Below are 229,879 nucleotides of genomic sequence, written 5' to 3'. Positions count from 1 at the left end.
TCGCCCACACCCTGGCCTTCGACCACTCGGCGAACCGCCGATGGGCCGTCGCTCCCGACGGCCCGAACGACGCAGGCGGCAGCTGCTGCCACGTGCAGCCCGACGTGGCCACGAACACGATCGCGGCCAGCACTTCCCGGTCACCGTGCCGGCGCCGGCCACCACCCTGCGGACGAGTCGGCGCCCCCGGCACCACCCGCTGGAACAACTCCCACAACTCATCCGGCACCAACCGCTCAACGATCCCCACACCGAGAGCCTGCCGAACATCCCAAATGAGATGACCTCTAAGAAGGCTGATTGCTTCCTCCGGAGAAAGGGTGGGGCGTTCTGACGCTTCACGACACACACCCCGTGTCGGGCAAGCAGTGGACAGACAGCGGAGAGCACCATGACAAGCGCGGCCTGAAGTCGAGAGAGGCCAAGGAAAACCGACCGGTTCCGATCCCCCCGCTGCTCGTGGCCATGCTTCGCGCCCACCTGAAAGAGTTCGGAACGGCCAAGGACGGGCGGCTTTTCACGAACGAGCGGGGCGGCGGCCTCGTGGGCAGTAGCGCCTATTGGCGCGTGTGGCGGGACGCTCGGGAGTACGCGCTCCCACCAAACCTTCAGGCGTCCATCCTCGGGGGGCGGCCATACGACCTGCGGCACACCTGCATTACGACGTGGCTGAACGCAGGCGTTCCAGTGGCTGAGGTCGCCCGGAGAGTTGGCAACTCATCCGAAGTGATTCACCGGGTCTACGAAGGGTGCATCTACGGCCAAGAAGCAGCAATGAATAGGAAAATCGAGGCCGAGCTGGCGTGCCCTGACTGATTAGCCGACCAGTAGGGCGCCCGTGGTTTGGGGACAACCACGGGCGCTACCCAAGGAGATGCCGGACGTGCTAGGGCTCTGGTGTTGGCGGGGCACAGAGACGTGGATCGCATGCCGCCCACACACGGCAGTCGGCCAGGCGGGCGGCAACCCAGGGATCGCCAACTAGATAGTCAGGGAGGCGGGTTTTTTCATCAATGCGTGCTGCAGCAAGCTGCTTAGACGTAAGCCCGTGGGTTTCTCGGAGATCTGCACCATCCAGACTCGCCCCTGTAAGGATTGTTCCCTTCAGGACGGCGTGACGTAGGTCAGCCCTGGAAAACTGTGTTTGCTCACATAGCGCATCTTCGATGCCACGCATAGCACATGTCTGCATTGTTGAGAATAGTGCGTTTCATGTGCACGCCTCGTAGATCAGCTCTGCGAAGGTCTGCCGAGGTAAGGAAAATCCACTCCAGGCGAGGCGGAGATTCGAACTCGAAATGGCGCAGGCTAAGTCCGGCAAGGTTTGCATGACGAAGCTCGACGCGACGGGGTTCTTGCCGCTTGGGGCGACGTGCTAGAGCTTCCATCGCCGCCTGTATGTCGGCGGAGAGTTCAACTCCCCAATCGGGTGCGGTTTGGAGCCCATTGCGTTCCTCAGGTAAAGCTGCCGGGTCGCGAATCGCACCCCTGTGCGTGCTATTTCGAACGAACCCCGCTAGCACCTTCACGACCGCTACATGGTCTACTGCTGACTCCGCTAGCAAGTGCTCAAGGCTATAAATAGATCCCAAGCGTACTTCTAGTTTATCCGAGGCAAGGTTCTCGACTGCGGTCCGAAATCTCTCGGTCACCTGACCGCGACGCGAAAGCAAGTAGGTGCGCGCCGTGTACGCGAGGCTGGCGAAAACTGTGGCTCCTGCTATGGCGGCGAGCAGTGTTTGGCGGACTGTGTTGATCGCATCCGCGCGATCTTTGCCTGAAAGGCGCTCCACAGTTCTGCCGGCTACGAACCATGAAACCGGCCCCAAGATTATTAATATGACACCCAAGATCAAGAGGGAGGCGCCAAAGAATGCCACCGCCCAGCGTTGCTTTCGACTCCATCTGACCCCGGTGGCCCACATATCAGCTGCTCTTCTCCGCAACTCCACAGCACCCCCTGTCGCAGTGAACCGGTTGCTGATCATTTCGTGCTACGTCGGTGGTCGACAAGAGGGGCATCGCAGAGAGGTATGGGCAGCGAGCGACGCCACTGCGGACCTCTAGCGCAGGTCTATCGCGATCAGTGCGCAACAACGACAAAGAGCGGGACCCAGTGAGACTGGTTCCCGCTCTTCACGCTTGGCATCTGCGCTGGTCAACCGCATCATCGTGCTGGTTGAGGCGAAGTACCCCCGGCAGGATTCGAACCTGCGCACACGGCTCCGGAGGCCATCGAAGACCGTTGCTCTTTTGGGGGCCTGACCTGCGGAGTAGGCGACGGTGCGGCCTCCGCTGACCAAGATCATTACGCCCGTATTGCGTGGGCGGCCTGTCGGGCGGTCGGTCCGGCCCGTATGGTCGAAGCATGATCTCGGGCAGCAGCGGGGCATCTGACGGCGGCGGCGCGGAGTTCACGGCGGAGGGCCTGGAGCCCGTCCTCCGGGAGGCATGCGCGACGGTCGGACTCGACTCCCGCGGCGCCGAGTTGCTGCGGCTCGGGTCGAACGCGGTCTACCGCCTGACCTCGTTACCCGTCATCGTCCGCATCGCGCGTGATCCGTCGGTGCTCGCTGAGATGGAACGGGCCGTGGGCGTGGCCCGGTGGCTTGGTACGCAGGATTTCCCGGCCATGCGCGTGCCGGCGTCAAGCACCCAACCGCTCGTCGTCGGCGGCCTGGTGGTCACCTTCTGGGAGAGCGTCCAGGAGAACGAGGAGTACGCGACGGTCGGCGAGCTGGCCGATCTCCTACGGCGCTTGCACTGGCTTGAGGAACCTGAATCCCTGGGCCTGCCGTATTTCGACCCGCTTGCCAAGCTGGCGGCGTCTCTCGAAGGGCTGGACGGCATCTCGGGTGAGGACCGGACGTTCCTGGAAGAGCGAGCGGCGAACGTCGCCAAGGACTATGACCGGCTGGACTTCGTCCTTCCCTTCGGCATGATCCACGGTGACGCCAGCATCGGGAACGTCCTCCGCCATCGGGACGGGCACGCTGTGCTCATCGACCTGGACGGCTTCGCCCTCGCCTCACGCGAGTGGGACCTGATCCAGACGGCGATCTTCTACGACAGGTATGGCTGGCACACAAAGGCGGAGTACGCGGAGTTCGTTCACCGGTACGGCTTCGACCTGATGAACTGGCCCGGGTATGAAACGCTTGCGGACCTGCGTGAGTTGATGATGGTTGCGTGGCTCGGTCACCAGGTCACGACCAGCGAGCGGTCTGCCGCCGAATTCGCTCGGCGGGTGCGGTCCCTCCGTACCGGGGAGGGCCGAGAGGAGTGGGGTCCGTTCTGAACGCACGGTGACTGCGTTCAGGCACTGATGTGATCGCCGGAAACGATCCACAGCCTGTGCTCTCTGGCCTGCTCGGTAAAGGACTGTACGTCCGTGGTGTTGCCGATCGCTGCGAGGTTCTGTCGGAACCCGGCAAGGTAGCTGACACATCGTGCCGACTTCAGTTGCTCTCCCAGATCGAGCGCATCGAGTGCCACACGGCAGGCCTCCTCGACGTCGCCGGTGCGCAAGTGGGCGTCGGCCAGAACCATGGTCGCGAAGAAGTCGCTCCGAACGTGGCTGCCACTCATGGCGTTCTCGGCGTGGGTGACGGCCTGGCGGGCACTGTTGACGTCGCGGAAGCAGTGGGCGGCCTCGGCGGCAAGTTCAGCTTCGTCGAAGTAGGTGATCCACTCCGGCTCGTCGTCGTGGTTCCGGCCTTCCAGCGCCTTCGTGGCCGAGCTCAAGGCGGCTTCGCAGGCCCGTACGTCGCCGGTTCGGGCAAGCGCGCGGGCCTCCATGGCGTGGAACTGGGCACGCAGCGTCGGCGTGGCCACAGGAGAGATGCGCATGAGAGCCGCGCGGGCAAGCGTCGCGGCCTGCGTGTAGTGACCGAGGAACGTCGCCTGATGGCTCATGGCGGACAGGATGCTTCCGGCGAGCCGACGGTCATTGGCATCCTGGGCCAACCGGAGAGCCTGGAGGAAGTACCGCTGTGCAAGGCCGTGGCGGCAGGCGTCGTAGGACATCCAACCGGCCAGAAGCGTTGCTTCCGCCACGGTGGAGAACAGGGTCCGGCCGACCTGCTCGGTGTACTGGCCGCGCAGGAGCGGTGTCACCTCGGTACTGAGGTATTGGATGGCCGCGTGCCGAGCATGGTCGCCACCGAAACGGTCGTCCAACTCGGCGAACATGTCCGCGGTGGTCTTGATGGCGGCCACGTCTCCGAGACCGACGCGCATCCCGTCCCGACGCTGCCGGGGAACGGCCGGCTCGGGCGCCACCAGCCACCGGAGCGAGGCTTCGTTCCACGCGGGTTCGGACGGCTCGGCCTGGAGCAGGGGCTCGTACCGGTTGAGATCTGCGCGCCACAACTGGCCAACTGCTTCGATGGCGCCCTCGGGGCTCGCTGGATAGCCGGCGTCCAAGAGCCCCGTGTCCCGTTCGCCTTCGTGGTTCAGCCCGAGCTCGGCGGCGCTGAGGTCGTACACCTCGCACAGCAATGGACCGTAGAAGTCGTCCGGTGTGCTGTGCCCGTTCTCCCAGCTGGCGATTCGGCGTTTCACGCTCGCGTCCGACGGGAGTTGGTGGCCACGGTGCATCGCAGCCTGACGCAGCTCGCGCACCAACCGCGGCTGACTCCAGCCTCGGCCCACACGGGCTTGCCGTAAGCGAACGCTGGTCGGCTCCATCGAAGACGTGACCGTTCCCTCCCCACCGGTGCACAGATGCGACTTCTGGGACGCGCGACTCTTTGACCTTACGACCGAATGTACGCGCTGTTCATCGCTGAGCGCTGCAAGTAACCGGAGATCGGGGGCGGTTGGCACATGACGGGGGATGACGCGCGCACACGTGACGCGTCATCCCCCGTCACCTCTCGTCATCTGCCCTGGCCAGGGTGGTGAGCCCGAGTCTGGACACAGGGCGGCATCGCAGCCGCAACTGAGTCTGACTGAGGTGAGATGACGTGCAGAGGATGACCAGGAGGGGCGTCGAATGGCTCTCTGCGGCGGCCGACGATCCGGCGGCGTGCCGGGCCACCTGGGCGGACGACCCCCGCGCACCGTACATGCTGCCGACTGGCCGCCTCTTCGACGTGGTGACGGTCGACCAGCGCATCGGGATCGAGACCTTCGATCAACTGCTGCGCCGTGGGCTGCCCTTCGGGCCAACGGTGCTCGACCACAAGGCCCGACGCGTGGGCTTCTTCCTGGGCTCGAAGAGCCAGGAGACCTTCGTCCACTACCTTGCGCAGGAGGAGGGAGCACCACCCCCGTGCCGCTACCTGAGCCGCGATTCGGTGGTCGTCGTCCCGGGGCCCATGCCCATGTCCGGCGACCGTTACGAGTGGCTCCGCGCGCCGACTCGGCGCCCGATGGCGAACCCGCTCCGGCCGGTGGCCTTGGCGACCATGCTCGTAGCCTCTGCAGAGTTGCTCGCCCGTGTGGACCGGTACGGCAAGCGCTACCCGTCTGCGGCTGCCCTCGCTCTGTCCGCAATCGAGGGGACGGCGACCGATGCGGGATGACACCACCGACCGGCACGACGCTGCTGCCTGGTCGCCCTTGGACAGCGACGGCTGGTACGCCGCGCGCAACGCCACGACTGCCCTGCGGGATGCCCTGATCCGCGCAGAGATGGAGAAGGATTTCCCCTACCTGCGAGCCGACTTGAACGCCTTCGGACACGGCTTGGTCGAACTCGGGCGCGTGTCGCCGACCACCGCCGAGCGACTGGCGGAGCTGCTGCGGCTGGCGCTGGCTTCGGGGTTGCAGCGTCTTGAGGAGAGCAGCAAGGCCAGTACCGAGCATCGTGCAGGAGAGGATTGAGGTCATGACCGACCGGCGAGGAGTCGTCGCCAAGCGCGCCGAGAACCTGATGCCTGGCGTTCCGTACGTCCGCGGTTGGGCGCAGGCTCGACGCAGCGCCGGAGCGCTGGCCGCACAACTGACCGCCCTGGGCTTGGAGTCGGACTTCCCTGGCCTCACGGCCGACGTGAACGTCTTGGGCGACGGCTTGGTACGCCTCGGGACCATCCGGCCGGAGGCAGCACTGATACTGGCCGAACTGATCGTGTCGGGTCTCGCGGCGGAGACGGCGATGTCCACGGATGCGTTGACGGAAGAGCCGGCGACTGCCTGATCACTTCACCTGACAGACCCCGGCCGGTTGCGGTTCGAGCATGCTCCCGCGAACGGTCGGTGGGCCCCGTACATCGTCATACCCCCGGCGATCGATGTGCGGGGCCACTTGCTGCGTGCCATGCCTCCTCCGCTGTCGGTCTGCCGCTCGGCCGGGACCGGCGCCCCAGCGCCGCAGCCCGGACGAAGCGGCAGACCGAAACGCGCGGTGGCGGGGACGCTCGTCTCTGACCCGCACGAGAGGACGTCAGTTGGGGAAGCTGCGATCATTTGGGGCCGATTCGGGCACTGACCTGGGCAAACGGTCGGGCTGTGGCCTCGTCGGTGGCGCCTGCTTTCACCCCTGCCGTTGACTTGATGTCTGCAGCGCGAGCCAGGCTGTCAGTGGCGTGATGTTCACTGAGTCCCATGGGGGATTCGGAAGTGGTTGCCGCCATCTGGAAGATCATCGACTCATCGGTTGCGGGCGGACCACCGGTCATTCTTGAGGCCCCGGAGGGCACGAGTCTGAAGGAACTGCTTGCCGAAGTGAGCCGGTGGGCAGGCAGGCCACGCAATCTCGCCGCGGACGGCTTCACCGACCCGTCACTCACCGAGCGCACTGGGCTGCCGCTCGTTGAGACGTTCGGGGACGAGTTGCTCGAGATGCGGGGCTGGGCCTACAGGTCTCACTGGATCGGTTGCGGCAGCGTCGTCACCTCACACCGAGAGCGCGTGGTCGTGGTGATTGCCCATCGTGAGGACCCTGCGGTCACCGGGTTCCCCGAGGGTGCCTCCTGGGCCGAGAAGCTGTGCATCCTCACCGGATGGGAACCGGTGCCGCAGCCGGCCGTCGACTGGCCTGCCGTCGAGGCCGATCTGGGCACCTCGCTGCCGAGTGATTACAAGGAGATCGTCGACCTGTTCGGTCCGGGCGGCTTCGATGAGTACGTCGACCTCCTTGTCCCCGGAGCCCGGGGCATGGACCTCGTGGACTGGGCCAAGAGCGAGGGCTATCCGGCGCCGGACGGGCTTCTGAGATGGGGATCCTCGGAGCAAGAGTTCGACTTCGTCTGGCAGACCGGGACGGCCGATCCGGACGACTGGCCCGTCCTCGTCGGCCAGTACGGTGACTGGGAGCGATACGACTGCGGTCTGGGTGAGTTCCTCGTCCGCATGCTCACGGACCGCATGTACGCGTTCCCCACAAGCCGCCTGGACGCTCATTTCTTTCGTAGTGACGACTTCCGATCCATTGAGGGGTGACTCAGCCGCAGCACTCCTCGCACCGCGCTGTCCATCGGCATGTGCTCAACGGCGGTGATCGCGAGAGAGGGTTCAGCCTGCGGGGATCAAGTACCTGAGCCCTCCCTGTAAGCCCCCGTCTGGCGTCGTTGATGTCAGCCGTGGATGTCAGACGCCTTCTGATCCGTAGCTCTATGTGGATCGGTCGGCGGCAGTCATATCGGTCGCATCGCAGCCCCTGAGGGACGCTACCGGGTGGGGGCGGTTGCTGTGGTTGCTGTACCCCGTTGCTGTACGCGCCCCTTGGGGCTAACGCCGAGCGTATTGAGATCGCCTCGGTGCACCGATCAGGGGATGATCTGTCACATGACGAAGGTGGCAGGCTCGTGAAGTTTCCCCAAGGCCGGGTAGTTAGCGTTTTCGCAGGTCACGCAAGGGGGCCGTTTCCCGCGTGACTGCCGCGTAGCGCCCGGTGCGGACCCTCTTGATCATTCCCTTCTCGGTCCAGCGGGCGAGTTGTCGATAGGTGGCGACGAGGGTGACGTCGCCGAGGAGTTCGGCGATCTCCCTTGAGCGCCATAGCCGTTCGGGTTCTGCCTGCAGGATGGCCAGGACACGTGTCATGCGGTTGCTGCTCTGGCCGGGGCCGACGTACTGGGGGACCGTGGTCGTGGGCAGTGCGGGCTCCGGCGCCGGCGGCGGCAGGAGAGTGATCACCGTCGAGGTCACGGTCTTGCTGGCGTCGGGGCGGCCGTCCAGTTTCCTTTCCGCGTAGCGGGAGATGGGGGACTTCACCTTGCGGGTGCTGACGCGGCCCCGGCGTGCGGGCGATAGCGCCGACAGGACGCGTCGGCCGATCTCCCCGGTGCCCTGCTCGAAGACTCCTTCCGCGCATACCAGCAGGTCACGGGCGGTCTGGAGGGCGACGGTGAACCCGCAGCGGTCGGGATCGGTGCCTGGCTGGGACTCCGCCGCCTGGACCATGGTGCGTCGCAGAACCTGGTAGAGGGCGAGCACGGCCCACACCTCCTGCTCGACGCCGGCCGGGTCGTGCGAGCGCAGGACACGCCCGTGCAGGATGGTGTGGCGCAAGGCGTAGTAGGCGCTCTCGTGCTCCCAACGCTCGTGATACAGGCACACGAGGCGGTCGGCGGGGTAGCGGCGGGCGTCCAGGAGCGTGGTCACCAGACGGTAGGAGCCCTCGAAGGTGCTGCCATCGGTGCAGGTGATACTCACCTGGGCTTCGATGATGCGCACCGGGACGCCGCCGATGACCGAGAGGTAGGAGGAGTCGGCGAGAGTTTGAAGGACTGGTGGGCGGCGGCGCTGGCGGATGCGGCCCAGGACCTGTGCGCCGGTGGCGTGCGCGGCGGTGAGGAAGTCGTTGCTGTCGAAGCCCCGGTCCCACAGCACCAGCATCTCGGGGCTCAGATGGTGCAACAGCCTGGTGGCGTAGGAGGTTTCACCCTCCCGGGTGGGACCGAAAACCGCTGCGATGACGGCCCGGGTGCCGGTCTCGACCAGCGTCATCAGCTCGACCTGGGGATACCCGCCGTGGGGGCACCGCCCCAGCCAGCCCCGGTTGCGTTCGCTGTCAGGCACCTTGATCGAGCTGCAGCCGTCGAACGACACTGTCCGATACGGGCCGAACCGCACTCCCGGCATGGTTGGCCGGGCCAACGGCCCGGCCAACACCTCGAACAACGCACGCACCGGCGCGCTGCCTGAGTCGGCGGCGCAGATCACGGAGTGCCTTCGTGCTCGGGCGGACAACCGGCATCCCCGACAGGCCGGCCGTCAGCTTGGCCCAGACGAGCCGGTAGCCGACCTCGGGGAACATGCACATCGCCAGCAGGAAGTAGACCCCGACCCGCGAGGGCAGATCCCGCAGCCGCCGCTGCACGACCCTCGTCTCCGACAAGACCGCGTCGACCAGCTCGAACGGCACGATCGCCGTCAGCTCCCCCAGATGACCCGGCGCGAACCGGCCCGCGGCCACAGTGACCGTACGGGTGATGGTCGCCAGCGGCGACGGCAGGACACAATGACCGGGCAACGGAGCTCCTTCGGCAACAAGCTGTCTTGGACGACTGCCTGTACCAACGAGCTCCGTTGCTCCGTGGCAGGACCTTCTCAACTCCCTTGTGTGACCTGCGAAAACGCTAACTACCCGGCCTTGGAAGTTTCCCCGTGATGTTGGACACTCGATGCTTACGCCACGAGGGCGTGTCCTTGTTCGTGTCGTTGCCGGATCTCCAGCGGGGTGAGGTAGCCCCAGACCGGATGCTTCCGCAGTCGCCGGCGGTTGTAGAAGGTCTCGATGAAGGCGAAGACCTCCGCTCGGGCGCTCGCCCGGTCCGGCCAGCAGCGGGTGCCGATCTCTTCCTTCAGCAGTGCGAAGAATGACTCGGCGGCGGCGTTGTCGAAGCACGAGCCGGTGCGGCCCATGCTCTGCCGCAGCCCCAACCGGCATATCTCGCGGCGGAGTTCGTCGGAGGTGTATTCGCTGCCGCGGTCCGAATGCGCGATGCAGCCGGGCTGGAGCCGGCTGCGTGCGGCAGCCATGACCAGCGCGTCGACGACCAGCGAGGCGCGGTGGTGGTCGGCCATGGAGTAGCCGACGATCTCGCGGGTCGCCAGATCGAGCCAGGTCGCCAGGTAGAGCCAGCCCTCCTCGGTGGCGATGAAGGTGATGTCGCCGACGAGCTTCATCCCGGGTGCCGGGGCGGTGAAGTCCCGCCCGAGCAGGTCCGCCGCGGGCACGGCCCTCTTGGCCGGGCGGGTCAGCGACCGGCGCCTGCGGCGGGTCACGCCGGCGATGCCGCGCTCGCGCATGACGCGCTCGATGCGCTTGCGGTTGATCCGGTGCCCGAGCCGGCGCAGCTCAGCATGGATCCGCGGCACCCCGTAGGCGCGGCGGGAGGCGAGGTGCAGCACGGTGATCTCGTGCGCCAGGGCGTCGTCGGCAGCCTGCTTCGCCCGCCGGGTCTTCTCGCCGGCCAGCCACGCGTAGAAGGAGGAGCGGGCCACCTTCAGCAGCCGGCACAGAAGAGCGACGCCATGGATGGTCTTCTCCGCCTCGATGAACGCGTACACATCGCTCATCGATCGCTCTCCTTCGCGAAGAAGACCGCCGCTTTTCGCAGCACCTCGATCGTCTCCGCCTGCTCGGCGGCCAACCTCCGCAGCCGGCGCAGCTCTTCGCGCTCGGCCGTCGTCAGCTCTCCCGGCGCCCCCTGCCCGCGGTCGATCGTGTCCTGCTTGACCCAGTTCCGCAGTCCCTCAGCGCTGACCCCGAGCTCCCGGGCCACCTCGGTGACGGTCTTCCCGGAGGAGCGCACGAGCGCGACCGCGTCCCGTTTGAACTCCTCCGTGTACCGCCTGCTGCGGTTGCTCTTGCTTCCCACCTGGTGCTACTTCCTCTGGAACCTCACGTCCCAGTCTCCAGGTGTCCGTGATCAAGGGGAAGCTTCACTCGGGCGCCGACGACGGCCACGGGTGGGCTGAGCGTTTGGAGTGGGCTTACGGCTTGATAGCACCGGAACCCGTCGAACGTGCCGCTGCACTTGTCCGCCTGGCCAGCGCTCGCGCCAAGGTCCGGAGAACTCGTGCTCGGTTCAACGAGGCCTGGCACCTGACCTCAGGATTGGGGCACGAGGAACAGTACCGGGAGCCGGTGCTCGTAGCTGCCCGAGAGGCTTACGACGAGGCCGCGAGTCGTTGCCTGCCGGAAGCACTGTGGAACACGCCCATCTCTGGGGGCATCAGCACGTGGCCGGGGCTGCCCTTCGCGCTGCTCTTCCTGGAGTGGGAGGCCCGGTATCCACAGGAGTGGACACAACACGCCAAGGCGTGGGGTACGAAGCAAACACTCATACGGAAGCTGGCGGCCAACGGCCATGGCGAAGCGGTCAGAGCCAAACTCGTCGATCTTGTTGATCTCGTTGTCCAGCGTGCTTACCGGTGCAAGGACCGTGAGTACGTGCGTGTGGCACGGGCCATAGACGGAGACGACTTGCGCGGCAGACCCGACAGGGCTCACCGCTCGGACAACCCGTGGGCACAGCTTCACGCAAGTTACCTGCTTTGGCTGCTCGACCGTCCCGAGATACCCAACACCCGATGCGTCTGGCGCGCATGGCTTGCCGACTCCCGCAGCCGATGATTCACCTACCCCACACCCTCCTCAGCTCTCATCCCGTCCGCTGTCGACCCACACGCTTTCCAACTGTCCGCATGACCGTACGGGGGCGTCCGTGGGGGTTCGCGCGGCAGGTCAGACGGGGTGCGCGTACGGCAAGTGAACGGGGGCGTCCGTCAGCGCGCTGGACAAAGACCAGGACAACGAGCGACATGAGGGCCAGGTTCTCACCTCAGACACGAGGCACGATGCCGACGAACTCCGCCCCTTTGTGGTTGCCCATGATGAAGGCGAAGCCGTGTCCATCGCTGCATGTCAGGTCGACTCGTACGTATCCGCCGCGGGTCCCCAGCGGGCTGTCGTAGTCGTCCCGGTCGGGGTGCACGGTCACTGCCTCGTGGTCGCCGACCTCGTCGGTTCCGCAGGCGGGACACTTGAGCCGCCATTGCATGTTCCATGAACCACTAGCGCACTCCGTCAGTACCAAGATCTCCGCGTGAGACATGGGCATTGCGCGTCCTCCATCGACATTAGCTGCACTGCATCACTGGCGGCCGGCCGAACACAGCGGGCTTGAGGGCGCGGCCCAGGCGTATGCGCGGCGTCGTCATCGCGGCACGGATGACACCTGCCGCATACGATTCAGATGTCCAGTCCGTTATGCGGCTATTTGGAGAGTCCTGCCATGGATGGCATTGCGGATATGGGAGGAACCCCGGGATGGGGTCCCGTTCACTCGCCGCGGCGTGATGAACCAGTCTTCGCGGAGCCCTGGCAGCGCCGGGCCTTCGCGCTGGCGATCCTCTCCAGCCGTGTGGCGTCCGGCGGCATCAACGTGGACGCCTTCCGCCACGCGCTGGAGCGCCTGGACCGGGTCGCCTACCTGGACGACGGCTACTACGGGCGCTGGCTCAACGCTGGGGAGCTGATGCTCACCGACAGCGCCATCCTGGCGCCCGGTGCGATCGACGCCCGCGCCCGCAACCTGCGCGGCGAACACGTCGAGGAGCCCCCGATCCCCGCGCCCGCAGTACCCGACTACGCGCCCACTGCCGTGGGCTCGCTGCGCTCCATGGACACGGCGCCGGCCTTCGCCGTCGGCGAGTGTGTGCGGGCCCGGGACGTGTCGGTGCCCGGGCACACCCGGCTGCCGCGCTATGTGCGCGGACACACCGGAGTCGTCCAGGACATCCGGCCCGCTTCCGTGCTGCCGGACACCAACGCCCACTTTCTGGGTGAGAACCCTCAGCACGTCTACTCGGTGCGGTTCGACTCACGCGAGCTGTGGGGCGCCGACGCCGATCCCTTCGCGCTCACCGTGGAGATGTACGAGAGCTACCTGGAGACCACATCATGACCACCACCGGATCGGGCGAGCGCCTTCCTCCGGCCCTGCGCACCGAGGCGCTCGAGCAGCTGCTCACCGAGCGGGGACTGATCGACCCGAAGGTGATGAACGGAATCATCACCGAGTACGAGACCAACGTGGGCCCGCTCAACGGCGCCAAGGTCGTCGCCAAGGCGTGGACCGACCCGGAGTACCGGCGGCGGCTGCTCCAGGACGGCACTGCCGCCATCAAGGAACTCGGCTTCTCGGGGCCGCAGGGCGAGCACATCGTGGTGGTGGAGAACACCCCGACCACCCACCACGTGGTGGTGTGCACGCTGTGCTCGTGCTACCCGTGGCCGGTGCTCGGCCTGCCACCGAGCTGGTACAAGGACCCCGCCTACCGTGCGCGCGTGGTGAAGGAACCCCGCACGGTGCTGTCCGAGATGGGACTCGACCTCGACGACGACGTGCAGATCACCGTTCACGACTCCACCAGTGAGGTGCGCTGGCTGGTGCTGCCCGAGCGCCCGGCAGGCACCGAGCACCTCACCGAGGAAGAGCTCGTGTCCCTGGTGACGAGGGATGCGATGGTCGGCGTGGCCAAGGTGGCGGCCCCATGACCGCGCCGCTGGACATCGAGGGCCCGGCCGCACCGCCCCGCTCCAACGGCGAGCTGGTGTTCTCCGAGCCGTGGGAGAGCCGCGCCTTCGGCATGGCCGTCAGCCTGTACGAGGCGGGCGCGTTCACCTGGCCGCAATTCCAGGCCGCCCTGATCGCCCGCATCGCGGCCTGGGAGGCCACGCCGGCGCGGGACGAGCCGTATCCCTACTACCGGCTCTGGCTGGCCGCCCTGGAGGACGTGCTCGTCGGCCTGTGCGCCGTGTCCACGGACGAGGTAACCGCACGCGCCCAAGCCCTGGCGCAACGTCCCCCGGGCCACGACCACCGGGACGACCCCGGCCACGAGCACCACCACGCGCGGGACCGCTCTCAGAGCTGACGTTCGTGCTGTGCACGAGGGGTGCCCCACCGTCGGAGCACCCTCCGGTATCCGGCGCGTTCGCGGCTCCTCCCCGCATGTGAGTCGGAGGCCAGCTGCGCGCCGGTGTTGGGCAAGGGAGACGGGAACTGAGACACAGGCTCGGATCGCACCAAGTTTCCTCGACGTCCGCCGGACGGCCACGCACCGATTTTCACGCCCACGGGGTGGAGCCGTCAGGCCCCCGGATTACTGAGACGGAAGTCCGGAAAGGTGGCGCCCTCCGCGGGTGCCACCCCTTTGTTTTGCATGGTCAGACACCAGAGGCCGTGGCGGGAATCGAACCGCGTTACTCGCTTTCCAACTGTGTTGGTGGGGTGGTGGGCTGTGTGCGGGGGCGTTCACGTGCGTTGATGGGAGGTTGACGGTCGGCTCACGAGCGGCTCTGGGTCCTGCCTGAAAGCCGGTGAACGGTGCTGAATGAGACGGAAGCGCGCCCCTCAGCTTCAGGGCCTGAACCGGTTCTCTTGAGGGTCGAAGCAGACCAGCCCCATGGACTGTGCGAGGGCCGCCGCATAGGTGGAGGCCTCCTCCGCCATGCTCCACCGCATCGGGAAGTAGATGAGCGGGCCGCACGCCTCCCCGATCAACGGCCCCGTCGACCAGGGGGAGGTGTCCTCCACGTCCTCGGTCAGGTCACATCACCGTTGCAGGAGCGCGGCGACGTAAGCCGCTATGCGCTCGATCGGCGGATGCTGCTCATCCGTGTCCACGTAGCGGTCATAGAGGGCCGTGAACGCTCGCCCGGCCGCCCTGTCGTCGGCCGGACGCTCCCCCTCCCACACAGCCAAGTCGTAGCTCATGCCCGGAGGCTCTCACACTGCACCGACAAGCCGGCCCTGCTGGTGGAACGGGCAGGGTAGGCGCCGATGGACGGTCTCCCAGCCGAGGGCGCCATCAGCTTGGGAAGCTTGGGTTTTCTCGGGGCGAAGACTGCATTGACCTGTGGCGGAACGGTACACGCGCCTCTGCGGACCTGCGGCCGAGTCCCCGCTGTTCCCCGTGAGTCTCCACAGCATCTGGCACACGAGTGGCACGACTCCTACCCCTACACCCCGACGCACTCTGGGCGACCGTGGGCTTTGGACGTCTGCGCCCGCATCCGACAGTGCGGTTCGCCCTTCAGGGCTTGAACAACCATCGTTCGATTTCGTCGACGCCGATACGGCGCCCGAGCCGGCCGCTCTCCTCCTGAGCCCAGCGGTCCAGGAGCGCGGAGTACCGAGCGTAGGTGCTGGTGGGCCATTCGTCCTCACCGAGCGAGTCCCACCCGCAGTTGTTCTTGAGCGTGGTGGCCACCTGAGAGTCCAGGATCGCGCACGGGTGGTCGAGAGCGCCGCCGCCGGCGAAGTACAGGACCTTGGTCGAGAACGACGGGCCCAGGTACGCGATTGCGTTGCGCCCTCCTGGACGCAGAGCTTCGTATGCCTGCGCGGGATCCTCGCGGGCTGCCTGCAGAGCCTGGCGCAGAGCCGCCACGGCTGAGGACTGGCTATCCGCCACGGCTCGGATGCGCTTGCGGTTGAGGCGGAGTTTCATGCCACTGCCCCAGGCGAGGACTCGCCATAGAAACCGGAGCAGTTCCTTTTCGGAACTCGCATCAAGATTGGCCGCGTCTGTGAACAAGTCCCCGCGACTGAGCTGCGTGACATCCGGTCCGGTCACGGGAGCACCAGGCAGGTGGGCGGCGGCTATCTCGGTGTTCCACCAGTCGGAGGCGATGGTAATGGTGTGACGGTCGATCCGCTCCGGCCGCTGCTGGGCAAGAGCATCACGGCACGCTCGCGGCAACTGCAGGCGAGACAGGTCGGTGGGTGTCATGGCCCCATCCTGCCCCGGGAGAGGGTGACTTTGATGGTCACGCTTGCCAACACTGACCAACCACGGAGCCCAACTCACGCTGTGGCAGTGTAATTACCGGTTTCGGTAAGTAGCACGGCTCCGGAGGGCCCTTCGGTCCCAGGGAAAGCGGCCGGTCAGACCCTCACTGCCGCTCGCTTGGGTCGGGCCTGTCCACAGATAGTCCACGGTGTGGTGATCACCGCTTCAGCTGATGATGCCAGTGGCCGTCGTCAGGGTGGCTTGCCGCTGCGTTGATCGCGATGCCCAGTTCCCCCATGAGAGCGACCTCTTCCCCAGTTCTCCGAAGTCAGATCGTCGTCAAGGTCAGCCACCTACGCCGAAAGGATCTGACGGAGAAAGAGCATCGATGCTGAAGAATAAGGTCAGAACCTGTTTCTGAACGGTCAATAAATACGACCAAGGCAGGCGCCACCGTCTCACCCGAACCGCTTTCGATGTGCAATCTCAATGTTCCCTATGGGAAATCGTGTATCTCCAGCCTCAAAGGTCGGAAGTCGGTGTCAGTTACGTGGATGCACTCAACGCGCTAACTCTTGACATGCGTATCCCACCGCAGCCACACTTCACCGCGGGGATTACGGGGAAACCAGAGGGTGACGGGGGCGGGTGTCCATATATGTCTGTTAGCGACTCTCAACGAGGGTTCGACACGTCACCAGATCGGGACTGGGTACCAACAGATGTGTATGATTGGATGAGCAAAGAAAAAAGCATCCTCGTCTTGAACTACACAATGGCGTGCCCGTTGAAGTGTGACTTCTGCTGTTACAGTTGTCATAGCGGACGGGCGTCACAGAAAATGCCCGTCGATTTGGCATTTTCCCTTGTGGATCAGGCTGCGACACTCGGCGTGTTCTCCTCCATTGCATTTACCGGCGGCGAGCCGCTGCTATTTCCAGATGAGGTTTGCGCTATTGCGGAGAGGGCTCAGAGCCATTCCCTTCCGTTCACCATTGCCACCGCATGCCACTGGGCAGATTCTCCGGAATCCGCCGAAGCTCTCATTGATCGCCTCGCGGATCTTGGTCTCTCGCGCCTGAATGTGAGTCACGATCCGGCACATGCCGAGTTCGTCCGGACCGCAAACGTCATCAATGCCTGCAATGCATCACTCAGGCGTCAGGTGGACACCTATGTGGTTGGGACGTTCGCGGACGCGGGGGAGAGTCTTGCTGGGTATGCGCCAGAGCTGGCCGGCATCCCTGGCCTGAGGTTGTTTAACAAATATATTGCAAAAGTAGGTCGCGCGGCCTCTCGGCCTATTACCCAATCCACATACGGCCTTCATTTGGGCCTGGATGATTTGGCTTGCTACAGGCGCATCTACCATGATCTCGTTGTCTTTTGGGATGGCCGCACCTACCCGTGTTGTTCTACGTTCAATCGCTCTACTCCTGGGATCCAAGCAGGAAACGCCCACTTTGAATCGCTCAAGGATATTTGGGATCGCGTAGATGGGTCACTTCTCCTCCGGACAATGAAGAGGAAGGGGCTTGGTGAACTTTATAGGATCATTGAAGAGCGAGACCCTGAGCTTGCGGCTGAGCTTCCTCGCGTCGAGTCGAGTGCCGGGCCATGCAGTCTCTGTCACGCAATCTTCGGCACCCGCAGCATGTCTGATCGTGTCAAGCGGGCGTTCTCTGGTTACGAAGCAGATAAGACCCTGAAAGCCATAGACGCGATTGAGGGAATGCTGGGAAGGTCAAAGACCACAGAGATCCTGGCGGAAATTGTAGACATGGCTCCGCAAGATGGGGTCTCGGAGGTTTCTTCATCCAACCTCCAGTTCCTGCCAATGCCTCGAATTCGGGCGAAAACTGAAGGAAGTGAAGCAAACGATGGCGAATGATCTTGAGGCTCTGCGGGCAAATCTGATTGCCAGTCCAGTAAGTCGAGCAAAATTCATCGCTAACGTCTTCGACATGCTCGAGAAGAGCGGTGTCGACGTCCAGGATCAGGCAGTTATCGATGCCCTCGGGCTTAACCTCGACCTCCGAGACGGACAGGCTTGGGTGGATGAGACGCTGGCATCCAGCGCAGTTGTCACCATCATTCACTAGCTAGCCCGGTGTGCGGGTTTAGGTGAGCGCGAGCGAGATCCTCGTACGGCGCCAGTGATTAGCCGTCACTGGCCGTACGAGGATCTCGTTATGGATGCGACGGTCTTTGACGAGGGTTCTAACGCCGGGCTTTAGGCATGGCTGTACCAGCGTCGCAGATCCAATCGGGTGACCTGCGGCTGTCGGTCCGGACGCCTGTCGTTGGTGGTCATCATCTGTCGTCGCCGATCCCCCTTGGACGGCCCAGAGACGGCCCGGCAGAGAACTCACTCAGCCGCGCGATACCAACTCGATCTTGATGGGAGCCGCAGATTCGAGGTCGATGGTGTCGCCTTCTTCCTCTGTGTGAGGGTCGTGAGGGTGATCGACCGGCAACACGATCAACATGGTGTGGGGTCTCGGAAGCCATCCCACGTCTGCTGGCGGGTCGAAGCGGCCGATGTCGATGATCCGCACGAGGGTCTCGGGGATGCCCACCAGGCAGGAGTCGCCGACCTCCAGGCGACCTGCATGCGGGTCGACCTGCTGACTGCGGTCTCGTACGTCGGCGGATATGGCCGTGCGCGCGGTCGTCGACTGGTCGGCTTGTTCGCCTGCATGTACTACGGCGCCTTTCGCCCGGCTGAAGCTGTGGGCCTCAAAGAGGCAGACCTGAAGCTGCCGGAAACGGGTTGGGGAACGGCTCTGCTGAATCGCACACGCCCCAGCGTCGGCAAGCGGTGGACCGATTCCGGCGAAACCCACGACGACCGCGGCCTCAAGAACCGGCCCCTCGAAGAGGTCCGGCCCGTGCCGATCCCGCCCCAGCTCGTCGCGATCCTCCGGGATCACCTCGACACCTTCGGCACTGCGAAGGACGGGCGGCTGTTCACCAACGAGCGCGGGGGAGTAGTCGGTTCGTCGACGTACTTCCGGGTCTGGCAGGAGGCTCGCGCGCTGGCGCTCCCGCCGGCCGTTTTGGCCTCACCGCTCGCCGCCCGCCCGTACGACCTCCGGCACTCGGCGCTGTCGACCTGGCTCAACTCCGGCGTCGACGCGACCGAGGTCGCCGAGCGTGCGGGCAACAGCGTCGAGGTCCTGCTGAGCCGCTACGCGAAGTGCATCGACGGTCGGCAGGAGATCGCCAACCGCAAGATCGAAGAGCTGCTGCGCGAGTACGAGTGATCGCGCGTGAGTAGCGCGTGAGCCGCGCTAGGCTTCAGGCCCCCTGGATCCGTCCGGGGGCCTTCGCCGTTCCTGTGGCCTGACCAGGGACAATGCCTCAAGATCGTGTCCACGAATAGTCCACGGACGCCGACATAGGGCCGCTCAGAGTGGCATACGGCTGCACACACGCGAAGACCCCGCACTCAGCATCTGTGCTGGTCACGGGGTCTTTAGGCACCTCATAAGGGGTGCCCCCGGCAGGATTCGAACCTGCGCACACGGCTCCGGAGGCCGTTGCTCTATCCCCTGAGCTACGGGGGCGTGTCGGTCGCGGGTTCTTGCTCGCGGCGACGGGTAGAACACTACCAGCTCCTTCGGGGTGGTCATGAACTGGTTTCGGGGGGATGGCCAGGACGTCAACCAGGGGTGTGGCTCGCCCGCAGGGGGTGGAAGTGGGGAAAACCCGGACGCGGTGGCCGGTCCGCACCTACTCTCGAGTTGTGTCAGGCGCGTCGGGCCGGGTGCTTGTTGTGGACGACAACAAGGTCATCCGGCAGCTGATCAGGGTCAATCTCGAGCTGGAGGGCCTCGAGGTGGTGACCGCGGCCGATGGTGCCGAGTGTCTGGATGTCGTCCATCAGGTGCAGCCAGATGTGGTCACCCTCGATGTCGTCATGCCGCGGTTGGACGGGTTGCGGACTGCCGCCCGCCTGCGTGCGGATCCGCGGACGCGTGATCTTCCCCTTGCCATCATCAGCGCCTGTACGCAGTACGAGGTCGAGACCGGCCTCGATGTGGGCGTCGACGCCTTCCTCCCCAAGCCCTTCGAGCCCGCCGAACTCGTACAGCTCGTACGGCGGTTGATCACGCGGAGTGGGAGTGGGAGTGGGAGTGGCAGGGGGAGCGGCGGCAGCGCTGGTGTGATCGGCTCCGGAGTCGGCGGGCTGCTCGGGGCCGCGGAGGCCGAGAGCGCCGGTCGAGCGGGCGGGTGAGCGGCGGCCCGGAGCGCCGACCTGGCGCTGATCCGGCACGCGGATGAGCCGAGGCCTGACAGGCGAATGGGCACGGGGACTCGCAGGCGGATGAGCCAAGGCCGGCAGGTGAATGGGCCCCGGGCGGGCAGGCGAATGAGCCCCGGCCGGCAGACCGGCCAGTCGCGGTCGACCGCAGCAGCCGCCCGCAGCCGTACGTCCACATCCCGGACCCTCTCCCAAACCAGCTCGCCTACCCACCCCCCTCCTCCCATACGCTTGTCCCGTGACCCCCGTCGAGCTCTCCCGCACCGTGCTGCATGCGGTGCGTCGCGCTGTCGACGAGGGGGAGCTGAGCGTGACCGTGCCCGTACGGGCCGTGGTCGAGCCGCCGGGGCCCGGGGGGTGGGGGGACTACGCCACCAACATCGCCCTGCAGCTCGCCCGCCCTGCCGGGCAGCCGCCGCGTGTGGTCGCCGAGGTGCTCCGCCCGTATCTCGCCGGGGCGGACGGCGTCACCGGGGTCGAGATCACCGGGCCGGGGTTCCTCAACATCGCCCTCGACGGCGCCGCCTCCGTCGGTCTGGTGCAGCGCATCCTGCGGGAAGGCCTGCGCTACGGACACTCCGACGCCCTCGCCGGGCAGGTGGTGCGGCTGCACTGCCCTCATGAGGTGCGTGCCGTCGTCGTGGCGGAGGCCGCCGCCCGCATCCTGCGTTCCCAGGGCGCCCTCGTCCGTACCAGCTGTACTGCCCGGCCCGACCCGGAGTGGGAGTCGGTGCTCGGCGTGCGCGTCGACGCCTACGGCGGCCCGGACGCACCGGCACCGCGCGACGTCGTCACCGTACGGCCCGTCCCCGCCCCCACCGATCCCTCCCCCTCGGCCGTGACGCCGCCCGCTGGGCCCTGCTCCAGCCCGCGGCGCACGACCGGCCCCGGATCACCGTCGATCATCTGGTCCAGCGGGAGGGCAACCCCCTCTTCCGGGTGCGGTACGCCCACGCCCGCAGCCGGGCCGTCGCCCGTAACGCCGTCGATCTGGGCTTCGCCGCCGACCCCGGCCACGTACCGGACGCAGCGCACCTCGAGGCCCTGCTCGCCGACCACCCCCGCATCCTCACCGCGGCCGCCCGCGACCGCGCCCCCGACCGTCTCGCCCGGCACCTCGTCACCGTCGCCGATGCCGCCCTCGCCCTGCTGCCCGCCGTGCTGCCGTGCGGCGAGGAGAAACCCTCGGCCGCCCACCGCGCCCGGCTCGCCCTCGCCGAAGCCGCCGGGACGGTGCTGGCCGGCGGCCTTGCCCTGCTCGGCATCGACGCACCCGACCACCTCTGAAAGAGCACGCCAGATGAGCCGTTCCGCACACCCCGCCGGGCCCCGTCACGCCGACGTCCTCCCCGAGGGTCACTACTCCGCCCCGCCGGCCGACCTCAACGCCCTCGATGCGAAGGTGTGGGCGCAGACCGTCGGCCGGGACGACCACGGAGTCGTGACCGTCGGCGGTATCGACGTCAAGAAGCTCGCCGAGGAGTTCGGCACGCCCGCCTACATCGTCGACGAGGCCGACTTCCGTGCCCGCGCCCGTGCCTGGCGCACGGCCTTCGGTCATGAAGCGGACGTCTTCTACGCGGGCAAGGCGTTCCTGTCCCGGGCGATCGTGCGCTGGCTGTACGAGGAGGGGCTGAACCTCGACGTGTGCTCCGGCGGCGAACTCGCCACCGCCCTCTCCGCCGGCATGCCCGCCGACCGGATCGCCTTCCACGGCAACAACAAGTCCACCGACGAGATCGAGCGGGCCATCGACGCCGGTGTCGGGCGGATCGTTCTCGACTCCTTCCAGGAGATCGTCCGCGTCGCCCACATCGCCCAGTCCCTCGGCAAGCGGCAGCGTGTGCAGATCCGGGTCACGGTCGGCGTCGAGGCGCACACTCATGAGTTCATCGCCACCGCCCACGAGGACCAGAAGTTCGGCATTCCGCTGGCCGGCGGACAGGCCGCCGAGGCCGTACGACGGGCCCTTCGGCTCGATGGGATCGAGCTGATCGGGATTCACTCGCACATCGGGTCGCAGATCTTCGACATGTCGGGCTTCGAGGTCGCCGCGCACCGCGTCGTCGGGCTGCTCAAGGACATCCGTGACGAGCACGGCGTCGAGCTGCCCGAGATCGATCTGGGCGGTGGCCTCGGGATCGCGTACACCAGTGACGACGACCCCCGCGAGCCGCACGAGATCGCCAAGGCGCTCACCGAGATCGTCAGCCGTGAGTGCGAGGCCGCCAGGCTGCGCACCCCGCGCATCTCCGTCGAGCCCGGACGGGCCATCGTCGGGCCCACCGCCTTCACGCTCTACGAGGTCGGCACCATCAAGCCCCTCGACGGGCTGCGGACGTACGTCTCCGTCGACGGCGGCATGTCGGACAACATCCGCACCGCGCTCTACGACGCCGAGTACAGCGTCGCCCTGGTCTCCCGCACCTCCGACGCCGGGCCGATGCTCGCCCGTGTCGTCGGCAAGCACTGTGAGAGCGGTGACATCGTGGTGAAGGACGCGTTCCTGCCGGCCGACCTGGCACCCGGTGACCTGATCGCGGTGCCGGCCACCGGCGCGTACTGCCGGTCCATGGCCAGCAACTACAACCACGTGCTCCGCCCGCCGGTCGTGGCCGTGCACGACGGCGAGGCGCGGGTGATCGTCCGCCGGGAGACGGAGGAGGACCTCCTGCGTCTCGACGTCGGATGATCCCAGTCCACGAGGGGTGGAAGATCTCCTGTCTCCACCCCTCGTCGAAATGAAAAAGATGTCTCACGATCCGGACAAAGGGCAGAAACTTCCGTCCGGTGAGTGAGACTGGTGCAACCGCATACGGTGAGAGGAAACGAGGTCGGATGATGCGTACGCGTCCGCTGAAGGTGGCGCTGCTGGGCTGTGGAGTGGTCGGCTCAGAGGTGGCGCGCATCATGACGACGCACGCCGACGACCTCGCCGCCAGGATCGGCGCCCCCGTCGAGCTCGCGGGCGTCGCGGTCCGCCGCCCCGACAAGGTGCGCGAGGGCATCGACCCGGCCCTGGTCACCACCGACGCCACCGCCCTCGTCAAACGCGGCGACATCGACGTGGTCGTCGAGGTCATCGGCGGTATCGAGCCCGCCCGTACGCTGATCACCACCGCCTTCGAGCACGGTGCGTCCGTCGTCTCCGCGAACAAGGCCCTCCTCGCCCAGGACGGCGCCGACCTCCACGCGGCGGCCGGGGCGAACGACAAGGACCTCTACTACGAGGCCGCCGTCGCCGGCGCCATCCCGCTGATCCGCCCGCTGCGCGAGTCCCTCGCCGGCGACAAGGTCAACCGGGTGCTCGGGATCGTCAACGGCACCACCAACTTCATCCTCGACAAGATGGACTCGACGGGGGCCGGCTACCAGGAGGCCCTCGACGAGGCCACCGCGCTCGGGTACGCCGAGGCCGACCCCACCGCCGACGTCGAGGGCTTCGACGCCGCCGCCAAGGCCGCGATCCTCGCCGGAATCGCCTTCCACACGCGCGTGCGCCTCGACGACGTCTACCGCGAGGGCATGACCGAGGTCACCGCCGCCGACTTCGCCTCGGCGAAGGAGATGGGCTGCACCATCAAGCTGCTCGCCATCTGCGAGCGCGCCGCGGACGGGGGCTCGGTCACCGCGCGCGTGCACCCGGCCATGATTCCGCTGACCCACCCGCTCGCCTCCGTGCGCGGCGCGTACAACGCCGTGTTCGTCGAGTCGGACGCCGCCGGGCAGCTGATGTTCTACGGACCCGGCGCCGGTGGCTCCCCGACGGCCTCCGCCGTCCTCGGTGACCTGGTCGCCGTCTGCCGCAACCGGCTCAGCAACGCCACCGGCCCCGGCGAGTCCGCGTACGCCGCGCTGCCCGTCTCGCCCATGGGCGAGGTCGTGACGCGCTACCACATCAGCCTTGATGTCGCCGACAAACCGGGTGTTCTCGCCCAGGTGGCCACCGTGTTCGCCGAGCACGGTGTGTCCATCGATACGGTGCGGCAGCAGGGCAAGGACGGCGAGGCCTCCCTCGTCGTCGTCACGCACCGCGCGTCCGACGCCTCCCTCAGCGGGACCGTCGAGGCGCTGCGCAAGCTCGACACCGTGCGGGGTGTCGCCAGCATCATGCGGGTTGAAGGAGAGTAACCAGCAATGACCCACCAGTGGCGCGGAATCATCGAGGAGTACCGGGACCGGCTGCCCGTCTCCGACACCACGCCGGTCGTGACGCTCCGCGAGGGCGGCACGCCCCTCGTGCCCGCGCAGGTGCTCTCCGAGCGCACGGGCTGCGAGGTCCACCTCAAGGTGGAGGGGGCCAACCCGACCGGGTCCTTCAAGGACCGCGGGATGACGATGGCCATCTCCAAGGCCAAGGAGGAGGGCGCCAAGGCGGTCATCTGCGCCTCCACCGGCAACACGTCCGCCTCCGCCGCCGCTTATGCCGTACGGGCGGGCATGGTGTCCGCCGTGCTCGTCCCGCAGGGCAAGATCGCGCTCGGCAAGATGGGCCAGGCGCTCGTGCACGGCGCGAAGATCCTGCAGGTCGACGGCAACTTCGACGACTGCCTGACGCTGGCTCGCGCGCTCAGCGACAACTACCCGGTCGCTCTGGTCAATTCGGTTAATCCGGTGCGTATCGAGGGTCAGAAGACGGCTGCTTTCGAGATTGTGGACATGCTCGGCGAGGCGCCCGACATCCACATCCTGCCGGTGGGCAACGCGGGCAACATCACGGCCTACTGGAAGGGTTACAAGGAGTACGCCGCCGACGGCGTGGCCGGGCGTACCCCGCGCATGTGGGGCTTCCAGGCCTCCGGCAGTGCGCCCATCGTGCGCGGTGAGGTCGTCAAGGACCCGTCGACCATCGCCACCGCGATCCGTATCGGCAACCCGGCCTCCTGGCAGCACGCCCTCAACGCGCGGGACGAGTCCGGCGGTTTCATCGACGAGGTGACGGACCGTGAGATCCTGCGCGCCTACCGCCTGTTGGCCGCCCAGGAGGGCGTCTTCGTGGAACCTGCCTCCGCCGCGTCCGTGGCCGGTCTGCTGAAGGCCGCCGAGCTGGGCTTGGTCGACCCGGGTCAGCGCATCGTCTGCACCGTCACCGGCAACGGCCTGAAGGACCCCGACTGGGCCGTCGCCGGCGCCCCGCAGCCGGTCACCGTCCCGGTCGACGCGGCGACGGCGGCCGAGCGCCTCGGCCTGGCATAACGCCTGCTCCGAGGGTCATCCCCGTAGGGGGTGCACAGGGGGCTTACGACACGCATCGTGCGCCTCCTGTGCGCCCTATGTCGCCACAGAACCTTCCTTCGATAGGCTGTACCTAACCCACCCGCCGCATATGCCGCGGTGCCGCGTCGTCTCCGCAGCCGGACAACGTCCGGTCTCCCGGCGAAAGGCGGCCGCAGGGTTCGTCGTACGTCATCGAATGTCTTCGACAATCACGCAGCTCAAGGAGAGTCATCGAGCGATGGCCGGTCCAGCCTTCCGCGCCGCCGCCGTACGGGTGCGCGTCCCCGCCACCAGCGCCAACCTCGGCCCGGGCTTCGACGCCTTCGGCCTCGCGCTGGGGCTCTACGACGACGTGGTCGTCCGGGTGGCCGACTCCGGGCTGCACATCGACATCGCGGGTGAGGGCAGCGAGACGCTGCCACGTGACGAAAACCACCTCCTCGTACGCTCCCTCCGCACCGCCTTCGATTCCCTGGGTGGACAGCCGCGCGGCCTGGAAATCGTCTGCGCGAACCGCATTCCGCATGGCCGTGGCCTGGGCTCCTCTTCAGCTGCCATCTGCGCCGGCATCGTCGCCGCGCGCGCCGTGACCATAGGCGGCGAGGCAAAGCTCGACGACACGGCCCTGCTCGAACTCGCCACCGAGATCGAGGGCCACCCGGACAACGTGGCGGCCTGTCTGCTGGGCGGTTTCACGCTCTCCTGGATGGAGGCCGGGGGCGCGCGGGCGATCAGGATGGAGCCCGCCGATTCCATCGTTCCGGTGGTTTTCGTGCCCGGGAAGCCGGTACTGACCCAGACCGCGCGCGGACTGCTCCCGCGCACCGTGCCGCACGTCGACGCCGCCGCCAACGCGGGCCGGGCCGCCCTGCTCGTCGAGGCTCTGACCAGGCGCCCCGAGTTGCTGCCGGCCGCCACCGAGGACCGCCTGCACCAGGAGTACCGGGCGCCCGCCATGCCCGAGAGTGCGGCGCTGGTCGAGCGGCTGCGGGCCGACGGCATTCCCGCCGTGATCTCCGGCGCCGGACCCACGGTGATGGCGCTGGCCGACGCGGGAACGGCCGACAAGGTGGAACAGCTCGCAGGTCAGGGCTGGGCCGCGAACCGGCTCGCGCTCGACCTGCAGGGAGCGAGCGTGCTGCCGCTCGCGCCCTCCGGTTCCGATTAAGTGCATGCGATTGCCGGATTTGGAGAGGGGGAATGTTTGTTGGATCCGGTAGTGTTAACCTCAAGTCTGCACCCGACCCCACCATGGCGAGGTGCCTCGTGTCCCAGTCCGGGACAGACATTCTTCCGGGAGCCCCCCAAGCCGCACTGTGTTTTGTACCTCGTACGAGGGCAGTACGTCGTACGCCGACACTGAGCGGTCCGACGGTGGGGGTACCCCCTCTGGGGGAGCTCCGGAACCGGTGCGACCACGCCACGTGACACTGGGTGCCACGGCTCGAGGAAGCGCCATCACCAGATATTTCTTCCGCCGCTTAGGCGGACCACCGCCCCGGCACGGTTCGCACAGCAAGGACCGAAGCCGGACAGCACAACCGGTCGCCGAGCCAGACAGGCCGACGTCCGCTCCAGGGAAGGACCCTTCGTGAGCGACACCACCGATCTGATGGGCGCACGTGTCGAGGAGACCGCTGCCGCGCCCGCCACGGACGCCTCCGCGCCTGCCACCGGTGCCGGCTCCCGGCGGCGCCGCGGTACCGGCCTCGAGGGCATGGTGCTGGCCGAGCTGCAGCAGGTCGCATCCGGCCTCGGTATCAGGGGCACCGCGCGTATGCGCAAGAGCCAGCTGATCGAGGTCATCAAGGAGGCGCAGGCCGGCGGCGGAGCCCCGGCGAAGAGCGCCGAGGCCGCCGAGACCAAGCCCAAGCGCCGCGCCACCTCCAAGGCGCGCACGGGTGAGGACGCGCCCGCCGAGAAGACCGCGAAGGCCGAGAAGAGGGCCGAGGCGCCCGCCGAGAAGGCCGTGGCCCAGCAGCAGATCGAGATCCCCGGCCAGCCGGCTGGGGGCCCCTCCCGCGCGAGCGCAGCCGAGCGTGGGGGAGAAGCCGAGCGTGGGGGAGACGACGCCCCCGCGGAGCGCCGTCGTCGCCGGGCCACCGCCGAGGCCGGCAGCCCCGAGACCGTCACCGCCGAGGCGAAGAGCGAGCCGAAGGCCGAGACGCCCGCGCAGCAGCAGCCGCAGGGCGACGCCGGTGAGGGCGCCGAGGGCCGCCGCCGGGACCGCCGCGAGCGCGGCCGGGACCGCGACCGTGACCGTGACCGGGACCGCCGTAAGGGCGACGACCAGCAGGGCGGTCAGCAGCGCGGCCAGCAGCAGGGCCAGCAGGGCGGCGGACGCCAGGACCGTCAGCAGGACGACGACGACTTCGAGGGCGGCCGCCGGGGCCGTCGTGGCCGCTACCGCGACCGCCGGGGCCGTCGTGGCCGCGACGAGATGGGCAGCGAGCCGCAGATCGCCGAGGACGACGTCCTGATCCCGGTCGCGGGCATCCTGGACATCCTCGACAACTACGCCTTCATCCGTACGTCGGGCTACCTGCCCGGGCCGAACGACGTATACGTCTCCCTCGCCCAGGTCCGCAAGAACGGCCTGCGCAAGGGTGACCACATCACCGGCGCGGTCCGTCAGCCCAAGGAAGGCGAGCGGCGCGAGAAGTTCAACGCGCTGGTCCGCCTGGACTCCGTCAACGGCATGGCGCCCGAACACGGCCGCGGCCGCCCGGAGTTCAACAAGCTGACGCCGCTGTACCCGCAGGACCGGCTCCGTCTGGAGACGGACCCCGGCGTCCTCACCACCCGCATCATCGACCTCGTCTCGCCCATCGGTAAGGGCCAGCGCGGTCTGATCGTGGCCCCGCCGAAGACCGGTAAGACCATGATCATGCAGGCGATCGCCAACGCGATCACGCACAACAACCCCGAGTGCCACTTGATGGTCGTCCTCGTCGACGAGCGTCCGGAAGAGGTCACCGACATGCAGCGGTCGGTCAAGGGCGAGGTCATCTCCTCGACCTTCGACCGCCCGGCCGAGGACCACACCACGGTCGCCGAGCTCGCCATCGAGCGCGCCAAGCGCCTTGTGGAGCTGGGCCACGACGTCGTCGTCCTGCTCGACTCGATCACGCGTCTGGGCCGTGCGTACAACCTCGCGGCGCCCGCCTCCGGCCGCATCCTGTCCGGTGGTGTCGACTCGACCGCCCTGTACCCGCCGAAGCGCTTCTTCGGTGCGGCCCGCAACATCGAGGACGGCGGCTCGCTGACCATCCTCGCCACCGCCCTGGTGGACACCGGGTCCCGCATGGACGAGGTGATCTTCGAGGAGTTCAAGGGCACCGGCAACATGGAGCTCAAGCTCGACCGGAAGCTCGCCGACAAGCGCATCTTCCCGGCGGTGGACGTCGACGCGTCCGGCACCCGTAAGGAAGAGATCCTGCTCGGCGCCGAGGAGCTGGGCATCGTCTGGAAGCTGCGCCGGGTGCTGCACGCGCTCGACCAGCAGCAGGCGATCGAGCTGCTGCTCGACAAGATGAAGCAGACCAAGTCGAACGTCGAGTTCCTGATGCAGATCCAGAAGACGACGCCGACGCCGGGCAACGGCGACTGAGCCGTCCAGGACACGGCAACCTGAGGGCCGTCTCCGTCACCGAGGTGACGGGGACGGCCCTTCACAGTTTTCTGTGCAACCCTGCGCCAAGTTTCCCCGTCTGACCGTACGGAGCGACGACGGTGCGGTACACGCCTGTTCCTCACCGCAGGGGGTAACCGACCCGACGAGAACCGAGGAGCACATGTCTGCCGAGAGCACGCCGGAACCCGGCATACCGGGCGAGCCCGGCACCACCGGCCCGCGCCATCGTGCCCCGGGCCGCCGCAAGCCCCGCGGCAAGGGCCTGCTGATCACGGCCTGGACCGCGGCGGGCATCGTCGTCCTCGGCGGCACCGGCCTCGGGTACGTGTACTTCAAGCTCAACGGCAACATCAACAGCGTCGACATCGACCACGCTCTCGGCACCGACCGGCCCGAGAAGGCCGACAACGGCTCCGAGAACATCCTGGTCCTCGGCTCGGACACCCGCTCCGGCAGCAACCAGGACCTCGGCGGCGGCGCCGACGACGGCAGCGCCCGCTCGGACACGGCGATGATCGTGCACCTCTACGAGGGCCGCAAGAAGGCCAGTGTCGTCTCCATACCGCGCGACACCCTCATCGACCGCCCGGAGTGCACCGACACCGACGGCACCACGCATGACACCGCGACGAGCGTGATGTTCAACTCCGCGTACACCACCGGCGGCGCCGCCTGTGCCGTGAAGACCGTCGAGTCCCTCACCGGCATCCGTATGGACCACTATCTGGAGGTCGACTTCAGCGGCTTCCAGAAGCTGGTCGACGAGCTGGGCGGCGTCACGGTCACCACGACCGAGGACATCGACGACCCCGACAGCCATCTGAACCTCGAGGCCGGCACGCACAAGCTCACCGGCACGCAGGCCCTCGGCCTGGTCCGCACCCGGCACGGCGTCGGCGACGGCTCCGACCTCGGCCGCATCCAGCTCCAGCAGGCCTTCATCAAGGCGCTGGTCGAGCAGGTCAAGGACGTCGGCCTGTTCACCAGCCCGAAGAAGCTGTACGACCTCGCCGACACCGCGACCGAGGCCGTGACGACCGACTCCGGCCTGGGCTCGGTGAACTCCCTCGTGTCCTGGGCGAACGGCCTCAAGGGCATCAGCGCGTCGAAGATGCACATGGTGACCATGCCGGTCCAGTACGACCCGGCCGACCCGAACCGCGTCCTCCTGGACGAGCCCAAGGCCCAGCAGGTCTGGACCGCCCTGAAGAACGACAGACCGATCCCGAAGTCGGCCACAGAAGGCACGGCCACAGGTGAGGCCAAGGGCGTGGTGACGCCCTAAGGGGCGCGGGGAACTGCGCGATCGACCAAAGACGACCCGCAGTCGCCGACGACGATCAAGTGGCACCCCGGTCCGCGAACCCACCCCTCACCCGCAGGGAACAAACAACAGCAACCCCCGGTTTTGGGGGATGGCCCCAGTCCTGGCAGACTGGTACGTCGGCTCCGGTTCACGCTCCCGCATCCCGCGGCAGCGACCCGGCGCCCTCCCGAAACTAGGAGACACCTTGAAGCGCGACATCCACCCCGAGTACGTCGAGACGCAGGTCAGCTGCACCTGCGGCGCGTCGTTCACCACCCGCAGCACGATCCAGTCCGGCACCATCCGGGCCGAGGTCTGCTCCGAGTGCCACCCGTTCTACACGGGCAAGCAGAAGATCCTCGACACCGGTGGCCGTGTGGCCCGCTTCGAGGCCCGCTTCGGCAAGGCTGCCGGCTCCAAGAAGTAGCGAGCCCCATTTCGCCGGTCCACGGCCGCGCCCTTCCTTCGGCGCGCCGGGACCGGCGTTTTTGGTCGCCCGCCCCTTCACCCACGTACGCACCACAGGAGCCAGAGATGTTCGAGGCCGTCGAGGAGCTCGTCGTCGAGCACGCCGACCTGGAGAAGAAGCTCGCCGACCCGTCGGTCCACGCCGACCAGGCCAATGCGCGCAGGCTGAACAAGCGCTACGCCGAGCTGACCCCGATCGTCGCCACGTACCGCTCCTGGAAGCAGTCCGGCGACGACATCGAGACGGCCCGCGAACTGGGCGCCGACGACCCGGAGTTCGCCGCCGAGGTCAAGGAGTTGGAGCAGCAGCGCGAGGAGCTGACGGAGAAGCTGCGGCTGCTGCTGGTCCCGCGCGACCCCAGCGACGACAAGGACGTCATCCTCGAGATCAAGGCCGGCGCGGGCGGCGACGAGTCCGCCCTGTTCGCCGGCGACCTGCTGCGCATGTACCTGCGGTACGCCGAGCGGGTCGGCTGGAAGACCGAGATCATCGACGCCACCGAGTCCGAGCTGGGCGGCTACAAGGACGTCCAGGTCGCGGTGAAGGCCCGCGGTCAGATCGAGCCCGGGCAGGGGGTGTGGGCCCGGCTGAAGTACGAGGGCGGCGTGCACCGCGTGCAGCGGGTGCCGGCCACCGAGTCGCAGGGCCGCATCCACACCTCCGCGGCCGGTGTGCTCGTCACGCCCGAGGCGGAGGAGGTCGACGTCGAGATCAACCCGAACGACCTGCGGATCGACGTCTACCGGTCGTCCGGCCCGGGCGGCCAGTCCGTCAACACGACCGACTCCGCGGTGCGCATCACGCACCTGCCCACCGGAGTGGTCGCCTCCTGCCAGAACGAGAAGAGCCAGCTGCAGAACAAGGAGCAGGCACTGCGTATCCTGCGCTCCAGGCTGCTCGCCGCGGCACAGGAGGAGGCGGAGAAGGAAGCCGCCGACGCCCGCCGCAGCCAGGTCCGTACCGTCGACCGCTCCGAGAAGATCCGTACGTACAACTTCCCGGAGAATCGCATCTCGGACCACCGCGTCGGCTTCAAGGCGTACAACCTGGACCAGGTCCTGGACGGCGACCTCGACGCGGTGATCCAGGCCTGCGTCGACGCGGACTCGGCCGCCAAGCTCGCAGCCGCGTAAGGCATTCACGAGTACACGGAGGACGAGCGTGCAGCAATCATTTGGGGGGCGGCCCCCGAGCGCCCGCAGCGTGCTGCTCGCTGAGGTAGCTCAAGCCACCCAGCGGCTGGCCGACGCCGGCGTGCCCTCGCCGCGCACCGACGCGGAGGAGCTCGCCGCGTTCGTGCACGGTGTGAAGCGGGGCGAGTTGCACTCCGTGAAGGACTCCGACTTCGACGCCCGCTACTGGGAGGTCGTCGCACGCCGTGAGCAGCGCGAGCCGCTGCAGCACATCACCGGGCGCGCCTTCTTCCGATACCTGGAGCTGCAGGTCGGGCCGGGCGTCTTCGTGCCGCGTCCCGAGACCGAGTCGGTGGTCGGGTGGGCCATAGACGCCGTGCGTGCCATGGATGTCGTCGAGCCGCTCATCGTCGACCTGTGCACCGGCTCGGGCGCCATCGCGCTCGCCCTCGCCCAGGAGGTGCCGCGCTCCCGGGTGCACGCCGTGGAGCTGTCGGAGGAAGCGCTGCGGTGGGCCCGCAAGAACGTGGAGGGGTCCCGGGTCGATCTGCGGCAGGGTGACGCCCTGACCGCCTTCCCCGACCTCGACGGCCAGGTCGACCTGGTGATCTCCAACCCGCCGTACATCCCGCTCACGGAGTGGGAGTACGTCGCTCCGGAGGCGCGCGACTACGACCCCGAGATGGCCCTGTTCTCCGGCGAGGACGGCCTCGAGCTCATCCGCGGCCTGGAACGCACCGCGCACCGGCTGCTGCGCCCCGGTGGCGTCGTCGTCATCGAGCACGCCGACACCCAGGGCGGCCAGGTGCCGTGGGTCTTCACGGAGGAACGGGGCTGGGCCGACGCCGCCGACCACCCGGACCTCAACAACCGGCCGCGCTTCGCGACCGCCCGCAAGGCGCTGCCGTGAGCAGCCCGAACTCTTCCCAGCAGCAGTACTTCGTGTACGAGGAGGCCCGCTGATATGGCACGGCGATACGACACCAACGACGCGACCGACCGAGTGACCGGTCTGCGCGAAGCCGCGTCCGCCGTCCGCCGTGGCGAACTGGTGGTCCTGCCCACCGACACCGTGTACGGCATCGGCGCCGACGCGTTCTCCTCCGAGGCCGTCTCCGACCTGCTGGAGGCCAAGGGCCGGGGCCGCAACATGCCCACCCCCGTCCTGATCGGCTCCCCGAACACGCTGCACGGTCTCGTCACCGACTTCTCCGAGCTGGCCTGGGAGCTCGTCGACGCCTTCTGGCCGGGCGCCCTCACGCTGGTCGCCAAGCACCAGCCGTCCCTGCAGTGGGACCTGGGCGACACCCGGGGCACCGTTGCCGTGCGCATGCCGCTGCACCCGGTCGCCATCGAGCTGCTGACGGAGGTCGGCCCCATGGCCGTCTCCTCCGCCAACCTCACCGGCCACCCGGCGCCGGAGGACTGCGACGCCGCCCAGGAGATGCTCGGCGACTCCGTCTCCGTCTACCTCGACGGCGGCCCCACCCCCGGCATCGTGCCGTCCTCCATCGTCGACGTCACCGGCCCGGTGCCCGTCCTGCTGCGCGAGGGCGCTCTCTCGCCGGACGAGCTGCGCAAGGTCGTACCCGACCTCGAGGTGGCCAGTTGACAGCCCCTGACGCGGGGCGTGGCATAGGCAACGGGGAAAGCGCGGCGGAGATCACGACGACATTCGTGGGACTTCCGCGCGACAGCTTCCGCATCCTCCACGTCAGCACCGGAAACGTGTGCCGCTCGCCGATCACCGAGCGGCTGACCCGGCATTTCGTGCAGGAACGGCTCGGCATCCTGGGCGGCGGGCTGATCGTGGAGAGCGCGGGCACCTGGGGCCATGAGGGCGCGCCCATGGAGGCCAACGCCGAGACGGTGCTGGCCGACTTCGGCGCGGACGCGACCGGGTTCGTCGGCCGGGAGCTGCTCGACGAGCATGTGATCCGCGCCGACCTGGTCCTGACGGCCACCCGGGACCATCGCGCCCAGGTCATCTCCATGGGCCACTCGGCAGGTCTGCGGACGTTCACGCTGAAGGAGTTCACCCGTCTGGTGCGGGCCATAGACCCGGCCACGCTGCCTCCGCTGGAGGAGGGCGTGGTCGCCCGCGCCCGCGCGCTGGTGCGGGCGGCGGCCGCTCTACGCGGGTGGCTCCTGGCGCCGACGGCCGAGGCGGACGAGGTGTACGACCCGTATGGGGCGCCGCTGCCGTTCTTCCGCTCGATCGGCGACGAGATACACCAGGCGCTGGATCCGGTCGTCACGGCGCTGACGGGTGTGACGGCGCGTACGTGACTCCGGGCGCCTGACCACAGGCCCCACGCGGCAGCCGTACAACAGCGGGCGCCCCCGACCACCCCGGCCTACAGTGGACCTACGTGACGGTCGACGCCCGGAGTCCACCATGTCGGTCACTCATGCCCCTGAGGGCTCTGTCGATGTACTGCGGCGGCAGGATCCCGAGCTCGCCGAGATTCTGCTCGGGGAGCTGGACCGGCAGGCCACCACCCTCCAGCTGATCGCCGCCGAGAACTTCACCTCGTCGGCCGTTCTCGCCGCCCTCGGCTCGCCGCTCGCCAACAAGTACGCGGAGGGGTATCCCGGCGCCCGGTACCACGGTGGCTGCGAGATCGTCGACGTCGCCGAGCGGGTCGCCATGCAGCGGGCGCAGGCGCTGTTCGGGGCCGAGCACGCCAACGTCCAGTCTCACTCGGGCAGTTCGGCCGTCCTCGCCGCGTACGCCGCCCTGCTGCGCCCCGGGGACACCGTCCTCGCCCTCGGGCTGCCCTACGGCGGCCACCTCACGCACGGCTCGCCGGCCAACTTCTCCGGCCGCTGGTTCGACTTCGTCGGCTACGGGGTCGACGCCGAGACCGGGCTCATCGACCACGACCAGGTGCGTGCCCTGGCCCGTACGCACCGCCCGAAGGCGATCGTGTGCGGCTCGATCGCCTATCCCCGGCACATCGACTACGCCTTCTTCCGCGAGGTCGCCGACGAGGTGGGGGCGTATCTGATCGCCGACGCGGCCCATCCCATCGGGCTCGTCGCCGGGGGAGCGGCGCCGAATCCGGTGCCCTACGCCGATGTCGTCTGCGCCACCACCCACAAGGTGCTGCGCGGACCGCGCGGCGGCATGATCCTGTGCGGGAGCGAACTGGCCGAGCGGGTCGATCGAGCGGTGTTCCCCTTCACCCAGGGCGGTGCCCAGATGCACACCATCGCCGCCAAGGCCGTCGCCTTCGGTGAGGCGGCCACACCGGCCTTCTCGGCGTACGCGCACCAGGTGGTCGCCAACGCCCGGATTCTGGCCGCCGGGCTGGCCGCCGAGGGCCTGGTGGTCACCACCGGCGGCACGGACACCCACCTCATCACCGCGGACCCGGCCCCGCTCGGCGTCGACGGCCGCAGGGCCCGCGGGCGGCTCGCCGCCGCCGGCCTGATCCTCGACTGCTGCGCCCTGCCGCACGACGACGCCCGCGGCCTGCGCCTGGGCACGGCGGCGGTCACCACGCAGGGGATGGGGGAGCGGGAGATGGGACGCATCGCCGCCCTGTTGGGGGGAGTGCTGCGCGGCGAGGTCGACGGCAAGCGGGCTCGTGCAGAAGTGCGGGAGCTGGCCGGTCGATTTCCGCCGTATCCGCGTTGAGCGGGGGCAGGCGCAATTCCGTACACAGCCACACGTGCAACCATCGTCGCTACCCGGAAGTCCTCATCCATATGCGCACCTCGCTAGGGTGTGGGGCTGAGATGGCCAGCGAGACCTGTGGGGAAGCCCGTGCGTGAATACCTGCTGACGCTCTGCATCACGGCCGCGGTGACGTATCTGCTGACAGGGCCGGTACGGAAGTTTGCGATCGTGGCCGGAGCGATGCCGGAGATCCGGGCGCGTGACGTGCACCGGGAACCCACTCCGCGGCTCGGCGGGATCGCGATGTTCTTCGGCCTGTGCGCCGGCCTGCTGGTCGCCGACCACCTGACCAACCTCAGCCAGGTCTTCGAGAACTCCAACGAGCCGCGGGCGCTGCTGTCCGGCGCGGCGCTGATCTGGCTCATCGGTGTGCTGGACGACAAGTTCGAGATCGACGCCCTGATCAAGCTGGGCGGCCAGATGATCGCCGCGGGCGTCATGGTCATGCAGGGTCTGACGATCCTGTGGCTGCCCATCCCGGGCGTCGGCAACGTCGCGCTGACCCAGTGGCAGGGCACCCTGCTCACGGTCGCGCTGGTCGTCATCACCATCAACGCGGTCAACTTCGTCGACGGGCTCGACGGCCTCGCAGCCGGCATGGTGGGCATCGCGTCGGCGGCGTTCTTCCTCTACGCCTACCGGGTCTGGGTGTCGTACGGCATCGAGGCCGCCGCCCCGGCCACCCTGTTCGCGGCGATCCTGATGGGCATGTGCCTGGGCTTCCTGCCGCACAACATGCACCCGGCGCGGATCTTCATGGGCGACTCCGGCTCGATGCTGATCGGCCTGGTGCTCGCCGCGGGCGCCATCTCCATCACCGGGCAGGTCGACCCGGACGCGCTGAAGGTGTTCGCCCACTCCGAGAGGGAGGCCGTGCACCAGACGGTGCCCGTCTACATCCCCCTGCTGCTGCCGCTGACGATCATCGCGATCCCGGCCGCGGACCTGATCCTGGCGATCGTGCGGCGCACCTGGCGCGGCCAGTCGCCGTTCGCCGCCGACCGCGGTCATCTGCACCACCGTCTGCTGGAGATCGGCCACTCCCACAGCCGCGCGGTGATGATCATGTACTTCTGGTCGGCGCTGATCGCCTTCGGCACGCTCGCCTACTCCGTGAACTCGGCGTCGATGTGGATCGTCCTGAGCGTGGTCTTCCTGAGTGCGATCGGGCTGGTCCTGCTCCTGCTGCCCCGCTTCACCCCGCGCGCTCCGAGGTGGGCCGAGCACTTCGTGCCCCCGCGCTACCGGCGCCGCACGGTCCTCACCGCGCCCGCAGTCGACGAGGCCCCGGAGCAGAGCGCCCCGGCCGAGGAGGAACAGCGCACTCCGGTCGCCGCGGGAGTCTCAGGAGTCAACGGAGCGACCGCCATCGGCCCTCGCTCGCGCTTCACAAGGTAAGAATCTGACTAAAGCATTGCCCATTCATGGGGGAACGAAGAGCCCCAATACCAGACAAGTCGGCTCTGTTTCTGCACAGACGCGCACGGTCACTCTCATGTGTGACGGCGAGCACATCTCCAGGTAAAGACCTCATCAAATAGTTTGTGATACGGTTCACGAGAACCCCGGACAGAGCCGAAGGACCGCAGTGCGACGGTCCATTGGCGTGAGGTCCCCTCTCGACCCGGGACTACGCTCGTCCATGACGACACCCTGCCCCCCTGCGAAAGCGGAGTTGCCGCCATGCCGTCCAATGACGTCCGGATCCTGGCCCAGGCTGCTGTGCCCACAGCTGCCGTCGGCGCTGTTGCCGCCGTCGTCAGTGGTGTGGTGGCCGGCGGCAAGGGCGCAGTCGGGTCCCTCGTGGCCGCGCTGGTGACGATCCTCTTCATGGGCATCGGTCTGCTTGTACTCGAGCGCACCGCCAAAACGCTGCCGCACCTGTTCCAGGCGATGGGCCTGATGCTCTACGCGGCGCAGATCCTGCTGCTGTTCGTCTTCCTCGCCGTGTTCAAGAACACGACGCTGTTCAACCCCCGGGCCTTCGCGATCACGCTCATCGCGACCACGCTCGCGTGGATCGGTGCGCAGACGATGGCGCACATGAAGTCCAAGATGCTCTACGTCGAACCCGACTCCGCGGGCAGCAAGCCCGAGAAGACGGGTCCGTCGTCGTGAGGGGTAGGGCCGGGATAAAGCCGCGTTCGACAAGCTGCTATCGTCCGGTGCCAACTGCGGCACTGCGGGCGCGGGCATCCGAGCTGACGCCTGTTCCATCGCGAGGCTCGACGCCGAACCGCCGCCCCCACATCCGTAACACCAGTCCAGTGCCGAACCGCGGCTGTGCGCCGCGCCGACACAACGAGGTTGCCGTACCCATGCGCCACGCTGAAGGAGCCCGCGGTGAGTGCTGACCCGACGCAGGTGCTCGCCTTCGAGACCGACTGCCACATCTTCGACGGCTGTGGCTTCCCGGCTCCCGGCCTGCACTCGTTCCTGTTCGAGCCCCTCTGGGGCGACGCGGACAGCAACCTGTACTTCAACAAGACGATGCTGCTGGCGCTGCTCGGCTCGATCATCGTCATCGGCTTCTTCTGGGCCGCCTTCCGCAAGCCGAAGGTCGTCCCCGGCAAGCTGCAGATGGTCGCCGAGGCCGGCTACGACTTCATCCGGCGCGGCGTCGTCTACGAGACGATCGGCAAGAAGGAAGGCGAGAAGTACGTCCCGCTCGTCGTCTCGCTGTTCTTCTTCATCTGGATGATGAACCTCTGGTCGATCATTCCGGTCGCCCAGTTCCCGGTCACCTCGATCATCGCCTACCCGGCGGTGCTCGCCCTGATCGTCTACATCCTGTGGGTCTCGCTGACCTTCAAGCGGCACGGCTTCGTCGGCGCCTTCAAGAACTTCACGGGCTACAACAAGGAACTCGGCCCGGTTCTGCCGCTGGCGATGCTCATCGAGTTCTTCTCGAACCTGCTGGTCCGCCCGTTCACGCACGCGGTGCGACTCTTCGCGAACATGTTCGCGGGCCACACGCTGCTGCTCCTGTTCACGATCGCCAGCTGGTACCTGCTCAACGGCATCGGGATCGCGTACGCCGGCGTCTCTTTCATCATGGTGCTCGTGATGACGGCCTTCGAGCTCTTCATCCAGGCCCTTCAGGCGTACGTCTTCGTGCTCCTGACCTGCACCTTCATTCAGGGCGCGCTCGCCGAGCACCACTGAGCGCCCACCCCTGCACCACCCTTGAATCGTCCGGTGGCCAACCCCCGCCGGTCCGTACAGAGAAGGAAGAATCAGCATGGCTGCCACTGAGACCCTCGCCGCCGTCTCCGGCTCCCTCGGCTCCATCGGCTACGGCCTCGCCGCGATCGGCCCCGGCGTCGGCGTGGGCATCATCTTCGGTAACGGCACCCAGGCCCTGGCCCGCCAGCCCGAGGCCGCCGGTCTCATCCGTGCCAACCAGATCCTCGGCTTCGCCTTCTGTGAGGCGCTCGCCCTCATCGGCCTGGTCATGCCGTTCGTCTACGGCGTGTGATCACTGATCCACGACCAGTCCACTAGACGAAAGGCACTGACATGAGCCAGCTGCTCATCATCGCGGCTGAGGGGGAGATGGAGAATCCCCTCGTCCCGCCGATCCCTGAGCTCGTCATCGGCCTGCTCGCCTTCGTCATCGTCTTCGGCTTCCTCGCCAAGAAGCTCCTCCCGAACATCAACAAGGTTCTGGAAGAGCGTCGCGAGGCCATCGAGGGCGGTATCGAGAAGGCCGAGGCCGCTCAGACCGAGGCCCAGAGCGTCCTGGAGCAGTACAAGGCCCAGCTCGCCGAGGCCCGGCACGAGGCCGCGCGGCTGCGCCAGGAGGCGCAGGAGCAGGGTGCCGCGCTCATCGCCGAGATGCGCGCGGAGGGCCAGCGGCAGCGCGAGGAGATCGTCGCCGCCGGTCACACCCAGATCGAGGCCGACCGCAAGGCCGCCTCGGCCGCGCTGCGGCAGGACGTCGGCAAGCTCGCCACCGAGCTGGCCGGCAAGCTGGTCGGTGAGTCCCTCGAGGACCACGCCCGCCAGAGCCGTGTGATCGACCGCTTCCTCGACGAGCTCGAGGAGAAGGCCGAGGCGTCTCGATGAACGGAGCGAGCCGCGAGGCCCTGGCAGCCGCACGTGAGCGTCTCGACGCGCTGACGGACAACACGTCCGTGGACGCGGCGCGGCTCGCCGACGAGCTGGCCGCGGTGACCGCGCTGCTCGACCGCGAGGTGTCGCTGCGTCGGGTCCTCACCGACCCGGCGCAGGCCGGTGAGGCCAAGGCCGAGCTGGCCCAGCGCCTGCTCGGCACGCAGGTCGGCGGCGAGACCGTGGACCTGGTGTCCGGCATGGTGCGTTCCCGCTGGTCGCAGTCGCGTGACCTGGTGGACGCCCTGGAGGAGCTGGCGAACACCGCCGACCTCACCGCCGCGCAGCGGGCCGGCACGCTCGACGACGTCGAGGACGAGCTGTTCCGGTTCGGCCGGATCGTCTCGTCCAGCCCCGAGCTGCGGGCCGCGCTGACCGACCGGAAGGCCACCGTCTCGGCCAAGAGGGAGCTGATGCGCAGCCTCCTCGGCGGCCGGACCGCGGCCCAGACCGAACGTCTGGTGACGCGCCTTGTGACCGCGCCGCGGGGACGTAGCCTGGAAGCGGGACTGGAGTCCCTGTCCAAGCTCGCCGCCGAGCGGCGGGACCGCATGGTCGCCGTCGTCACCTCGGCGGTGCCGCTGAGCGACGTACAGAAGCAGCGCCTCGGCGCCGCTCTGGCGAAGCTCTACGGCCGTCAGATGCACCTCAACCTCGACGTCGACCCCGATGTCGTCGGCGGGATCCGGGTGCAGGTCGGTGACGAGGTCATCAACGGCTCCCTCGCGGACCGCATCGCGGACGCCGAGCGTCGGCTGGCGAGCTAGCCGCAACTGAACACGCAGTACGTACTTACGGCCCATGTTGGGCCGTGCAGAGGATTCCTGGGGGTCGCCCCCAGACCCCCAAAGTGAAACTTCGGGCCCAACAAGGAGAGCAGGGAACCCAGATGGCGGAGCTCACGATCCGGCCGGAGGAGATCCGGGACGCACTGGAGACCTTCGTCCAGTCGTACAAGCCGGACGCGGCCTCGCGCGAGGAGGTCGGTACGGTCACCCTTGCCGGCGACGGCATCGCGAAGGTCGAGGGTCTGCCCTCGGCCATGGCCAACGAACTGCTGAAGTTCGAGGACGGCACCCTCGGCCTCGCCCTCAACCTCGAGGAGCGCGAGATCGGTGCCATCGTCCTCGGTGAGTTCAGCGGCATCGAGGAGGGGCAGCCGGTGCAGCGCACCGGTGAGGTTCTCTCCGTGGCAGTGGGCGAGGGCTACCTCGGCCGCGTCGTCGACCCGCTCGGCAACCCGATCGACGGCCTCGGCGAGATCGAGACGTCCGGCCGCCGCGCCCTCGAGCTGCAGGCCCCCACGGTCATGCAGCGCAAGTCGGTGCACGAGCCGATGGAGACCGGCTACAAGGCCGTCGACGCGATGACCCCGGTCGGCCGTGGTCAGCGTCAGCTGATCATCGGTGACCGCCAGACCGGCAAGACCGCCCTGGCCGTCGACACGATCATCAACCAGCGCGACAACTGGCGCACCGGCGACCCGAACAAGCAGGTCCGCTGCATCTACGTCGCCATCGGCCAGAAGGGCTCCACCATCGCGTCGGTCCGCCGCGCGCTGGAGGAGAACGGTGCGCTGGAGTACACGACCATCGTCGCCGCCCCGGCGTCCGACCCGGCCGGCTTCAAGTACCTGGCGCCGTACACCGGCTCGGCCATCGGCCAGCAGTGGATGTACGAGGGCAAGCACGTCCTGATCATCTTCGACGACCTCTCGAAGCAGGCCGACGCCTACCGCGCCGTGTCCCTGCTGCTGCGCCGCCCGCCGGGCCGTGAGGCCTACCCGGGTGACGTCTTCTACCTGCACTCCCGTCTGCTGGAGCGCTGCGCGAAGCTCTCCGACGACATGGGTGCCGGCTCGATGACCGGTCTGCCGATCGTCGAGACCAAGGCCAACGACGTCTCGGCGTTCATCCCGACCAACGTCATCTCCATCACCGACGGCCAGTGCTTCCTGGAGTCGGACCTGTTCAACGCCGGTCAGCGCCCCGCGCTGAACGTCGGTATCTCCGTCTCCCGAGTCGGTGGTTCCGCACAGCACAAGGCGATGAAGCAGGTTTCGGGTCGTCTGCGCGTCGACCTCGCCCAGTTCCGTGAGCTGGAGGCGTTCGCCGCCTTCGGTTCCGACCTGGACGCCGCGTCGAAGGCGCAGCTGGAGCGCGGTCAGCGCATGGTCGAGCTGCTGAAGCAGGCCCAGTACCAGCCGATGTCCACCGAGGACCAGGTCGTCTCCATCTGGGCCGGCACCACCGGCAAGATGGACGAGGTGCCGGTCGCCGACATCCGCCGCTTCGAGCGGGAGCTCCTCGAGTACCTGCACCGCAAGGAGCAGGGCCTGATGACCTCCATCAAGGAGGGCGGCAAGATGTCGGACGACACCCTCACGGCCGTCGCCGACGCCATCGCGGAGTTCAAGAAGCAGTTCGAGACCTCGGACGGCAAGCTGCTCGGCGAAGAGGCTCCGGCCGCTGTCGCCAAGTGACGTAAAGGAAGGGACCTGACTCATGGGAGCCCAGCTCCGGGTCTACAAGCGTCGCATCCGATCCGTCACCGCGACCAAGAAGATCACCAAGGCGATGGAGATGATCGCCGCCTCGCGCGTCGTCAAGGCGCAGCGCAAGGTGGCGGCCTCCACGCCGTACGCGCAGGAACTGACCCGCGCGGTCAGGGCGGTCGGTACCGGGTCGAACACCAAGCACCCGCTGACCACCCAGGCCGAGACGGTCACCCGGTCCGCGGTGCTGCTGCTGACGAGCGACCGTGGTCTCGCCGGTGCCTTCAACTCCAACGCCATCAAGGCGGCGGAGCAGCTGACCGAGCGCCTCGAGCGCGAGGGCAAGCAGGTCGACACGTACATCGTCGGCCGGCGCGGTGTGGCCCACTACAACTTCCGTGAGCGCAAGATCGCTCAGTCGTGGACCGGCTTCACCGACGAGCCCACGTACGCGGACGCCAAGAAGGTCGCGGCGCCCCTGATCGGGGCCATCGAGAAGGACACCGCGGACGGCGGCGTGGACGAACTCCACATCGTCTACACGGAGTTCGTGTCGATGATGACGCAGACTGCGGTCGACTCCCGCATGCTGCCGCTCAGCCTCGAAGAGGTCGCGGAGGAGGCGCCCAAGGGCGAGATCCTTCCGCTGTACGACTTCGAGCCGTCGGCGGAGGACGTCCTCGACGCCCTGCTGCCGCGCTATGTGGAGAGCCGCATCTACAACGCGCTGCTCCAGTCGGCCGCCTCCAAGCACGCCGCCACGCGGCGCGCGATGAAGTCGGCCACTGACAACGCCGGTGAGCTCATCGAGAACCTCACCCGGCTTGCCAACGCGGCCCGCCAGGCCGAAATCACCCAGGAAATCAGCGAGATCGTCGGTGGCGCGAGCGCCCTGGCCGACGCGACCGCGGGGAGTGACTACTAATGACCACCACTGTTGAGACGGCCACGGCGACGGGCCGCGTCGCGCGGGTCATCGGCCCGGTCGTCGACGTGGAGTTCCCCGTCGACGCGATGCCGGACATCTACAACGCCCTCCACGTCGAGGTCTCCGACCCGGCGAACCAGGGCGAGAAGAAGACGCTGACCCTCGAGGTCGCCCAGCACCTGGGTGAAGGCCTGGTCCGCGCGATCTCCATGCAGCCCACCGACGGTCTGGTCCGCCAGGCCCCGGTCGTGAACACCGGCGACGGCATCACCGTCCCGGTCGGCGACTTCACCAAGGGCAAGGTGTTCAACACCCTCGGTGAGGTGCTGAACGTCGACGAGACCTACGAGGGCGAGCGCTGGTCCATCCACCGCAAGGCCCCGAACTTCGACGAGCTCGAGTCGAAGACCGAGATGTTCGAGACCGGCGTCAAGGTCATCGACCTGCTGACCCCGTACGTCAAGGGCGGCAAGATCGGTCTGTTCGGCGGCGCCGGCGTCGGCAAGACGGTGCTCATCCAGGAGATGATCTACCGCGTCGCCAACAACCACGACGGTGTCTCCGTGTTCGCCGGTGTCGGTGAGCGCACCCGTGAGGGCAACGACCTCATCGAGGAGATGTCGGACTCGGGCGTCATCGACAAGACCGCGCTGGTCTTCGGTCAGATGGACGAGCCCCCGGGCACCCGTCTGCGCGTGGCCCTCGCCGGTCTGACCATGGCGGAGTACTTCCGCGATGTGCAGAAGCAGGACGTGCTGTTCTTCATCGACAACATCTTCCGCTTCACCCAGGCCGGTTCCGAGGTGTCGACCCTGCTCGGCCGTATGCCCTCCGCGGTGGGCTACCAGCCGAACCTGGCCGACGAGATGGGCCTCCTCCAGGAGCGCATCACCTCGACCCGCGGTCACTCGATCACCTCGATGCAGGCGATCTACGTCCCCGCGGACGACCTGACCGACCCGGCCCCGGCCACCACGTTCGCCCACCTCGACGCGACGACGGTTCTCTCCCGTCCGATCTCCGAGAAGGGCATCTACCCGGCCGTGGACCCGCTGGACTCCACGTCCCGCATCCTGGACCCGCGCTACATCGCGCAGGACCACTACGACGCCGCCATGCGCGTCAAGACGATCCTGCAGAAGTACAAGGACCTCCAGGACATCATCGCGATCCTCGGTATCGACGAGCTCGGCGAGGAGGACAAGCTCGTCGTCCACCGTGCCCGTCGCGTGGAGCGCTTCCTGTCCCAGAACACCCACGTCGCCAAGCAGTTCACCGGCGTGGACGGTTCGGACGTGCCGCTGGAGGAGTCGATCGCCGCGTTCAACGCGATCTGCGACGGTGAGTACGACCACTTCCCCGAGCAGGCGTTCTTCATGTGCGGTGGTCTCGAGGACCTGAAGAAGAACGCGAAGGAGCTGGGCGTCTCCTGACGTCGTGCTCTTGAGGAGGGGGCGGGCGCGTCCCGCCCCCTCTCTCACGCCCATTGCTGCATTGCCTGGGGGATAACCCCCAGACCCCCAGCAGAGCCCTGGGGCTGGGCCTCGACGACTTGGTGCTCGGAGCCCTACTAGACTTATGAACCAACACCCGGCAACCACGCCGGGTGGTGACCCGAGGAGCCACCCTTGGCTGCTGAGCTGCACGTCGCGCTGGTCGCGGCCGACCGAGAGGTCTGGTCCGGCGAGGCCACCCTGGTCGTCGCGCGCACCACGTCCGGCGACATCGGCGTCATGCCCGGTCACCAGCCGCTGCTCGGTGTGCTGGAGTCGGGCCCGGTGACCATCCGTACGAGTGATGGTGGGACGGTCGTCGCCGCGGTGCACGGCGGTTTCATCTCGTTCGCGGACAACAAGCTGTCGCTGCTGGCCGAGATCGCCGAGCTGTCGGACGAGATCGATGTCCAGCGCGCGGAGCGGGCGCTCGAACGCGCGAAGTCGGAGGAGGATGCCTTCGCCGAGCGTCGCGCGGAGGTCCGACTGCGTGCGGCGACGGCGCGCTGACCAGAGCACGCGCCGTGCGATGACGTCACTCAGCCGCGGCTGGAACCGGAGCAATCCGGATCCGGCCGCGGCTGAGCCAGATGTGGGTGTTTTTTACGTTCCGTTACCTAGGAGACGAGGAGGTCGGTGCCGATGGTCCTCGCTCTGACTGTGTGCGGAATTGTCGTGGCCCTCGTGGTGGTGGGTCTGTTCGTCTTCGGCCTGCGCCGCAGACTCATCCAGCGCTCCGGCGGCACCTTCGACTGCAGCCTGCGCTGGGACGTCCCCGAGAAACCCGACACCGGCGGCAAGGGCTGGGCCTACGGCGTGGCCCGCTACAACGGCGACCGGGTGGAGTGGTACCGGGTCTTCTCCTACGCCCCCCGCCCGCGCCGCATCCTGGAACGCTCCCAGATCGAGGTGGCCGGCCGCCGGGTTCCCGAGGGCGAGGAGGAGCTGGCGCTGCTGTCCGACGCGGTGATCCTGGTCTGTCTGCACCGGGGCACGCGTCTTGAACTCGCCATGAGCGAAGACGCGTTGACCGGTTTCCTTGCCTGGCTGGAGGCGGCGCCTCCGGGGCAGCGTGTGAACGTCGCCTGATGGCTGTTGTGGTCCGAGCTACCGCATCAGCCGGTGCCGCGAACGGCACCGGCTGAACGGGATCCAAATTCTCCACCAGGGGTGCCCATCGCGGTATGCCGGTGTGATCACCCGAGCTCCTGCAGAAAGCCGCGGATGAACCGACTGCCGCATCCCCCGGCGAGAATGGGCGGCCCACCGGTTAGATCCATTCCAGTAATCCATTTCCCGCGCTGCAGCCGCAAGGCAATTGGCATATGTCACCCGAATGGCTCAGGGCCATAACCGCTGCCCGCCGCTCAGGCATGCCGGATCGCTGAGAAACGCCGGCCGGATGAATTCCGGTGTGACCTGATTGCCGTAACGGGCTACGCCCCGCTGCCCTACGCCTTCACCCGTCCAGATCACACTGGGTGCCAACGGCCCACGCTCCCGATGAAGTTGAACAACAACGACTCAAAGGGAGAACACGTGTCGACCGTGAAGAACGTCTGTGGGGTGGCGGCGACCGCGCTGCTGAGTGCTTCAGTGGCCCTGGTCGCCACGCCGGCCATCGCCACGTCCCCGCCTGCACGCCAGGCGGCACCGGTACCGTGCGGGGACGTCGCCGAACTGATCGAGCAGATCAACGAGGCGAACACCCGTGGGGCAGGATCCATTCTGCTGTCGGCGGGATGCGAGTACGAACTCACCGCTCCGGCCGTGGCTGGAGGGGCCAACGGGCTGCCGGCCATCACCGGGATCGTCACCATCACCGGTACCCAGTCCACCATCACCCGCACGTCGGCCACACCGTTCCGCATCGCCGAGGTCGCTTCGCAGGGGTCCCTCACCCTCAACGGGATCACCGTGTCGGGGGGCAGTGCGACCGGGGGTGCCGGCACGGCCGGCGGCGGCATCCTCACCGCAGGCAGCCTGAGCCTGGTCGGGAGCCGGGTGAGCGACAACACCGCTTCCTTCCTGGGCGGCGGTATCGCGGTCGCAGCCGGCGCCAGGGCGCACCTCACCAGCAGCACCGTGTCGGACAACACCGCCGGCGACGGCGGCGGAATCCATGTGGCCTCCGCCGCGCAGCTGACGATGGACAGGGGAGCCGTCGAGAACAACACGGCGGATTTCACGGGCGGAGGACTGTTCACCGCCGGCACCACCGTCCTCAACAACGCGGATATCAGGGTCAACAGCACCGAGACCTTCGAAGGCGGAGGCATCTTCGCGGCGCTCGGCTCCCTCACCGTCTACGGCGGTCATGTGGAGGAGAACGAGGCCGCTTCCTCCGGCGGAGGCATCGCCAACTTCGACAGCACGCTGCAACTGGTGGGCACGGAGGTGGACAAGAACGACGCCGGAAGTGACGGTGGTGGCCTGTACCAGGGTCGCCGGAACCAGCAGGGCGGCGTTGCCAGCCTGATCGGCGGCCAGGTCACCGAGAACGTAGCAGGAGGCCTGGGAACAGGAGGCCGGGGAGGTGGGATCTTCCGCGACGAGGGCGGAGGCTCGGTCACTGTGTCCGGGACGCGGGTAGTGCTCAACAGACCTGACCAGTGCGCGCCCGCCGGAGCTGTCCCCGGCTGCCCGGTGTGACGGATGGTCAATGCCAAGCCTCGGGCCGTGTCCGGGGCTTGACATTGACTGCTGTTCTCGAACAAGCGTTTGACTTGGGAGCGAAAGTTCGACAGAAGAAAGGTGTAAGGAGGGAAAAAGGGTCAGGGGTTACTTCGTTCGGGTGATGGAGGGTGACTGTGTCTTGTCACTCGATTGGATGTATGGGTCACTGAGAGTGTGAACCGGCGGGCTGCCCATCCCCGAGCCGGGGGAACGTTCGGACAGGCAGCACCCGCCGGCTTTTCCTTGCCCTGGACAGACGGCGGAGGCTGCGGTGTACCCGGCCGTCGTACGAGGGCCGTGCCGGTTCGTTCACCCGGGGCGCGGCAGCATCGCTGAGCGGTGCTCGCCGCATCGAAACGGGGCGGGAAGAGGGCGACGTACGTGCCTTCGGCGGCGGTCCCTCTTCTGCGACGCGGCAGCCAGTGGCTGGCCCAACCCGGTCGGTTCCTCGCAATGTCCCCATCAACGAGCGAGGAGTGTCCTCATGCCCATCTCTCCGAATCAGGGTTCCACCGGGGGCGGCACCCTGGTGACCATCACCGGCACGAACCTGTCCAACACCAGCGCGGTGAAGTTCGGCAGCAAGGCCGCCACGAACGTCACCAACGTCTCCCCGACGCAGGTCACCGCCGTCTCCCCGTCGGGAACCGGCACGGTCGGGGTCACGGTGACCACCCCGGGCGGCACCAGCAACCCCGTGTCGTTCTTCTACGTGGGCGCCCCGTTCAAGGCGTCCCTGAGCGCCATCTCCGGGCCGCTGGCCGGCGGCAACACCATCACCATCAGCGGCACGGGTCTGTCGACGGCCACCAGTGTGGCCTTCGGCGCGGCCACCGCCACTCCGACCGTGGTCAGTGACAGCTCGCTCAGCGTCGTCGTGCCCGCGGGCGCGGCGGCCGGTCCGGTGGGAGTGAGCGTGACCACCGCGGGCGGCACCAACAACGGCCTCAGCTACACCTACGTCGACGTCCCCGCGATCACCACCGTCAGCCCGGCCGAGGGTCCGACCTCGGGCGGGACGGCGGTCACCATCACCGGCACCAGCCTGGACAGCACGGAGTCGGTCACCTTCGACGGCGCCGCGGCACCGTTCTCGGTGATCAGCGCCACCACGCTGTCCGTGGTCACACCGCCCGGCACCGCGGGAGCGGCCGACGTCGTCGTGACCAACCCCGCCGGATCGGACACCGAACTCGGCGGCTTCACCTACGTCGCCGGGCCCGGCATCTGACCGGTCCGATCGCCTCCGTAACAGGGCGGCGCAGAACCCCCGTCCGGGCGGCAGTCCCCCCGCCGCCCGGACGGGCTCGACCCGAAGCCCTGCCATGACGTGGCCGCATGTGTCATCGATCCCTCAGCCCTGCGTGAAGGAGTACAGCCATGGCCCCTCCTGTGGTCACTTCGGTCAGTCCCAGCCAGGGGCCGCCCACAGGTGGTACCACCGTCATCGTGACCGGAACCGATTTCACGGGAGTGGTTATCGTCCGGTTCGGATCCATCCCCGCCACGTCGTTCACGGTCAACAGCAGCACGCAGATCACGGCCGTGACTCCGGCCGGCAGCGGAACAGTGAACGTCACCGTCACCACGACCCAGGGCACCAGCACCCAGTCCGTGCCCTTCACCTATTCCACGGCTCCCACCCTCTCGAGCCTGTCGCCGAATCAGGGGCCGGCCTCCGGGGGGACGACGGTGACGCTGACGGGCACGGGCTTCACCAATGTGACGGGCGTGCGGTTCGGCGGCGTGGCGGCGACCTCGTTCACCGTCAACAGCAGCACCCAGATCACCGCGGTCAGCCCTGCCCGCTCCGCAGGCCCGGCCGACGTCACCGTGACCACTTCGGGTGGCACCAGCAACGCCCTCACGTTCACCTATGTCGCCGCTCCCTCAATCACCGGCCTGTCGCCGAATCGGGGGCCGGCCTCCGGGGGGACGACGGTGATGCTGACGGGCACGGGCTTCACCAATGTGACGGGGGTGCGGTTCGGCGGCGTGGCGGCGACCTCATTCACGGCCAACAGCAGCACCCAGATCACCGCGGTGACCCCCGCCCACGCGGCCGGCGCCGCGGTCGTCACGGTGACCACGGTCGGCGGCACCAGCGACCCCGACGACCCCGACGCGTTCTTCTTCTACGCCGCGTTGCCCACGCTGACCGCCCTCGACCCTGCCTCCGGCCCCACAGCGGGCGGCACCACGGTCAGGCTCACCGGCAACAACCTCCTCGGTGCGACGGCGGTGCTGTTCGACGGCGCGGCGGCCGCCTCGTTCACCGTCGACTCCGCCACACAGATCACCGCGGTGACCCGGAGCCATGCCCCTGGTGCCACGGAGGTCACGGTGATCACCCCCGGCGGCACCAGCAATCCCCTCGGCTATGTCTTCCTCGACGCGCCCGTGCTGGCCTCCCTGGTACCCGACAAGGGGCCGACGCACGCCGGTACGGTCGTCACGCTGACCGGCAGCAACCTCGCGGCCGCCACTCGCGTCCAGTTCGGCGCCGTCCCCGCATCGTTCACGGTGGTCTCCCCGACGCAGGTCACCGCCGTCGCTCCGGCAGGGCCCGCCGGGCCGGTCTCCGTCACGGTGACCACGCCCGCCGCCACCAGCAACGGCCGGACGTACACACGGGTCGCTGCGCCCGCCATCTGACCGATCCCGCGCCCGAGCGCGGGTGAAGCCGGAGAGGGAGGGGGAGGGCCTGCCTCTCCGGCTTCAGATGCCGCAGTGCGGATGGCCGGGCGTCAGTTCAGCCCGTTGCTGATGGCGCTCACCAGCTCACCGTTGCTGGTGTCGCCGCTGAACTCCCAGAAGAACGCGCCACCCAGGCCCTGGTTCTTGGCCCAGGTCATCTTCCCGGCGATCGTCGACGGGGTGTCGTACGACCACCAGTTGCTGCCGCAGTGCGCGTACGCCGTGCCCGCGATGGTGCCGTTCGCGGGGCAGGAGTTCTTCAGGACCTTGTAGTCCTCGATGCCGGCCTCGTAGGTGCCGGGTGCCGCGCCGGTCGCCGAGCCGCCGGGGGCGGACTGGGTGACGCCGGTCCAGCCGCGGCCGTAGAAGCCGATGCCGAGCAGCAGCTTGGCGGACGGCACACCCTTGGCCTTGAGCTTGGCGATCGCGTCGGCCGAGTTGAAGCCCGCCTGCGGGATGCCGGGGTACGAGGTGAGCGGCGAGTGCGGAGCGGTCGGGCCGTCCGCGTCGAAGGCGCCGAAGTAGTCGTACGTCATCACGTTGTACCAGTCGAGGTACTGGGCGGCGCCGCCGTAGTCGGCCGCGTCGATCTTGCCGCCGGAGGAGCCGTCGGCGGTGATGGCCGCCGTGACCAGGTAGTTCGAGCCGAACTCGGTGCGCAGCGCCGACATCAGGTTCCTGAAGGCCGCCGGGCCGGAGGTGTCACAGGTCAGGCCGCAGGCGTTCGGGTACTCCCAGTCGATGTCGATGCCGTCGAAGACATCGGCCCAGCGCGGGTCCTCCACGACGGCCTTGCAGGACTTGGCGAACGCGGCCGGGTTCTGCGCGGCCTGGCCGAAGCCGCCGGAGTAGGTCCAGCCGCCGAAGGAGTACAGCACCTTGATGTGGGGGTACTTGGCCTTCAGCTGACGCAGCTGGTTGAAGTTGCCGCGCAGCGGCTGGTCCCAGGTGTCGGCGACGCCGCTCACGGACTGGTCGGCGGTGTAGGCCTTGTCGGTGGCGGCGTAGGCGTCGTCCAGCACGCACTGGCCGTTCTTGACGTTGCCGAACGCGTAGTTGATGTGCGTGATCTTGGACGCGGAGCCCGAGGTCACCAGGTTCTTGACGTGGTAGTTGCGGCCGTAGACGCCCCACTCGGTGAAGTAGCCGAGGTTGACCTTCTCACCCGGGCCGGGGTCGGTGCCGCCGCCGGTGGTGCGGACCGCACGGGCGCCGGAGACCGGGCCGGTCTGGTCGGCGGTGTCCCGGGCCTGGACGGTGTACGAGTAGTCGGTGCCGGCGGTCAGGCCGGTGTCCGTGTAGGTCGTGCCGGTGACGGTGGCGACCTTGGTGCCGCCGCGCAGGACGTCGTAGTTCTTGATGCCCTTGTCGTCGGTGGCCGCGCTCCAGGACAACTTCACCGAGGTGTTGGTGATGTCGGAGGCGGTGGGGGTGCCGGGGGCGGAGGGCGGGTTGTCACCCGGGACCGAGCCACCGTCACAACTGCCGCCGTTGAGCTTGCAGTTGCTCGGCGCGCCGGAGCCGGTGCCGTTGAAACCGAAGGAGACGGAGGCGCCGGGGGCGAGGGTGCCGTTCCAGGACTTGTTCTTGGCGGTCCAGTGGGTGCCGGAGGAGGTGACGTCGGCGTCCCAGGCGGAGGTGACGGACGTGCCGGAGGGGAAGTCCCACTCGACGGTCCATGCGTTGATGGTGGTGGTGCCGGTGTTCTTGACGGTCCACTTGCCTTCGAAGCCGGTGCCCCAGTCCTGGGTCTTGCTGTAAGTGGCGGTGGCTTCGGTGGCGGCCTGGGCGGGACTGGCGAGACCGACCAGACCGGCGAGCGGGAGCAGCAGGGTCGCGAAGCCTGCCAAGGCTCTCTGTCTGAAGCGCATGCTGCGCCTCCTTGTGGGGTTGTTGTCGGGGCATGACTGAGCCATCAGGCCCACAGTGCCGCGAGAATAGAAAGGTCTGGACCACGGGTCAATAGGTCTGGACCACTACCCCGAAAAGTCCTCTAGATCCCCAACTCCTGTGCCAGCACCGCCGCTTGCACCCGGCTGCGCAGCTCCAGCTTCCCCAGCAACCGGCTGACGTGCGTCTTCACCGTGGCCTCCGCCATGTCGAGGCGGGCGGCGATATCGGCGTTGGACAGGCCCTCGCCCAGGCAGGACAGGACCTCGCGCTCGCGCCGGGTGAGGCTGTCCAGGACCGAAGGGTCGGCCCTGGACTCCCGTACGGGCTTGGCGGCGAACTCGGCGATCAGCCTGCGCGTCACGGCCGGCGCGATCAGGCCCTCGCCGCGCGCCACCGTCCGTACCGCCTCCAGCAGATCCTTCGCGTCCGTGTTCTTCAGCAGGAACCCTGACGCGCCCGCGCGCAGCGCGCCGAACACGTACGCGTCCAGGTCGAAGGTCGTCAGGACCAGTACGTCGGCGAGCCCCTCGGCGACCACCTGCCGGGTCGCCGACACCCCGTCCAGACGCGGCATCTGAACGTCCATCAACACCAGGTCCGGCCGCAGCTCACGGGCGAGCGCCACCGCCTGCTCACCGTCGGCCGCCTCACCGACCACCTCGATGTCGGGCGCGCTGCGCAGGATGAGGACGAGCCCGGCGCGGACGGCGGACTGGTCCTCGGCGACGAGCACGCGGATCATTCGGTGACTCCTTCGACGTCGACGAGAGGCAGGGTGGCGCGCACCGCCCAGATCTTGCCCCGGGCGGAGTCCTCGGGGCCGGCCTCGAAGCTGCCGCCCAGCAGCGCGGCCCGCTCCCGCATGCCGATCAGACCGGCACCGGAGCCGGGCGCGCGAGGCCCGTCGCGGTCGCCGTACGGGCTGGTCACGGCGATGCCCAGCAAACCGTCGAGCTGCCGCAGCGTCACCGTGACCCGGCCGGGGCCGGCATGCTTGAGGGCGTTGGTCAGGGACTCCTGCACGATCCGGTACGCGGCGAGCTCCACCGGCGCGGGCAGCTTCTCGCCGTGCTCGGCGTCGACGGTGACGTCGAGGCCGTTGGCGCGGGCGGTGTCGGCCAGCGCGCCGAGACCGTCGAGGGTGGGCGCCGCGGCGGGCTCGGAGTCGCCGCTGTCGTCCCGCAGGATCCCGATCAGCCGGCGCATCTCCGCGAGTCCCTCGACGCTGTTCTCGCGGATGACGCCCAGGGCCTGTTTCGAGGTCTCGGGGTCGTCGAGGGAGAGCGCGGCCGTGGAGTGGATGGCGATCGCCGAGAGGTGGTTGGCGACCATGTCGTGCAACTCGCGGGCCACCCGTGCGCGTTCGGCGACGACAGCCTGCGTGCGGTCCATCTCGGCGAGCAGCGCGGTCTGTTCGGCCCGCAGCCGGGCGGCCTCGGCCGCCTCGCGGTGGTTGCGCACGATCAGACCGGTCGACGCGGGCGCGAAGGCGACGACGCCGACGGCCGCGCCGATCAGCAGGGTCTCCGGCACCCGCCAGATCGCGAACGGCACGATCGTCCCCGCCACCGTGAGCAGCCCGGTGATCCGCGGGATACGGCGGGCCGAGGCGGGGGAGCCGTACAGGACGGCCGCGTACATCACGTCGGTGTACATCAGGACCGTGACCAGGTTGCCCTGCGTCATGAGGTCCAGGACGATCGCGCCCGTGGCGGTCAGCAGTGCGGTGCGCGGGACGGTCCGGCGCAGCAGTTCACAGCCGGCCATCACGGCGAGCGGCAGGAGGAGGGGCCAGCGCCCCGCCCACAGCACGGTCGGCTCGCCGGCCGGCCGCATCCCCAGGCCGATGCCCCACAGCAGCAGCCCGCCCAGCAGGCCGGCCAGTGCGACGTACCGGTCGAAGCGGTGCGGGCGGGGGAGTCGTGCGGCCATGACACCATCCAACACGGGCGGCGCGCGTCGCGCCTGATGCCGCGGAACGGTTCGCGCGTCCGCGAGTACATCGAAGGATGCAGTCGTACTTCGTCGGCGGCGACGACGAATCGAGCGGATTCCGACGGGAGCCTGGACGGGTGACCGAGAGGAGTGCGCCGTGATCGTCACGTTGATCGTCGTCTGCGAGGTCGGCTTCTGGGTGCTGCTGGCCGCGGGGCTGTTCTTCCGCTACGTCCTCGGGATGCGCCGGACGGGGCTCGGTCTGCTGCTGGTCGAACCGCTGCTGGAGGTCGTGCTGCTGGTCGCCACGGCGATCGACCTGAAGAACGGCGCAGATCCGAGCTGGAAGCACGGGCTGGCCGCGCTGTACATCGGCTACACCGTGGGGCACGGCCACCGGACGGTGAAGTGGCTCGACGGCCACGCCGCCCACCGCTTCGGCGGCGCCGCGCCGCCCGCCAAGCCGCCGCGCTACGGGATGGCCCGCGCCCGGCACGAGGGCAGGGTGTGGCTCGGCACGCTCGTGGCTGCCGTGGTCGCCAGCGTGCTGCTGCTGATCGCCATGTGGTACGTGGACGACCCGAGCCGCACGAGCTCCCTCAAGAGCTGGATCTTCGTCGCCTGGCGCACGGCCGGCATCCACGGCCTGATCGCCCTGACGTACGCGATCTGGCCGAAGAGGGCCCCTGCCGGGCTCTCCGAGGCTCGGGAAACGCGGGTGAAGGAGCGGACCCCGCGCTGAGGGCTCCGGCGCAAGCCCGGTGGCCCGGACCGCAGCGGACCTTGCCGAGTCCGCTCAGCGTTCGCCGCCAGGGACCCAAAGGACGTCGCCCGCGGCCCCGTTGGCCGTCCGGGCCAGGATGAACAGCAGGTCCGACAGGCGGTTGAGGTAGGTCGCGGTGAGGGGGTTCATGGTCTCGGCGTGTACCTCCAAGGCCGCCCACGTGGAGCGTTCGGCGCGGCGGACCACCGTGCAGGCCTGGTGGAGCAGGGCGGCACCCGGGGTGCCGCCGGGCAGGATGAACGAGCGGAGCTTCTCCAGACGCTCGTTGAAGCGGTCGCAGTCCGCTTCCAGGCGGTCGATGTAGAACTGCTCCACCCTGAGCGGCGGGAACTCCGGGTTCTCCACCACCGGCGTCGACAGGTCCGCACCCACGTCGAACAGGTCGTTCTGCACCCGGGTGAGGACCTTGACGATCTCCTCGTCCAGCCCGCCCAGCGCGATCGCCGTGCCGATCACCGCGTTCGCCTCGTTGGCGTCCGCGTACGCGGAGATCCGCAGATCGGTCTTGGCGACCCGGCTCATGTCGCCGAGGGCGGTGGTGCCCTGGTCGCCGGTACGGGTGTAGATGCGCGTCAGATTGACCATGTGGCCAGCCTAGTGAGCCGTGCCGGTGTGATGTCCGTCATGTGAGACGTGACGCGCATTACTTACCGGTCACACAGCCCCTCACGAGCGCTAGGGTCCGCCGGAGAGAACATACGTAAACAGCGAGTAAGCATCTCAGGGGAGTCGTCAGTGGCACGGAAGCTCGCCGTCATCGGGGCCGGTCTCATGGGTTCCGGCATCGCCCAGGTCTCCGCCCAGGCGGGCTGGGACGTCGTCCTGCGCGATGTCACCGACGAGGCGCTCAGGCGCGGCACCGACGGTATCAAGGCCTCGTACGACAAGTTCGTCGCCAAGGGCAAGTTGGAGGCGCACGACGCCGACGCCGCCCTCGCCCGTATCACCGCGACCACCGACCTGGACGCCGCCGCCGACGCGGACATCGTCGTCGAGGCCGTCTTCGAGAAGCTCGAAGTCAAGCACGAGATCTTCCGCGCGCTCGACAAGATCGTGCGCCCGGAGGCCGTACTCGCCTCCAACACCTCCGCCATCCCGATCACCAAGATCGCGGCCGCGACGGAGCACCCGGAGCGCGTCGTCGGCACCCACTTCTTCTCGCCGGTCCCGATGATGCAGCTGTGCGAACTCGTCCGGGGCTACAAGACCAGCGACGAGACCCTCGCCACCGCGCGGGAGTTCGCCGAGTCCGTCGGCAAGACCTGCATCGTCGTCAACCGCGACGTGGCCGGCTTCGTGACGACCCGGCTCATCTCCGCGCTCGTCGTCGAGGCGACCAAGCTGTACGAGTCGGGCGTCGCGACCGCCGAGGACATCGACCTCGCCTGCAAGCTCGGCTTCGGGCACGCCATGGGACCGCTGGCCACCGCGGACCTCACCGGCGTCGACATCCTGCTGCACGCCACCGGCAACATCTACACCGAGACCCAGGACGAGAAGTTCGCTCCGCCGGAGCTGATGCGCCGGATGGTTGACGCGGGTGACATCGGGCGCAAGAGCGGGCAGGGCTTCTACAAGCACTGAAACCGCACACGCCTCGAGGGACATCACACCTCGGAGTGAATTCGGTATCGGTTCGCTTACGGACGGCAACCTCTGACCGCCCAACACCGTCAGAGGTTGCATCACCGGCATCATCTTTCATCGCGGAGCACACGACGCACGCACGGGGAGCGCATATGCACATCAGGGGCGACCACGACGAGGTGGTCGTCGGGGGCCGTCTCGACGTCCGCAGCGCGGCGGACGCCCGTGCGGTGTTGCACTCGGCCGTCGACGACGGAGCCGGCGACCTCATCCTCGACCTGTCCGAGCTGGACTCCTGGGACGCCACCGGACTCGGGGTCATCATGGGCGCCCACCGGCGGGCCGGCCGCTGCGGCCGACGGCTGGTGCTGCGCGGTGTACCGCCGCAGATGCAGCGCCTGCTGGTGGCCACCCGGCTGCACCGGATCCTGGCGGTCGAGGGCGGCATCGGGCTGGAGTCGCTGCCCCGGGTGTGACTCCCGGCGCGGGTGTGATCCGGCGGGACGGGCGGGACCCGGGCACCTCACGGCGAAACGCCCGACGCGCACAATCCTCACGAGACTGTGACGTCTCGGACCGGGCGGCACCCCGGACTGTCGTAGATACTGAGCGAAGGTTTAGGGTTCGGTCGCCCGCGTCTGTTCAACCCTCGAGCGGGCCCGGACCAGAAGCGACAGCGCGGTGTGCGGCAAGGCCGGGAGGGGCTCGACGCACTCGACGCTTTTGGGGGGCTTGAACCTATGGACCCGAACAACCGGGGACCCGAGGAGTACGGCCACGAAGGTGACGGCAACTCGCCGCGCCAGCGCCCGCCGAGGGACTCCCTCACATCCGACTTCGGCCAGCATGCGCCCGCACTCGCCCGCACGGTGCAGCTGGTCTCCGGCGACTTCCTGCTCACCGTCAACCCCGTCGACGGCAGCGAGATCGAACTGTGCCCGCCGGGGGAGCGGCCCGGACGCCCGCAGAAGCTGACCGCGGCCCAGCGTGCCGAGGTCGACCGCGCAGCCGCGCCGCCCGTCCCGCCGGGGCCGGGCCGGCCCGCGCTGCCGCTCCTCGGCCGCCAGGACGAGCGCGAGCGCCTGGTGCGGCTGCTCGCCCGCGGCCGCTCCGTGCGCCTGACCGGCCCGGGAGGATCGGGCCGTACCCGCCTCCTCGACACGGTCGCCGAGGACTGCGCGGACCTCGCCCCCGACGGCGTGGTCCGGCTCACCGGCTTCCACCACACCGCGAACGACCTGCTGTACGAGCTCTTCTACGCCGTGTACGGCGCACCCCTGCACCGGCCGGAACGGGACGAACTGCTCGAACACGTCCGGGAGATCGGCGCGATCGTCGTCCTCGACGACATCGAGTTCGGCGGCGCCGCGCTCGACGAACTGCTGGCGGCCACCCCGGAGTGCGCCTTCGTGATCGGCGCCACCCCGGATGTGCCCGCGCCGTCCGCCGACGCGGCGATCGAGGAGGTCTTCCTCGACGGTCTCGACCGCGCCGGCGGCCTGGATCTCCTCGAGTACGCCGTCGGCCGCTCCCTCACCGAGGACGAGGCCAACTGGGCCGGTGACCTCTGGTTCGAGTCCGAGGGCCTGCCGCTGCGGTTCGTGCAGGCCGGCGCCCTGCTGCGGCAGCGCGACCGGATGCGGGCAGGCGTGGACGCCTTCGACGAGTTCGGCGTCTTCCAGGAACTCCCGGCCGATGCGCCCTTCGACGCCGTTCCCGGAGCGTCCGCCGAAGTACCGCTGCCCTCGCTGGCGGAGGGAGCCGCGCCGGCCGCGCTGCTCGCCTCCCGGCTGAGCGCCTCCGCGCGTGCCACCCTGCGTATCGCCGTGGCGCTCGGCGGCGAGGTGCCGCATCAGGCGCACCTGCCCGCCCTGGTCGGCGACACCCACGCGGACGCCGCGCTGGGCGAGTTGCTCAGCTGCGCGCTGGTCTCACCCGTCGGCTCCCGCTACCGGCTCGCCGCCGGGGTGCAGACCCAGCTGGAGGCCGCCGGGTACGCCGACGACCCGGCCCGTCACGTCCTGACCGCCGCCCGGCACTACGCCTGGTGGGCCGGTCACCCCTCGGTCACTCCGGAGCGTGTGTGCGCCGAGGCGGACGCCCTGCTCACCGCCCTTGCCGCCCTCGTACCGGCGACGACACCGCAGGGCGAGGGCGAGGAGAGCGCCGCCGTGCAGCTGGCCCGCACGGCGGCTCCCGCGTTCGCCGCCGGGCTGCACTGGAGCGCCTGGGAGCGGGCGCTGCGCTCCGGCGTGGAGGCCGCCCGGCTCGCCGGGGACGTCACCGAACAGGCCTACTTCCACCACGAGCTGGGCATCCTCGCGCTGTGCGAGGGCCGGCCGGACCGGGCCCGCGCCGAACTGGAGGCGTCCATCGGGCTGCGCGGTGCCGCCGCCGACAAGCGTGGCACCGTCGCCGGCCGCCGCGCCCTGGCCCTGGTCACCGACCGCGCGGGCACGACACCGGGTCCCGCGTCCACGCCCGGTGCCTCACCGGCGCTCGGTGCCACGCCCGTGCTCGGCTCCACCACCGGCGAGGAGGTGCCCGCCGCCCGCTACGAGGAGTCGGCGTCGCCGCCCGGCGGGGTCCCCGCGGCGCTTGCGGAGTTCCCGCCCCTGCAGCGGCCCGACGACACGTCGACCCTCGTCACCCACCGCTCGACGCCCGGTGCGACGCAGCACCGCGACCGGGGCGGCCTGCGCGGCCTGGCCAAGCGCAACCTCGTCGCGGCCGGCGCGGGCGCACTGCTGGTGGCGGTGCTCGGTACGGTCGTGACGCTCGGCGCCACCTCCAGCAACGACGCCGAGAACCCCTCCGAGCAGGTCGGCGTCAACCCGTCCGCCAGCCAGGGCGTCGGCGAGGAGGGCCTGGGCGCCGACAAGGCGGAGCAGGACGGCGACGGCGACACCGGCCCGGCGACGAGCCGGCCGACGGATCCGGGACCGGACGGTACGTTCGGCACCGCGGACGATCCGACGCCGACGGCCACGGAGCCGGACGAGCCGTCCGACGACCCGAGCGGTACGCGGGATCCGGGCGGCGACTCCCCGACGAGCTCCAGCTCGCCGACCAAGTCCCCGACGCGGCCGCCGTCGTCGTCGAAGCCGCCCACCGAGACGTCTCCGACGCCGACCGAGACCGAAGAGCCGACGGAGACACCCACGGAAACCCCGACGGGGACGCCCACCGCGACCCCGACGGAAACCCCGCCCACCTCGGACTCGGCGAGCGCCCCGATCTCCTCCAGCGCTCCGGCGAGCACGAGCGCCAGCGCGCCGGAGAGCAGCAGTGCGGGGACTCCGAGCACCTCGGGTTCGGGTGCGGTGATCTGAGGCCCGTACAAGCCGGAGGGCCGGGTCCGTCCAGCGGACCCGGCCCTCACCGTCGTACCACTGCCGCTCAGAACAGCCGCAACTTGTCGTCCTCGATCCCCCGCAGCGCGTCGTAGTCCAGCACCTGGCACCCGATCCCCCGGTCCGTCGCCAGGACCCGGGCCTGCGGCTTGATCTCCTGCGCCGCGAAGACGCCCCGCACCGGCGCCAGATGGGGATCGCGGTTCAACAGCTCCAGATAGCGCGTGAGTTGTTCCACGCCGTCGATCTCACCGCGTCGCTTGATCTCGACGGCGACGGTCTGTCCGTCGGCGTCCCGGCAGAGGATGTCGACCGGGCCAATAGCCGTCATGTACTCGCGGCGGATCAGCGTGTAGCCCTCGCCCAGCGTTTCGATGCGGTCGGCGAGCAGTTCCTGAAGGTGTGCTTCCACGCCGTCCTTGATCAGGCCGGGGTCCACGCCGAGTTCGTGCGTGGAGTCGTGGAGGACCTCCTCCATCGTGATGATGAGCTTCTCGCCCGCCTTGTTGATGACGGTCCAGACACCGCCCTCCTCGCCGGTTCCCTCCTTCAGCGTGCAGGGCGGCGACATCCAGTTCAGGGGCTTGTAGGCCCGGTCGTCCGCATGGATCGAGACGCTGCCGTCCGCCTTCACCAGGATGAGACGGGGGGCGGTGGGGAGGTGGGCGGTGAGCCGGCCGGCGTAGTCGACGGAGCAGCGGGCAATGACGAGACGCATGGTCGGCAACGCTACTCGACGGGCCCCGGTGAAAGCGATTCGCCCCGGATCCCCCCTGTTCATTGCTGGCCGATTGTGTGCCCATTGGGATCGGCCTGTATTCGCATTCTTCTGGTGCCGTCACCGTCTGTTGCCTACCGTATTAAACGGGAGGTCGCGAGATGTGTACGCAGCGTGTTGACGATCGCGCACTCCCTCATCTGTCCGGCAACCCCTGCTGGTTGGGGGTGCGAGAGGAGAACCCATGTCGCTCGACGTCTCACCGGCCCTACTCGAACAGGCCGAGCGAGGCGAGGTCGACGAAGCTGACTTCGTCGACTGCGTCCGGACCTCCCTGCCCTACGCATGGGAGATGATCAGCTCCCTGGTGGCCCAGCTGAAGGTGGACGGCGGAGAGTTCGCCGACAACCAGACGCCCCCGCCGGACGAGCAGGCGCGCGGTCAGCTGCTGCGTGCGCTCGCGAGTGACGCCATACGCGGCGCGCTGCAGCGGCACTTCGGTGTGCGGCTGGCCTTCCAGAACTGCCACCGGGTGGCGGTGTTCCCGCTGGACGCCTCGGCGGACGAGAGGCTGGCCCGCTTCACCTCGGTCCGCGGCCAGCTGCTGAACCAGTCCCCGGAGCTGCGGGACTGCTGAGGCGCTGTACCGCCTGCTTGCCGCTCCGTACGCGGGAGGTGCGATCTGTACCGGAGCGGCAAGCCTCCCGCACGACGGGGCCGTTCACGTCAGCTGGGGGAGCACCTCGGCCCCCAGCCGCCGTACGTTCTCCTCCGTCGCTGCCAGGTCGCCGGAGCCCTCGACGAGCAGCGCGAAGCGGGAGACGCCGGTGCGCTCGCTGGTGGCGGCGAGCCGGTCGGCGCACAGCCGTGGGGTGCCCACCGGGTGCAGCCCGCAGAGCAGTTCGGTGTACGCCAGCGGATCGCGCATCCGGCGCTCGCGGCCGTCCACCGTGACATGAGCGTCCAGGCCCTGCTTCAGCCAGCCCGGCATCGCCTTCAGCAGGGTCTCCGCCGCGTCGGTGCGCCGGTCCGCGATCTGGCAGACACCGGCCGACACATGACCCGCGCCGAGGACTTCGTCCGCCGCCCGCCCGGCGGCTCGCGCATGCTGCCGCCACAGGGCGATCATCTCGGCCTTTTCCTCGTCCCCCACGTGCATGCCGAGCAGCATCGGCAGCCCGCGCTCGGCCGCCATCCGCACACTCGCCGGGGACGTACAGGCGACGAGCATCTCCGGTCCCTCGGTCTCCGACAGGGACTCGGACGGCCTTGGCACGACGGGGACTTCACGGAAGGCGAAGCGGCCGCCGGGGCCCGCGACCGCCGGCTCGCGCAGCCAGCGCACCAGCAGATCGAGTGATTCCGGGTACTCCTTCTCGTACGCCTCCAGGCCCGTCCCGAACACCTCCAGGTCCACCCACGGCCCGCCGCGCCCCACACCCAGTGAGAAGCGTCCGCCACTTGTCACATGCAGCAGCGCGGCCTGCTCGCCGAGCGCCACGGGGTGGGTGGTGGGCAGCACACTGACCGCCGTGCCGACCCGGATGCGGCGGGTGCGGCCGAGCAGTAACGCGGCCAGGGTGATCGCCGACGGGCATGTGCCGTACGGCACGAAGTGGTGCTCGGCCAGCCAGACCGAGTCGAGCCCTGCCTCCTCGGCCACCTCCGCCGAGCGGACCGCGCGGTGCAGCGCCTCCCCCTGGCCCTGGCCCGGGAACTGGGCCGCCAACACGAAACTTCCTACGCGCATTGCTCTTCCTGCTTCCTTGGCTCCGACACGGAGCTCCCCCACTCGGCATAACCGTCTGACACGTGCCGAGGACACGGCCTGGCAAAGGGATTTGCGGATTGTCAGCAGAATCGATGGCCGGAGAGGGGGGACTTGTGGAGATCGCTGCTTTGCGCGTACCCCTGTCCGGTCCACGTAGGCTGGACACGACCTGTTACCTGTATAGCTCCGAGAGGTGTCCCGTGTCCCCGCGTCGCAACCGAGCCAAGGGCCCGAAGGGGGCCGCCGTGTCCGGCGGGAGCGCCGAGGACGACCGCCCGGGCCGCTACGGCGGCTGGCAGTCGGCGGAGGACTGGCAGGGCGAGACCTGGAGCGTACGCCATGTGGCGGGGGCGAGCTCCGAGGGCAAGACGTACCGCTGCCCCGGCTGCGACCAGCTGATCCCCTCCGGTGTACCGCACGTCGTGGTCTGGCCCGAGCACGCGGGCGTCGACGACCGCCGGCACTGGCACAAGGCCTGCTGGAACGCACGGGACCGCCGCACCACGCGGGTGCAGCGGTCCCGGAACGCGCCGAAGTTCTAGGGCTTGTCGCCCCTGGCGAGGGTTACACGTCCCGCTTCTCCAGCAGTGCGTAGGCGCCGACGAACGCGGCGGCAGTGACGCCGAGCATGATCCACAGCGGGTCCCAGCCGGACGGGCCCGACGTGGTCAGCGAGTTGGAGTAGAAGATGCTCAGCTGGTTCGGGATCGAGTACTCGAACAGCGCCTCGCGCAGGTCCTCCAGCGACGACGCGAACATGAACATCGCGATGACCAGCGGGGCGAGCACCGCGGCGATCATGATGGTGATGGCGCCCGCCGAGTGCCGGACGATCGAGCCGACGACGAGTGAGAGCAGTCCGAGCAGCGCGATGTAGAGCGAGACACCGACCGTGCCCTTCAACCACTCCTCCCCGGTCGGCTCCCGGGCGTCGCTCAACATGCCGACCTGCGCGAAGGCGACGAATCCGGCGGCGACCAGGGTGACCACGAAGGCGACCGTGAAGAACACGACCGACTTCGCCGCGAGCACCCGCCCGCGTGTGGGGCAGGCGGTCATGGTGGTCCGGATCATCCCGGTGCCGTACTCCGAGGCAGTCGTCAGCACGCCCAGCGTGATGATGCACATGCTGCCGAGCAGCAGCCCGAAGAAGCCGAGGGACAGCGGGTTCTCGTCGCCCAGCTCACCCTCCGCCCCGGAGTTCGCCACCAGCGCGCCGGCCGACAGCCCGATGCCGACGACGAGCAGGATGAACACGCCCAGCGTCCACATCGTGGAGCGCACCGACCTGATCTTCGTCCACTCCGAGGCGAGGGCATGCCCGAGGTGCGTGCGGACGACCGGGATCGGCGAGGTGTAGTTGGGGTGGGGGTACGACGGGCCGGGCGCCGCCTGCCACTCGGGTGCGGCCTGCGCATCGGGGGCTGGGCGTGCTCATCGGTCGTCCTCGGGCTTGGTCGGGTCGGCAGGGCGGAGGGGGCTGCGCGGGAGCGGCGGGCGCGGGGGGCGGCGACCGGAGCCTGGCCCGGCACCGGCGGTGCGGACGCCTGCGGAGCCTGGGGCGCCTCACGGGCCGCCTGCGGCGCCGGCTGCGCGTACGGGTTGGCCGGGCCCGTGCCGGGCCCGGCAGGCGCGGAGGGCGCGCCGTACGGCCCCGACGGCACCGCTCCCGGCTGCCCCTGTGGCATCGCGAACGGCTGCCCGCCCTGCTGGGGCGGCGGCGGGGCGTACCAGCCCGGCTGGCCCTGCCCCGGCACCGGCATCGGCATCGGCGGCTGTGCGCCCGGCGGCAGCGGCTGCTGCAGCCCGGCCTTCTGGTCGATCGTGGAGCGGTAGTCGACGGCTCCCTGCGTCATCCGCATGTACGCCTCCTCCAGCGAGGCCTGGTGCGGCGACAGCTCCCACAGCCGTACGTCCGTGTCGTGCGCGATGTCGCTGATGCGGGGCAGCGGCAGCCCGGTCACCCGCAGCGCGTCGTCCTGCTCGGGCAGAACGTGCGCGCCGGCCTCGGTCAGCGCGGACGCCAGCTTCTCGCGCAGCTGCGGCTCGGTGTCGGGCGTCCGTACGCGTGCGAAGCCGGCCGAGTTCGCCGCGATGAAGTCCTGCACACTGCCGTCGGCGAGCAGCTGCCCCCGCCCGATGACGATCAGGTGGTCGGCGGTCAGCGCCATCTCGCTCATCAGGTGCGACGAGACGAAGACGGTACGGCCCTCCGCGGCCAGCGACTTCATCAGGTTCCGCACCCAGAGAATGCCCTCCGGGTCGAGGCCGTTGACCGGCTCGTCGAACAGCAGCACCTGGGGATCGCCGAGCAGCGCGGCCGCGATGCCGAGCCGCTGGCCCATGCCCAGGGAGAAGCCCTTGGAGCGCCGCCTGGCCACGTCCTGCAGGCCCACCACGCCGAGCACCTCGTCCACCCGGCGGGCCGGGATGCCGGACAGCTGGGCCAGCGACAGCAGATGGTTGCGGGCCGAGCGGCCGCCGTGCACCGCCTTGGCGTCCAGCAGGGCGCCGACCTGGCGGGGCGCATTCGGCAGCTTGGCGTAGGGGTAGCCGCCGATGGTCACATGCCCGGAGGTGGGGTTGTCCAGCCCGACGATCATCCGCATCGTCGTCGACTTGCCCGAGCCGTTGGGCCCGAGGAAGCCGGTGACGGCCCCGGGCCGCACCTGGAAGGAAAGGTTGTGCACAGCGGTCTTGTCGCCGTAGCGCTTGGTCAGGCCGACAGCCTCGATCATGCTCCGCACCCATCGAAAGGTTCAGGACAGCGGGGCACACGCCCCCGTAAGGGTTAGGAGGATATCGAGTCGCTGACGGTTCCCTCCAAGAGCGGGTAAAAAACCTTCCACGATCACGCGTCCCGCTTCTTCAGCAGCACGTAACCGCCGATGAGCGCCGCCAGCACCCACAGCACCATGATCGCGAGCCCGCCCCAGGGGCCGTACGGAACGTCGTCGTCGACCGGGACGACCACCTGCATGATCTTGCTGCCGGCCTGGTCGGGCAGGAACTGGCCGACCTTCTTGGTGGCCGAGACATTGCCCAGGATGTTGGAGATCAGGAAGAAGAACGGCATCAGGATGCCCAGCGACAGCATCGGCGAACGCAGCATCGCGGCGACGCCCATCGAGAACATCGCGATGAGGGTCATGTAGACGCCGCCGCCGATCACCGCGCGCAGCACACCCGGATCGCCGATCCGGGCGCTCAGGTCGCCGAGCATCGCCTGCCCGAGGAAGAAGGTCACGAAGCTGGTGGCCATGCCGACGACCAGGGCGAGCAGGGTGGCGACCGCAAGCTTGCTGAACAGGAACGTGCCGCGCTGCGGTACGGCCGCCAGCGAGGTGCGGATCATGCCGGTGCTGTACTCGTTGGAGACCACGAGCACCCCGAACACGATCAGCGCGAGCTGACCGAGGCTCATGCCGGCGAAGCTGATGAACGTAGGGTCGAAGGAGAGCCTGTCCCGCGCGTTCATGTTCTCGAACTCGCTCTTCGACAGTGCCGAGATCAGCATGCCGAGGGCGATGGTGACCACCACGGCGAGGGAGAGCGTCCACACCGTGGACGCGACAGAGCGGATCTTCGTCCACTCGGACCGGATGACCTGGGTCGCCGCCATGCTCAGCCCTTCCTCCAGGTTTCGCCCCACTGCTGCACAGGCGTGTCGGAATGCGCGTGGTACTCCACGGACTCCGCGGTCAACTGCATGAACGCCTCCTCCAGGGAGGCCTGCTGTGGGCTCAGCTCATGCAGCACGATCTGGTGCTGCGCGGCCAGCTCACCGATCCGCTCGGACTTGCCGCCGTCCACCTCGAGCGCCCCGCTGCCGGTCTCGACGACCGTGATACCGGCCCCGTACAGCACATCGAGCAGCCGCTCGCGCTGCGGGGTGCGGATCCGGACGTAACTGCGTGAGTTCCGTGCGATGAAGTCGGGCATGGAGGTGTCGGCGAGCAGTCGGCCCTGGCCGATGACGACGATGTGGTCGGCGGTCAGCGCCATCTCGCTCATCAGATGGGAGGAGACGAAGACGGTACGGCCCTGCGCGGCCAGCGATTTCATCAGGTTGCGGATCCAGTGGATGCCCTCGGGGTCCAGCCCGTTCACCGGCTCGTCGAACATCAGGATCCGTGGATCGCCGAGCAGTGCGCCCGCGATGCCCAGCCGCTGCCCCATGCCGAGCGAGAAACCCTTGGCCTTCTTCCGCGCGACCGCCGTGAGGCCCACCGTGTCGAGCACCTCGTGCACCCGGCTCTTCGGGATGCCGTTGGCCTGCGCCAGGCACAGCAGATGGTTGAAGGCGCTGCGCCCGCCGTGCACGGCCTTGGCGTCGAGCAGGGCGCCGATGTACTTCAGCGGGTCCTTGAGCTGGTCGTAGTGTTTGCCGTCGATGCGGACGTCCCCGGCGGTGGGCCGGTCCAGGCCGAGCATCATCCGCATCGTCGTGGACTTGCCGGCGCCGTTGGGGCCGAGGAAGCCCGTGACGATGCCCGGTCTGACGGTGAACGTCAGATGGTTGACCGCCACCTTCTCGCCGTACCGTTTCGTCAGCCCCTCGAGCTCGATCATGCGGCAACGCTAAAACGGTACAAAGCCCTCTGCCACCGGAGTGGCAGAGGGCTTCGCAGATGTTCAGACGGCGTATTCCGACCGGTTACCGGGTCTGCTGCGCCGGAACCCCACGGGAGATCGGCTCGTCCTCCGTCGCCGGGGCGCCGGTCGCTGCCACCGCGGCGCCCGTGAGGGTCGCCAGCATCTCGCGCACATTGGTCAGCTGCGCGTTGATGGAGTCGCGGCGGTTGGTGAGGGCGGCCAGCTCGCGCTCGGATTCCGAGCGGATCCGGTCGGCCTTGGCGTTGGCGTCGGCCACGATGTCCTCGGCCTGGCGCTGGGCCGTCTCCACCGTCTGGCGGGCGCGGCGCTCGGCGTCCGTGCGCAGCTTCTCGGCCTCCAGGCGCAGCTGCTCGGCCCGGTGCTCGATCTCGGCGAGGCGCTTCTCGGCCTTGGCCTGACGGGACGCCAGGTCGCGCTCGGACTGCTCGCGGCGCTTGGCGAGGTTCGTCTCGAAGTCGGCGGCGGCCTGCGCGGCCTTGGCGCGGGTCTCCTCGAAGAGCGCGTCGGCCTCCTCCCGCTTGGACTGCGCGTCCTTCTGCGCCTCGGCACGCAGCTGGGAGGCCTCACTCTTGGCCTTCTCGACGATCCGGACGCCCTCGTCCTCGGCCTTGGCCTTACGTTCCGCCGCGAACGACTCGGCGTCGTTGCGCACCTGCTGGGCCGCCGACTCGGCGAGCTCACGGTGCTGCTCGGCCGCGCGACGGGCCTCCTCGCGCAGGTCCTTGGCCTCCTCCTCGGCGAGGCGGAGGATCTTCTCGACACGCGCGCCGAGACCGGCGTACGACGGCTCGGCGTCGTTCACCTGGGCCTGGGCGTTCTGCGTTTCGAGGTGGAGCTCCTCGATGCGCTTTTCCAGAGCGGTGATGCGGGCGAGAGCGCTGTCACGGTCGGAGACGAGCTTGGAGATACGTTCGTCCACCTGAGCGCGGTCGTATCCACGCCGCACAAGCTCGAAGCCGTAGGGGGAAGTGTCGCTCATGGGGTTCCTGTCGAATGAGACCGGTGAGGTGATAGGTGGAATCCTAGGGGCCAAGGCGGCGTGTCATCGAGCGGATGCGTGTTTGATCTGGAGAATGACACCCCTTTTGAGTGGCTAACCGTCGGACCGCTTGCGAAAGACTTACCCAAAAGGTCAGAAGGTGCCCCGAACCAGACCTCCTGACTACCCGTCCGACGACTTGCCACCCGAACGCTGCGCGCCCACCGCGGCGCCCGCCCTGACTCCGCCGTCCTTGCCGGATGACGGGGCCTCAAAAGACTCCAACGCTTCCAGCACGTCCTGGACACGGGAGATCTCCGCGTTGATGTCCTCGCGGCGCCGCACCAGGGTCTCGAGCTCGCGCTTGCCCTCCTCGACCGTGCGCTGGGCCTCGCGGACCGCCTCGGCCTTGATCTCCTCGGCCTCCTTGACGAGCGCCGATTTCTTCTGCTCGGCCTCCTTCAGAAGTCCCTCGGCCTTCTTCACGGCGGCGATCCGCACCTTGCCGGCCTCGGAGTTGGCCTCCGACACCAGCTCCTTGGCCTTCGCCTGGGCCTTGGCGAGCTGCTCCTCGGCGGCCTTGATGAGCGCGTCGCAGCGGTCACCGGTCGACTTCATCGTCTCGGCGGCCTCACGGCGGGCCCGCTCGTGCAGCTCCTCGATCTCGGCCGTGATCCGCTCGCGCAGCTCCTCCGCCCGCTCCCGGATCGCCGTCGCGTCCCGGCGCGCGCCGACCAGCAGTTCGTCCGCATCCGTACGGGCCTTCTCCACCCGGGAGTTGCCCTCGACCGTCGCCTCGGAGACCAGCCGGTCGGCCTCCTTGCGGGCCGCGCCCACCATGGTGTCGGCCTGCGCCTCGGCGTCCGCGGTGGTCTTGAGCGCCTGTTGCTGGGCCTCGGTGAGCAGCTTGTCCGCCTCCGCCGTGGTCTCCGTGATGAGCTTGTCGACCTGCTCGGCCGCCTCGGAACGCCGCTTGTTGGACTCCTGGCGGGCCTCGTCGAGGGTCCGCTCGGCCTCCTTGCGCGCCGCCGTCGTCAGCCGTTCGGCCTCCGCCGCCGCATCGGCCCGGACCCGCTCCGACTCCACCCGGATCCGCTCGGCGTGCTGCCGCGCCGACCCGACCGTCTCGGCGGCCTCCGCGCGCAGCCGCTCCGCGTCCCCGGTGGCGTCCCCGATCAGCTGCTCGGCCTTGGCGACCGACTCGGCCCGCACTCGCTCGGCCTCCGTGGCCGTCTCCGAGGTGAGCCGCTCCGCCTCGGAGCGCGCCTCGGTGATGAGCGTGTCCGCCTGCGTCGCCGCGTCCGAACGGATCCGGTTGGCGTCCTCGCGGGCGTCCGCCCGGGTGCGCGACGCGTCCTGCTCGGCCTGCGCGATGCTGTCCGAGGCCTCCGTACGCACCCGCTGGGCGTGCTCGGCCGCCTCGGCGCGCAGCCGTTCGGACTCGGCGATCGCCTCCGCCAGGGTGCGCTCGGCGAGCGCCCTGGCGGCCTCCGTCTCCTCGTTCGCCTCGCGCCGCGCACGGCCCGCGTCCTCGGTGGCCCGTTCCCGCTCGGCGTAGGCGTCGGCGCGGACCCGGTCCGCCTCCTCCTGCGCCTCGCGCCGGGTACGGTCCGCCGCGTGCTCGGCGGCGGACCGCAGGCCCTGGATCTCCTCCTGCGCCTGCTCGTGCAGCCCGGTCACGGAGTCCCGGACCTGCTGGGCGTGCTGCTCGGCGGCCGAGACCATCTCGGTGGCGCGCCGGTCGGCCTCCTCGACCAGGCGCAGGGCCTCGGTCTGCGCCTCCTCCACGCGGGCCCGCGCCACGGCCAGCAGTTCCTCGCTCTGCTCCCGGGCCCGCTCGCGCTCCTGGTCGGCCTCCTGGCGGGCCGAACCGAGGAACTCCTCGGCCTCGCGGCGGCGCCGGGCGGCCTCCTCCTGCGCGGCGGCCAGCGTCTCGGACGCCTCCTGCGCCAGCCGCTCGGCCGCGGCCTGCGCCTCGGCCCGTACCCGGTCGGCGGTGTCCTGCGCCTCCGACTTCAGCCGCTCGGCCTCCGCCGCCGCCTCCGACCGCAGGCGTACGGCGACGGCCTCGCCCTCCGCGCGGGAGGCGGACGCGTCCGACGCGGCCTCGTCGCGCAGCCGTTCGGCCTCCGCCTCGGCCTGCGCCCGGAGCGTGCGGATCCGCTCGGCCGACTCGGCGCGCAGCCGCTCGGTCTCCTCGGCGGCCTCGCGGCGGATCCGCGCGGCCTCCTCACGGGCGTCGGTCAGCGCCTGCTCGGCGGCGGCGAGCCGCTGCTCGGCCTCGGTGTGCAGCCGGGTCAGCTCGTCGGCGGCCTGAGCACGGCGGGCCTCCACGGCACGCTCGGTCTCCTCGTGCAGCTCCCGTGCGGCGCGCTCGGCGTCGGCCTTGATGCCCTCGGCCTGCTCGACGACCTCCTCGCGGTGCCGCTCGGCCTCCTGGCGGGTGCGCTGAAGGGTCTCCTCGGCCTGCCGGCGCAGCGTCGTCGCCCGCTCGATGGCCTCCGTACGGACCTTCTCGCTGTCCGTCGTGGCCTTCTGCCGCAGCTCGTCCGCGTCCGCCTTGGCCTTGGCCAGCAGCTCCTCGGCGGTCTTGGCCGCCTCCTCGATCTGCTGGACGGCCTCCTTGCGGGCCTCGGCGCGGATCTTCTCGCCCTCGGCGACCGCGTCGGCCCGCAGCTGCTCGGCCTCGCCGCGCAGCCGGCGCGCCTCCTCCTGCAGCTCGACCGTCTTGGCGCGGTACTCCTTGGTGTCGTCCTTCGCCGCGCCCTTGAGCTGCTCGGCGATGTCGTGCGCCTCGGCCCGCAGCCGGTCCGCCTCGGTCTCGGCCTCCCGGCGGATCCGCTCGGCCTCCTCGGCGGCGGCCTTGGTGGTGTTCTTGGCGTCCTCCGACGCCTTGTTGAGCACGTCCTCGGCGGTCCTGGCCGCCTTGGACAGCTGGCCGGCGGTCTCCTCGGCGGTGATCGTACGGGCCTTCTCGGCGGCCTCCGCGACGATCTTCTCGGCCTCGGCGCGGGCGTCGGCGACGACCTGCTCGGCCTCCGCCTTGGTGGTCTCGGCCTCCTTGGTGGCCTCGCTGACCAGCCGGGCGACCTGCTCCTTGGCCGTCCGGGTGCGGGTCTCGTTGGCCGCCTCGGCGCCGGCCAGCGCCTTGGCCGCGGCCTCCTTGGCCTCGGTGACGAGCTTCTCCGCCTCGGACTGCGCCTTGCGCAACGCCTCCTCGGCCTCCGTCATGCGCTGCTCGGCGGCCCGGCTCAGCTCGGCGGCCTGGCGGCGCGCGGTGTCGGACTCGGTGACGGTGGAACTGCGCAGCTGCTCGGCGTGGTCGGTGGCCTCCTGCGCCTGCGTGGAGGCGGCGTTCAGCAGCCGCTCGGCATCCGTACGAGCCCGGCGCAGCAGCTGCTCCGCCTCGGCGCGGGCCGACTCGGCCTCGTTCTGCAGCCGCTGCCGTGCCTCGGTGACCAGCCGCTCGGCCTCCGCGCGGGCGGCCGTCATGGCCTGCGCGGCCTCGGCGCGGGACTCCTCCAGCAGGCGACGGGCCTGCTGCTCGGTGCGGGCGCGCAGCTGCTCGGCCCAGGCCACGTTCTCGTTGACGTGCGACTCGACGTTCTGCCGGCGCTCCGCGAGCTCCTGGTCCAGCTGCTGACGGCGGGCCACCGCCTCGGCGTGCAGCTCGGCCTGCAACCGGGCTGCCTGCTCGGCGTGCTCCTGGAGGATGCGCTGGGTCTGCGTCCGGGCCTGGCTCAGCTCGCGCTCGGCGTCGGCACGGATCTGGTCGGCCTGCATCTGGGCGTTGCGCAGCAACTGTTCGGCCTGATAGCCGATGTCGGCGCTGTCATAGGCAGGCCGGGTCATGAGCGTGCGCCGCGCCTCATGCAGCTTGGCGCGCAGTACCTCGACCTGGTAGCCGAGGTCCTCGGCGTGCTGGATCGCCTTTTCCCGTTCGGTCTTCAGCCGTTTCATCTCGGCTTCGAACCGAGTGAGGTGATCGACGTCAGCCGCCGGCTCTCGCTCCTGGCTCTCGTAGCCCCGCACTGCGCGGTCCCATCCGTCCCCTGGTCGCAAGTCTCTCCAAACGAGCTCCGTCCATCCGCCGAACGGGGCCCCCGGGGAATGGTGTCAGATCAACGACGGAGCATGGGCTGCTGCCCCGACGCTCGTCCCCCGAAACCCGGACCCCGGACATGGCGGTCACCCTGGACAGAGCGGCGACCGCCCCCCAACCCTACCGGCCCATATGTACGAGGGTCAGTGCTCAGGTGACTCAACCGGCGCCGAAGTGACCAGTTCTGTCAGTACGCCATGACAGTCCTTGGGGTGCAGGAAGGTGATCCGTGACCCCATGGAGCCGCGCCGCGGCTCCTCGTACAGAACGCGTACGCCCTTGTCGCGAATGTCCGCGGCCTCGCCGTCGACATCTGCCGTACCGAAGGCGATGTGGTGGACACCCTCGCCGTTCTTGGCGAGCCACTTCGCGACGGTGGAGTCCTCCCGGGTCGGTTCCAGGAGCTGCAGGTACGAAGCGCCGCCGTCGGACGTATCGTTGATCTTGAGCATGGCCTCGCGCACGCCCTGCTCCTCGTTGACCTCGGTGTGGAACACCTCGAAGCCGTAGGTGGTCCGGTAGAACTCGACGGTCGCGTCGAGGTCGTGGCAGGCAATCCCGATGTGGTCGATTCGCGTCAGCATGAAATCAGTGCAGCGCTCCGGAGGTGGTTACGCAACGTGCGCGCGATCACACCGACAGCCCGGTGACGGGGTGGACTACCGCTCAGTACATTCGAAGTAAACCCTCGTTCACTCCTCGGCCCGTGCAGGCCGGTAAGGGGATCGCAGCTCATGACTGGAACGAACAGCACGACCTCGGTGATCGTCGCGGGCGCGCGGACGCCCATGGGGCGGTTGCTCGGCTCGCTGAAGACCTTCTCCGGAGCCGACCTCGGCGGCTTCGCGATCAAGGCCGCCCTCGACCGTGCGGGGATCGGTGGCGACCAGGTGCAGTACGTGATCATGGGCCAGGTGCTCCAGGCCGGGGCGGGGCAGATCCCGGCCCGCCAGGCCGCCGTCAAGGCCGGTATCCCGATGAACGTCCCGGCGCTCACCGTCAACAAGGTGTGTCTGTCCGGCCTCGACGCCATCGCGCTCGCCGACCAGCTGATCCGCGCCGGCGAGTTCGACGTGATCGTCGCCGGCGGTCAGGAGTCCATGACCAACGCCCCCCACCTGCTGCCGAAGTCCCGCGAGGGCTTCAAGTACGGCGCGGTGGAGATGCTCGACGCCATGGCGTACGACGGCCTGACCGACGCCTTCGAGGGCATCGCCATGGGCGAGTCGACCGAGAAGCACAACACGCGCCTCGGCATCGCCCGCCCCGAGCAGGACGAGATCGCCGCCCTGTCCCATCAGCGCGCGGCCGCCGCCCAGAAGAACGGCATCTTCGAGGCCGAGATCACACCGGTGGAGATCCCGCAGCGCAAGGGCGAGCCCGTCGTCTTCAGCAAGGACGAGGGCATCCGCGCGGAGACGACAGCTCAGTCGCTGGCGAAGCTGCGTCCGGCGTTCTCGAAGGACGGCACGATCACGGCGGGTTCGTCGTCGCAGATCTCGGACGGCGCGGCCGCGGTCGTCGTCATGAGCAAGGCCAAGGCCCAGGAGCTCGGCCTGGAGTGGATCGCGGAGATCGGCGCGCACGGCAACGTGGCCGGTCCGGACAACAGCCTCCAGTCCCAGCCCTCCAACGCCATCCTCCACGCCCTGAAGAAGGAGGGCCTGGAGGTCTCCGACCTGGACCTGATCGAGATCAACGAGGCCTTCGCCGCCGTGGCGGTGCAGTCGATGAAGGACCTCGGGGTATCCACCGAAAAGGTGAATGTCAACGGCGGCGCCATTGCCCTGGGTCACCCGATCGGGATGTCCGGTGCCCGTCTCGTCCTGCACCTGGCGCTGGAGCTGAAGCGGCGCGGCGGCGGGGTCGGCGCGGCCGCCCTGTGCGGTGGCGGCGGTCAGGGTGACGCGCTGATCGTGCGGGTACCGAAGGCCTGAGCGGTTTGTCGCCGACTGTCTCGTGAACGGAGCTGTGATGCAGGACGTCTCCACACTGGTGGCCCAGGCCAGGGAAGGCCGGCCGCGGGCCGTGGCCCGGCTGATCTCCCTGGTGGAGGGGGCGTCCCCGCAGCTCAGGGAGGTCATGGCGGCACTGGCCCCGCTGACCGGCAACGCATACGTCGTCGGTCTCACGGGCTCGCCGGGAGTCGGCAAGTCGACCTCCACGTCGGCCCTCGTCACCGCCTACCGCAAGCAGGGCAAGCGGGTCGGCGTCCTGGCCGTCGACCCGTCGTCCCCCTTCTCCGGGGGCGCGCTGCTGGGCGACCGCGTCCGTATGTCGGAGCACGCTTCCGACCCCGGCGTCTACATCCGCTCGATGGCCACCCGCGGTCACCTGGGCGGCCTCGCCTGGGCCGCGCCGCAGGCGATCCGCGTCCTGGACGCGGCGGGCTGCGACGTGATCCTGGTCGAGACGGTCGGCGTCGGCCAGTCGGAGGTCGAGATCGCCTCCCAGGCCGACACCTCCGTCGTCCTCCTGGCCCCCGGCATGGGCGACGGCATCCAGGCGGCGAAGGCCGGAATCCTGGAGATCGGCGACGTGTACGTCGTCAACAAGGCCGACCGCGACGGCGCGGACGCCACCGCCCGGGAACTGAACCACATGCTCGGCCTCGGTGAGTCCCGTGGCCCCGGCGACTGGCGGCCCCCGATCGTCAAGACGGTCGCCGCCCGCGCCGAGGGCATCGACGAGGTCGTCGAGGCCCTGGAGAAGCACCGCGCATGGATGGAGGAGCGAGGCGTCCTGGCCGAACGCCGCCTGGCCCGCGCCGCACGCGAGGTGGAGACCATCGCCGTCACAGCCCTCCGCGAACGCATCGGCGACCTGCACGGCGACCGCCGCCTGAGCACACTGGCGGAGCGCATCGTTGCCGGGGAACTGGACCCGTACCGAGCGGCGGACGAACTGGTGCGCGGCCTGACGACCGCAACCTGACGACGCCGGTCATGGCCCCCAGCCTGTTGGGGGTGCCCCCTCTGGGGGAGTTTGAGGACGAGGCCGTTCAGGCCGAAGCGGGGGTCTGGGGGCGCAGCCCCCAGGGACGGGAAGGGCAGGGGCGGCGGGGCGAACACACCTCGCAAGCCCCCGCCACCCACGCCCGTCAATCGTCGTCGTCGTGGTCGTCGTCCCCCTGGACCCGGTCGTGACCGGAACGCTCGTCCTCCACCCGGTCGTCCCCCTCCCCCCGATCCGCCGTAACCGCCCCGCTCTTCAGGTCGACGTTCCAGTCCCGCTCCATGCCCGAGGAGTCGGTGGCCTCCACGTCCCAGCTCACCGCCCCGTCGTCGTCCAGGTCGACCGACGTGACGACCCCCTTGGCAGACGCCGCCTCGGCGGCTTCCTCGGCGGTGACGGCGGCGCCCCTGACCGTCCCGCGGTCGTCGGCATCGTCGTCGGCGGTGTGGGTGCCGAGAATCCGGCCCGTCGACGTATCCACGTTCACGGTGTACGAGGTGGTACCCCGACCAAGGACCTCGACCTCCCAGCCACGGCGGTCGTCTCCGTCGTCATCGTCGTCGAGGTCGACGGACACAACCGTTCCCGGCGCCGCCTTCAACGCGGCGTCGATCGCCTGCACGGCGGTGAGCCTGCCGCCCCCCTTGGCCGCGTCGTCCCCCCGGTCGTCGTCGACCCCGCCGGTGCTCGAGCCGTTCACCGTGACCGAGGCTGGTGCCGTCGGTGTGGCCGAGGCGCCGCCCCCACCACCGCCCGCAAAGGCCAGTGCGGACCCACCACCGACCACGGCGGCTGCGGTCACGGCCGCGATGACAATGTTGCGCTTCATGGCTGTTTCTCCCCCAATTGGGCTTGCGTTCTTCCGACATGGACCAACCTGCGCCACGGAAGCTGAAGCCCGCCTGAAGCTCCCTGAAGATCGCTTCAGCTTCGGTTTGCGACCCTTGGGGCATGCGCCTGCTGATCGTGGAGGACGAAAAACGCCTCGCCATATCCCTGGCCAAGGGCCTGACGGCGGAGGGCTACGCGGTGGACGTCGTCCACGACGGCCGGGAGGGACTGCACCGGGCGAGCGAGTCGCCGTACGACCTGATCGTGCTCGACATCATGCTCCCCGGCATGAACGGCTACCGCGTCTGCTCCGCCCTGCGCGCCGCCGGCAACGACGTGCCCATCCTCATGCTCACCGCCAAGGACGGCGAGTACGACGAGGCCGAGGGCCTGGACACCGGCGCCGACGACTACCTGACCAAACCGTTCTCGTACGTCGTCCTCGTCGCCCGGATCAGGGCGCTGCTGCGCCGCCGCGGCCGGCACGGCGCCTCGCCCGTCCTCGACCTCGGTGCCCTCCGGGTCGACACCGCCGCCCGCCGGGTCGCCCTGGACGGGGAGGAGACCGCCCTGACCGCCAAGGAGTTCGCCGTCCTGGAGCACCTGGCGGTGCGGGCCGGCGAGGTGGTGTCCAAGGCCGAGATCCTTGAGCACGTCTGGGACTTCGCGTACGAGGGCGATCCGAACATCGTCGAGGTGTACGTCAGCGCCCTGCGCCGCAAGCTGGGCGCCGGGCTCATCCGCACGGTCCGCGGCGCCGGATACCGTCTGGAGGCGCCGAGATGAGGCGTCTGTTCGGTTCCGTACGGGCCCGGGCCACCCTCGCCGCCACGCTCGTCGTCGCCGTAGCCCTGGTCGCAGCGGGGGCCGCCGTACTGATCTCCCTGTACTCCAACCTGACCGAACAGGCCGGGACCGAGGCGGAGCGCACGGCCCGCGAGGTCGCCGCCGACCTTGCGGGCGGCAGGACCTCCGACCAGCTGTTGCTGGACGACGACCGGCCGGTCCAGGTCGTTGCCGAGGACGGCACGCTGGTCGCGGCCACCGAGGGCCTGGAGCGGATCAGCGGCACGGGAACCGCGGCGGTGCGCCCGCAGCCCCAGCCGACGGCCCCGACGACCAGCGCCCCCGGCGACGACGAGGATGACGACGACGATGACGACGACGGCTCGACGGGGAGCACCACCCTCCGTCCGGGCGAGATCGGCGAGGACGCGAGCTTCACCGACGGCTCGGCGACGGTCGACGGCACCGCGGCGGACTACCGCTTCGCCGCCGTGCCGGTCGAGGTGCCCGACCGGGGCACGTTCACCGTGTACGCGGGCGGGCCGCTGGCCGCCGAGCAGAGCGCGGTGAGCACCGCGCAGACCGTCATGCTGATCGGGTTCCCGCTGCTGCTGGGCGTCGTGGCGGGCGTGACCTGGCTGGTCACCCGGCGCGCGCTCCGACCGGTCGAGGGCATCCGGCGCGAGATGGCCGAAATCACCGCCTCCGAGGACCTGTCCCGGCGGGTGCCCGAACCGGACACCCACGACGAGGTCGCCCGGCTCGCCGGCACCACCAACGAGACGCTGGCGGCGCTGGAGGCCTCGGTGGAACGCCAGCGGCGGTTTGTCGCCGACGCCTCGCACGAGCTGCGCAGCCCCATCGCGTCCCTGCGCACCCAGCTCGAAGTGGCCGCCGCGCATCCGGAGTTGCTGGATCTCGACGGGGCCGTGGCGGACACCGTACGGCTCCAGCGGCTCGCCGCCGATCTGCTGCTGCTCGCCCGGCTGGACGCCGGGGAGCGGCCCATCGGCGACGCCCGGGCGGACCTCGCCGCGCTGGCCCGGGAGGAGGCCGCGGGCCGGAAGAACGTGACGGTTCGGGCCGAGTCCCTCGAAGTGGCCGGATCCCGCGGTCAACTGGGGCGCGTGTTGGCCAATCTGCTGGACAACGCCCAGCGGCACGCCCGCTCTGCGGTCACCGTGGTCGTACGCCGGGAGGGGGACCGGGCCGTGCTGCAGGTGGCCGACGACGGCGACGGGGTGCCCGCGGCGGACCGGGAGCGGATCTTCGAGCGGTTCGTACGGCTGGACGCGGCCCGCAGCCGGGACGAGGGCGGCGCGGGGCTGGGCCTGGCCATCGCCCGCGATGTCGCCACCCGCCACGGCGGCACGCTCACCGTCCAGGACGCACCGGCAGGCGGAGCCCAGTTCGAACTCCGCCTGCCGCTCGCCCGGTGACGCCTCCTGGTCAGGGGCGGCCGCGGTGCCCGCGCAGGTGTTCCGCGATGGGTTTGAGGGCCTTGTCGAGCTCCGTCAGTGCCTCGGGTGACAGCAGGTCGATGAAGTGCCTGCGCACGGACGCCACATGGTGGGGCGCGACCTTCTGCATCGTCTCCCTGCCGTGCTCGGTGAGGACCGCGTACAGTCCGCGCCGGTCGGACTCGCAGTTCTCCCGGCGCACCAGATTGGCGTTCTCCATGCGGGTGATCTGGTGCGAGAGACGACTCTTGGACTGGAGGGTGGCGGAGGCGAGGTCGCTCATCCGCATCCGGAAGTCCTCCGACTCGGAGAGATTCACCAGGATCTCGTAGTCGTTCATCGTCAGGCCGAACGGCTGCAGGTCCTTTTCGAGCTGGTACGTCAACAGCCTGTTGACCTCCAGGTGGGTGCGCCAGGCACACTGCTCCGCATCGGTCAGCCAGCGCGTGGCCGTTTCGGTCTCCATGAATGAAGTCTACCTAAGAAAGTTGAAAGGCGAACTAATGAGGGTGGCGTGACGGTGCGCACGCGTTCGACGTCACACTCCGCAGACTACCGCTCACAGCCCGAAGCGACGCTGGAGGTCTCCGAGCTGTCCGGGAAAACGCGGTGCGCCGCCTTGCGATCCGTGCCCTCCGGTCACCCCGCCCCCACCGGGTACCCCGGCCTGCTGCGGAGTCGCCCCCGTGGCCTGCTCCGCCATCAGCGCCTCGGACGACTGGAGCAGCACGGTGCCAGCTCCCACGAACTCGAACTGATGCTCCTCCCCGGAGGCCCCGCCGAGGCCTGTCAGTGCACGTAGACCGCCCATTGCGCCCGTCATGTAGCCATGGTCGTAGTGGTGGCACGGAGACGGACAGTCGGCCCAGCCGACGAGCGCCTGCGGATCCACCCGGATCGGCGGATCCATGAACACCACCGGACCGTTAGATGCGGCCACGAACTTTCCGGTTCCGATGAGTGTCAGAAAGCCCGGCACGATCGACTGCTTGAGTGCGAGAGTTGGCTGAAAAGCGAGCAGGTTGCCCGAGCGAATGGTCAGATTGCCGTTCTCCAGGTCATACGAATTCACGTCGAAGGCCCGGTCGGCGAGGAGCATCTTGCCCGAGCCCTCCGCCACCACCCAGTCGCTCGCGTGCAGAGGCGAATGAAAGGACGTACGGACAAGCCGGTCGAGTCGGCCGTGCCCGATGCCGTTGAAGTCGATCGAGCCGTAGTAGGCGATCATCTTCCCCTTCTGCAGGAACCACTGGGTCCCCTTGAGCTCCACGCAGAAGGTGTACGCGTTGACGTTGTCGTCGGCGGGCAGGGTCGCCGGATCGTGGGCGACGGGACCGGTTCCGGGTTGGGTGGTCAAAGCTTCTCCTCCGACGCCTGGACGTACACCGCACCGCTGCCGCTCAGCTCCAGCTGGAACGCCTCGCCGGAGCCACGGCCCACCATGTCCCGCCAGCCCAGCGCGGTCGACAGTTTGTTGCGCACGTCGCCGTGGTGGGCGACGTAGGCCTGGGGGTCGACGTGCACGGGACGCTGCGGGGTGATCGGGACCTCGAACACGCCGCCATGGGCCATGACGGCGACGGACCCGTGCCCCTTGAGGGTGGTGGTGAACAGCCCCTGCCCGGTGACCTGCCCCCGGACCATGCCCATGACGCCGCCCTGCGAGCCCATGAACATGGTGCCCTGCTGGAGGGTGCCCTCGAAGGCGAGGAGCCGGTCCGCCTCGACGTAGAGGGTGTCGCCGGCGAGGTTGATCACCTGGACGTGGTGGCCGCCGTGCCCGAAGAGCACGGTGCCGCTGCCTTCGACGGTCATGAGGGGGGTGTCCTCGTCGGCGACCCGGCGCCCGATCATCGACATGATCCCGCCCTGGCCGCCGCTCATGTTGGGCGTGAAGGTCACCTCGCCCTGGTAGGCGAGCATGGCACCGCGCTGACTGAACAGCCGCTGCCCCGGCGTGACGGTCGCCTCGACCATCCTGGAGTTGATCTCACGGAAGGCCATGTCACACGTCCCCCGCGATCGTGTTCCGCTCGCTCGGCTGGACGTAGACGAGCCCGTCCCCCTCGAACCGGATCTGGAAGGCCTCGCCGCCGCCTTCCCCCATGAACGTGCGGAACGTCACACCGGACTGGAAGGACTGCCGCAGGTTCCCCTGGTGCGCGACATACGCCCCCGGGTCGACGGTCAGCGGATACTGCGCACTGACGCGCAGCACCACGGCCGGCCCGTCCGACATGATCGCTGCCTGCCCGTGCCCCTCGACGGTGGTCGTGAACAGCCCGTTGCCCTGCGAGGCGCCCCGCAGCCCCGTGAACGACGTGCCCGTGCGCAAGCCGGCCTCGGTCGCCAGCAGATTGCTCGACTCCACGTACAGCTTCTCCCCCCGCAGGCCGACGAGGTTGATCTCGGAGGCGCGGTCGGCGAACCAGCAGGTCCCGTGCCCCTTCACCTCCATCATGGTCATCTGTTCTCCGGTGATCCGCCGGGTCACCATCCCCCGGATGCCCTCACCGCCGCCACTCATCTTCTTGAAGGCCATCTGCCCGTCGTACGCGACCATCGAGCCGTTCTTCGCCCTCACGGCGTCCCCGGTCATGTCGACGGCGAGCACCTTGCTGCCTTGAAGTCGGAACATCGCCACGCTTGCGACGGTAACCGGCGAGGGGGCTCGTCGACAGGGCCTGTGGAGGGAGATGACTCCGAGGGTCCCTTAGGGGGCGGCCCCCCGATCCGGCGTCCGGCCGGCGTTTGCCACAATGGCCGAGCGTTTGTGCGTCCGTTCACAAAGCGACCGCATCGTCAGCGAATCTCCCACCGAAGGTGACCCGTGGATCTCAAGACCGCCACCGCCCTCCGCCGCCTCCGTCTGGTCTCGGCTCCGGAGGCCGTGTCCTTCCTCATCCTGCTCGTCTGCTCGGTGCTGAAGCGGACCACGGACTTCAACGCGGTGCCCTTGATGGGCGCGGTCCACGGCTTCCTCTTCATCCTGTACGTGATGTTCTGGGCGGACGCCTGGAACCGCGCGAAGTGGCCCTTCGGCCGGGCTGCGCTCTACTTCGTCCTCTCCGTGCTGCCCACCGGCGGCTTCTTCGCCGAGCGCATGCTCAAGCGTGAGGCCGAGAACGCCGTGATCGCGTCCCGCGCCCGCAAGGAAGGGGCCGTGAAAGCGTGATCGTCGCCTTCTCCGTGACGCCGCTGGGTGTCGGCGAGGACGTCGGGGAGTATGTCGCCGAGGCCGTCCGTGTGGTCCGTGAGTCGGGGCTGCCGAACCGTACCGACGCGATGTTCACGTCGGTCGAGGGGGAGTGGGACGAAGTGATGGACGTCGTCAGGCGTGCTGTCGCCGCCGTGGAGGAGCGGGCGCCGCGGGTGTCCCTGGTGCTCAAGGCGGACATCCGGCCCGGAGTGACGGACGGCCTCACGTCGAAGGTGGAGACGGTGGAACGCCACCTCGCCGAACAGCCGACGCCCGGAATGTAGCCACCACCTGCACCGCGGGACAAACCCCGGCCCCTATGGGCCGGGGTTTTCTTGCATCCGATGTTTGAGCGATCGCTCAAACCAGTGTACGGTCAGGCCCGGATGGTTTGAGCAGTCGCTCAAACCTGCTGCTGAACTGGGGGATGAGCCATGGGGCTCTACATAGAGGCACGCATCCGAACCGACCTTGACGAACTGTGGGCGCGCACGCAGGACCCGTCCCGGCATCAGCGCTGGGACCTCCGCTTCACCGAGATCGACTACCTCCCGCGCGCGGAGGGCGAGCCGCAGCGCTTCCGTTACGCCACACGCGTGCTGCCCTTCCTGAAGATCGCCGGCACCGGCGTCTTTGCCGGCGAGAAGGAGCGCCCGGACGGCACCCGCACATCCGCCCTGCGCTTCGCCGCGCCCCGCCCCCTCTCCCTGCTCGCCGAAGGCAGCGGCTACTGGCGCTACGTCCCCGACGGCGACGCCGTCCGCTTCCTCACCGGCTACGACTACCGCCCCCGCTGGGGCGCCTTCGGCGCGCTCGCCGACCGACTCCTCTTCCGCCCCCTGATGGGCTGGGCGACGGCATGGTCCTTCGACCGCCTCCGCCTGTGGCTGGAGCGCGGGATCACCCCGGAGCGCGCGCTCCTCAGCTGGCTCACGGAACTCGCCGTCCGCGCCCTCGTCGTCACCGTCTCCTGCACGGGCCTCGGCCTGGAGTCCTTCCTCCGCCTCTTCGGCACCCTGGCCCCGGCGATGGCCTACCTCTGGCCGCTGATCCTCCTCGTCACGGTCTCCCTGGCCCTGTTCGCGTCCCCCCCCTGCACCCCCGCCGCCCGCCGCTGTCTGCGCACACCGCCCACGCGCGTACGCGCCCCCAGCCTCCTCGGCACCCTGGAGAACCCGCGATGACCTCGATCTTCCGCACCGTGATGGGCGCCGACTTCGACCGTCTCCACCCCCGGTTGCAGCGCCGTTTCTCCGTCGGGCTGACGAGCGGCGAGGCGTGCACGGGCCGGGGCGTGATGCACCGCATCTGGCACGGCGGCGCCTTCGTGAAACCCTTCCTGGCCCTCGGCGCCACCCGCAACATCCTCGTCCCGAGAACCGGCCGTAACATCCCCTTCACCATCGAGAACGTGCCGTACACCGACTCCTTCGGCCGTGAGACGGTGACCTTCGTGCGCACCTTCGACCTGCCCGGCCGGGCCCGCCGCTTCGACGCCCAGATGGTGCTGAGCCCCGAGGGCGACCGCATCCTCGACTACCTCGGCACCCACCAGCACCTCGCCAGCGACCTCCACTTCCACGCCGAACCCGACGGCTCCCTGCTCATCCGCTCCGGCGAACACCGCTTCCGGGAGGGCGTGGTGGACGTCCGGGTCCCCGAACTCATCGGCGCCACGGCCGAGGTGCGCGAGTCCTACGACGACACAACCGACCGCTTCCGCGTCCAGGTCCGGGTCGTGAACAAGTACTTCGGCCCGCTCTTCGGCTACGAGGGCACCTTCACGGCGACGTACCCGGACATCCGCACCTGCGGCGTACGCCCTGGCCTGCGCCCCGTCCGGGAGGAATCGCGCGCATGAGCCCCGAGACGGCGAAATCCCTGGAGACGAAGACCAAGCTCCTCGAAGGAGCACTCCGCACGCTCACGGCGCAGGGCATTGCCAAGACGTCCGCCCGGACGATCGCGGCGACCGCCGGGGTCAATCAGGCACTGGTCTTCTACCACTTCGGCTCGGTGGACGAACTCCTGGCAGCGGCCTGCCGTTACGGAGCGGAGCAGGCGGTCGCACGCTTCCGGCTTCGCCTCTCCTCCGTCACGTCCCTCTCCGAACTCCTGGCCGTCGGCCGGGAGATCCACGACCAGGAACGCGCCGGTGGGCATGTCGCCCTCCTCGGCCAGCTCCTCGCCGGCGCCCAGACCAACGCCGGCCTCGGCTCGGCCACAGCGGCGGGGCTCGACCTGTGGATCGCCGAGATCGAGAAGACGCTCGTCCGGGTCCTTGCGGCGACGCCCTTCGGGGAGTTCACGGATCCGCGGGGGCTGGCGCGGGCGGTGGCGGCGTCCTTCGTGGGGATCGAGCTGTACGAGGGGGTGGACGAGGAGGGGGCCCATGCGGCGCTGGACGCGCTGGAGCAACTGGCGGCGCTGGTCGCCGCGCTGGACGACCTGGGGCCGGTCGCCCAGCGCGCGGTCCGCCACCACCTGCGCCGGACGGGGCGCCGCTGACCGTTTCGCTGCTCGGTGGGACTCACTGGCGGGAGAGGACCCTGGTGATGCCTGCCGCGAGTGCCGTGGCCAGCAGCCAGCCTGCACCGATCAGGACCCAGGCGATCCACTGGGTTGGTGCCGTGGGCTGGAAGGCGCGCTCCTGTCCGAAGTCGACGACCGGAAGGAGCAGATCCAGGCTGTAGACCACAGGGTTGAAGTCCGGATGGGGGGCATCGCCCTGCGGGGTGGGCCTGTGGCCGGCGAAGATGGTGCCACCCGCGGCGAGCAGTGCCATGAGCCACACCGCGGCACGCGCCGGCACATAGCCGTACCCCACAGTGGCGTCCTGTACGTACCCCCAGAGGCGGGCGTGCCACGGAAGTGTCGTACGGCGGTGTCGCTGGCGGGCCAAGAGCACCGTACGGGCATCATGATCGTGGCCTACGGCTTGGTAGACGGCAGCCAGCTGCTGGTACGGCTGGGGTCGGTATCCGTCTGGATCCCGGCTCAGCTCAGCCAGACGCTCGCGTACCGGAAGATGAGGTTCCAGCGACCGGTAGACCAGCCCGTCGAGTTGGAGCGGCGGTCCGTGGTGCCGACCGCCGTCCAGCCGGAATATGCCGATGGCGGCGTGGCGAAGGTCGATGCCCCCTTCCACCCTCGCGGGCCGCAGAGTCAGTTCGGAAGCCTGAAGGTGATGGCACGCCAGGGCATGGCCACCGGGGCGTGCGAGCGTGGCCCCCTCGAAGCTGACCCGCCCGCCGACGACAGCGCCCGTCAGTATCACGGCACCTTCGGCACGGAAGCCGCCGGAGCAGTCGATGCCGGACGCGACCTGAATGCCGGCGGCGGACAGGGCTTCGCCCTCCGGATGGTGCAGAGTGGCACCCTCCAGGTGCAGGCCCTCACTCAGAAAGCGCGCCTCATGCAGCCGCAGCTCCCCCTCGGCGCGGAATCCCTCCGTACCGACGATGCCGCTGGCGACCTCCAGGCGCGCACCGTCCAAGGCCAGCCCGCCGGGGTTGGACAGGTGCGCGCCCTGGAGGAGCAGGCTGCCGCCGATACGGGCATCGTGCAGGCCGACCTTGCCCCGAATGCGGCTGTTCATCAGATCGAGGTGCCCGTCCACGGTCGAGGTGTGCGCCCCGAGTCCCGGCAGGTACGAGTCCATGAAGCTGGTCACCCGGAGCCTGGCCCCGTACAGCTGGGGAGCCTCGTCGAACCAGCACCCCTCCAGCCACAGTACGCAGCGTGCTTCGGCGAAGAGCAGCCGCAGCCGCCCCGATATCCGGGCGCCGGTGAGGTGCAGCGTGGCAGTCTCACCACGGACACCCTCGGCACCGCCCAGGACCAGTGAGCGAATGACCGAGGCGCGTACGGTGCGCTCGGGCCCCCAGCCGGCCCCATCGGCCACGGATCCGCCGTCGGCTGCGTTGTCCGGACGCAGGTCGACCTCGTCGCCCGTGGCGAACGCCTCCCACAGCCGCAGTTCCGGCCCGGTCAGGTCCTCAGGGCGCATCCGTGGTGACCTCCGGTCTCTTGGGGGGGGCGGGGGTGCGTTCATGGTGAAGGCGAGGCAGGTACCGGGCAAGGGGCCAGGCACACCCCACAGAGGGTGTACCCGACGGCTGGGCGGGGCCGGCGGCTACGGCAAGCGGGGTGCTGCGGCCGGCAGGAGAGGCTTGCGGGCATCCGCACCACACCCGCACCCCTCCCGCACCTCCCGGAACCCGACCGAAGGGCGAGACAGGGCTGACCGTGATATGACCGGCGGGTAAGGTCTGGTGACGTGCCGAAGCCGCTCAGCCTTCCCTTCGATCCCATCGCCCGCGCCGACGAGCTCTGGAAGCAGCGCTGGGGCAACGTGCCGTCCATGGCCGCGATCACCTCGATCATGCGTGCGCACCAGATCCTGCTCGCCGAGGTCGACGCGGTCGTCAAGCCGTACGGGCTGACCTTCGCGCGCTACGAGGCGCTGGTGCTGCTCAACTTCTCCAAGGCCGGCGAGCTGCCGATGTCGAAGATCGGCGAGCGCCTCATGGTGCACCCGACGTCCGTGACGAACACCGTGGACCGCCTGGTGAAGTCCGGCCTGGTGGACAGGCGCCCCAACCCCAACGACGGCCGCGGCACGCTCGCCGTCATCACGGACAAGGGCCGCGAGATCGTCGAGGCGGCCACCCGCGATCTGATGGCGATGGACTTCGGACTCGGCGTGTACGACGCCGAGGAGTGCAACGAGATCTTCGCGATGCTGCGCCCGCTACGGATCGCCGCGCACGACTTCGAAGAGCATTGACCCGGGGAAAGATCGCCCGGAACGGGCGGATACGCTCGGCCGCATGAAAAAGAGCGTGCTGACCCGCTACCGCGTCATGGCCTACGTCACCGGTGTGCTCCTGGTTCTGCTGTGCCTCTGCATGATCGGCAAGTACGTGCTGGACATCGACGGTGCCGCGGACGCCACCCGTGTCGTCTCCATCGCGCACGGCTGGCTCTACGTCGTCTACCTGGTGTTCGCCTTCGACCTGGGCGCCAAGGCGAAGTGGCCGGTCGCCAAGCAGGTGTGGGTACTGCTGGCGGGCACGGTCCCGACGGCCGCCTTCTTCGTCGAGCGGAAGATCTCGCGCGAGCTGGAGGTCAAGGTCGCCGAGGACGCGCCGGAGGCCGTGAAGGCATAAGCACCCCGCCGTACGCGTGTGCGTGCGGCGGTCGGCTTCCTGTGATTGCTAGGACGTCCTACTAAATTCACCTTCAGCTGTCGACACTTACTAGGACGTCCAAGTAAATTGGAGGCATGGACGCTGACGCCATCGAGGAGGGCCGCCGACGCTGGCAGGCCCGGTACGACGCCGCGCGCAAGCGCGAGGCCGACTTCACCACGCTCTCGGGGGACCCCGTGGAGCCGGTGTACGGTCCCCGGCCCGGGGACACCTATGAAGGCTTCGAGCGGATCGGCTGGCCGGGGGAGTACCCCTTCACGCGCGGCCTCTATCCGACCGGCTACCGGGGGCGTACGTGGACCATCCGGCAGTTCGCCGGGTTCGGCAACGCCGAGCAGACCAACGAGCGCTACAAGATGATCCTCGGCAACGGCGGAGGCGGGCTCTCGGTCGCCTTCGACATGCCGACCCTCATGGGCCGTGACTCCGATGACCCGCGCTCGCTCGGCGAGGTCGGCCACTGCGGGGTGGCGATCGACTCGGCGTCCGACATGGACGTGCTGTTCAAGGACATTCCGCTCGGCGACGTCACCACCTCGATGACGATCAGCGGGCCGGCGGTCCCCGTCTTCTGCATGTACCTGGTCGCCGCCGAACGCCAGGGCGTCGACCCGTCCGTCCTCAACGGCACGCTCCAGACGGACATCTTCAAGGAGTACATCGCGCAGAAGGAGTGGCTCTTCCAGCCCGAGCCGCATCTGCGTCTCATCGGCGACCTGATGGAGTACTGCGCCGAGCGCATCCCCGCCTACAAGCCGCTGTCCGTCTCCGGCTACCACATCCGCGAGGCCGGATCGACGGCCGCGCAGGAGCTGGCGTACACGCTGGCGGACGGCTTCGGGTACGTGGAGCTGGGGCTGTCGCGCGGGCTGGACGTGGACGTCTTCGCGCCGGGGCTGAGCTTCTTCTTCGACGCGCACGTCGACTTCTTCGAGGAGATCGCCAAGTTCCGGGCGGCGCGCAGGATCTGGGCGCGCTGGATGCGGGACGTGTACGGGGCGAAGAGCGAGAAGGCGCAGTGGCTGCGCTTCCACACGCAGACGGCCGGTGTCTCGCTGACCGCCCAGCAGCCGTACAACAACGTCGTGCGTACGGCCGTGGAGGCGCTGGCGGCGGTGCTCGGCGGCACGAACTCGCTGCACACCAACGCGCTCGACGAGACGCTTGCGCTGCCGAGTGAGCAGGCGGCGGAGATCGCGCTGCGTACCCAGCAGGTGCTCATGGAGGAGACCGGCGTCGCCAACGTGGCCGATCCGCTGGGCGGTTCGTGGTACGTCGAGCAGCTGACCGACCGGATCGAGGCCGACGCCGAGAAGATCTTCGAGCAGATAAAGGAGCGGGGGCTGCGGGCGCATCCCGATGGGCAGCACCCGATCGGGCCGATCACGTCCGGGATTCTGCGGGGGATCGAGGACGGGTGGTTCACCGGCGAGATCGCGGAGTCCGCGTTCCGGTACCAGCAGGCTCTGGAGAAGGGGGACAAGAAGGTGGTGGGCGTGAACGTCCACACCGGGTCCGTCACCGGGGATCTGGAGATTCTGCGGGTGAGTCATGAGGTGGAGCGGGAGCAGGTGCGGGTGCTTTCCGCTCGGCGTACGGGACGGGATGACGGGGCTGTGCGTGGTGCGCTGGACGCGATGGTTGCGGCTGCGCGGGGTGGGGGCAACATGATCGAGCCGATGCTGGACGCGGTGCGGGCGGAGGCGACGTTGGGGGAGATCTGTGGGGTGCTGCGGGATGAGTGGGGGTGTACACCGAGCCGGCAGGTTTCTGAGGTTCCCGGCGTCTGTGCGGGCGTCGGGCAGGTCGCGCAGCCCGCCGCGACGGGGTGCCGCTGCGCCCACCCGTGCCGGCCTGGGGGTCCCCCCCCAGGCCCTTAAGGCACCGGGGGAGGCACGACTGCCCGCAGCTACGTACGGCTACGGCTGCGGCGTCAGCCCCAGCAGCAGTACCCGGGTGAAGCTTCGTACCCATTCCTCGTCCGCCGGTTCCGCGCTCACCAGGGTTCGGTGGACCACCGCGCCCGCGACCACGTCGAAGATCAGGTCCACCGTGCGGGCCGATTCCGCCGGGTCCGTCTCCGGGGGGAGTTCGCCGCGTGCCTGGGCGCGGGCCCGGCCCTCCAGGACCAGGCGTTTCTGGCGGTCGACGATCGATGTGCGGATGCGCTCGCGCAGCGCCTCGTCGCGCGTCGACTCCGCGACCACCGCCATCAGGCCGCTCTTGGCCTCCGGGCGGGCCAGGATCGCGGCGAACTGCAGGACGACGCCCTCGATGTCGGCGGCCAGTGAGCCGCGGTCGGGCAGGCGCAGTTCGTCGAAGAGTTCCGCCACCGCGTCGACGACCAGTTCGTTCTTGCCCGCCCAGCGGCGGTACAGCGTCGTCTTCGCAACCCCGGCCCGCGTCGCCACGTCTCCCAAGGTGAGCTTGGAGCAGCCCAGTTCGACCAGAGCCGCCCGGGTCGCGGCCAGAATCGCGGCGTCGGCGGCGACGCTGCGCGGGCGTCCGGTGCGGCTGGCGGGGGTGCGGCTCTGCATCCCCCGACCCTAACCGGCCGGTTCTGCAGGGCAGTGAGGGAGATCACCGGACGGCGGTGCCGCGCGAGCCCTGTATGGCATTACGCTACGACTCGTAGCGAAAGCTCGTGGGCGGCGTACGCGGGCGACGACCACAGGGCGTGGGGTGGGGACCCGGCGCCGCAGACCACGCAGTCGGCCCCTTTCCGGGTCCGGCTTTCACAGCGTTTTTCACACACGCGCGGGAACAGGGGAGGATAGACGCATGCAGCCACGGAACATGTCCATGAGCGGCGTCGTCGACCTCGCCGCGGTGAAGGCGGCCCAAGAGGCCAAGGCGAAGGCGGAGCAGGCGCGCGCCGAAGCGGCCCGGAAGGGCGGGGGCGGGGCCGTCTCCCCGGCCGATCTCGTCATCGACGTCGACGAGGCCGGATTCGAGCAAGACGTCCTGCAGCGCTCCGCCGAGGTCCCGGTCGTCATCGACTTCTGGGCCGAGTGGTGCCAGCCCTGCAAGCAGCTCAGCCCCGTCCTGGAGCGGCTCGCCGTCGAGTACAACGGCCGCTTCGTCCTCGCCAAGATCGACGTCGACGCCAACCAGATGCTGATGCAGCAGTTCGGGATCCAGGGGATCCCGGCGGTCTTCGCCGTTGTCGCGGGCCAGGCGCTGCCGCTCTTCCAGGGAGCGGCCGGTGAGGCGCAGATCCGGCAGACCCTCGACCAGTTGGTGACGGTCGCCGAGGAGCGCTTCGGGCTGACCGGCCTGACCGTCGACCCGGAGGCCGAGCCGGGCGGCCAGGCAGCCCCGGCGCAGGCGCCGGCCGGGCCGTACGACGCCCTGCTGAACGCGGCGGCGCAGGCGCTGGACGCGGGCGACCTGGGCGGGGCCGTCCAGGCGTACAGGAACGTGCTCGCCGACGACCCCGGCAACCCGGAGGCCAAACTCGGCCTGGCGCAGGCGGAGTTGCTCCAGCGGGTGCAGGGCCTGGACCCGCAGCGGGTGCGCAAGGAGGCGGCCGAGAAGCCGGCCGACGCGCAGGCGCAGATCGTCGCCGCCGACCTGGATCTGGTGGGCGGTCATGTCGAGGACGCGTTCGGGCGGCTCATCGACACCGTGCGGCGTACGGCGGGCGAGGACCGGGATGCCGTACGGCTGCGGCTGCTTGAGCTGTTCGAGGTGGTCGGCGCCGACGATCCGCGGGTGACCGCGGCGCGCCGGGCGCTTGCCCGCGCCCTGTTCTGAGCGGGGCGGAGGACCTGTTCCGCGGGCCTCCCGGCGCCATGAGGCGGCTGGTGCCCGAGTGACGGAACTGCCGACGGAGGGTCACTGCGGCCGCGCTTTACCAAATCTTGGTAATCGCGGCCGCTGTTACTGCGAGTAAGTCGCGGGCGTTGATCTGTCAGATTCTGTCCAATGGTCAATAGTTTTGTCCTACCCCAAGTTGCCACCCAGCGTCGCTGAGCGAGACCGAGGGGTCGTTGTTCGGTTATCCGGCCGTTACTAGTGAGTAACGAACCCCCTTGTGCGGGCGGCGAGAATGCACCACGATCGGCGACGCTCGGTCCATTCCCGCACCCCGACAGCCGGTCGGGTCACGGGATTTCCTGGGTCCCCACCGAGCAGAGCCGACGGCAGTGGCGCCGGCTCTTGGACAGGGGGGTCTTCGCCCACCGGCGAAGCCTGTCCAGCAAGGTTGTGCGTGATGCGTGTCAGGCGCGACCAGTGGTTGTCGCTCGGGGGTGATCGCCGGTGATTCGGGCGCGGTTCGCGCCGCCGAGCGCAGGCGCTCTCCTTCCCGAGGACGTAGCACTTCTCCCATCCCTGCCCCGCTGAGCCGTCGTCCGAGGGCGAGCCGGGTGCCAGGAGATGTACGTCCGAGAAGGAGGAAATATGGAGTCCCAGGTGCGTGGTGGGACCAGATGGAAGCGGTTCGCTGTGGTCATGGTGCCCAGCGTTGCCGCCACGGCATGCATAGGTGTCGCGCTCGCTCAGGGCGCTCTGGCCGCGTCGTTCAGCGTTTCCGGCCAGTCGTTCAAGGTCACGACCAAGCAGCTCGACGGTACGGGCTTCTCGCAGTACGGCGCCCTTGACGAGGGCTACACGCTCGACGGCAAGAAGACGGTTCACCCCGTCGCCGTCTCGGCGTTCAAGCAGGCGACCATCAAGAGCCTGTGCCAGTCGGTCGTCACCCCGAACATTCCGGTGCTCGGGAACGTCAGCCTGATCCTGCGGGCCGGCGACGGCGCCACTCCGGTCAAGGCCGAGAACCTGTACATCGACGTCGCCCAGCTCGAGGCCGACGCGACGTTCCGGGGCATCGACATCGGTGTGGCCGCCAAGGACGCCAGCAAGGGTCCGGGCATGAAGGGCGGCGGCGAGCAGTCCAACCCCTACGGGTTCGCCCAGCAGGCCGACTCGGTCACGCTGAAGGACGTGAAGCAGACGGCGTGGGCGACCACCGCCGGAACCTTCAAGCTCAGCGGCCTGAAGATGTCGCTGTCGACGGGTGTCAAGGAGTGCTACTAAGCACTCTCTGACGGGCGGGGGAGCCGATGGCGCCCCCGCCTGTCCACTCTCCGCCCGAACTGCACAGCATCTGCACGCAGTACATCTCTCCACCACAGCAACGCCGTTCCAGGGAGCTGTTTTCCATGAGCGCCGAGACTCCTGCCGCGCCCGGTCACGACGAGCACTACCTCCGGGTCTTTCGGCGGAACTTCCGCGCCTGGCGGGGCACAAGGCCTTTCTGGGCCGGCCTGTTCGTCATGCTCGGCGGACTCCCCATCGCCTACTTCCCGTACGCAAACCTCCAGATCGGCCACCTGACGCTGGCGATGGCCACCACCGCGGGTGCCGGATCCCTGATCATCGGCGTGCTGCTCGTCGTCCTGGGCTTCAGCCTCTGGTTCCAGAAGCACGTCCGCACCTTCGCGGGCGTCGCGGCGATCCTGCTGGCGCTGGTGTCCATCCCGGTGTCCAACCTCGGCGGTTTCCTCGTCGGCTTCCTGCTGGCCCTCGTCGGCGGCGCGATGGCCGTGTCGTGGGCCGAGGACGCGCCGCCCGCGCCGGAGCAGGCGCAGGCGCAGGCGGACACCAAGGGAACGGGCGTCGCCCCCGAGGGCGCGGTCGCGCCGGGCACCGCAGCCGCGGGCGAGGTGGGCGAGTCCAACGATCTGTCAGGAACGAGCCCCGGCAACGAGGCGAACGGGAGGCACAGTGCCGGCTGACGAGGTGACCCACGGGACTGAAGTGGACGAGTCCCGTGGGAGAACCGGGCCGCGCCACGCGGCACCCAAGAAGCCGCTGTTCACCAGGTTCCACATGCCGGCCGGCAAGGCGATAGCCCTCGCGGCGATGCCCACGGCGGTCCTCATGGGGATGGGGTTCACACCGAAGCTCGCCCTCGCCGAGGACCAGCCGGCCTCCCGGAGCCTGACGGCCGACGAGTACAAGGACTGCGTCGCCGCCCTGGAGGAGGCCGAGAACGGCTCCTCCGAGTCGGCCACGCCGTCGCCCTCCGCGTCGGCGAGCGAGAGCGCGTCCGCGGACGAGGCGGAGCCGAGTCCGTCGGCGTCGTCGGACGCATCGCCCCCTTCCGGGAGTTCGGACTCCTCGGGCAGCGACTCTTCGTCGGATTCAGGTGCCGACGACGAGGCCGAGCCCACGCCGTCGCCTTCCACCTCGGAGAGCAGGGAGTCCGAGCCGGCCGGTGGCGCCACCGCCGAACCGTCGCCGTCCGAGAGCGACAAGGGCGTGCTGGAGACCATCGGCGACGCGGTCACGGGCGTCGTCGACACCATCACCGGCGCCAGCCAGGAGACCGCGAGCCCGACGCCGTCCCCGTCCGCCTCGGCGAGCCCGAGTGCGAGCGAGGCCCCGTCGTCGGGGAGTTCGGGGAGCACCGAGGACTCCGGCAAGGACACGTCCGACCCCCTCGAGGAGACCACCGACAAGGTCACCGACACGGTCGGGGACACCGTCGAGGACGCCACCGGTACGGCGTCCGAGGCGGCCGAGGACGCGAGCGAGGCCGCCGAGGAGGCCGCCGCCTCCCCGACCCCGAGCCCCTCGGCGAGCGCCACCACGGACGTGGACGACTGCCCGGTCGCCACCGACGAGGAGGGCGGCGTCGACAACACGGTGCCGCTGCCCGACGACCCCTGGTTCCTGGACGCCAGTTCGCTGCTGCTGAAGGGCGCCGACTACCAGGGCATCGTCAAGGTGAAGACCGCCAATGGCTCGGTCAAGGAAGTACTGAAGTACGTCATATCGGACGGCACCGACATCGGCGACCTGCACCAGACGGTGAAGGACAAGCAGTCCGGCAAGACGTACCACGTGCAGGCGGCCGAGGGCTCGACGTCCACCATCCGCGACGGTGAGACGGTGATGTACACCGAGAGCATCTCCGGCAACCTGCTGGGCCTGATCCCGGTCACGTTCGACCCGGAGCACCCGCCGCCGCTGAACATCCCGCTGATCTACTTCACCAACGTGAAGGTCCAGCAGGCCGGCCAGTTCGGCGGGACCCTGCACGTGCCCGGGCTGCATCAGTACGTCACCGACTGAGCGCCCCTCCAGCCCGTTCGGGAGCCGCACAGAACTGAGGGCGCCCCCTGGTCGCAGGGGGCGCCCTCAGTGCCGTACGAGGGCAGCCGCACGCCCCGACGGCGCGTCAGTCGCGGTCGCCGCCGCCGAGGTGGTGGACGCGGACCATGTTGGTGGTGCCGGGGACGCCGGGGGGCGAACCGGCGGTGATGATCATGATGTCGCCCGCGTCGAAGCGGTTGAGCTTGGCGATCTCCTGGTCGACCAGGTCGACCATCTCGTCGGTGCTGTTCACGAACGGCACGACGTGCGACTCCACGCCCCAGCTGAGCGTCAGCTGGTTGCGGGTGGACTCGTCCGTGGTGAACGCCAGGATCGGCTGGGCGGCGCGGTAGCGGCACAGCCGCCGGGCCGTGTCACCGGACTGGGTGAACGCCACCAGGCCCTTGCCGCCGAGGAAGTCCGCGATCTCGCAGGCGGCACGGGCGACCGAACCACCCTGCGTGCGCGGCTTCTTGCCCGGGACGAGCGGCTGGAGCCCCTTGGACAGCAGCTCCTGCTCGGCCGCCTGGACGATCTTCGACATCGTCTTGACGGTCTCGATCGGGTACGCGCCCACACTCGACTCGGCGGACAGCATGACCGCATCGGCACCGTCCAGGATCGCGTTGGCCACGTCGGAGGCCTCGGCGCGGGTCGGCCGGGAGTTGGTGATCATCGACTCCATCATCTGGGTCGCCACGATCACCGGCTTGGCGTTACGGCGGCACAGCTCGATCAGGCGCTTCTGCACCATCGGGACCTTCTCGAGCGGGTACTCGACGGCCAGGTCGCCGCGCGCGACCATCACACCGTCGAACGCCATCACGACGTCCTCCATGTTCGCCACCGCCTGCGGCTTCTCCACCTTGGCGATGACCGGGACACGGCGGCCCTCCTCGTCCATGACCCGGTGGACGTCGTGCACGTCCTTGGCGTCCCGGACGAAGGACAGGGCCACCAGGTCGCAGCCCATGCGCAGCGCGAAGCGCAGGTCCTCGACGTCCTTCTCGGACAGCGCCGGGACGTTGACGGCCGCGCCGGGCAGGTTGATGCCCTTGTGGTCGGAGATGACGCCGCCCTCGATGACGATCGTCCTGACCCGCGCGCCCTCGACGTCCAGCACCTTCAGCTCGACGTTGCCGTCGTTGATCAGGATCTGGTCGCCGCGCGCGACGTCGCCGGGCAGACCCTTGTAGGTCGTCCCGCAGATCGTCTTGTCGCCCGGGACGTCCTCGGTGGTGATGGTGAACTCGTCACCCCGTACGAGCTCCACCGGCCCCTCGGCGAAGGTCGCGAGGCGGATCTTCGGGCCCTGCAGGTCGGCGAGGACACCGACGGCCCGGCCGGTCTCCTTGGCGGCGGCCCGGACCCGGTCGTACCGCCCCTGGTGCTCGGCGTGTGTGCCGTGGCTGAAGTTGAAGCGGGCCACGCTCATGCCGGCCTCGATCAGCGCGACCAGTTGCTCGTGGGAGTCGACCGCGGGGCCGAGAGTGCAGACGATTTTCGAACGGCGCATGGGGGCGATCCTATCGGTTTGTTTCGCTGCGGAATATTCCGTCTGGCGGAAAATACAAAAGGGCGGGATGCCGCTCAGGTGAGGTTCTGTGACCCCTTTACCAGCGCGTACGTCTGTGTCGCGATCTCCAGTTCCTCGTCGGTCGGCACGACCGCCACGGCCACCCTGGCGTGCTCGGGCGAGATCAGTCGCGGTGCGTCGCCGCGTACGGCGTTCAGCTCGCTGTCCACCGCCAGGCCCAGCTCCTCCAGGCCCGCCACCGCGGCTTCCCGTACGGGCGCCGCGTTCTCGCCGACCCCGGCCGTGAACGCGATCGCGTCCACCCGGCCGAGTACCGCGTAATAGGCGCCGATGTACTTCTTCAGGCGGTGAATGTAGATGTCGAAGGCGAGTTGCGCCTGTTCGTCACCCTCGTCGATCCGGCGGCGGATCTCCCGCATGTCGTTGTCCCCGCACAGACCGATCAGCCCGCTCTTCTTGTTGAGAAGAGTGTCGATCTCGTCGGCGGACATTCCGCCAACACGCATCAAATGGAAGATGACGGCCGGGTCCATGTCTCCGGAACGCGTACCCATCACGAGCCCCTCCAGCGGAGTCAGCCCCATGGAGGTGTCCACGCACGTCCCGCCCCTGACCGCCGAGGCGGACGCCCCGTTGCCGAGGTGCAGCACGATGACGTTCACGTCCTCGGGGGCCCTGCCGAGCAGCTGAGCCGTGGCCCGGGAGACATAGGCGTGCGAGGTGCCGTGGAAGCCGTAGCGCCGGATGCGGTGCTCGTCGGCGGTCTGCACGTCGATCGCGTAGCGGGCGGCCGACTCCGGCATCGTCGTGTGGAACGCGGTGTCGAAGACGGCGACCTGGGGCAGGTCGGGGCGCAGTGCCTGGGCCGTACGGATGCCGGTCAGGTTGGCCGGGTTGTGCAGCGGGGCGACCGGGATCAGCCGCTCGATCTCGGCGAGCACGGTGTCGTCGACGACCGTCGGCTCGGTGAAGTGCTTCCCGCCGTGCACGACCCGGTGGCCTATCGCCGCCAGCTCGGGCGAGTCGAGGCCGAGGCCGTCCTTGGCCAGTTCCGCCGACACGGCCTTCAGGGCGGCCTCGTGGTCGGCGATCGGGCCCGTCCACTCCCGGGCCTCGGCGCCCGCCGGGGTGTGCTTCAGGCGTGAGGTCTCCTCACCGATCCGCTCGACGAGGCCCACCGCGAGCCGGCTGCTGTCGCGCATGTCGAGCAGCTGGTACTTCACCGACGAGGAGCCGGAGTTGAGGACGAGGATGCGGGACGAGCTCACAGCTGGGATGCCTTCTGGTCGGAGGACTGGGCCTGGATCGCCGTGATGGCGACGGTGTTGACGATGTCCTGGACGAGGGCGCCCCGGGACAGGTCGTTGACCGGCTTGCGCAGACCCTGCAGCACCGGGCCGACGGCGATCGCGCCGGCCGAGCGCTGCACGGCCTTGTAGGTGTTGTTGCCGGTGTTGAGGTCGGGGAAGATCAGCACGCTGGCCTGGCCCGCGACCTCGGACCCGGGCAGCTTGGTCGCGGCGACCGTCGGCTCCACGGCGGCGTCGTACTGGATCGGCCCCTCGATCTTCAGGTCGGGCCGGCGTGAGCGGACCAGCTCGGTCGCCTCGCGCACCTTGTCGACGTCGGCGCCCGAGCCGGACGTACCCGTGGAGTACGACAGCATCGCGATCCGCGGCTCCACGCCGAACCGGGCGGCCGTGGACGCCGACTGGATGGCGATGTCGGCGAGCTGCTCGGCGTCGGGGTCGGGGTTGACCGCGCAGTCGCCGTAGACGAGCACCTTGTCGGCGAGGCACATGAAGAAGACGGACGACACGATGGAAGCGTCCGGCTTCGTCTTGATGATCTCGAAGGCCGGCCGGATGGTCGCGGCCGTGGAGTGCACCGACCCGGACACCATGCCGTCGGCGAGGCCCTCCTGGACCATCAGGGTGCCGAAGTAGTTCACGTCGGAGACGACGTCGTAGGCCAGTTCCACGGTCACGCCCTTGTGGGCGCGCAGCGCCGCGTACTTCTCGGCGAAGGTGTCACGCAGCTCGCTGGTGGCCGGGTCGATCAGCTGGGCGTCTCCGAGGTCGATGCCGAGGTCGGCGGCCTTCTTGCGGATCTGGTCGACGGGGCCGAGCAGCGTGAGGTCGCAGACCCGGCGGCGCAGCAGCACCTCGGCGGCGTGCAGCACACGCTCCTCGGTGCCCTCCGGCAGCACGACCCGCCGCATGTCGGAGCGGGCCTGTTCGAGCAGCTTGTGCTCGAACATCATCGGCGTCACACGGTCGCTGCTCGGGGCGCTCACCCGCTTCAGCAGATCCCCGGTCTCCACGTACCGCTCGAACAGGCCGAGCGCGGTCTCCGCCTTGCGCGGGGTGGCCGCGTTGAGCTTGCCCTCCAGGGAGAACAGCTGCTCGGCGGTGGGGAAGCTGTTGCCGGACACCGACAGCACCGGGGTGCCCGGGGCGAGGCGGGCGGCGAGGGTGAGGATGTCGTCGCTCGGCACCTCGTTCAGCGTGAGCAGGACGCCCGCTATCGGCGGGGTGCCGGCGCTGTGCGCGGCGAGCGATCCGACGACCAGGTCGGCGCGGTCGCCGGGGGTGACGACCATGCAGCCGGGGGTCAGGGCGCCCAGGAAGTTCGGCAGCATCGCCCCGCCGAAGACGAAGCCGAGCGCGTCACGGGCCAGCCCCGAGTCGTCGCCGAGCAGCACCTTGCCGCCCAGGGCCTGCGAGATCTGGGCGACCGTCGGGGCGGACAGGGCCGGTTCGTCGGGCAGGACGTAGCAGGGCACGGGCAGCCGGTCCGTCAGCCGCCGGGCGATCTCCTCGCGGTCCTCGCGGGCGACCCGGTTGGTGACCATGGCGAGGACGTCGCAGCCCAGCCCGTCATAGGCGCGGTAGGCGTTGCGGGTCTCGGCGAGCACCGACTCGGCGGGCTGCTTCCGCCCACCCACGACGGGGATGACCGAGGCGCCGAACTCGTTGGCGAGCCGGGCGTTGAGGGACAGCTCGTCCGGGAGCTGGGTGTCGGCGAAGTCGGTGCCGAGAACGAGGACGACGTCGTAGTCCCGCGCGACGAGGTGGAACCGGTCGACGAGCGTGGACACCAGCTCGTCCGTCCCCCGTTCGGCCTGCAGCGCGGAGGCCTCGTGGTAGTCCATGCCGTAGACCGTCGCCGGGTCCTGGGACAGCCGGTAGCGGGCACGCAGCAGCTCGAAGAGGCGGTCGGGCCCGTCGTGGACGAGGGGGCGGAAGACACCGACGCGGTCCACCTGCCGGGTCAGGAGCTCCATGACTCCCAGTTCGACGACCTGGCGGCCGTCGCCACGGTCGATACCGGTCACGTACACGCTGCGCGTCACGCGTGCTCTCCGTTTCGTCTCAGTCACAAAAATCGCCCACCGAGGTGAGCAGAACCCTCTTGACAATACCTCTGGCCGTAGATAAGGCGCCCGTCAAGACGTCGTCGTGCTGAGGGCCTGAGGGACGTGAAACAATCGGCAGTGGCTCACCGGTATCGACAGCGACCTGGAGACACAGCACGATGCGCATCGGAGTTCTCACCGCAGGCGGCGACTGCCCCGGCCTGAACGCCGTGATCCGGTCGGTCGTGCACCGCGCGGTCGACAACTACGACGACGAGGTCATCGGCTTCGAGGACGGTTACGCGGGCCTGCTGGACGGCCGCTACCGCAGCCTCGACCTGAACGCGGTCAGCGGCATCCTGGCCCGCGGCGGCACCATCCTCGGCTCCTCCCGCCTGGAACGCGACCGTCTGCGCGAGGCCTGCGACAACGCCGCCGACATCGCCCGTGACTTCGGCATCGACGCGCTGATCCCGATCGGCGGCGAGGGCACGCTCACGGCGGCCCGGATGCTGAGCGACGCCGGTCTGCCGGTGGTCGGCGTACCGAAGACGATCGACAACGACATCTCGTCGACCGACCGGACGTTCGGCTTCGACACGGCGGTGGGGGTCGCCACCGAAGCCATGGACCGCCTCAAGACCACCGCCGAGTCCCACCAGCGCGTGATGGTCGTCGAGGTCATGGGCCGGCACGCCGGCTGGATCGCGCTGGAGTCCGGCATGGCGGCGGGCGCGCACGGCATCTGTCTGCCGGAGCGTCCCTTCGACCCGGCCGATCTCGTGAAGATGGTCGAGGAACGCTTCGCCCGCGGCAAGAAGTTCGCCGTCGTCTGCGTCGCCGAGGGCGCCCACCCCGCCGAGGGCACCATGGACTACGGCAAGGGCGAGATCGACCAGTACGGCCACGAACGCTTCCAGGGCATCGGTACGGCACTGGCGTACGAGCTGGAGCGGCGGCTCGGCAAGGAGGCCAAGCCGGTCATCCTCGGCCACGTCCAGCGCGGTGGCACCCCGACCGCGTACGACAGGGTGCTCGCCACCCGCTTCGGCTGGCACGCGGTGGAGGCCGCGCACCAGGGCCGGTTCGGCCGGATGACCGCGCTGCGCGGCACCGACATCGTCATGGTGCCGCTCGCGGAGGCGGTGACCGAGCTGAAGACGGTGCCGAAGGACCGGATGGACGAGGCGGAGTCGGTCTTTTAGTAACCCGGTTTTCCAGCGGCCCGGTCTTCCAGCGACCCGCTCTTCCTAGTAACCCGATGCCCGGCTCCCGTCGACCGTCGTCCAGAAGTGCTCGACGATCCGGTCGAGGAAGTCGCGGCCGTTGTCACCGGCGTCGCCGCTACCGCCGCCCCAGCTGAGGGTGGCGACCATCTGCCCCTGGTAGTCCTGGTGCAGTTGCTGAAGGGTGGCCTCCAGCACGCCCCGGTCCAGGGGCACGATCTTGCCCACCGGACGGACGTACGCCTGCCAGCGCGTGGTCACGGCACTGCGCAGCAGGTCGGCGAGCCTGGCCTCGCGGCCGGTGACGGTGACGAAGTCCGGCAGGCCCAGGTCGAGGACGCCGGCCAGGGCTGTGGTCTGCCGCTCGGTGCCGCGCCACTCGCCGTCCTCTTCCATCCGCAGATAGGCGAGGAGTTCGAGTCCGACGCCGCGGGCGACGTCCTCCGGGGCGAGCCCGCGGGAGATGCGGTGCTCGCGCAGGGTCCGCGGTCTGCCGATGAGTTCGGCCGGTGAGCACCACAACACGCCTGCGAGGGCGGTGAGTTCGGGGCTGCTGGGGTTGGCGGTCCCGCGTTCCCAGGCGATGACGAGGTCCGGGGTGACGTATGGCAGGCCGTACGAGGCACGCAGGTCGTGGGCGACGTGTTCGGGCCCCATGCCGAGGCGGCACGGAGCCGCGGGCGGCGGGGGCGTTGAAGGGGGACCGGGCTGGTTCGGTAGAGCTGGGGGTCGGCGCACGGGCACAAAGTAGGGGCGCGGGAGGCCGGTGACTACGGTCTGTTCGGCCAGGATCACGGATTGTAGGAAAATACGGTTTCGGTCGTGGGTTCGGGCTGGCCGAAGATCGTCTGTCGGGGTGGAGCGGGTGATCGCGAGGATGACTCCGGACGGCCCGCGAGGGGCTGCCCGGGAGGAGAGTGTCTCGTGTACGAGGTGAATGGCAAGGTCGAGGGGCATGTGCGCGAGCGTCTGCTGGCCCCGAACTTCTGGCACCTGGCGACCGTCGGCCCCGACGGGGCGCCGCAGGTGTCGCCCATGTGGGCGGACCTCGAAGGTGAGTACGTCATGGTCAACACCGCGATCGGCCGCGTGAAGGAGGAGAACCTGCGGCGCAATCCCAACGTTTCGCTGTCCCACCACGACCCCGGGAATCCCTACGACCGGGTGGAGATCCGGGGGCGGGTGGTGCGGTTCGTGGAGGGGGAGCAAGCGGAACGGTCGATGGACCGGCTCACGCGGAAGTACATCGGGGAGGAGCGGTATCCGTGGCTGCTGCCGGGAGAGCGGCGGGTGATGCTGCTGATCGAGCCGGTGAAGGTGCGGCGAGTGGTGGGAGTGGAGCCGTTTCGGGCCGGGGTGTTGCCGGAGAGCTGATCACAGGGGTGCCGAACCTCTCACCCCTTGACCGCTCCACCCAACGCAAATCCCCCGCCCAACCGCCGTGCGACCAGCACGTACAGCAGAATCACGGGCGTCGAGTAGATGATCGAGAACGCGGCCAACTGCCCGTACACCACAGTCCCCCTGTTCCCGAAGAACTCGTTGATGCTCACGGCCGCCGGCATCTGATCCGGCGTCAGCAGCAGCATGAACGGAACGAAGAAGTTCCCCCACATCATCACGAACGAGAACACCGTCACCACCGCCACACCGGGTCCCATCAGCGGCAGCACGATCCGCACCAGCGACTGGAGCGACGACGCCCCGTCCGTCCAGGCCGCCTCCTCCAGTTCCTTCGGTACGCCGTCCATGAAGTTCTTCATCAGCCAGATCGCGAACGGCAGTTGAGACGCCGCGAAGAAGAAGATCGTGCCCTGCATCGTGTCGATCAGGTTCACCTGCACGAACAGGGCGTACACCGGGACCATGATCGCCGTGATGGGCAGGCTCGTCGCGAAGAGGACCGTCAGGAGGAACGGGCGGTTGAGGCGGGACCGGAACCGCGACAGCGGGTAGGCGGCCAGCGCGGCGCAGGCCACCGTCAGCAGCGTGCCGCCGCCGCACAGGAGCAGGCTGTTGAGCAGCGGCGTGAAGGTGACGTCCGGCGTCAGGACCGCGTCGAAGTTGTCCAGGGTCAGGCCGTCCGGGAGCTTCACCTGGAGGTTCGCGTTCGTGTCCAGTGCGGACAGGATCACCCACAACAAGGGGAGGGAGAAGGCGGCGGCCACCACCAGGAGGCCGGCGTCGGCGGCCAGGCGGTGCGTGGTCCGGCGGGAAGAGGGAGTCCGGGGCATGACGTCAGACCTCCGTTCGCAGCAGCCGCAGATAGACCACCGAGAACAACGAGCCCACCACCAGGAGCAGCAGGGCGACCGCGGTGCCGTAGCCGATCATGCTCTTCTGGAACGCCTCCTCGTACATGAAGAGGGGCAGCGTCTGGCTCTTTCCGCCCGGCCCGCCCCTCGTCATCACCCAGATCAGGCCGAAGACGGACAGAGTCTGGAGGGTGATCAGCATCAGGTTCGTGCCGATGGAGCGGCGGATCATCGGGAGGGTGATGTGCCACATACGGCGCCAGCCGCCGGCGCCGTCGACCTCCGCGGCCTCCGTGATCTCCTTCGGGATCTCGTTCAGCGCCGCCCAGTAGACCAGCATCGAGAACGCCGTGCCCCGCCAGACGTTCGCGAACGACACCGCCAGGATCGGGAGCGTGAACAGCCAGTTCTGCGAGGGGAGATGGAGCCAGTCCAGGATGGCGTTCAGGGTGCCCTCGCGGCGGAAGAAGGCGTAGAGGAGGAAGCCGGCGACGACCTCCGGGAGTACCCACGCCGTGATGACGATGCCGCCGACCAGCGTGCGTACGGTCTTCGAGGCGCGCTGCATCAGTGCGGCCAGGGCCAGACCCAGCGTGTTCTGGCCGAGCAGCGCCGAGACGACCGTGAAGACGAGGGTCAGCCACACCGCGTTCAGGAACGCCTCGTCCCCGAACGCCGTACGGAAGTTCTCGAAGCCGATGAACGACTCCTCGGCCTGGCCGGTGAGCTGGAGGTCGGTGAAGGCGATGTAGGCGCAGTACGCGATCGGGCCGGCCAGGAAGAGGAGCAGGAGGACTATGGCGGGGGTGAGGGGGAGGCTCGGGCCAGGGAGCGGGGGCGGTGCTTCGGCGTGGGGCGTGAGGGGGCCGGATCCGGCCTCTTTGCGAGGCCGGGGGCCTGAGCGGTCGTCATGAGCGGCGGCTCATTTCTCGATCACCTGGTTGTCCGTCGCCGACTTCAGCTCCTCGTCGTACGCCTTCGCCGCCTCCTCGACCGACACGTCCCCCGTCGTCACGCCCTCCATCGCCTCCTGGATCGCGGTGGAGACCTTCGGATACGCCGGGTAGGCGGGCCGGTAGTGGGTGGTGGCGACCAGATCGGTGAAGAACTTGATGCCGGGCTGCGCCTGTACGTACGCCGGGTCGGCCGCGACGTCCTTGCGGACCGCGATGCCCGAGTTGGCGATGTACCACTTCTGGGCGTTGGCCTTCGTCTGCATCGTCTCGATGAACGTGAACGCCAGGTCCGGGTTGGCCGCCTTGGCCGGGATCGCCCAGGTCCAGCCGCCCGACATGCTCACCTTGCCCGGGGCCTGGCCGCGCTGCGTGGGCATGGAGGCAAGGCCCAGCTTCTCGGACCACTCGGGCCACTCATGGCCGCTGCCCTCCAGCCAGTCCTGCGGGAGCCAGGAGCCGTCGAGGTTGATGCCGAGTTTGCCCTGGGGGAGGAGTTCGCCGCGGACGCGGGTGCCGAAGTTGGGGTCGAGGGCGTCGGCGACGTCGGGGCCGAGCTTCTCCTTGTAGACCGTCTCGACGAACGTGAGGGCGTCCTTGAAGCCCTGACTGCCGGCGATCCACTTCTTGGACTTGTCGTCGTAGAGCGGGTCCGTCGTGCCGTCGTTGGTGCCGTAGAGCAGCATCTGGAAGCCCTGCATGGTGGCGGCCTCACCGGCGGGTTTGCCGGTGTAGACGTTGAGGGGAGTGACGCCGGGGACCTTCTGCTTGATCGTACGGGCGGCTTCGAGGACGTCGTCCCAGTTCTCCGGCTGCCAGTCGGTGGGCAGGCCGGCTTCTTCGAAGATGCCCTTGTCGAACCAGAGGCCCCGGGTGTCGGTGCCGTCCGGGACGCCGTACGTCTTCCCGTCCTCGCCCTTGGCGGCGGCCTTCGCCGTGTCGATGAACTGGTTCCAGTCCTTCCACTTGGCGAGGTAGGGGTCGAGGGGCTTCAAGTAGCCGCTGGTGATGTCGGAGTTGATGAGGAAGGTGTCCTCGTAGACGAGGTCCGGGGCCGTCTTGGGGGAGCGGAGCATCTGCTGGACCTTGGTGTAGTACTCCGAGTCCGGGGCCTTGATCGGGACGAGCTCGACCTTCTTGCCGGGGTTCTCCTTCTCGAACTGCTTCTTGATGTCCGCGAGGAACGTGTCCATCACCTTGACGGAGTTGTCCGTGGACTGCTTGAAGGAGACCTTCAGGGTGTCCGGGTCACTGCCGGATCCGCTGCCGCAGGCGGTGAGGGATGCGGCGGTGAGGGCGAGGGCGGTGGTGAGCAGAACGGCGGTGGGACGCACGGACATGACCTCCTACGGGCTCACTTCGTTGTGGCGCCGGGATGGCTGCCCGGTGAACGTAAGAGGAGTGGTCTAGTCAGGTCAATGCGTCTGCGGCGGATTATGATCCGGACGCCCCGCAACCCTCCGAGGACTACTGCCCCTTGACCCACCGGTACTGCAACTCGGGCCGCCCCACGGCCCCGTACTGAGGACTCCGCACGGCCCTGCCCGCATCCACCAGATGCTCCAGGTACCGCCGGGCCGTGATCCTCGAGATCCCCACCGCTTCCGCGACCCCCGTCGCCGTGAGCCCGTCGGCGCAGTCCCGCAGGGCCACCGTCACCCGCTCCAGCGTCGGTGCGCTCAACCCCTTCGGCAGCGCCGCCGGTGTCGGTGCCCGCAGGGTCGCGAGTGCGCGGTCGACCTCGTCCTGGCCGCTGGCCTCGCCCGCCGCACCCCGGAACTCCGCGTACCGCACCAGACGGTCCCGCAGCGTCGCGAAAGTGAACGGCTTCAGGACGTACTGGACGACCCCGAGCGACACTCCCTCCCGCACCACCGCCAGATCCCGCGCCGACGTCACCGCTATCACGTCCGCGTGATAGCCCGCCGCCCGCAGCGAGCGAGCCAGTTGCAGTCCGTGCACGTCCGGCAGGTGCAGGTCGAGCAGCAGCAGGTCCACCGGCGTCCGCTCAAGGGCCCGCCGGGCCTGCGCTCCCGTTTGCGCCTTGCCGACCGCGACGAAGCCCGGCACCCGGCCGACGTACATCACATGGGCGTCGGCGGCGACCGGATCGTCCTCCACGACCAGGACGCGGATCGGCTCCTGAAGTGTCATGCCCGGCCTCCCGACGCCGCCCCGCCCGCGGCGGCCCGCTCTCGCAGCGGCAACCGCACCTCGAACTCCGCCCCGCCCCCGTCGGCCTCCGCCACCGACAGCGACCCGGCATGCCGGTGCACCGCCTGCCGTACCAGAGCCAGGCCCAGGCCGCGTCCGCCCGGCCCGGCCGGCTTGGTGGAGAACCCGCGCTGGAACACCGCCTCCGCGTGCTCCGGGTCCACTCCCGCCCCCGTGTCCGACACCCGCAGCACCAGCTCACCGTTCTCCGCGACCGCCGACACGGTCACCCGGGCCGGCACGCTGCCCTGGGCCGCGTCCACCGCGTTGTCGATCAGGTTGCCCAGGATCGTCACCAGGTCCCGGGCCGGCAGGCTCTTGGGCAGCAGCCCGTCGTCCAGCCGGCTGTCCTGAGTCACGACCAGCTCCACACCGTGCTCGTTGGCCTGCGCGGTCTTGCCGAGCAGCAGCGCGGCCAGGACCGGCTCGCCCACCGCCGCCACCACCTGGTCCGTCAGCGCCTGCGCCAGTTCCAGCTCGGCCGTCGCGAAGTCGACCGCCTCCTCGGCCCGACCCAGCTCGATCAGCGACACGACCGTGTGCAGCCGGTTCGCCGCCTCGTGTGCCTGGGAGCGCAGCGCCTGGGTGAAGCCCCGCTCCGAGTCCAGCTCGCCCATCAGCGACTGCAGCTCGGTCACGTCCCGCAATGTCACGACCGTCCCCCGCCGCTCACCGCCCGACACCGGCGAGGTGTTCACCACCAGCACCCGGTCCGCCGTCAGATGCACCTCGTCCACCCGTGGCTCCGACGCCAGCAGCGCCCCCGTCAGCGGCGTCGGCAGTCCGATCTCGGCCACCGACCTGCCCACGACATCCTCGGTCACCCCGAGCAGCTCCCGCCCTCCGTCGTTGATCAGCGCGATCCGGTACTGCCCGTCGAGCATCAGCAGTCCCTCGCGTACGGCGTGCAGCGCGGCCTGATGGTAGTCGTGCATATGGCTGAGCTCGGCCGCGTTCATGCCGTGGGTGTGGCGGCGCAGCCGGGCATTGACGACATACGTGCCGACCGCGCCGAGCGCGAGGGCACCGCCGGCGACCCCGAGCAGGGCGGTCAGCTGGCCCTGGACGCGTTCACTGATCGCCTCGACCCGGATGCCGGCGCTGACCAGGCCGACGACCTCACCCCCGTCCTCGACCGGGGTGACCGCGCGGACCGACGGGCCGAGCGTGCCGGTGTACGTCTCGGTGAACGACTCGCCCATCAGCGCGGGCTCGATATGGCCCAGGAAGCGCTGGCCTATCTCGTTCTCGTTGGGGTGGGTCCAGCGGATGCCGCGGGGATTCATGATCGTGACGAAGTCGACCTCCGTGTCCCGCATGACGCGCAGCGCGTACGGCTGGAGGGCGGCCGTGGGATCGGAGGTACGGATCGCCGCCCGGGTGGAGGGCGCGTCGGCGACCGCCCGCGCCACGGCCATGGCCTGGCGGCCCGCGGCGCCCTCGGCCTGGTTGCGGTCGCTGACGTACGTGAACAGCGCGTATCCGGCAACGAGCACCGCGATGAGGACGGCCTGCATGGCGAAGAGCTGACCGGCCAGGCTGCGGGGTCTCGGGATACGGATGCGCATGTCGTCAGTGTGCCCCCCACGTTAAGTACGAACTAAATGAACGGAAGGGTGACCGCCCTCACAGGGCGGGAGATAGTCACCGCATCGCGGGAGCGCGTCTCCCGGACTTTCCAAGCTCCAGATCCCCCGGACGTGAGCCGCACGCCGGTGATGCCGATGACGTCGTCAAGGAGGGCAGTCGTGACCGGTACAGCCGATACGGCACCTGCCAAGCCCGCCAAGCGGGACCGCACCCACTATCTCTACATCGCGGTGATCATCGCGGTCGCGCTCGGCATCGTCGTGGGCCTGGTCGCGCCCGGCTTCGCCGTCGACCTGAAGCCGATCGGCACCGGGTTCGTGAACCTGATCAAGATGATGATCTCGCCGATCATCTTCTGCACGATCGTGCTGGGTATCGGTTCCGTACGGAAGGCCGCCAAGGTCGGCGCGGTCGGCGGTATCGCGCTCATCTACTTCGCGATCATGTCGCTGGTCGCCCTCGCCATCGGTCTGGTCGTCGGCAACATCGTGGAGCCCGGCGCGGGCCTCGCGGTGACCGACGCGATCCGCGAGACCGGTCAGGCGCAGGTAGACGCCGAGGCCAAGGGCACCACCGACTTCCTGCTCGGGATCATCCCGACCACCCTCGTCTCCGCCTTCACCGAGGGCGAGGTCCTCCAGACCCTGCTCATCGCCCTGCTGTCCGGGTTCGCGCTGCAGGCCATGGGCTCGACCGGGCAGCCGATCATCCGTGGCATCGAGCACATCCAGCGGCTGGTCTTCCGCATCCTCGCCATGATCATGTGGGCGGCGCCGATCGGTGCCTTCGGTGCTATCGCGGCCGTCACCGGCTCCGCGGGTATCGACGCCCTCAAGAGCCTCGCCGTGCTGATGCTCGGCTTCTACATCACCTGCATCCTGTTCGTCTTCGTCGTGCTCGGTGCGCTGCTGCGGATCGGCGCGGGCCTGAACGCCTTCACGCTCTTCAAGTACCTGGGCCGCGAGTTCCTGCTGATCCTGTCCACTTCCTCCTCCGAGTCGGCGCTGCCGCGGCTGATCGCGAAGATGGAGCACCTGGGTGTCAGCAAGCCGGTGGTCGGCATCACCGTCCCGACCGGCTACTCCTTCAACCTCGACGGCACCATGATCTACATGACCATGGCGTCCCTGTTCATCGCCGACGCCATGGGTACGCCCATGGCGATCAGCGAGCAGATCTCGCTGCTCCTCTTCCTGCTGATCGCCTCCAAGGGCGCGGCCGGTGTCACCGGCGCGGGCATGGCCACCCTGGCCGGCGGCCTGCAGTCCCACAAGCCCGCCCTTGTGGACGGCGTCGGCCTGATCGTCGGCATCGACCGCTTCATGAGCGAGGCCCGCGCCCTGACCAACTTCGCGGGCAACGCCGTCGCCACCGTCCTGATCGGCACCTGGACCAAGGAGATCGACAAGGAGCGTGTCGCCGAGGTGCTCGCCGGACGGGCGCCGTTCGACGAGACGACGCTGCTGGACGACGGCCACGGCGCGGCACCGGACGCCACCACCGAGGTGCCCGAGCCGCGCGCGGACGAGGAGAAGGAACTCGCGAAGGCGTAGCCGCTGCGCAGGGCGGGCCCGTGCTGGTCCCGCCCCCTCGACCGCCGGGCGGTCAGGCCCTCCCCCCGTAGGCCTGGCCGCCCGGCCTGTTCGGCCGGATGATCCACCACTCGGCGGTCCGCGAGGCCGGCTGGTACGACGCTCCGTGCTGATCTCGGCCGAAGGCGAAGCCGAGTCCACCCAGCCGGAGGACCTCCGCACCGCCCTCGACGAGCTCCTCTCCGACCGTGACCATCTGATCCGCCGCCTGCTCGGCACAGGGGGCGTCGGCGAGGAGGACGGGGCGGAGACGGAGGACGAGGCGGATCCAGTGCCCCTAGACGGCCGCGTCCAGCCGGGCCAGTTCCTCCGTGCTCAGCACCAGGTCCGCCGCTGCCGCCGAGTCCCCGATCGTCTCCGGCCGGCTCGCCCCGGGAATCGGGATCACCGTCGGCGACTTGGCCGACAGCCAGGCCAGGCACACCTGTTGGGGACTGACCCCGCGCTCTTTCGCCACGGCATGGAACGCGCCGAAGCGGTCGGTCCCCGCCGGCCTGGACGGCCCGTCCAGCGAGCTGCGCGAGATGCCGCCGAGCGGGCTCCACGGCAGGAACGCCAGCCCCAGCTCGGCGCAGAGCCGCAGCTCCGCCTCGCTGTTCCGTACGGCCGGCGAGTACTGGTTCTGCACCGAGACCAGCCGGTCCCCGAGGATCGCGCGGGCCCGGCGGATCTGGCCGGTGTCCGTGTTGGAGACGCCCGCCAGCCGGATCTTGCCCTCGTCGAGCAGCTCGCGCAGGGCGCCGACGGACTCCTCGAAGGGGACGGCGGGGTCCGGCTTGTGCAGCTGGTAGAGGCCGATCGCCTCCACGCGGAGCCGCTTCAGCGAGGCCTCGGCGGCCGCCTTGAGGTGCCGCGCAGAGCCCGTCGTCGTCCAGCTGCCGTCGGACGGTCTGCCACGCCCGCCCTTCGTGGTCACCAGCACGTCCGTCGTGTCACCGCCGTACGTCGCGAGAGCGCGGGCGAGCAGGTGCTCGTTGTGGCCGGGTCCGGCGCCGGGCAGGTGATAGGAGTCCGCCGTGTCCAGCAGTGTCACGCCCGCGTCGAGCGCGGCGTGCACGGTGGCCAGAGCCCGTGCCGCGTCCGGGCGGCCCTCGATGGACAGCGGCATGGCGCCGAGCCCGATCGCGCTCACGCGCAGGCCGCCCAGGGTGCGGTACTGCATGTCAGTCGCCCTTCCCCAGCGTCTCCGCGACCGCCTTCGGCAGCCACTGCCGTACGTCGCCGAAGGTGAAACCGAGCCGCGTGGCCCGGGAGTTGTCCATGCCGTAGAAGCGGGCGAAGGAGAACGGCGAGACCTCGCCGGCCTCGACGCCCCGGAAGACGGCCCTGCCCTCGGGGAGATGCACGGCCAGCGCCGCGCACAGTTCCTCGGTGGCCAGCAGCCCGTGGGAGGCCGCGTTGACCGGCCCGGTGAAGTACGCGCCGACCACCCACGCCAGGAAGTCGGCGATCTCCTCGACGTGGATGTAGGTGGCGGGCTTGTTCACGACCGGAACGGTGATCGGCTCGCCGGCCCGGATCCGGTCCGCGTAGTGCTGGAGCCGCCCGGTGAAGTCGTCGTCCCCGCCCAGTACATGAGCGACGCGCACGGCCACGTAGGGAAGGTCCTGGCCGGCCGCGAAGACCGCCTCGGCCTGCCGCTTGCCCTCGCCGTAGTGACTCTCGGCGAACTCCGGGTCGTCCCAAGGGAGTTCGAGCTCAACGGCGACCGCGTGCGGATCGACAGCCTCCTCGCGCACAGGTTCCACCGAGTCCTCGTACGCGTACACCTCGACCGTGGACGTCATCACATAGCGCCGGGTGCGGCCGGTGAACACGCGGCGGGCAAGCGCCGCCTGGCGTGGGGTCGGCAACTGTTCGCCGAGGAGTGCACCCAAGGCCGCTTTAACTCGATCGTGTGATGGTCGGCTCACAGGCTTGCGACGCGCTGGGCCGACCGGGTTCGCATCGCTGTGCGATCTGGGACGCCGGGTGCGGCGCCAGCGTGCGGGGCCCCCGCTCCACCGGAGTGATGGTTCGGGGCCTCCCCGTCGCCTCTGGCCGTGCCCACATGGCCAGGTCGCACAGGGAACTGGCCTCCCGGGCCCGGACCACGCACACGATGCGTGTCGCCGCCCCGGGGTCGAGTACGCCGGGGACCAGTGCGCCCAAGACCGTTCGGGGCGTGCGGCTGAGCGGGCTCACTCCCGCTCAGTCCACAGGAACGGTGTAGCAGACCTGGTCGACGACGACATCGAAGGTGCGCGAGCCGAGGGCAGCGGTCAGCGAGTGCTCGTCGTCGAGGTCGGCGCCGAGGTGGAGTGCCCCGGCGGGCGGTGGCGCATGTCGTCCCTGCCCGCCTCGGCTACGGCATCCAGGCCTTCATCCGCGTGAACCCGCACGGCGGCTACAACCTGAAGCACCCCAGGACCCTCGAGCTGATCGAGCGTCCCGAGATCACCGAGGTGCACCATGTGGTCGGCGAGGACTGCTGGATCCTCAAGGTCGCCGTCCGGGACACGATCCACCTGGAGGAGGTCCTCGAAGCGGTCTCCGCCCTGGGCCGCACGACGACGTCGATCGTCCTCACCTCCCCGGTGCAGCGAAAACCGCTGTTGCCCTGACGTCGGCGTCAAGGCTTACGTTCGTACGCATGCGAATCGGCGAGCTGGCCGAACGGGCCGGGACCACCACGCGGACGCTCAGGTACTACGAGTCGCGGGGGCTGCTGCCCGCGCGGCGCGACACCAACGGACACCGGACGTACGACGAGCAGGACCTGAAGCTGCTGCGGCAGATCAGGACGTTGCAGGACTTCGGGTTCGGCCTGGAGGAGACCCGGCCCTTCGTGGAGTGTCTGCGGGCCGGGCACCCGGAGGGCGACTCGTGCCCGGCGTCGCTCGCGGTGTACCGGCGCAAGCTGGACGAGCTCGACGCGCTGATCGCGGAGCTGGGCGCGGTACGGGCGACGGTGGCCCGGCAGCTCGCCCGCGCCGAGAGCGCGCGGAAGAGGCTGGCCGACGAGGCGGTGGTTCCGGGCGGCCCGGAACCGGTGTGCGAACTGGGAGGGCGGACGCGGTGATCAGGGCAGCGGGTGTGGCCGAGGTGACGGACGCGGATTTCGACGACGAGGTGCTCGGGGCGGAGCTGCCGGTGCTGGTGGAGTTCACCGCGGACTGGTGCCCGCCGTGCCGGCAGATGAGTCCGGTGCTGAGCGCGCTCGCCGCCGAGGCGAGCGATCGCCTGAAGGTGGTCCAGCTCGACGTGGACACCAACCCGGTGACGACGAACGCGTACAAGGTGCTGTCCATGCCGACGTTCATGGTGTTCCGCGGCGGTGAGCCCGTGAAGTCGATGGTGGGCGCGCGGCCGAAGCGCCGGCTGCTGGAGGAGCTGTCCGACGTGATGTGACCCTCAGCGGACGTAAAGAAATCCCCCGGGCAATTGCGCCCGGGGGATTTCTCTGCGTATATTCAATGGTTCGCGACTTCATGGAAATGCAATCGCGAGGAAGCGTAATGAGGCAAGTATATCCGGGCGGGAGCGGAATTGTCAAACATGGATTCGTCAAACGTCGACTTTCCAGACGATGAAATGCGCCGCGAGCAGGAATTCATCGACGACCTGTACGCGCGCGTGGACGCGTTGCGCGGCGACACCGAGCACTCCGTCACGGACGCGCTCGCCCAGGGCGACAAGCCGATGCAGGCCCGCCTGGAGCGGGACATCCTCGTCGCCGAGCGGTCCGGGCTGCTCGCCGCGCTGAACGCCGTGGACGGCTCGCTCTGCTTCGGCCGGATCGACCTGACCTCCGGCGTCCGCCACCACATCGGCCGTATCGGCCTGCGCGCCGCCGACGCCGACCGCACGCCGATCCTGATCGACTGGCGTGCCGCCGTCGCCCGTCCCTTCTACCTGGCGACCGGCCACACCCCGATGGGCCTGCGCCGCCGCCGGCACATCACCACCGACGGCCGCCGCGTCACCGCCCTGCACGACGAGTTCCTCGACGTCGGTGACGCCACCAGGACCGGCTACGAGGACCCCAGCGGGGACGACGTCCTGCTGGCCGCGCTGAACTCCGCGCGCACCGGCCGGATGACGGACATCGTGCAGACCATCCAGGCCGAGCAGGACGAGATCATCCGCGCCCCGTACCGCGGAGTACTGGTCGTCGAGGGCGGCCCCGGCACCGGCAAGACGGCGGTGGCCCTGCACCGGGCCGCGTATCTCCTCTACGAGTACCGGGAGCTGCTCGCCAAACGGGCCGTCCTGATCGTCGGCCCCAACCCGGCGTTCCTCGGCTACATCGGCGAGGTGCTGCCCTCCCTCGGCGAGACCGGCGTGCTGCTGGCGACGGTCGGTGAGCTGTTCCCCGGCGTGAAGGCGACGGCGACCGACACCCCCGAGGCGGCCGCCGTGAAGGGCCGCGCCGAGATGGCCGACGTGCTCGCCGCCGTCGTACGGGACCGGGAGGCGCTGCCCGACCCGGTGATCGCGATCGAGCACGACCGCGAGGTCCTGATGCTCGACGACGGCCTGGTGAGCGTCGCCCGTGAGCGCACCCGCGCCGCCAAGCTGCCGCACAACGCCGCCCGCGAGCACTTCGAGGGCCACATCCTCAACACGCTCACCGACATGGTCGCCGAACGCATCGGCACCGACCCCTACGACGGCTCGAACCTCCTCGACGCCAGTGACATCACCCAGATCCGCGACGAACTCGCCGACAACCCCGAGGTCTGGTCCGCCATCGACCAGCTGTGGCCGGTCCTCACCCCGCAGCGGCTCGTCGCGGACTTCCTCGCCGCGCCGGAGGGGTACGTCGGCGACGCGGACGCCGCCGCCATCCGCCGCCCGGTCACCCGGGCGTGGACGGTGGCGGACGTACCGCTGCTCGACGAGGCGGCCGAACTCCTCGGCGAGGACGACCGGGCGGCCCGGGCGCGTGCGGAACGCGAGCGGGAGGCCCAGGTGGCGTACGCGCAGGGCGTCCTTGAGGTGTCGTACGCCTCCCGCACTTATGAGTTCGAGGACAAGGAGGAGGACGATCCCGAGGCCTCCGAGGTCCTGTCCGCGCACGACATCATCGACGCCGAACGGTTCGCCGAACGGCACGAGGAGGACGACCACCGCAGCGCCGCCGAGCGCGCGGCGGCCGACCGCACCTGGGCGTTCGGGCACATCATCGTCGACGAGGCGCAGGAGCTGTCCCCGATGGCGTGGCGGCTGCTCATGCGGCGCAGCCCGACCCGCTCGATGACCCTGGTCGGCGACCCGGTCCAGACCGCGGAGACGGCGGGCGTGGGTTCCTGGTCGAAGATACTCCAGCCGTATGTCGAGGACCGTTGGGACCACACCCGCCTCGACGTCAACTACCGCACCCCCGCCGAGATCATGGACCTAGCGGCGGCCGTCGTACGCGCGGAGCACCCGGACTTCGAGCCGCCCCGCTCCGTACGGTCGACAGGGGTACGCCCCTGGGTCCGGGCCACCGACGACCTGCCCGGCGCGGTCGCCAAGGCGGTCGGGGAGCTGACCCCGGCCGAGGGCCGCCTCGCCGTGATCGCGCCACGCGACCTGCACCGGCGGCTGGCCGCCCGGCTGGACGGTGTGACGGCGGGTGCCGAGCCCGACCTGACGCAGACGGTTGTCCTGCTGGACCCGCGGCAGGCCAAGGGCCTGGAGTTCGACTCCGTCCTGGTCGTCGAGCCGGGGCGGTACGGGACGAGCGATCTGTACGTGGCGCTGACTCGGGCGACGCAGAGGTTGGGCGTGGTGCACACCGGGGCGTTGCCGCGGGGCCTCGCCGAGGCGTCGCCGGCGTCCGGGTGACCGCCGCTGGGGGCTCCGCCCCCAGACCCCGGCCTATGCCCACCCCTCACCCGACTCGGTCGGGTGAGGGGTGGCCGGTCGATCTCGGTCGGTTGGGGGTGGGCCGGTCGACCTCGATCGGGGCATGCGCCCGGCTACGACGGCTGCAGCCACACCGTAGCCAGCGGCGGCAGCGTCAGCCTGATGCTGGCCGGGCGGCCGTGCCGGCCCATCGCCTCCGGCTTGATCGGGTCGGGGTTGATGACATCGCTGCCGCCGTAGCGGTCGGCGTCGGTGTTCAGCGTCTCGTGCCAGGCGGGGATGTCGTCGGGGACGCCGAGGCGGTAGTCGTGACGGACGACCGGCGAGAAGTTGGAGACGGACAGGAGCGGTGTGCCGTCGGCGGCGTGCCGGAGGAAGGCGAAGACATTGTCGTCGGCCGCGTCCCCGACGATCCACTGGAAGCCCTCGGGGTGGGCGTCACGCTCCCAGAGGGCGGGCGTGTGGCGGTAGACCGTGTTGAGGTCGCGGACCAGGTCGCGGACGCCGCGGTGGTCGGCCTCGGCTCCGTACGCGGGGTCGAGGAGCCACCAGTCCGGGCCGTGGGCCTCGGACCACTCCGCCCCCTGGGCGAACTCCTGGCCCATGAACAGGAGCTGCTTGCCCGGGTGGGCCCACATGAAGCCGAGGTACGCCCGGTGATCGGCCCGCTGCTGCCACCAGTCGCCCGGCATCTTCGACACCAGTGACCGTTTGCCGTGCACCACCTCGTCGTGCGAGATGGGCAGGACGTAGTTCTCGCTGTACGCGTACACCATCGAGAACGTCATCTCGTGGTGGTGGTACTTGCGGTGGATCGGCTCGTGGCTCATGTACTCCAGCGAGTCGTGCATCCAGCCCATGTTCCACTTCAGCCCGAAACCGAGGCCGCCGAAGCCGCTCGGGCCCTGGTGGTGGGTGGCCCGCGTGACACCGTCCCAGGCGGTGGACTCCTCGGCGATCGTCACCACGCCGGGCGAGCGCCGGTACACGGTTGCGTTCATCTCCTGGAGGAACGCCACCGCGTCCAGGTTCTCCCGCCCGCCGTGCTCGTTCGGCGACCACTGGCCGGGCTCGCGCGAGTAGTCGAGGTACAGCATCGAGGCCACGGCGTCCACCCGCAGCCCGTCGATGTGGAACTCCTCGCACCAGTACACGGCGTTGGCGACCAGGAAGTTGCGCACCTCGCGCCGGCCGAAGTCGAACTCCAGGGTCCCCCAGTCGGGGTGGGCCGCACGCAGCGGATCCTCGTGCTCGTACAGCGGACGCCCGTCGAACTCGGCCAGCGCCCAGTCGTCGCGCGGGAAGTGCGCGGGCACCCAGTCCATGAGCACGCCGATGCCCGCCCGGTGCAGGGAGTCGACGAAGTACTTGAAGTCGTCCGGTGAGCCGAGGCGGGCCGTCGGGGCGTAGAAGCCGGTGACCTGGTAGCCCCAGGAGCCGCCGAAGGGGTGCTCGGCGACCGGCATCAGCTCGACGTGCGTGAAGCCGAGGTCCTTGACGTAGGAGGGCAGCTGCTCAGCCAGCTGACGATATGTCAGGCCGGGTCGCCAGGACGGGAGGTGGACCTCGTAGACGGAGAACGGCGCCTCGTGCGCGGGCAGCTCCGCCCGGCGGGCCAGCCACTCCTCGTCGCCCCACTCGTGGTGCGAGGCGTGCACGATGGACGAGGTGTTCGGCGGGGCCTCGGTGCGGCGGGCCAGCGGGTCCGCGCGCAGTGTCTTCGAACCGTCGGGACGGGTGATCTCGAACTTGTACAGCTCGCCCTCGCCGATCCCGGGTACGAAGAGTTCCCATACGCCGGTGCCGCCGAGCGAACGCATCGGGAAGCCGGTGCCGTCCCAGAAGTTGAAACCGCCGGCCAGGCTCACGCCCCGGGCGTTCGGCGCCCACACCGTGAACCGGGTGCCGGTGACGCCCTGATGGGTCATCGGCTCCGCCCCCAGCGCCCGCCACAGCTCCTCGTGCCGGCCCTCGCCGATCAGATGCAGGTCGAGCTCACCGAGCGCGGGCAGAAAGCGGTACGGGTCCTCCGTGTCCAGGACGGTCCCCTCGTACGCGATGCCGAGCCGGTACCCGGGGACGTCCTGCAGGGGCACCAGCCCGGAGAAGAACCCGTCGCCGTCGTCGTGCAACTCGGCCCGCAGACTGCCGGCGACCACGGTGACGGACAGGGCGTACGGCCTGAACACCCGGAACACGACTCCGCCCGGCACCGGGTGGGCGCCGAGCACGGAGTGCGGGTCGTGATGCGTACCGCTGAGCAGACGCTCGCGGTCCCCGGCATCGAGGGCGGGGGAGACGGCGGCCACGACGGGGACCTTCGACGCGGTCGTCTTCTTGGCGGTCGCTTTCCTTGCGGTTGTCTTCTTTGCTGCGGTCGTCTTGACGGAAGTCTTCTCGGCCGTGACCTTTTTCGTTGCCGCCTTCTTGGCCGTGGCCTTCTTCGCCGCGGCCTTCTTGGCCACAGCCTTCTCAGCAACCGCCTTGCCGGCCGTCGTCTCCTTGGCCACGACCTTCTTCGCCGTAGCCTTCTTGGCAGCCGCCTTCTTCGCCGTCGTTTTCCTGGTCGGCGTCCTCTCGGGCGCGGTCGCCTTCTCCTCGGCCGTCTTCTTCGGATCCGAACCGCTGGCGGGGGTACGGGGGGTCACGGGCGGAGCCTCCTAGGAGAAGGTGTGATCAGGTCAGGTGGGAGGAAGCGAGGCGCCGCACGGCCGACAGCGGCACCGGGAGCCAGTCCGGGCGGTGCCGGGCCTCGTAGACGACCTCGTAGACCGCCTTGTCGGTCTCGTAGGCCCGCAGCAGTACCGGGTCGTTGCGCGGATCGCGGCCGTCTATCTCGGCGTACCCGGAGCAGTACGCGGCCCGGCAGGACTCCGCCCAGCCGGGCACGGACGGCCGGACCGAGTGCGCCGCGTAGTCGAAGGAGCGCAGCATCCCCGCGACGTCCCGCACGGTCGGCTGCGGCATCCGCCGTTCGGCCAGCGGCCGGGCCGGCTCGCCCTCGAAGTCGATCAGCGACCACTCTCCCCCACTGCCGAAAGCGTGGGAGGGGGCCCCGGCCGGGGAGCGCAGGCACTGCCCGAGGTGCAGATCGCCGTGGACACGCTGGGCGGTCCAGGTGTGGCCCTCGGCCGCCAGATCGGCCAGCGCCTGGAACGCGGAGCGCAGCCCGGGCGCGTAGGTCCGCAGCGCCGGTACCGCCTGTGCGGCGGCGTCGAGGCGCTCGAGCATGCCGTCGACCATCGAGCGCAGTTGGAGGTGGCCCAGCGTCACGGTCGGCAGCGCGCGGGCCAGCGCGGTGTGCACCTCGGCGGTGGCGCGCCCGAGCGCCCGCGCCTCGGCGGCGAAGTCCTCACCCTTGGCCAGTTCGCGCAACGCCAGCTCCCAGCCGTCCGCCGCGCCCTGGATGTAGGGCTGGAGGACGCCGAGGACGTACGACTGACCGGACAGCTCGGCCCGCAGCCACGCCGTCGGCGCCGGCACCCGCGGACAGCCCTCGCGGGCCAGCGCGAGCGGCAGCTCGAGGTCGGGATTGACGCCGGGCACGATCCGGCGAAGCAGCTTCAGGATGAACGTATCTCCGTAGACGACCGACGAGTTGGACTGCTCGGCGGTCACCGCGCGGGGTATCAGTCCGGACCGTACCTCCTGCCGCGGGTCCCGTTCGAAGCGGAGGCCACCGATGTGGGCCCGGGTGCGCAGCGCCTCCAGGAGCAGCTCGGCGGGCCGGGGGTCGTACAGGGCCTCGTACACCGTGCGTCCGGTGAGCGGCCCCTCGGTCACATGGCCGATCAGCGCGGGCGCCAGCCGGGGCGGCAGCGCCTCGCGCTCACCTATCAGGAGCTGGTAGCAGTCACCGGGGCCGGTGCCGTGGGCGAGCGGCTGATGGACCTGGACGAGCAGGTGGTACAGGCCCAGCTTCCCCCCGGCCGGCAACAGCTCGGTGGCCGCCACCAGCGAGAACCCGGTGACCGGACGCCCCTTGCCCGCGAACCAGCGCTGCCGTGGCAGCCATTCCCGCAGCAGGGGGTCCAGTGACGCGAGGAGACCGGGACTTGTGGTGCTGGAAGGTGTGACGGTTTCCGCCATGGCGTCGCGTCCTTTCCCCGTGGAGGGCGGGGTGTGACTGATGCGTGCCCAGGGCGGGACGGTGAAAACCGCCCCGCCCTTGATTGCGGCTGGTGGCCGCCACCGGCGAGTTGCGGAGCCGGAACCATTGGCGTTCACGCCGCTCGAGGCGGCGTGTCCTGTCCGATCGCTCGGCAAGGTTTCACGCGACGAGCGCGCGCAGTTGGTAACCGAGCCACCCGCCCGGCGGTCTCGGGTTCTGACGAACAGAACGTCGTAACGGTATCACTACTCAGCGTGTTCTCGGCGTAGTCGGAACCAGTAGAAGCCGTGCCCCGCCAGGGTCAGCAGGTACGGCAGTTCGCCGATGGCGGGGAAACGGACCCCGCCGATGAGCTCGACCGGATGGCGGCCGCTGAAGGAGTGCAGGTCGAGTTCGGTCGGCTGCGGGAAGCGGGAGAAGTTGTGCACGCACAGCACCAGGTCGTCGCCGTGCTCCCGCAGGAACGCCAGTACGGCCGGGTTGGAGGACTGGAGTTCGGTGTACGAGCCGAGGCCGAAGGCGGGGTTCTGTTTGCGGATCTCGATCATCCGGCGGGTCCAGTGCAGCAGCGACGACGGCGACGCCATGGACGCCTCGACGTTGGTGACCTGGTAGCCGTAGACCGGATCCATGATCGTGGGCAGGTAGAGGCGGCCCGGATCGCAGGACGAGAAACCGGCGTTGCGGTCCGGGGTCCACTGCATCGGGGTGCGGACCGCGTCGCGGTCGCCGAGCCAGATGTTGTCGCCCATGCCGATCTCGTCGCCGTAGTACAGGATCGGCGAGCCGGGCAGGGACAGCAGCAGGGCCGTGAACAGCTCGATCTGGTTGCGGTCGTTGTCCAGCAGCGGGGCGAGTCGGCGGCGGATGCCGATGTTGGCGCGCATGCGCGGGTCCTTGGCGTACTCCGCGTACATGTAGTCGCGCTCTTCGTCGGTGACCATCTCCAGTGTGAGCTCGTCGTGGTTGCGCAGGAAGATGCCCCACTGGCAGCCGGACGGGATGGCCGGGGTCTTGGCCAGGATCTCCGATACCGGGTAGCGGGACTCCCGGCGGACGGCCATGAAGATCCGCGGCATGACCGGGAAGTGGAAGGCCATATGGCATTCGTCGCCGCCGGCGCGGAAGTCGCCGAAGTAGTCGACCACGTCCTCGGGCCACTGGTTGGCCTCGGCGAGGAGCACCGTGTCCGGATAGTGGGCGTCGATCTCCTTCCGGACCCGTTTGAGGAACTCGTGGGTGGCCGGCAGGTTCTCGCAGTTGGTGCCCTCCTCGGCGTACAGGTAGGGCACCGCGTCCAGGCGGAAACCGTCGATGCCCAGGTCCAGCCAGAACCTCAGCGCGGAGATCATCTCCTCCTGGACGGCCGGGTTCTCGTAGTTGAGGTCCGGCTGGTGGGAGAAGAACCGGTGGAAGAAGTACTGCTTGCGGACCGGGTCGAAGGTCCAGTTGGACACTTCCGTGTCGACGAAGATGATGCGGGCGTCCTGGTACTGCTTGTCGTCGTCGGCCCACATGTAGTAGTCGCCGTAGGGGCCGTCGGGGTCCTTGCGGGACTCCTGGAACCACGGGTGCTGGTCGCTGGTGTGGTTCATGACGAAGTCGATGATGACGCGCATACCGCGCTGGTGGGCGGCGTCGACGAACTCCACGAAGTCGGCCAGGTCACCGAAGTCGGGCAGCACGGCGGTGTAGTCGGAGACGTCGTAACCGCCGTCGCGCAGCGGCGACTTGAAGAACGGCGGGAGCCACAGGCAGTCCACGCCGAGCCACTGCAGATAGTCGAGCTTGGCGGTCAGGCCCTTGAGGTCGCCGATGCCGTCGCCGTTGCTGTCCTGGAAGGAGCGGACCAGGACCTCGTAGAAGACGGCGCGCTTGAACCACTCCGGGTCACGGTCCTTGGCGGGCGTGTCCTCGAAGGTGTCCGGGACGGGCTCGTTGACGATCATGTTGTGGGTGACCCTCCGGTCTGCGGGGTGGACGGTCGCAGGACGGTCAGGATGTGCGCGGGCCTGATGCCCGGCTCGAGACGCACATAGTTGGCCCTGCCCCAGTGATAGGTCTCGCCGGTGAGCTCGTCGCGCACCGGCACCGACTCGTGCCAGTCCAGGCCGAGTTGCGGCATGTCCAACGAGACCGTGGCCTCCTGGGTGTGGTGGGGGTCGAGGTTCGCGACCACCAGAACCGTGTTCGATCCCGTCCGCTTGGAGTACGCGATCACCGCTTCCTGGTCCGCATGGTGGAAGTGGAGGTCCCGCAACTGGCGTAGGGCGGGACTCTGCCGCCGGATGGTGTTGAGCTTGGTGATGAGGGGGGTGATGGTGCGTCCCTCGCGTTCGGCGGTCTCCCAGTCGCGGGGCTTGAGCTGGTACTTCTCCGAGTCCAGGTACTCCTCGCTGCCCTCGCGCAGCGGCGTGTTCTCGCACAGCTCGTAGCCCGAGTACACCCCCCAGGTGGGCGACAGGGTCGCGGCGAGGACCGCGCGGACCTCGAACGCCGGCCGGCCGCCGTGCTGCAGGTAGGCGTGCAGGATGTCCGGCGTGTTGACGAAGAAGTTCGGCCGCATGTAGGCCGCCGCCGCACCCGACAGCTCCGTCAGATACTCCGTCAGCTCCTGCTTGCCGGTGCGCCAGGTGAAGTACGTGTACGACTGCTGGAACCCGATCTGCGCCAGGGTGTGCATCATCGCCGGCCGGGTGAACGCCTCCGCCAGGAAGACCACATCCGGATCCGTGCGGTTGATGTCCGCGATCACCCGCTCCCAGAACACCACCGGCTTGGTGTGCGGATTGTCCACCCGGAAGATCCGCACCCCGTGCGCCATCCAGTGCCGCAGCACCCGCACCGTCTCCGCGACCAGACCGTCCATGTCCCGGTCGAACGCGATCGGATAGATGTCCTGGTACTTCTTCGGCGGGTTCTCCGCATACGCGATCGACCCGTCCGGGCGGTGCCGGAACCACTCCGGATGCTTGTCCACCCACGGATGATCCGGCGAACACTGCAACGCGAAGTCCAGCGCCACCTCCAGACCCAGCGCCCGCGCCCGGTCGACGAACCAGTCGAAGTCCTCCATCGTGCCCAGCTGCGGGTGCACCGCGTCGTGTCCGCCCTCCGGCGAGCCGATCGCCCACGGCACCCCCACATCCTCCGGGGCAGGGGACAGGGTGTTGTTGCGGCCCTTGCGGAAGGTGGTCCCGATGGGGTGGACCGGCGGCAGGTACACCACGTCGAACCCCATCCGGGCGATCACCGGCAGCCGGCGCGCGGCGGTGCGGAACGTGCCGTGCGCACACTCCGGCGTGCCCTCCGAGCGCGGGAAGAACTCGTACCACGACCCGAACAGCGCCCGCTCCCGCTCCACCAGCAGCGGCAACGGCTCGGACGCCGTCACCAACTCCCGCAGCGGATACCGCCCCAGCACACCGTCCACCTCCGGCGTCAACGCGGCGGCCAGCCGGGAGGCGGCGGGCCGGTTCTCGTCCCGCAGCGCGGCGACAGCGGCGAGAAGCACGCGCCGTGCGCTGCTCGGCGCCTGGACGGCGGCGCGCGTGTAGAGGCGCGCGCCCTCCTCCAGGACCAGGCCGGTGTCGATGCCGGCCGGGACCTTGATCCGGGCGTGGTGCCGCCAGGTGGTGACCGGGTCGCCCCACGCCTCCACGGTGTAGGTCCACAGGCCGGGGTCACCGGCGGTGACGGTGGCGCCCCAGCGGTCGGTGCCGGGAGCGAGTTCGCGCATCGGCGTCCAGGGACCGGGGCGGCCGTCCGGGTCCTTCAGTACGAGATTGGCCGATACGGCGTCATGGCCCTCCCGGAAGACGGTCGCCGAGACCTCGAACGTCTCCCCGGTCACCGCCTTCGCGGGCCGGCGGCCGTGCTGGACGATCGGGCGGACGTCGAGGACGGGTATGCGCCCGACGGCGGTCGAGTCGCCCGCGGAGGCCGGTTCCGGGACCGGCCGGCCGGCGTCGACGGGGCGCACGGGCTGTGCCTCGGTGCTTTCGGTGCTGCTTTCGGGGCTCGATGTCAGGGGTGCTGACGAGTGGTGCGTGGCGGGCATCACCGCTCCTGTCCGCGTCAACGTGGGTGGGCGGATGGCTGTAGGGAGGTGGGTCGTGCGGGATGTGCCGGTGGGGGCGTACCGCAGGAGCCTTCCCACCCTGTTCGGGTGGGCAATCCGGCACTTTGTTAACTACTCACGCGTATGTCTACGCACAAGACCGGCCCCGTTCGAGACGAACGGGGCCGATACTGCCGTCATGGCTGGAATGTGGCGCTACGACCGCGGTACCTGGAGAAGTTTGTTCGGTGAACCCAGGCCGCGCCCGGAGACCTTGCCGGAAACCGCCCCCGCCACAAGCGCCTTGGAAACCTGCGCCGGGGTGGATTTCGGATGGCCGGCCAGATACAGCGCGGCCGCGCCCGCGGCGTGCGGCGACGCCATCGACGTACCGGAGAAGGTCGCCGTGCCGGTGTTGCTCTTGTGGGACGCGGAGGTGATCGCCACGCCCGGGGCGAACAGGTCCAGTGCGGAGCCGTAGTTCGAGAAGGACGCCCGGGCGTCCGTGCGGCTCGTGGCGCCGACGGTGATCGCCTGCCGTACGCCCGCGGGGGAGTACAGACCGGCGGGGAGGCCGTCGTTGCCCGCCGCGACGGTGTACGTGACGCCCGAGGCGATGGACGTGCGTACGGCGGCGTCCAGCTGGGCGTTGTAGAAGCCGCCCAGGCTGAGGTTGGCGACCGCCGGTTTGCGGGCGTGCCGGGTCACCCAGTCGATACCGGCGATGACCTGCGCGGTCGTACCGGAACCGGCGTTGTCCAGCACCCGTACGGCGACGACCTTGGCCTTCTTGGCGACGCCGAAGCTCTTACCGGCGACCGTCGCGGCGACATGCGTGCCGTGTCCGTTGCCGTCCCCGGCGGACCTGTCGCCGCCGACGAAGTCCCAGCCGTAACCGGCCCGGCCGCCGAAGTCCTTGTGGGAGATGCGGATGCCGGTGTCGATCACGTACACCGTCACTCCGCTGCCCGCCGACTCCGGCCAGGTGTAGCTCTTGTCCAGCGGCAGGTTCGGCTGGTCGATGCGGTCCAGGCCCCAGGACGGCGGGTTCTTCTGGGTGTGGTCGGCGACCACACGGGTGTCCTGGGTGACGGAGGCGACGCGCGGGTCGGCTGCGAGCCGCTTCGCCTGTCTCTCGCCGGCCCGCACCGCGTAGCCGTTCAGGACCGTGCCATACGTGTGGCTGATTCTCGCCCCGTACTTCTCGGCGATTCCCTTTCCGGCCGCCGACGGAGCCTTCGTTCCCCCCTTCAGTGTCACCAGGTAGCTGCCGCTGACGGCGCCGGGTTCTCCGGCGCCGAGTATCCGCCCCTCCGGCGCGGCCTGCGCGGGCGGTACGGTGGCCGAAAACACCGCGGCACATGTCACCGCGGTGAGGCCACCCGCCCAGCGCAGACGTCGTGTTCGCGTCCGTGCCATGGTCCGAGTTCCCCTCCTCGACTCGGTGTTACGGCAACCGCCGGCGACCGCGTGCATCCGCTCGCCGGCCGGTACGCCGGTTGGCAGCCTCTCGTGCGGTGTGAAGCGCCACAAGGAGGCCTGTGGGGGCGGAATCGGCCATATCGGCTATGGGGGACGAGTGAAGGTTGCGGCGGATTTCGGTCTGCTTGGGGCATGACCGGCCGGACAGCGGACGCTCCCCCAGGAGTCGGCCACGGTGACCCCGGGTAACCACTACCGTCGATATCGATGACGGGACGCACACCGCCGTGCGTCCTCCTCCGCACGTGACGAGGTGGCATGTGAAGGCGATCCGTCGATTCACGGTCCGACCCGTTCTCCCCGACCCCCTCCGCCCGCTGAGCGACCTGGCACGCAACCTGCGCTGGTCCTGGCACACGGAGACACGCGATCTGTTCCAGTCCGTCGATCCGGAGCGGTGGGCTGCATCAGGCGGTGATCCCGTACGTCTGCTCGGCAGCGTGTCGCCCGCGCGGCTCACCGAGCTGGCCGAGGACCGCCGTTTCCTGCGCCGCCTCACCACGGTGGCCGACGATCTCCACGACTACGTCACCGGCGACCGCTGGTACCAGGCGCAGTCCGGTGAACTCCCCGCCGCCGTCGCCTACTTCTCACCCGAGTTCGGCATCACCGCCGCTCTGCCCCAGTACTCCGGCGGCCTGGGCATCCTGGCCGGCGACCATCTGAAGGCGGCCAGCGACCTCGGCGTACCGCTGATCGGGGTCGGGCTGCTCTACCGGCACGGCTACTTCCGTCAGACCCTCTCCCGGGACGGCTGGCAGCAGGAGCACTACCCCGTCCTCGACCCCAACGAGCTGCCGGTGGCCCTGCTCAAGGAGCCCGACGGCACCCCCGCCCAGGTCACCCTCGCCCTGCCCGGCGGCAGGTTCCTGCACGCCCGGATCTGGCTGGCCCAGGTCGGCCGGGTCCCGCTGCTGATGCTCGACTCGGACGTCGAGGAGAACGACCTCGGCGAACGCGGCGTGACCGACCGGCTCTACGGCGGCGGCAGCGAGCACCGGCTGCTCCAGGAGATGCTGCTCGGCATAGGAGGGGTCCGGGCGGTACGGACGTACTGCCGGCTCACCGGCCACCCCGAGCCCGAAGTCTTCCACACCAACGAGGGCCACGCCGGTTTCCTCGGCCTGGAGCGGATCGCCGAACTCTCCGATGACGGGCTGGAGTTCGACTCGGCGCTGGAAGCGGTCCGCGCGGGCACCGTCTTCACCACCCACACCCCCGTCCCGGCCGGCATCGACCGCTTCGACCGCGAACTCGTCGCCCGTCACTTCGGCCCCGACGCCGAACTCCCGCGCATCGACGTCGAACGCATCCTCCGGCTCGGCATGGAGACCTACCCCGGCGGCGAACCCAACCTCTTCAACATGGCCGTGATGGGTCTGCGTCTGGCTCAGCGCGCCAACGGGGTCTCCCTCCTGCACGGCAACGTCAGCCGGGAGATGTTCTCCGGACTGTGGCCGGGATTCGACCCCGACGAGGTGCCGATCACCTCCGTCACCAACGGCGTGCACGCCCCGACCTGGATCGCCCCCGAGGTGTTCCGGCTCGGCGCCCGGCAGATCGGCGTAGGGCGCGCCGAGGACGCCTTCAGCGGCGGCGGTTCGGACCGCTGGGACGCCGTCGCGGACATCCCCGACCAGGACATCTGGGAGCTGCGCCGCACCCTGCGCGAGCAGCTGGTGACGGAGGTACGGGAACGGCTGCGCGCCTCCTGGCGGCAACGCGGCGCGGGCACGGCCGAGCTGGGCTGGATCGACGGCGTGCTCGACCCGGACGTTCTGACGATCGGCTTCGCCCGCCGCGTCCCGTCGTACAAGCGCCTGACGCTGATGTTGCGCGACCGCGACCGCCTGATGGACCTGCTGCTGCACCCGGAACGCCCGATCCAGATCGTGGTGGCCGGCAAGGCACACCCCGCGGACGACGGCGGCAAGCGGCTCGTCCAGGAACTCGTCCGCTTCGCCGACGACCCGCGCGTACGCCACCGGATCGTCTTCCTGCCCGACTACGGCATGGCGATGGCGCAGAAGCTCTACCCCGGCTGCGACATCTGGCTGAACAACCCGCTCCGCCCGCTGGAGGCCTGCGGCACGTCGGGCATGAAGGCGGCCCTCAACGGCTGCCTGAACCTCTCCGTCCTCGACGGCTGGTGGGACGAGTGGTTCCAGCCCGACTTCGGCTGGGCCATCCCGACCGCGGACGGCGTGGGCACAGACCCGGACCGACGCGACGACATCGAGGCGTCCGCCCTCTGCGACCTGCTCGAACAGCGGGTCACCCCGCGTTTCTACGAGCGCGGCCCGGGCGGCCTGCCCGACCGCTGGATCGAGATGGTCCGCCAGACGCTCACCCTGCTCGGCCCCAAGGTGCTGGCCGGCCGCATGGTCCGCGAGTACGTCGAGCGCCTGTACGCGCCCGCAGCCCGCGCCCACCGCACCATGGGCCCGGACGCGGCGCGCGAACTCGCCCGGTGGAAGGCCCGGTTGCGCAGGTCCTGGCATGCGGTACGGGTCGACCACGTCGAAACGTCCGCCACCACGGCAACGGCTGAGCTGGGCACGACCCTCACCCTCCGCGTCCGTGTCGCCCTGGGCGACCTCGCCCCCGACGACATCGAGGTCCAGGCCGTCTCCGGCCGGGTGGACCCCGAGGACCGCATCGCCGATGCCGCGACGGTGCCGCTGAAACCGGCGGGCGGCCCCGACACGGAGGGGCGCTGGATGTACGAGGGCCCGCTGTCCCTGGACCGCACGGGGCCGTACGGCTACACGGTCCGCATCCTGCCCGCACACCGGTTGCTGGCGACGAGTGCGGAGCTGGGGCTGGTGGCGGTGCCGTCGGAGGATGTGGTGGAGGGGGCGGGGGTGTTGATGCGGTAGGGCGCGCCGAGGCGCCGCGTCCTGGACGGCGGGGAGCCCCGGCCGGCACGCAGGGAAGCGAGCCGGCCGGGGCTGTGTCGGGCTCAGCGGTTCACGTGCAGCCCAGCTCGGCATCGGTCCGGGTCTTACGGGTGGGTCAGTCGCTCTCCCCGCACAAGCGCCGCAACACCGCCCCGCACCGCCGCGCATACGCATGCTGCAGCCCCCGAGTGGCCGGACCGCCCGCTCGGGCGTACCACTTCGCCCCACGGCTGAAGGCGTTCACGGTCAGCCAGACCGTGCCGTCGCCCGTCCGTTCCACCACGAACGCTTCCTCGCCGCACTCCGGATGGCCGGAAAGCGTGCCGTACGCCCAGCCCACCCGCCGGTACTCCTCCACCGTCCACACCACCCGGCACGGGGCCTTGATCACTCCGGCGAGGGTGACCGTGACGTCGACGCCGGGGGCCGCGCGGCCGGACGACGCGTCGATGCCGACGCCCAGCGCGCGGTGCATCTCCCAGGTCATGACCGCCTCGGCGGCTCTGTGGAAGACCTCCTCGCCCTCGCCGATGCGGGTGCGCACGTGCAGGGGGTGGAAGCCGGGCGGGCAGAAGCCGTGCTCCCGGGTCGCGCCGACGGCGTCGTACGTGAAGGACATGGGTCACAAGGGTAGGGCGGCACCCGGGGATGCCTTCGTCCCGGGTGCCGCCCCGCAGGCCTGCGTCAACAGGCCTGCGCTCAGTTCACGTTGGCAGCCGGCCAGGCCGCGGCGCCCTGTCTTCGGGGAACCGCGAACAGGCCTACGGGAACGTCAGCTTCCAGCTGTTGATGGTGCCGACGTCCTGGGCCGCCTGGTCCTGGACCCTCAACTTCCAGGTGCCGTTGGCGACCTCGGAGGAGGCGTTGACCGTGTAGGTCTCGGCGACGTTGTCCGCCGAGTCGGAGGAGCTGAAGTTCTTCAGGCGGTACGCGGTGCCGTCCGGGGCCAGCAGGTCGATCACGAGGTCACCGCGCCAGGTGTGCACGATGTCGACCGCGACCTGGAGGTTGGACGGGGCGTTGCCGGTCCGTCCGGTCACGGGGATCGAGGACGTCACCGCGGCGCCGTTGTCCGGGATCGACACGTCGGCGGTGTTCTCGAAGGACGTACCGCCTCCGCCGCCTCCGTCCGGGCGGGGTCCGACCGCGACGCCCGCCCAGGCGTCCTGCACTGCCTTGTACTCGGCGCTCGTGGTGCCGTACAGCTCACCGGCGACCGCCAGCGTGCCGGTGCGGGCGGCCGCGTAGTTGGTGGTCGAGGTGAACTTGGTGGTCAGCGCGCGGAACCAGATCTTCTCCGCCTTGTCGCGGCCGATGCCGGTGACCGGAAGACCGTCCGAGGTGGGCGAGTCGTAGGTGACACCGTTGATGGTCTTGGTGCCGCTGCCCTCGCTCAGCAGGTAGAAGAAGTGGTTCGCGGGGCCGGACGAGTAGTGCACGTCGATCGAGCCGATGCCCGAGTACCAGCTGTCCTTGGACGCACCGTCCTTGCTCGGCTTGTCCATGTAGCGCAGCGGCGTGCCGTCGCCGTTGATGTCGATCTCCTCGCCGATGAGGTAGTCACCGACGTCGGAGGAGTTGGCGGCGTAGAACTCGACCGTCGCGCCGAAGATGTCGGAGGTGGCCTCGTTCAGGCCGCCGGACTCCCCGCTGTAGTTGAGACCCGCCGTGTTCGAGGTGAGCCCGTGGGTCATCTCGTGCGCGGCCACGTCGATCGACGTGAGCGGATTGGCGTTGCCCGAGCCGTCGCCGTACGTCATGCAGAAGCAGCTGTCGGACCAGAACGCGTTGACGTAGTTGTTGCCGTAGTGGACCCGGGAGTAGGCGCCCACACCGTCACCGCGGATACCTGAACGCCCGTGCACGTTCTTGTAGTAGTCCCAGGTCAGCGCGGCACCGTAGTGCGCGTCGGCGGCCGCGGACTCCAGGTTGGACGGGCTGCCGTTGCCCCAGACGTCGTCGGGGCCGGAGAAGAGGGTGCCGGTGCCGGAGGTGCCGCGGTTGAGGTTGTACGTCTTGTGGTTGCCGCGCGCGCCGTCGGTGAGGTTGTACGTCGAACCCGACTGGGTGGTGGTGAGGTCGACCGTGCCGCTGTAGACCGTGTTGCCGGTGCCGGTCTCGATGGCCTCCCACTCGTACAGCTTCTCGCCGGTGGTGGCGTCGGTGATGACGTGCAGTTCCTGCGGGGTGCCGTCGTGCTGGAAGCCGCCGACGACGGTCTCGTACGCCACGGTCGGCTTGCCGTTCGCGGCCCAGATCACCTTGCGGGGCGTCCGGTTGACGTCGGGGCTCTTCGCGTCCTCGGCCTTCGCGGCGGCCAGCGCCTGCTTCTCGGCCTTCGCGGCGGGTACGGCGGCCGTGGTGGTGGCCGGCTCGATGGCGGCGCGGGTCGCCTTGACGACGGCCTCGGTCGCGCCGGACTTGGCCGTCTCGACGACCAGGTCGCCGCCGAGGACGGGCAGGCCGTCGTAGGTCCGCTCGTAGCGGGTGTGGACCGTGCCGTTGCCGTCCTTGACGACGTCACGGACGACCAGCTTCTCCTTGGCGCCGAGGCCCAGGTCCTTGGCGGTGTCCGCCTTGACGGCGTCGGCCTCGCGTATCAGCTCGGCGCGCTGGGCGGGGGACAGCTTGACGGACTCGGCGCCCGGTATGACCTTGCCCGCGGCCGACGGTGCCTTCTCCGGTGCTGCGGTGGCGGCGCCCGTCTGGACGGCCGCGGCGATCAGGGCGGAGACGCCGACGAGGACGACGGCGGTGGTTCTGCGGGGTGTGGTGTGGGAGGTGCGTCTGCGAGAGGAACTGCTTCTCAACACTGACTCCTTCTGCATGGCCGCGGATCACGTGGCCAGGGGAGATCCGGACGGCGAGTGGGCCGCCCGGGCAGAACGCGAAACCAGGTGCGGATGGCCGGGGACAACACAGCGGCGGATCAGTGGGGTTGCTGTGAAGTGGCCGTGGGAAGCGTGGCACCGAGGAGCGCTTACTGTCAGGAGCGCGTCAAAAAGTTGGCCGGAAATCGTCCGTTGTCCGGTAGTTCACGTTCGATATACGAAACGTCAGTGTTACGGGGCCGTCTCCCCGTGCCACGTCCGCCACAGCCTCGCGTACGCACCGTCCGCCGCCACCAGCTCCTCGTGCGTACCGACTTCGCTCAGGAGCCCTGCCTCCATCACGGCCACCCGGTCCGCGTCGTGCGCGGTGTGCAGACGGTGCGCGATGGCGATCACCGTACGGCCCTCCAGTACGGCGGCCAGGGCGCGCTCGGTGTGCCGGGCGGTCGTCGGGTCGAGCAGGGCGGTGGCCTCGTCGAGGATGAGGGTGTGCGGGTCGGCCAGCACGACCCGGGCCAGGGCGAGTTGCTGGGCCTGTGAGCCGTCGGTGCGCCGGCCTGCCGTACCGAGCTCGGTGTCCAGGCCGTCGGGCAGCTCGCGCACCCAGCCGTCGGCACCGACCGCGGTGAGCGCGGCCCACAACTCCTCGTCCGTCGCGGCCGGTTCGGCGATCAGCAGATTGTCGCGGACCGTGCCCAGAAACACATGGTGCTCCTGCGTGACCAGCACGACCTGGCGGCGCAGCCGCTCCGGCCCCAGAGCGGCGACCGGCACCCCGCCCACCGTCACGGTGCCCGCGCCCGGCGCGTCGATGCCCGCCAGCAGCCTGCTCAGCGTGCTCTTGCCCGCGCCGGACGGACCGACGACCGCGAGCCGCTCCCCGGGCCGCACCGTCAGGTCCACCCCGCGCAGCACCTCGCCGCCACGGTCGTAGGCGTAGTGCACGCCGGTGACGTCGATACGGTCGTCGGCCGGGTCGGGGGAGTCGGCCGGGACCGCCCGCTCCACCCGGGCCAGGCCCTCGACGCGGGCGAAGGAGGCTCCACTGGCCTGCAACTGCTCGATCCGGACCAGGAGCTGGTCGAGCGGTTCGGTCGACTGCCGCAGGTACAGGGCGGCCGCCACCACCGACCCCATGCTGATCTCCCCGCGCGCGTGCAGCCAGCCGCCGAGCAGCAGCACGCCGGCCACCGGGATGACGTACGCGAAGTCCACGACGATGAAGAACGCGCAGCGCAGGAACAGCGTGTGCAGCCGGGTGCGGCGGGCCGTCTCCAGCGCGTCCCGGCTCGCGGCGGTCCGCCGCTCGCCGAGCCGGAAGGCCTCTACCGTGCGGGCGCCCGCAGCGGTCGCCGCGAGGATCTCGGCGACGTCCGACGTGGCCGCGCCCTCGGCGAGATAGGCGTCCCGGGCCCGGCGGAGATACCAGCGCGTCGAGAACCAGATGGGGGTCAGACAGAGCGCCGACAGGGCGCCGAGCAGCGGGTCGAGCACAAAGACCGCGCCGAGCAGGAACGCCGCCTGGACGAAGGCGACCAGCAGCTCGGGCCCGGCATCGCGCAACGTGGCCCCTACGGCGGCGACGTCGGCCGTGCCCCGGGCCGTCAGATCGCCCGTCCCGGCCCGCTCCACGACGGAGGAGGGCAGCGCGAGTGCCCGGGAGACGAAGCCCTCCCGGATGCGGGCCAGCGTCCGCTCGCCGAACCGGTGCCCCACGTACCGGGCCCAGCGCGCCAGCAGCAGCTGCGCCAGTGCGCACAGCACGATGGCGAACGCCAGCCGGTCCACCACCGCGACGCCGGCCCCCGCCCGCACCTCGTCGATGATCCGGCCGAGCAGCCACGGCCCGGCCAGCCCGGCCCCGGCGGCCAGCGCGTTGAGGGCGACCGCGACGGCGAAGGCCCGCCCGTCCGCCCGGACCAGACCCAGCGTGGCCCGCCGTACGTCGGCCCGCTCCGCGACCGGCAGCCGGCCCGGTCCCGCTGTCATCGCACCGTCTCCTCCGCGTCACGGGCCACCAGCGCCCGGTACCCGGGCTCCTCGGCCAGCAGGCTCTGATGGCTGCCGCCGGCCGCGACCTTGCCGTCGACCAGGTAGTACACGACGTCCGCGTGGTCGAGCACCAGCGGGGACGTACTGGTGACGACGGTCGTACGGCCGTCCCGGGCCGCCCGCAGCCGCTGAGCCACCGCGGCCTCCGTGTGCGCGTCCAGCGCGGACGTCGGCTCCACGGCGAGCAGCACCTCGGGATCGGCCAGCAGCGCCCGCACCAGCCGTACGCGCTGCCGCTGCCCGCCGGAGAGGTTGCGGCCCTGCGCGTCGATCCGCGAGTCCAGCCCGTCCGGCAGGCCCTGCACGACGTCGTCGGCGACGGCCGCGTGCACGGCCCGCGCGATCGCCGCGTCGTCCCGGTCCCGGCGTCCGCACACCACCTCCCGCAGCGGGCCCGCGAACAGGTCGGCCTCGTGGTCCGCCACCAGGATCCGCGCCCGGACCTGCGGCAACGCGACCTCGTCGAGCCGTCTGTCACCCCAGGTCGCCGCCGAAGGGACGTACCGCCCGAGCCGGTCGACGACGCTCGCCGAGTCGGCGGGCCGCGCACCGGCCAGCGCCGTCAGCCGGCCCGGCAGCACCCGGACTCCCGACTCGGGGTCGTACAGCACGGACGACTCGGCCGGCGCATCCTCCACGCCGCTGTCCTCCAGGGGCTCCAGCCGCAGAAACCGTACGACCCGCCGCGCGGCCACCAGCCCCCGGCTGACCTGGTTGCCGAACTCCAGGAAGTACGCCACCGGCACCACCAGCACCGCCACATAGCCGTACACGGACACCAACTCGCCCACGGTGATGTCCCCCTGCGCCACCATCCGCGCCGCGAGCCAGGTCACCACGGCCAGGAACACCGTCGGCAGCCCGAGGCCCAGCGCCTGGATCCAGCTGGTCACCGCCCCGACCCGGTAGCCCCCGGCCCGCAGCCGCTGCGAGTCGCGGCGGAAGGCGTCGCCGACCAGATCCTTGCCGCCCAGTCCGCCCAGCACGCGCAGCCCGCCCGCCAGGTCGCCGATGCGCGCGGTCAGCACGCCCTGCCGCTCCCGGTAGGCCGTCTCCACGCCCTGCAACCGGCCCATCAGCGGCCCGACCAGCACGGCGATCACCGGCACGCCCAGCAGCACCACGGCCGCCAGCAGCGGCGACACGGCCAGCAGCAGCCCGGCGACCACGGCGTACGAGACGACCGCGCCCACGCCGGGCCCCACGACGGTCAGCGAGGTGCTGATGGTCTGCACATCCCCCACACCGATCGTGACGACCTCCCCGGCCGCGACCTGCCGGCGCAGCGAGGAGCCCAGCCGCACCGCCTGCCCGACCACCACCTTGACCGTGCGGAAGTTGGCGTCCATCCGTACCCGGGTCATGATGCGGTGCCGCAGGATGTCCAGCCAGGCCGTGAGCGCCCCGGCCACCAGCAGGGCGGCGGCCCAGCCGGCCAGCGCGGTCCCGTCGCCGGGCTCCAGCCCGTCGTCGATCGCCCGGGACAGCAGATACGGCACCGCCGCCGAGGCCACCAGCGACACGCAGCCCACCACCGCCCCGGCGACCGACCGCCCCGGCTGGCTGCGTACCAGCCACCACAGATACCGGCCGCCGCTGCGGCAGTCGGGTCTGCCGGGATCCCCGTACGCGTCGATCATCCGTCCCCATCCCCGTTCCCGTCGGCGCTCACGCCAGACTGTCCCGCCACGCCCGGTGCAGACCCGCGAACCGGCCGGTCCCGGCGACAAGTTCGGCCGGGCTGCCGTCCTCGACGATCCGGCCGTGCTCCATGACGAGCACCCGGTCGGCGATCTCCACCGTGGACAGCCGGTGCGCGATGACGACCGCGGTACGCCCCTTCAGCACCGTCGCCATGGCCCGCTGCACCGCCCGCTCTCCCGGGATGTCCAGCGAGCTGGTCGCCTCGTCGAGGATCAGCACCGCCGGGTCGGCGAGCAACGCCCGGGCGAAGGCGACGAGCTGACGCTGACCGGCGGAGATACGGCCGCCCCGCTTGCGGACGTCCGTGTCGTAGCCCTCGGGCAGCGCGCTGATGAAATCGTGCGCGCCGATCGCCTTCGCCGCCCGCTCGATCTCCTCGTGGCTCGCGTCCGGGCGGCCGATGGCGATGTTCTCCGCGACCGTGCCGGAGAACAGGAACGCCTCCTGCGTCACCATCACCACCCCGCGCCGCAGTTCGGGCACGGCCAGGTCGCGCAGATCGACCCCGTCGAGCAGCACCCGGCCGTCGGACGGGTCGTAGAAACGGGCGAGCAGTTTGGCCAGCGTCGACTTGCCCGCGCCCGTGGTGCCGACGACCGCGATCGTCTGCCCCGCCGGGATCGTGAGGTCGAAGCGGGGCAGCACCTCGCCACCGGTGCGGTAGGCGAAGCGAACGCCGTCGAAGACGACCTCGCGGCCGGGGTGCTCGGAGGCGAGGGCCGGGAGCTGCCGGGGCGCCGACGGCTCCGGCACCGAAGGCGTCTGGGCGAGCAGCCCGGCGATCTTCTCCAGCGAGGCTGCCGCCGACTGGTACGAGTTCAGGAACATGCCGAACCGGTCGATCGGGTCGTACATCCGCCGCAGGTACAGCACCGAGGCCGCCAGCACACCCAGCGCCAGCGTGCCGTCCGCCACCCGGTGGGCGCCCCACAGCACGATCAGCGCGACGGCCGTGTTGCCCACGATCCGCGAGCCGACGACATAGCGGGCCATCTCCAGCAGCGCGTCCCCGTTGGTCCGCTCGTGCCGCCGGTTCAGGACGCGGAACTCGGCGTCGTTGGCGGCCTCCCGGCGGAAGGCGCGCACCGGGCGGATGCCGTTCATCGTCTCCACGAACTTCACGATCACGGCGGCGATCGCGGTCGACCGCTGCCGGTACACCCGCCGCGCCCGCCGCTGGTACAGCCGTACCAGCCCCCACAGCGGCACGAACGACGCCACCGCCACCGCGCCGAGCCCCAGGTCCAGCCAGAGCAGGATCGCCGCGACGTACACGCAGGACAGGATGACCATCACCAGCTCCTGCAGGCCCTCCTCCAGCAGCTCGCGCAGCGACTCGACGTCCGTGGTGGAGCGGGAGATCAGCCGGCCCGAGGTGTAGCGCTCGTGGAAGTCGATGCTCAGCGCCTGGGCGTGCCGGAAGATCCGGCCGCGCAGGTCCAGCAGCACATCCTGGCTGACCCGGGCGGAGGCGGCCACGAACGCGTACTGCAGCCCGCCGGAGGCCAGTGCGCACAGCAGATAGCCGGCCGCCACCGCGATCAGCGGCCCGTGGTCGTGGTCGCGGAACGCCGGTACGGCGGTGTCGATGGCGTACGCCACCAGCAGCGGGCCCGCCTGCACGGCCGCCTGCTGGAGCAGCAGCAGAAGCGTGGTCAGCGCGACGCGGGCCTTCATCGGCGCGAGCAGGGAACGCAGCAGGGCGGCCGTGGCGCCGGGCGGGGTGGGCAGGACGTCCTTGTCGAAGGGGTCGTCGGCCTTGTGGGGGCGCGAGTCCTCCGGCTCGTCGGCGACCGGGGTGGAGGTGGCGGACGCGGTCATCGGGCTGCCTCCTGGTGCGTCTGGTCCGCCCCGGACATCAGGTGGGCGTACTCGGCGTTGGTCCGCAGCAGTTCGTGGTGCGTGCCGACGGCGGCGATCCGGCCACCGGACAGCAGCGCCACCCGGTCGGCGAGCAGCACCGTGGACGGGCGGTGCGCCACGATCAGGGCGGTGGTGGCGGCGAGAACGTCCCGCAGCGCGGCCTCCACGGCGGCCTCCGTGTGCACGTCCAGTGCGGACAGCGGGTCGTCCAGCACCAGGAACTCCGGCCGTCCCACGACCGCCCGGGCGAGCGCCAGCCGCTGCCGCTGGCCGCCGGACAGACTCAGACCCTGCTCACCGACCTGCGTGTCCGTGCCCTGCGGCAACGTGTGCGCGAACTCGGCCTGCGCGACGGCGAGGGCACGGTCCAGCTCGGCGGCTCCGGCACCGTCGGCGGCACCCATGAGCACGTTCTCCCCGACGCTCGCCGAGAACAGCGTGGGTTCCTCGAAGGCGACGGCGACCCTGGAGCGCAGCTCCTGACGGGACATGGCGGTGATGTCCACCCCGTCCAGCGTGATCCGCCCGGAGGTCACCTCGTGCAACCGGGGGACCAGCGCAGTCAGCGTGGTCTTCCCACTACCGGTGGCCCCGACGAGCGCCATGGACTCGCCGGGACGAATGTGAAGATCGATGCGCTCGAGCACGGGGGGCGAGCCGAGGGGGGCGTCGGGGTAACGAAAGGCAACGGCATCGAAGCGCAACCCGCGTTGAGCTGCGGGCAGTCGTGCCTCCCCCAGAGGGGGGACCCCCAGGACGGCACGGGTGGGCGAGGGGGGTCCCCCCGCTCGAGCGAAGCCGAGAGTGGGGGAGGCACCCGGCAACGCCGGCCCGCGCTCCCCCTCAGCTGCAGCGTCCAGCACCTCGAAGTACCGCTCCGTAGCCGTAGCCGCCTCCTGACTCATCGCCAGCAGGAAGCCGATGGAATCCACCGGCCACCGAAGAGCAAGCGCCGTGGACAAAAACCCACCACGTCCGCGACAACGCCCCGTCGCACCTGCCGCCCAACACAGGCGCTCGATCGCCACCTCCGGCAGCGTCACGATGACGCCCAGAATCGTCGCCAGCAGCCGCGCCTTGTGCAGTTCCGTCCCCCGCAGCGTCCGCGACAGCTCACGGAACGCCTGTGCCTGACTGCGATGCCGGCCGAACCCCTTGATGATCCGGATGCCGAGCACACCCTCCTCGACGACCGTCGTCAGATCACCCACCTGGTCCTGTGCGCGCCGCGCCACCTCCGCATACCGCTTCTCGAAGATCACACAGGTGACGACCACCGGCACGGCAGGCCCCAGGATCACCAGCCCGAGCATCAGGTCCTGCGCGAGCATGATGATCACGCCGACCAGGATCGTCACACCGTTGACCAGCAGGAACGTCAGCGGAAAGGCGAGGAACATCCGCAGCAGCATCAGATCCGTCGTGCCCCGGGACAGCAACTGCCCCGAGGGCCACCGGTCGTGGAACGCCACCGGCAGCCGCTGCAGATGCCGGTACAGATCCGCCCGCATCGACGCCTCGACCCCCGCCAGCGGCCGCGCCACCAGCCACCGCCGCAGCCCGAACAGCAGTGCCTCGGCCAGCCCGAGCAGCAGCAGATACAGCGCCCCGAGCCACACCCCCGCCGGGTCCCGGTCGGCGACCGGCCCGTCCACGAGCCACTTCAGGACGAGCGGGATCACCAGCCCCGTGCAGGACGCGAGTATCGCGACGAACGCGGCGGTGAACAGCCGCGCCCGCACCGGCCGGACATAGGGCCACAGGCGCAGCAGCGAGCGGACGGTGGAGCGGTCGTCGGTCGGGGTGGCACGTGTCGTGGGCATCAGTGGCGAGCCTACGGACAGCCACTGACAACGCCCACCGAGTTTTGGCTCGACCCACCCTCAGCAACAGCGCTCGACCCACCCTCAGCAACAGCGCTCAACCCACCTTCGCACAGCAGTCTCAACCACTTCGCCCAACAGCGCTCAACCATCTTCGCCCAACAGCCTCACCCCACTTCAGCAACAGCACCGCCCGCCCCGGCACCGTGATCGTCGCCCCCGCCCGGTGCACCACGCCCGGTTCCTCGCCCTGCTCCTCCCGCGAGGTGTCGACGACCACCTCGTAGCGCTCCGCCCAGGGCGGCCCCGGCAGTACGAAGCTCACCGGCCGCTCCCCGGCGTGCAGCACGGCCAGGAAGCTGTCGTCGAGGATCGGCGCCCCCTGCTCGTCGCGTCCCGGGATGTCCCGCCCGGACAGATACATGCCGAGCGTGGCCGCGGGCGCGTACCAGTCCCCTTCCGTCATCTCCGCGCCCCGCGGGGTGAACCAGGCCAGGTCCCTGAGCCCGTCCGCGGAGTGCGCACGTCCGGAGAAGAACGCCCGCCGGCGCAGTACGGGATGCCGGTGCCGCAGCTCGATCAGCCGGGAGGTCAGCTCGAACAGGGCCTTCCAGCCGGGGTCCTCCAGCAGTCCCCAGTCCAGCCAGCTGATCTCGTTGTCCTGGCAGTACGCGTTGTTGTTGCCGCGCTGGGTCCGCCCCAGCTCGTCGCCCGCGACCAGCATCGGCACGCCGGTCGACAGCAGCAGTGTGGTCAGCAGGTTCCTCAACTGGCGCCGCCTGAGCGCCCGTATCCGCTCGTCGTCGGTCTCGCCCTCGGCCCCGCAGTTCCACGCCCGGTTGTCGTCCGAGCCGTCCCGGTTGCCCTCGCCGTTCGCCTCGTTGTGCTTGCGCTCGTACGACACGAGGTCCCGGAGGGTGAAACCGTCGTGCGCGGTGATGAAGTTGACCGATGCGTACGGCCGCCGGCCGCCCCATGCGTACAGGTCGCTCGACCCCGACAGCCGGTAGCCCATCTCCCGGACGTCCGGCAGTGCGTGCCGCCAGAAGTCCCGTACGGCGTTGCGGTAGCGATCGTTCCACTCCGTCCACAGCGGGGGGAAGGCGCCCACCTGGTAGCCGCCGGAGCCGACGTCCCAGGGTTCGGCGATCAGCTTCACCCGGCGCAGCACCGGGTCCTGCGCGATGACCGCCAGGAACGGCGACAGCATGTCGACGTCGTGCATGGAGCGGGCCAGCGCGGCCGCCAGGTCGAACCGGAAGCCGTCCACGCCCATCTCGGTCACCCAGTAACGCAGCGAGTCCGTGATCAGGCGCAGCACATGCGGCTGGACGACATGCAGGGTGTTGCCGCAGCCGGTGTAGTCGGCGTAGCGGCGGGCGTCGGACTGCAGGCGGTAGTAGCCGCGGTTGTCGATGCCCTTCAGGGACAGCGTCGGGCCCAGCTCGCCCGCCTCCGCGGTGTGGTTGTAGACGACGTCGAGGATGACCTCGATGCCGGCCGAGTGCAGGGCGCGCACCATGTGCTTGAACTCGCCGACCTGCTGGCCGCGCGTGCCGGAGGCGGCGTACGCGGCGTGCGGGGCGAAATAGCCGATCGAGTTGTACCCCCAGTAGTTCCTCAGGCCGCGGCGCAGCAGGTGGTCCTCGTGGGCGAACTGGTGGACGGGCAGCAGCTCGACCGCCGTGACGCCCAGCTTCGTGAGGTGCTCGATGGCAGCGGGGTGGGCCAGGCCCGCGTAGGTGCCCCGCAGTTCCCCGGGGATGCCGGGGTGCAGTCGGGTGAATCCGCGCACGTGCAGTTCGTAGATCACCGAGTCCGCCCACGGCGTCTTGGGGCGGCGGTCGTCCATCCATTCGTCGTCGGGCGCGTCGTCGTGGACCACCACGCCCTTGGGGACGTACGGCGCCGAGTCCCGTTCGTCGCGCACGGTGTCCGCGACCTGCTGCTGCGGCCAGTCGCGGACGTGCCCGTACACCTCGGGTGACAACCCGAACGCGGCGTAGTCGCCGTCCACCGCGCGCGCGTACGGGTCGAGCAGCAGCTTCGCCGGGTTCCAGCGGCCGCCGGTCCACGGATCCCAGCGGCCGTGCACCCGATAGCCGTACCGCTGCCCCGGCATGACTCCCGGCACGAAGCCGTGCCAGATCTCGTGCGTCAGCTCGGTGAGACGGTGCCGGCGCTCGGTGGTCTCACCGCCCTCCTCGTCGAACAGACACAGCTCGACCGCCTCCGCCCGCCCACAGCGCGAAGTGGTGCCGCCACCCCGTCCGGGCCGACCCGGAAACGGGCTCCCAGAGGCGTCGGCGCACCCGGCCACACGGGCACTTCGGGCGCCCTGCGCTGCACGCCGTTCACGGCGGCGGCCGGGCCCTGCTGTCCGGCGGCGCCTTGCTCCGCCACCGCCTCCTGCTCGGCTGCGCTGGACACCTGTCAGCCTCCCACGGCTCATGGAACGACTGGCGAGAGAGGCAGCGGCGTCCCTCCGCATCCCCCCGTCGCGTCGTCCTCCCCACTGTTCTGCCCAGAGCTTGGCTCGCACTCACGTTTCCCCAGGGCGGGCCCGATCGTTGGGCATGTTTGTGAGGCACGTACATGGGCGCGCGCGGCGCGCGAGGGCCGCACTGGCCGCCGTACTGACATGGGCCGGACTGCTGACGGGAGCCGCCGGCTGCACGTCGGGCGGCCTGAGCGGGCTCGGCACGCTCGGCAAACCCCCGACACCCGAGCACGTCATCAGCATCTCGCCGGACGACGGCAGCAAGGGCGTCCGCCCCGACGAGACGCTGTCCGTACGGGTGCCCGGCGGGCGCCTGGAATCGGTCGACGTCGTCAAGTCCCAGGACGCCCAGGAGACCCCGGTGCCCGGCCGCATCTCCGCGGACGGCCGGCGCTGGACACCCGACGACAAGAAACTCTCGCTGGCCGCCGAGTACACGGTCCATGCGGTCGCCCGGGACTCCGACGGCCGCCGCTCGGCCCGGCACGCCACCTTCACGACGTACGTCCCCGAGGAACGCTTCATCGCGTACGTCACCCCGGAGAACCGCTCCACGGTCGGCACCGGCATGATCGTCTCCCTGGAGTTCAACCGGGAGATCGACCACCGCGCCGCCGTCGAACGCGCCGTCCACGTCAGCGCGAAACCGGCCGTCGAGATCCGCCCCCACTGGTTCGGCAAGGGCCGCCTCGACTTCCGCCCCGAGAAATACTGGCGGCCCGGCACCCAGGTCACCGTCACCCTCCGCCTCAGGGACGTCGAGGGCGCGCCCGGCGTCTACGGCGTGCAGCACAAGACGTTCACCTTCACCGTCGGCCGCAGCCAGTACTCACTCGTCGACGCGGCCGCACACACCATGGAGGTCAGCCGGGACGGCGAACTGCTCGGCACGGTGCCGATCACCGCCGGCGGACCGAAGACGACGACGTACAACGGCAAGATGGTGGTCACCGACATGCACGAGGTGACCCGGATGAACGGTGCCACCGTCGGCTTCCGCAAGCCCGACGGCAAGGGCGAGTACGACATCCCGGACGTCCCGCACGCCATGCGGCTCACCGACTCCGGCACCTTCCTGCACGGCAACTACTGGGCGCCGGAGGACGTCTTCGGCCGGTCCAACGTCAGCCACGGCTGTGTGGGGCTGCGCGACGTGAAGGGCGGCAGCTCGGACACCCCGGCGGGCTGGTTCTTCGACCGCACTCTCGTCGGCGACGTCGTCGAGATCGTCAACAGCAAGGACGACGTGGTCGCTCCCGACAACGGGCTGGGCGGCTGGAACATGGGATGGAATGCGTGGAAAGCGGGCAGTGCTGTGAAGTGACCCTTCGGCACGGCGGCTTGGCGGTCGCACGGGTTGTCGATGTTGGGACGGAACGGTGACACTCGTGCGGCGCCGACCCCCTGGTCATGTGGTTAATATGCGCCGTGCGCGCGGGACGCGCGGGGGAGGCGGGTCCGACGAGGCCCGCACGAGGGCCCGGTCCGGGGCCCGTTGAGGGGAGAACAACGTGAACGTGCGACCGATATCGGGGGCTTCGGTTGACGCGCGCGGGGGGCGCGGACGCAGGCGGCTGCCGGCGTTGATCGCCGGCGCGCTGCTGCTGGCCGTGACGGCGTGCGGCGGCTCGGACTCGGGCGGCTCGGGAGCAGCGTCGGGCGGCAGCAAGGGCAAGGGGACCGCCACCGCCGAGAGCAAGCAGTCCGAGGCGGCCGTCACCATAGCCCCCGAGGACGGCGCCAAGTCCGTCGACACCAGCGGCGCCCTCAAGGTCACCGCGGCCAAGGGCAAGCTGACCGAGGTCGTCGTCAAGGACGCCAAGGGCACCGAGATAGCCGGCGAGATATCCAAGGACGGCGCCACCTGGACGCCGTCCACCCACCTGGCCTCCGCCACCAAGTACCAGGTGCACGCGGTCGCCGAGGACTCCGCCGGCCGGAAGAGCGCCGAGGACTCCGACTTCACCACCCTGACGCCGCAGAACACGTTCATCGGCCACTTCACCCCCGAGGACGGCTCCACGGTCGGCGTCGGAATGCCCTTCTCCCTGAACTTCACCCGGGGCATCACCAGCCCCGAGGACGTCGAGAAGGCGATAAAGATAAAGACCGAGCCGGCCGTCGAGGTCGAGGGCCACTGGTTCGGCAACGACCGCCTCGACTTCCGGCCCGAGAAGTACTGGAAGGCCGGCACCAAGGTCACCGTCGACCTCAATCTGAACGGCGTCGAGGGCCGCCCCGGCGTCTACGGCGAGCAGGCCAAGACCGTCTCCTTCACCATCGGCCGCAACCAGGTCTCCGTCGTCGACGCCAAGAAGCTCACGATGAAGGTCATGCGGGACGGCAAGGTCGTCAAGACCATCCCGGTCACCACCGGCAAGGCGGGCATGGAGACCTGGAACGGCCAGATGGTCATCAGCGAGAAGCACGTGGTGACCCGGATGAACGGCGAGACGGTCGGCTACGGCGGCGAGTACGACATCAAGGACGTCCCGCACGCCCTGCGCCTGACCACCTCCGGCACCTTCCTGCACGGCAACTACTGGGCCGGCGGCGCCTTCGGCAGCTACAACGCCAGCCACGGCTGCATCGGCCTGCGCGATGTGCGCGGCGGCTGGGACAAGGGCGCGCCGGCGGCCTGGTTCTTCAACAACTCGATGCTCGGCGACGTGGTCGTCGTCAAGAACTCCAACGACCGGACCGTGGACCCGGACAACGGGCTCAACGGCTGGAACATGTCGTGGGAGAAGTGGAAGGCGTAAACGACTCGTTGGATTGCGGCCCCGGTGTGAGGTACGGCACCGGGGCCGACGTCGTTGGTCCCCGTGCTGTGCCTGCCTGGGGGCAACCCCCAGACCCCCGGCCGAGTGTGACCGACCGCACCGGACCCAGTAGCCGTTAGTCCCCGTGCTGTGCCTGCCTGGGGGCAACCCCCAGACCCCCGGCCGAGTGTGACCGACCGCACCGGACCCAGTAGCCGTTAGTCCCCGTTAACCTGACCTGCATGACCGTGAATCTCGAAGTCGCCGAAGGCGTCGGCACCCTCCGCCTCGACCGTCCGCCCATGAACGCACTGGACGTCGCGACGCAGGACCGGCTCAAGGAACTCGCCGAAGAGGCCGCGCGCCGCGAGGATGTGCGCGCCGTGGTCGTGTACGGCGGCGAGAAGGTGTTCGCGGCCGGCGCGGACATCAAGGAGATGCAGGCCATGGACCACACCGCGATGGTCCTGCGCGCCCGTGCCCTGCAGGACTCCTTCACCGCCGTCGCCCGTATCCCCAAGCCGGTTGTCGCCGCCGTCACCGGCTACGCGCTCGGCGGCGGCTGCGAACTCGCCCTCTGCGCGGACTACCGCATCGCCGCCGACAACGCCAAGCTGGGCCAGCCGGAGATCCTGCTCGGCCTGATCCCCGGTGCCGGCGGCACCCAGCGACTGGCCCGGCTGGTCGGCCCGTCGAAGGCCAAGGACCTGATCTTCACCGGCCGGATGGTGAAGGCCGACGAGGCGCTGACGCTGGGCCTGGTGGACCGTGTCGTCCCGGCGGCCGAGGTCTACGAGACGGCACACGCGTGGGCGGCGAAGCTGGCGCAGGGTCCGGCGCTCGCGCTGCGCGCGGCGAAGGAGTCGGTCGACACGGGCCTGGAGACCGACATCGAGACCGGACTCGCCGTCGAACGGAACTGGTTCGCCGGGCTGTTCGCGACGGAGGACCGGGAGCGTGGGATGCGCAGCTTCGTGGAGGAGGGGCCGGGCAAGGCGAAGTTCCTCTGAGTTCTCCCGAACTCGCCGGGGAAACGCCCCTGAAGTACTTGCAATTGACGCGATGTCTGATCCGGGTCCCTCGATGGGGCGGTTTATGGAAGCCTTAAGGCAACCTTAAGCCTGCCTTGTCGAGGGAGCCGGTCCTTTGCCGTCAACCGACCCTTCTTCGCAGGTCGGAGGGGTCGGGAGGGGCTCCGAACTGCCAGCGGCATATGCCGAACGGATCGCTCGGAATGAGGTATTCCGGGGGGCGTATTCCTCAGGAACGGCCCCGGAGGCCGTGCCGGGCGGCCATGATGGGGGCATGGCGGGGCTCGAGGGCATCGAACAGCCGCAGGGACGCGGCCGTGCGACTGTGGCGCGCTGGTCGCCCGCGGTCGAGGACGAACGGGCGCTCAAGGCGCTCGAGTTGTTCGGCAACCCGACAAAGGCAGAGGTTCCGCTGCCGTCCCGTCCGGAGTCCGCGGCCACCGCGCGCCGGCTCGCCCAGGTGGTGGTTCTGCGCCACTGGGGCCTGCCACCGAAGGTGACCGAGGACGCCGTCTTACTGGTCTCGGAACTCGTCGGCAACGCCGTACGGCACACCGGCGCCCGGGTCTTCGGCCTCCGTATGCGCCGTCGGCCCGGCTGGATCCGCATCGAGGTCCGCGACCCGTCCCGGGGGCTGCCCTGTCTGATGCCGGTCCAGGAGATGGACGTCAGCGGCCGGGGGCTCGACCTGGTCGACAAGCTGTCCGACCGCTGGGGCGTCGACCTGCTGCCCCGGGGGAAGACGACCTGGTTCGAGATGCGGGTGGTGGACCGCTGAGGGCGCAGCCGCGTCAAGGGGTGAGGAACAGCGCCTCCGACCCCACCGGACGGTAACCGGCCGCCTGGAACGCCCGCAGGCTACGGGCGTTGCCCGCCGACACCTGGGCCCACACGGGCTCGCCCCCGGACAGCTGCCGGGCCGCCACCGCCAGTCGGCGCCCCAGCCCCCGATGGCGTACCGCCTCCGCCACCTCCACCGCGGCCTCCAGCCGCCCGGCGATCCCCGCCCCAGGACGAGCACACCGCCGTCCGCCGCCCACACCCGCACGCCGTCACGCCGCCTGCGGGAACTGACGACCCGGGGATGCCCGGGGTCGGCGATCTCCGTCAGGGCGAGGGACGGTCCGCCCGGGAGCGGTGAACCCACGGTCATCACGTCGATGGTGTCCGTCCCACGCCCCGTACGCTCCATGAAGGCCGCATGGAACCGCGCGTTCATGGTCGCGGCGAGCGGGTCGCTGTTGACGGCGGCCAGCGTGGCCCGTACCCAGTCCGGGTCCTCGTCCGTGAAGACGACGGAGTGCGCCGTGAAGGCGAGGACACCGGCGTCCCGGGGAGAGGACTGGGGCACGATCGTCGTGCCGCCGTCCGCGGGCGGGAAGACGCCCCGCGCCGCCGCGTCCAGAATGTCCCGCAGAGTCTTTGCCACGAACGCGCCCCCGCTCCTTGAGTCTCCACCCACTGGAAGGCCCAGACTCGCAGACGTGATCGACAACGACACCGCACTTTTCACCATCGGTGAGCTGGCCCGGGCGACCGGGCTGACGGTCCGCACCATCCGCTACTGGTCCGACGAGGGCGCCCTGCCCCCGGTGACCCGTTCCGCGGGCGGCTACCGGCTGTACGACGCCGGGTCCGCCGCCCGCCTCGAACTGATCCGCACCCTGCGTGAGCTGGGCCTTAGCCTGGACGACGTCCGCAAGGTGCTGGCCGGCGAGCAGACGGTGGCGGAGGTCGCCGCCGCGCACGTGACGGCGCTGGACGCGCAGATCCGCTCCCTGAAGGTGACCCGTGCGGTGCTGTCGACCGTGGCGCGACGCGGCTCGACCGCAGAGGAGATGACCCTGATGAACAAGCTGGCACGACTGTCGACCGCCGAGCGGACGCGGATCGTCGAGGACTTCATGGCGGAGATCTTCGACGGCCTCGACACGGCCGACCCCGACATCCGCACCCGGCTGCGGTTCGCGGCGGCGCAGCTGCCCGACGATCCGGCCCCCGAGCAGGTCGACGCATGGGTGGAGCTCGCCGAGCTGATCCAGGACCCGGACTTCCGGGTACTGATGCGCAGGATGGTCGAGTTCAACGCCGCCGACCGGGGACCGGACGTCCCGGCGGGCACGTCCCTGTGGTTCATGAGCCGCCTCGTGCAGCTCGCGGGGGAGGCGCTGCGCAAGGGCATCGCCCCGGACGCCCCGGAGGCCGACGACATCCTGCGCGGCCTGCTCGGCAACGCCGACCGGGCCGCCGTACTCGAACGCCTGACGGCGGCGTCGAACACGCGGGTCGCCCGGTACCGCGAGCTCTCGGCCGTCGTGAACGGCCTCGAACGCCAGCCTGCGCACGAGGAGGAGTTCTCCTGGGTGGTCGCCGCATTGCACGCTCACCCGGACCGTTAATCTGACCTTCGTCAGCACAATGGACACAGCATGAGACGAGGGGCGGAACCGGTGGCGGACATCGAGGAAGCGCGCAAGCAGTTCGAGCGGATCGACTCGGACGGTGACGGTGTGATCACCGCTGCCGAGTTCAGGACCGCTCTGACGCAGGAGGGCGACTGGAACGTCACCCAGGGGATCGCCGAGGCCGTCATCGCCAGCCGTGACCTCGACGGCGACAGGCGCATGTCGTTCGATGAGTTCTGGACGTACCTGAACAAGTGACACGGCCACGGCCACAGGGGCGCCCCTTCGCGACACGACGCGAGGGGGCGCCCTCGTCCTAGGACGCCATCCGCCGGTACTGCCCCGGCGCCACCCCGAACTCCCGCTTGAAGGCCTTGGCGAAGGCGAACTCCGATGTGTAGCCGGTGCGTTGGGCTATCCGGCGCAGCGGGGTGTCGTCTGCGCGCAGCAGCCGGCTCGCCGTGGTCATGCGCCACCACGTCAGATACGCGAGCGGCGGCTCACCGACCAGCGCGGTGAAGCGACGGGCGAAGGCCGCCCGGGAGAGACCGCCCCTGGCGCCGAGCTCCTCGACGGTCCAGGGGTGGGCCGGATCGCCGTGGATGGCCCTGAGCGCCGACGCCACCGCCGGGTCGGCGAGCGCGGCCGACCAGCCTGTCGGCCGGGTGGAGCCGTCCCGCTGCCACCAGGCACGCAGGATGTACAGCAGCAGCGTGTCCAGGAGCGAGGTGACGATGGCGTCCGAACCCGGCTGCCGCTCCTCCAGCTCCATGCCCAGCAGCTCCACGGCCGCCCACAACGAGCGGTGCGCGCCGACCCGGGCGGGCAGATGCACCACCTCCGGCAGCTCGGTCAGCAGTCGGTGGGCGCGGCTGCGGTCCAGCTGGTAGGCGCCGCACAACAGGACCGTGTCCGGCGTCGACTCCCTTGGCGGGAGCGGCGATTCGGGCCACCGCCCGTCCGGTCCGGGCCGTACCTCCTCCATCGGTACGTCGGGCGCGCTGGCCAGCGCGTGCCCCCGCCCGTGCGCCAGGAACACCACGTCCCCGGCCCCACCGCCACCGGCTCGCCCTCCGCAGGGATCAGCCATGCCGACCCACGCAGCACCACATGGAACCCGGCCCCTTCCGAGGCCTCGAAGCGCATCCCCCAGGGCGCGTACTTGTCCTGGCGCGAGGAGTGCGGCCGCCCGGTGCGCATCGCACCCACGGCGTCGCTGAGTACGTCCATGTCCGTACCGTAGCCCCGCAGTCGGCCGGGAAGACGTACGGACAGGAAAACGAGACCGGTGGACATGGAGCGTCTCGCACCCGGCCGCCTAGCGTTTCTGGCATGCCAACCACCGCACGCACCGTGCTTTTTCATGAAATCGGCGGACCCGAGGTCCTCGCCATCGAGGACGTCGCCGTCCCGGACCTCGCCCCCGGCCAAGTCACCGTACGAGTGGAGGCGTTGGGCCTCAACCGGGCCGAAGCCCTCTTCCGGTCCGGCACTTACTACTACCAGCCCGCCCTCCCCGCCTCCCGCCTCGGCTACGAGGCCTCCGGCGTGGTCGAGGCCATCGGCGAGGGAGTCACCGAACTCGCCATCGGGGACCCGGTGATGACCGGCCCCGGGATCGAGATGAGCGCCCAGGGCGTGTACGCGGAGCGGGTGGTGCTGCCCGAGACCGCGGTCGTCCGGCGGCCCGCTTCCGTGGACGCGGTGACGGGGGCCGCGGCCTGGCTGACGTACACGACGGCGTACGGCGCCCTGCTGGAGACCGCGGGCCTCAAGCCCGGTGACCATGTGCTCATCACCGGCGCGTCCAGCGGGGTCGGCACCGCGGCGATCCAGGTGGCCCGCCGCATCGGCGCGATCCCGCTCGTCACGACCCGTACCGAGGAGAAGCGGCGGCAGCTGCTCGACCTGGGCGCGGCGGAGGTGATCGTCACCGGGGAGTCGGCGCCGGAGGCCGTGGCGAAGGAGGTCAGGCGGCTCACCGGCGGCAACGGCGCCGAGGTGATCTTCGACGCCATCGGCGGCCCCGGCTTCCGCCCGCTGGCCGAGGGACTCGCGCAGGGTGGCTCCGTGGTCGTCTACGGCTGGCTCGACCCGCGCCCCGCCGAGATCCCCTGGACCTGGCCCTTCACGATCCACACGTACGCCAACTTGACCCTCACCACCACGCCCGGCGGCCGCCGCCGATCCACCGCCTTCCTCAACGCCGGCCTGGCCGACGGCGGCTTCCGCCCGGTCGTCGGCGAGGTCTTCGACGGCCTCGACCGCATCCAGGACGCCCATCGGCTGATGGAGTCGAACCGGCACACGGGCAAAATCGTCGTAAGGGTCTGAGACCTTCCGGAATACTCCGCGGTCGTCCCGAGTTGATGTTGCCCAGGCGTATGCACATACATCTACTCTGGGAGTCCTGTCATGAAGATCGGCATCATCGGCGCGGGAAACATCGGTGGCAACCTCACCCGGCGGCTCACCGCCCTCGGCCACGACGTCTCCGTCGCGAATTCCCGCGGCCCGCACACCCTCACCGCACTCGCTGAAGAGACGGGCGCGACCCCCGTCCCGGTCGAGGAGGCGGCCCGCGGCGCGGAGATCGTCGTCGTCACGATCCCCCTGAAGGCGGTCCCCAAGCTGCCGTCGGGCCTGTTCGACGAGGCGGCGGACGGGGTCGCGGTCATCGACACCGGCAACTACTACCCGCAGCAGCGGGACGGAAGGATCGCGGAGATCGAGGACGAGGGCCTGACCGAGAGCCGCTGGACGGAACGGCAGATCGGCCACCCCGTGATCAAGGCCTTCAACGGCACCTACGCCCAGGACATCCTGGACCGCCCCCTCCCGGCCGGCGCCCCCGACCGCATGGCGCTCCCCGTCGCCGGCGACGACGAGGTGGCGAAGGGCAAGGTCCGGTCCCTCATCGACGAACTCGGCTTCGACACGGTCGACGCGGGCGGCATCGACGACTCCTGGCGCCAGCAGCCCGACACCCCGGTGTACGGACTGCGGGCCGGGGCCCAGGCCGTCACCAAGGCACTGGCGGAGGCCAGCCCGGAGCGTCCGGCGGGGTTCCGCGCGTAGGTCAGACGATCTCGAGGGGCCGGTGCGGCCCGTCCGGCAGCTCGACCGCGACCGGGTCCCCGGGCCGCACCGTGCCACCGCTGACGACCACACTCATGATCCCGGCCTTGAGCCGGACGACCCCGTCCGCATCCCTCCCGACGACCTGCTTCAACAGCCCGTCCTGGAAGTTGTCGATCTGAAGACACGGGTTCCGCAGCCCGGTGACCTCGACGACGGCCTCGGCCCCGAGCCGCAACAGCGCCCCGACCGGCAACCCGAGCAGATCGATCCCCCGAGTGGTCACATTCTCCCCGAGCTCCCCGGCCACGACCTCGAACCCGACCTCCTGAACCTCCTCGAACAGCTCCTCGGGAATGAGGTGCACCTGCCGCAGATTCGGTGACGAGGGGTTCCTCGCCACCCGAGACCGATGCCTCACGGTCACACCGGCATGCACGTCCCCCTTCACCCCCAGCCCTTCGAGCAGCGTGATGCTCTCCCGGTTCGGCTTGCTGAAGGAGTATGTCCCGTTACTGCTGACCGCAGCGATCGTCCCACCCATGTCCCGAATCCCCCTCCGTACGACGACTGCTTCGCCGCAGGTCAAAGCCTGTACGGGCCGAGCGACGCCCCAGGGGAATCGCTTCTGTGTGCATCAGCGTGACCTGTGTGCGATTCCTTCGTTGATCGGATGGTGTGTCAACAAGGCTCTTCTGTGGGGGGATTGAGTGAGGGTGTGCAAAGCGGGTGGGGACGGATGGGCCTGCGACAGGTCATCCGACAGGTACCCGCTGACGAAGGGGCTGTGCAGAACGCACTACATGCAGCATCGAAGAGGGAGAGGGCTGGCGCCCATCAACCTCGACCGTGCAACAGCTGAGGGCCGCACATGTTCCTTCGGGGGGTGTACGAGGGCAGTGTCCTCCAGGGGGTTCTGCACGGGGCATTATCAGCAGCAGAGCAAGGGGCAACCGCTCACGCCGCTGCGCAAAAAGCGGGGCCAAGGCGCCGTGCAGGACATGGTCAGGCGCGGAATCATCGAGTGCCGCAGATGTGGCGAGCACAAGCCTGTATCGGAGTACTCGAAGCTCAACGCATCGGGCGTTGCACGGCCGTACTGCAAGCCGTGCAACGCCGAACACGTCCGCCTCAACAACTACAAGGTGACCAAGGAATTCATTGACCTGCTCTTACGGTTCCAGCGCGGCAATTGCGCCGTGTGCGGGGATGCCCACACAGGTGGAAGGGCCATGGCTGTCGATCACGACCATGCATGCTGCCCTGGGCAGGGCAGTTGCGGCAATTGCGTGCGGGGACTCGTCTGCGACACTTGCAATCGCTTCGGTCTGGGCTGGTACGAAGGTCTACGGCCCGAGCTTCGTACTTTCGACCTGCTCAACAAGTACCTTGCTGACCCACCGGTGAAGCGGCTCAGGGCGGAACTGGCTTTGTTGGACGAATAGATCCGTCAGGCGCCCTCGGCCCACTCGCGCAGAGCGGCCTTGCTCGCGAAGTCCGCGACGTTCTTGTCCACCGGGTCGGACGTGTACTGGTGAAAGCGCCACTTGGCCTGGATGCGGGGTTTGCCAGCGGTGACGTAGTCGGCGATCCACAGGCCGTCACCGGCGTACGAGGTTTCGTCCACGGTCAGCCAAAAATGCCGGTTACAGTACAAGATCACCCGATGGTTCGGCCGAAGCTCCTTCACCTTCCGGATGAAGCGGTCCTTCTCCGCGTTGCTCGCGTGGGTGCCGTCGCCGGTCGTCTCCCAGTCGACGGCGAGGATGTCGCTCCCCTTCTCGGGGGCGCGGCTCACGAAGTATTCCGCCTGGGCAGTGAGGTTGCCCGGCCAGAGGAAGTGGTAGAAGCCGACGAGGAGCCCGGCGTCACGGCCGCGCTTGGTCTGGGCGGACAGCTTGGGGTTGACGTACGAACGGCCCTCCGTCGCCTTGATGAAGACGAAGGAGAGCCCGTCGGTGTCGTAGGCGGAGGGCTGGTACGAGCTGACGTCGATGCCGCGCAGCATGGGCGCTCCTGGAGTGCCTGTGGGGGGACGGGAGTTGATGAGTTGGTGATTCCCCTTCGCGGCGCGGGTGACGCGCTCAGCACTCGATGATGTTCACCGCCAGCCCGCCCCGGGCCGTCTCCTTGTACTTGACCGACATGTCCGCGCCGGTCTCCTTCATCGTCTTGATGACCTTGTCCAACGACACCTTGTGCGAGCCGTCCCCGCGCATCGCCATGCGTGCCGCCGTGACGGCCTTGACCGCGGCCATGCCGTTGCGTTCGATGCAGGGGATCTGGACCAGGCCGCCGACGGGGTCGCAGGTGAGGCCGAGGTTGTGTTCCATGCCGATCTCGGCGGCGTTCTCGACCTGTTCGGGGCTGCCGCCGAGCACCTCGGCGAGCGCGCCCGCCGCCATGGAGCAGGCGGAGCCGACCTCGCCCTGGCAGCCGACCTCGGCGCCGGAGATGGAGGCGTTCTCCTTGAAGAGCATGCCGATGGCGCCGGCGGCGAGCAGGAAGCGGACCACGCCGTCCTCATCCGCGCCCGGCACGAAGTTGATGTAGTAGTGCAGGACCGCCGGGATGATGCCCGCGGCACCGTTCGTCGGGGCGGTCACGACCCGGCCGCCCGCCGCGTTCTCCTCGTTCACGGCCATCGCGTAGAGCGTGATCCACTCCATGGCCAGCGCCTTCGGGTCGCCCTCGGAGCGCAGCTTGCGGGCCGTGTTCGCCGCCCGCCGCCGGACCTTCAGCCCGCCCGGCAGGATGCCCTCGCGGGACATGCCGCGCGACACGCACGCCTGCATCACCCGCCAGATCTCCAGCAGGCCCTCGCGGATCTCCTCCTCGGACCGCCAGGCGCGCTCGTTCTCCAGCATCAGGGAGGAGATGGACAGGCCCGTCTCCTTGGTCAGGCGCAGCAGTTCGTCGCCCGTGCGGAAGGGGTACTTCAGGACGGTGTCGTCGAGTTTGATGCGGTCCGCGCCCACCGCGTCCTCGTCGACGACGAATCCGCCGCCCACCGAGTAGTACGTCTTGGAGAGGAGTTCGGCGCCGGCGGCGTCGTAGGCCCACAGGGTCATGCCGTTGGCGTGGTAGGGGAGGGTTTTACGGCGGTGCAGGACCAGGTCGTCGTCGTAGGCGAAGGCGATCTCGTGCTCTCCGAGGAGGCGGATCCGGCCCGCGGACCTGATGTCCTCCACCCGCTGGTCGGCGGTCTCGACGTCGACGGTCCGCGGCGAGGCGCCCTCCAGGCCGAGGAGTACCGCCTTGGGCGTGCCGTGCCCGTGTCCGGTCGCGCCGAGGGAGCCGTACAGCTCGGCGCGTATCGAGACGACCGAGCTCAGCAGGTCCTCGCCCCGCAGCCGGCGGGCGAACATGCGGGCCGCGCGCATGGGGCCCACGGTGTGGGAGCTGGACGGGCCGATGCCGATCGAGAACAGGTCGAAGACCGAGATGGCCACGGTGACTCCTCAGTACAGGGGTGGAACCAGGGTGTGCCAGGCCCCGCGATTCCGGCATGATCCGCCGGACACGCTCTAGGGGCAGGGCACCGCGCTCACCTCCCAGTGTGCGCGGTGCCCCGGGAGGCGGGTTACTTCGTCAGGCCGGGGTACAGCGGGTGCTTCTCCGCGAGGGCGGCGACCCGGGCCTTCAGCGACGCCGCGTCGTAGGACGGCTTCAGCGCCTCGGCGATGACGTCCGCGACCTCGGCGAAGTCGTCGGTCGTGAAGCCGCGGGTGGCCAGCGCGGGCGTACCGATGCGCAGGCCGGACGTCACCATCGGCGGGCGCGGGTCGTTCGGGACGGCGTTGCGGTTGACCGTGATGCCGACTTCGTGGAGCCGGTCCTCGGCCTGCTGCCCGTCGAGCTCGGAGTTGCGCAGGTCGACGAGGACGAGGTGGACGTCCGTACCGCCGGAGAGCACATCCACGCCCGCCGCCTTCACGTCGTCCTTCACCAGGCGCTCGGCCAGGATGCGGGCGCCCTCCAGCGTCCGCGTCTGCCGCTCCTTGAACTCCGACGAGGCGGCGACCTTGAACGCCACCGCCTTTGCCGCGATCACATGCTCCAGGGGGCCGCCCTGCTGCCCCGGGAACACCGCCGAGTTGATCTTCTTGGCGAGGTCCTGAACGGACAGGATCACACCGCCGCGCGGGCCGCCCAGCGTCTTGTGGGTCGTGGTCGTGACCACGTGCGCGTGCGGCACCGGGTTCGGGTGCAGTCCGGCCGCGACCAGCCCGGCGAAGTGCGCCATGTCGACCATGAGGTACGCGCCGACCTCGTCCGCGATCCGGCGGAACGCGGCGAAGTCCAGCCGGCGTGGGTAGGCCGACCAGCCGGCGACGATCAGCTTCGGCTTGTGCTCCTTGGCGAGGCGCTCGACCTCGGCCATGTCGACCACGCCGGAGTCGTCGACGTGGTAGGGCACGACGTTGTACAGCTTGCCGGAGAAGTTGATCTTCATGCCGTGGGTCAGATGCCCGCCGTGCGCGAGGTTCAGACCCATGATCGTGTCGCCGGGCTTGAGCAGCGCGAACATCGCGGCCGCGTTGGCCTGCGCACCCGAGTGCGGCTGCACATTGGCGTGCTCGGCGCCGAACAGCTCCTTGATGCGGTCGATCGCGATCTGCTCGACCACGTCGACGTGCTCGCAGCCGCCGTAGTAGCGGCGGCCCGGGTAGCCCTCGGCGTACTTGTTGGTCAGGACCGAGCCCTGCGCCTCCATGACCGCGACCGGCGCGAAGTTCTCGGAGGCGATCATCTCGAGGGTGGACTGCTGACGGTGCAGCTCGGCGTCGACGGCGGCGGCCACCGCCGGGTCGAGCTCGTGCAGCGAGGTGTTCAGTACGGACATACGGCTACGACTCCTCAGCCGGCGGTGTGGGCGGCGTACTCGTCGGCGGAGAGCAGGTCGGCCGGCTCCTCGGCGACGCGCACCTTGAACAGCCAGCCGCCCTCGAAGGGGGCGGAGTTCACCAGGGACGGGTCGTTCACCACGTCCTCGTTGATCTCGGTGACCTCGCCGGAGACCGGGGAGTACAGGTCGCTGACCGACTTGGTCGACTCCAGCTCGCCGCAGGTCTCGCCCGCGGCCACCGTGGAGCCCACCTCGGGGAGCTGGGCGTAGACGACATCGCCGAGCGCGTTGGCCGCGAACTCCGTGATGCCGACCGTCGCGACGCCGTCCTCGACGGCCGACAGCCACTCGTGCTCCTTGCTGTAGCGCAGCTGCTGGGGGTTGCTCATGGCCTGAATTCTCCTGTACGCGGGGGAGTGCTGGTGAATGGGGGACTACTGGAATTGCGGGTGAGCAGGGGAAATGTGCGCGGGGTCACGCCGGACCCGCGGGCCGGTGTCTACTTCTGGCGCTTGTAGAAGGGCAGCGCCACGACCTCGTACGGCTCGTGGCTGCCCCGGATGTCCACGCCGACCCCGGGCGTGCCCGGCGCCGAGTGCGCGGCGTCGACGTACGCCATCGCGATCGGCCTGCCCAGCGTGGGGGAGGGGGCACCGGAGGTGACCTCACCGATCACCGCACCGCCGACGACCACGGCGTACCCGGCGCGCGGCACCCGGCGGCCCTCGGCGACCAGGCCGACCAGGACGCGCGGCGGCTCGGAAGCGGCACGCTCGGCGGCCTCGGCGAGGGCCGCACGCCCCACGAAGTCGCCCTCCTTGTCGAACTTCACGACCCGGCCGAGCCCGGCGTCGAAGGGCGTCAGCGAGGTCGACAGCTCGTTCCCGTACAGCGGCATGCCCGCCTCCAGGCGCAGCGTGTCCCGGCAGGACAACCCGCACGGGACCAGGCCGACAGCTTGGCCGGCCTCGGTCAGCGCCTGCCACAGCGCGACGGCGTGCTCCGGCTGCACGAACAGTTCGAAGCCGTCCTCGCCGGTGTAGCCGGTGCGTGCGATCAGGGCGGGGACACCGGCGACGGTGCCGGGCAGGCCGGCGTAGTACTTCAGGCCGTCGAGGTCGGCGTCGGTGAGCGACTTCAGGATGCCGGGGGACTCCGGGCCCTGGACGGCGATCAGGGCGTACGCGTCCCGGTCGTCGCGGACGGCGGCGTCGAACCCGTCGGCCCGCTCGGTCAGCGCGTCGAGCACCACCTGGGCGTTCGAGGCGTTCGCCACGATCATGTACTCGGTCTCGGCGAGCCGGTAGACGATCAGGTCGTCCAGGATGCCGCCGTCCGCCCGGCAGATCATGGTGTAGCGGGCGCGGCCGGCCTTGACGCCGCCGATGTTCCCGACCAGCGCGTAGTCCAGCAGGGCGGCGGCCTGCGGGCCGGTCACGGTGATCTCGCCCATGTGGGAGAGGTCGAAGAGCCCGGCCCGGTGACGCACGGCGAGGTGTTCGTCGCGCTCGGAGCCGTAGCGCAGGGGCATGTCCCAGCCGGCGAAGTCGGTCATCGTCGCGCCGAGCGAGCGATGCAGGGCATCGAGCGCGGTGCGGCGGAGTGCGGTACTGCTCATCGGTCGGTCTCCAAGGGCATGACGGGAAGGTCGTTCCTCCCCATCTGTCATCGGAACCTGAGAGGTTCGCCATGACCACTTGTCGGTCCTGGCTTGCACCTTGGGTGGGGCCACTGCACGCAGGGCCCGCTTTTCAGATGTGCCTCGCCCGCGCGGTAACGGGGCCTGAGAGATTCAAGGGAGGGACTTGCTCCTTCGGCGCCCCGACGGCAGTGCTGCCGGGGACTCTCCCGCGCGGATTCAAGCGGCCGGTATGCAGTTGGCGCGGCCATCATTGCATGCATCGGCCGGGTGCGGCAGGGTCACCTTGCCGGGCCTTTACCGGGCCGGCGAACAGCGGCCGCACAGATTCCGCACAGCCGGGCTGGGCATGCTGTAGCAGCGCTGTTGCAGGAAGGGGACGGAAACAGGAGACGTCGAGCATTACTTTCTCTTTACACTCGACGGGGATGGGAACTCGTGAACCGCCCCAGGGGAGGACGATCACGGTGAACAGGACCACGGCGTACGCCACCACCTCGGGCCTCGCGCTGCCCAAGCAGCCGACCACCCCGGCCAGGGAGGCGTGCGCTCCGCTGCCGTCACCCGTCGTCCGCGACCTGCGCGAGCGGGAGGGCCGCAGCCCGCACGCGCTGCTCTTCGGGCCCCGCGACCTCGTCGTGGTCACGGGCCTGCCCGGCAGCGGCAAGTCGACCCTGATGCGCAGGGCGGTGCGCGGACTGCGCATCGACTCCCAGGACACCCGCGACCGCTGGGACGGCCGCATGCCCGCCTGGCTGCCGTACGCGGTCTACCGGCCTCTCGTCCGCCTCGCCCACTACGCCGGACTGCGCCGCACCCTGCGCACCGGCGAGCCGGTCGTCGTGCACGACTGCGGTACGCAGGCCTGGGTGCGCGCCTGGCTGACCCGCGAGGCCCGCCGCCGCGGCGGCACCCTGCACATGCTGCTGCTCGACGTCACCCCCGAGCAGGCCCTGGCCGGCCAGCGCGAGCGCGGCCGCGGGGTCTCGCGGTACGCGTTCCTGCGCCACCGCCGGGCCGCCGGCCGCCTGGTGCGCCGTACGGAACGCGGTGACCTGCCGCACGGCTGCGGCGGCGCGGTCCTCCTCGACCGGGAGGCGGCGGACACCCTGCGCCGCATCGGCTTCGTGGGCTGAGGGGATCCGCCCCATGAGGGGCGTTAGCCTTTCAGCCGCAGTAGAGGTACGGAGCAGGCGGTAGGCAGATGGACGACTTCCCGGCGGACTTCCCCCCGGACCTTTCCGGGGGTTTCCCGGCGCAGGCGCACCCCCATCCGCACGGCGGATGGCCCGGCAACGAGCTGGAGGAGGTGCTGTCGGCCTCCCTCGGTGTGCCCTCGGCCGGCGGCCGGATCGTCGAGGTGCTGGGCCGCAGCTTCGTGTGGGTGCCGCTGCCGAACGGCGGCGGCCCGCACAGCGGCCCGCTCGACCTGCCCACGCTGGACATCGAGGGCCAGGCCTACGTGCCGGTCTTCAGCTCCGAGGAACAGTTCCGGCAGGTCGTCGGCTCCCACATGTCGTACACCGTGGCCCCGGCCGTGGAGTTCGCCCGCGGCCTGCCCCCGCAGGCGGGCATCGTCGTCAACCCGGGCGGCGTGGTCGGCATCCCGCTGCCGCCGCCCGCCGTGGCCGAACTGTGCCGGGCCGGGCGCACCCCGCTCGACGGGCTCACGAGCGGCGGCCGCGTCCGCCTCTTCGAACCCGACTGGCAGGACGACCCGGTCGACTTCCTCGCGGCGGCGTCCGCGGAGTTCGAGGGCATCGGCGTGGTCCTGACGGCCCGTCGCTGCCTGGCGGCGATCGAAACGGCGGACCCGGTGATGTTCGTAGGAATCGAACTCTCCCAGTGGGAGGGCGATCAACGGGCAGCTCCCTTGGACGCGCTGGGCCGGGCGTTGGGCCGGGTCCCGGTGAAGTGGCCGGTCAACCTGGTCCTCATGGACGTGGCGCAGGACCCGGTGGTCGCCTGGCTGCGCGAGCGGGTGCGCCCCTTCTATCGACGGGACTTCTGAACGTCCGTCAGGGGAGTGCCCCCGGGGGGCGCGGGGCTGTGTCCGATATGCGGCTCCTCGCCCACCGTGGGCGCGACAAGTCATAACGAAAACCCGCACTCGCCGACGGACAACGAGCCCCAAGCTCTTGGGCGCATAAGCTGGTTTCATACTCTGGGCGAACTCAGTGAAGGGGCGGTACAAGTGAGCGCCAGCGGCATCGCGGCGGGCCAGGTCGAGCACATGCTGCGCCAGGTGACGCCGGGGCGTTACGACGCCTACGAGGCACTGCTGCGCGCCCTCGCGACTCCGTCCTCCGGCCAGATCTGGATGCTGCTCTGGCACGGCCAGGCCGGCTCCCCGGACGCCCAGTACGGAAACATGGAGGTCGAGGGGTACGGCTACGCCCCGTGCGTCACCTCCGCCCAGGAGCTGTCGGCCAGCGGCTGGAACCGCTCCTACGAGGTCGTCGACGGAGTCGACGTCGCCCGCACCCTCTACCCCGACCACTACGGCCTCTGGCTGAACCCGCACGCCCCCGGCGGCGGCGTCGGCATCCCCTGGCTCGACCTGCGCCGGATCGCCACCGGATTGGACCGACAGCCGTCGGGCCCGCTGCGGCTGTCCGAACCCGGCATCCAGATTCCGCAGTTCTATGCCCTTTTGTCGCAGAACGCCCACCGCACCCCAGCCGTCCGCTCGTTGCGCCGCGCCTGGGTGCAGCCCGCTCTCGGGGCGCCGTATCTCGCCATCGGGCTGGATGTGTACGACACCTCGCCGCCCGCCGTCGACTCGGTGCGCACGATGATGCAGCAGTCCATCGGCGCGGTCCCGGACGGGCTGCCGGTGTCGACCGTCGCGATGTCCGACGAGTACGACCCGGTCGCGATGTGGCTGCGCGCCAACGCCCGCCCCTTCTACGACCGTGAGGCACACGCCGCCGCCCCGGCCCAGGCGCCGGCCGCCGGGTACGGCTTTCCGCCGGTCCAGGGACGGTACTGACCGGAACCGGCCCCCTGTCGCTCCTGTGGTCCGTACCAGGGCTTCTTCTTCGCGCGTAGACAAGGGTAGAAAGATGCCTCTTGTCCTAATCGCCCCACTTGGTACCCGTCCGACCCCCGTTAACCACTGTCCGGATAACGGAAACCCCAGGACAGCATCACGGTTACGCATCCATTCACCGTCAAGTCTGGCAACAGATCGCCAAAGCGTTGAAGACTCCCGCTCCAGGGGTGTTCTTCCGCGTCTTCGTCCGGAGGGCGCCCCTGTGTACGACGGACTGATCACGCCGCTACAGCGGCAAGTGCGGGCCGGTTACCGCCGGTTGAGAGGGGTCCCTGCCAGATGACGGCACCATTGCACGAGCCGACCGCGGAAGCGGCCCCGAGTGCGGCCGAGGAAGCGGCGCTGGTCAGCGGCGACGCGAAGGCCGTACAGGGCCGGTCCTTGGGGCGGATCGCCTGGGAGCGCCTCAAACGCGACAAACTGGCCCTCACGGGCGGCATCGTGGTGCTTCTCCTGATCCTGGTCGCCGTGCTCGCGCCGGTCATCACCGGACTGGTCGGGCAGGACCCCGAGGCCCACCACGAGGACCTGATCGACCCGCTCTTCGGCACCCCCATCGGCTCCTTCGGCGGCATCAGCGGCGAGCACCTGCTCGGCGTCGAACCGGTCAGTGGCCGCGACATCTTCGCCCGGATCGTCTACGGCGCCCAGATCTCGCTGCTCGTCGGCTTCCTGTCCGCCGTCGTCGCCGTCATCCTCGGCACCGTGCTGGGCATCCTCGCCGGCTTCTTCGGTGGCTGGGTCGACTCCGTCATCAGCCGGGTGATGGACGGACTGCTGGCCTTCCCGCAGCTGCTGTTCATCATCGCGCTGGTCTCCGTCATGCCGAACGAGATGCTGGGACTGACCGGCACGGGTGTGCGCCTGTTCGTGATGATCCTGGTCATCGGCTTCTTCGGCTGGCCCTACATCGGACGCGTGGTGCGCGGCCAGACGCTCTCGCTGCGTGAGCGCGAGTACGTCGAGGCGGCCCGATCGCTGGGCGCCGGGCGGCTGTACATCCTCTTCAAGGAGCTGCTGCCCAACCTGGTCGCACCGATCATCGTCTACACGACGATGATGATCCCCACCAACATCCTCACCGAGGCGGCACTCAGCTTCCTGGGCGTGGGCGTCAAGCCGCCCACGGCCTCCTGGGGGCAGATGCTCTCGAACGCGATCGACTACTACGACTCGGACCCCATGTACATGGTGGTCCCCGGCGTGGCGATCTTCCTCACCGTTCTTGCCTTCAACCTCTTCGGCGACGGCGTGCGTGACGCGCTGGACCCGAAGGGCTCCCGCTGAACTGCCGTACCCCAAGCGACCCGTGGCCCAAAGCACGGGGTCTCTCATCTAATCCGGAGGATCCGAGATCGTGACTACCCAACGCACCTCAGGGCGGCGCAAGCAGGCCATGGCCGCTGCCGCCGTGGTCGCCGCGCTGCTGACCACGGCGGCGTGCGGCGGCGGCGGCAACGGCGACGGCGACGGTGGCTCGAAGGACGGCGCGGCCGGTTTCGACGCCGCCAACAACAAGGTCGCCCAGGCCGACCTGGCCAAGAAGGGCGGCACGCTGAAGTTCGCGGGTGCCCAGGACGCCGACTCGTGGGACACCACGCGCGGCTACTACGGCTTCATGTGGAACTTCTCCCGCTACTACGCCCGTCAGCTCGTCACGAACAAGGCCGAGCCGGGCAAGGCCGGTGCCGAGCTGGCGCCCGACCTCGCCACCGGGCTCGCCGAGGTCTCCGACGACGGCAAGACCTACAAGTACACCCTGCGTGACGACGTGACGTGGGAGGACGGCAAGCCGATCACCTCCAAGGACGTCAAGTACGGCATCGAGCGCGTCTGGGCGCAGGACGTGCTGGCCGGCGGTCCGGTCTACCTGAAGGACGTCCTGGACCCGAAGGGCGAGTACCAGGGCCCGTACAAGGACAAGTCCAAGGACAAGCTCGGTCTGAAGGCCATCGAGACGCCCGACGACAAGACCATCATCTTCAAGCTGCCGAAGGCCAACTCGGACTTCGAGGAGATGCTGGCCCTGGTCTCGGCCTCGCCGGTGCGCCAGGACAAGGACACCAAGTCCAAGTACGGCCTGCACCCGTTCTCCTCCGGCCCGTACAAGTTCGAGTCGTACGAGCCCGGCAAGTCCCTGAAGCTGGTCCGCAACGAGAACTGGAAGCAGTCCTCCGACCCGATCCGCAAGGCCTACCCGGACGCGATCACGGTCAACTTCTTCTCCAACGCCAATGACATGGACCAGCGCCTGATCAACGGCGACTACCACCTGGACATCAACCAGACCGGCATGTCGCCGCAGGGCCGCACCACCGCCCTGAAGGAGCACAAGGCCAACCTGGACAACCCGGTCTCCGGCTACATCCGTTACGCGGTCTTCCCGCAGAGCGTGAAGCCGTTCGACAACGAGCACTGCCGCAAGGCCGTGATCTACGGCGCCGACCACGTCTCCCTGCAGACCGCACGTGGCGGCCCCATCGCCGGTGGTGACATCGGCACCAACATGCTGCCGCCGTCCGTGCCGGGCTCCGAGGGCCAGAAGTACGACCCGTTCGAGCTCGCCACCGCCAACAAGAGCGGCAACGTCGCCAAGGCCAAGGAAGAGCTGAAGGCCTGCGGTCAGCCGAACGGCTTCAAGACCACCATCGCGGTCCGCAACAACAAGCCGGTCGAGGTGGCCACCGCCGAGTCCCTCCAGGCCTCGCTGAAGAAGGTCGGCATCAACGCCGAGATCGAGCAGTACGACGGCTCGCAGACCAGCGGCATCATCGGCAGCCCCTCCAACGTCGAGAAGAAGAAGTTCGGCATCATCATCATGGGCTGGGGCCCCGACTTCCCGACCGTCCAGGGCTTCGGTCTGCCGCTGTGGGACAGCAGCTACATCCTTGAGAGCGGCAACAACAACTACGCGCTGATCAAGGACAAGACGATCGACGGCCTGTTCGACGACTACGTCAACACGCTGGACGACGCCGAGAAGACCAAGATCGCCACGGAGATCAACCACAAGGTGATGGAGGGCGGCTACTACCTGCCCTTCGTCTTCGAGAAGTTCATCAACTGGCGCTCGAGCGACCTGGCGAACGTCTACACGTCCGACGGCTACAGCGGCATGTACGACTTCGTCAACCTCGGTCTGAAGAGCTCGAAGTAAACCCGGCACACCCGCCGTACGGCACGAAAGGCAGGTGAAGGCCGGCGTGGCGTGACCGCGGGCCATCGGACGACCTCCGGTGGCCCGCGGTCCGCGGCGGGCCGAGAGCTGTGCTCACTTACCTCATCAGGCGGCTGTTCGCCGCCGCAGTGATGCTGGTGGTCATCATGGTGGTGGTCTTCAGCATCTTCTTCCTCGTCCCCAAGTGGGTGGGCGTCGACATCGCCACGAGCTTCGTGGGCAAGCAGGCCGACCCCGCCGCCGTCGAGGCCGTGCGGACGAAGCTGGGTCTGGGCGAACCGATCTACGTCCAGGTCTGGGAGTTCTTCAAGGGCATCTTCGCGGGCCGCACCTACGCGGCCGGCGGTGACGTCACGCACTGCTCCGCGCCCTGCTTCGGCTACTCCTTCCGCAGCGAGCAGGCCATCTGGCCGGTGCTCACCGACCGCTTCCCGGTGACCCTGGGTCTGGCGCTCGGTGCCGCGCTGCTGTGGCTGGTCTTCGGTGTCGCCGCCGGTGTGCTCTCCGCCCTCAAGCGCGGCACCCTGTGGGACCGCGGCGCGATGGTCGTCGCACTGGGCGGTGTCTCCCTGCCCATCTACTTCACCGGCCTGCTGAGCCTGGCGATCTTCAGCTACGGACTCGGCTGGATCGACGGGCAGTACGTGCCGCTGGAGGAGAGCTTCTCCGGCTGGCTGGGCGGCATGATCCTGCCGTGGGTCACCCTCGCGTTCCTGTACGCGGCGATGTACGCCCGGATCACCCGCGCCACCATGCTGGAGATCCTCGGCGAGGACTACATCCGCACCGCACGCGCCAAGGGCCTGCGCGAACAGGTGGTCATCGGCAAGCACGCGATGCGCTCGACGATGACGCCGATCCTGACCATGCTCGGCATGGACCTCGGCGCCCTCATCGGCGGCGCGATCCTGACCGAGACCACGTTCAGCCTGCCCGGCCTCGGCCAGGCGGTGCTCAACGCCATCAAGACCCAGGACCTGCCCATCATCCTGGGCGTCACCCTGATCACCTCCCTCGCGGTGCTCCTGGCCAACCTCGTGGTGGACGTCCTGTACGCCGTGATCGACCCCCGAGTGAGGCTCGCATGACCGAACTCAGCAAGACCGGAGCGGCCGTGGGCGAGCCCACCACCGCTGCCGCCCCGACCGCCTTCCTCGAAGTGCGCGACCTGAAGGTGCACTTCCCGACCGACGACGGCCTGGTCAAGTCCGTCGACGGGCTCAGCTTCCAGCTGGAGAAGGGCAAGACCCTCGGCATCGTGGGCGAGTCGGGCTCCGGCAAGTCGGTGACCTCGCTCGGCATCATGGGCCTGCACACCGCCGGCCAGTACGGCAAGCGCAAGGCGCAGATCTCCGGCGAGATCTGGCTGAACGGCACCGAGCTGCTGTCCGCCCCCGCCGACCAGGTGCGCCGGATGCGTGGCCGCGAGATGGCGATGATCTTCCAGGATCCGCTGTCCGCGCTGCACCCGTACTACACGATCGGCCAGCAGATCGTGGAGGCGTACCGCATCCACCACGACGTCGACAAGAAGACCGCCAAGCGGCGCGCGGTGGAGATGCTCGACCGGGTCGGCATCCCGCAGCCCGACAAGCGGGTCGACAGCTACCCGCACGAGTTCTCCGGCGGTATGCGCCAGCGCGCGATGATCGCGATGTCGCTGGTCAACAACCCCGAACTGCTCATCGCGGACGAGCCGACCACCGCCCTCGACGTGACCGTCCAGGCGCAGATCCTCGACCTGATCCGCGATCTGCAGAAGGAGTTCGGCTCCGCCGTCATCGTCATCACCCACGACCTGGGCGTCGTCGCCGAACTGGCCGACGACCTGCTGGTGATGTACGGCGGCCGCTGCGTGGAGCGCGGCCCCGCCGAGAAGGTGTTCTACGAGCCCCGCCACCCCTACACCTGGGGCCTGCTCGGCTCGATGCCGCGCCTGGACCGTGAGCAGCAGGAGCGCCTCGTCCCGGTCAAGGGCTCCCCGCCCTCTCTGATCAACCTCCCGTCCGGCTGCGCCTTCAACCCGCGCTGCCCGTACGCGGACATCCCGAAGGACGACGTCACCCGCACGGTCCGCCCCGAGCTGACCGAGGTCGGCAGCCGGCACTGGGCCGCCTGCCACATGTCGCAGGAGCAGCGGGAGCGGATCTGGACCGAAGAGATTGCGCCGAAGCTGTGAGCGAGGAAAAAGCAGTGAGTAGCCCTGCGCAGAGCGACGGTGCCACGCTGACCGCGGACGCCGCCCCCGGCGAGACCCTGCTGAAGGTGACCGGGCTGCAGAAGCACTTCCCGATCCGCAAGGGTCTGCTCAAGCGGCAGGTCGGCGCGGTCCGTGCGGTGGACGGCATCGACTTCGAGGTGCGCTCCGGCGAAACCCTGGGCGTCGTGGGCGAGTCCGGCTGCGGCAAGTCGACGATGGGCCGCCTGATCACCCGGCTCCTCGAACCGACGGCCGGTACGGTCGAGTTCGGGGGCAAGGACATCACACACCTCGGCGTCGGCGGGATGCGTCCGCTGCGCCGTGACGTGCAGATGATCTTCCAGGACCCGTACTCGTCGCTGAACCCGCGCCACACCATCGGCACGATCGTCGGCGCCCCCTTCCGGCTGCAGGGCGTCACGCCCGAGGGCGGCATCAAGAAGGAAGTGCAGCGGCTGCTGTCGGTGGTCGGTCTCAATCCCGAGCACTACAACCGCTATCCGCACGAGTTCTCCGGCGGCCAGCGTCAGCGCATCGGCATCGCCCGCGCGCTGGCCCTGAACCCGAAGCTGGTCGTGGCCGACGAGCCGGTCTCCGCGCTGGACGTGTCGATCCAGGCGCAGGTCGTGAACCTGCTGGACGACCTCCAGCAGGAACTGGGCCTGACGTACGTGATCATCGCGCACGACCTGTCGGTCGTCCGGCACGTCTCCGACCGGATCGCGGTGATGTACCTCGGCAAGATCGTCGAGCTCGCCGACCGGGACAAGCTGTACCGGTCGCCGATGCACCCGTACACCAAGGCCCTGCTGTCGGCGGTGCCGATCCCGGACCCCTCCCGCAAGTCGGCCAAGAGCGAGCGCATCCTGCTCAAGGGCGATGTGCCCTCGCCGATCTCCCCGCCGAGCGGCTGCCGCTTCCACACCCGGTGCTGGAAGGCGACGGAGATCTGCAAGACCACCGAGCCGCCGCTGCTCGAGCTGCGCCCCGGCCAGCAGGTGGCCTGCCACCACCCGGAGAACTTCGAGGACCAGGCCCCGCAGGACACGGTGCTGCTCACCGCGGCCAAGGAGGCGGCGGAGCTGGTGGCGGACGAGGTGCTCGCGGAGTCGGCGGAGACGAGCGCGGCCGTGGCGAAGGCGGTGGCTGCGGAGTCGGCGGGGTCGGACGTGTCCGGTTCGGCGGACTCGTCGGATTCTGACGCGGCGGACTCGGAGTCGGCGGGCTCGCCGGATTCGGACGCCGCGGGCTCGTCGGGTTCGGACTCGTCGGGTTCGGACTCGGAGCCGTCGGAGGAGACCGTGACCTCCGACGGCGCCGACGACACCCCGAAGGCGGCCGACAAGTAGCCGTGTGACGGGGCGTGCACCTTGCTTCGGCAGGTGCACGCCCCGCCGCGCGTCAGAATGTTCGGGTGCTCCAGCAACTGTTCAGCCCTTCCGTCCAGCACACGCTCGACCTGATCGGCATCTTCGTCTTCGCCATCTCCGGTGCGCTGCTGGCCGTCCGCAAGAACTTCGACGTCTTCGGCATCGCCGTCCTCGCCGAGGTCACCGCGCTGGGCGGCGGGCTGTTCCGGGACCTGGTCATCGGAGCCGTACCGCCGGCCGCGTTCACGGATCTGGGGTACTTCGTCACCCCGCTGTTCGCCGCCCTCCTCGTCTTCTTTCTGCACCCGCAGGTGGAACGCATCCAGACCGGCGTGAACGTCTTCGACGCGGCCGGTCTCGGCCTGTTCTGCGTCGCGGGCACGACGAAGGCGTACGAGTACGGACTCGGCCTGCACGCCTCCGCGGCCCTCGGCCTCGCCACCGCCGTCGGGGGCGGTGTGCTGCGGGACGTCCTCGCCAACGAGGTGCCGTCCCTGCTGCGCTGGGACCGCGATCTGTACGCCGTCCCCGCGATCGTCGGCGCCACGATGGTGGCGTTCTGTATCCGCTTCGACGCCCTGACCCCGCTGACCAGCGGACTTGCGGCCGTGACGGCTTTCGTCCTGCGGCTGCTGGCCATGCGGTTCCACTGGCGGGCGCCGCGCGCGTGGAACCGGCGGTCGACGGTACGCGAGGAGGAACCCTCAAAAGCTACCGCTTAGTAATTTTCTGTTGTACGGTACCGGCATGGCTCAGGCATCCCAGGCGACCATCGGCAGCAGCGAGTTCGACCGAGACACCGCTGTCACCCGGCGCGCGGAGGGCGTCTACGACATCGACCTCTCGGCCGGCTGGACGATCATCAACGCCGTCAACGGGGGCTATCTGCTGGCCGTCCTGGGCCGCGCCCTCGCCGACGCCCTGCCGCACCCGGACCCGTTCACCATCTCCGCGCACTACCTGACCGCCTCCCGGCCGGGCCCCGCGGTCGTCCGCACGGACGTCGTGCGCACCGGCCGGACCCTGTCGACGGGTCAGGCGTCCCTCTTCCAGTACGACGAGCAGGGTGGCGAGGTCGAACGGATCCGCGTCCTCGCCTCGTACGGCGACCTCGGCACGCTCCCCGACGACGTCCGTACGGCCGCGAAGCCGCCCGCCATCCCGCCGATGGACCAGTGCTTCGGACCCGAGGACGGACCCGCCCCGGTCCCCGGCAGTTCGGCCATCACCGACCGCCTGATGCTCAAGCTCGACCCCTCGACCCTGGGCTGGGCCCTCGGCTCGCCGTCCGGCAAGGGCGAGATGCGAGCCTGGTTCGGCCTGAAGGACGGCCGGGACGCCGACCCCTTCTCGCTGCTTCTGGCGGTGGACGCGCTGCCGCCCACCGCCTTCGAACTCGGTATCTCCGGCTGGGTGCCGACGGTCGAACTGACCGTGCACATACGGTGCCGCCCGGCGCCGGGCCCCCTCCGGGTGTCCATCACCACCCGCAACCTCGCCGGCGGTTTCCTCGAGGAGGACGCCGAGGTCTGGGACAGCGCGGACCGGCTGGTCGCCCAGTCCCGGCAGCTGGCGCGGGTCCGGCTCGGCTGACGGGGTCCGCGGGGTCCTGTTCGGGGCAAGCCGGCAGGGCTGACCCCGATCCCGGACGGGTCCGTCCGGCCGTCAGTCCAGCCAGTGTGCGCGGCCGATGCTGATCAGCCGCAGTCGGCGGGCGGCGAGCCGGGTGACGCGCTGCCGTTCCTCCTCGGGACCCTCCAGGGCCTCGAGGAAGAGCGAGGCCGCGATGAGCATCTGGTCGACGTACAGGCCCGCGAGCATCAGCAGATCGTCGTCGCTCCAGCCTTCGGCCATGGGGTCGGTGACCAGCGCCGCCTTCACCTCCTCGGTGAACCGGGCCAGTTCGTTCCGGATGGCCTCCCGCACCGGCCGGACCCCGCCGTGCTGCTCGCGGGCGATGAAACGGACGTGGGAGGGGTACGCGTCCACGTGACGGGCGATCAACTCCACGGCGCGCGTGATGCGTTCGTCGCTGTCGCCCGCCGTTGACACGATCGTGCGGATCATCGGGTGCAGACTGCCCAGTGCCTCCTCCACCAGCGCCACGCCGAGGTCCTCGGTGGAGCGGAAGTGCCGGTAGAAGGCGGTCGGGGCGACCCCGACGGCACGGGTGACCTCGCGCAGACCCAGGCTGCTCAGGCTCTGGCCCTCCAGCAGCTCCAACGCCGCTTCCAGCAGCGCCTGTCGGGTCTTCTGCTTCTGCGCCTGCCGCAGGCCGAGGGTGTGACTCATGCCATGCAGTTAACAACTGTTCTCCGGAATTTAAAAGTCATGAGACAGGCTAGACTGGGAAGTCAGTGAACAACTGTAACTACAATCGTTCACCGAGCCTGCGGGTGAGAAGCCACCCGCGGGCATCCGGAGGGGGATACCGACCCATGCTGTTCCTCGTCGCCGCACTCCTGCTGCTCGGCCTGGTCATGGGCACCGTGGCCCACGCACCGCTCACCTTCACCGTCGTCGCGGCCGTCGTGATCGCCGGCTGGCTCGGCGTCTTCGCGCTCCGCGAGCGCCACGGCCGCCGCCGCGCCGCTCGGACGAACTGACCACCGTCCATCCGACCGATCCGCTCGTCGGGAGCTGACCACCATGCACCTCACCGCACCGGCCACGCGCCGCACCGGAATCCGGGACACCGACGGCATGGCCGTCGCGTCCTTCGTCCTCGGCCTCCTGGGCCTGCTCGTCCTGAACATCTTCCTCGGCCCGATCGCCATCGTCCTGGCTGCCGTGGCCCTCGCGCGGGGCACCGGCCGCCGGGGCCGGGCCTGGCTGGGCCTCGGGCTGGGCGTCGCCGACCTCGTCGTACTCGCCGCGTTCATGCAGGCGGACAACACGATCTCGTGGAGCTTCTGATTCCGGACTCTGGCGTCGGATTCCTGTCTGTCCGGCGGTGACAGGGCCTGGCCGCGACGGCCGGAACTGGTCGTGGGCAGCGAGGGCCGACCGGGACGGGGCCGTAGAATCGGCCTCACCATGGCTTATCTCGATCACGCCGCGACCACCCCGATGCTTCCGGAGGCGGCTCAGGCGCTGACCGCCCACCTCGGCATCACGGGCAACGCCTCCTCCCTCCACGCATCCGGCCGTGCCGCGCGGCGAACCGTCGAGGAAGCCCGCGAGACCCTCGCGGAAGCCCTCGGCGCCCGCCCCAGCGAGGTCGTCTTCACCTCCGGCGGAACGGAGGCCGACAACCTCGCCGTCAAGGGCCTGTACTGGGCCCGCCGCGACGCCGACCCGGCCCGCACCCGGGTCCTGGCCAGCCCCGTGGAACATCACGCCGTCCTCGACGCCGTCCACTGGCTCGGCGAACACGAGGGCGCCACCGTCGAGTACCTCCCGGTCGACTCCTACGGCCGGGTCCACCCGGACACCCTCCGCGAGGCCATCGCCCGCAACCCCGACGATGTCGCCCTGGCCACCGTCATGTGGGCCAACAACGAGATCGGCACCGTCCTGCCGGTGGCCGAACTCGCCGCGACCGCCGCCGAGTTCGGCGTCCCGCTGCACGCCGACGCGGTCCAGGCCGTCGGCCAGCTGCCGGTCGACTTCGCCGCCTCCGGGCTCGCCGCGATGACCGTTTCCGGCCACAAGATCGGCGGGCCGTACGGTATCGGCGCGCTCGTCCTCGGCCGGGAGCACACCCCCGTACCCGTCCTGCACGGCGGCGGCCAGGAACGCCACGTCCGCTCCGGCACCCTCGACGTCCCCGCGATCGCCTCCTTCGCGGTCGCCGGCAAGCACGCCGCCGAACACCGCGAACGCTTCGCCCGCGAGATCGGTGCCCTGCGCGACGACCTGATCGACGCGATCCGTACGGCGGTGCCGGACGCGATCCTGGGAGGGGACCCGGTGGACCGCCTCCCGGCCAACGCCCACTTCACCTTCCCCGGCTGTGAGGGCGACTCCCTGCTGCTGCTCCTGGACGCCCAGGGCATCGAGTGCTCCACCGGCTCCGCCTGCACCGCGGGCGTCGCCCAGCCCAGCCACGTCCTGCTCGCCACCGGCACCGACCCGGACCTGGCCCGCGGCACCCTCCGCTTCTCCCTCGGCCACACCTCCACACCGGCCGACGTCGAGGCGGTCGCCAAGGCCATCGGCCCGGCGGTGGAACGCGCCCGCGCGGCGGGACTGACCTAGGGCCTGGCCTGGGCCGGCGTCGCGGTGGTATCCGCCTGCCGTACGAGCTTCATGTACCGGTCCCAGTCCCAGTGCTCGCCCGGATCCGTGTGGTCCGTCCCCGGCACCTCGACGTGGCCGATGATGTGCTCGCGGTCGACGGGTATGGCGTAGCGCCGGCATATCTGCGCCGTCAGACGGGCGGACGCGGCGTACATCGCGTCCGTGAGGTCCTGGGGGCGGTCGACGAAGCCCTCGTGCTCGATGCCGACGCTGCGTTCGTTGTAGTCCCGGTTGCCCGCGTGATAGGCGACGTCCAGCTCGCGGATCATCTGCGCGATGTGACCGTCGTTGCGGACGATGTAGTGGGACGCCGCGCCGTGGCCCGGGTCCTGGAAGACCTTCACCGCGCTGTCGAAGCTGCCCTGGGTGACATGGATGATCACCATGTCGATCGTGTAGTCGTCCGGCCGGTCCGCCCGCCGCCAGTTCGCCGACGAGGCCGCCACCCAGCGCGCACCCCGGTAGTCGACGGCGCCCGCCACCCGCGGCTTCTCCACCCCGGGCACCTGCCACCACAGCCGCGACAGCTCGTCGCGCGCCAGCACGGCCCCGGTGCCGACCGCGGCCGCGGCCCCACCGAGGATCAGTGACCGTCGCCCGATTCGCCGGCCGGAGCCGCCCTTCTTCTCTTCCATGTGAGCGAGAACGGATACTCGCAGGCTCCGGTTCCCGCGCCCCCGTACCCTGGAAGCGTTATGACTGACACCCCGCAGCGCCCCCGCCCCCTCCGCGTCCTCGCCGCCATGTCCGGTGGCGTCGACTCCGCCGTCGCCGCCGCCCGCGCGGCGGAGGCGGGCCACGACGTGACCGGCGTCCACCTCGCGCTCTCCGCGAACCCGCAGTCCTTCCGCACCGGCGCGCGGGGCTGTTGCACGATCGAGGACTCCCGCGACGCCCGCCGCGCCGCGGACGTCATCGGCATCCCGTTCTACGTCTGGGACCTCGCCGACCGCTTCCGCGAGGACGTCGTCGAGGACTTCGTCGCCGAGTACGAGGCGGGCCGCACCCCGAACCCCTGCCTGCGCTGCAACGAGAAGATCAAGTTCGCCGCGCTGCTGGACAAGGCGCTCGCCCTCGGCTTCGACGCGGTGTGCACGGGCCACTACGCGAAGGTCGTGTTGAACGAGGACGGCACGCGCGAGCTGCACCGCGCCTCCGACATGGCCAAGGACCAGTCCTACGTTCTCGGCGTCCTGGACGAGAAGCAGCTGGCGCACGCGATGTTCCCGCTCGGCGACACGGTGACGACCAAGGACGAGATCCGCGCGGAGGCCGAGCGCAGGGGGCTGGCGGTGGCCAAGAAGCCCGACTCGCACGACATCTGCTTCATCGCCGACGGTGACACCCAGGGCTTCCTCGCCCGCCGCCTCGGCAAGGCCGAGGGCGACATCGTCGACGAGTCCGGCACCCGCGTGGGCACCCACGAGGGGGCGTACGGCTTCACCATCGGCCAGCGCAAGGGCCTGCGCATCGGCACCCCCGCCCCCGACGGCAAGCCGCGCTACGTCCTCGACATCTCGCCGGTGGACAACACGGTGACGGTCGGCCCCGCCTCCGCCCTGGACGTCAGCGCCCTCACCGCCGTCAAGCCCCGGTGGTGCGGTGTGGCCCCGGCCGGCCCCGGCACCTACACCGCCCAGCTGCGCGCCCACGGCGGCGAGACCGAGGTGACCGCCGAACTGGTCGACGGTGAGCTGCGGGTGCACTTCACGGAGCCGGTGCGGGGCGTGGCCCCGGGCCAGGCGATCGTGCTGTACGACGGCACGCGCGTGGTGGGGTCGGCGACGATCGCGTCGACGGTACGGGCGACGGCGGGCGTGGCCTGAGCCGCACTCACTCGCTGAAGAACTCCGCCAGCACCGGCGCCAGGACCTGCGGATCCACCATGTGCGTCTGGCCCTCGAGGACGCGGTACGCGCCCTGGGGAGCGGCGTCCGCGACCGCTCGGGCCGCCTGCCTCATCCAGCCGGGGCTCGCCCCGCCCGCGAGGGCCAGGACGGGGACGGTGATCGCGGCCAGCCGGTCCCGGGGGACCCGGCCGTCGCCCATGACTGCGTCGTCGTACGCCAGGCTCGGCGCGATGGTCTCCATACCGGACCACAGGGGGGACTGGCGCGCGCCCTGGATCATCTCCTCGGCCAGGCCGGTCAGTCTCAGGAACAGCTCGACGGCGTCGCCGCGCCGCCCCTGCGCGAGCGCCTCGGTGAGCCGCTCGCTGTACTCGGCGCGCCCCTTCGCCGCGACCTCGTCCATGGCGAACGGCACCTCGTACACGGCCACCTGACGCACCGGCAGCCCGCTCGCCGCCGCATGAAGCGCCAGCGCGCCGCCCGACGAGATGCCGTACAGCGCCGCCTCGCCGCCCTCGGCCTCGATCAGTGCCGCCAGGTCCTCGACCTCGCGCTCCACCGTGTACGGCGTCGTGTCGCCGCTCTCGCCGCGGCCCCGGCGGTCGTACACGACGACGCCGAAGCGGTCCGACAGAGGCCCGGCCAGCGGCGCCACCGTGGCGCCCGCCGACATCGCCCCGCTGACCAGGACGACTACCGGGCCCTGTCCGATGCGCTGGTACGCGATGGGGGTGCCGTCGCGCGAGATGGTGTTCTTGTCCATGCCTGTGGAGACTGCCACGGGGCATGGAACTCATCGGTTACGACACTTCTTCTACGTCGTAGAAGCAGAGGTGGTCCTTGATCTCGGCCACGCCCGGCTTCGGCTCCGGGTAGGCCCAGACGAGGTCGGCCGCCCCGGGCAGCGACCAGTAGGAAGCGGTGCCCTTGAACGGGCAGGAGGTGTGGGTGTCGGAGGGCGTGAGCAGGTCCAGGCGGACGTCCTCAGGCGGGAAGTAGTAGCGCACGGGAGAGCCCGTCTCCCGCAGGATCAGCGGCCGGTCGCTCTCCGCCAGCACCTGCCCGCCGTGAACGGCCCGTACCCGCTGCGTGCCCTGCTCGATGGTGATCGTGTGTCCTTGGGTCATACCTGAGAAAGCGTTCGCCGGCGCCCGGTTCTTCCCGCGTACGGTGGCCCGTGCCGGGTGCGGGCGCGTCGGCGTACCTCGCGGCGGGCCGGGGCGTGGAGCGACGCGCGAGTGATGCGAGCATGGCGGCATGGCTACACATGTGATCACCGGGGCGGGCTCCGGCATCGGAGCGGCCGTGGCCCGCCGGCTGCACGCGCGCGGGGACGAGATCGTGCTGCACGCGCGTGACGCCGGCCGTGCGAAGGAACTGGCCGCCGAGTTCCCCGGGGCCAGGACCCTCGTCGGTGACCTGTCCGAGCCCGACAGGCTGAGCTGGGCGCTCTCCCACCAGACGCTGCCCGACCAGGTGGACTCCCTGCTCCACATCGCCGGTGTGGTCGACCTGGGCCCGGTCGGCGACCTGACCCCGAAGACCTGGCGCCACCAGCTCAACGTCAACCTCGTCGCCCCCGCCGAACTCACCCGCCTCTTCCTGCCCCAACTGCGCGCCGCCCGCGGCCATGTGCTGTTCGTCAACTCCGGCGCCGGCCTCAACGCCCACGCCGGCTGGTCCGCGTACGCGGCCTCGAAGCACGGCCTCAAGGCGCTGGCCGACTCCCTGCGTCACGAGGAGCACACGAACGGCGTCAGGGTCACCTCCGTCTACCCGGGCCGTACGGCGAGCCCCATGCAGGCCAAGGTCCACCAGCAGGAGGGCAAGGACTACGACCCCTCGAGGTGGATCGACCCCGAGTCGGTGGCGACGACGATCGTGATGGCGCTGGACCTGCCGAGGGATGCGGAGGTCAACGACCTGACGGTGCGGCCGGGGAGCTGACGAGCACGTCGTGACGCCGGTGGACGGTCATCCCGAGGCCGGGAACGTAGGCTGCTGGGGTGAGTGAGGAAACCCAGCTCCGCTTCGGCGCGGCCACCGGCGTCGGCTCCATGCCCGGCGGGGACGCGCGCGAGGCCGCCAAGACCGTCACCGGGTCCTTCGAGGACTTCCCGTTCCTGCCCGAGCTGCCCGCCCGGGGGCCCGGCGCCGACATGATCGGGCGGACCGCCGGGATGCTCGTCGAGCTGTACGCGCGCGTGGAGCCCAGCGGCTGGCGGATCGGGGACCGGCCCGGGCGGGACACCAAGCGCGCCTGGTCGTGGCTCGGCGAGGACCTGGACGCGCTGGAGGAGTTCACGCAGGGCTACGAGGGCCCGCTGAAGGTGCAGGCCGTCGGCCCATGGACCCTGGCGGCCGCCCTGGAGCTGAGGAACGGCGAGGCCGCCCTCTCCGACCTCGGCGCCTGTCGCGACCTCGCCGCCTCCCTCACCGAGGGGCTGCGGCTCCACCTCGCGGAGGTACAGCGGCGTGTACCCGGCGCCCGGCTCGTCCTCCAGCTGGACGAGCCGTCCCTGACCGCCGTCCTGCGCGGCCGGGTGAAGACCGCCAGCGGCTACCGCACCCACCGGGCCGTCGACCGGCAGATCGTCGAGGCCACGCTCCGGGACGTCATCGGCGTTCACGACGGCGGTCCGGTCGTGATCCACTCCTGCGCACCGGACGTCCCGTTCGCCCTGCTGCGCCGAGCCGGAGCGAAGGCCGTCTCCTTCGACCTCTCCCTCCTCACCGAACGTGACGACGAGGCGATCGGCGAAGCCGTGGAAGGGGGTACCCGGCTGTTCGCAGGCGTCGTGCCCGGCACGGACGGCCGATTGTCAGACCCTGCCGGTAGCGTCATGGGTGTTCGGACGCTCTGGCGCAGGCTGGGGCTGCAACCGGGTCTGCTGGCGACGGCAGTCACGGTCACGCCGACGTGCGGACTCGCGGGCGCTTCCCCCGAGTACGCGCGCCAGGCCCTCGCGCACTGCGTCCGGGCGGCGAGATCCCTCGCGGACGACCCTGAGTAACGGGAGGACAACACGGTGGCCGGCGACAAGCAAGCGGAGTCCACAGCGGTACCCGCCGAGGCACGGGAGCAGCATGCACAGCTCGCCGAGCAGGTCGAGGAGCACCGCTTCCGGTACTACGTGAAGGACGCCCCCGTCATCAGCGACGCGGAGTTCGACCAGCTCCTGCGCACCCTGGAGGAGCTGGAGGAGCAGTACCCGGAGCTGCGCACCCCGGACTCGCCGACCCAGAAGGTGGCCGGGTCGTACGAGACGGAGTTCACGGCGGTCCAGCACCGCCAGCGCATGCTCTCCCTCGACAACACCTTCAACGACGAGGACCTCGCCGCCTGGGCCGAGCGCATCGCCAGAGAACTCGGCAACCAGGAGTACCACTTCCTGTGCGAGCTCAAGGTCGACGGCCTCGCCGTCAACCTCACCTACGAACACGGCCGCCTCACCCGCGCGGCGACCCGTGGCGACGGCCGCGCCGGCGAGGACATCACGCCCAATGTCCGGACGATCGCGGAGATTCCGGACCGGCTGAAGGGGGAGCGCGTCCCGGACCTCGTGGAGATCCGCGGCGAGGTCTACTTCCCGATGGAGAAGTTCGAGGAGCTCAACGCCCGCCTGGTGGCGGCCGGCGACAAGCCCTTCGCCAACCCGCGCAACGCGGCGGCCGGTTCCCTGCGCCAGAAGGACCCCCGCGTCACCGCCACCCGCCCGCTGCACATGGTCGTGCACGGCATCGGCGCCCTGGAGGGCTTCGACGGCCTGACCCGCCTCTCCCAGGCCTACGACCTGCTCAAGGAATGGGGCCTGCCCACCTCGCGGCACAACAAGGTGGTCGACGACCTCGGCGGCGTACGGGAGTTCATCGCGTACTACGGCGAGAACCGCCACTCGGTCGAGCACGAGATCGACGGTGTGGTCGTCAAGCTGGACGAGATCCCCCTCCAGGGCCGCCTCGGCTCCACCTCGCGCGCCCCGCGCTGGGCGATCGCGTACAAGTACGCGCCGGAGGAGGTCAACACCAAGCTCGTCAACATCCGCGTGGGCGTGGGCCGCACCGGCCGGGTCACGCCGTACGCCCAGGTCGAGCCGGTGACGGTGGCCGGCTCGGAGGTCGAGTTCGCCACCCTGCACAACCAGGACGTGGTCAAGGCCAAGGGCGTCCTCATCGGCGACACGGTGGTGCTGCGCAAGGCCGGTGACGTCATTCCGGAGATCCTCGGGCCGGTCGTCGACCTGCGCGACGGCACCGAGCGCGAGTTCGTGATGCCGGCCGAGTGCCCCGAGTGCGGTACGGCGCTCAGGCCGATGAAGGAGGGCGACGTCGACCTGCGCTGCCCGAACTCCCGTACGTGCCCTGCACAGTTGCGTGAGCGTCTGTTCTATCTGGCGGGCCGCAAGGCGCTGGACATCGAGCACTTCGGCTATGTCGCCGCGGCCGCCCTCACCAAGCCGCTGGAGCCCGAGGAACCGCCGCTGAAGGACGAGGGCGACCTCTTCGACCTCACCGTCGAGCGACTGCTGCCCATCAAGGCGTACGTTCTCGACCAGGACAGCGGCCTGCCCAAGCGCGACCCGAAGACCGGCGAGGAGAAGATCGCCAGAGTCTTCGCCAACCAGCAGGGCGAACCCAAGAAGAACACTCTCGCCATGCTGGAGAACATCGCCGCCGCCAGACAGCGTCCGCTCGCCCGCATCATCACCGGCCTGTCGATCCGTCATGTCGGCCCGGTCGCCGCCGAGGCACTGGCCCGCGAGTTCCGCTCGATCGACCGTATCGAGCAGGCGAGCGAGGAGGAGCTGGCGAACACCGAGGGGGTCGGCCCGATCATCGCCGCCTCGCTCAAGGAGTGGTTCGCCGAGGAGTGGCACCAGGAGATCATCCGCAAGTGGCGGGCCGCCGGTGTCCGTATGGAGGAGGAGAGTACCGGCGAGGAGGAGGGGCCCCGTCCGCTCGAGGGTCTCACCGTCGTCGTCACCGGCACGCTGGAGCACTTCACACGGGACGGCGCAAAGGAGGCGCTGCAGAGCCGGGGAGCCAAGGTGACCGGTTCGGTTTCGAAGAAGACCTCGTTCGTTGTTGTGGGTGACAACCCCGGATCGAAATACGACAAGGCGATGCAGCTCAAGGTGCCGGTTCTGAACGAGGACGGCTTCAACGTCCTGCTGGAACAAGGGCCTGATGCCGCGTCGGAGGTCGCGCTCCCCGCCATCGAGTAGCGGTTGAAGAACACCCGATCGGCGCATACCAGATGCATACGGGCGGGCAGGGTGCATTCGGGCAACCGTCGACGACCGCTGCCCGTGGAAGCCTTCTGCGGCCTACTGTTGAGGTGTGCACCTGCCGTGCCCGCGGTGCCGTCGAGGGATGTCGGGCATCGGGCCGCGGGGCGTGGGCACCGCCGGCTGTGAGAGGGACGGGAATGGAACCGACCGAGAGCGCCGCCCCGTACTCACGGCTGCGCCGGATGGCCGGCGCATGGCGAGGGGGGCTCCGGACGGCCTTGCGTGCGGACGCGCAGGCGTCGGACCGCGCCGTCGACCGGCCCACCGCGGCGGACGGGTACGACCCCGCCCGCACCGCCGGACTGGCAGGCGCCGACGCCGAGCGGCACCCCCACTTGACCTGGCCCGCGCTGCCCGCGGCCGTCGTCGCGGCGGCCGGGTTCGCCCTCGGCGCCGGATTCCTGCGGGCGTTCACCGGCCACCACGCGCTCTTCCCGTCCGGCACGGCCGGCTGGTCGCTGGCCGTGCTGACCGGCGTCATCGTCGGCCACCTGGTCGCGCTCGGCCGCGCCCGCTGGTGGGGCGGCACCGGCTCCGGCGCCGCCCTCACCCTCGCCGTGCTGCTGCTGTACGGCTGGGTGCCGGCGGGGATGGTCAGCCTGACCGTCGTCGTGCTGGTCGGCATAGCCCGGCGCCACCGCTGGCGGCAGGGCGTCCTGCACGGCGCGGTGGACATCCTCGGCATCAGCGCCGGTGCCGTCGTGCTGGCCGCCTTCGGACGCGTACCGTCCGTCGAGAACCCGTGGAACCCCGACACCTGGACCCTCTACACCGCCCCCGAGGTGGTCCTGGTCGCGACCGCCTACCTCGCGGTCTCCCGCACGCTGCTGTGGTACCTGCACGCGCCCCGCGCCGGCGGACTGCCCACCATCGCCCGCACCGCCCTGGTCAGACAGGGCCTGGTCGCGGTCGCTCTGCTCGGCATCGCACCGCTGGTCTGTGTGGTCGCCGTCGCCGAGCCGATCCTGCTGCCGCTGTTCGCCATCCCGCTCATCGCGCTCGACTCCACGCTGTGGATGGCCCGCGCCCGGGCGGAGGAGCAACTGCGCGATCCCCTCACCGGGTTGCCCAACCGGCAGTGGCTCCTGGAGCGCATCTGGACCGCACTGGACGACGCCGAGCGCATCGACGCCCGCGCCGCCCTGATGCTGATCGACCTCGACCGCTTCCGATCGGTCAATGACACCCTCGGGCATCTGGCCGGTGACCGGCTGCTGCTGCAGACCGCCGACCGACTGCGGCTGGCCCTGCCACGCGGGGCGGAGGCCGCGCGGCTCGGCGGTGACGAGTTCGCCGTCTTACTGCCGGTCGCCGACTCCACGACGTCCGCCACCCGGATCGCCCGCGGCCTCGTCGCCGCGCTCAGCTCCCCGCTCGACCTCGACGGCCTCACCCTCGTGCTGGAGGCCAGCGCCGGGGTCGCCGTCTTCCCCGACCACGCCCTCGACGCCGAAGGCCTGCTGCGCCGCGCGGACGTGGCGATGTACCAGGCGAAACGGGACCGTACGGGCGTGGAGGTCTACGAGTCCAAGCGGGACTCGAACACCCCGGACCGCCTCGGCCTCCTCGCCGACCTGCGCCGCGCGCTGGACGCGCACGAGGTCGAGCTGCACTACCAGCCCAAGGTCCGCTTCGACGGACAGGTGGCCGGGCTCGAGGCCCTGGTCCGGTGGGTCCACCCGGAGCGCGGAAGGGTGCCGCCGGACGAGTTCATCGCGATCGCCGAGTCGTCGGGGCTGATGCCGCATCTGACGGAGTACGTGCTGGACACGGCGCTCGGACAGGTGGCCAAGTGGCGGGCGCAGGGGCTGTTCGTGCCGGTCGCGGTGAACGTCTCCCCACGCGACGTCCACACCCCCGGCTTCGCGGGCTCGGTCGCCGCCCGTCTCGCCCGGCACGGCGTCCCGGCGGGAGCGCTCCAACTGGAGATAACCGAGCACGTCCTGCTGGAGGACCCGCAGCGCGCCGCCGACACCCTCGCCGGGCTCACCGGACACGGAGTGAAGATGTCCCTGGACGACTTCGGCACGGGCTACTCCTCCCTCGTCCACCTCAAACGGCTGCCGGTGAGCGAGCTGAAGATCGACCGCTCGTTCGTGGCCCGGCTGGCGGTCGACGCGGAGGACGCGGAGATCGTGCGGTGCACCGTCGATCTCGCGCATTCCCTGGGATTGCTCGTGGTCGCCGAGGGGGTCGAGGACGACGAGACCTGGGAGCGGCTGCGCGACCTGCGCTGCGACGCCGTACAGGGATGGCTCGTCGCCGCGGCGATGCCCGCCGAGGAGACCACGGCATGGCTGCGCGCCCGCGGCTCCCGCGGCTGGCAACGCCCGGCAGCCGCCCTCCCCGCCGCCACGGTGGACGATCCGGGCCGCGTCAGCTAGGGCCTGTGCCGCTCGGTGACCGGGCCCGGGGAAACCGTTTAACGGTCTGCCGCCCCCGCCCCATAGGATTGGGCTCAAACCACACACACTCACCCCAGAGGATCGCTGCATGCCTGGCATCACGCGCGAGGAGGTCGCCCACCTCGCCCGGCTGGCGCGTCTGGAGCTGAAGCCCGAAGAGCTCGACCACTTCGCAGGCCAGCTGGACGACATCATCGGCGCGGTGGCCCGCGTCAGCGAGGTCGCCGACCAAGACGTACCGCCGACCTCGCACCCGCTCCCGCTGACGAACGTCATGCGCCCGGACGAGGTCCGCCCGTCGCTCACCCCCGAGCAGGCGCTGTCCGGCGCCCCGGCCCAGGAGCAGCAGCGTTTCAAGGTGCCGCAGATCCTGGGGGAGGAGTAATCCGCATGACGGACATCATCAAGCTCACCGCCGCCGAGACCGCCGCGAAGATCGCCTCCGGCGAGCTCACGGCCGTCGAGGTCACCGAGGCCCACCTGGCCCGCATCGAGGCCGTCGACGAGAAGGTGCACGCCTTCCTGCACATCGACCGCGAAGGCGCCCTCGCCCAGGCGCGGGCCGTCGACGAGAAGCGGGAGCGCGGCGAGCAGCTCGGCCCGCTGGCCGGCGTGCCGCTCGCGCTGAAGGACATCTTCACCACCGAGGGCGTCCCCACCACCGTCGGCTCCAAGATCCTGGAGGGGTGGATCCCGCCGTACGACGCCACCCTCACCAAGAAGCTGAAGGCCGCCGACGTCGTCATCCTCGGCAAGACCAACATGGACGAGTTCGCCATGGGGTCCTCGACCGAGAACAGCGCCTTCGGGCCGACCGGCAACCCGTGGGATCTCACTCGTATCCCCGGCGGCTCCGGCGGTGGCTCGTCCGCCGCGCTCGCCTCGTTCCAGGCCCCGCTCGCCATCGGCACCGACACCGGCGGCTCCATCCGCCAGCCGGCCGCCGTCACCGGCACGGTCGGTGTGAAGCCGACGTACGGGGCCGTGTCCCGCTACGGCATGGTGGCGTTCTCGTCCTCCCTCGACCAGGGCGGCCCCTGCGCCCGTACGGTCCTGGACGCGGCGCTGCTGCACGAGGTGATCGCCGGGCACGACCCGCTCGACTCCACCTCCATCGACGCCCCGGTCCCGCCGGTCGTCGAGGCCGCCCGCAACGGCAGCGTGGAGGGCATGCGGGTCGGCGTCGTCAAGCAGTTCCGCGGCGAGGGCTACCAGGCCGGCGTCATCCAGCGCTTCGACGAGTCCGTGGCGCTGCTGAAGGAGCTGGGCGCGGAGATCGTCGAGCTGGACTGCCCGTCCTTCGACCTGGCCCTGTCGGCGTACTACCTGATCGCGCCGTCCGAGTGCTCGAGCAACCTCGCCCGCTTCGACGGCCTGCGCTACGGACTGCGCGTCGGCGACGACGGCAGCCACTCGGCCGAGGAGGTCACCTCCCTGACCCGCGAGGCCGGCTTCGGCGCCGAGGTCAAGCGCCGCGTCATGCTCGGCACGTACGCCCTGTCGAGCGGCTACTACGACGCGTACTACGGCAGCGCCCAGAAGGTCCGTACGCTCATCAAGCAGGACTTCGAGCGAGCGTTCGAGCAGGTCGACGTGATCGTCTCCCCGACGACCCCGACCACAGCCTTCCCGATCGGTGAGCGCGCCGACGACCCGATGGCGATGTACCTCGCCGACCTGTGCACCATCCCGACCAACCTGGCGGGCAACGCGGCCATGTCCCTGCCCTGCGGCCTCGCCCCGGAGGACAACCTCCCGGTCGGCCTGCAGATCATCGCCCCGGCGATGCAGGACGACCGCCTTTACAAGGTGGGCGCCGCCGTCGAGGCCGCCTTCGTGGAAAAGTGGGGGCACCCGCTCCTGGAGGAGGCTCCGTCGCTGTGAGTGCACTGACCAAGGCCAAGGGCTTCAAGAAGTCCAAGTCCGGTACGTACCTGTCCATGGCCGCCACCGCGTTCGGCGCGTTCGGCGTCGCCAAGCGGCTGAAGAAGGCCCGCGCCGAGAAGGACACCCTGGTCCTGATCGACGCCACCGTGTCCGCCGCCGCGATCGTCACCGGCCTCGCCATCCTCTACCGCGAGCTGAAGCGGCTGGGCGACGACGACGTCCTGCTGGGCTGAGAGGGAAGTTTCACCGTGACCACCACGACCGACCTGGTGTCGTACGAGGACGCGCTGGCGTCGTACGACCCCGTCATGGGCCTCGAGGTCCATGTCGAACTCGGCACCAGGACCAAGATGTTCTGCGGCTGTTCGACCGCGCTCGGCGCCGAGCCGAACACCCAGACCTGCCCCATCTGCCTCGGCATGCCCGGCTCGCTCCCGGTCATGAACAAGACCGGCGTCGAGTCCGCCATCAAGATCGGTCTCGCGTTGAACTGCGAGATCGCCGAGTGGTGCCGCTTCGCCCGGAAGAACTACTTCTATCCGGACATGCCGAAGAACTTCCAGACCTCCCAGTACGACGAGCCGATCGCCTTCAACGGCTACCTCGACGTGCAGCTGGAGGACGGCGAGACCTTCCGCGTGGAGATCGAGCGCGCCCACATGGAGGAGGACACCGGCAAGTCCACCCACGTGGGCGGCGCGACGGGCCGTATCCATGGCGCCCAGCACTCGCTGCTGGACTACAACCGCGCCGGCATCCCGCTCATCGAGATCGTCACCAAGCCGATCGTCGGCGCGGGCGAGCGTGCGCCGGAGGTCGCCAAGGCGTACGTCCGTGAGCTGCGCGAGCTCATCCGCGCGCTCGGCGTCTCCGAGGCCCGTATGGAAATGGGCCAGATGCGCTGCGACGTGAACCTGTCGCTGATGGCGAAGGGCGCCGACAAGTTCGGCACCCGCAGCGAGACGAAGAACGTCAACTCGCTGCGCTCCGTGGAGCGTGCGGTGCGCTTCGAGATCCAGCGCCACGCGGCCGTGCTCGGCGACGGCGGCACGGTGATCCAGGAGACCCGCCACTTCCACGAGGACACCGGGTCCACCACCTCGGGCCGTGTGAAGGAAGAGGCCGAGGACTACCGGTACTTCCCCGAGCCCGACCTGGTCCCGGTGGCCCCCTCCCGCGAGTGGGTCGAGGAACTGCGCGCCGCCCTCCCGGAGCTGCCGCTGGTCCGCCGCAACCGGCTCCGCGAGGAATGGGGCGTCTCCGCCACCGACATGCAGGCGATCCTCAACGCCGGTGCCCTCGACCCGATCGTCGCCACGATCGAGGCCGGCGCCGACGCCGCGGCCGCCCGCAAGTGGTGGATGGGCGAACTGGCCCGCAGCGCCAACGAGTCGGGCAAGGCCCTCGACGAACTGGCCATCACACCGCAGCAGGTGGCCCGCGTCACCGAACTGGTGGCCTCCGGGGACCTGAACGACAAGCTGGCCCGCCAGGTCATCGAAGGCGTCCTCGCGGGCGAAGGCACCCCGGACGAGGTCGTCGACAAGCGCGGTCTGAAGGTCGTCTCCGACGAGGGCGCGCTCGGTGCGGCGGTCGACGAGGCCATCGCCGGCAACCCGGCCGTCGCGGACAAGATCCGTGGCGGCAAGGTGGCCGCGGCCGGCGCCCTGGTCGGCGCGGTCATGAAGGCCACGCGCGGCCAGGCGGACGCGGCCCGCGTCAAGGAGCTGATCCTTCAGAAGCTGGGCGTCAGCGAGGGCTGACGATCCGGCAGGGCCCGCAGGGGGATGCATCGACCTGGATGCATCCCCCTCGGCATGTGCTCAGAGACGGCGCCCCACGACCCGTACGAAGCCCAGGGTGCGGCCCTGGTCGACGCGCAGCATCTCGGCGCACTGGCCGGCCATCCTGATGTGGAAGTCGTCCGTGCTGTGCTCCGCCACGACCTCGCACCACAGCAGCCAGTCGCGCCAGCCGTCGGTGAGCCAGTCGGCGGCCTCGACCGCCACGGCGCCGCTGCGGGTCCAGTGGCGCCGCCACCAGGCGGCCGAGTGGAAGCACCAGAAGTCTGGCTCCCAGAACCGCTGCAGCTGCTCAGGCGGCGTTACGCCGTCGATCTCCTCGCGCAGCGCCGGTACGACGACACCGATCCGCCCGCCGGGCTTCAGCAGCCGGGTCAGCGTGGGCAGGTACAGGTCGTCGGTGCCGAAGTACTGGTACGCGTCGATGGAGACGATCGCGTCGAAGCTTCCCTCGCCGAACGGCAGGTCGTGCGCCTCGGCGAACACGGGCAGCGCCCGGTCGGCGACGCCCGCCTCGGCGATGCGCGGGGTGTTCTCGTCGGGCTTGACCCACAGGTCGGCGGCGGTGACCTGGACGTCGTACTCCCTGGCGAGGAACACGGACGTCATGGCCCGGCCGCAGCCGAGGTCGAGGACGCGGGCGCCGGGGCTCAGTTCCGCCAGGCCGAGCGCGGGGGCCAGCCACTCCAGCAGCCACAGCGCGTGCGGGCCCATCTGGTTCTCGATGGTCCAGCGGACGTCGTAGCGGCTGCTGCGCGGGTAGTGGGCGTGGGTCAGCCGCCTAGTGAGGTTGTCGGTCGTGCTCGATGTGATGTCGGACATCGGTGAACGGGCTCCTTGAGTCCTGGGAAGAGGAACGGGATGCGTAGGAGCTCGGTCGGACCGTCAAACAACGCACCTGCTTCGGTCGGCGGCGATGTGCCGGGAACGACGGACGGCCGGGACGCTAGCAGCCGGGATGCCTCCCCGCATCCGGTTTGTGCGCCGGTACGCGCTACGCTCGCGCGCCATGGGTGGACGCGCTGATTCCGAAACGCCTTCCGAGGCGGTCGAGGAGGCTTCCGAGACGGCCGAGGCGGAGGACGCCGGCGACCCGGCGCAGGAGGCGCGGCGGGCCCGCTGGGCGGCGGTCGGCACCGGGGCGCTGCTGGCCCTCGTGGGGTTGGCCGCGGCGGTGCTCCGGGTCACGGACGCGGCGCCGGTGCTCGTCCCGGCCGCGTACGCCGTCGGGGCCGGCGTGTGCGCGCTGGCGGCGCTCCTCGGGTCGCGGGGACGCACCCGGAGGGCGTTGTGGCTGTTGGTCGGCGGGGTGATGGTGATGGCGCTGGGGGACCAGTTCGACTGACGGGCGACAGACGTCGCCCGATTGTCCTGTGAGGTCTCTCCCACTTCTGTGAATAACCACACCAAACGACCAAACGATCAGTTCTGCCTGCAAGAGTGGCGGTGCATTGCTCATGCGTTCTTTGCGGGCTGTTCAGTTCATGGACGACTGTTCCCGATCAAAGATCCACACATCGTCACTCCGGGAGCTCGTTCGTGGCAGCCCTTGCGCGTTGGTGTGTTCGGCACCGCCTGGTCACCGTTCTGCTCTGGCTCGTCGCCTTCGGCGGGGTGACCGCGGCCGCCGCCGCCACCGGCACGGCGTACTCGAACGACTACAACGTTCCCGGCACCGAGTCGGGCCGGGCCGACGAGCTGCTGCAGGAGAACTTCCCCGACCTCGGCGGTGCGAGCGGCACGGTCGTCTGGCACACCCCGTCCGGCACCGTGCGCGCCGCCGATGTCGAACAGACGATGACCCGCACCCTGGACGACATCGCGGAACTGCCCGGCGTGGCCTCCGTGGTGAGCCCCTACGACGGCCAGGGCGCGGGCCGGATCAGCGCGGACGGACGGACTGCCTACGCCGCCGTCGCCTTCGACGACCAGGCCCAGGACGTCAAGAAGTCCGAGGCACAGGCCGTCGTGGACACCGCCAAGGCGGCTCGGGCCGACGGACTCCAGGTGGAGCTGGGCGGGACCGCCATCGGCCTCACCGACTCCTCCGGCGGGCACCTCGCCGAGGTCGTCGGCGTGGTCGTCGCCGCAGTCGTGCTGTTCCTCGCCTTCGGTTCCCTCGCCGCATCCCTGCTGCCCATCGCCACCGCGCTGGTCGGTGTCGGCACCGCGTACGCCGGGATCGCGCTGCTCGGACACGCCATGACCGTCGCCGACTTCGCGCCCATGCTCGGCATGCTGATCGGACTCGGCGTCGGCATCGACTACGCGCTGTTCATCGTCACGCGGCACCGGCGCGGACTGAAACGCGGCCTGAGCGTCACCGAGGCGGTCACCAATGCCGTGGCCACCACCGGACGCGCCGTCGTGTTCGCGGGTGCCACCGTTTGCATCGCCCTGCTGGGCATGCTGGTCCTCCGCCTCGGCTTCCTCAACGGCGTCGCCGTCGCGGCCTCGCTGACCGTGGTCCTCACCGTCGCGGCCTCCGTGACCCTGCTCCCGGCCCTGCTGTCCCTCATCGGGATACGCGCGCTCAGCCGCCGCGAGCGACGCCGGCTGGCCGAGCACGGCCCCGAGCCCGAACTGCCCACCGGGTTCGCCGCCCGCTGGTCCGCCTTCGTCGAACGGCACCCCAAGAAGCTCGGCGCCCTCGCGCTCGGCGTCGTCACGCTGCTCGCCCTGCCCACCCTCTCGCTCCATCTGGGCACCTCCGACCAGGGCAACAACCCCGAAACGACGACCACCCGGCAGGCGTACGACCTCCTGGCGGACGGTTTCGGACCCGGCGTCAACGGTCCCCTCACCCTGGTCACCGAGGTGTACGGCGCCGAGGACCGGCTCGCTCTGGACAACCTCGACAGCACCCTGCGCGGCACCCAGGGCGTCGCCTCCGTGACGCCGGTGACCTACGACACCGGCGGCCACACCGCGTACCTCACCGTCGTACCGGAGTCCGCCCCGCAGTCGCAGAGCACCAGCGACCTCGTGGACCGGCTGCGCACCGAGGTGCTGCCGCGCGCCGAGACGGGCACCTCCCTCGACATGCAGGTCGGCGGCGTCACGGCCGGCTACGACGACTTCGCCGACGTCATCCTCGGGAAAATGCCGCTGTTCGTCGGCGTCGTCATAGGCCTGGGCTGTCTGCTGCTCCTGCTCGCCTTCCGGTCCGTCGTCATCCCGCTGAAGGCCGCCGCGATGAACATCGCCGCCGTCGCCGCCGCGTTCGGTGTGGTCGTCGCGATCTTCCAGTGGGGCTGGGGCAGCGAACTGCTCGGTCTCGGCCGCGCGGGCCCCATCGAACCCTTCCTGCCCGTGATCATGGTGTCGGTGCTCTTCGGGCTCTCCATGGACTACCAGGTCTTCCTGGTCAGCCGGATGCACGAGGAGTGGCTCGAGACCGGCGACAACCGGCGGGCCGTCCGCATCGGCCTCGCCGAGACCGGCCGTGTGATCAACTCCGCCGCGGTCATCATGATCTCGGTCTTCCTCGCCTTCGTCCTCAGCGGCGACCGCGTCATCGCGATGTTCGGCATCGCGCTCGCCGCCGCCGTCGCCGTCGACGCCTTCGTCCTGCGCACGCTCCTCGTCCCCGCCCTGATGCACCTGCTCGGCGGCGCCAACTGGTGGCTGCCGCGCCGGCTCGACCGGTGGCTGCCGCGGATCAGCATCGAGCCGCCGGAAAGCCGCGCGGAGCAGGAGAAGCTCGCGGACGTCGACGCCGAGCGGAATCAGCTCATGGGCCTCGTTCCCGGGCAGAAAAATCTCCGGAACGCCGACGCCGGACGTGAGAAGCTCACGGACGTCGTCGACGCAACGGAGAAGGAGCAGCGGTCGGATGTACGCGATATCCCTGGGTGACGACGGAGCCCGACTGCGGCCCCTGGAGCCCTGGCACGCCGAGGAGTTCCTCGCCCACCTCGACCGCGGGCGGGACTTCATCACCCGGCACATCCCGTTCGGCGCGAACGCCACCGACCTCGACTCCGCGCGGGCCATCCTTCAGTCGTACGCCGACAAGCGGGCCGCGGACAGCGGCTCCCTGCACGGGATCTGGCTGGACGGCAAGCTCGTGGGCGGCGTCCTCTTCAGGATCTTCGACGCCACGACCGGCGTCTGCGAGATCGGCTGCTGGCTGGAGCCCGCCGGGACCGGCAAGGGGCTCGTCACGCGCGCGTCCCGCGTCCTCATCGACTGGGCGTTCGACGAGCGCGGTATGCACCGCGTGGAATGGCACGCGGCGTCCGGCAACACGGCCAGCATCAACGTCGCCCGACGGCTCGGCATGACCCGGGAGGGCGTGCTCCGCGAGAGCTCCCCCTGGCGGGGCGTACGCCAGGACTGCGAGATCTGGGCCGTGCTCGCCCCCGAATGGCCTGCAGTACGCGCGCGTACCGCTCACAACGATCATTAAGAGACTTCTCAGACTCCGTCCGTACGGTGCGTCGCATGGGAACCAAGACTGTGGACGTGACCGGCGCCGACACCGGCACCGAGGCGACGACCGACGGGGAGAAGGCCGAGGAGGCGGCGGACGCCACCACGACCGACGAAGCGACCGGCGCCGAGGACGGTGACGAGCAGCCCGAAGCGCCACAAGAGGCCGGCTCCTCCGGCGTCGGCCAGGGTGCCGGAGCCGTCGTCTCGGCCGCGCTCGGCATCGTCTCGCTCACCGGCAGCTGGGTCGGCACCGTGGCCTCCGCGCGCGAGTCGCTCATCGGCCAACTGCAGACCTCGCAGTCCTCCAGCGTCGCCACCATGGTCAGGGAGGGCTACGGCGACGCCTGGAATGCCCAGGCCCTGTGGGCCGGCCTGTTCGCGCTGGCCGCGCTGATCGTCGGCGTCGTTGTCCTGGCCCGGCCCGCGTTCGGGGCCCCCGGCAAGCCGCAGGCCCCGTGGATCAAGTCGGTCGCCTGGGCGGGCGTCTCGCTCGGCGTCATCGGACTGCTGCTGGCCGTCCTCAAGTACACCGACGTACTCCTGGGCCTGCCCGCCACCGGCTGAGCCGACGCGGACCATGAGGGGTCCCCGGACGTCCTGAGTCACTGACGGACGTGCGAGGACCCCTTGTGCGCGTCGGCGTGCGGCTCAGGAGGCGAGTACGGCGCGGCCCTCGGCGATGATGGCCGCCAGCTCCTCGACCTCCTGCGGGGCCAGGGACGTCAGCGGCGGCCGGACCGGTCCGGCGTCGAGCCCCTCCAGGGTGACCCCGGCCTTCACCAGCGCCACCGCGTAGCCCGGAACCCGCCGGCGCAGCCGGACCAGGGGGTGGAAGAAGGCGCGCTGAAGCGCGTCGATCCGCTTCTGGTCGCCCTCCTCCACCGCGCGGTGGAAGGCGAGGGACACATCGGGCGCGAAGGCGAAGGCGGCCGACGAGTACAGCTCCACTCCCAGCGCCCGGTACGCCTGCTGGCTCGCCTCGGCCGTGGGCATGCCGTTGAAGAACTGGAACTGCTTGCCGGTCCCGTCGAGTGCGTCCCGTACGGCGGGGACGATCCGCGCGACGAGATCGAGGTCACCGGTTCCGTCCTTCAGACCCATGACGGTGGGCAGCTGGGCGACCTCCGCCGCCGAGTGCTCGTCGAAGCGCGCGTTGGCCCGGTTGTAGACGATCACCGGCAGAGCGGTCTCCCCGGCGACCTCCCGGGTGTAGGCGACGAGTCCGGCGGCCGGTGCCTCGACCAGGTAGGGCGGCATGAGCAGCAGGCCGTCCGCACCGGCCTCGGCCGCGGCCCGCGCGAACCGCCTGGCCAGACCGAGTGCGCCGCCGGCCCCGGCGTACACCGGGACGCGTCCCCCCACCGCGTCGACGGCGCTCCGCACGACCGCGGTGAACTCCTCGACGTCCAGGGCATGGAACTCGCCGGTGCCGCAGGCGACGAACACTCCGCCCGGGCCGGCGTCGACCCCGGCCGCGATGTGCCGGCGCAGGGCGTCGAGGTCGACGTCACCGGTCGCGGTGAACGGGGTGACGGGGAAGAAGAGAACGCCTTCGAGCATGGGTGGTTTCCTACTCATCGTGAGGGACAGGGGGGCGGAGACGGGGGTGCTGCGGCGAGGCTTCCGGCTGCCGCCGGGGCGCGGACCACGTTGCTGAGCGCGTCGCCTCGCTCCAGCCGGTCGATGTTGTCGGCGATCTCTGTCGCGCGGGCGGCGAAGGTGTCGGCCGTGTGGCCCGAATGGTGCGGGGTCATCAGCACGTTCGGCAGGTCGTGGAAGGGCAGCCGGCTGGGCGCCTCGGGAGGGCCCGACCACCACACGTCCAGTGCGGCACCCGCGATGGTGCCCGAGTTCAGCGCTTCGTAGAGCGCCTCCTCCTGCACCACCGGCCCCCGGGCCACGTTGACCAGCAGGGCCTCGGGGCCCATCGCCGCCAGTTCGGCCGGGCCGATCAACCCCTGGGTGGCGGCGTTCAGGGGGACGGTGACCACCACGACGTCGGAGTCGGCGAGGAGTTCGGGCAGCCGGTCGTTGCCACCGACCCAGTCGGGCCGCAGATCCGCCGGGAACGGCGCGGAGGGGTCGCGCCGTACGGCGCGGACCCGCAGGCCGACCGCCTGGCACAGCCGGGCGACCTCGGTGCCGGTCTCGCCGAAACCGATGATGCCCACCCGGCGGCCCCGCAGCGTGGTCCCGAAGGGAAGTCCGGGGTCGACCGCCACATTGCGCCAGCGTCCGGCGCGCAGCGTGCGGTCGGCTCCCAGGACGTCGCGGGAGAGCATCAGGATGGACATGAGCACGTGCTCGGCGATGGAACGGCCGTGGTGGTGGGTGGTGGCGACCGTGACCCCCGGGTGGAGCGCGTCCAGCGGGATGCCGTCGTAGCCGGCGCCGACGACATGGACGAGCCGCAGCCGTCCGGCGCGGCGTGCGTCCTCGGCCCGCAGCCTGGAGCCGACGTAGACATCGACGTCGGCGATGGCCTCGGAGAGCCGTGCCGCGTCCCGGTCGAAGACCTCCAGCCAGTCGTGCTGCCTCCGCGTGGAGGCCTTGAGCCGGTCGTGGAAGCGGCTCAGGATGCGGTGGTTGAGCATGATGCGCATGAGCCGCTCACCACCGGGGGGTCTTGACGGAGTCTGAGGTCCGTGCCATGCATGTCATCCTCATATGTAGTCGACGTTCTCATTTGTAGACAGCTGCGAGCGACGGTGTCAATGGGCGGCCTCCGGCACGGGTGGGCGGGACCCCCTCGGTCATGTGGGGGGCAGGAGTGCGTGGTCCGAGTCCAGGAGCGCCTGGGGTGCGTGCGGCTCGTCGGTGAAGGCGTCGGGCGCCGCGCCCGCGATCTGTCCCGCCTCCAACGCTCGCCCCCGATCCGGCGCTGGTCGCGGCGGCCGCCACGTCGCCGCCGTGGTCGCGTAAGTATGTGACTGAATCGGGCAGTTCGTGCAGTCGCGCGGTGTGGTAGAGCCCGGCCGGGGTCCGCTCCAGGCCGGAGATGCAGGGGCGCCGGCAGTGATTTCGGTCGTAGTGCCGGGAATGGGCATGTGATCTTCTGTCTTCGTCGCCGGCCCCGGGGCGTGCGGCACGGACGATTGGGACGGGCCGGGGTGCGGGACGGGTCCGATCCTGCGCATCTCTTGACGCTGCCACGGTGCCGGTTTAGCTTCGGCGTTCACAGATGCGGACCGGATGCGCAAGTGTAGACAGCTCCTCGCAGTCGCCCGTACATGGAACGCGACACATCAGCACTCACCGGAGACGAGCCGACGATGAAGTTCTCCGTTTCCCCCATCCCGCCCGCCGGACGAAGGCGGCCCCGCGCGACGACTGCGATGCTCCTGGCGGGCGCGGTGCTGTTGTCCAGCGGCTGCGCTGTGGCGGGCAGCGCCGCCGGTGACTCCGGCCGCGCCGACGGCCGCACGCTGCGGGTGGTGCTCACTCAGGAACCACCGACGCTGGAACCCTGCGAGGCCTCACTGACCGGCACCGGCGTCGTCGTCCGGTCCAACATCACCGAGCCGCTCGTCGAACGCGACCCGGACTCCGGCGAACTGCACCCCCTGCTCGCCACGGGCTGGAAGCAGACGGACGAGCGCACCTGGACCTTCGACATGCGCACCGGGGTGACCTTCCAGAACGGGGAGCCGTTCACCGCCGAGGACGCCGCCTTCTCCATCGACCGGGCGGTCAACTCCGACCTCGCCTGCAACGTCGAGGGCTATGTCTTCGGTGACGAGGACCTCGAGGTGAAGGCGGAGAGCGACACGCGGCTGACCGTCACCACCGAGCAGCCCGACCCGATCCTGCCGCTGCGCCTGAGCTTCGTGGAGATCGTGCCGCGCACGACCGACGCCGAGGCCAAGGTCCGTATCCCCATAGGCACCGGCCCCTACGCCGTCGGCTCCTGGCAGCCCGGAGCGGCGATCTCCCTCAACCGCTACGACGACTACTGGGGCGAGGCCCCGGCCTTCCCCCGGGCCCGCTACGTCTGGCGGAGCGACGCGAGCGTCCGGGCCGCCATGATCGACAAGGGTGAGGCGGAGATCGCCGTGGCCCTCGACCCCATCGAGGCGGACAAGGACACGACGGCCTCCTACCCCAACAACGAGACGACCGCGCTGCGGCTGGACGGCCGCGAGCCGCCGCTCGACGACCACCGGGTGCGCCGGGCCGTCGACCTGGCCGTGGACCGCGAGGGCATCATCGAGGCCCTGCTCGGCGGACTCGCCGAACCGGCCGGCCAGCTGGTCCCGCCCGGCGTGGTGGGACACAGCGACGAGATCCGGCCGACCCGGCAGAACGTGGCCCGGGCCAAAACCCTGATCGAGGAGGCCAGGGCCGACGGTGTGCCCATCGACCGGCAGATCACCCTGGTCGCCCGCAACGGCATGTTCTCCGGGGTGTCGGAGACCGCTGAGGCCCTCCAGTACCAGATGCAGCAGATCGGGCTGAACGTACGAGTCCGTATGGCCGACACCGCCACCCAGCTCCAGTACCAGCTCCGGCCGCTGCCCAAGGGGGTCGGCCCCATCGCCCTGCTGATCATGCACGGCAACCAGGCCGGTGACGCGGCCTTCACCACGAGCCAGTACCTGCTGAGCGACGGCCCGCAGTCCACCTTCGGCACGGAGGAGCTCGACCGGCGCATCGCCGACGCGGGCGCGCTCTTTGGCGAGGAGCGCCAGAAGGCCTTCGCCGATCTGCTCGCCGACCAGAACAAGACGGTCGTTCAGTACACCCATCTGGCCCACATGAGCGGACTGCTCGGCCTGTCACCGTCCATCCGGTACGAGCCGAACTCCGCCACCGGCGACGAGATGCGGCTGGCAGAGGTCAGCCCGGCGAAGGCGGCACAGCACTGACATGGTTACCTTTCTGCGCAAACGCATACTCTCCAGCGCCATCCCCCTGGTGTGCGTGGTGCTGGGCGTGTTCTTCCTGGCCCGGATGACCGGCGACCCGGTCGACCTCTACCTCCCGCTGAGCGCCACCGCCGAGCAGCGCGCGGAGTTCTCCGCCGCGCAGGGCTTCGACCTCTCCATCCCGGCACAGCTGTGGAACTACCTCGTCGACGCCGTGCACCTGGACTTCGGCACCTCGCTGCGGACCGGTCAGTCCGCGACCGAGATGGTGCTGGACGCCTTCCCCGTCACCCTGCAGCTCGCCGGCGTGACCATGCTGCTGGCGATCACCGGAGCGGTACTGATCGGCAGCCTGGCCGCCTACCGGCCCAACTCCCTGGTCGACCGGATCGCCAGCCTGCTGTCGATGACGGCCGCCAGCATCCCCGACTTCTGGTTCGCCGTCATGGGCGTACTGGTCTTCGGCGTGAGCCTCGCCTGGCTGCCCACCTCGGGCACCCTGGGCGGACCCGAGGTCTGGGTCCTGCCCGTCGCGACCCTGCTGATCCGCCCGTTCGGTGTGCTCGTCCAGGTGGTGCGCGGCAGCATGGTCTCCGCGCTCTCCGCGCCCTACGTCAAGATCGCCCGGAGCAAGGGCGCCACGCCCCGCCGGGTGATCTTCGGTCACGCCCTGCGCAACGCGGTGACGCCCGTGCTGACCGTGGCCGGTGACCTGACGGTGGGCCTGGTCAACGGTGCCGTGATCGTGGAGACGATCTTCGGCTGGCCCGGCATCGGCAAACTCATGATCGACTCCATCCTGCAGCGCGACTTCGCGGTCCTCCAGGCGGCCGTTCTGCTCACCGCGGTGACCATCTTCGCGCTGAACATTCTGGTCGACGTCTGCCATGCGCTGACCGACCCCCGAGTGCGTCAGGCGGTGCCGGCGTGAGCGAAGGAAGCAGCATGACCACAGCAGAGACCTCCGCCGCGGACGGCGCCGCCCCCGTGAACGACACCGCTCCCGCCCGGAACCGTCCGCCGCGCTGGTGGCGGCTGCTCGGCCGGGACCGCGCCGCGGCCGCCGGAGCCGTCGTCCTCACCCTGGTCGTCCTCGTCGCCCTCTTCGGCCGGCTGTTCATCGGCGACCACGCACAGCGCCAGGACCTGGACGCCTCCCTGCGCCCGCCGTCCCTGAGCGACGGGGTGTACGGGCTGCTCGGCACCGACGTCCTCGGCCGCAGCGTGCTGGCGCGCCTGGTCGACGCGGCGGCGACGACCCTGTCCGTGGCCGTCCCCGCGGTGCTGTGCTCACTCGTGATCGGATCGGCCCTCGGCCTGTGGGCCGGCTACCACGGGGGACGCCGGGAGAGCCTGGCGATGCGCGTCGCCGACATCATCCTCAGCTTCCCCTCCCTGCTCATCGCGGTGGTCGTGCTCTACGTCTTCTCGCCCTCCGCGCTGAACATCGTGCTGATCCTCACCGTGGCCCGCATCCCGGTGTATCTGCGCACCTCCCGGGCGGAGGCGGCCGAGCTCAGGAGCCGGCTGTTCGTCGACGCGGCCCGCACCTTCGGCACACCCAGCCGGCACATCATCCACCGGCACATCCTGCCGATCGCCCTGCCGACGCTGCTGACCGTCGCCACCCTCGACTTCTGCTTCGTGATGCTCACCGAGTCCTCGCTGAGCTTCCTGGGCATCGGAATCCAGCCCCCGGACGTCAGCTGGGGCCTGATGGTCGCCCAGGGCCGGCAGTACCTCCAGACCGCCTGGTGGATCACGGTGCTGCCCGGCCTCGCCATCGTGCTCACCACGGTGTCCGCCACGCTGCTCGCCGCGTGGGCCCGTATCGCCACCGACCCCGCCCAGCGCTGGCGTCTGACGCTGCCCCGCAAGCGCCGCGGTGCCTCCGCCGCCGTTCCTCCGGAGATGATCCCGTGACGACCACTTCCGCCCCCGCCCTCGACGTCGAAGGGCTGTGCGTGGACCTGAGCACGCCCTCCGGGACGGTACGCGCCGTGGACGGCGTCAGCTTCAGCGTCCGCCACGGCCGCACCCTCGCCCTCCTCGGCGAGTCCGGCTGCGGCAAGTCGATGACCGCGCTGTCGGTGGTGGGACTGCTGGACCCCACGGCCTCCGTGACCGGCGGCGCCGTACGGGTCAGAGGCAAGGACACCCTGCGGCTGAGCCCGGCCGAACGCCGCAAGCTGGCCGGCCCCGTCCTGTCCATCGTCTTCCAGGACGCCCTGACCGCCCTCAACCCGGTGCAGCCGGTGGGCCGGCAGATCGGCGAGCCGTTTCGTATCCACCGCGGCCTCTCCCGGCGGCAGGCCGAGGAGAAGGCGATCGAGCTGATGACCCGCGTGGGCATCCCCGAACCGAGGCAGCGGGCCAAGTCCTATCCGCACCAGTTCTCCGGAGGCATGCGCCAGCGGCTGCTGATCGCGATGGCCGTCGCCCTCGACCCCGACGTCCTCATCGCCGACGAGCCGACCACCGCACTCGACGTCACCGTGCAGGCACAGATCATGCGGCTGCTGCGGGACCTCCAGGACGAGCGGGACATGGCCGTCGTACTGATCACCCACGACCTGGCCGTGGTCGCCCAGCGCGCCGACGACGTGGTCGTGATGTACGCCGGCACGGTCGTGGAGCAGGGAACGGTGCACGACGTCTTCACCTCCCCCCGCCACCCCTACACCCGCGGACTGCTCGACTCGGTCCCCGAGGACGCCGAGCGCGGACGCCCGCTGCCCGCCGTCCCCGGCAGCCCGCCCGAGCTGAGCGCGGTGCCGCCCGGCTGTGTGTTCCAGGCCCGCTGCCCGCTGGTGCGGGAGCGATGTGTCCGGGAACGGCCGTCCCTGCGCAGCGCGGGCGACGGACGTTCGGCCGCCTGCCACTTCTCCGAGGAGCTCGACCGTGCCTGAGTCCCGCGCCACCACCGCCACCCCCGGACCCCGGGCCGAGGGAACCGACGGACCCCCGCCGCTGCTCGAAGTCCGCGGTGTCACCAAGAGCTTCGGCAGCGGCCGGCGCCGGCTGACCGCCCTGGACGGAGTGGACATCCAGCTCGGCCGGGGACAGACACTCGGGCTCGTCGGCGAGTCCGGCTGCGGCAAGTCCACCCTGGCCCGGGTGCTGCTCGGGCTGGAACGACCCGACGCGGGCACCGTGCGGTACGACGGCGTCGACCCCTTCGCCCTGCGCGGCAAGGAGCTGCTGAACTGGCGCCGCCGCGTCCAGATGGTCTTCCAGGACCCCTACGCCTCGCTCAACGCCCGTATGTCGGCCGCCGATCTGATCGGCGAGCCCTGGCGCACCCACCGGGACGTCGTACCGGACGCCAAGGCCCGCGAGAAGCGGATCCGTGAACTGCTGTCCCTGGTCGGGCTGCGGGAGAGCGACGCCCACCGCTACCCCAACGAGTTCTCCGGCGGGCAGCGCCAGCGCATCGGCATCGCCCGCGCCCTGGCCCTGGACCCCGACCTCATCGTGTGCGACGAGCCGGTCTCCGCCCTGGACCTGTCGGTGCAGGCGCAGGTCCTCAACGTGCTCTCGGAACTCCAGTCGCGCCTCGGCGTCGCCTACGTGTTCATCTCCCACGACCTGTCCGTCGTGCGGTACCTCTCCGACCGGGTGACGGTGATGTACCTGGGCAAGGTCATCGAACACGGCGAGACCGAGGACGTGTTCGAACGCCCGCAGCACCCCTACACAGCCGCGCTGATGGCGGCGGCACCGGTCCTGGACACCTCCCGCGCCACCCACGACCAGGAGATCCAGCTCAAGGGCGAGATCCCCTCGCCCTTCGACATCCCGTCCGGCTGCCGCTTCCGCACCCGGTGCCGGCGCGCCGAGGACCGGTGCGCCACCGAGGCACCGCCGGCCGTCGTCCGCGAGTCGAAGGGCGCGGGCGACGCTCACACCGCCCTGTGCCACTTCCCGCTGGAGGCGCGGTCTGCATGGGCATGACCGGGGGCTTAGGCCGGGGACTTAGGAGGTGCCCTGGCGTACCGGTGACCGTACTAAGTGCCTTCCAAGGCCCCGAGCCCGCCGAAGATACGGAACTCTCCCGATGTGGCGGACCCCCCTGGGAAACGAAGGTGGAGGCATCGCACTGCGCGATACCGCACACCGACCTCTCCAGGGAGAAGAGATGTACGAGTACGAGCTCCAGCAGCTTCGCTCCGCCGAGCTGATCCGCCGGGCCGAGCACGAGCGGCTGGTCCGCGAAGCCATACGCAGCGGCCGCGCCGCCCGCCGGGAAGCAGCCGAACGCGCCGCCGCGAACGAGGCGCATATCCGCCGCCCACGACGGCACCGGTCCCCACGCACCGCGTGAGCGCCGCAGGGCCGGCAGACGGACCGAGGGACGGACGCCACCGCGGGAAAACCGGTGCCGCGTTGTCGGACCCCCGTGCGATGCTCGGACTTGTGGAGACCAGGTCCGTCAGTCCCGTCTTTGTAGGCCGCGCCGAGGAGTTGGACACGCTGAACGACGCGCTCGCCCGCGCTGCCGCGGGCGAGCCGCAGGCGTTGCTGGTGGGCGGTGAGGCCGGCGTCGGCAAGACCCGCCTCGTCGAGGAGTTCGCCACCGCCGCCGGCCGCAAGGGCGCCGTCGTCGCGCTGGGCGGCTGTGTCGAGATCGGCGCCGACGGGCTGCCCTTCGCCCCGTTCTCCACCGCACTGCGCGCCCTGCGCCGTGAACTGCCGGACGAGCTGGCCGCCGCTGCCGCCGGGCAGGAGGAGGAACTGGCCCGGCTGCTCCCCGAGTTGGGTGAGACAGGCACCGGCCGGCCCGACGAGGAGGGCATGGCCCGCCTCTTCGAACTCACCGCCCGCCTGCTGGAACGCATCGCCGCCGACCGCACGGTCGTCGTCGCCCTGGAGGACCTGCACTGGGCCGACGCCTCCACCCGTCACCTCCTCGCCTACCTCTTCCGCACCCTGCGCACCGGCCGCCTCGTCGTCCTCGCCACCTACCGCTCCGACGACATCCACCGCCGCCATCCGCTGCGCCCCCTGCTGGCCGAACTCGACCGGCTGCGCACGGTCCAGCGCATCGAACTCGCCCGCTTCAACCGCGCGGAGGTCGCCTGCCAGATCGCCGGCATCCACGCCGCCGAACCGGACCCCGCCCAGGTCGACGAGATCTTCCAACGCTCCGACGGCAACGCCTTCTTCGTCGAGGAACTCGCCGTCGCCGCCCACGAGGGCTGCCACACCGGCCTCACCGACTCCCTGCGCGATCTGCTCCTGGTGCGCGTGGAGACGCTGCCCGAGAGCGCCCAGCGGGTCGCCCGCATCGTCGCCGAGGGCGGCTCCACCGTCGAGTACCGGCTGCTGGCCGCCGTCGCCGGCCTCGCCGAGGACGACCTCATCGAGGCCCTGCGCGCGGCGGTGAACGCCAACATCCTGCTCGCCACACCCACCGGCGATGGCTACCGCTTCCGCCACTCCCTGGTCCGCGAGGCCGTCGCCGACGACCTGCTGCCCGGCGAGCGCTCCCGTCTCAACCGCCGCTACGCCGAAGCCCTGGAGGCCGACCCGGGCCTCGTCCCCGCCGACCAGCGCGTCATGCGCCTGGCCAGCTACTGGTACCACGCGCACGACGCCGCCAAGGCCCTGCCCGCCGTCCTCGACGCCTCCGTCGCCGCCCGCCGCCGGCACGCCTACTCCGAGCAACTCCGGCTCCTGGAGCGCGCGATGGAACTGTGGGACCCCGCCCCCGAGGACGTCCGGGCCGCACTGCGCCCCGTCGGCTACACCGACGTGTACCGCGCTCCGGACGGCGGAGATCAGGCGACCACTGCGCTGCGCTACCTCGACCTGCTGGCGGCGGCCACCGTCGCAGGCCGCTTCTGCGGAGAACGCGAACGAGCCCTGAAGATCACCAAGCGGGCGCTGCGCCTGCTGGAGGACGAGGACGACCCGCTGCTCGCCGCCTGGTTCTGGGTCCAGCGCTCCCGCCTGGTCCAGGCGAAGGCCCGCGACGACGGCTGGAAGGAACTGGCCACCGCCCAGGAACTGGTCCGCGGACTGCCGCCCTCCGAAGTGCACGCCGAGGTCCTGACCAACGTCGCCACCTGGTCCATGCTGCACCAGCCCGGCGCCGAGGCCCTCGCCGCCGCCGAGCGCGCCGTGGAGTACGCGCGCATGGTCGAGGCCCGCGAGGTCGAGCTGAACGCCCGCGTCACCCGTGGCGTCCTCCTCGTCGACGCCGGCGACATCGAAGCGGGGCTCGCGGAGATGTACGAGGTCAAGGAGCAGTCCCTCGCCGGGTCCTTCACCCATGTCGCCGGCCGTACGTACGTCAACCTCCCGTCCGAACTCGAAGCCGTCGGCCGCTCCCTGGAAGCCGCCGGGATCCTGGAGGAGGGCACCGGGTTCGCCCGGAAGTACGGCCTGCTGGACACCGAGGCGTGGGTGTGGAGCAACCTCTCCGACTCGCTGTTCTCACTGGGCCGTTGGGACGAATCCGCCGAGGCCGCGTCGAACGCGGTGCGCCGAGGCCAGAGCGCCAAGCCCCAGGGCACGGCCGCCCTGTGCCTGGCCCATCTCGCCCTGGCCCGCGGCGACGCCGCCGAAGCCGGCCGCCAACTGGCCGCCGCACACGGCTATTTCGGCACCCACGACCCCATGCCCCAGCAGTGGCTCCCCCTGGCCTTCATCGCCATCGGCGTCGCCGCCTCGGAAGGCCGCATCCTGGACGCCCGCGACCAACTCGACCGCGCCCTCGACGCCGGCATCCCGCCCGGCACCCAGCGCTACGGCTGGAAGCTGCTGCTCGCCGCCGCCACCGCCGAGGCCGACAGCCGCAACCTGCCCGTCGCCCGGCAGGGCCGAGAAGAAGCCCTGGAACGCATCTTCAGCACCGTCAAGAGCCTCACCACCGGCGCGCCCATCTGGGCCGCCCACGAAAAGTGGGTGCGCGCCGAACTCCAGCGCGCCGAGGGCATCGCCGGCCCGGACACCTGGTCCGAGGTGGTCACGGCCTTCGAACGCCTGGAACGCCCCTACGACTTGGCCCGCGTCCGCCACCGCCTCGCCGAGGCGCTCCTCTCCGCCGGGGGAGAGGAAGACCGCGACCGTGCCACGGAGCTGCTCCGCCTCGCCCACGCCGTCGCCGACCACCTCGGCGCGCGCCCCCTCGCCGACGCCGTCGGCCTGCTCGCCCAGCGCGCCCGCCTCAGCCTCCGCCAGGCCCCGCAGCAGTCGCCCGCCGCCGATCCGGTCCAGGCTCTCGGCCTCACCAGCCGGGAACGCGACGTCCTCCGCCTGGTCTCCATCGGCCGCACCAACCGCCAGATAGCGGAGGAACTCTTCATCTCCCCGAAGACGGCCAGCGTCCACGTCTCCAACATCCTCGGCAAGCTCGGCGTCTCGGGGCGCGGCGAGGCGGCGGCGCTGGCGCATCGGCTGGGCCTGTTCCCGTCCGAAACCCTCAGCGCTCCAACGGCAGGGTGACGCTTACGCTGGGGACCAACCGGCCGAGGGAGGCCCCGTGTTCAACGTCTTCGAGGAACTGTTCGCACCCGGCCGCAAACACACCCGCGACGAACAGAACCGTCTGGAGCTGACCCGGGAGGACGTGGGCGACGGGGATCCAGGACGCGGCCCGATCGACCTGTCGTCCGGGAAAGTCGTCGTACGCCCGCCCGAGCCGTCCGAGCAGGAGCCGGCGGAGGACTGAGGCGCCGTACTCAGCTCACCTCCACCTCCAGGATCCGGTCGTCCCCGCCCTCGGGGGACCCCCGTCCGTCCGTCTCGCTGGTCACCAGCCAGAGCTTGTTGCCGCCCGCCGAGACCACCGTGCGCAGCCGGCCGTACTCGCCCTCCAGGAAGGCCTGCGGGTCGGCCGACGCCTCCGTGCCGTTCAAGGGGATGCGCCACAGACGCTGGCCGCCCAGGCCGGCCATCCACAGGGAACCCTCGGCATACGCGATGCCGCTGGGGGAGGCCTCGTCCGTGGCCCACTGGGCCAGCGGGTTGCGGAACCCGGCCTCGTCGGAGGTGCCCTCGACCTCCGGCCAGCCGTAGTTGTCGCCCGGCTTGATCGCGTTCAGCTCGTCCCAGGTGTCCTGGCCGAACTCCGCGGCGAACAGCCGCTGCTTGTCGTCCCAGGCGAGGCCCTGCACATTGCGGTGGCCGTACGAGTACACCGGGGAGTCCGGGAACGGGTTGCCCGGTGCCGGTTCGCCCTCCGGGGTCATGCGCAGGATCTTGCCGCCCAGAGACTCCCTGTCCTGGGACAGGCCCTCCTCGCCGCTCTCGCCCGTACCCGCGTACAGCATCTTGTCCGGGCCGAAGGCGATCCGGCCGCCGTTGTGGATGAAGCCCTTGGGAATGCCCCGGAATATCGTGTCCGGCGCCCCCAGCTGTTCACCGGAGGGCTTCTGCTCGTCGTACAGCATGCGGACGATGCGGTTGTCCGAGGCCGAGGTGAAGTATGCGTAGACCATGCGGTCCGAGGCGTAGTCGGGGGAGAGGGCGAGGCCCATCAGGCCGCCCTCGCCGGCCGGTGACACCCCCGGCACCTCGCCCAGCTCCGTCTTCCGGCCCGTCTCGGTGTCGACCCGCGTGATCGTGCCCCCGTCGCGGGAGGAGACGAGGAGGTCGCCGTCGGGGAGGGCAGCAAGCCCCCAGGGGCTGTCCAGGTCCTCGGTCACCGTGCGTACGACCTCGGCCGAACCCTTGGCGGGCGGGGTCTCCTCGGCGGCCTGACCCGGGGGCGGCGACTGCGCGGCCGTACTGCTCGGTGGGGTGTCTCCTCCACCGCCGGGGGAACCCCCTCCCTCGTCGTCGGAGGAGCAGCCGGCCGTCAGCAGGAGTGCGGCCGCGGCCAGTACGGCCGTCACAGCTCGACGTTGCACGATCATGGTCCCTTCGACGCGGCGGGTTCTACTTGTCATACACCGCTCGCGCCCCACAGGTTCCCGATCACCCGATCCCGAACCAACAAATCAGGAACCCGCAGGTCAGGATCATTCCCACGATCCGCAGGTCAGGATCATTCCCACGATCCCTGCGCCCGCGGCAGCCCCGACACCTCCGTCAGGTCCCGGGCCGACAGGCACAGCCGGGCCGCGTCCGCGTTCTCCGTCACCCAGCGCTCCTGCTTGGCCCCCGGCACCGCAACCACGTGCCGGCCCTGCGCCACCACCCACGCCAGCGCCACCTGGGCCGGTGTGACGTGCTCGCCGTGCCGGGCCGCCACCCGGCGCAGGCCGGCCACGATCGGCTGGTTCGCCGCCATCATCTCGGCGGTGAAGCGGGGGTGGCGGGCGCGCATGTCGTCGGGCTCGAAGCCCTCGCCGGGCGTCAGTGTGCCGGTCAGGAAGCCGTTGCCGAGCGGCATCGCGGCCAGGAAGCCGATGCCGCGCGCCTCACACCACGGCAGCAGCGTGTCCAGCGCCTCCGGTGACCACACCGACAGCTCCGCCTCCACCGCACTCACGGGGAAGACCTGCTGCACCCGCTGCAACTGCCGGATCGTCGCGTCGTGCAGCAGCGTCCCCGCCCGTCGCCCGCCGCGCGCCCCACCGCGCACAACCCCAACGCCCGCACCTTTCCGGCCTGGACGAGTTCCGCCATCGCGCCCCAGGTCTCCTCCACGGGAACCTCGGGGTCGGCGCGGTGCAGCTGGTAGAGGTCGATGACGTCCGTCTGCAGGCGCCTCAGGGACGCGTCGCAGGCCCGCTTCACATACCCCGGGCGGCCGTTGGCCACGATGTGCTGCTCGCCCACCAGCAGGCCGACCTTGGTCGACACGAAGGCATCGGACCGCCGCTCCTTCAACACCCGGCCCAGCAACAGCTCGTTGGTGAACGGGCCGTACATGTCGGCCGTGTCCAGTAGCGTCGAGCCCAGATCGAGCGCCCGGTGCACGGCCCTGAGCGACTCGTCGCCCCGTTGCCGTGACGTGCTGTACGCCCAGCTCATCGGCATGCACCCGAGTCCGACGGCCCCCACCGCGAGTGCCGCCGCGCCGATCGTCCTGCGCTCCACCTGCCCGTAACCCTCCCTCTCCTGGCCCCCAACCTAACCTCTGCACTCCCGCGCCCCTCACATAGCCTCGTGACCATGACTGCTGATGTATGGCTGCCCATCCCGCCGGAGGAGATCGAGGGGCTTCCGGAAGGGCCGAACTACCGCTTCTGGAACGGCGGAGAGACGTTCCCCGCGGATCCCGGCGACTGTGCCTTCTATGTCGTCCCCTACATGAAGCCCAGCGAGGTCGGCGTGCGGCCGTTGCCGGGGATGACGTCCGTCGAGGTCGTGCAGACGCTCTCCGCCGGTATCGATCATGTCGAGCCGGGGCTGAAGCACCTGCGCCCGGGCGTGCGGTTGTGCAACGCGCGCGGTGTGCACGAGGCGAGCACCGCGGAGCTCACGCTCACGCTGATCCTGGCCTCGTTGCGCGGGATCCCGGACTTCGTGCGGGCGCAGGACCGGGGGGAGTGGCTCGGCGGGTTCCGGCCGGCGCTCGCCGACAGGAACGTACTCATCGTCGGATACGGGGCGATCGGCGCGGCGATCGAGGACCGGCTCGCGCCGTTCGAGCTTGCGCGGGTGGCGCGCGTCGCGCGCTCCGAGCGCACCACGGCGCGCGGTCCCGTGCATCCACTCACCCAACTGCCCGCCCTGCTCCCCGAAGCGGACGTCGTCATCCTGTCCACGCCGCTGACGGAGGCCACCCGAGGGCTGGTCGACGCCGAGTTCCTGGCCCGTATGAAGGACGGTGCCCTCCTCGTCAATGTCGCCCGCGGCCCCGTCGTCGACACCAAGGCGCTGCTCGCGGAACTGGACAGCGGCCGCATCACCGCAGCCCTCGACGTCACGGATCCCGAACCGCTGCCGCCCGGTCACCCCCTGTGGCGTGCGCCCGGCGTGCTGATCAGTCCGCACGTCGGCGGGCCCACTTCCGCGTTCCTGCCGCGCGCCAAGCGGCTGCTGGTGGACCAGTTGAGCCGCTACGTGAACCGGGAGCCGCTGCGCAACGTGATCCTTACGACGGGCACGAGCGGAACCTGACCGACCGCCTCGGACCCGCCGCAACAGACGCGACATCCGGTTCGGGTACCCTCCGCAACCTTCCGGAAGCGGTCCGTACCCGCATCCCTGCCAGTGGTCACGGAGCGTAGAGAAGCCCTGTCATTGAGTGACGAGACTGGTGTATCGTCCGGACAGGGGCTGCGCCGCAGACCGTTCGGCGCCGGGGATGGACATTGCAGACTGTGAGGGGGGCGACGGGCGATGCACGGCCTATGGACGAACGATCCGACGCGGCGGGGCCGCCGACGGCGACCCTGGCGCACGGCCGCGGCCAGACGCGGCCCTGGCGCCGGTCACGGCGCACACCACAGCCAATACCACCCCAGGCACAGCAGCCGCAGGAAGCCGGCACTCCCGCCGCACCGGGACCCGCGGGCGCCGGGGGCGGAGCGGACCGGGAGGGCCCGGTGAACGCGCCCTCGCCACCCACGGCCGTCCTCGACCAGGTGCTGCGGCGCCAGCCTGCCCAGGGGACGCTGCTGCCCCGGACGCCTGCCTCGGGCGCCGGGTCGAGCATGCTCCCCCCACTCCTGCTGGCCCTGGTGTGCGCGGCCTACGCCGTCGGTTCCGCGGTCGGCTGGGGCTCGCACCAGCTCGCTCTGATCATGGGGGACTTCGGGCTGAGTGCCGCCGCGGGCGCGGCCGCCGTGTCGTGCTTCCTCTACGCCCACAGCCGCCGGGTCCGGTTCCGCTCCGCCTGGCTGCTGTTCGCCCTCTCCTCGACGATGGCGGCCCTCGGCAACCTGGTCTGGGGGTGGTACGAGGTCGTCCTGGGGCGGCCCGTGCCCAGTCCCAGCTACGCCGACCTGTTCTTCCTGTGCTTCGCGCCGCCCGCGATCGTGGGCCTGCTGGTCCTCGCCAAACGGCCGGTGACGAAGGCGGGCTGGGTCTGCCTCGCCCTGGACGCCTGGCTGATCGGCGGCTGCCTGGTCACCCTGTCGTGGAGCCTCGCGCTGGCCCAGGCGGCCAAGGGCGGCGGACCCGGCGTGGCGCACACCGCGCTGTCGCTCGCGTACCCGCTGCTCGACATCGCCCTGGTCAGCATGGTGCTCGCGCTGCACTTCCGGCGCTCCGGGGCCAACCGCTCCGCGGTGAACACCGCGATCGGCGCCCTCGCCCTGACCGTGATGTGCGACGCCCTGTTCGCCTCACCGCTGCTCCACGACAGCTACCGCTCGGGTCAACTGCTGGACGCGGGCTGGTTCGCCGGCTCGCTGCTGCTGGCGTACGCACCCTGGGTCGCGCCCCGGCCCGGCCGGCCCGGTGACGAGCCGCACGCGCGCGTGGTGCACGAGCACCTGCCCGGACAGCGCGGTTCCACCCACCCGCACCCGCCCGTGCAGCAGGGCGAGCGTGACCGGTATCCGGCCACCCGGCCCCTCACCTGCTCCCTGGCAGCCCTCACCCCGTACCTCGCCGCCGCTGTGTGCACGCTGGGAATCCTCTACAACGTGCTCAACGGCCGCAGCGTCGACCGCGTGGTGCTGATCACCGGCGGCACGGTCGTGCTCGCCCTGGTGGTGCGCCAGGGGATCATGCTGCTCGACAACATCACCCTCACCCAGGAACTGGTGCAGAAGGAGAACCACTTCCGCTCCCTGGTGCAGGGCTCCAGCGACGTCATCATGATCGCCGCGCCCAACGGCGTCCTGCGGTACGTCTCCCCGGCCGCCGCCGGGGTCTACGGACGGCCCGCGGAGGAGCTGGTGGGCAGCGAACTGGCCGAACTCATCCACCCGGAGGACCTGGGCTGCGTGGTGCACGAGGTGCGCCGCTTCCTCGCCGCCAGCCCCCTCGATGAACCCACTACGCGCATCGAGTGCCGCTTCCGGTCCGGTGACGGCGGCTGGCTGAACGTCGAGTCGACCGTCAACCGCCACCAGGGCGGCCTGATCTTCAACAGCCGGGACGTGACCGAAAGAGTGCGCCTCCAGGCGCAGTTGCAGCACAACGCCGAGCACGACCCGCTGACCGACCTGCCCAACCGCGCCCTGTTCACCCAGCGCGTCCAGCAGGCCCTGTCCGGCCGTCGCAGCACCGACCGCGGTGCCGCCCTGCGGGGCACGGCCGTGCTCTTCATCGACCTCGACGGATTCAAGGCCGTCAACGACACGATCGGGCACCAGGCCGGGGACGAACTGCTCGTCCAGGCCGCACGCAGACTCCAGGAGGCCGTCCGGCAGGGCGACACCGCCTCCCGGCTGGGCGGCGACGAGTTCGCGGCCCTGATCGTCGGCGACGGCGCCCGTGACCGTACAGCCCGCGAACGGCACATCCTGGAGCTCGCCGACCGCCTCAGGGTGACGCTGTCGCAGCCGTACCTCATCGACGGCAACGATGTCCGGGTCGCCGCCTCCATCGGCGTCGCCTTCGCCGAGCCGGGCCTCGGCGCGGGCGAGCTGCTGCGCAATGCCGACCTCGCGATGTACCGCGCCAAGTCGGCCGGCAAGGGCCGTGTCGAGTTGTACAAGCCGCAGATGCAGCAGGACGTCGTACGCAAGGCGGAACTGGCCACACGGCTGCGGGCCGCGCTGCACGACGGCGAGTTCACGCTGCTGCACCAGCCCGTGGTCTGTCTGGAGGACGGCCGGATCACCTCGGTCACCGCCCAGGCGCGCTGGCGGTCGTCCCAAGGGGTGCTGTTCACACCCGCGGAGTTCCTGCGCGTGGCCCCGGACGCCCCGGGCGCTCCGGACGCCGAGGACGTCGGAGACAGCGACAAGACGGCCGAGCTGGGCCGCTGGATGCTTCAGGAGGCGGTCGAGCGGGCCGCCGAACGCGGCGCGAGCGGCCACGCCGTGCCCGTGGCCGTCCGGATGGCCACGCGCCGGCTGCTGGACCGGTCGATGCCCCTCGGCTCCGTCGAGGCACTGCTGACCCGGCACGGGCTGCCGTCCGGGGCGCTGATCATCGAGCTGTCGGACATCGACCCCAGGGTGTCCCTGGACGACCTGGAGCGGCGTCTGGGCGCCCTGCGGCGGCTCGGCGTCCGGATCGCGCTGGACGGTTTCGGCAGCGGCTGCCCTGCCATCACGGCGCTCAGACGGCTCCCGATCGACGTCCTGCGGCTCGACCGCGGCCTCGTCGAGGGCATCGTCGAGTCCGCGCGGCTGCACAAGATCACCAGTGGGCTGCTTCGCATCGCGGGCGATCTCGGGCTGCAGTCCGTGGCCGAGGGCGTGGATCTGCCGGAGCAGGTCGTCGCCCTGCGCGCGATGGGGTGTACGCACGGGCAGGGCATGGCCTTCTCGGGCCCACTGGACGAGTACCGGCTGCGCAGAGCGCTGACGTCCGGCCGCTACCCGGTGCCGCACGACCCGGCCGAGCCCGCCTTCGCCGGCGGCGCGGGCGTGTACACCGGCGGAGTGACCGCCGGAGGCGTGACCACCGGCGGAGTGAGTACCGTCTTCTCCGGCGGGACGACCCTTCGCTCACATAATGAGACTCCCGTCCCACCCACTTGACAGTGGGTGTGCGCCGGGGGGAGGGTCAGTGCCATGCGCACCCGAATTCTCGTACTTGGACAGCGCGTCGGCTGAGCTGGGACCACCGGAGGACGATCCGGAATTCCCAGCGACCACACCGGCGCGCTCCCCTCGCTTGCCTTACGGCACGAGGGGTTTTTTGTTGCACAGGCACCTGCCGAACAGCAGTCGTACACCGCACAAACCTCGCAAAAACCCTCAGCATCGAGAAGAGAATGCCGATGACCGAGCAGGCCACCGGGGCCCCTCACCCGCAGCCGCGGCCCCGATCCGGAGGACAGCAGTCCGCCCCCGAGCACGTCACGGGCGCGCAGTCCCTCATCCGCTCTCTCGAGGAGGTCGGCGCCGACACGGTATTCGGCATTCCCGGGGGCACCATCCTGCCCGCGTACGACCCCCTGATGGACTCCACGCGGGTGCGCCACGTGCTGGTCCGTCACGAGCAGGGCGCCGGCCACGCCGCTACCGGCTACGCGCAGGCCACCGGCAAGGTCGGGGTGTGCATGGCGACGTCCGGCCCGGGCGCCACCAACCTGGTCACCCCGATCGCGGACGCGCACATGGACTCCGTGCCGCTGGTCGCGATCACCGGGCAGGTCGTGTCCAAGGCGATCGGTACGGACGCCTTCCAGGAGGCGGACATCGTCGGCATCACCATGCCGATCACCAAGCACAGCTTCCTGGTCACCAAGGCGGAGGACATCCCCCGGGCGATCGCGCAGGCGTTCCACATCGCCTCCACCGGCCGCCCGGGACCGGTCCTGGTCGACATTCCCAAGGACGTCCTCCAGGCGAAGACCACCTTCACCTGGCCGCCGACCATGGACCTGCCCGGCTACCGGCCCGTCACCAAGCCGCACGCCAAGCAGATCCGTGAGGCCGCCAAGCTGATCACCGCCGCGAAGCGGCCGGTCCTCTATGTCGGCGGCGGCGTCATCAAGTCCCGCGCCACCGCCGAGCTGAAGGTCCTCGCAGAACTCACCGGAGCGCCCGTCACCACCACCCTGATGGCGCTCGGCGCATTCCCCGACAGCCACCCGCTGCACGTGGGAATGCCGGGCATGCACGGTGCGGTCACCGCCGTCACCGCGCTGCAGAAGGCCGACCTGATCGTCGCCCTCGGAGCCCGCTTCGACGACCGCGTCACCGGCAAGCTGGACAGCTTCGCCCCGTACGCCAAGATCGTCCACGCCGACATCGACCCGGCCGAGATCGGCAAGAACCGCGCCGCCGACGTGCCGATCGTCGGTGATGCCCGCGAGGTCATCGCCGACCTGATCCAGGCGGTGCAGAAGGAGCACAGCGAGGGTCACCGGGGCGACTACGAGGCCTGGTGGAAGGACCTGAACCGCTGGCGCGAGACCTACCCGCTCGGCTACGACCAGCCCGAGGACGGCTCCCTGTCCCCGCAGCAGGTCATCGAGCGCATCGGCCGGCTCGCGCCCGAGGGCACGATCTTCGCCGCGGGCGTCGGCCAGCACCAGATGTGGGCCGCGCACTTCATCCAGTACGAGAAGCCCGCGACCTGGCTCAACTCCGGCGGCGCCGGGACGATGGGCTACGCGGTCCCGGCCGCCATGGGCGCCAAGGCCGGCGCGCCGGAGCAGACCGTCTGGGCGATCGACGGCGACGGCTGCTTCCAGATGACCAATCAGGAGCTCACCACCTGCGCCCTGAACAACATCCCGATCAAGGTCGCCATCATCAACAACGGCGCCCTCGGGATGGTCCGCCAGTGGCAGACCCTCTTCTACAACCAGCGCTACTCCAACACCGTCCTGCACTCCGGCCCCGAGGCGGACGGCAAGCAGCCCAGCGCCGGCACGCGCGTCCCCGACTTCGTCAAGCTGTCGGAGGCCATGGGCTGCTACGCCATCCGCTGCGAGGACCCGGCCGACCTCGACAAGGTCATCGAGGAGGCGAACTCGATCAACGACCGCCCGGTCGTCATCGACTTCATCGTCCACGAGGACGCGATGGTGTGGCCGATGGTCGCCGCCGGCACCTCCAACGACGAGATCATGGCCGCCCGGGACGTCCGCCCCGACTTCGGCGACAACGAAGACGACTGAGCCGAGAGAGACCAAGACCCATGTCCAAGCACACGCTCTCCGTCCTGGTGGAGAACACGCCGGGCATCCTGGCCCGGATCGCCGCCCTGTTCTCCCGCCGCGGCTTCAACATCGACTCCCTCGCGGTCGGCGTCACCGAGCACCCCGACATCTCCCGCATCACCATCGTGGTGAACGTCGAGGACCTGCCGCTGGAGCAGGTGACGAAGCAGCTCAACAAGCTCGTCAACGTGCTGAAGATCGTCGAGCTGGAGCCGGGTTCGGCCGTTCAGCGGGAACTCGTTCTGGTGAAGGTGCGCGCCGACAACGAGACACGCTCCCAGATCGTCGAGATCGTGCAGTTGTTCCGCGCCAAGACCGTCGACGTCTCTCCGGAGGCCGTCACCATCGAGGCCACCGGTTCCAGCGACAAGCTGGAGGCCATGCTGAAGATGCTGGAGCCGTTCGGCATCAAGGAGCTGGTCCAGTCCGGCACGATCGCGATCGGACGCGGAGCCCGTTCGATCACGGACCGGTCGCTTCGCGCGCTCGACCGGTCGGCGTAAGGATGAGACCGGGCGGCCGGACGACGACCCGGCCGCCCGTATGCCGAGACCCCCGAACTTCCCTTCCCCCCGCCGTCATACGGTGGGACGCAACATCTGCACCCCAAGGAGAGAACCCAAAGTGGCCGAGCTGTTCTACGACGCCGACGCCGACCTGTCCATCATCCAGGGCCGCAAGGTCGCGGTCATCGGTTACGGCAGCCAGGGCCACGCCCACGCCCTGTCGCTGCGTGACTCGGGTGTCGACGTGCGTGTCGGTCTGCACGAGGGCTCCAAGTCCAAGGCCAAGGCCGAGGAGCAGGGCCTGCGCGTGGTGACGCCGTCCGAGGCCGCCGCCGAGGCCGACGTCATCATGATCCTGGTGCCGGACCCGATCCAGGCCCAGGTCTACGAGGAGTCCATCGCCCCGAACCTGAAGGACGGCGACGCGCTGTTCTTCGGCCACGGCTTCAACATCCGCTTCGGTTTCATCAAGCCCCCGGCCGGCGTGGACGTCTGCATGGTCGCCCCCAAGGGCCCCGGCCACCTGGTGCGCCGTCAGTACGAGGAGGGCCGCGGCGTTCCGTGCATCGCGGCCGTCGAGCAGGACGCCTCCGGAGGCGCCTTCGCGCTGGCCCTGTCGTACGCCAAGGGCATCGGCGGCACCCGGGCGGGCGTCATCAAGACGACGTTCACCGAGGAGACCGAGACCGACCTGTTCGGTGAGCAGGCCGTGCTGTGCGGTGGCACCGCCGCGCTGGTGAAGGCCGGTTTCGAGACGCTGACCGAGGCGGGCTACCAGCCGGAGATCGCGTACTTCGAGTGCCTGCACGAGCTGAAGCTGATCGTGGACCTCATGTACGAGGGAGGCCTGGAGAAGATGCGCTGGTCGATCTCCGAGACCGCCGAGTGGGGCGACTACGTCACCGGCCCGCGCATCATCACCGACGCCACCAAGGCCGAGATGAAGAAGGTCCTCTCGGAGATCCAGGACGGCACGTTCGCCCAGGCCTGGATGGACGAGTACCACGGCGGTCTGAAGAAGTACAACGAGTACAAGCAGCAGGACTCCGAGCACCTGCTGGAGACCACCGGCAAGGAGCTGCGCAAGCTCATGAGCTGGGTCAACGAGGAGGCGTAAGCCTCGGATCGAAGGGGCCGGAGCGGATTGCTCCGGCCCCTTCGGTGAACCCCGGGTAACGTCGTGTACGAAGACGTTGTCCATCCCGTCCAGCCACGGACGGGTGATCCGTCCGGAGAGGCGCAGGACGACCTCCGCCACGGCACTACACTGCCGTACTACATACGCGTCAGGCCCACAGCGTCGTGCGTCTTCCACGCGGCAAGCCCCTCCTCCGCCTGCGGCCGTCGGGACGGCCGTCCGCACGCATTGGACTTGTGAGGACTCACGTGAGCTCGAAACCCGTCGTACTCATCGCTGAAGAGCTGTCGCCCGCGACCGTCGACGCGCTCGGCCCCGACTTCGAGATCCGGCACTGCAACGGCGCGGACCGCGCCGAGTTGCTGCCGGCCATCGCCGAGGTCGACGCGATCCTGATCCGCTCGGCCACCAAGGTGGACGCCGAGGCGATCGCTGCCGCGAACAAGCTCAAGGTCGTCGCACGAGCCGGCGTCGGCCTCGACAACGTGGACGTCTCCGCCGCCACCAAGGCCGGCGTGATGGTCGTCAACGCCCCCACCTCGAACATCGTGACCGCCGCCGAGCTGGCCTGCGGTCTCATCCTCGCCACCGCCCGCAACATCCCGCAGGCCAACGCCGCGCTGAAGAACGGCGAGTGGAAGCGCAGCAAGTACACCGGCGTCGAGCTGGCCGAGAAGACCCTCGGTGTCGTCGGCCTCGGCCGCATCGGCGCGCTCGTCGCGCAGCGCATGTCGGCGTTCGGCATGAAGGTCGTCGCCTACGACCCCTACGTACAGCCCGCGCGGGCCGCGCAGATGGGCGTCAAGGTGCTGTCGCTGGACGAGCTGCTCGAGGTCTCCGACTTCATCACCGTCCACCTGCCGAAGACCCCCGAGACGCTGGGTCTGATCGGCGCGGAGGCGCTGCGCAAGGTCAAGCCGAGCGTGCGGATCGTCAACGCCGCGCGCGGCGGCATCGTCGACGAGGAGGCCCTGTACTCCGCCCTCAAGGAGGGCCGGGTCGCTGGCGCCGGTCTCGACGTGTACGCCAAGGAGCCGTGCACGGACTCGCCGCTGTTCGAGTTCGACCAGGTCGTGGCCACCCCGCACCTGGGTGCGTCCACCGACGAGGCGCAGGAGAAGGCCGGTATCGCGGTCGCCAGGTCGGTGCGCCTCGCGCTCGCCGGTGAGCTGGTCCCGGACGCGGTCAACGTCCAGGGCGGTGTCATCGCCGAGGACGTCAAGCCGGGCCTGCCGCTTGCCGAGCGCCTCGGCCGGATCTTCACCGCGCTCGCCGGTGAGGTCGCCGTCCGTCTGGACGTCGAGGTGTACGGCGAGATCACCCAGCACGATGTGAAGGTGCTGGAGCTGTCCGCGCTCAAGGGCGTCTTCGAGGACGTCGTCGACGAGACCGTCTCGTACGTCAACGCCCCGCTGTTCGCCCAGGAGCGCGGCGTCGAGGTGCGGCTGACCACCAGCTCGGAGTCGCCGGACCACCGCAACGTCGTCACCGTGCGCGGCACGCTCGGCGACGGCGAGGAGGTGTCGGTGTCCGGCACGCTCGCCGGGCCGAAGCACCTGCAGAAGATCGTCGCGGTCGGCGACTACGACGTCGACCTCGCGCTCGCCGACCACATGGCCGTCCTGCGGTACGAGGACCGTCCCGGCGTGGTCGGCACGGTCGGCCGCATCCTCGGCGAGGCGGGCATCAACATCGCCGGTATGCAGGTCGCTCGCGCGGCAGCGGGCGGCGAGGCGTTGGCGGTGCTGACCGTGGATGACGCGGTGTCGTCCGGCGTTCTGGCCGAGGTCGCGGCGGAGATCGGCGCCACGTCGGCTCGTGCCGTGAACCTCGTCTGACGTTGCCGACTCTGGGGGCTGTCGCCCCCAGACCCCCGCTTCGGCCCTGAACGGGCCTCGTCCTCAAACGCCGGACGGGCTGAGTTGGTCAGCCTGTCCGGCGTTTTCGTGTGTCCGCACCTGGCGCAGCGTGACCGCCGCCAGCCCCGCCGCCCCCGCCAGCAGCAGCGCCCCCGCGATCGCCGCCCCCTGCATCCCGCTGGTGAACGCCTCTCGCGCGACCGCAGCCAGTCCCGGGACCTGATCGGCGATCGCCAACGCGCCCCCCAGTGTCTCGTGAGCCGCGTCCGGTGCCGACGCGGGGATCTCGTGCTGGTAGATCGCCGTACCGATGGAGCCGAGGACCGCCATGCCGAGCGCTCCGCCGAACTCGGCGCCGGTCTCCATCAAGGAGGACGCGGCGCCCGCGCGCTCCACCGGGGCGGTGCCCATCGCGAGGTCCATGATCTGGGACATCACCGTGACGCTCCCGACGGCGAGGACTCCGCACGCGACCAGCACGAGCACCATCGAGTCCGTACCGGCGAGGGCCAGCAGCCCGAAACCGGACGCGGCGATCACAAAGCCCGCGGTGACGACGTGGGCGCGGTTGACGCCCTTCTGTACCAGCTGGGTGCCGATCGGCGCCGCCGCCCCGATCGGCACCGACGGCAGCAGCGCCCACAAGGCCGCCTCCAGTGCACTCTTGTCGAGCACGGACTGGATGTACTGCGTGGTGAAGTAGGCCGAACCCATCACCCCGAACGCGGACAGGAGGTTGAGGCCCACCGAGGGTGCGAAGCCGCGTCCGCGGAACAGGGCCGGGGAGATCATCGGTGCCGCGGCCGTGCGCTGGCGGTGGACGAAGAGGGCCGCGAACAGCAGGCCGACGGTGATCGCGACGACGTAGCGGACGTTCCAGCCGTTCGACGGGATCTCCTTCAGGCCGTAGATCACGGGGAGCACGGCGGCCATCGACAGCGGCACACTCAGCCAGTCGAAACGGCCGGACGAAGGGTTCTTCGACTCGGGGAGCAGTGCCGGGCCCAGGGCCAGCAGCAGCGCCATCGCGGGCAGGTTGACCAGGAAGACCGAGCCCCACCAGAAGTACTCGACCAGCACCCCGCTCATCACCGAGCCGAGCGCGATCCCGGCCGTCATCACGCCGGACCACATGCCGATCGCCTTCGCGCGTTGCGCGGGGTCGGTGAACATCGTGCGGGTCATGGCCATCGTTGCCGGCATCAGGGTCGCGCCGCCGATGCCGAGGACCGCACGGGCCGCGATCAGCATCTCGGCGCTGTTCGCATACGCGGCCACCAGCGAGGCGGTGCCGAAGGCGGCGGCGCCGATCAGCAACAGCCGACGGTGGCCGATGCGGTCACCGAGCGAGCCCATCGTCATCAGCAGCCCGGCCAGAACGAACGCGTAGATGTCGAAGATCCACAGCTGCTGGGTGCCGCTCGGCTCCAGGTCCGCGCTGATCGCCGGGATCGCGAAGTACAGGACCGAGACGTCCATGGAGACCAGCAGCAGCGGCAGCATCAGCACGCCGAGTGCGGTCCATTCGCGGCGGCCGGCGCGGGCGGGCGGGGGCTGGGGAGTGGGCGTGGTGCTCGTCCGGTTCGTTGTCATGGCAGGGACTGTACGCACGTCTTAAACGCTTGTATATGACGAATGTATAAATCGCTTGTCTAGGACGACCGTATGGACCGGGGTAGGGTCGTCGACATGGGACACCGTGAGGATCTGCTCGAGGGCGCCAAGCGCTGCCTGCTGCAGAAGGGGTTCGCGCGGACGACGGCGCGGGACATCGTCAAGGAGTCGGGGACCAACCTGGCCTCGATCGGCTACCACTACGGCTCGAAGGACGCGCTGCTGGCGCAGGCGTACGTTTCGCTGGTCGAGGAGATGGGTGACGCCTTCGAGGGTGACGGGACCGCCGGGATCACGTCCGAGCCCGGCTCGGTCGAACGGTTCCAGGAGGTGTGGTCGAACATCATCGGGACCATGCGGGGTCCGGAATCGATGTGGCGCCTCAGCGTGGAGGTGATCACCATGGGCGACCAGCTGCCCGAGGTGCGCGACCATCTGTCGCGTGCCCAGCTGGAGGCCGGGCGCGGCATCATCCCGCTGCTCATGGGCGGACGGGAGGAGGATGTCCGGGACGAGACCGTGGACACCCTCGGCAAGTTCTATCTGACCTTGATGACCGGACTCATCGCCCAGTGGACCTTCGACCCCAAGACCGCGCCGAGCGCGAAGCAGCTCACCGAAGGCCTCCGCCAGGTCATCGAGGCCGCTACCCGGAAATGACGCGCCCCTCGCGTATCTCGATCACCCGGTCCGCGAAGTGCCGTACGACCGCCTGGTCGTGGCAGATGAACAGGTAGCCGAGACCGAGGTCGTCCTGGAGGTCGGCGAGCAGGTTCAGCACACCGGCGCGGACGGACGGGTCCAGGGCGGAGACCGGCTCGTCGAGGACCAGCAGGCGTGGCTCGGAGGCCAGGGCGCGGGCGATGCCGGCGCGCTGGCACTGGCCGCCGGAGAGCTCGTGCGGGTGCCGGTCGCCGTACGACGGGTCGAGGCCGACGCGGTCGAGGAGTTCGGCGACCCGGGCGGGACCGTCGGTGGCGGTCCAGCGGCCCTGGACCTTCAGCGGTTCGGCCACGGCGTCGCGGATGCGGTGGCGCGGGCTCAACGACCCGTACGGGTCCTGGAAGACAGGCTGCATGCGTGGGCGCAGCGGGCGCAGCTCGCGTTCGGTCAGCGACGTCAACTCCCGTCCCTCGAAACCGACTTCGCCGGAGTCCGGGCGGCGCAGCTGGAGTACGGCCATGGCCGTGGAGGACTTGCCGCAGCCGGAGGGGCCGTTCAGGGCGAGGGTCTCGCCCGCGTCCAGGGTGAAGGAGACACCGTCCACGGCCGTGAAATCGCCGTAGCGGACCACGAGTTCGCGGACCTCGAGCAGAGGGCTCATGCGGGCTGCTTCTCCTGGAACAGGTCGATCGCGGGGTGCGGGACGTCGTCCGCGCGGTGGCAGGCCACCAGCCGGTCGTGAAGCGGGCGGGGCTCCGGCTCCTCGTGCCGGCAGCGGTCGGCGGCCAGCGGGCAGCGCGGGGCGAACGCGCAGCCCGCCGGGAGCGCGCCCGGTGCGGGCGGGGTGCCGGGGAGCGCGGGCAGGCGGCGCAGGCCGCGCGCGTTCTGCGGGAGCGAGGCCAGCAGGCCCGCCGTGTACGGGGCCCGGGGACGGGACAGCACATCCTGCACCCGGCCGGCTTCCACCGCGCGTCCCGCGTACATCACCAGCACCCGGTTCGCGTGGTCCCGTACGACGTCCATGTCGTGCGTGACCAGGACGAGCGCGGCGCCGACCGCCTCGCGCCGCTCGCCGAGCACCCGCAGCACCTGCTCCTGGCGCTCCGCGTCCAGCGCGCTGGTCGGTTCGTCGGCGACCACGACATCGGGCTCGTTGATCGTCGCCATCGCGATGACCGCCCGCTGCCGCATGCCGCCGGAGTACTCGTGCGGATACGCCCGTGCCGTGCGGGCGGCGTCCGGGATGCCCACCCGGTCCAGCGCGGCGACCGCCCGGGCCCGGGCCTGTCTGCGGGAGACGCGCTGCACCGACCGTACGGCGGCGGCGAGTTGGTCGCCCACGGGGTGCACGGGGGAGAGCGCGGACAGGGCGTCCTGCGGGACCAGGGCGATACGGCGGCCACGCTCCGTCGAGAGGTCCGGTCGTATCGTCCCGCCGACGCTCGCGCCTCGCGGCACCATTCCCAGCAGCGCCCGGGCGGTCAGGGACTTGCCCGCGCCGGACTCGCCGACCACGGCGAGCACTTCGCGGGGGCGGACGTCGAAGGACAGGCCGCGTACGGCCTCGACACCGTCGAAGACGATCCGCAGATCGCGCACCGAGAGCAGCACGTCAGACGGCAACGGGCACCTTCTTCAGGGCAGGGGCGGCTTTCCGCACGCGGCTGCGCCCGCTCGTGTACGCCGCTCCCGACACCGCCAGCGCCGCCAGCAGTGCCAGCGCGACGGCCGGGGCGAGGGCGGCCCACGGGGCGCGTTCCAGGTAGGCGCGGGACTCGTCGAGCAGCAGGCCCCACTCGGGGGCGGGCGGCTGGGCGCCCAGGCCCAGAAAACCCAGGGAGGCCAGCGCGAGGGCGATACCGGGCAGCCGCAGCAGCGCGTGCCGGGCGACGGGCCCGGCGACGGACGGAAGCACATGCCGGGTGAGGATCCACCACGGCGTTGCGCCGATGGCCCGCCCGGCGGTCAGGAACGCCGACGCCCGCACCTCCTGCACCAGCGCCGCCGCGTGGGCGGCCAGCGGTGGCCAGGAGATCAGGGCGACCGCGAGGGCCGCACCGCCGGTGCCGGGTCCGGCGGCCGCAGCGACCAGGATGCCGACGATGACCGGGGGCAGGGCGTTGGCGATGTCGGCGGCGCCGGCCGCGATGCCGGGGAGGAAGCCGAGGGCCAGACCCACCAGCAGCGACAGCAGGCACACGGCGGCTGCCGTGCCGACGGTCGAGGCGGCGCCGTGTCCGAGCCGGGCGAGGACGTCGCGGCCCAGACCGTCGGTGCCGAGGGGGTGGGTCGGCGAGGGTGCGGCGAGGCGGGCAGCGGTGTTGACGGCGTACGGATCGCGCAGCAGGCCCCAGCCGATGGTCACGGCGAGGACTGTGAACAGCGTCAACGGGATCGCCGGGTGGGTACGGCCCGGTCGGGCCGGGGGTAGTGCGAGCCCGGCGTCACGCAGGGCCGGCCCCAGCAGCCGGCGCCGTACGAGAGCGGCGACCGCCCCCGTGACCAGCCCGAGCAGCAGCAGCGCCAGGACCGAGCCCTGAAGCAGCGGCAGATCCTGCGACTTGGCCGCGCCGAGTGCGGTACGGCCGATGCCGGGCACCGCGAACACCGTCTCCACCGCGACCGCGCCGCCGGTCAGCCCGACGGCCGCCATCCCGAACTGCGGTACCAGCGGCGGCAGTACGCGCCGCAGCGCCGCCCCCGAGATCCGCGCACGGCTGACCCCCGCACCCCGCCACAGCTCCACCCACCGCTCGTCGAGCACGGCGGGCAGTGCGTCGGCCACCAGCCGGCCGAGCAGGCCGCCCGCCGGGACGCCGAGCGCGATCGCGGGCAGGACCATGTTCTCCGGTCCCTGCCAGCCGGACGTCGGCAGCCACCCCAGCCACACCCCGCACACCAGCAGCGCGACGGTGGCCAGCAGGAACTCCGGCACGGCGGCCAGCATCGCGGCGAAGGCGCCGGCCGACCCCCGGCCGCGTACCAGCACCGGCGCCACCAGCGCGGCGGCCAGCAGCACGGCCACCGCGAGCGCCACGCCCATCAGGGCCAGCGACACCTGGAGCCCGGCCGTGACCGACGGCAGGACGTCCGTGCCCGACACCCAGGAGGTGCCGAGGTCACCGCGCAGCAGGCCGCCGGCCCACTTCCCCAGCAGGGAGAGGGGACCGGCGTCCAGACCGAGGTCCCGCCGTACGGCGTCCAGGGCCTCCTCGGTCGGCTCCTGCTCGGCGGAGCGGGCACGCAGGACGGTCAGCGCGGGGTCGCGGCCGGAGAGCCAGGGGAGCAGGCCGACGGCGGCGACGACCGCGACGAGACACAGGGCGCGGGTGAACCCCGCGACGGTGGGCTTCATTTGACGTACGTGTCCGCCGTGACCAGCTCCCGCTCACGCGGGTCGTGCGCGGCGTCGACGACCCCGGCGGCATCGCCCTGGATCACGCGCTCGTGCAGCATCGGGATCGCCGCGTCGGTGCCGAGCACGGCGGCCTCGGCCTCGATGACGGCCTTGCGGCGTGCGTCGCCGACGGCGGCCTCGCCCGCCTTCTTCAGCGCCTTGTCCACGGAGGAGTCGGCGAGCTGGGAGATGTTGAAGGAGCCGTCGGAGGCGAAGTCGCTGTAGAGGTACGCGGCCGGGTCGCCGGAGTCGAGGACCGTCGCCCGGGACAGGAGGAACGCGTCGAACTCGCCCGCGAGCGCGTCGGACTCGATGTTGGCGTACTCGCGGACGTCCAGCTTCACCTTGAACCCGGCCTTCTGGAGCTGCTGTTGCAGCGCCGCCGCGACCTCGGGCAGCTCGGCGCGGTCGGTGAAGGTGCCGATGGTGATGGTCTCGCCGTCGGCCTTCCCGACCTTGGCCCGCTCGACACTGGTCCGCAGGTCGGCCGCCCACGGCAGCGCCGGGCCGAGCAGCCCTTCGGCCACGTCGGCGCGCCCCTCGTACACGCCCTTCACGATCGACTCCGCGTCGATCGCCTCGCGGGCGGCGGCACGCAGCGAGGCGTCCTTGAAGACGCCCTTCTCGGTGTTGAGGTACAGGGTGTTGGTGCGCGGCATCGGGACCTCCGCAATCAGGTCCTGGTCGAGCACCGCGGCCTGCGAGACGGGTATCGCCTCGACGATGTCGGCCTCCCCGCTGCGCAGGGCCGCCGCGCGGGCGGTGCCGTCCGGTACGAACTTCACGTCGATGCCGGGGGCCTTGGCCTTGCCGCCCCAGTAGTCGTCGTAGCGGTCGAGGGCGGCGGAGGAGGTGCCGTTGACCTTGGTCAGCTCGAACGGGCCGGTCCCGGCGCCGACCGGGTCGACCGTCTTTTCCTTGTAGGCCTTCGCCGCGAGGATCGACAGCTGGGGGGAGCTGAGCCGCTGCGGGACGAGGGGGTCTGCGGTGGCCGTGGTGACGGTGACCTTGTTCTCCCCGTCGGCCTTCGCAGTCAGCTCGACGCCGTCGAGGATGCGCGGCTTGGGGGAGGCGGTGGCCGCCTCGGTGAGGGAGTTGACGACGGCCTGGGCGGTGAGATCGGTGCCGTCGTGGAAGGTGACGCCGTCGCGGATGGTGAAGGTCCAGGTCTTGCCCGACTGCTTCCACTCGGTGGCCAGGGCGGGCAGCGCGTCGCCGTTCGCGTCCAGCTTGACCAGCGTCTCGGCGGTGGACCAACGCGACAGCTTGAACGCGTCGTCGGAGAGCGGCGAGAGGCCCGAGCGCGGCGGCTGCATATGAGCGACGCGGATGCGCATGCCCTCGGCGGTGCCCGAGCCGGAACCGGTGGACGCGAAGCAGCCGGTGAGCAGGGTGGAGGCCGCGGTGACCGCAGTGAGGGACAGGAAGCGGGCGGGGAGGCGCACGAGAACACTCCGGGTAAGCGCAAGGGCAAAGGTTGAGCGTTCGACGACCGTAGCACGATGACAATCGTTTTCAAATATTGTGGATCACGCTCGTCGGGCACGCTTCGGTCGGCGGAGCCGTGTGTTTCCGTGGGTCAGAGCCGAGCGCCTTTGAGTGCCATGTGCAGCAGCAGCCGGTCCTCGCCGTCGTCCAGGTCCAGGCCGGTCAACTGCTCGACCCGGGACAGGCGGTAGTACAGCGTCTGACGGTGGACGCCCAGCTCGGCGGCCGTGCGGCCGGCCTGGCCCGCGCGGTCGAGAAAGACCTCGGCGGTGCGGGCCAGTTCGCGGTGGGCCGGGGCGAGCAGCGGGGCCACCGCGGGGTCGTGGGCCGCGTCCGGGGGGAGCGTGGTCAGCACGCGGTACGGGCCGATGCCGGACCACTCGGCCACCGGGCCCAGACGGGGCTCGGCCAGCGCGGCGCGGGCCGCGGCCGAGGCCTGCTGCCAGGCGGTGCCCAGCTCGGCGAGGCCGGTGAGCGGCTCACCGACGCCGGCCCGCGCCCCCTCCCGCAGCAGCCGGGACGCCGCCGTCAGCGCCGGCGAGCGGACGTCCGTCGAGCGCAGCCGCACCAGCACCGCCAGGCTCTGCCCCGTCGTACCCCACGGCACCGTGCACAGGGCCGTCGTGTGCGGCACCGCACGGGCCGACGGCGCGTGGTCCGGGTCGGCCGACGGCCAGGGAGCGACGCACACCAGGGCGTGGAGGCCCTCACCGCGCGGGCCCAGAGCCGTCCGCAACGCCGCCACCGCCATGTCGCGCTGCCAGCCGCGCTCCGTTGTGAGGGCCGTACGGAACTCCCGGGTCAGATCCGCCCCGGCCTGCGCCTCGTCCGCGAGCAGTGCCCCGATCCGGCCGGTCACCTCCATGGCGGCGGCCAGCTGTGCGTCGGTGGGCCCCGGCTCGCTGTCGAGCAGCCAGACGTAGCCCAGCACCACACCGCGATGGCGTACCGGCAGACAGATCCGCCCCCGGTACACCCCGGCCTCCGGGGTGGGCGGGATACGGACCGGTCCCGTGGCCCGGGTGATGCCGAAGCCCTCGAACCACGTCCGGACGGCCGCCGTGGAGCGCCGGGTCAGGATCGAGCGGGCGCGCACAGGGTCCAGGGCCGACGCGTCGAGGTCGCCCTCGCTGTCGTAGGCGCCGAAGGCGATCAGCTCGAAGTCGCGGTTCTCCAGCGTCGCGGGGGCGCCCAGGAGCTCGGAGATCTCGTCGACCAGCTCCTGGTAGTCACTCTCGTAACCCGACGTCACCCGGGCATTCTGCCGCATTTCCCGGCAGCCTTCATACATCTGTCTGAGATCTGTGGCACGGATGCGTGACAGCTGTCGATGGCCGACGATCGGAGGGATCCTTAGGTTTCACGGTGGTTCTCCGTGCCGTACCCGAATGGTCGGGTATCGGCCTTGTGTTGGTTGTTTCCAGGAGGTGCCCCGTGCTGGGTCCCGTGATTCTCGCCGCGTCGCGCAGCGACCGGATGCGACGCCTGATCTCGGCGGCCCCGGTGACGAAACAGGTCGTCGACCGTTTCATCCCCGGCGAGACGGTGGACGACATCGTCCCGATCGTTCAGGACCTCAGCGCCCAGGGCCTCGAGCTGACCATGGACGTCGTCGGCGAGGACATCACCACCCGCGAACAGGCCGCCGCCGCACGCGACGCCTACCTGGAGCTGGTCGACCGGCTCAAGCCGCTGGAGCTCGGCGAGAAGGTCGAGATGTCGGTGAAGCTGTCGATGTTCGGCCAGGCGCTGGACGGCGGGCACGAGCTCGCGCTCGCCAACGTCCGCCCGGTCGTCGAGGCCGCCGCCGAGATCGGCACCACGGTCACCCTGGACGCGGAGGACCACACCACCCTCGACTCGATGTTCGCCATCCACGAGGAGCTGCGCAGGGACTTCCCGCAGACCGGCTGCGTCATCCAGGCCTACCTCTTCCGCACCGAGGCCGACGCCCGCCGCCTCGCCGCGAACGGCAGCCGGGTCCGCCTCGTCAAGGGCGCCTACAAGGAGCCCGCCGAGGTCGCCTACCAGCAGAAGCACGAGATCGACAAGGCGTACGTCCGTGTCCTGCGGACACTGATGGAGGGGGAGGGGTACCCGATGATCGGGTCCCACGACCCGCGCCTCATCTCCATCGCCCAGGAGCTCGCCCGGCGCGCCGGGCGCAAGCTCGACGAGTACGAGTTCCAGATGCTGTACGGCATCCGCAGCGAGGAGCACCTGCGGCTGGCCGCCGAGGGACACCGCATGCGGGTCTACACGGCGTACGGCACCGACTGGTACGGCTACTTCATGCGGCGCCTGGCGGAGAAGCCGGCGAACCTGCGCTTCTTCGCCCGCTCGCTGGTCACCAAGGGCTGACACCCGCACACACCGCTCAGTAAGGAGTTACGGAACCCATGGACGCTGTGACCCAGGTCCCCACCCCCGTCAACGAGCCGGTGCACGGCTACGCGCCCGGCTCGCCCGAGCGTGCCCGGCTGGAGGTCAAGCTCAAGGAGCTGGCCGAGAACCCGATCGATCTGCCGATGACCATCGGCGGTGAGAAGCGGATGGGCGGCGGTGAGGCCTTCCAGGTCGTCCAGCCGCACAACCACAAGGCCGTGCTCGGCACGTACCGCAACGCCACCCAGCAGGACGCGCAGGACGCCATCGACGCGGCCCTCGCCGCCGCGCCGGCCTGGCGTGCGATGTCCTTCGACGACCGCGCCGCGATCATCCTGCGCGCGGCCGAGCTGCTGGCCGGCCCGTGGCGCGAGACGCTGGCCGCCTCCACCATGCTGGGCCAGTCCAAGACCGCCCAGCAGGCCGAGATCGACACTCCCTGCGAGCTGATCGACTTCTGGCGCTTCAATGTCGCCTACGCCCGTCAGATCCTGGCCGAGCAGCCCCCGGCCAACTCGCCGGGCGTGTGGAACCGGCTCGACCACCGCCCGCTGGAGGGTTTCGTCTACGCGATCACGCCGTTCAACTTCTCGGCGATCGCGGGCAACCTGCCGACGGCCCCGGCTCTCATGGGCAACGTCGTCGTCTGGAAGCCGTCCCCGACCCAGACCCACGCCGCCGTGCTGCTGATGCAGCTGCTGGAGGAGGCCGGTCTGCCCAAGGGTGTGATCAACCTCGTCACCGGCGACGGCATCGAGGTCTCCAAGGTCGCGCTCGAGCACCGCGACCTCGCCGGCATCCACTTCACCGGCTCGACCAAGACCTTCCAGTACCTGTGGAAGACGGTCGGCGCCAACATCGAGAAGTACCGTTCCTACCCGCGCATCGTCGGCGAGACCGGCGGCAAGGACTTCCTGGTCGCCCACCCGTCGGCCGACCGCGCGGTCCTGAAGACGGCGCTCACCCGCGGTTCCTTCGAGTACCAGGGCCAGAAGTGCTCGGCCACCTCCCGGGCGTACATCCCGGCGTCGATCTGGAACTCCGGCTTCAAGGAGGAGTTCGCCGCCGAGGTCGACTACCTCACCATGGGTGATGTCACCGACCTCTCCAACTTCATGGGCGCCGTCATCGACGAGCGCGCCTTCGCCAAGAACAAGGCCGCGATCGACCGCGCCAAGTCGGACCAGGCCTGCACGATCGTCGCGGGCGGCTCCTACGACGACTCGGTCGGCTACTTCGTCCGCCCGACGGTCATCGAGTGCACCGACCCGGAGAACGAGGTCTTCACCACCGAGTACTTCGGCCCGATCCTCGCCGTGCACGTCTACGAGGACGACAAGTACGAGGAGATGCTGACCCAGATGGAGTCGGTGTCCGACTACGCGCTGACCGGTTCGGTCATCGCGGGCGACCGCGCGGCGGCGGCGTACACGATGGACAAGCTCCGCTACGCGGCCGGCAACTTCTACATCAACGACAAGTCGACCGGCGCCGTCGTCGGCCAGCAGCCCTTCGGCGGCGGCCGCGCGTCCGGCACCAACGACAAGGCCGGCGCACCGCAGAACCTGATGCGCTGGACCCTGACCCGCGCCATCAAGGAGACGCTGGTCCCGCCGACCGACTACACCTACCCGCACATGGGCTGACACCCACGCGGCACCGTGAACTCCGCCCCCGCTCCGGAACCCCCCTCCGGAACGGGGGCGGTTTCCATGCAGACTGGCATCCATGACGCGGACGCGGACGGTCACCACCGACGACGGCGTACGGCTGTGGGCGAGCCGCTCGGGCACGGGCACCCCGCTGGTGCTGTGCCACGGCGGACCCGGCCTGTGGGACATGTTCGAGGACGTGGCGGAGCTGCTGGCGGACCTGGCCACGCTGCACCGCTGGGACCAGCGCGGCTGCGGGCGCTCGCAGCGGTGCGCGGGCCCGTGGACGACCGACCGCTTCGTGGCGGATCTGGACGCCGTACGAGGCCACTTCGGCCTGCGGCGCATGGCCCTGCTCGGCCACTCCTGGGGCGCACAACTGGCGCTCAGCTATGCCCTCGCCCACCCGGAGCGGGTCAGCGCGCTGGTGTACGTCGCCGGCACGGGCATCGGCCCGGACGCCGACTGGCACCCGCAGTACAAGGTGAACTTCCTCGCCCGGCTCGGTGAGCACCCCGAACGGCTCGCCCGATGGCGCGAGTTGACGGACCGCCCGCAACCGACCGACGCGGAGGGCCGGGAACGGGCGGTGCTGCAGTGGTCCGCGGAGTTCGTGGACCGCGCGAGGGCGCTGGAACACGCCGGGCGCCTGGCCGACCCCTGGTTCGGTGTCAACACCGACTGCAACAAAGCCCTCAACGCCGAACGCAGACGCACAGGGGGCACCGCGCAGCTGTCCGTCGCCTGCCGGGAGCTCGACCTGCCCGTCCTCATCCTCGACGGCGCCCACGACATCCGCCCACGCTCGGCCGTGGACTCCCTGGAGCGGGCCCTGCCACGGGTGCGCCGGGTGGTACTGCCGGACGCCGGGCATCTGCCGTGGACGGAGGATCCGCAGGGTTTCCGGGGAGCGGTGGCGGACGTGCTATGAACGGGCCGCCTGACGGCGGTACACCACGCAGCGCCGGAGCGGGCCCTCAGGGACATCCGGGTCGTCGAAGTCGTCGGCCGGATCGTGGGTCATGCCGAGGCGGCGCATCACGGCCTGGGAGCGGAGGTTGGTGGCCGTGGTGACGGCGAGGATCTCCGGCAGGGCGAGCTGCTCGAAACCGAAGTCCAGTACCGCGCGGGCCGCCTCCGTGGCGTAGCCGTGGCCCCAGGCCGGGCGGGCCAGCCGCCAGCCGGCCTCCACGCCGGTGAAGGGCTGGCCGTCCTCCACGGGGTCCAGGCCGGTGAAACCGATGAACTCCCCGGTGTCCAGGACCTCGACCGCCCAGAAGCCCCAGCCCCGGCGCTCCAGGGCGGCCTGGAAGCGGGCCGCGGCCGCGTCGGTCCGCCCCTTGGTGAGGACATCGGGGAAGTACCGGCGGACCTCGGGGTCGGCGTTCATCGCGGCCCAAGGGGCCAGATCGGACTCGCGCCAGTCGCGGAGCAGCAGCCGGTCCGTGCGTAGTTCGGGCATCGCGCCAAGGTAATGGGAGTGGGGCGGGGTGAGGTACCGGATTTCGCGGTGATACTGGCCCGGTGATCGCCCACACCGCCGACCTCACCCCCGCCGACCTCCGTGCCGCCCGCGCCCTTCTCGACGCCGCCTTCGACGGTGACTTCACCGACGAGGACTGGGAGCACGGCCTCGGCGGCATGCACGCCCTCGTCCACGACGACGCCGGCCTCGCCGCGCACGGCGCGGTGATCATGCGGCGCGTACGGCACCGGGACCGGTGGCTGCGGGTCGGGTACGTGGAGAACGTCGGCGTACGGCCCGATGTCCGCCGCACCGGCCTGGGCAGTCAGGTGATGGCCGCGCTGGAGCGGGTCGTCGACGGTGCCTACGACTTCGGTGCGCTCTCGGCGAGCGACGAGGGCGCCCGGCTCTACGAGGCCCGCGGCTGGCAGGTCTGGGGCGGGCGGATCTGCGCGCTCGGCCCGGCCGGTGTCGTCCACCTCCCCGAGGAGGAGGGGAGCACGTACGTACGCCCGGCGCTCACGGCCCCGCTCGACCCCGCGCACGAGCTGCTGTTCGACTGGCGGGACGGTGACGTGCTCTGACCACGAAGGGCGGGAAAGCCCAGCTCACGGCCGTGTGACGTACTCCACCGTCTCAGATAGTAGGAAGCCCAAGTAATTGTGGAGACAGACGCTCCGTCCTCGCTTAGCTTTGTAGGAGCCGAACGTCTCGCTCGATCCAGCGAATGGCGGTCGTGAGCCGGGCCCCGTGCAGGCAACCCCTGCGGCACCGCTCCCCGCCCCACCCGGCGTCTCGTAGACCCCTGCCGCACTCCAGGATTCTCGAAGGAGTCGATTTCCCATGGCCGAGACGACCGTCCGCCGCCGAGTCCGCCACGCCTCCCGCATGAGCGAGTCCGACCGCAAGAACGCCGCCGCAGCCCTCCAGCGCGCCCTCGACCGCCGCGACAACGGCGGCGAGACCGGCCACTGAAGGACCGGCCCCACAGACCGGGAGCCGCACCCGCCGGGGTGCGGCGCGGACCGCTACCCTCCGCGCCGCACCTCGAAATAGTCGATGCGCTCACCGCTCGACGCGAGCGCCGACACTTTCAGCTTCGGAGCCGTACCCGCCTCCGCCTCCACGGAGAGGAACGAGAAGCCCCGGTACCGCACCCGCGACCACTCCACCGTCTCCGTCTTCGCGCGCCGCGACCTGGTCCACTGGAAGGTGGTCACGGAGTCCTCGTCGGCGACCTGACCCTCGTAACTCTCCTGCACGCCCGTCGGAAAGCCGTACAGGTCCTTGCCGCCGCCGCCCGCCGTGACGTACACGATCCCGTCCCGCCTCGGATCCGTCGACGCGCCGATCGGCACCGGCTTGCCCACCCGGCCGTCCCTGACCGCGTCGGTCCGCTCGTAGACGTGGTTGTGCCCGTTGATCACCAGATCCACCTCGTGCCGGGTGAACAGCGGCACCCACTCCGCGCGCACCCCTCCGTCGGAGGCGTGCGAGGACGTGGAGTACGCACAGTGGTGGAAGAAGACGACCACGAAGTCCACGGCCTTGCGCAGCTCGCCGAGCTTCCTGTCCAGCCACTCGGTCTGCCGGCCGTCCGTGTGGCCCAGGTTGGCGGGGATCTCGTACGACACGTCGTTCGCATCCAGCGCCACGACACCGACGTTGCCGTAGGTGAACGCGTACACGCCCGGCGCCCTGCGCGGGTCGAAGCCGTTGTCCGGCAGGGAGAAACGGGCGAGTTGGCCGCCGTAGCCGTCGGGGGAGTACCAGGCCTCCATGTCGTGGTTGCCGGTCGTCACCATCCACGGCACCGACTTCGCCACCGGCTCGGTCTGCTTCATGAACAGGTCCCAGTGTGTGGGGTCGTACGCGTCCGAGTCCCTGCCCCGGCCGGTGGGGTTGGCGTAGCAGATGTCGCCGGCGTGGAGGTGGAAGGCGGGCTTCTGGCGCAGGAGCAGCTTGTCGTTGAGGGCCGCGGCCTCGCCGACGCCCTGGTCGCCGAAGGCGGTGAAGACGAACGACCGCGCCTTCGCCGGTGCCGTGCGGAACGAGCCGATGGTGGAACGGTGTTCGGGCGAGGCCGGGTCGAAACCGTCGTGACCGACGCCGTAGTAGTACGTCGTGCCGGGCAGGAGGGAGTCCAGGGCGGCGTGCACGTAGTACTGCTCGACCGCCGCGCGCACGCCCTGCACCTCAGGCGTGTGCAGGTCGCGTATCTCGGCCTCGATCCTGCGGCCCAGGTCGTCGGGGCGGACACCGATCCGGACGTACGGCCTGCGCACCGCGGCGGGCACCTGCCAGGAGATCCGCATCCGGGTCTTCGGGTCGGCGCCGAACGCGAGATGGCGGCCGAAGGGGGCGACGGCGGCACCCGGTGCGCGAGAGGCGGTCGGGCTCGGCGTCGTCCGCGTCGACCCCGACCCCGAGCAGCCGGTCAGCAGTCCGCCCGCCACCGCGCCCGCCGTCACCAGGGTGCGGCGCCGGACGACCTTGGTGTGCAGGTACTCGTACTGCTCCGCCATGCTCATCCGGCGGGCGAGCTGTGGCGGAATGCCGACATCAGGGGTCTCCATGCGGGTGAACTTCCCAGCACACCCCAACACCCGTCATACGTACGGGTGAACGGGCGGCGACACGATGATGCCGTCGCCTGTCGGAGTGTCCGTATCGCGGACGCCCTGTGTCATCCCATGGGACGAGGAGTACGGTACCCGTATGTCTCGCAGCATCAATCTCGCAGTGATCCCCGGTGACGGCATCGGCCAGGAGGTCGTGGCCGAAGGCCTGAAGGTCCTCTCCGCCGTCCTCCCGCAGGATGTGAAGCTGGAGACCAAGGAGTACGACTTCGGCGCCCAGCGCTACCACGCCACCGGTGAGACCCTCACCGACGCCGACCTCGACGACCTCAGGAAGCACGACGCCATCCTGCTGGGCGCGATCGGCGACCCGAGCGTCCCCTCCGGCGTCCTGGAGCGCGGCTTCCTGCTCAAGCTCCGCTTCGCCTTCGACCACCACGTCAACCTGCGTCCGTCGAAGCTGCTCCCCGGCGTCGCCACCCCGCTCGCCGGCCAGCCGGAGATCGACTTCGTCGTGGTCCGCGAGGGCACCGAGGGCCCGTACACCGGCAACGGCGGCACCATCCGCAAGGGCACCCCGCACGAGGTCGCCACCGAGGTGTCCGTCAACACGGCCTACGGCGTCGAGCGCGTCGTCCGTGACGCCTTCGCGCGCGCCCAGGCCCGCCCCCGCAAGAAGCTCACGCTGGTCCACAAGAACAACGTGCTCACCTTCGCGGGCCACCTGTGGACGAACATCTTCAACAAGGTGGCCGAGGAGTACCCCGAGGTCACCACCGAGTACATCCACGTCGACGCGGCCACCATCTACCTGGTCACCCAGCCCGAGCGCTTCGACGTGATCGTCACCGACAACCTCTTCGGCGACATCATCACCGACCTCGCCGCGGCCGTCTCCGGCGGCATCGGCGTCGCCGCAAGCGGGAACATCAACCCGTCCGGCGAGTTCCCCTCGATGTTCGAGCCCGTGCACGGCTCGGCGCCCGACATCGCCGGCCAGGGCAAGGCCGACCCCACCGCCACGGTCCTGTCCGTCGCCCTGCTGCTGCGCCACCTCGGCCACGAGTCCGAGGCGACCCGGATCGAGGACGCGGTCTCCGCCGACCTCGCGGAGCGCGTCGGCAAGCCGGCCCGCAGCACCTCCGAGATCGGCGACGCGCTCGCCGTACGAGTAGCCGGCTGACCCGCGCCACTCGAAATCTCGCAGCAGATCACCGCAGATCACCGCAGATCTTTCGAAGGCCGCCGGGTCGCAATCCGCACCCGGCGGCTTTTCTCTGTCCCGGCCGGGTGCGACCATCAACCCCTGGGCCGCACTTCACGCCGTTTTTCGTCCACGGCAACCCGCGCGCGATAATCGAACGCGGAGCCGCGGAATGAGGGAATGCTCGGACGTCCTAGCACTGGCCACTGGCAGTACGGGGCGTGAGCGCGGCCCGTCACTACAACCGGTGAAGGACAACCACTCATGACGACGCCCACGATCGAGCTCAAGCCCTCCGCCAACCCGCTCTCCGATGCGGAGCGCGAGGCGATCCTCGCCAGCCCCGGCTTCGGCCGCCACTTCACCGACCACATGGTCACCATCAAGTGGACCGAGGGCCGCGGCTGGCACGACGGACAGCTCGTCCCGTACGCGCCGATCTCCCTCGACCCCGCCACGACCGTCCTGCACTACGCGCAGGAGATCTTCGAGGGCCTCAAGGCCTACCGTCGGCCCGACGGCTCGGTCGCCACCTTCCGCCCGGACCAGAACGCCCTGCGCTTCCAGCGCTCCGCCCGCCGGCTCGCGATGCCCGAGCTGCCGGTCGAGACGTTCATCGAGGCCTGTGACGTGCTGGTCCGGCAGGACAAGGCGTGGGTCCCGGCGCACGGCGGCGAGGAGTCCCTCTACCTGCGCCCGTTCATGATCGCCACCGAGGTCGGCCTCGGCGTGAAGCCCGCCAACGAGTACCTCTTCCTGGTCATCGCCTCCCCGGCCGGCGCCTACTTCCCCGGCGGCGTCAAGCCGGTCTCCATCTGGGTCTCCGAGGACCGGGTCCGCGCCGTCCCCGGCGGCATGGGCGACGCCAAGACCGGCGGCAACTACGCCGCGTCCCTCCTCGCCCAGGCCGAGGCCGCCGCCAAGGGCTGCGACCAGGTCTGCTACCTCGACGCGGTCGAGCACAAGTGGGTCGAGGAACTCGGCGGCATGAACCTGTACTTCGTGTACGGCGACCGCATCGTCACGCCGTCTCTGACGGGCTCCATCCTGGAGGGCGTCACCCGCGACAGCCTGCTCGCCGTCGCCCGTGACCTCGGCTACGAGGCCGAGGAGGGCCGCGTCTCCGTCGACCAGTGGCAGCGCGACGCCGAGAACGGCTCCCTCACCGAGGTCTTCGCCTGCGGCACGGCCGCCGTCATCACCCCGGTCGGCACGGTCAAGCGCGACGGCGCCGAGTGGCAGCACTCCGGGGGCGAGCCCGGCGAGGCCACGCTGCGGCTCCGCCAGGCGCTCCTCGACATCCAGCGGGGCACTGCCGTGGATCAGCACGGGTGGATGCATTTGCTTGGCTGACGGTGTGTTTCGCTCCCCGGCGTTTGGTCCGCACCCGGTGCGGGTGTGGGCCTCGCCGGGGGCTGCCGTCCCCAGGCCCCCGCTTCGGCCCTGAACGGGCCTCGTCCTCAAACTCCCCCAGAGGGGGCACCCCCAACGGGCTGTGTGATGCCGGCCTGCGTCCATGCGACACCCGTCAGGTTGTTTGAGCGGTGCTCAATTCTTGATGCTTCAAGCTGCCTATCAAGGGTTCCGGTTCCAGGAGTCAGTCGTTTAGAGTGCTGCTCTAAGTTGGGGAACGGCAAGGAGGTGCCCGCGTCATGAGACTGACCCCCACGGAGCGTGATCGGCTGCTGCTCTTCGGGGCCGCCGAGCTGGCCCGTGCTCGTCGTGCCCGGGGACTGCGGCTCAATGTGCCGGAGGCGACCGCGCTCATTGCGGACGCCGTGTGCGAGGCCGCCCGCGACGGGGCCCGGCTCGCCGAGGCCGTGGAGCGGGGCCGGTGCGTTCTCGGCCCTGACGATGTGCTGCCCGGCGTCGCGGACGTGGTCACCGAGGTGCACGTCGAGGCCGTCTTCGCCGACGGCTCGCGGCTTGCGGTCGTCTCCGACCCCATCGGGGGCGGGCTGGGGGA

Annotated in this window: 196 protein-coding genes, 2 tRNA genes, 13 pseudogenes and 1 riboswitch (1 of these 212 cut by a window edge); of the genes and pseudogenes, 129 read left to right on the top strand and 82 right to left on the bottom strand. The window is 70.0% G+C overall.

Going from position 1 to position 229,879, the window contains the following annotated elements; translation table 11 throughout:
• Positions 1-277, bottom strand: a pseudogene (locus StrepF001_RS25705) (transposase) (its annotated part extends 95 nt beyond the left edge of the window); the annotation flags it as partial.
• A gap of 32 nt (positions 278-309) precedes the next feature.
• Here StrepF001_RS25705 and StrepF001_RS25700 point away from each other — a divergent pair.
• Positions 310-816 (top strand): annotated as a pseudogene (locus tag StrepF001_RS25700) (site-specific integrase); the annotation flags it as partial.
• Between the two features lie 70 nt (positions 817-886).
• Here StrepF001_RS25700 and StrepF001_RS25695 read toward each other — a convergent pair.
• Both StrepF001_RS25695 and StrepF001_RS25685 read right to left on the bottom strand, forming a co-directional pair.
• Positions 887-1,177, bottom strand: coding sequence for a pentapeptide repeat-containing protein (locus StrepF001_RS25695; RefSeq protein WP_240797678.1), 291 nt, complete (start codon positions 1,175-1,177; stop codon positions 887-889).
• A 1,013-nt stretch (positions 1,178-2,190) separates the two neighbouring features.
• A tRNA-Arg gene (locus tag StrepF001_RS25685) sits at positions 2,191-2,261 on the bottom strand.
• Positions 2,262-2,368: 107 nt separating this feature from the next.
• Between StrepF001_RS25685 and StrepF001_RS25680 the strand changes: the two genes are divergently transcribed.
• The gene (locus StrepF001_RS25680; protein WP_129800582.1) at positions 2,369-3,298 is read left to right on the top strand and encodes an aminoglycoside phosphotransferase family protein; all 930 of its coding nucleotides are present in this window, start codon (positions 2,369-2,371) and stop codon (positions 3,296-3,298) included.
• A 17-nt stretch (positions 3,299-3,315) separates the two neighbouring features.
• Here the strand turns inward: StrepF001_RS25680 and StrepF001_RS25675 are convergent, their stop codons facing one another.
• Positions 3,316-4,563 (bottom strand): hypothetical protein, encoded by a 1,248-nt coding sequence (locus StrepF001_RS25675; RefSeq protein ID WP_206306946.1) that lies wholly within the window; start codon positions 4,561-4,563, stop codon positions 3,316-3,318.
• Between the two features lie 413 nt (positions 4,564-4,976).
• Between StrepF001_RS25675 and StrepF001_RS25670 the strand changes: the two genes are divergently transcribed.
• The 4 genes from StrepF001_RS25670 (at position 4,977) to StrepF001_RS25655 (ending at position 7,386) form a co-directional block, all read left to right on the top strand.
• Positions 4,977-5,528 carry a bifunctional DNA primase/polymerase gene (locus StrepF001_RS25670; protein WP_129800699.1) on the top strand — a complete coding sequence of 184 codons (552 nt, stop codon included), beginning with the start codon at positions 4,977-4,979 and terminating at the stop codon, positions 5,526-5,528.
• Positions 5,518-5,829 carry a hypothetical protein gene (locus tag StrepF001_RS25665; RefSeq protein WP_129800580.1) on the top strand — a complete coding sequence of 104 codons (312 nt, stop codon included), beginning with the start codon at positions 5,518-5,520 and terminating at the stop codon, positions 5,827-5,829. Before StrepF001_RS25670 ends, StrepF001_RS25665 begins: the two co-directional genes overlap by 11 nt.
• 4 nt (positions 5,830-5,833) lie before the next feature.
• Positions 5,834-6,142: a hypothetical protein gene (locus StrepF001_RS25660; protein WP_129800579.1), complete on the top strand. Its 309-nt coding sequence runs from the start codon at positions 5,834-5,836 to the stop codon at positions 6,140-6,142.
• Between the two features lie 407 nt (positions 6,143-6,549).
• On the top strand, positions 6,550-7,386 hold the full coding sequence (locus StrepF001_RS25655; protein WP_129800578.1) for a hypothetical protein: 837 nt from the start codon (positions 6,550-6,552) through the stop codon (positions 7,384-7,386).
• A gap of 390 nt (positions 7,387-7,776) precedes the next feature.
• Here the strand turns inward: StrepF001_RS25655 and StrepF001_RS25650 are convergent, their stop codons facing one another.
• From StrepF001_RS25650 to StrepF001_RS25635, 4 genes are all read right to left on the bottom strand, one after another.
• The gene (locus StrepF001_RS25650) at positions 7,777-8,967 is read right to left on the bottom strand and encodes a transposase (RefSeq protein WP_165396365.1); all 1,191 of its coding nucleotides are present in this window, start codon (positions 8,965-8,967) and stop codon (positions 7,777-7,779) included.
• Positions 8,960-9,421, bottom strand: coding sequence for a transposase domain-containing protein (locus StrepF001_RS45745; RefSeq protein WP_165396364.1), 462 nt, complete (start codon positions 9,419-9,421; stop codon positions 8,960-8,962). The genes StrepF001_RS25650 and StrepF001_RS45745 overlap by 8 nt, the downstream gene beginning before the upstream one ends.
• A gap of 155 nt (positions 9,422-9,576) precedes the next feature.
• Complete coding sequence (locus StrepF001_RS25640; RefSeq protein ID WP_129799404.1) at positions 9,577-10,470, bottom strand: IS3 family transposase; 894 nt, start codon at positions 10,468-10,470, stop codon at positions 9,577-9,579.
• On the bottom strand, positions 10,467-10,772 hold the full coding sequence (locus StrepF001_RS25635; protein WP_129799403.1) for a transposase: 306 nt from the start codon (positions 10,770-10,772) through the stop codon (positions 10,467-10,469). Before StrepF001_RS25635 ends, StrepF001_RS25640 begins: the two co-directional genes overlap by 4 nt.
• A gap of 41 nt (positions 10,773-10,813) precedes the next feature.
• Here StrepF001_RS25635 and StrepF001_RS25630 point away from each other — a divergent pair, with 41 nt between their 5' ends.
• Positions 10,814-11,530 (top strand): hypothetical protein, encoded by a 717-nt coding sequence (locus tag StrepF001_RS25630; protein WP_346656965.1) that lies wholly within the window; start codon positions 10,814-10,816, stop codon positions 11,528-11,530.
• Positions 11,531-11,738: 208 nt separating this feature from the next.
• Here StrepF001_RS25630 and StrepF001_RS25625 read toward each other — a convergent pair whose 3' ends face one another.
• Complete coding sequence (locus tag StrepF001_RS25625; RefSeq protein ID WP_129800575.1) at positions 11,739-11,957, bottom strand: hypothetical protein; 219 nt, start codon at positions 11,955-11,957, stop codon at positions 11,739-11,741.
• Positions 11,958-12,152: 195 nt separating this feature from the next.
• On the opposite strand from StrepF001_RS25625, the gene nthB reads away from it, so the two are divergent.
• The 3 genes from nthB to StrepF001_RS25610 are packed head-to-tail and all read left to right on the top strand — an operon-like array spanning position 12,153 to position 13,836.
• Positions 12,153-12,863, top strand: coding sequence for a nitrile hydratase subunit beta (gene nthB / locus StrepF001_RS25620; RefSeq protein WP_346656964.1), 711 nt, complete (start codon positions 12,153-12,155; stop codon positions 12,861-12,863).
• Positions 12,860-13,456, top strand: coding sequence for a nitrile hydratase subunit alpha (gene nthA / locus StrepF001_RS25615; protein WP_129800573.1), 597 nt, complete (start codon positions 12,860-12,862; stop codon positions 13,454-13,456). The genes nthB and nthA overlap by 4 nt, the downstream gene beginning before the upstream one ends.
• Positions 13,453-13,836 (top strand): nitrile hydratase accessory protein, encoded by a 384-nt coding sequence (locus tag StrepF001_RS25610; protein WP_129800572.1) that lies wholly within the window; start codon positions 13,453-13,455, stop codon positions 13,834-13,836. Before nthA ends, StrepF001_RS25610 begins: the two co-directional genes overlap by 4 nt.
• Before the next feature lie 485 nt (positions 13,837-14,321).
• Here the strand turns inward: StrepF001_RS25610 and StrepF001_RS25605 are convergent.
• Both StrepF001_RS25605 and StrepF001_RS25600 read right to left on the bottom strand, forming a co-directional pair.
• Positions 14,322-14,678: pseudogene (locus StrepF001_RS25605) on the bottom strand (hypothetical protein).
• Between the two features lie 319 nt (positions 14,679-14,997).
• Positions 14,998-15,696, bottom strand: coding sequence for a hypothetical protein (locus StrepF001_RS25600; protein WP_129800571.1), 699 nt, complete (start codon positions 15,694-15,696; stop codon positions 14,998-15,000).
• Between the two features lie 736 nt (positions 15,697-16,432).
• On the opposite strand from StrepF001_RS25600, the gene StrepF001_RS25595 reads away from it, so the two are divergent.
• Together StrepF001_RS25595 and StrepF001_RS46510 are read left to right on the top strand one after the other, a co-directional pair.
• Positions 16,433-17,587, top strand: coding sequence for a radical SAM protein (locus StrepF001_RS25595; RefSeq protein ID WP_165396363.1), 1,155 nt, complete (start codon positions 16,433-16,435; stop codon positions 17,585-17,587).
• The gene (locus StrepF001_RS46510) at positions 17,577-17,798 is read left to right on the top strand and encodes a hypothetical protein (RefSeq protein WP_129800569.1); all 222 of its coding nucleotides are present in this window, start codon (positions 17,577-17,579) and stop codon (positions 17,796-17,798) included. The genes StrepF001_RS25595 and StrepF001_RS46510 overlap by 11 nt, the downstream gene beginning before the upstream one ends.
• A gap of 270 nt (positions 17,799-18,068) precedes the next feature.
• Here the strand turns inward: StrepF001_RS46510 and StrepF001_RS25585 are convergent, their stop codons facing one another.
• Positions 18,069-18,275: a hypothetical protein gene (locus tag StrepF001_RS25585; RefSeq protein WP_129800568.1), complete on the bottom strand. Its 207-nt coding sequence runs from the start codon at positions 18,273-18,275 to the stop codon at positions 18,069-18,071.
• 42 nt (positions 18,276-18,317) lie between these two features.
• On the opposite strand from StrepF001_RS25585, the pseudogene StrepF001_RS25580 reads away from it, so the two are divergent.
• A pseudogene (locus StrepF001_RS25580) lies at positions 18,318-18,962 on the top strand (site-specific integrase); the annotation flags it as partial.
• A 231-nt stretch (positions 18,963-19,193) separates the two neighbouring features.
• Here StrepF001_RS25580 and StrepF001_RS25575 read toward each other — a convergent pair.
• Positions 19,194-19,265 (bottom strand) — tRNA-Arg (locus StrepF001_RS25575).
• A gap of 83 nt (positions 19,266-19,348) precedes the next feature.
• Between StrepF001_RS25575 and StrepF001_RS25570 the strand changes: the two genes are divergently transcribed.
• From StrepF001_RS25570 to StrepF001_RS25435, 28 genes and pseudogenes are all read left to right on the top strand, one after another.
• Positions 19,349-19,936: a response regulator gene (locus tag StrepF001_RS25570; protein ID WP_129800567.1), complete on the top strand. Its 588-nt coding sequence runs from the start codon at positions 19,349-19,351 to the stop codon at positions 19,934-19,936.
• A gap of 265 nt (positions 19,937-20,201) precedes the next feature.
• A pseudogene (gene nrtL, locus StrepF001_RS25565) lies at positions 20,202-21,250 on the top strand (ArgS-related anticodon-binding protein NrtL).
• 13 nt (positions 21,251-21,263) lie between these two features.
• Positions 21,264-22,655, top strand: coding sequence for a diaminopimelate decarboxylase (gene lysA / locus StrepF001_RS25560; protein WP_129800566.1), 1,392 nt, complete (start codon positions 21,264-21,266; stop codon positions 22,653-22,655).
• A gap of 149 nt (positions 22,656-22,804) precedes the next feature.
• Positions 22,805-24,094 carry a homoserine dehydrogenase gene (locus tag StrepF001_RS25555; protein ID WP_129800697.1) on the top strand — a complete coding sequence of 430 codons (1,290 nt, stop codon included), beginning with the start codon at positions 22,805-22,807 and terminating at the stop codon, positions 24,092-24,094.
• Between the two features lie 6 nt (positions 24,095-24,100).
• Entirely contained in the window at positions 24,101-25,159 is a 1,059-nt protein-coding gene (gene thrC, locus StrepF001_RS25550) for a threonine synthase (RefSeq protein WP_129800565.1), read from the top strand.
• A 259-nt stretch (positions 25,160-25,418) separates the two neighbouring features.
• Positions 25,419-26,348: a homoserine kinase gene (thrB, locus tag StrepF001_RS25545; RefSeq protein ID WP_129800564.1), complete on the top strand. Its 930-nt coding sequence runs from the start codon at positions 25,419-25,421 to the stop codon at positions 26,346-26,348.
• 423 nt (positions 26,349-26,771) lie between these two features.
• On the top strand, positions 26,772-28,790 hold the full coding sequence (gene rho, locus StrepF001_RS25540; RefSeq protein ID WP_129800563.1) for a transcription termination factor Rho: 2,019 nt from the start codon (positions 26,772-26,774) through the stop codon (positions 28,788-28,790).
• 184 nt (positions 28,791-28,974) lie between these two features.
• Complete coding sequence (locus tag StrepF001_RS25535; RefSeq protein ID WP_129800562.1) at positions 28,975-30,099, top strand: LCP family protein; 1,125 nt, start codon at positions 28,975-28,977, stop codon at positions 30,097-30,099.
• Between the two features lie 226 nt (positions 30,100-30,325).
• On the top strand, positions 30,326-30,547 hold the full coding sequence (gene rpmE / locus StrepF001_RS25530; protein ID WP_059301453.1) for a 50S ribosomal protein L31: 222 nt from the start codon (positions 30,326-30,328) through the stop codon (positions 30,545-30,547).
• A 107-nt stretch (positions 30,548-30,654) separates the two neighbouring features.
• Complete coding sequence (gene prfA / locus StrepF001_RS25525) at positions 30,655-31,722, top strand: peptide chain release factor 1 (RefSeq protein ID WP_129800561.1); 1,068 nt, start codon at positions 30,655-30,657, stop codon at positions 31,720-31,722.
• A gap of 70 nt (positions 31,723-31,792) precedes the next feature.
• Complete coding sequence (gene prmC, locus StrepF001_RS25520; RefSeq protein ID WP_129800560.1) at positions 31,793-32,632, top strand: peptide chain release factor N(5)-glutamine methyltransferase; 840 nt, start codon at positions 31,793-31,795, stop codon at positions 32,630-32,632.
• A gap of 54 nt (positions 32,633-32,686) precedes the next feature.
• Positions 32,687-33,334 (top strand): L-threonylcarbamoyladenylate synthase, encoded by a 648-nt coding sequence (locus StrepF001_RS25515; protein WP_129800559.1) that lies wholly within the window; start codon positions 32,687-32,689, stop codon positions 33,332-33,334.
• Positions 33,331-34,011: a protein-tyrosine-phosphatase gene (locus StrepF001_RS25510; RefSeq protein ID WP_129800558.1), complete on the top strand. Its 681-nt coding sequence runs from the start codon at positions 33,331-33,333 to the stop codon at positions 34,009-34,011. The genes StrepF001_RS25515 and StrepF001_RS25510 overlap by 4 nt, the downstream gene beginning before the upstream one ends.
• Before the next feature lie 109 nt (positions 34,012-34,120).
• Positions 34,121-35,365, top strand: coding sequence for a serine hydroxymethyltransferase (gene glyA, locus StrepF001_RS25505; protein WP_129800557.1), 1,245 nt, complete (start codon positions 34,121-34,123; stop codon positions 35,363-35,365).
• A 129-nt stretch (positions 35,366-35,494) separates the two neighbouring features.
• A complete protein-coding gene (locus StrepF001_RS25500) occupies positions 35,495-36,805 on the top strand; it encodes an MraY family glycosyltransferase (protein WP_129800556.1) in 1,311 nt (436 codons plus the stop codon).
• 285 nt (positions 36,806-37,090) lie between these two features.
• Positions 37,091-37,525, top strand: coding sequence for a hypothetical protein (locus StrepF001_RS25495; RefSeq protein ID WP_129800555.1), 435 nt, complete (start codon positions 37,091-37,093; stop codon positions 37,523-37,525).
• Positions 37,526-37,750: 225 nt separating this feature from the next.
• Entirely contained in the window at positions 37,751-38,572 is an 822-nt protein-coding gene (gene atpB / locus StrepF001_RS25490) for a F0F1 ATP synthase subunit A (RefSeq protein ID WP_129800554.1), read from the top strand.
• Positions 38,573-38,648: 76 nt separating this feature from the next.
• Positions 38,649-38,885, top strand: a complete 237-nt coding sequence (locus StrepF001_RS25485) for a F0F1 ATP synthase subunit C (RefSeq protein ID WP_067273352.1) — start codon at positions 38,649-38,651, stop codon at positions 38,883-38,885.
• A gap of 41 nt (positions 38,886-38,926) precedes the next feature.
• Positions 38,927-39,475: a F0F1 ATP synthase subunit B gene (locus tag StrepF001_RS25480; protein WP_129800553.1), complete on the top strand. Its 549-nt coding sequence runs from the start codon at positions 38,927-38,929 to the stop codon at positions 39,473-39,475.
• On the top strand, positions 39,472-40,287 hold the full coding sequence (locus tag StrepF001_RS25475) for a F0F1 ATP synthase subunit delta (RefSeq protein WP_129800552.1): 816 nt from the start codon (positions 39,472-39,474) through the stop codon (positions 40,285-40,287). The genes StrepF001_RS25480 and StrepF001_RS25475 overlap by 4 nt, the downstream gene beginning before the upstream one ends.
• A 122-nt stretch (positions 40,288-40,409) precedes the next feature.
• Complete coding sequence (gene atpA, locus StrepF001_RS25470) at positions 40,410-42,002, top strand: F0F1 ATP synthase subunit alpha (protein ID WP_129800551.1); 1,593 nt, start codon at positions 40,410-40,412, stop codon at positions 42,000-42,002.
• 22 nt (positions 42,003-42,024) lie between these two features.
• Entirely contained in the window at positions 42,025-42,939 is a 915-nt protein-coding gene (locus StrepF001_RS25465) for a F0F1 ATP synthase subunit gamma (RefSeq protein ID WP_129800550.1), read from the top strand.
• On the top strand, positions 42,939-44,375 hold the full coding sequence (gene atpD, locus StrepF001_RS25460; protein ID WP_129800549.1) for a F0F1 ATP synthase subunit beta: 1,437 nt from the start codon (positions 42,939-42,941) through the stop codon (positions 44,373-44,375). The genes StrepF001_RS25465 and atpD overlap by 1 nt, the downstream gene beginning before the upstream one ends.
• A gap of 195 nt (positions 44,376-44,570) precedes the next feature.
• Positions 44,571-44,945: a F0F1 ATP synthase subunit epsilon gene (locus StrepF001_RS25455; RefSeq protein WP_129800548.1), complete on the top strand. Its 375-nt coding sequence runs from the start codon at positions 44,571-44,573 to the stop codon at positions 44,943-44,945.
• Positions 44,946-45,077: 132 nt separating this feature from the next.
• Positions 45,078-45,524 carry a DUF2550 domain-containing protein gene (locus StrepF001_RS25450; protein WP_129800547.1) on the top strand — a complete coding sequence of 149 codons (447 nt, stop codon included), beginning with the start codon at positions 45,078-45,080 and terminating at the stop codon, positions 45,522-45,524.
• Between the two features lie 450 nt (positions 45,525-45,974).
• Positions 45,975-47,087, top strand: coding sequence for a right-handed parallel beta-helix repeat-containing protein (locus StrepF001_RS25445; protein ID WP_240797676.1), 1,113 nt, complete (start codon positions 45,975-45,977; stop codon positions 47,085-47,087).
• Positions 47,088-47,595: 508 nt separating this feature from the next.
• Positions 47,596-48,342 (top strand): IPT/TIG domain-containing protein, encoded by a 747-nt coding sequence (locus tag StrepF001_RS25440; protein WP_129800546.1) that lies wholly within the window; start codon positions 47,596-47,598, stop codon positions 48,340-48,342.
• Positions 48,343-48,491: 149 nt separating this feature from the next.
• The gene (locus StrepF001_RS25435) at positions 48,492-49,766 is read left to right on the top strand and encodes an IPT/TIG domain-containing protein (RefSeq protein WP_129800545.1); all 1,275 of its coding nucleotides are present in this window, start codon (positions 48,492-48,494) and stop codon (positions 49,764-49,766) included.
• A gap of 92 nt (positions 49,767-49,858) precedes the next feature.
• On the opposite strand, the gene StrepF001_RS25430 is transcribed toward StrepF001_RS25435, so the two are convergent.
• From StrepF001_RS25430 to StrepF001_RS25420, 3 genes are all read right to left on the bottom strand, one after another.
• A complete protein-coding gene (locus tag StrepF001_RS25430) occupies positions 49,859-51,679 on the bottom strand; it encodes a glycoside hydrolase family 18 chitinase (RefSeq protein WP_129800544.1) in 1,821 nt (606 codons plus the stop codon).
• A gap of 122 nt (positions 51,680-51,801) precedes the next feature.
• Positions 51,802-52,443, bottom strand: coding sequence for a response regulator transcription factor (locus tag StrepF001_RS25425; protein ID WP_129800543.1), 642 nt, complete (start codon positions 52,441-52,443; stop codon positions 51,802-51,804).
• Entirely contained in the window at positions 52,440-53,633 is a 1,194-nt protein-coding gene (locus StrepF001_RS25420; protein WP_129800542.1) for a histidine kinase, read from the bottom strand. Before StrepF001_RS25420 ends, StrepF001_RS25425 begins: the two co-directional genes overlap by 4 nt.
• Positions 53,634-53,793: 160 nt before the next feature.
• On the opposite strand from StrepF001_RS25420, the gene StrepF001_RS25415 reads away from it, so the two are divergent.
• The gene (locus tag StrepF001_RS25415) at positions 53,794-54,378 is read left to right on the top strand and encodes a hypothetical protein (RefSeq protein WP_129800541.1); all 585 of its coding nucleotides are present in this window, start codon (positions 53,794-53,796) and stop codon (positions 54,376-54,378) included.
• A 54-nt stretch (positions 54,379-54,432) separates the two neighbouring features.
• Here the strand turns inward: StrepF001_RS25415 and StrepF001_RS25410 are convergent, their stop codons facing one another.
• Positions 54,433-55,005: a cob(I)yrinic acid a,c-diamide adenosyltransferase gene (locus StrepF001_RS25410; protein ID WP_129800540.1), complete on the bottom strand. Its 573-nt coding sequence runs from the start codon at positions 55,003-55,005 to the stop codon at positions 54,433-54,435.
• 150 nt (positions 55,006-55,155) lie between these two features.
• Here StrepF001_RS25410 and StrepF001_RS25405 point away from each other — a divergent pair, with 150 nt between their 5' ends.
• The 3 genes from StrepF001_RS25405 to StrepF001_RS25395 all read left to right on the top strand — a co-directional run bounded on the left by StrepF001_RS25405 (position 55,156) and on the right by StrepF001_RS25395 (position 59,339).
• Entirely contained in the window at positions 55,156-56,004 is an 849-nt protein-coding gene (locus StrepF001_RS25405) for a 3-hydroxyacyl-CoA dehydrogenase family protein (protein ID WP_129800539.1), read from the top strand.
• Positions 56,005-56,159: 155 nt separating this feature from the next.
• Positions 56,160-56,483, top strand: coding sequence for an STAS domain-containing protein (locus StrepF001_RS25400; RefSeq protein ID WP_129800538.1), 324 nt, complete (start codon positions 56,160-56,162; stop codon positions 56,481-56,483).
• A 264-nt stretch (positions 56,484-56,747) separates the two neighbouring features.
• Positions 56,748-59,339, top strand: coding sequence for an ATP-binding protein (locus StrepF001_RS25395; protein WP_129800537.1), 2,592 nt, complete (start codon positions 56,748-56,750; stop codon positions 59,337-59,339).
• Between the two features lie 67 nt (positions 59,340-59,406).
• Here the strand turns inward: StrepF001_RS25395 and nucS are convergent, their stop codons facing one another.
• Entirely contained in the window at positions 59,407-60,078 is a 672-nt protein-coding gene (gene nucS / locus StrepF001_RS25390; RefSeq protein ID WP_129800536.1) for an endonuclease NucS, read from the bottom strand.
• Between the two features lie 244 nt (positions 60,079-60,322).
• Here nucS and StrepF001_RS25385 point away from each other — a divergent pair, with 244 nt between their 5' ends.
• The gene (locus tag StrepF001_RS25385) at positions 60,323-60,715 is read left to right on the top strand and encodes an SCO5389 family protein (protein WP_129800535.1); all 393 of its coding nucleotides are present in this window, start codon (positions 60,323-60,325) and stop codon (positions 60,713-60,715) included.
• Between the two features lie 84 nt (positions 60,716-60,799).
• On the opposite strand, the gene StrepF001_RS25380 is transcribed toward StrepF001_RS25385, so the two are convergent.
• Complete coding sequence (locus StrepF001_RS25380) at positions 60,800-61,828, bottom strand: LLM class flavin-dependent oxidoreductase (protein WP_129800534.1); 1,029 nt, start codon at positions 61,826-61,828, stop codon at positions 60,800-60,802.
• Between the two features lie 221 nt (positions 61,829-62,049).
• Between StrepF001_RS25380 and StrepF001_RS25375 the strand changes: the two genes are divergently transcribed.
• Positions 62,050-62,391 (top strand): ATP/GTP-binding protein, encoded by a 342-nt coding sequence (locus StrepF001_RS25375; protein ID WP_129800533.1) that lies wholly within the window; start codon positions 62,050-62,052, stop codon positions 62,389-62,391.
• A gap of 22 nt (positions 62,392-62,413) precedes the next feature.
• On the opposite strand, the pseudogene StrepF001_RS25370 reads toward StrepF001_RS25375, so the two are convergent.
• The 7 genes and pseudogenes from StrepF001_RS25370 to mce form a co-directional block, all read right to left on the bottom strand.
• Positions 62,414-63,262, bottom strand: a pseudogene (locus tag StrepF001_RS25370) (ABC transporter permease subunit); the annotation flags it as partial.
• A 134-nt stretch (positions 63,263-63,396) separates the two neighbouring features.
• Positions 63,397-64,587: pseudogene (locus tag StrepF001_RS25365) on the bottom strand (ATP-binding cassette domain-containing protein); the annotation flags it as partial.
• Between the two features lie 113 nt (positions 64,588-64,700).
• Positions 64,701-65,477: an ABC transporter permease gene (locus StrepF001_RS25360; protein WP_129800695.1), complete on the bottom strand. Its 777-nt coding sequence runs from the start codon at positions 65,475-65,477 to the stop codon at positions 64,701-64,703.
• Entirely contained in the window at positions 65,474-66,421 is a 948-nt protein-coding gene (locus tag StrepF001_RS25355; protein WP_129800531.1) for an ABC transporter ATP-binding protein, read from the bottom strand. Before StrepF001_RS25355 ends, StrepF001_RS25360 begins: the two co-directional genes overlap by 4 nt.
• An 85-nt stretch (positions 66,422-66,506) precedes the next feature.
• Positions 66,507-67,445, bottom strand: coding sequence for a cellulose-binding protein (locus StrepF001_RS25350; RefSeq protein WP_129800530.1), 939 nt, complete (start codon positions 67,443-67,445; stop codon positions 66,507-66,509).
• A 183-nt stretch (positions 67,446-67,628) separates the two neighbouring features.
• A complete protein-coding gene (scy, locus tag StrepF001_RS25345) occupies positions 67,629-71,477 on the bottom strand; it encodes a polarized growth protein Scy (protein ID WP_129800529.1) in 3,849 nt (1,282 codons plus the stop codon).
• 213 nt (positions 71,478-71,690) lie between these two features.
• Complete coding sequence (gene mce, locus StrepF001_RS25340; protein ID WP_129800528.1) at positions 71,691-72,131, bottom strand: methylmalonyl-CoA epimerase; 441 nt, start codon at positions 72,129-72,131, stop codon at positions 71,691-71,693.
• Between the two features lie 150 nt (positions 72,132-72,281).
• On the opposite strand from mce, the gene StrepF001_RS25335 reads away from it, so the two are divergent.
• Positions 72,282-73,484: an acetyl-CoA C-acetyltransferase gene (locus StrepF001_RS25335; RefSeq protein ID WP_129800527.1), complete on the top strand. Its 1,203-nt coding sequence runs from the start codon at positions 72,282-72,284 to the stop codon at positions 73,482-73,484.
• A 37-nt stretch (positions 73,485-73,521) separates the two neighbouring features.
• Positions 73,522-74,481 carry a methylmalonyl Co-A mutase-associated GTPase MeaB gene (meaB, locus tag StrepF001_RS25330; RefSeq protein WP_129800526.1) on the top strand — a complete coding sequence of 320 codons (960 nt, stop codon included), beginning with the start codon at positions 73,522-73,524 and terminating at the stop codon, positions 74,479-74,481.
• A 166-nt stretch (positions 74,482-74,647) separates the two neighbouring features.
• Here the strand turns inward: meaB and StrepF001_RS25320 are convergent, their stop codons facing one another.
• Entirely contained in the window at positions 74,648-75,331 is a 684-nt protein-coding gene (locus StrepF001_RS25320; protein ID WP_129800524.1) for a PepSY domain-containing protein, read from the bottom strand.
• Between the two features lie 122 nt (positions 75,332-75,453).
• Between StrepF001_RS25320 and StrepF001_RS25315 the strand changes: the two genes are divergently transcribed.
• Positions 75,454-76,119, top strand: coding sequence for a response regulator transcription factor (locus tag StrepF001_RS25315; RefSeq protein ID WP_129800523.1), 666 nt, complete (start codon positions 75,454-75,456; stop codon positions 76,117-76,119).
• Entirely contained in the window at positions 76,116-77,558 is a 1,443-nt protein-coding gene (locus StrepF001_RS25310) for a HAMP domain-containing sensor histidine kinase (protein WP_129800522.1), read from the top strand. The genes StrepF001_RS25315 and StrepF001_RS25310 overlap by 4 nt, the downstream gene beginning before the upstream one ends.
• A gap of 10 nt (positions 77,559-77,568) precedes the next feature.
• Here StrepF001_RS25310 and StrepF001_RS25305 read toward each other — a convergent pair whose 3' ends face one another.
• The 4 genes from StrepF001_RS25305 to StrepF001_RS25290 all read right to left on the bottom strand — a co-directional run bounded on the left by StrepF001_RS25305 (position 77,569) and on the right by StrepF001_RS25290 (position 80,217).
• Positions 77,569-78,045 (bottom strand): MarR family transcriptional regulator, encoded by a 477-nt coding sequence (locus tag StrepF001_RS25305; RefSeq protein WP_129800521.1) that lies wholly within the window; start codon positions 78,043-78,045, stop codon positions 77,569-77,571.
• 93 nt (positions 78,046-78,138) lie between these two features.
• Positions 78,139-78,936: an AIM24 family protein gene (locus StrepF001_RS25300; RefSeq protein ID WP_129800520.1), complete on the bottom strand. Its 798-nt coding sequence runs from the start codon at positions 78,934-78,936 to the stop codon at positions 78,139-78,141.
• On the bottom strand, positions 78,933-79,583 hold the full coding sequence (locus StrepF001_RS25295; RefSeq protein ID WP_129800519.1) for an AIM24 family protein: 651 nt from the start codon (positions 79,581-79,583) through the stop codon (positions 78,933-78,935). Before StrepF001_RS25295 ends, StrepF001_RS25300 begins: the two co-directional genes overlap by 4 nt.
• 1 nt (position 79,584) lies before the next feature.
• Complete coding sequence (locus StrepF001_RS25290; RefSeq protein ID WP_129800694.1) at positions 79,585-80,217, bottom strand: AIM24 family protein; 633 nt, start codon at positions 80,215-80,217, stop codon at positions 79,585-79,587.
• Between the two features lie 192 nt (positions 80,218-80,409).
• Here StrepF001_RS25290 and StrepF001_RS25285 point away from each other — a divergent pair, with 192 nt between their 5' ends.
• The 5 genes from StrepF001_RS25285 (at position 80,410) to StrepF001_RS25265 (ending at position 83,286) form a co-directional block, all read left to right on the top strand.
• Positions 80,410-80,754, top strand: a complete 345-nt coding sequence (locus StrepF001_RS25285) for a DUF3817 domain-containing protein (RefSeq protein ID WP_129800518.1) — start codon at positions 80,410-80,412, stop codon at positions 80,752-80,754.
• Positions 80,751-81,062 carry an MTH1187 family thiamine-binding protein gene (locus StrepF001_RS25280; RefSeq protein ID WP_129800517.1) on the top strand — a complete coding sequence of 104 codons (312 nt, stop codon included), beginning with the start codon at positions 80,751-80,753 and terminating at the stop codon, positions 81,060-81,062. Before StrepF001_RS25285 ends, StrepF001_RS25280 begins: the two co-directional genes overlap by 4 nt.
• A 150-nt stretch (positions 81,063-81,212) precedes the next feature.
• The gene (locus StrepF001_RS25275) at positions 81,213-81,962 is read left to right on the top strand and encodes a hypothetical protein (protein ID WP_129800516.1); all 750 of its coding nucleotides are present in this window, start codon (positions 81,213-81,215) and stop codon (positions 81,960-81,962) included.
• Complete coding sequence (locus tag StrepF001_RS25270; protein ID WP_129800515.1) at positions 81,959-82,639, top strand: DUF4166 domain-containing protein; 681 nt, start codon at positions 81,959-81,961, stop codon at positions 82,637-82,639. The genes StrepF001_RS25275 and StrepF001_RS25270 overlap by 4 nt, the downstream gene beginning before the upstream one ends.
• Positions 82,636-83,286: a TetR/AcrR family transcriptional regulator gene (locus tag StrepF001_RS25265; RefSeq protein WP_129800514.1), complete on the top strand. Its 651-nt coding sequence runs from the start codon at positions 82,636-82,638 to the stop codon at positions 83,284-83,286. The genes StrepF001_RS25270 and StrepF001_RS25265 overlap by 4 nt, the downstream gene beginning before the upstream one ends.
• A gap of 22 nt (positions 83,287-83,308) precedes the next feature.
• On the opposite strand, the gene StrepF001_RS25260 is transcribed toward StrepF001_RS25265, so the two are convergent.
• Positions 83,309-84,787 (bottom strand): membrane-associated oxidoreductase, encoded by a 1,479-nt coding sequence (locus StrepF001_RS25260; RefSeq protein ID WP_129800513.1) that lies wholly within the window; start codon positions 84,785-84,787, stop codon positions 83,309-83,311.
• A gap of 270 nt (positions 84,788-85,057) precedes the next feature.
• Between StrepF001_RS25260 and StrepF001_RS25255 the strand changes: the two genes are divergently transcribed.
• From StrepF001_RS25255 to StrepF001_RS25245, 3 genes and pseudogenes are all read left to right on the top strand, one after another.
• A complete protein-coding gene (locus tag StrepF001_RS25255) occupies positions 85,058-85,567 on the top strand; it encodes a MarR family transcriptional regulator (RefSeq protein WP_129800512.1) in 510 nt (169 codons plus the stop codon).
• A 43-nt stretch (positions 85,568-85,610) separates the two neighbouring features.
• Positions 85,611-85,949 (top strand): DUF3817 domain-containing protein, encoded by a 339-nt coding sequence (locus tag StrepF001_RS25250; RefSeq protein ID WP_129800511.1) that lies wholly within the window; start codon positions 85,611-85,613, stop codon positions 85,947-85,949.
• Between the two features lie 116 nt (positions 85,950-86,065).
• A pseudogene (locus tag StrepF001_RS25245) lies at positions 86,066-87,765 on the top strand (methylmalonyl-CoA mutase family protein).
• Positions 87,766-87,910: 145 nt separating this feature from the next.
• Here the strand turns inward: StrepF001_RS25245 and StrepF001_RS25240 are convergent.
• Entirely contained in the window at positions 87,911-88,528 is a 618-nt protein-coding gene (locus StrepF001_RS25240; protein WP_129800510.1) for a TetR/AcrR family transcriptional regulator, read from the bottom strand.
• A gap of 244 nt (positions 88,529-88,772) precedes the next feature.
• On the opposite strand from StrepF001_RS25240, the gene StrepF001_RS25235 reads away from it, so the two are divergent.
• From StrepF001_RS25235 to StrepF001_RS25215, 4 genes are all read left to right on the top strand, one after another.
• The gene (locus tag StrepF001_RS25235) at positions 88,773-89,747 is read left to right on the top strand and encodes a tetratricopeptide repeat protein (RefSeq protein ID WP_129800509.1); all 975 of its coding nucleotides are present in this window, start codon (positions 88,773-88,775) and stop codon (positions 89,745-89,747) included.
• A gap of 648 nt (positions 89,748-90,395) precedes the next feature.
• Positions 90,396-91,031, top strand: a complete 636-nt coding sequence (locus tag StrepF001_RS25225; RefSeq protein WP_129800508.1) for a DUF6230 family protein — start codon at positions 90,396-90,398, stop codon at positions 91,029-91,031.
• Positions 91,032-91,156: 125 nt separating this feature from the next.
• On the top strand, positions 91,157-91,732 hold the full coding sequence (locus StrepF001_RS25220) for a DUF6114 domain-containing protein (RefSeq protein WP_129800507.1): 576 nt from the start codon (positions 91,157-91,159) through the stop codon (positions 91,730-91,732).
• Positions 91,722-93,074, top strand: coding sequence for a hypothetical protein (locus StrepF001_RS25215; protein ID WP_129800506.1), 1,353 nt, complete (start codon positions 91,722-91,724; stop codon positions 93,072-93,074). Before StrepF001_RS25220 ends, StrepF001_RS25215 begins: the two co-directional genes overlap by 11 nt.
• Positions 93,075-93,180: 106 nt before the next feature.
• Here StrepF001_RS25215 and pyk read toward each other — a convergent pair whose 3' ends face one another.
• From pyk to pta, 3 genes are all read right to left on the bottom strand, one after another.
• On the bottom strand, positions 93,181-94,611 hold the full coding sequence (gene pyk / locus StrepF001_RS25210) for a pyruvate kinase (protein WP_129800505.1): 1,431 nt from the start codon (positions 94,609-94,611) through the stop codon (positions 93,181-93,183).
• A 74-nt stretch (positions 94,612-94,685) separates the two neighbouring features.
• A complete protein-coding gene (locus StrepF001_RS25205) occupies positions 94,686-95,900 on the bottom strand; it encodes an acetate kinase (protein ID WP_129800504.1) in 1,215 nt (404 codons plus the stop codon).
• Positions 95,897-97,987 (bottom strand): phosphate acetyltransferase, encoded by a 2,091-nt coding sequence (gene pta, locus StrepF001_RS25200; protein WP_129800503.1) that lies wholly within the window; start codon positions 97,985-97,987, stop codon positions 95,897-95,899. Before pta ends, StrepF001_RS25205 begins: the two co-directional genes overlap by 4 nt.
• A 182-nt stretch (positions 97,988-98,169) precedes the next feature.
• On the opposite strand from pta, the gene StrepF001_RS25195 reads away from it, so the two are divergent.
• Positions 98,170-99,195, top strand: a complete 1,026-nt coding sequence (locus tag StrepF001_RS25195) for an ATP-dependent 6-phosphofructokinase (protein WP_129800502.1) — start codon at positions 98,170-98,172, stop codon at positions 99,193-99,195.
• 45 nt (positions 99,196-99,240) lie between these two features.
• Here the strand turns inward: StrepF001_RS25195 and StrepF001_RS25190 are convergent, their stop codons facing one another.
• Positions 99,241-99,954, bottom strand: coding sequence for a helix-turn-helix transcriptional regulator (locus StrepF001_RS25190; protein ID WP_129800501.1), 714 nt, complete (start codon positions 99,952-99,954; stop codon positions 99,241-99,243).
• Between the two features lie 186 nt (positions 99,955-100,140).
• Here StrepF001_RS25190 and StrepF001_RS25185 point away from each other — a divergent pair, with 186 nt between their 5' ends.
• Complete coding sequence (locus StrepF001_RS25185) at positions 100,141-100,590, top strand: PPOX class F420-dependent oxidoreductase (RefSeq protein ID WP_206306941.1); 450 nt, start codon at positions 100,141-100,143, stop codon at positions 100,588-100,590.
• A 20-nt stretch (positions 100,591-100,610) separates the two neighbouring features.
• Here StrepF001_RS25185 and StrepF001_RS25180 read toward each other — a convergent pair whose 3' ends face one another.
• From StrepF001_RS25180 to StrepF001_RS25160, 5 genes are all read right to left on the bottom strand, one after another.
• Complete coding sequence (locus StrepF001_RS25180) at positions 100,611-101,450, bottom strand: carbohydrate ABC transporter permease (RefSeq protein WP_129800500.1); 840 nt, start codon at positions 101,448-101,450, stop codon at positions 100,611-100,613.
• Positions 101,451-101,454: 4 nt separating this feature from the next.
• Positions 101,455-102,270 carry a sugar ABC transporter permease gene (locus tag StrepF001_RS25175; RefSeq protein WP_129800499.1) on the bottom strand — a complete coding sequence of 272 codons (816 nt, stop codon included), beginning with the start codon at positions 102,268-102,270 and terminating at the stop codon, positions 101,455-101,457.
• Positions 102,271-102,393: 123 nt separating this feature from the next.
• On the bottom strand, positions 102,394-103,764 hold the full coding sequence (locus tag StrepF001_RS25170) for an extracellular solute-binding protein (RefSeq protein ID WP_129800498.1): 1,371 nt from the start codon (positions 103,762-103,764) through the stop codon (positions 102,394-102,396).
• 127 nt (positions 103,765-103,891) lie between these two features.
• Positions 103,892-104,578: a response regulator gene (locus StrepF001_RS25165; protein ID WP_129800497.1), complete on the bottom strand. Its 687-nt coding sequence runs from the start codon at positions 104,576-104,578 to the stop codon at positions 103,892-103,894.
• Positions 104,575-106,206 (bottom strand): sensor histidine kinase, encoded by a 1,632-nt coding sequence (locus StrepF001_RS25160; RefSeq protein ID WP_129800496.1) that lies wholly within the window; start codon positions 106,204-106,206, stop codon positions 104,575-104,577. The genes StrepF001_RS25165 and StrepF001_RS25160 overlap by 4 nt, the downstream gene beginning before the upstream one ends.
• Before the next feature lie 180 nt (positions 106,207-106,386).
• Here StrepF001_RS25160 and StrepF001_RS25155 point away from each other — a divergent pair, with 180 nt between their 5' ends.
• Positions 106,387-107,781 (top strand): cation:dicarboxylase symporter family transporter, encoded by a 1,395-nt coding sequence (locus tag StrepF001_RS25155; RefSeq protein WP_129800495.1) that lies wholly within the window; start codon positions 106,387-106,389, stop codon positions 107,779-107,781.
• A gap of 52 nt (positions 107,782-107,833) precedes the next feature.
• Here the strand turns inward: StrepF001_RS25155 and StrepF001_RS25150 are convergent, their stop codons facing one another.
• The 3 genes from StrepF001_RS25150 to StrepF001_RS25140 form a co-directional block, all read right to left on the bottom strand.
• Entirely contained in the window at positions 107,834-108,016 is a 183-nt protein-coding gene (locus StrepF001_RS25150; protein WP_129800494.1) for a hypothetical protein, read from the bottom strand.
• Positions 108,017-108,097: 81 nt separating this feature from the next.
• Positions 108,098-108,982, bottom strand: a complete 885-nt coding sequence (locus StrepF001_RS25145; RefSeq protein WP_129800493.1) for an aldo/keto reductase — start codon at positions 108,980-108,982, stop codon at positions 108,098-108,100.
• Position 108,983: 1 nt separating this feature from the next.
• Positions 108,984-109,697, bottom strand: coding sequence for a reductase (locus tag StrepF001_RS25140; RefSeq protein ID WP_240797674.1), 714 nt, complete (start codon positions 109,695-109,697; stop codon positions 108,984-108,986).
• Between the two features lie 441 nt (positions 109,698-110,138).
• On the opposite strand from StrepF001_RS25140, the pseudogene StrepF001_RS25125 reads away from it, so the two are divergent.
• From StrepF001_RS25125 to StrepF001_RS25110, 4 genes and pseudogenes are all read left to right on the top strand, one after another.
• A pseudogene (locus StrepF001_RS25125) lies at positions 110,139-110,423 on the top strand (Lrp/AsnC ligand binding domain-containing protein); the annotation flags it as partial.
• Positions 110,424-110,452: 29 nt separating this feature from the next.
• Positions 110,453-110,881: a MerR family transcriptional regulator gene (locus StrepF001_RS25120; RefSeq protein WP_129800492.1), complete on the top strand. Its 429-nt coding sequence runs from the start codon at positions 110,453-110,455 to the stop codon at positions 110,879-110,881.
• Positions 110,878-111,210 (top strand): thioredoxin domain-containing protein, encoded by a 333-nt coding sequence (locus tag StrepF001_RS25115; RefSeq protein WP_276322840.1) that lies wholly within the window; start codon positions 110,878-110,880, stop codon positions 111,208-111,210. The genes StrepF001_RS25120 and StrepF001_RS25115 overlap by 4 nt, the downstream gene beginning before the upstream one ends.
• 183 nt (positions 111,211-111,393) lie before the next feature.
• Positions 111,394-113,634: a UvrD-helicase domain-containing protein gene (locus StrepF001_RS25110; RefSeq protein WP_206306940.1), complete on the top strand. Its 2,241-nt coding sequence runs from the start codon at positions 111,394-111,396 to the stop codon at positions 113,632-113,634.
• A gap of 134 nt (positions 113,635-113,768) precedes the next feature.
• Here the strand turns inward: StrepF001_RS25110 and glgB are convergent, their stop codons facing one another.
• The 5 genes from glgB to StrepF001_RS25085 all read right to left on the bottom strand — a co-directional run bounded on the left by glgB (position 113,769) and on the right by StrepF001_RS25085 (position 123,245).
• Positions 113,769-116,303 (bottom strand): 1,4-alpha-glucan branching enzyme, encoded by a 2,535-nt coding sequence (glgB, locus tag StrepF001_RS25105; RefSeq protein ID WP_129800490.1) that lies wholly within the window; start codon positions 116,301-116,303, stop codon positions 113,769-113,771.
• A gap of 28 nt (positions 116,304-116,331) precedes the next feature.
• Positions 116,332-117,744, bottom strand: a complete 1,413-nt coding sequence (locus StrepF001_RS25100; RefSeq protein WP_129800489.1) for a maltokinase — start codon at positions 117,742-117,744, stop codon at positions 116,332-116,334.
• A gap of 267 nt (positions 117,745-118,011) precedes the next feature.
• Positions 118,012-119,715, bottom strand: a complete 1,704-nt coding sequence (gene treS, locus StrepF001_RS25095) for a maltose alpha-D-glucosyltransferase (protein WP_129800488.1) — start codon at positions 119,713-119,715, stop codon at positions 118,012-118,014.
• Positions 119,712-121,826, bottom strand: coding sequence for an alpha-1,4-glucan--maltose-1-phosphate maltosyltransferase (locus tag StrepF001_RS25090; RefSeq protein WP_129800487.1), 2,115 nt, complete (start codon positions 121,824-121,826; stop codon positions 119,712-119,714). Before StrepF001_RS25090 ends, treS begins: the two co-directional genes overlap by 4 nt.
• 216 nt (positions 121,827-122,042) lie before the next feature.
• The gene (locus tag StrepF001_RS25085; RefSeq protein WP_129800486.1) at positions 122,043-123,245 is read right to left on the bottom strand and encodes a S8 family peptidase; all 1,203 of its coding nucleotides are present in this window, start codon (positions 123,243-123,245) and stop codon (positions 122,043-122,045) included.
• A 323-nt stretch (positions 123,246-123,568) separates the two neighbouring features.
• On the opposite strand from StrepF001_RS25085, the gene StrepF001_RS25080 reads away from it, so the two are divergent.
• The gene (locus tag StrepF001_RS25080; protein WP_129800691.1) at positions 123,569-126,187 is read left to right on the top strand and encodes a glycosyltransferase family 1 protein; all 2,619 of its coding nucleotides are present in this window, start codon (positions 123,569-123,571) and stop codon (positions 126,185-126,187) included.
• Between the two features lie 136 nt (positions 126,188-126,323).
• On the opposite strand, the gene StrepF001_RS25075 is transcribed toward StrepF001_RS25080, so the two are convergent.
• From StrepF001_RS25075 to glgX, 7 genes and pseudogenes are all read right to left on the bottom strand, one after another.
• The gene (locus StrepF001_RS25075; protein WP_129800485.1) at positions 126,324-126,827 is read right to left on the bottom strand and encodes a DUF1990 domain-containing protein; all 504 of its coding nucleotides are present in this window, start codon (positions 126,825-126,827) and stop codon (positions 126,324-126,326) included.
• Between the two features lie 142 nt (positions 126,828-126,969).
• A complete protein-coding gene (locus StrepF001_RS25070) occupies positions 126,970-129,018 on the bottom strand; it encodes a M4 family metallopeptidase (RefSeq protein WP_129800484.1) in 2,049 nt (682 codons plus the stop codon).
• 252 nt (positions 129,019-129,270) lie between these two features.
• Positions 129,271-131,028 (bottom strand): ABC transporter ATP-binding protein, encoded by a 1,758-nt coding sequence (locus StrepF001_RS25065; protein WP_129800483.1) that lies wholly within the window; start codon positions 131,026-131,028, stop codon positions 129,271-129,273.
• The gene (locus tag StrepF001_RS25060) at positions 131,025-132,731 is read right to left on the bottom strand and encodes an ABC transporter ATP-binding protein (RefSeq protein ID WP_129800482.1); all 1,707 of its coding nucleotides are present in this window, start codon (positions 132,729-132,731) and stop codon (positions 131,025-131,027) included. The genes StrepF001_RS25065 and StrepF001_RS25060 overlap by 4 nt, the downstream gene beginning before the upstream one ends.
• 28 nt (positions 132,732-132,759) lie before the next feature.
• Positions 132,760-134,616: an ABC transporter ATP-binding protein gene (locus StrepF001_RS25055; RefSeq protein WP_129800481.1), complete on the bottom strand. Its 1,857-nt coding sequence runs from the start codon at positions 134,614-134,616 to the stop codon at positions 132,760-132,762.
• Complete coding sequence (locus StrepF001_RS25050) at positions 134,613-136,481, bottom strand: ABC transporter ATP-binding protein (protein WP_129800480.1); 1,869 nt, start codon at positions 136,479-136,481, stop codon at positions 134,613-134,615. Before StrepF001_RS25050 ends, StrepF001_RS25055 begins: the two co-directional genes overlap by 4 nt.
• A 121-nt stretch (positions 136,482-136,602) precedes the next feature.
• A pseudogene (glgX, locus tag StrepF001_RS25045) lies at positions 136,603-138,911 on the bottom strand (glycogen debranching protein GlgX).
• Positions 138,912-139,063: 152 nt separating this feature from the next.
• Here glgX and StrepF001_RS25040 point away from each other — a divergent pair.
• From StrepF001_RS25040 to StrepF001_RS25025, 4 genes are all read left to right on the top strand, one after another.
• Positions 139,064-140,305 carry an Ig-like domain-containing protein gene (locus StrepF001_RS25040; RefSeq protein WP_129800479.1) on the top strand — a complete coding sequence of 414 codons (1,242 nt, stop codon included), beginning with the start codon at positions 139,064-139,066 and terminating at the stop codon, positions 140,303-140,305.
• 187 nt (positions 140,306-140,492) lie between these two features.
• A complete protein-coding gene (locus StrepF001_RS25035; protein ID WP_129800478.1) occupies positions 140,493-141,743 on the top strand; it encodes an Ig-like domain-containing protein in 1,251 nt (416 codons plus the stop codon).
• A 242-nt stretch (positions 141,744-141,985) separates the two neighbouring features.
• A complete protein-coding gene (locus StrepF001_RS25030) occupies positions 141,986-142,753 on the top strand; it encodes an enoyl-CoA hydratase-related protein (protein WP_129800477.1) in 768 nt (255 codons plus the stop codon).
• A 295-nt stretch (positions 142,754-143,048) separates the two neighbouring features.
• Positions 143,049-143,552 (top strand): ATP-binding protein, encoded by a 504-nt coding sequence (locus StrepF001_RS25025; RefSeq protein ID WP_165396360.1) that lies wholly within the window; start codon positions 143,049-143,051, stop codon positions 143,550-143,552.
• A gap of 13 nt (positions 143,553-143,565) precedes the next feature.
• Here StrepF001_RS25025 and StrepF001_RS25020 read toward each other — a convergent pair.
• A pseudogene (locus StrepF001_RS25020) lies at positions 143,566-144,203 on the bottom strand (GNAT family N-acetyltransferase).
• A gap of 55 nt (positions 144,204-144,258) precedes the next feature.
• Between StrepF001_RS25020 and StrepF001_RS25015 the strand changes: the two are divergent.
• Together StrepF001_RS25015 and StrepF001_RS25010 are read left to right on the top strand one after the other, a co-directional pair.
• Complete coding sequence (locus StrepF001_RS25015; RefSeq protein WP_129800475.1) at positions 144,259-145,173, top strand: MerR family transcriptional regulator; 915 nt, start codon at positions 144,259-144,261, stop codon at positions 145,171-145,173.
• A gap of 51 nt (positions 145,174-145,224) precedes the next feature.
• Positions 145,225-145,437, top strand: a complete 213-nt coding sequence (locus StrepF001_RS25010; protein ID WP_129800690.1) for an EF-hand domain-containing protein — start codon at positions 145,225-145,227, stop codon at positions 145,435-145,437.
• A gap of 58 nt (positions 145,438-145,495) precedes the next feature.
• Here StrepF001_RS25010 and StrepF001_RS25005 read toward each other — a convergent pair.
• A pseudogene (locus tag StrepF001_RS25005) lies at positions 145,496-146,409 on the bottom strand (AraC family transcriptional regulator).
• 102 nt (positions 146,410-146,511) lie between these two features.
• On the opposite strand from StrepF001_RS25005, the gene StrepF001_RS25000 reads away from it, so the two are divergent.
• Both StrepF001_RS25000 and StrepF001_RS24995 read left to right on the top strand, forming a co-directional pair.
• Positions 146,512-147,513, top strand: coding sequence for a zinc-dependent alcohol dehydrogenase family protein (locus tag StrepF001_RS25000; RefSeq protein ID WP_129800474.1), 1,002 nt, complete (start codon positions 146,512-146,514; stop codon positions 147,511-147,513).
• Positions 147,514-147,594: 81 nt separating this feature from the next.
• Entirely contained in the window at positions 147,595-148,257 is a 663-nt protein-coding gene (locus StrepF001_RS24995; RefSeq protein WP_129800473.1) for an NAD(P)-binding domain-containing protein, read from the top strand.
• A gap of 1 nt (position 148,258) precedes the next feature.
• Here the strand turns inward: StrepF001_RS24995 and StrepF001_RS24990 are convergent, their stop codons facing one another.
• Positions 148,259-148,801 carry an MOSC domain-containing protein gene (locus StrepF001_RS24990; protein WP_129800472.1) on the bottom strand — a complete coding sequence of 181 codons (543 nt, stop codon included), beginning with the start codon at positions 148,799-148,801 and terminating at the stop codon, positions 148,259-148,261.
• Between the two features lie 355 nt (positions 148,802-149,156).
• Here StrepF001_RS24990 and StrepF001_RS24985 point away from each other — a divergent pair, with 355 nt between their 5' ends.
• Positions 149,157-149,702 carry an endonuclease domain-containing protein gene (locus StrepF001_RS24985; protein WP_165396359.1) on the top strand — a complete coding sequence of 182 codons (546 nt, stop codon included), beginning with the start codon at positions 149,157-149,159 and terminating at the stop codon, positions 149,700-149,702.
• 5 nt (positions 149,703-149,707) lie between these two features.
• Here the strand turns inward: StrepF001_RS24985 and StrepF001_RS24980 are convergent, their stop codons facing one another.
• From StrepF001_RS24980 to gcvT, 5 genes are all read right to left on the bottom strand, one after another.
• A complete protein-coding gene (locus StrepF001_RS24980; protein ID WP_129800470.1) occupies positions 149,708-150,265 on the bottom strand; it encodes a glycoside hydrolase family 25 protein in 558 nt (185 codons plus the stop codon).
• A gap of 76 nt (positions 150,266-150,341) precedes the next feature.
• Positions 150,342-151,709: an L-serine ammonia-lyase gene (locus StrepF001_RS24975; RefSeq protein WP_129800469.1), complete on the bottom strand. Its 1,368-nt coding sequence runs from the start codon at positions 151,707-151,709 to the stop codon at positions 150,342-150,344.
• A gap of 131 nt (positions 151,710-151,840) precedes the next feature.
• A complete protein-coding gene (glyA, locus tag StrepF001_RS24970) occupies positions 151,841-153,103 on the bottom strand; it encodes a serine hydroxymethyltransferase (protein WP_129800468.1) in 1,263 nt (420 codons plus the stop codon).
• Between the two features lie 14 nt (positions 153,104-153,117).
• Positions 153,118-153,495 carry a glycine cleavage system protein GcvH gene (gene gcvH / locus StrepF001_RS24965; protein ID WP_129800467.1) on the bottom strand — a complete coding sequence of 126 codons (378 nt, stop codon included), beginning with the start codon at positions 153,493-153,495 and terminating at the stop codon, positions 153,118-153,120.
• 110 nt (positions 153,496-153,605) lie between these two features.
• The gene (gcvT, locus tag StrepF001_RS24960) at positions 153,606-154,724 is read right to left on the bottom strand and encodes a glycine cleavage system aminomethyltransferase GcvT (RefSeq protein WP_129800466.1); all 1,119 of its coding nucleotides are present in this window, start codon (positions 154,722-154,724) and stop codon (positions 153,606-153,608) included.
• A gap of 143 nt (positions 154,725-154,867) precedes the next feature.
• Positions 154,868-154,967, bottom strand: a riboswitch (glycine riboswitch).
• Between the two features lie 245 nt (positions 154,968-155,212).
• Between gcvT and StrepF001_RS24955 the strand changes: the two genes are divergently transcribed.
• From StrepF001_RS24955 to StrepF001_RS24910, 10 genes are all read left to right on the top strand, one after another.
• Positions 155,213-155,881 carry an AAA family ATPase gene (locus StrepF001_RS24955; RefSeq protein WP_129800465.1) on the top strand — a complete coding sequence of 223 codons (669 nt, stop codon included), beginning with the start codon at positions 155,213-155,215 and terminating at the stop codon, positions 155,879-155,881.
• Positions 155,882-155,949: 68 nt separating this feature from the next.
• On the top strand, positions 155,950-156,756 hold the full coding sequence (locus StrepF001_RS24950; RefSeq protein WP_129800464.1) for an enhanced serine sensitivity protein SseB: 807 nt from the start codon (positions 155,950-155,952) through the stop codon (positions 156,754-156,756).
• 183 nt (positions 156,757-156,939) lie between these two features.
• Positions 156,940-157,737 carry an enhanced serine sensitivity protein SseB C-terminal domain-containing protein gene (locus StrepF001_RS24945; protein WP_129800463.1) on the top strand — a complete coding sequence of 266 codons (798 nt, stop codon included), beginning with the start codon at positions 156,940-156,942 and terminating at the stop codon, positions 157,735-157,737.
• A 342-nt stretch (positions 157,738-158,079) separates the two neighbouring features.
• Positions 158,080-159,087, top strand: a complete 1,008-nt coding sequence (locus tag StrepF001_RS24940) for an ABC transporter permease (protein WP_129800462.1) — start codon at positions 158,080-158,082, stop codon at positions 159,085-159,087.
• A gap of 70 nt (positions 159,088-159,157) precedes the next feature.
• The gene (locus tag StrepF001_RS24935) at positions 159,158-160,957 is read left to right on the top strand and encodes an ABC transporter substrate-binding protein (RefSeq protein ID WP_129800461.1); all 1,800 of its coding nucleotides are present in this window, start codon (positions 159,158-159,160) and stop codon (positions 160,955-160,957) included.
• Positions 160,958-161,067: 110 nt separating this feature from the next.
• Positions 161,068-162,066 carry an ABC transporter permease gene (locus tag StrepF001_RS24930; protein WP_129800460.1) on the top strand — a complete coding sequence of 333 codons (999 nt, stop codon included), beginning with the start codon at positions 161,068-161,070 and terminating at the stop codon, positions 162,064-162,066.
• Positions 162,063-163,157, top strand: coding sequence for an ABC transporter ATP-binding protein (locus StrepF001_RS24925; RefSeq protein WP_129800459.1), 1,095 nt, complete (start codon positions 162,063-162,065; stop codon positions 163,155-163,157). Before StrepF001_RS24930 ends, StrepF001_RS24925 begins: the two co-directional genes overlap by 4 nt.
• Before the next feature lie 14 nt (positions 163,158-163,171).
• Complete coding sequence (locus tag StrepF001_RS24920) at positions 163,172-164,527, top strand: dipeptide ABC transporter ATP-binding protein (RefSeq protein ID WP_240797673.1); 1,356 nt, start codon at positions 163,172-163,174, stop codon at positions 164,525-164,527.
• Positions 164,528-164,592: 65 nt separating this feature from the next.
• The gene (locus StrepF001_RS24915; RefSeq protein ID WP_129800457.1) at positions 164,593-165,270 is read left to right on the top strand and encodes a trimeric intracellular cation channel family protein; all 678 of its coding nucleotides are present in this window, start codon (positions 164,593-164,595) and stop codon (positions 165,268-165,270) included.
• 25 nt (positions 165,271-165,295) lie between these two features.
• Positions 165,296-166,141, top strand: coding sequence for a thioesterase family protein (locus tag StrepF001_RS24910; protein WP_129800456.1), 846 nt, complete (start codon positions 165,296-165,298; stop codon positions 166,139-166,141).
• Between the two features lie 72 nt (positions 166,142-166,213).
• On the opposite strand, the gene StrepF001_RS24905 is transcribed toward StrepF001_RS24910, so the two are convergent.
• Positions 166,214-166,840, bottom strand: coding sequence for a TetR family transcriptional regulator (locus StrepF001_RS24905; protein WP_129800455.1), 627 nt, complete (start codon positions 166,838-166,840; stop codon positions 166,214-166,216).
• 146 nt (positions 166,841-166,986) lie between these two features.
• Here StrepF001_RS24905 and StrepF001_RS45735 point away from each other — a divergent pair, with 146 nt between their 5' ends.
• The 3 genes from StrepF001_RS45735 (at position 166,987) to StrepF001_RS24895 (ending at position 168,748) form a co-directional block, all read left to right on the top strand.
• Positions 166,987-167,154 (top strand): hypothetical protein, encoded by a 168-nt coding sequence (locus StrepF001_RS45735; protein ID WP_165396358.1) that lies wholly within the window; start codon positions 166,987-166,989, stop codon positions 167,152-167,154.
• A gap of 43 nt (positions 167,155-167,197) precedes the next feature.
• Positions 167,198-167,464 (top strand): DUF4190 domain-containing protein, encoded by a 267-nt coding sequence (locus StrepF001_RS24900; RefSeq protein ID WP_129800454.1) that lies wholly within the window; start codon positions 167,198-167,200, stop codon positions 167,462-167,464.
• A gap of 120 nt (positions 167,465-167,584) precedes the next feature.
• Positions 167,585-168,748: a cysteine desulfurase family protein gene (locus StrepF001_RS24895; protein WP_129800453.1), complete on the top strand. Its 1,164-nt coding sequence runs from the start codon at positions 167,585-167,587 to the stop codon at positions 168,746-168,748.
• On the opposite strand, the gene StrepF001_RS24890 is transcribed toward StrepF001_RS24895, so the two are convergent.
• Positions 168,745-169,425 (bottom strand): N-acetylmuramoyl-L-alanine amidase, encoded by a 681-nt coding sequence (locus StrepF001_RS24890; protein ID WP_129800452.1) that lies wholly within the window; start codon positions 169,423-169,425, stop codon positions 168,745-168,747. The two genes, StrepF001_RS24895 and StrepF001_RS24890, sit on opposite strands and share 4 nt — an antisense overlap.
• Before the next feature lie 60 nt (positions 169,426-169,485).
• Between StrepF001_RS24890 and mnmA the strand changes: the two genes are divergently transcribed.
• Positions 169,486-170,616, top strand: coding sequence for a tRNA 2-thiouridine(34) synthase MnmA (gene mnmA / locus StrepF001_RS24885; RefSeq protein ID WP_129800451.1), 1,131 nt, complete (start codon positions 169,486-169,488; stop codon positions 170,614-170,616).
• A gap of 7 nt (positions 170,617-170,623) precedes the next feature.
• Here mnmA and StrepF001_RS24880 read toward each other — a convergent pair whose 3' ends face one another.
• Together StrepF001_RS24880 and StrepF001_RS24875 are read right to left on the bottom strand one after the other, a co-directional pair.
• Entirely contained in the window at positions 170,624-171,403 is a 780-nt protein-coding gene (locus tag StrepF001_RS24880; RefSeq protein WP_129800689.1) for an alpha/beta hydrolase, read from the bottom strand.
• 37 nt (positions 171,404-171,440) lie between these two features.
• The gene (locus StrepF001_RS24875) at positions 171,441-171,767 is read right to left on the bottom strand and encodes a DUF427 domain-containing protein (protein WP_129800450.1); all 327 of its coding nucleotides are present in this window, start codon (positions 171,765-171,767) and stop codon (positions 171,441-171,443) included.
• 130 nt (positions 171,768-171,897) lie between these two features.
• Here StrepF001_RS24875 and StrepF001_RS24870 point away from each other — a divergent pair, with 130 nt between their 5' ends.
• The 8 genes from StrepF001_RS24870 to gatB all read left to right on the top strand — a co-directional run bounded on the left by StrepF001_RS24870 (position 171,898) and on the right by gatB (position 181,986).
• Positions 171,898-172,587, top strand: coding sequence for an SDR family oxidoreductase (locus StrepF001_RS24870; protein WP_129800449.1), 690 nt, complete (start codon positions 171,898-171,900; stop codon positions 172,585-172,587).
• 59 nt (positions 172,588-172,646) lie between these two features.
• Complete coding sequence (locus StrepF001_RS24865; protein WP_129800448.1) at positions 172,647-173,654, top strand: methionine synthase; 1,008 nt, start codon at positions 172,647-172,649, stop codon at positions 173,652-173,654.
• A 15-nt stretch (positions 173,655-173,669) separates the two neighbouring features.
• Positions 173,670-175,865, top strand: a complete 2,196-nt coding sequence (gene ligA / locus StrepF001_RS24860) for an NAD-dependent DNA ligase LigA (protein WP_129800447.1) — start codon at positions 173,670-173,672, stop codon at positions 175,863-175,865.
• Positions 175,866-176,068: 203 nt separating this feature from the next.
• Positions 176,069-178,315 (top strand): bifunctional diguanylate cyclase/phosphodiesterase, encoded by a 2,247-nt coding sequence (locus StrepF001_RS24855; protein WP_129800446.1) that lies wholly within the window; start codon positions 176,069-176,071, stop codon positions 178,313-178,315.
• Between the two features lie 109 nt (positions 178,316-178,424).
• Positions 178,425-178,721: an Asp-tRNA(Asn)/Glu-tRNA(Gln) amidotransferase subunit GatC gene (gatC, locus tag StrepF001_RS24850; protein WP_004925108.1), complete on the top strand. Its 297-nt coding sequence runs from the start codon at positions 178,425-178,427 to the stop codon at positions 178,719-178,721.
• A gap of 5 nt (positions 178,722-178,726) precedes the next feature.
• Positions 178,727-180,220 (top strand): Asp-tRNA(Asn)/Glu-tRNA(Gln) amidotransferase subunit GatA, encoded by a 1,494-nt coding sequence (gatA, locus tag StrepF001_RS24845; RefSeq protein WP_129800445.1) that lies wholly within the window; start codon positions 178,727-178,729, stop codon positions 180,218-180,220.
• On the top strand, positions 180,217-180,456 hold the full coding sequence (locus tag StrepF001_RS24840) for a hypothetical protein (protein ID WP_129800444.1): 240 nt from the start codon (positions 180,217-180,219) through the stop codon (positions 180,454-180,456). The genes gatA and StrepF001_RS24840 overlap by 4 nt, the downstream gene beginning before the upstream one ends.
• Positions 180,457-180,471: 15 nt before the next feature.
• Complete coding sequence (gene gatB, locus StrepF001_RS24835; RefSeq protein ID WP_129800443.1) at positions 180,472-181,986, top strand: Asp-tRNA(Asn)/Glu-tRNA(Gln) amidotransferase subunit GatB; 1,515 nt, start codon at positions 180,472-180,474, stop codon at positions 181,984-181,986.
• A 60-nt stretch (positions 181,987-182,046) separates the two neighbouring features.
• Here gatB and StrepF001_RS24830 read toward each other — a convergent pair whose 3' ends face one another.
• A complete protein-coding gene (locus tag StrepF001_RS24830; protein WP_129800442.1) occupies positions 182,047-182,847 on the bottom strand; it encodes a methyltransferase domain-containing protein in 801 nt (266 codons plus the stop codon).
• Between the two features lie 187 nt (positions 182,848-183,034).
• Between StrepF001_RS24830 and StrepF001_RS24825 the strand changes: the two genes are divergently transcribed.
• From StrepF001_RS24825 to StrepF001_RS24810, 4 genes are all read left to right on the top strand, one after another.
• Positions 183,035-183,370 carry a hypothetical protein gene (locus StrepF001_RS24825; RefSeq protein ID WP_129800441.1) on the top strand — a complete coding sequence of 112 codons (336 nt, stop codon included), beginning with the start codon at positions 183,035-183,037 and terminating at the stop codon, positions 183,368-183,370.
• A gap of 194 nt (positions 183,371-183,564) precedes the next feature.
• Positions 183,565-185,883 carry an MMPL family transporter gene (locus StrepF001_RS24820; RefSeq protein WP_129800440.1) on the top strand — a complete coding sequence of 773 codons (2,319 nt, stop codon included), beginning with the start codon at positions 183,565-183,567 and terminating at the stop codon, positions 185,881-185,883.
• On the top strand, positions 185,861-186,436 hold the full coding sequence (locus StrepF001_RS24815; RefSeq protein WP_129800439.1) for a GNAT family protein: 576 nt from the start codon (positions 185,861-185,863) through the stop codon (positions 186,434-186,436). The genes StrepF001_RS24820 and StrepF001_RS24815 overlap by 23 nt, the downstream gene beginning before the upstream one ends.
• A 35-nt stretch (positions 186,437-186,471) precedes the next feature.
• Positions 186,472-187,026, top strand: a complete 555-nt coding sequence (locus StrepF001_RS24810) for a hypothetical protein (protein ID WP_129800438.1) — start codon at positions 186,472-186,474, stop codon at positions 187,024-187,026.
• 84 nt (positions 187,027-187,110) lie between these two features.
• Here StrepF001_RS24810 and StrepF001_RS24805 read toward each other — a convergent pair whose 3' ends face one another.
• Positions 187,111-188,022, bottom strand: a complete 912-nt coding sequence (locus StrepF001_RS24805) for a 5-dehydro-4-deoxyglucarate dehydratase (RefSeq protein ID WP_129800437.1) — start codon at positions 188,020-188,022, stop codon at positions 187,111-187,113.
• Positions 188,023-188,036: 14 nt separating this feature from the next.
• Positions 188,037-189,065 (bottom strand): 2-hydroxyacid dehydrogenase, encoded by a 1,029-nt coding sequence (locus tag StrepF001_RS24800; RefSeq protein ID WP_129800436.1) that lies wholly within the window; start codon positions 189,063-189,065, stop codon positions 188,037-188,039.
• A gap of 669 nt (positions 189,066-189,734) precedes the next feature.
• Between StrepF001_RS24800 and StrepF001_RS24795 the strand changes: the two genes are divergently transcribed.
• From StrepF001_RS24795 to StrepF001_RS24760, 8 genes are all read left to right on the top strand, one after another.
• Positions 189,735-191,327, top strand: coding sequence for an ABC transporter substrate-binding protein (locus StrepF001_RS24795; protein WP_240797672.1), 1,593 nt, complete (start codon positions 189,735-189,737; stop codon positions 191,325-191,327).
• Between the two features lies 1 nt (position 191,328).
• Positions 191,329-192,258: an ABC transporter permease gene (locus StrepF001_RS24790; RefSeq protein ID WP_129800435.1), complete on the top strand. Its 930-nt coding sequence runs from the start codon at positions 191,329-191,331 to the stop codon at positions 192,256-192,258.
• A gap of 14 nt (positions 192,259-192,272) precedes the next feature.
• Positions 192,273-193,250: an ABC transporter permease gene (locus StrepF001_RS24785; protein ID WP_129800434.1), complete on the top strand. Its 978-nt coding sequence runs from the start codon at positions 192,273-192,275 to the stop codon at positions 193,248-193,250.
• A complete protein-coding gene (locus StrepF001_RS24780; RefSeq protein ID WP_129800433.1) occupies positions 193,247-194,236 on the top strand; it encodes an ABC transporter ATP-binding protein in 990 nt (329 codons plus the stop codon). The genes StrepF001_RS24785 and StrepF001_RS24780 overlap by 4 nt, the downstream gene beginning before the upstream one ends.
• Positions 194,229-195,281 (top strand): ABC transporter ATP-binding protein, encoded by a 1,053-nt coding sequence (locus StrepF001_RS24775; RefSeq protein WP_129800432.1) that lies wholly within the window; start codon positions 194,229-194,231, stop codon positions 195,279-195,281. The genes StrepF001_RS24780 and StrepF001_RS24775 overlap by 8 nt, the downstream gene beginning before the upstream one ends.
• Positions 195,282-195,465: 184 nt before the next feature.
• Positions 195,466-195,651 carry a hypothetical protein gene (locus StrepF001_RS24770; RefSeq protein WP_129800431.1) on the top strand — a complete coding sequence of 62 codons (186 nt, stop codon included), beginning with the start codon at positions 195,466-195,468 and terminating at the stop codon, positions 195,649-195,651.
• Between the two features lie 80 nt (positions 195,652-195,731).
• Positions 195,732-198,776, top strand: a complete 3,045-nt coding sequence (locus StrepF001_RS24765; RefSeq protein WP_129800430.1) for a helix-turn-helix transcriptional regulator — start codon at positions 195,732-195,734, stop codon at positions 198,774-198,776.
• 37 nt (positions 198,777-198,813) lie between these two features.
• Positions 198,814-199,002: a DUF6191 domain-containing protein gene (locus StrepF001_RS24760; RefSeq protein ID WP_129800429.1), complete on the top strand. Its 189-nt coding sequence runs from the start codon at positions 198,814-198,816 to the stop codon at positions 199,000-199,002.
• 10 nt (positions 199,003-199,012) lie between these two features.
• Here the strand turns inward: StrepF001_RS24760 and StrepF001_RS24755 are convergent, their stop codons facing one another.
• Complete coding sequence (locus StrepF001_RS24755; RefSeq protein ID WP_129800428.1) at positions 199,013-200,221, bottom strand: PQQ-dependent sugar dehydrogenase; 1,209 nt, start codon at positions 200,219-200,221, stop codon at positions 199,013-199,015.
• A gap of 98 nt (positions 200,222-200,319) precedes the next feature.
• Positions 200,320-201,317, bottom strand: a pseudogene (locus StrepF001_RS24750) (aldo/keto reductase).
• A 75-nt stretch (positions 201,318-201,392) separates the two neighbouring features.
• Here StrepF001_RS24750 and StrepF001_RS24745 point away from each other — a divergent pair.
• The 6 genes from StrepF001_RS24745 to serA all read left to right on the top strand — a co-directional run bounded on the left by StrepF001_RS24745 (position 201,393) and on the right by serA (position 211,445).
• The gene (locus StrepF001_RS24745; RefSeq protein WP_129800427.1) at positions 201,393-202,343 is read left to right on the top strand and encodes a 2-hydroxyacid dehydrogenase; all 951 of its coding nucleotides are present in this window, start codon (positions 201,393-201,395) and stop codon (positions 202,341-202,343) included.
• A 428-nt stretch (positions 202,344-202,771) separates the two neighbouring features.
• On the top strand, positions 202,772-205,828 hold the full coding sequence (locus StrepF001_RS24740; RefSeq protein ID WP_165396357.1) for an EAL domain-containing protein: 3,057 nt from the start codon (positions 202,772-202,774) through the stop codon (positions 205,826-205,828).
• A 236-nt stretch (positions 205,829-206,064) separates the two neighbouring features.
• Positions 206,065-207,921 carry an acetolactate synthase large subunit gene (locus tag StrepF001_RS24735; RefSeq protein WP_129800425.1) on the top strand — a complete coding sequence of 619 codons (1,857 nt, stop codon included), beginning with the start codon at positions 206,065-206,067 and terminating at the stop codon, positions 207,919-207,921.
• 20 nt (positions 207,922-207,941) lie between these two features.
• Positions 207,942-208,466 carry an acetolactate synthase small subunit gene (gene ilvN / locus StrepF001_RS24730; protein WP_003997672.1) on the top strand — a complete coding sequence of 175 codons (525 nt, stop codon included), beginning with the start codon at positions 207,942-207,944 and terminating at the stop codon, positions 208,464-208,466.
• 121 nt (positions 208,467-208,587) lie between these two features.
• Positions 208,588-209,586: a ketol-acid reductoisomerase gene (gene ilvC, locus StrepF001_RS24725; protein ID WP_129800424.1), complete on the top strand. Its 999-nt coding sequence runs from the start codon at positions 208,588-208,590 to the stop codon at positions 209,584-209,586.
• Between the two features lie 269 nt (positions 209,587-209,855).
• On the top strand, positions 209,856-211,445 hold the full coding sequence (gene serA, locus StrepF001_RS24720) for a phosphoglycerate dehydrogenase (RefSeq protein WP_129800423.1): 1,590 nt from the start codon (positions 209,856-209,858) through the stop codon (positions 211,443-211,445).
• Positions 211,446-211,508: 63 nt separating this feature from the next.
• On the opposite strand, the gene StrepF001_RS24715 is transcribed toward serA, so the two are convergent.
• Positions 211,509-213,059 (bottom strand): MFS transporter, encoded by a 1,551-nt coding sequence (locus StrepF001_RS24715; protein ID WP_129800422.1) that lies wholly within the window; start codon positions 213,057-213,059, stop codon positions 211,509-211,511.
• A gap of 96 nt (positions 213,060-213,155) precedes the next feature.
• Between StrepF001_RS24715 and StrepF001_RS24710 the strand changes: the two genes are divergently transcribed.
• On the top strand, positions 213,156-213,740 hold the full coding sequence (locus tag StrepF001_RS24710; RefSeq protein WP_129800421.1) for a TetR/AcrR family transcriptional regulator: 585 nt from the start codon (positions 213,156-213,158) through the stop codon (positions 213,738-213,740).
• Here StrepF001_RS24710 and StrepF001_RS24705 read toward each other — a convergent pair.
• The 5 genes from StrepF001_RS24705 to StrepF001_RS24685 all read right to left on the bottom strand — a co-directional run bounded on the left by StrepF001_RS24705 (position 213,727) and on the right by StrepF001_RS24685 (position 219,898).
• Complete coding sequence (locus tag StrepF001_RS24705; protein ID WP_129800420.1) at positions 213,727-214,404, bottom strand: dipeptide/oligopeptide/nickel ABC transporter ATP-binding protein; 678 nt, start codon at positions 214,402-214,404, stop codon at positions 213,727-213,729. The two genes, StrepF001_RS24710 and StrepF001_RS24705, sit on opposite strands and share 14 nt — an antisense overlap.
• Positions 214,401-215,366, bottom strand: coding sequence for an ABC transporter ATP-binding protein (locus tag StrepF001_RS24700; protein WP_129800419.1), 966 nt, complete (start codon positions 215,364-215,366; stop codon positions 214,401-214,403). The genes StrepF001_RS24705 and StrepF001_RS24700 overlap by 4 nt, the downstream gene beginning before the upstream one ends.
• Positions 215,356-217,098 carry an ABC transporter permease subunit gene (locus StrepF001_RS24695; RefSeq protein ID WP_129800418.1) on the bottom strand — a complete coding sequence of 581 codons (1,743 nt, stop codon included), beginning with the start codon at positions 217,096-217,098 and terminating at the stop codon, positions 215,356-215,358. Before StrepF001_RS24695 ends, StrepF001_RS24700 begins: the two co-directional genes overlap by 11 nt.
• A complete protein-coding gene (locus StrepF001_RS24690) occupies positions 217,095-218,585 on the bottom strand; it encodes an ABC transporter substrate-binding protein (RefSeq protein ID WP_129800417.1) in 1,491 nt (496 codons plus the stop codon). The genes StrepF001_RS24695 and StrepF001_RS24690 overlap by 4 nt, the downstream gene beginning before the upstream one ends.
• A 134-nt stretch (positions 218,586-218,719) precedes the next feature.
• Entirely contained in the window at positions 218,720-219,898 is a 1,179-nt protein-coding gene (locus StrepF001_RS24685) for a helix-turn-helix domain-containing protein (RefSeq protein ID WP_206306939.1), read from the bottom strand.
• A gap of 164 nt (positions 219,899-220,062) precedes the next feature.
• Here StrepF001_RS24685 and StrepF001_RS24680 point away from each other — a divergent pair, with 164 nt between their 5' ends.
• From StrepF001_RS24680 to StrepF001_RS24670, 3 genes are all read left to right on the top strand, one after another.
• Positions 220,063-220,989 carry a proline dehydrogenase family protein gene (locus tag StrepF001_RS24680; protein WP_129800415.1) on the top strand — a complete coding sequence of 309 codons (927 nt, stop codon included), beginning with the start codon at positions 220,063-220,065 and terminating at the stop codon, positions 220,987-220,989.
• Positions 220,990-221,027: 38 nt separating this feature from the next.
• Positions 221,028-222,659, top strand: a complete 1,632-nt coding sequence (gene pruA / locus StrepF001_RS24675) for an L-glutamate gamma-semialdehyde dehydrogenase (RefSeq protein WP_129800414.1) — start codon at positions 221,028-221,030, stop codon at positions 222,657-222,659.
• Between the two features lie 82 nt (positions 222,660-222,741).
• Entirely contained in the window at positions 222,742-223,596 is an 855-nt protein-coding gene (locus StrepF001_RS24670) for an alpha/beta fold hydrolase (protein WP_129800413.1), read from the top strand.
• Here the strand turns inward: StrepF001_RS24670 and StrepF001_RS24665 are convergent.
• Positions 223,591-224,127, bottom strand: a complete 537-nt coding sequence (locus StrepF001_RS24665; protein ID WP_129800412.1) for a GNAT family N-acetyltransferase — start codon at positions 224,125-224,127, stop codon at positions 223,591-223,593. The genes StrepF001_RS24670 and StrepF001_RS24665 overlap by 6 nt on opposite strands.
• Before the next feature lie 62 nt (positions 224,128-224,189).
• Between StrepF001_RS24665 and StrepF001_RS24660 the strand changes: the two genes are divergently transcribed.
• Together StrepF001_RS24660 and StrepF001_RS49600 are read left to right on the top strand one after the other, a co-directional pair.
• On the top strand, positions 224,190-224,714 hold the full coding sequence (locus StrepF001_RS24660) for a GNAT family N-acetyltransferase (RefSeq protein ID WP_129800411.1): 525 nt from the start codon (positions 224,190-224,192) through the stop codon (positions 224,712-224,714).
• Positions 224,715-224,973: 259 nt separating this feature from the next.
• The gene (locus tag StrepF001_RS49600) at positions 224,974-225,105 is read left to right on the top strand and encodes a hypothetical protein (RefSeq protein WP_129800410.1); all 132 of its coding nucleotides are present in this window, start codon (positions 224,974-224,976) and stop codon (positions 225,103-225,105) included.
• 53 nt (positions 225,106-225,158) lie between these two features.
• Here the strand turns inward: StrepF001_RS49600 and StrepF001_RS24650 are convergent, their stop codons facing one another.
• Positions 225,159-226,706, bottom strand: coding sequence for a metallophosphoesterase family protein (locus StrepF001_RS24650; protein WP_129800409.1), 1,548 nt, complete (start codon positions 226,704-226,706; stop codon positions 225,159-225,161).
• Between the two features lie 142 nt (positions 226,707-226,848).
• Here StrepF001_RS24650 and StrepF001_RS24645 point away from each other — a divergent pair, with 142 nt between their 5' ends.
• From StrepF001_RS24645 to ureA, 3 genes are all read left to right on the top strand, one after another.
• A complete protein-coding gene (locus tag StrepF001_RS24645) occupies positions 226,849-227,892 on the top strand; it encodes a 3-isopropylmalate dehydrogenase (protein ID WP_129800408.1) in 1,044 nt (347 codons plus the stop codon).
• 285 nt (positions 227,893-228,177) lie between these two features.
• A complete protein-coding gene (locus StrepF001_RS24640) occupies positions 228,178-229,266 on the top strand; it encodes a branched-chain amino acid aminotransferase (RefSeq protein WP_129800407.1) in 1,089 nt (362 codons plus the stop codon).
• A gap of 299 nt (positions 229,267-229,565) precedes the next feature.
• On the top strand, positions 229,566-229,879 hold a 314-nt coding region (gene ureA / locus StrepF001_RS24635), incomplete at its 3' end, for an urease subunit gamma (RefSeq protein ID WP_129800406.1).

It is taken from the genome of Streptomyces sp. F001, assembly GCF_004187715.1.
In the GTDB taxonomy this organism is placed as follows: Bacteria; Actinomycetota; Actinomycetes; order Streptomycetales; family Streptomycetaceae; genus Streptomyces; species Streptomyces flavusporus.
This window is presented reverse-complemented; position numbering and strand designations above follow the sequence as displayed.

What these genes read in the sequence shown, in the direction of transcription:
- StrepF001_RS25695 (WP_240797678.1), bottom strand. Translation starts at nt 1,177, where the DNA reads ATGCGTGGCATCGAAGATGCGCTATGTGAGCAAACACAGTTTTCCAGG.
- StrepF001_RS25680 (WP_129800582.1), top strand. Translation starts at nt 2,369, where the DNA reads ATGATCTCGGGCAGCAGCGGGGCATCTGACGGCGGCGGCGCGGAGTTC.
- StrepF001_RS25670 (WP_129800699.1), top strand. Translation starts at nt 4,977, where the DNA reads ATGACCAGGAGGGGCGTCGAATGGCTCTCTGCGGCGGCCGACGATCCG.
- StrepF001_RS25665 (WP_129800580.1), top strand. Translation starts at nt 5,518, where the DNA reads ATGCGGGATGACACCACCGACCGGCACGACGCTGCTGCCTGGTCGCCC.
- StrepF001_RS25660 (WP_129800579.1), top strand. Translation starts at nt 5,834, where the DNA reads ATGACCGACCGGCGAGGAGTCGTCGCCAAGCGCGCCGAGAACCTGATG.
- StrepF001_RS25655 (WP_129800578.1), top strand. Translation starts at nt 6,550, where the DNA reads ATGGGGGATTCGGAAGTGGTTGCCGCCATCTGGAAGATCATCGACTCA.
- StrepF001_RS25640 (WP_129799404.1), bottom strand. Translation starts at nt 10,470, where the DNA reads ATGAGCGATGTGTACGCGTTCATCGAGGCGGAGAAGACCATCCATGGC.
- StrepF001_RS25625 (WP_129800575.1), bottom strand. Translation starts at nt 11,957, where the DNA reads ATGCAATGGCGGCTCAAGTGTCCCGCCTGCGGAACCGACGAGGTCGGC.
- nthB (WP_346656964.1), top strand. Translation starts at nt 12,153, where the DNA reads ATGTCCAGTCCGTTATGCGGCTATTTGGAGAGTCCTGCCATGGATGGC.
- nthA (WP_129800573.1), top strand. Translation starts at nt 12,860, where the DNA reads ATGACCACCACCGGATCGGGCGAGCGCCTTCCTCCGGCCCTGCGCACC.
- StrepF001_RS25610 (WP_129800572.1), top strand. Translation starts at nt 13,453, where the DNA reads ATGACCGCGCCGCTGGACATCGAGGGCCCGGCCGCACCGCCCCGCTCC.
- StrepF001_RS25600 (WP_129800571.1), bottom strand. Translation starts at nt 15,696, where the DNA reads ATGACACCCACCGACCTGTCTCGCCTGCAGTTGCCGCGAGCGTGCCGT.
- StrepF001_RS25595 (WP_165396363.1), top strand. Translation starts at nt 16,433, where the DNA reads ATGAGCAAAGAAAAAAGCATCCTCGTCTTGAACTACACAATGGCGTGC.
- StrepF001_RS46510 (WP_129800569.1), top strand. Translation starts at nt 17,577, where the DNA reads ATGGCGAATGATCTTGAGGCTCTGCGGGCAAATCTGATTGCCAGTCCA.
- StrepF001_RS25570 (WP_129800567.1), top strand. Translation starts at nt 19,349, where the DNA reads ATGGCCAGGACGTCAACCAGGGGTGTGGCTCGCCCGCAGGGGGTGGAA.
- lysA (WP_129800566.1), top strand. Translation starts at nt 21,264, where the DNA reads ATGAGCCGTTCCGCACACCCCGCCGGGCCCCGTCACGCCGACGTCCTC.
- StrepF001_RS25555 (WP_129800697.1), top strand. Translation starts at nt 22,805, where the DNA reads ATGCGTACGCGTCCGCTGAAGGTGGCGCTGCTGGGCTGTGGAGTGGTC.
- thrC (WP_129800565.1), top strand. Translation starts at nt 24,101, where the DNA reads ATGACCCACCAGTGGCGCGGAATCATCGAGGAGTACCGGGACCGGCTG.
- thrB (WP_129800564.1), top strand. Translation starts at nt 25,419, where the DNA reads ATGGCCGGTCCAGCCTTCCGCGCCGCCGCCGTACGGGTGCGCGTCCCC.
- StrepF001_RS25535 (WP_129800562.1), top strand. Translation starts at nt 28,975, where the DNA reads ATGTCTGCCGAGAGCACGCCGGAACCCGGCATACCGGGCGAGCCCGGC.
- prfA (WP_129800561.1), top strand. Translation starts at nt 30,655, where the DNA reads ATGTTCGAGGCCGTCGAGGAGCTCGTCGTCGAGCACGCCGACCTGGAG.
- StrepF001_RS25515 (WP_129800559.1), top strand. Translation starts at nt 32,687, where the DNA reads ATGGCACGGCGATACGACACCAACGACGCGACCGACCGAGTGACCGGT.
- glyA (WP_129800557.1), top strand. Translation starts at nt 34,121, where the DNA reads ATGTCGGTCACTCATGCCCCTGAGGGCTCTGTCGATGTACTGCGGCGG.
- StrepF001_RS25495 (WP_129800555.1), top strand. Translation starts at nt 37,091, where the DNA reads ATGCCGTCCAATGACGTCCGGATCCTGGCCCAGGCTGCTGTGCCCACA.
- StrepF001_RS25485 (WP_067273352.1), top strand. Translation starts at nt 38,649, where the DNA reads ATGGCTGCCACTGAGACCCTCGCCGCCGTCTCCGGCTCCCTCGGCTCC.
- StrepF001_RS25480 (WP_129800553.1), top strand. Translation starts at nt 38,927, where the DNA reads ATGAGCCAGCTGCTCATCATCGCGGCTGAGGGGGAGATGGAGAATCCC.
- StrepF001_RS25475 (WP_129800552.1), top strand. Translation starts at nt 39,472, where the DNA reads ATGAACGGAGCGAGCCGCGAGGCCCTGGCAGCCGCACGTGAGCGTCTC.
- atpA (WP_129800551.1), top strand. Translation starts at nt 40,410, where the DNA reads ATGGCGGAGCTCACGATCCGGCCGGAGGAGATCCGGGACGCACTGGAG.
- StrepF001_RS25465 (WP_129800550.1), top strand. Translation starts at nt 42,025, where the DNA reads ATGGGAGCCCAGCTCCGGGTCTACAAGCGTCGCATCCGATCCGTCACC.
- atpD (WP_129800549.1), top strand. Translation starts at nt 42,939, where the DNA reads ATGACCACCACTGTTGAGACGGCCACGGCGACGGGCCGCGTCGCGCGG.
- StrepF001_RS25450 (WP_129800547.1), top strand. Translation starts at nt 45,078, where the DNA reads ATGGTCCTCGCTCTGACTGTGTGCGGAATTGTCGTGGCCCTCGTGGTG.
- StrepF001_RS25440 (WP_129800546.1), top strand. Translation starts at nt 47,596, where the DNA reads ATGCCCATCTCTCCGAATCAGGGTTCCACCGGGGGCGGCACCCTGGTG.
- StrepF001_RS25435 (WP_129800545.1), top strand. Translation starts at nt 48,492, where the DNA reads ATGGCCCCTCCTGTGGTCACTTCGGTCAGTCCCAGCCAGGGGCCGCCC.
- StrepF001_RS25430 (WP_129800544.1), bottom strand. Translation starts at nt 51,679, where the DNA reads ATGCGCTTCAGACAGAGAGCCTTGGCAGGCTTCGCGACCCTGCTGCTC.
- StrepF001_RS25425 (WP_129800543.1), bottom strand. Translation starts at nt 52,443, where the DNA reads ATGATCCGCGTGCTCGTCGCCGAGGACCAGTCCGCCGTCCGCGCCGGG.
- StrepF001_RS25420 (WP_129800542.1), bottom strand. Translation starts at nt 53,633, where the DNA reads ATGGCCGCACGACTCCCCCGCCCGCACCGCTTCGACCGGTACGTCGCA.
- StrepF001_RS25410 (WP_129800540.1), bottom strand. Translation starts at nt 55,005, where the DNA reads ATGGTCAATCTGACGCGCATCTACACCCGTACCGGCGACCAGGGCACC.
- StrepF001_RS25400 (WP_129800538.1), top strand. Translation starts at nt 56,160, where the DNA reads ATGCACATCAGGGGCGACCACGACGAGGTGGTCGTCGGGGGCCGTCTC.
- StrepF001_RS25395 (WP_129800537.1), top strand. Translation starts at nt 56,748, where the DNA reads ATGGACCCGAACAACCGGGGACCCGAGGAGTACGGCCACGAAGGTGAC.
- nucS (WP_129800536.1), bottom strand. Translation starts at nt 60,078, where the DNA reads ATGCGTCTCGTCATTGCCCGCTGCTCCGTCGACTACGCCGGCCGGCTC.
- StrepF001_RS25385 (WP_129800535.1), top strand. Translation starts at nt 60,323, where the DNA reads ATGTCGCTCGACGTCTCACCGGCCCTACTCGAACAGGCCGAGCGAGGC.
- StrepF001_RS25380 (WP_129800534.1), bottom strand. Translation starts at nt 61,828, where the DNA reads ATGCGCGTAGGAAGTTTCGTGTTGGCGGCCCAGTTCCCGGGCCAGGGC.
- StrepF001_RS25355 (WP_129800531.1), bottom strand. Translation starts at nt 66,421, where the DNA reads ATGATCGAGCTCGAGGGGCTGACGAAACGGTACGGCGAGAAGGTGGCG.
- StrepF001_RS25350 (WP_129800530.1), bottom strand. Translation starts at nt 67,445, where the DNA reads ATGAGCGACACTTCCCCCTACGGCTTCGAGCTTGTGCGGCGTGGATAC.
- mce (WP_129800528.1), bottom strand. Translation starts at nt 72,131, where the DNA reads ATGCTGACGCGAATCGACCACATCGGGATTGCCTGCCACGACCTCGAC.
- StrepF001_RS25335 (WP_129800527.1), top strand. Translation starts at nt 72,282, where the DNA reads ATGACTGGAACGAACAGCACGACCTCGGTGATCGTCGCGGGCGCGCGG.
- meaB (WP_129800526.1), top strand. Translation starts at nt 73,522, where the DNA reads ATGCAGGACGTCTCCACACTGGTGGCCCAGGCCAGGGAAGGCCGGCCG.
- StrepF001_RS25320 (WP_129800524.1), bottom strand. Translation starts at nt 75,331, where the DNA reads ATGAAGCGCAACATTGTCATCGCGGCCGTGACCGCAGCCGCCGTGGTC.
- StrepF001_RS25315 (WP_129800523.1), top strand. Translation starts at nt 75,454, where the DNA reads ATGCGCCTGCTGATCGTGGAGGACGAAAAACGCCTCGCCATATCCCTG.
- StrepF001_RS25310 (WP_129800522.1), top strand. Translation starts at nt 76,116, where the DNA reads ATGAGGCGTCTGTTCGGTTCCGTACGGGCCCGGGCCACCCTCGCCGCC.
- StrepF001_RS25305 (WP_129800521.1), bottom strand. Translation starts at nt 78,045, where the DNA reads ATGGAGACCGAAACGGCCACGCGCTGGCTGACCGATGCGGAGCAGTGT.
- StrepF001_RS25295 (WP_129800519.1), bottom strand. Translation starts at nt 79,583, where the DNA reads ATGGCCTTCCGTGAGATCAACTCCAGGATGGTCGAGGCGACCGTCACG.
- StrepF001_RS25290 (WP_129800694.1), bottom strand. Translation starts at nt 80,217, where the DNA reads ATGTTCCGACTTCAAGGCAGCAAGGTGCTCGCCGTCGACATGACCGGG.
- StrepF001_RS25275 (WP_129800516.1), top strand. Translation starts at nt 81,213, where the DNA reads ATGGGGCTCTACATAGAGGCACGCATCCGAACCGACCTTGACGAACTG.
- StrepF001_RS25270 (WP_129800515.1), top strand. Translation starts at nt 81,959, where the DNA reads ATGACCTCGATCTTCCGCACCGTGATGGGCGCCGACTTCGACCGTCTC.
- StrepF001_RS25265 (WP_129800514.1), top strand. Translation starts at nt 82,636, where the DNA reads ATGAGCCCCGAGACGGCGAAATCCCTGGAGACGAAGACCAAGCTCCTC.
- StrepF001_RS25260 (WP_129800513.1), bottom strand. Translation starts at nt 84,787, where the DNA reads ATGCGCCCTGAGGACCTGACCGGGCCGGAACTGCGGCTGTGGGAGGCG.
- StrepF001_RS25250 (WP_129800511.1), top strand. Translation starts at nt 85,611, where the DNA reads ATGAAAAAGAGCGTGCTGACCCGCTACCGCGTCATGGCCTACGTCACC.
- StrepF001_RS25240 (WP_129800510.1), bottom strand. Translation starts at nt 88,528, where the DNA reads ATGCAGAGCCGCACCCCCGCCAGCCGCACCGGACGCCCGCGCAGCGTC.
- StrepF001_RS25235 (WP_129800509.1), top strand. Translation starts at nt 88,773, where the DNA reads ATGCAGCCACGGAACATGTCCATGAGCGGCGTCGTCGACCTCGCCGCG.
- StrepF001_RS25225 (WP_129800508.1), top strand. Translation starts at nt 90,396, where the DNA reads ATGGAGTCCCAGGTGCGTGGTGGGACCAGATGGAAGCGGTTCGCTGTG.
- StrepF001_RS25220 (WP_129800507.1), top strand. Translation starts at nt 91,157, where the DNA reads ATGAGCGCCGAGACTCCTGCCGCGCCCGGTCACGACGAGCACTACCTC.
- pyk (WP_129800505.1), bottom strand. Translation starts at nt 94,611, where the DNA reads ATGCGCCGTTCGAAAATCGTCTGCACTCTCGGCCCCGCGGTCGACTCC.
- StrepF001_RS25195 (WP_129800502.1), top strand. Translation starts at nt 98,170, where the DNA reads ATGCGCATCGGAGTTCTCACCGCAGGCGGCGACTGCCCCGGCCTGAAC.
- StrepF001_RS25180 (WP_129800500.1), bottom strand. Translation starts at nt 101,450, where the DNA reads ATGCCCCGGACTCCCTCTTCCCGCCGGACCACGCACCGCCTGGCCGCC.
- StrepF001_RS25170 (WP_129800498.1), bottom strand. Translation starts at nt 103,764, where the DNA reads ATGTCCGTGCGTCCCACCGCCGTTCTGCTCACCACCGCCCTCGCCCTC.
- StrepF001_RS25165 (WP_129800497.1), bottom strand. Translation starts at nt 104,578, where the DNA reads ATGACACTTCAGGAGCCGATCCGCGTCCTGGTCGTGGAGGACGATCCG.
- StrepF001_RS25160 (WP_129800496.1), bottom strand. Translation starts at nt 106,206, where the DNA reads ATGCGCATCCGTATCCCGAGACCCCGCAGCCTGGCCGGTCAGCTCTTC.
- StrepF001_RS25150 (WP_129800494.1), bottom strand. Translation starts at nt 108,016, where the DNA reads ATGGTCACGGTCGGAGAGGAGCTCGTCGAGGGCGGTGCGGAGGTCCTC.
- StrepF001_RS25145 (WP_129800493.1), bottom strand. Translation starts at nt 108,982, where the DNA reads ATGCAGTACCGCACCCTGGGCGGCCTGCGCGTGAGCGCGATCGGGCTC.
- StrepF001_RS25120 (WP_129800492.1), top strand. Translation starts at nt 110,453, where the DNA reads ATGCGAATCGGCGAGCTGGCCGAACGGGCCGGGACCACCACGCGGACG.
- StrepF001_RS25110 (WP_206306940.1), top strand. Translation starts at nt 111,394, where the DNA reads ATGCGCCGCGAGCAGGAATTCATCGACGACCTGTACGCGCGCGTGGAC.
- StrepF001_RS25100 (WP_129800489.1), bottom strand. Translation starts at nt 117,744, where the DNA reads ATGGCGGAAACCGTCACACCTTCCAGCACCACAAGTCCCGGTCTCCTC.
- treS (WP_129800488.1), bottom strand. Translation starts at nt 119,715, where the DNA reads ATGATCGTCAACGAGCCCGTCCCGGACACCTTCGAGGACACGCCCGCC.
- StrepF001_RS25090 (WP_129800487.1), bottom strand. Translation starts at nt 121,826, where the DNA reads ATGCCCGCCACGCACCACTCGTCAGCACCCCTGACATCGAGCCCCGAA.
- StrepF001_RS25085 (WP_129800486.1), bottom strand. Translation starts at nt 123,245, where the DNA reads ATGGCACGGACGCGAACACGACGTCTGCGCTGGGCGGGTGGCCTCACC.
- StrepF001_RS25075 (WP_129800485.1), bottom strand. Translation starts at nt 126,827, where the DNA reads ATGTCCTTCACGTACGACGCCGTCGGCGCGACCCGGGAGCACGGCTTC.
- StrepF001_RS25065 (WP_129800483.1), bottom strand. Translation starts at nt 131,028, where the DNA reads ATGACAGCGGGACCGGGCCGGCTGCCGGTCGCGGAGCGGGCCGACGTA.
- StrepF001_RS25060 (WP_129800482.1), bottom strand. Translation starts at nt 132,731, where the DNA reads ATGATCGACGCGTACGGGGATCCCGGCAGACCCGACTGCCGCAGCGGC.
- StrepF001_RS25055 (WP_129800481.1), bottom strand. Translation starts at nt 134,616, where the DNA reads ATGACCGCGTCCGCCACCTCCACCCCGGTCGCCGACGAGCCGGAGGAC.
- StrepF001_RS25050 (WP_129800480.1), bottom strand. Translation starts at nt 136,481, where the DNA reads ATGCCCACGACACGTGCCACCCCGACCGACGACCGCTCCACCGTCCGC.
- StrepF001_RS25030 (WP_129800477.1), top strand. Translation starts at nt 141,986, where the DNA reads ATGACCGTGAATCTCGAAGTCGCCGAAGGCGTCGGCACCCTCCGCCTC.
- StrepF001_RS25025 (WP_165396360.1), top strand. Translation starts at nt 143,049, where the DNA reads ATGGCGGGGCTCGAGGGCATCGAACAGCCGCAGGGACGCGGCCGTGCG.
- StrepF001_RS25000 (WP_129800474.1), top strand. Translation starts at nt 146,512, where the DNA reads ATGCCAACCACCGCACGCACCGTGCTTTTTCATGAAATCGGCGGACCC.
- StrepF001_RS24995 (WP_129800473.1), top strand. Translation starts at nt 147,595, where the DNA reads ATGAAGATCGGCATCATCGGCGCGGGAAACATCGGTGGCAACCTCACC.
- StrepF001_RS24990 (WP_129800472.1), bottom strand. Translation starts at nt 148,801, where the DNA reads ATGGGTGGGACGATCGCTGCGGTCAGCAGTAACGGGACATACTCCTTC.
- StrepF001_RS24980 (WP_129800470.1), bottom strand. Translation starts at nt 150,265, where the DNA reads ATGCTGCGCGGCATCGACGTCAGCTCGTACCAGCCCTCCGCCTACGAC.
- glyA (WP_129800468.1), bottom strand. Translation starts at nt 153,103, where the DNA reads ATGTCCGTACTGAACACCTCGCTGCACGAGCTCGACCCGGCGGTGGCC.
- gcvH (WP_129800467.1), bottom strand. Translation starts at nt 153,495, where the DNA reads ATGAGCAACCCCCAGCAGCTGCGCTACAGCAAGGAGCACGAGTGGCTG.
- gcvT (WP_129800466.1), bottom strand. Translation starts at nt 154,724, where the DNA reads ATGAGCAGTACCGCACTCCGCCGCACCGCGCTCGATGCCCTGCATCGC.
- StrepF001_RS24950 (WP_129800464.1), top strand. Translation starts at nt 155,950, where the DNA reads ATGGACGACTTCCCGGCGGACTTCCCCCCGGACCTTTCCGGGGGTTTC.
- StrepF001_RS24940 (WP_129800462.1), top strand. Translation starts at nt 158,080, where the DNA reads ATGACGGCACCATTGCACGAGCCGACCGCGGAAGCGGCCCCGAGTGCG.
- StrepF001_RS24925 (WP_129800459.1), top strand. Translation starts at nt 162,063, where the DNA reads ATGACCGAACTCAGCAAGACCGGAGCGGCCGTGGGCGAGCCCACCACC.
- StrepF001_RS24910 (WP_129800456.1), top strand. Translation starts at nt 165,296, where the DNA reads ATGGCTCAGGCATCCCAGGCGACCATCGGCAGCAGCGAGTTCGACCGA.
- StrepF001_RS24905 (WP_129800455.1), bottom strand. Translation starts at nt 166,840, where the DNA reads ATGAGTCACACCCTCGGCCTGCGGCAGGCGCAGAAGCAGAAGACCCGA.
- StrepF001_RS45735 (WP_165396358.1), top strand. Translation starts at nt 166,987, where the DNA reads ATGCTGTTCCTCGTCGCCGCACTCCTGCTGCTCGGCCTGGTCATGGGC.
- StrepF001_RS24900 (WP_129800454.1), top strand. Translation starts at nt 167,198, where the DNA reads ATGCACCTCACCGCACCGGCCACGCGCCGCACCGGAATCCGGGACACC.
- StrepF001_RS24895 (WP_129800453.1), top strand. Translation starts at nt 167,585, where the DNA reads ATGGCTTATCTCGATCACGCCGCGACCACCCCGATGCTTCCGGAGGCG.
- StrepF001_RS24890 (WP_129800452.1), bottom strand. Translation starts at nt 169,425, where the DNA reads ATGGAAGAGAAGAAGGGCGGCTCCGGCCGGCGAATCGGGCGACGGTCA.
- mnmA (WP_129800451.1), top strand. Translation starts at nt 169,486, where the DNA reads ATGACTGACACCCCGCAGCGCCCCCGCCCCCTCCGCGTCCTCGCCGCC.
- StrepF001_RS24880 (WP_129800689.1), bottom strand. Translation starts at nt 171,403, where the DNA reads ATGGACAAGAACACCATCTCGCGCGACGGCACCCCCATCGCGTACCAG.
- StrepF001_RS24875 (WP_129800450.1), bottom strand. Translation starts at nt 171,767, where the DNA reads ATGACCCAAGGACACACGATCACCATCGAGCAGGGCACGCAGCGGGTA.
- StrepF001_RS24870 (WP_129800449.1), top strand. Translation starts at nt 171,898, where the DNA reads ATGGCTACACATGTGATCACCGGGGCGGGCTCCGGCATCGGAGCGGCC.
- StrepF001_RS24855 (WP_129800446.1), top strand. Translation starts at nt 176,069, where the DNA reads ATGGAACCGACCGAGAGCGCCGCCCCGTACTCACGGCTGCGCCGGATG.
- gatC (WP_004925108.1), top strand. Translation starts at nt 178,425, where the DNA reads ATGCCTGGCATCACGCGCGAGGAGGTCGCCCACCTCGCCCGGCTGGCG.
- gatA (WP_129800445.1), top strand. Translation starts at nt 178,727, where the DNA reads ATGACGGACATCATCAAGCTCACCGCCGCCGAGACCGCCGCGAAGATC.
- StrepF001_RS24830 (WP_129800442.1), bottom strand. Translation starts at nt 182,847, where the DNA reads ATGTCCGACATCACATCGAGCACGACCGACAACCTCACTAGGCGGCTG.
- StrepF001_RS24825 (WP_129800441.1), top strand. Translation starts at nt 183,035, where the DNA reads ATGGGTGGACGCGCTGATTCCGAAACGCCTTCCGAGGCGGTCGAGGAG.
- StrepF001_RS24815 (WP_129800439.1), top strand. Translation starts at nt 185,861, where the DNA reads ATGTACGCGATATCCCTGGGTGACGACGGAGCCCGACTGCGGCCCCTG.
- StrepF001_RS24810 (WP_129800438.1), top strand. Translation starts at nt 186,472, where the DNA reads ATGGGAACCAAGACTGTGGACGTGACCGGCGCCGACACCGGCACCGAG.
- StrepF001_RS24805 (WP_129800437.1), bottom strand. Translation starts at nt 188,022, where the DNA reads ATGCTCGAAGGCGTTCTCTTCTTCCCCGTCACCCCGTTCACCGCGACC.
- StrepF001_RS24800 (WP_129800436.1), bottom strand. Translation starts at nt 189,065, where the DNA reads ATGCGCATCATGCTCAACCACCGCATCCTGAGCCGCTTCCACGACCGG.
- StrepF001_RS24795 (WP_240797672.1), top strand. Translation starts at nt 189,735, where the DNA reads ATGAAGTTCTCCGTTTCCCCCATCCCGCCCGCCGGACGAAGGCGGCCC.
- StrepF001_RS24790 (WP_129800435.1), top strand. Translation starts at nt 191,329, where the DNA reads ATGGTTACCTTTCTGCGCAAACGCATACTCTCCAGCGCCATCCCCCTG.
- StrepF001_RS24785 (WP_129800434.1), top strand. Translation starts at nt 192,273, where the DNA reads ATGACCACAGCAGAGACCTCCGCCGCGGACGGCGCCGCCCCCGTGAAC.
- StrepF001_RS24770 (WP_129800431.1), top strand. Translation starts at nt 195,466, where the DNA reads ATGTACGAGTACGAGCTCCAGCAGCTTCGCTCCGCCGAGCTGATCCGC.
- StrepF001_RS24765 (WP_129800430.1), top strand. Translation starts at nt 195,732, where the DNA reads ATGCTCGGACTTGTGGAGACCAGGTCCGTCAGTCCCGTCTTTGTAGGC.
- StrepF001_RS24755 (WP_129800428.1), bottom strand. Translation starts at nt 200,221, where the DNA reads ATGACAAGTAGAACCCGCCGCGTCGAAGGGACCATGATCGTGCAACGT.
- StrepF001_RS24745 (WP_129800427.1), top strand. Translation starts at nt 201,393, where the DNA reads ATGACTGCTGATGTATGGCTGCCCATCCCGCCGGAGGAGATCGAGGGG.
- StrepF001_RS24735 (WP_129800425.1), top strand. Translation starts at nt 206,065, where the DNA reads ATGCCGATGACCGAGCAGGCCACCGGGGCCCCTCACCCGCAGCCGCGG.
- ilvN (WP_003997672.1), top strand. Translation starts at nt 207,942, where the DNA reads ATGTCCAAGCACACGCTCTCCGTCCTGGTGGAGAACACGCCGGGCATC.
- StrepF001_RS24715 (WP_129800422.1), bottom strand. Translation starts at nt 213,059, where the DNA reads ATGACAACGAACCGGACGAGCACCACGCCCACTCCCCAGCCCCCGCCC.
- StrepF001_RS24710 (WP_129800421.1), top strand. Translation starts at nt 213,156, where the DNA reads ATGGGACACCGTGAGGATCTGCTCGAGGGCGCCAAGCGCTGCCTGCTG.
- StrepF001_RS24705 (WP_129800420.1), bottom strand. Translation starts at nt 214,404, where the DNA reads ATGAGCCCTCTGCTCGAGGTCCGCGAACTCGTGGTCCGCTACGGCGAT.
- StrepF001_RS24695 (WP_129800418.1), bottom strand. Translation starts at nt 217,098, where the DNA reads ATGAAGCCCACCGTCGCGGGGTTCACCCGCGCCCTGTGTCTCGTCGCG.
- StrepF001_RS24685 (WP_206306939.1), bottom strand. Translation starts at nt 219,898, where the DNA reads ATGCGGCAGAATGCCCGGGTGACGTCGGGTTACGAGAGTGACTACCAG.
- pruA (WP_129800414.1), top strand. Translation starts at nt 221,028, where the DNA reads ATGGACGCTGTGACCCAGGTCCCCACCCCCGTCAACGAGCCGGTGCAC.
- StrepF001_RS24670 (WP_129800413.1), top strand. Translation starts at nt 222,742, where the DNA reads ATGACGCGGACGCGGACGGTCACCACCGACGACGGCGTACGGCTGTGG.
- StrepF001_RS24665 (WP_129800412.1), bottom strand. Translation starts at nt 224,127, where the DNA reads ATGCCCGAACTACGCACGGACCGGCTGCTGCTCCGCGACTGGCGCGAG.
- StrepF001_RS49600 (WP_129800410.1), top strand. Translation starts at nt 224,974, where the DNA reads ATGGCCGAGACGACCGTCCGCCGCCGAGTCCGCCACGCCTCCCGCATG.
- StrepF001_RS24650 (WP_129800409.1), bottom strand. Translation starts at nt 226,706, where the DNA reads ATGGAGACCCCTGATGTCGGCATTCCGCCACAGCTCGCCCGCCGGATG.
- StrepF001_RS24645 (WP_129800408.1), top strand. Translation starts at nt 226,849, where the DNA reads ATGTCTCGCAGCATCAATCTCGCAGTGATCCCCGGTGACGGCATCGGC.
- StrepF001_RS24640 (WP_129800407.1), top strand. Translation starts at nt 228,178, where the DNA reads ATGACGACGCCCACGATCGAGCTCAAGCCCTCCGCCAACCCGCTCTCC.